Source organism: Aurantiacibacter gilvus (genome assembly GCF_038289935.1).
GTDB lineage: Bacteria > Pseudomonadota > Alphaproteobacteria > Sphingomonadales > Sphingomonadaceae > Alteraurantiacibacter > Alteraurantiacibacter gilvus.
This window is the reverse complement of sequence record NZ_JBBYHV010000002.1, coordinates 954,828-1,167,515: the sequence shown is the minus strand read 5'-3', so window position 1 is coordinate 1,167,515 and position 212,688 is coordinate 954,828. Positions and strand designations below refer to the sequence as shown.

The 212,688-nt window shown below is 65.4% G+C and carries 219 protein-coding genes and 2 tRNA genes (1 of these 221 cut by a window edge); 109 read left to right on the top strand and 112 right to left on the bottom strand.

All coding sequences use genetic code 11. The features are described 5' to 3' along the window. Positions 1 to 184: hypothetical protein (locus AAEO60_RS15785; protein WP_341673516.1), on the top strand; the 184-nt coding region annotated here is incomplete at its 5' end. 91 nt (positions 185 to 275) lie between these two features. On the opposite strand, the gene AAEO60_RS15780 is transcribed toward AAEO60_RS15785, so the two are convergent. Together AAEO60_RS15780 and AAEO60_RS15775 are read right to left on the bottom strand one after the other, a co-directional pair. Then, positions 276 to 554: a hypothetical protein gene (locus AAEO60_RS15780; protein ID WP_341674671.1), complete on the bottom strand. Its 279-nt coding sequence runs from the start codon at positions 552 to 554 to the stop codon at positions 276 to 278. Positions 555 to 662: 108 nt separating this feature from the next. Then, positions 663 to 1,781 carry a 5-methyltetrahydropteroyltriglutamate--homocysteine S-methyltransferase gene (locus AAEO60_RS15775; protein ID WP_341674670.1) on the bottom strand — a complete coding sequence of 373 codons (1,119 nt, stop codon included), beginning with the start codon at positions 1,779 to 1,781 and terminating at the stop codon, positions 663 to 665. A gap of 225 nt (positions 1,782 to 2,006) precedes the next feature. Between AAEO60_RS15775 and AAEO60_RS15770 the strand changes: the two genes are divergently transcribed. The 9 genes from AAEO60_RS15770 (at position 2,007) to AAEO60_RS15730 (ending at position 11,302) form a co-directional block, all read left to right on the top strand. Next, complete coding sequence (locus AAEO60_RS15770; RefSeq protein WP_341674669.1) at positions 2,007 to 4,136, top strand: PQQ-dependent dehydrogenase, methanol/ethanol family; 2,130 nt, start codon at positions 2,007 to 2,009, stop codon at positions 4,134 to 4,136. A gap of 76 nt (positions 4,137 to 4,212) precedes the next feature. After that, positions 4,213 to 5,724 carry an aldehyde dehydrogenase family protein gene (locus tag AAEO60_RS15765; protein WP_341674668.1) on the top strand — a complete coding sequence of 504 codons (1,512 nt, stop codon included), beginning with the start codon at positions 4,213 to 4,215 and terminating at the stop codon, positions 5,722 to 5,724. A gap of 91 nt (positions 5,725 to 5,815) precedes the next feature. After that, positions 5,816 to 6,688 (top strand): amidohydrolase family protein, encoded by an 873-nt coding sequence (locus AAEO60_RS15760; RefSeq protein WP_341674667.1) that lies wholly within the window; start codon positions 5,816 to 5,818, stop codon positions 6,686 to 6,688. Positions 6,689 to 6,698: 10 nt separating this feature from the next. Continuing rightward, entirely contained in the window at positions 6,699 to 7,166 is a 468-nt protein-coding gene (locus AAEO60_RS15755) for a protein tyrosine phosphatase family protein (RefSeq protein ID WP_341674666.1), read from the top strand. Continuing rightward, entirely contained in the window at positions 7,163 to 7,909 is a 747-nt protein-coding gene (locus AAEO60_RS15750; protein WP_341674665.1) for an SDR family NAD(P)-dependent oxidoreductase, read from the top strand. The genes AAEO60_RS15755 and AAEO60_RS15750 overlap by 4 nt, the downstream gene beginning before the upstream one ends. Before the next feature lie 18 nt (positions 7,910 to 7,927). After that, entirely contained in the window at positions 7,928 to 8,932 is a 1,005-nt protein-coding gene (locus AAEO60_RS15745; protein WP_341674664.1) for a zinc-dependent alcohol dehydrogenase family protein, read from the top strand. 5 nt (positions 8,933 to 8,937) lie between these two features. Further along, positions 8,938 to 10,182 (top strand): MFS transporter, encoded by a 1,245-nt coding sequence (locus AAEO60_RS15740; protein WP_341674663.1) that lies wholly within the window; start codon positions 8,938 to 8,940, stop codon positions 10,180 to 10,182. Between the two features lies 1 nt (position 10,183). After that, positions 10,184 to 11,083 carry a TauD/TfdA dioxygenase family protein gene (locus AAEO60_RS15735; RefSeq protein WP_341674662.1) on the top strand — a complete coding sequence of 300 codons (900 nt, stop codon included), beginning with the start codon at positions 10,184 to 10,186 and terminating at the stop codon, positions 11,081 to 11,083. 51 nt (positions 11,084 to 11,134) lie between these two features. After that, positions 11,135 to 11,302: a hypothetical protein gene (locus AAEO60_RS15730; protein ID WP_341674661.1), complete on the top strand. Its 168-nt coding sequence runs from the start codon at positions 11,135 to 11,137 to the stop codon at positions 11,300 to 11,302. A gap of 4 nt (positions 11,303 to 11,306) precedes the next feature. On the opposite strand, the gene AAEO60_RS15725 is transcribed toward AAEO60_RS15730, so the two are convergent. Next, the gene (locus AAEO60_RS15725; RefSeq protein ID WP_341674660.1) at positions 11,307 to 11,708 is read right to left on the bottom strand and encodes a VOC family protein; all 402 of its coding nucleotides are present in this window, start codon (positions 11,706 to 11,708) and stop codon (positions 11,307 to 11,309) included. Between the two features lie 126 nt (positions 11,709 to 11,834). On the opposite strand from AAEO60_RS15725, the gene ligM reads away from it, so the two are divergent. From ligM to AAEO60_RS15710, 3 genes are all read left to right on the top strand, one after another. Then, positions 11,835 to 13,250 carry a vanillate/3-O-methylgallate O-demethylase gene (gene ligM, locus AAEO60_RS15720; protein ID WP_341674659.1) on the top strand — a complete coding sequence of 472 codons (1,416 nt, stop codon included), beginning with the start codon at positions 11,835 to 11,837 and terminating at the stop codon, positions 13,248 to 13,250. 97 nt (positions 13,251 to 13,347) lie between these two features. Continuing rightward, on the top strand, positions 13,348 to 14,751 hold the full coding sequence (locus AAEO60_RS15715) for an MFS transporter (RefSeq protein WP_341674658.1): 1,404 nt from the start codon (positions 13,348 to 13,350) through the stop codon (positions 14,749 to 14,751). A 26-nt stretch (positions 14,752 to 14,777) separates the two neighbouring features. Further along, entirely contained in the window at positions 14,778 to 15,458 is a 681-nt protein-coding gene (locus AAEO60_RS15710; protein WP_341674657.1) for an alpha/beta fold hydrolase, read from the top strand. Here AAEO60_RS15710 and AAEO60_RS15705 read toward each other — a convergent pair. The 3 genes from AAEO60_RS15705 to AAEO60_RS15695 are packed head-to-tail and all read right to left on the bottom strand — an operon-like array spanning position 15,455 to position 17,331. Continuing rightward, entirely contained in the window at positions 15,455 to 15,862 is a 408-nt protein-coding gene (locus AAEO60_RS15705; RefSeq protein WP_341674656.1) for a GNAT family acetyltransferase, read from the bottom strand. The two genes, AAEO60_RS15710 and AAEO60_RS15705, sit on opposite strands and share 4 nt — an antisense overlap. Before the next feature lie 6 nt (positions 15,863 to 15,868). After that, positions 15,869 to 16,324, bottom strand: coding sequence for a GNAT family N-acetyltransferase (locus tag AAEO60_RS15700; RefSeq protein WP_341674655.1), 456 nt, complete (start codon positions 16,322 to 16,324; stop codon positions 15,869 to 15,871). Further along, positions 16,321 to 17,331 (bottom strand): NAD(P)H-dependent flavin oxidoreductase, encoded by a 1,011-nt coding sequence (locus AAEO60_RS15695; protein ID WP_341674654.1) that lies wholly within the window; start codon positions 17,329 to 17,331, stop codon positions 16,321 to 16,323. Before AAEO60_RS15695 ends, AAEO60_RS15700 begins: the two co-directional genes overlap by 4 nt. 160 nt (positions 17,332 to 17,491) lie before the next feature. Here AAEO60_RS15695 and AAEO60_RS15690 point away from each other — a divergent pair, with 160 nt between their 5' ends. Further along, positions 17,492 to 18,481: a hypothetical protein gene (locus AAEO60_RS15690; RefSeq protein ID WP_341674653.1), complete on the top strand. Its 990-nt coding sequence runs from the start codon at positions 17,492 to 17,494 to the stop codon at positions 18,479 to 18,481. Positions 18,482 to 18,512: 31 nt separating this feature from the next. Here AAEO60_RS15690 and AAEO60_RS15685 read toward each other — a convergent pair whose 3' ends face one another. Next, on the bottom strand, positions 18,513 to 19,805 hold the full coding sequence (locus AAEO60_RS15685; protein ID WP_341674652.1) for an aspartate kinase: 1,293 nt from the start codon (positions 19,803 to 19,805) through the stop codon (positions 18,513 to 18,515). Positions 19,806 to 19,858: 53 nt separating this feature from the next. On the opposite strand from AAEO60_RS15685, the gene ubiG reads away from it, so the two are divergent. Next, the gene (gene ubiG, locus AAEO60_RS15680; RefSeq protein ID WP_341674651.1) at positions 19,859 to 20,596 is read left to right on the top strand and encodes a bifunctional 2-polyprenyl-6-hydroxyphenol methylase/3-demethylubiquinol 3-O-methyltransferase UbiG; all 738 of its coding nucleotides are present in this window, start codon (positions 19,859 to 19,861) and stop codon (positions 20,594 to 20,596) included. A gap of 36 nt (positions 20,597 to 20,632) precedes the next feature. Here the strand turns inward: ubiG and AAEO60_RS15675 are convergent, their stop codons facing one another. From AAEO60_RS15675 to AAEO60_RS15650, 6 genes are all read right to left on the bottom strand, one after another. After that, entirely contained in the window at positions 20,633 to 21,667 is a 1,035-nt protein-coding gene (locus AAEO60_RS15675; protein ID WP_341674650.1) for a glycerophosphodiester phosphodiesterase, read from the bottom strand. Positions 21,668 to 21,711: 44 nt separating this feature from the next. After that, entirely contained in the window at positions 21,712 to 22,062 is a 351-nt protein-coding gene (locus AAEO60_RS15670; protein ID WP_341674649.1) for an ArsC family reductase, read from the bottom strand. A 149-nt stretch (positions 22,063 to 22,211) separates the two neighbouring features. Continuing rightward, complete coding sequence (locus AAEO60_RS15665) at positions 22,212 to 22,520, bottom strand: antibiotic biosynthesis monooxygenase family protein (RefSeq protein ID WP_341674648.1); 309 nt, start codon at positions 22,518 to 22,520, stop codon at positions 22,212 to 22,214. A gap of 9 nt (positions 22,521 to 22,529) precedes the next feature. Further along, complete coding sequence (ruvC, locus tag AAEO60_RS15660; protein WP_341674647.1) at positions 22,530 to 22,994, bottom strand: crossover junction endodeoxyribonuclease RuvC; 465 nt, start codon at positions 22,992 to 22,994, stop codon at positions 22,530 to 22,532. Positions 22,995 to 23,009: 15 nt separating this feature from the next. Further along, positions 23,010 to 23,360: a DUF3147 family protein gene (locus AAEO60_RS15655; protein ID WP_341674646.1), complete on the bottom strand. Its 351-nt coding sequence runs from the start codon at positions 23,358 to 23,360 to the stop codon at positions 23,010 to 23,012. A 4-nt stretch (positions 23,361 to 23,364) separates the two neighbouring features. Beyond that, positions 23,365 to 24,108: a YebC/PmpR family DNA-binding transcriptional regulator gene (locus AAEO60_RS15650; RefSeq protein WP_341674645.1), complete on the bottom strand. Its 744-nt coding sequence runs from the start codon at positions 24,106 to 24,108 to the stop codon at positions 23,365 to 23,367. 106 nt (positions 24,109 to 24,214) lie between these two features. Here AAEO60_RS15650 and AAEO60_RS15645 point away from each other — a divergent pair, with 106 nt between their 5' ends. Beyond that, positions 24,215 to 24,901 carry a CPBP family glutamic-type intramembrane protease gene (locus AAEO60_RS15645; RefSeq protein WP_341674644.1) on the top strand — a complete coding sequence of 229 codons (687 nt, stop codon included), beginning with the start codon at positions 24,215 to 24,217 and terminating at the stop codon, positions 24,899 to 24,901. Between the two features lie 12 nt (positions 24,902 to 24,913). Here AAEO60_RS15645 and AAEO60_RS15640 read toward each other — a convergent pair whose 3' ends face one another. Then, positions 24,914 to 25,150 carry a DUF2312 domain-containing protein gene (locus AAEO60_RS15640; protein ID WP_341674643.1) on the bottom strand — a complete coding sequence of 79 codons (237 nt, stop codon included), beginning with the start codon at positions 25,148 to 25,150 and terminating at the stop codon, positions 24,914 to 24,916. A 178-nt stretch (positions 25,151 to 25,328) separates the two neighbouring features. Here AAEO60_RS15640 and AAEO60_RS15635 point away from each other — a divergent pair, with 178 nt between their 5' ends. Both AAEO60_RS15635 and AAEO60_RS15630 read left to right on the top strand, forming a co-directional pair. Beyond that, positions 25,329 to 26,522 carry a toll/interleukin-1 receptor domain-containing protein gene (locus tag AAEO60_RS15635; protein ID WP_341674642.1) on the top strand — a complete coding sequence of 398 codons (1,194 nt, stop codon included), beginning with the start codon at positions 25,329 to 25,331 and terminating at the stop codon, positions 26,520 to 26,522. A 51-nt stretch (positions 26,523 to 26,573) separates the two neighbouring features. Continuing rightward, positions 26,574 to 27,707 carry an adenylate/guanylate cyclase domain-containing protein gene (locus tag AAEO60_RS15630; RefSeq protein WP_341674641.1) on the top strand — a complete coding sequence of 378 codons (1,134 nt, stop codon included), beginning with the start codon at positions 26,574 to 26,576 and terminating at the stop codon, positions 27,705 to 27,707. Here the strand turns inward: AAEO60_RS15630 and AAEO60_RS15625 are convergent. Further along, positions 27,704 to 28,015 (bottom strand): DUF1244 domain-containing protein, encoded by a 312-nt coding sequence (locus tag AAEO60_RS15625; protein ID WP_341674640.1) that lies wholly within the window; start codon positions 28,013 to 28,015, stop codon positions 27,704 to 27,706. The genes AAEO60_RS15630 and AAEO60_RS15625 overlap by 4 nt on opposite strands. Positions 28,016 to 28,059: 44 nt before the next feature. Here AAEO60_RS15625 and pyk point away from each other — a divergent pair, with 44 nt between their 5' ends. Next, the gene (gene pyk / locus AAEO60_RS15620) at positions 28,060 to 29,523 is read left to right on the top strand and encodes a pyruvate kinase (protein WP_341674639.1); all 1,464 of its coding nucleotides are present in this window, start codon (positions 28,060 to 28,062) and stop codon (positions 29,521 to 29,523) included. 89 nt (positions 29,524 to 29,612) lie between these two features. Beyond that, positions 29,613 to 30,110, top strand: coding sequence for a type VI secretion system tube protein TssD (gene tssD / locus AAEO60_RS15615; RefSeq protein WP_341674638.1), 498 nt, complete (start codon positions 29,613 to 29,615; stop codon positions 30,108 to 30,110). A 54-nt stretch (positions 30,111 to 30,164) separates the two neighbouring features. Here tssD and AAEO60_RS15610 read toward each other — a convergent pair. Further along, a tRNA-Gly gene (locus AAEO60_RS15610) sits at positions 30,165 to 30,239 on the bottom strand. 207 nt (positions 30,240 to 30,446) lie between these two features. Between AAEO60_RS15610 and AAEO60_RS15605 the strand changes: the two genes are divergently transcribed. Together AAEO60_RS15605 and AAEO60_RS15600 are read left to right on the top strand one after the other, a co-directional pair. Next, entirely contained in the window at positions 30,447 to 31,358 is a 912-nt protein-coding gene (locus tag AAEO60_RS15605) for a tetratricopeptide repeat protein (protein WP_341674711.1), read from the top strand. Then, the gene (locus tag AAEO60_RS15600; protein WP_341674637.1) at positions 31,355 to 31,966 is read left to right on the top strand and encodes an LON peptidase substrate-binding domain-containing protein; all 612 of its coding nucleotides are present in this window, start codon (positions 31,355 to 31,357) and stop codon (positions 31,964 to 31,966) included. The genes AAEO60_RS15605 and AAEO60_RS15600 overlap by 4 nt, the downstream gene beginning before the upstream one ends. 246 nt (positions 31,967 to 32,212) lie before the next feature. Here the strand turns inward: AAEO60_RS15600 and AAEO60_RS15595 are convergent, their stop codons facing one another. The 4 genes from AAEO60_RS15595 to argB all read right to left on the bottom strand — a co-directional run bounded on the left by AAEO60_RS15595 (position 32,213) and on the right by argB (position 34,925). Further along, entirely contained in the window at positions 32,213 to 32,833 is a 621-nt protein-coding gene (locus tag AAEO60_RS15595; protein WP_341674636.1) for a MarC family protein, read from the bottom strand. Positions 32,834 to 32,836: 3 nt separating this feature from the next. Then, positions 32,837 to 33,595, bottom strand: a complete 759-nt coding sequence (locus AAEO60_RS15590) for a hypothetical protein (RefSeq protein WP_341674635.1) — start codon at positions 33,593 to 33,595, stop codon at positions 32,837 to 32,839. A 40-nt stretch (positions 33,596 to 33,635) separates the two neighbouring features. Beyond that, positions 33,636 to 33,938, bottom strand: coding sequence for a YggT family protein (locus AAEO60_RS15585; protein WP_341674634.1), 303 nt, complete (start codon positions 33,936 to 33,938; stop codon positions 33,636 to 33,638). An 81-nt stretch (positions 33,939 to 34,019) separates the two neighbouring features. Then, on the bottom strand, positions 34,020 to 34,925 hold the full coding sequence (gene argB, locus AAEO60_RS15580; protein WP_341674633.1) for an acetylglutamate kinase: 906 nt from the start codon (positions 34,923 to 34,925) through the stop codon (positions 34,020 to 34,022). Between the two features lie 83 nt (positions 34,926 to 35,008). Between argB and ppk2 the strand changes: the two genes are divergently transcribed. Beyond that, positions 35,009 to 35,782, top strand: a complete 774-nt coding sequence (gene ppk2 / locus AAEO60_RS15575) for a polyphosphate kinase 2 (RefSeq protein WP_341674632.1) — start codon at positions 35,009 to 35,011, stop codon at positions 35,780 to 35,782. A gap of 298 nt (positions 35,783 to 36,080) precedes the next feature. On the opposite strand, the gene AAEO60_RS15570 is transcribed toward ppk2, so the two are convergent. The 4 genes from AAEO60_RS15570 to AAEO60_RS15555 form a co-directional block, all read right to left on the bottom strand. Next, a complete protein-coding gene (locus AAEO60_RS15570; protein WP_341674631.1) occupies positions 36,081 to 36,323 on the bottom strand; it encodes a hypothetical protein in 243 nt (80 codons plus the stop codon). 68 nt (positions 36,324 to 36,391) lie between these two features. Next, complete coding sequence (locus tag AAEO60_RS15565; protein WP_341674630.1) at positions 36,392 to 36,646, bottom strand: HP1242/YdcH family protein; 255 nt, start codon at positions 36,644 to 36,646, stop codon at positions 36,392 to 36,394. A gap of 68 nt (positions 36,647 to 36,714) precedes the next feature. Beyond that, positions 36,715 to 37,920 carry a Na+/H+ antiporter NhaA gene (gene nhaA / locus AAEO60_RS15560; RefSeq protein WP_341674629.1) on the bottom strand — a complete coding sequence of 402 codons (1,206 nt, stop codon included), beginning with the start codon at positions 37,918 to 37,920 and terminating at the stop codon, positions 36,715 to 36,717. Positions 37,921 to 38,031: 111 nt separating this feature from the next. Beyond that, on the bottom strand, positions 38,032 to 38,205 hold the full coding sequence (locus AAEO60_RS15555) for a DUF465 domain-containing protein (protein WP_341674628.1): 174 nt from the start codon (positions 38,203 to 38,205) through the stop codon (positions 38,032 to 38,034). A 328-nt stretch (positions 38,206 to 38,533) separates the two neighbouring features. Here AAEO60_RS15555 and AAEO60_RS15550 point away from each other — a divergent pair, with 328 nt between their 5' ends. The 3 genes from AAEO60_RS15550 to AAEO60_RS15540 all read left to right on the top strand — a co-directional run bounded on the left by AAEO60_RS15550 (position 38,534) and on the right by AAEO60_RS15540 (position 40,186). Next, positions 38,534 to 39,025 carry a DUF4870 family protein gene (locus AAEO60_RS15550; RefSeq protein WP_341674627.1) on the top strand — a complete coding sequence of 164 codons (492 nt, stop codon included), beginning with the start codon at positions 38,534 to 38,536 and terminating at the stop codon, positions 39,023 to 39,025. Positions 39,026 to 39,086: 61 nt separating this feature from the next. Continuing rightward, the gene (locus AAEO60_RS15545; protein WP_341674626.1) at positions 39,087 to 39,734 is read left to right on the top strand and encodes a hypothetical protein; all 648 of its coding nucleotides are present in this window, start codon (positions 39,087 to 39,089) and stop codon (positions 39,732 to 39,734) included. Further along, positions 39,734 to 40,186 carry a hypothetical protein gene (locus AAEO60_RS15540; RefSeq protein ID WP_341674625.1) on the top strand — a complete coding sequence of 151 codons (453 nt, stop codon included), beginning with the start codon at positions 39,734 to 39,736 and terminating at the stop codon, positions 40,184 to 40,186. The genes AAEO60_RS15545 and AAEO60_RS15540 overlap by 1 nt, the downstream gene beginning before the upstream one ends. A 61-nt stretch (positions 40,187 to 40,247) precedes the next feature. Here AAEO60_RS15540 and AAEO60_RS15535 read toward each other — a convergent pair whose 3' ends face one another. The 5 genes from AAEO60_RS15535 to AAEO60_RS15515 all read right to left on the bottom strand — a co-directional run bounded on the left by AAEO60_RS15535 (position 40,248) and on the right by AAEO60_RS15515 (position 43,765). Then, positions 40,248 to 41,186, bottom strand: coding sequence for a hypothetical protein (locus AAEO60_RS15535; RefSeq protein ID WP_341674624.1), 939 nt, complete (start codon positions 41,184 to 41,186; stop codon positions 40,248 to 40,250). Positions 41,187 to 41,295: 109 nt separating this feature from the next. Next, a complete protein-coding gene (locus AAEO60_RS15530; RefSeq protein WP_341674623.1) occupies positions 41,296 to 42,369 on the bottom strand; it encodes a ribonucleotide-diphosphate reductase subunit beta in 1,074 nt (357 codons plus the stop codon). Positions 42,370 to 42,501: 132 nt separating this feature from the next. Continuing rightward, positions 42,502 to 42,948 (bottom strand): hypothetical protein, encoded by a 447-nt coding sequence (locus AAEO60_RS15525; protein WP_341674622.1) that lies wholly within the window; start codon positions 42,946 to 42,948, stop codon positions 42,502 to 42,504. 50 nt (positions 42,949 to 42,998) lie between these two features. After that, a complete protein-coding gene (locus tag AAEO60_RS15520; RefSeq protein ID WP_341674621.1) occupies positions 42,999 to 43,304 on the bottom strand; it encodes a hypothetical protein in 306 nt (101 codons plus the stop codon). A gap of 65 nt (positions 43,305 to 43,369) precedes the next feature. Beyond that, the gene (locus tag AAEO60_RS15515; protein WP_341674620.1) at positions 43,370 to 43,765 is read right to left on the bottom strand and encodes a PepSY domain-containing protein; all 396 of its coding nucleotides are present in this window, start codon (positions 43,763 to 43,765) and stop codon (positions 43,370 to 43,372) included. A gap of 192 nt (positions 43,766 to 43,957) precedes the next feature. Between AAEO60_RS15515 and AAEO60_RS15510 the strand changes: the two genes are divergently transcribed. Next, the gene (locus AAEO60_RS15510) at positions 43,958 to 44,827 is read left to right on the top strand and encodes an arylamine N-acetyltransferase family protein (protein WP_341674619.1); all 870 of its coding nucleotides are present in this window, start codon (positions 43,958 to 43,960) and stop codon (positions 44,825 to 44,827) included. A 1-nt stretch (position 44,828) separates the two neighbouring features. On the opposite strand, the gene AAEO60_RS15505 is transcribed toward AAEO60_RS15510, so the two are convergent. Together AAEO60_RS15505 and AAEO60_RS15500 are read right to left on the bottom strand one after the other, a co-directional pair. Continuing rightward, positions 44,829 to 45,125 (bottom strand): hypothetical protein, encoded by a 297-nt coding sequence (locus AAEO60_RS15505; protein WP_341674618.1) that lies wholly within the window; start codon positions 45,123 to 45,125, stop codon positions 44,829 to 44,831. 121 nt (positions 45,126 to 45,246) lie between these two features. Beyond that, the gene (locus AAEO60_RS15500; RefSeq protein WP_341674617.1) at positions 45,247 to 47,280 is read right to left on the bottom strand and encodes a ribonucleoside-diphosphate reductase subunit alpha; all 2,034 of its coding nucleotides are present in this window, start codon (positions 47,278 to 47,280) and stop codon (positions 45,247 to 45,249) included. A gap of 576 nt (positions 47,281 to 47,856) precedes the next feature. Between AAEO60_RS15500 and AAEO60_RS15495 the strand changes: the two genes are divergently transcribed. Next, a complete protein-coding gene (locus AAEO60_RS15495; RefSeq protein WP_341674616.1) occupies positions 47,857 to 48,069 on the top strand; it encodes a hypothetical protein in 213 nt (70 codons plus the stop codon). On the opposite strand, the gene AAEO60_RS15490 is transcribed toward AAEO60_RS15495, so the two are convergent. Then, positions 48,047 to 48,781 (bottom strand): hypothetical protein, encoded by a 735-nt coding sequence (locus tag AAEO60_RS15490; protein WP_341674615.1) that lies wholly within the window; start codon positions 48,779 to 48,781, stop codon positions 48,047 to 48,049. The two genes, AAEO60_RS15495 and AAEO60_RS15490, sit on opposite strands and share 23 nt — an antisense overlap. A 10-nt stretch (positions 48,782 to 48,791) precedes the next feature. Continuing rightward, positions 48,792 to 49,763: an acyltransferase family protein gene (locus tag AAEO60_RS15485; protein ID WP_341674614.1), complete on the bottom strand. Its 972-nt coding sequence runs from the start codon at positions 49,761 to 49,763 to the stop codon at positions 48,792 to 48,794. A gap of 123 nt (positions 49,764 to 49,886) precedes the next feature. Between AAEO60_RS15485 and AAEO60_RS15480 the strand changes: the two genes are divergently transcribed. Both AAEO60_RS15480 and AAEO60_RS15475 read left to right on the top strand, forming a co-directional pair. Further along, positions 49,887 to 50,186 (top strand): DUF1330 domain-containing protein, encoded by a 300-nt coding sequence (locus AAEO60_RS15480; RefSeq protein ID WP_341674613.1) that lies wholly within the window; start codon positions 49,887 to 49,889, stop codon positions 50,184 to 50,186. Positions 50,187 to 50,295: 109 nt separating this feature from the next. Next, positions 50,296 to 50,775 carry a hypothetical protein gene (locus AAEO60_RS15475; RefSeq protein ID WP_341674612.1) on the top strand — a complete coding sequence of 160 codons (480 nt, stop codon included), beginning with the start codon at positions 50,296 to 50,298 and terminating at the stop codon, positions 50,773 to 50,775. An 18-nt stretch (positions 50,776 to 50,793) separates the two neighbouring features. Here the strand turns inward: AAEO60_RS15475 and AAEO60_RS15470 are convergent, their stop codons facing one another. From AAEO60_RS15470 to nadB, 5 genes are all read right to left on the bottom strand, one after another. Next, complete coding sequence (locus AAEO60_RS15470) at positions 50,794 to 52,221, bottom strand: peptide MFS transporter (RefSeq protein WP_341674611.1); 1,428 nt, start codon at positions 52,219 to 52,221, stop codon at positions 50,794 to 50,796. Between the two features lie 119 nt (positions 52,222 to 52,340). After that, positions 52,341 to 53,261: a TraB/GumN family protein gene (locus AAEO60_RS15465; RefSeq protein ID WP_341674610.1), complete on the bottom strand. Its 921-nt coding sequence runs from the start codon at positions 53,259 to 53,261 to the stop codon at positions 52,341 to 52,343. 44 nt (positions 53,262 to 53,305) lie between these two features. After that, entirely contained in the window at positions 53,306 to 54,343 is a 1,038-nt protein-coding gene (locus AAEO60_RS15460) for an amidohydrolase family protein (RefSeq protein WP_341674609.1), read from the bottom strand. A 121-nt stretch (positions 54,344 to 54,464) separates the two neighbouring features. Further along, positions 54,465 to 55,349: an alpha/beta fold hydrolase gene (locus tag AAEO60_RS15455; protein ID WP_341674608.1), complete on the bottom strand. Its 885-nt coding sequence runs from the start codon at positions 55,347 to 55,349 to the stop codon at positions 54,465 to 54,467. Positions 55,350 to 55,363: 14 nt separating this feature from the next. Further along, positions 55,364 to 56,956 (bottom strand): L-aspartate oxidase, encoded by a 1,593-nt coding sequence (gene nadB, locus AAEO60_RS15450; RefSeq protein ID WP_341674607.1) that lies wholly within the window; start codon positions 56,954 to 56,956, stop codon positions 55,364 to 55,366. A gap of 173 nt (positions 56,957 to 57,129) precedes the next feature. On the opposite strand from nadB, the gene AAEO60_RS15445 reads away from it, so the two are divergent. Next, positions 57,130 to 57,336 carry a hypothetical protein gene (locus tag AAEO60_RS15445; RefSeq protein ID WP_341674606.1) on the top strand — a complete coding sequence of 69 codons (207 nt, stop codon included), beginning with the start codon at positions 57,130 to 57,132 and terminating at the stop codon, positions 57,334 to 57,336. A 3-nt stretch (positions 57,337 to 57,339) separates the two neighbouring features. On the opposite strand, the gene AAEO60_RS15440 is transcribed toward AAEO60_RS15445, so the two are convergent. Next, positions 57,340 to 58,269 (bottom strand): ABC transporter ATP-binding protein, encoded by a 930-nt coding sequence (locus AAEO60_RS15440; protein ID WP_341674605.1) that lies wholly within the window; start codon positions 58,267 to 58,269, stop codon positions 57,340 to 57,342. A gap of 57 nt (positions 58,270 to 58,326) precedes the next feature. Between AAEO60_RS15440 and AAEO60_RS15435 the strand changes: the two genes are divergently transcribed. From AAEO60_RS15435 to AAEO60_RS15425, 3 genes are all read left to right on the top strand, one after another. Then, the gene (locus tag AAEO60_RS15435) at positions 58,327 to 58,581 is read left to right on the top strand and encodes a zinc-finger domain-containing protein (protein ID WP_341674604.1); all 255 of its coding nucleotides are present in this window, start codon (positions 58,327 to 58,329) and stop codon (positions 58,579 to 58,581) included. 89 nt (positions 58,582 to 58,670) lie between these two features. Then, complete coding sequence (locus AAEO60_RS15430) at positions 58,671 to 59,075, top strand: hypothetical protein (RefSeq protein ID WP_341674603.1); 405 nt, start codon at positions 58,671 to 58,673, stop codon at positions 59,073 to 59,075. A 5-nt stretch (positions 59,076 to 59,080) separates the two neighbouring features. Beyond that, positions 59,081 to 59,635, top strand: a complete 555-nt coding sequence (locus AAEO60_RS15425) for a DUF924 family protein (protein ID WP_341674602.1) — start codon at positions 59,081 to 59,083, stop codon at positions 59,633 to 59,635. A gap of 1 nt (position 59,636) precedes the next feature. Here the strand turns inward: AAEO60_RS15425 and AAEO60_RS15420 are convergent, their stop codons facing one another. Beyond that, positions 59,637 to 60,422, bottom strand: coding sequence for a hypothetical protein (locus tag AAEO60_RS15420; protein WP_341674601.1), 786 nt, complete (start codon positions 60,420 to 60,422; stop codon positions 59,637 to 59,639). 92 nt (positions 60,423 to 60,514) lie between these two features. On the opposite strand from AAEO60_RS15420, the gene AAEO60_RS15415 reads away from it, so the two are divergent. Both AAEO60_RS15415 and AAEO60_RS15410 read left to right on the top strand, forming a co-directional pair. Then, positions 60,515 to 60,946, top strand: coding sequence for a hypothetical protein (locus tag AAEO60_RS15415; RefSeq protein ID WP_341674600.1), 432 nt, complete (start codon positions 60,515 to 60,517; stop codon positions 60,944 to 60,946). After that, complete coding sequence (locus AAEO60_RS15410) at positions 60,943 to 61,584, top strand: hypothetical protein (protein WP_341674599.1); 642 nt, start codon at positions 60,943 to 60,945, stop codon at positions 61,582 to 61,584. Before AAEO60_RS15415 ends, AAEO60_RS15410 begins: the two co-directional genes overlap by 4 nt. Positions 61,585 to 61,622: 38 nt before the next feature. Here the strand turns inward: AAEO60_RS15410 and AAEO60_RS15405 are convergent, their stop codons facing one another. The 4 genes from AAEO60_RS15405 to guaA form a co-directional block, all read right to left on the bottom strand. Then, positions 61,623 to 62,780: an alkene reductase gene (locus AAEO60_RS15405; RefSeq protein WP_341674598.1), complete on the bottom strand. Its 1,158-nt coding sequence runs from the start codon at positions 62,778 to 62,780 to the stop codon at positions 61,623 to 61,625. 133 nt (positions 62,781 to 62,913) lie between these two features. Continuing rightward, positions 62,914 to 63,114, bottom strand: coding sequence for a hypothetical protein (locus AAEO60_RS15400; RefSeq protein ID WP_341674597.1), 201 nt, complete (start codon positions 63,112 to 63,114; stop codon positions 62,914 to 62,916). A gap of 79 nt (positions 63,115 to 63,193) precedes the next feature. Beyond that, positions 63,194 to 63,556: a hypothetical protein gene (locus AAEO60_RS15395; protein ID WP_341674596.1), complete on the bottom strand. Its 363-nt coding sequence runs from the start codon at positions 63,554 to 63,556 to the stop codon at positions 63,194 to 63,196. A 98-nt stretch (positions 63,557 to 63,654) separates the two neighbouring features. Further along, positions 63,655 to 65,229 carry a glutamine-hydrolyzing GMP synthase gene (gene guaA / locus AAEO60_RS15390; protein ID WP_341674595.1) on the bottom strand — a complete coding sequence of 525 codons (1,575 nt, stop codon included), beginning with the start codon at positions 65,227 to 65,229 and terminating at the stop codon, positions 63,655 to 63,657. Between the two features lie 245 nt (positions 65,230 to 65,474). Here guaA and AAEO60_RS15385 point away from each other — a divergent pair, with 245 nt between their 5' ends. From AAEO60_RS15385 to AAEO60_RS15365, 5 genes are all read left to right on the top strand, one after another. Beyond that, positions 65,475 to 65,780 carry a hypothetical protein gene (locus AAEO60_RS15385; RefSeq protein WP_341674594.1) on the top strand — a complete coding sequence of 102 codons (306 nt, stop codon included), beginning with the start codon at positions 65,475 to 65,477 and terminating at the stop codon, positions 65,778 to 65,780. 487 nt (positions 65,781 to 66,267) lie between these two features. Then, on the top strand, positions 66,268 to 68,787 hold the full coding sequence (gene gyrB, locus AAEO60_RS15380; RefSeq protein ID WP_341674593.1) for a DNA topoisomerase (ATP-hydrolyzing) subunit B: 2,520 nt from the start codon (positions 66,268 to 66,270) through the stop codon (positions 68,785 to 68,787). A gap of 29 nt (positions 68,788 to 68,816) precedes the next feature. Beyond that, the gene (locus tag AAEO60_RS15375) at positions 68,817 to 69,923 is read left to right on the top strand and encodes an AI-2E family transporter (RefSeq protein WP_341674592.1); all 1,107 of its coding nucleotides are present in this window, start codon (positions 68,817 to 68,819) and stop codon (positions 69,921 to 69,923) included. A 9-nt stretch (positions 69,924 to 69,932) separates the two neighbouring features. Then, positions 69,933 to 70,640, top strand: coding sequence for a hypothetical protein (locus AAEO60_RS15370; protein WP_341674591.1), 708 nt, complete (start codon positions 69,933 to 69,935; stop codon positions 70,638 to 70,640). 3 nt (positions 70,641 to 70,643) lie between these two features. Next, positions 70,644 to 71,369, top strand: coding sequence for a M50 family metallopeptidase (locus AAEO60_RS15365; protein WP_341674590.1), 726 nt, complete (start codon positions 70,644 to 70,646; stop codon positions 71,367 to 71,369). On the opposite strand, the gene AAEO60_RS15360 is transcribed toward AAEO60_RS15365, so the two are convergent. The 7 genes from AAEO60_RS15360 to AAEO60_RS15330 are packed head-to-tail and all read right to left on the bottom strand — an operon-like array spanning position 71,366 to position 77,904. Next, positions 71,366 to 72,151 carry a DUF1295 domain-containing protein gene (locus tag AAEO60_RS15360; RefSeq protein ID WP_341674589.1) on the bottom strand — a complete coding sequence of 262 codons (786 nt, stop codon included), beginning with the start codon at positions 72,149 to 72,151 and terminating at the stop codon, positions 71,366 to 71,368. The genes AAEO60_RS15365 and AAEO60_RS15360 overlap by 4 nt on opposite strands. A gap of 1 nt (position 72,152) precedes the next feature. After that, on the bottom strand, positions 72,153 to 72,770 hold the full coding sequence (locus AAEO60_RS15355; protein ID WP_341674588.1) for a 1-acyl-sn-glycerol-3-phosphate acyltransferase: 618 nt from the start codon (positions 72,768 to 72,770) through the stop codon (positions 72,153 to 72,155). Further along, a complete protein-coding gene (locus AAEO60_RS15350) occupies positions 72,767 to 73,072 on the bottom strand; it encodes a DUF3088 family protein (protein ID WP_341674587.1) in 306 nt (101 codons plus the stop codon). The genes AAEO60_RS15355 and AAEO60_RS15350 overlap by 4 nt, the downstream gene beginning before the upstream one ends. A gap of 2 nt (positions 73,073 to 73,074) precedes the next feature. Beyond that, positions 73,075 to 74,676, bottom strand: a complete 1,602-nt coding sequence (locus AAEO60_RS15345; protein WP_341674586.1) for a carboxyl transferase domain-containing protein — start codon at positions 74,674 to 74,676, stop codon at positions 73,075 to 73,077. Between the two features lie 9 nt (positions 74,677 to 74,685). Next, positions 74,686 to 75,720 carry an alpha/beta hydrolase gene (locus AAEO60_RS15340; RefSeq protein ID WP_341674585.1) on the bottom strand — a complete coding sequence of 345 codons (1,035 nt, stop codon included), beginning with the start codon at positions 75,718 to 75,720 and terminating at the stop codon, positions 74,686 to 74,688. Then, positions 75,710 to 76,717 carry an alpha/beta hydrolase gene (locus tag AAEO60_RS15335; protein ID WP_341674584.1) on the bottom strand — a complete coding sequence of 336 codons (1,008 nt, stop codon included), beginning with the start codon at positions 76,715 to 76,717 and terminating at the stop codon, positions 75,710 to 75,712. Before AAEO60_RS15335 ends, AAEO60_RS15340 begins: the two co-directional genes overlap by 11 nt. A gap of 26 nt (positions 76,718 to 76,743) precedes the next feature. Next, positions 76,744 to 77,904, bottom strand: coding sequence for an acyl-CoA dehydrogenase family protein (locus AAEO60_RS15330; RefSeq protein WP_341674583.1), 1,161 nt, complete (start codon positions 77,902 to 77,904; stop codon positions 76,744 to 76,746). A 123-nt stretch (positions 77,905 to 78,027) separates the two neighbouring features. Between AAEO60_RS15330 and AAEO60_RS15325 the strand changes: the two genes are divergently transcribed. Genes AAEO60_RS15325 through AAEO60_RS15315 form a run of 3 tightly spaced genes read left to right on the top strand, consistent with a single transcriptional unit; the run spans position 78,028 to position 81,851 of the window. After that, entirely contained in the window at positions 78,028 to 79,545 is a 1,518-nt protein-coding gene (locus AAEO60_RS15325; protein ID WP_341674582.1) for a sensor histidine kinase, read from the top strand. Beyond that, positions 79,546 to 80,313 (top strand): ATP-binding cassette domain-containing protein, encoded by a 768-nt coding sequence (locus tag AAEO60_RS15320; RefSeq protein WP_341674581.1) that lies wholly within the window; start codon positions 79,546 to 79,548, stop codon positions 80,311 to 80,313. Further along, the gene (locus tag AAEO60_RS15315; RefSeq protein ID WP_341674580.1) at positions 80,310 to 81,851 is read left to right on the top strand and encodes an ABC transporter permease/substrate-binding protein; all 1,542 of its coding nucleotides are present in this window, start codon (positions 80,310 to 80,312) and stop codon (positions 81,849 to 81,851) included. The genes AAEO60_RS15320 and AAEO60_RS15315 overlap by 4 nt, the downstream gene beginning before the upstream one ends. On the opposite strand, the gene AAEO60_RS15310 is transcribed toward AAEO60_RS15315, so the two are convergent. Then, positions 81,841 to 82,929: a class I SAM-dependent methyltransferase gene (locus AAEO60_RS15310; protein ID WP_341674579.1), complete on the bottom strand. Its 1,089-nt coding sequence runs from the start codon at positions 82,927 to 82,929 to the stop codon at positions 81,841 to 81,843. The two genes, AAEO60_RS15315 and AAEO60_RS15310, sit on opposite strands and share 11 nt — an antisense overlap. Next, a complete protein-coding gene (gene lgt, locus AAEO60_RS15305) occupies positions 82,926 to 83,837 on the bottom strand; it encodes a prolipoprotein diacylglyceryl transferase (protein WP_423970219.1) in 912 nt (303 codons plus the stop codon). The genes AAEO60_RS15310 and lgt overlap by 4 nt, the downstream gene beginning before the upstream one ends. A gap of 160 nt (positions 83,838 to 83,997) precedes the next feature. On the opposite strand from lgt, the gene AAEO60_RS15300 reads away from it, so the two are divergent. Then, on the top strand, positions 83,998 to 86,757 hold the full coding sequence (locus AAEO60_RS15300) for a [protein-PII] uridylyltransferase (RefSeq protein WP_341674578.1): 2,760 nt from the start codon (positions 83,998 to 84,000) through the stop codon (positions 86,755 to 86,757). A gap of 3 nt (positions 86,758 to 86,760) precedes the next feature. On the opposite strand, the gene AAEO60_RS15295 is transcribed toward AAEO60_RS15300, so the two are convergent. Next, positions 86,761 to 87,243, bottom strand: a complete 483-nt coding sequence (locus AAEO60_RS15295) for a hypothetical protein (RefSeq protein ID WP_341674577.1) — start codon at positions 87,241 to 87,243, stop codon at positions 86,761 to 86,763. Positions 87,244 to 87,302: 59 nt separating this feature from the next. Then, positions 87,303 to 87,980 (bottom strand): YggS family pyridoxal phosphate-dependent enzyme, encoded by a 678-nt coding sequence (locus AAEO60_RS15290; protein WP_341674576.1) that lies wholly within the window; start codon positions 87,978 to 87,980, stop codon positions 87,303 to 87,305. A 20-nt stretch (positions 87,981 to 88,000) separates the two neighbouring features. On the opposite strand from AAEO60_RS15290, the gene AAEO60_RS15285 reads away from it, so the two are divergent. The 4 genes from AAEO60_RS15285 (at position 88,001) to AAEO60_RS15270 (ending at position 93,245) form a co-directional block, all read left to right on the top strand. Further along, complete coding sequence (locus AAEO60_RS15285; protein ID WP_341674575.1) at positions 88,001 to 88,537, top strand: thiamine phosphate synthase; 537 nt, start codon at positions 88,001 to 88,003, stop codon at positions 88,535 to 88,537. Positions 88,538 to 88,611: 74 nt separating this feature from the next. Beyond that, the gene (locus AAEO60_RS15280; protein WP_341674574.1) at positions 88,612 to 90,960 is read left to right on the top strand and encodes an FtsK/SpoIIIE family DNA translocase; all 2,349 of its coding nucleotides are present in this window, start codon (positions 88,612 to 88,614) and stop codon (positions 90,958 to 90,960) included. Positions 90,961 to 91,069: 109 nt separating this feature from the next. Further along, complete coding sequence (locus AAEO60_RS15275) at positions 91,070 to 92,527, top strand: arylsulfatase (protein WP_341674573.1); 1,458 nt, start codon at positions 91,070 to 91,072, stop codon at positions 92,525 to 92,527. 103 nt (positions 92,528 to 92,630) lie between these two features. Next, complete coding sequence (locus AAEO60_RS15270; protein WP_341674572.1) at positions 92,631 to 93,245, top strand: hypothetical protein; 615 nt, start codon at positions 92,631 to 92,633, stop codon at positions 93,243 to 93,245. Between the two features lie 15 nt (positions 93,246 to 93,260). On the opposite strand, the gene AAEO60_RS15265 is transcribed toward AAEO60_RS15270, so the two are convergent. Further along, positions 93,261 to 93,695, bottom strand: coding sequence for an RrF2 family transcriptional regulator (locus AAEO60_RS15265; RefSeq protein ID WP_341674571.1), 435 nt, complete (start codon positions 93,693 to 93,695; stop codon positions 93,261 to 93,263). Between the two features lie 81 nt (positions 93,696 to 93,776). On the opposite strand from AAEO60_RS15265, the gene AAEO60_RS15260 reads away from it, so the two are divergent. From AAEO60_RS15260 to AAEO60_RS15250, 3 genes are read left to right on the top strand one after another with little or no spacing between them, the layout of a single operon-like run. Beyond that, entirely contained in the window at positions 93,777 to 94,262 is a 486-nt protein-coding gene (locus AAEO60_RS15260; RefSeq protein ID WP_341674570.1) for a group III truncated hemoglobin, read from the top strand. Continuing rightward, positions 94,255 to 94,713 carry a hypothetical protein gene (locus AAEO60_RS15255; protein WP_341674569.1) on the top strand — a complete coding sequence of 153 codons (459 nt, stop codon included), beginning with the start codon at positions 94,255 to 94,257 and terminating at the stop codon, positions 94,711 to 94,713. The genes AAEO60_RS15260 and AAEO60_RS15255 overlap by 8 nt, the downstream gene beginning before the upstream one ends. Next, positions 94,710 to 95,021 (top strand): TehB-like domain-containing protein, encoded by a 312-nt coding sequence (locus AAEO60_RS15250; RefSeq protein WP_341674568.1) that lies wholly within the window; start codon positions 94,710 to 94,712, stop codon positions 95,019 to 95,021. Before AAEO60_RS15255 ends, AAEO60_RS15250 begins: the two co-directional genes overlap by 4 nt. 16 nt (positions 95,022 to 95,037) lie before the next feature. On the opposite strand, the gene AAEO60_RS15245 is transcribed toward AAEO60_RS15250, so the two are convergent. Beyond that, a complete protein-coding gene (locus AAEO60_RS15245; RefSeq protein ID WP_341674567.1) occupies positions 95,038 to 96,648 on the bottom strand; it encodes a DUF6351 family protein in 1,611 nt (536 codons plus the stop codon). A 109-nt stretch (positions 96,649 to 96,757) separates the two neighbouring features. On the opposite strand from AAEO60_RS15245, the gene AAEO60_RS15240 reads away from it, so the two are divergent. From AAEO60_RS15240 to AAEO60_RS15225, 4 genes are all read left to right on the top strand, one after another. Then, on the top strand, positions 96,758 to 98,209 hold the full coding sequence (locus AAEO60_RS15240) for a helicase HerA domain-containing protein (RefSeq protein ID WP_341674709.1): 1,452 nt from the start codon (positions 96,758 to 96,760) through the stop codon (positions 98,207 to 98,209). A 105-nt stretch (positions 98,210 to 98,314) separates the two neighbouring features. Further along, entirely contained in the window at positions 98,315 to 99,547 is a 1,233-nt protein-coding gene (locus tag AAEO60_RS15235; RefSeq protein ID WP_341674566.1) for an SGNH/GDSL hydrolase family protein, read from the top strand. Positions 99,548 to 99,630: 83 nt separating this feature from the next. After that, positions 99,631 to 100,746 (top strand): alanine dehydrogenase, encoded by a 1,116-nt coding sequence (ald, locus tag AAEO60_RS15230; RefSeq protein WP_341674565.1) that lies wholly within the window; start codon positions 99,631 to 99,633, stop codon positions 100,744 to 100,746. A gap of 79 nt (positions 100,747 to 100,825) precedes the next feature. Then, complete coding sequence (locus AAEO60_RS15225) at positions 100,826 to 102,562, top strand: GGDEF domain-containing protein (protein WP_341674564.1); 1,737 nt, start codon at positions 100,826 to 100,828, stop codon at positions 102,560 to 102,562. Here AAEO60_RS15225 and AAEO60_RS15220 read toward each other — a convergent pair. Both AAEO60_RS15220 and AAEO60_RS15215 read right to left on the bottom strand, forming a co-directional pair. Then, positions 102,559 to 102,963: an acyl-CoA thioesterase gene (locus tag AAEO60_RS15220; protein WP_341674563.1), complete on the bottom strand. Its 405-nt coding sequence runs from the start codon at positions 102,961 to 102,963 to the stop codon at positions 102,559 to 102,561. The genes AAEO60_RS15225 and AAEO60_RS15220 overlap by 4 nt on opposite strands. Further along, positions 102,960 to 105,032, bottom strand: coding sequence for a S9 family peptidase (locus AAEO60_RS15215; RefSeq protein ID WP_341674562.1), 2,073 nt, complete (start codon positions 105,030 to 105,032; stop codon positions 102,960 to 102,962). The genes AAEO60_RS15220 and AAEO60_RS15215 overlap by 4 nt, the downstream gene beginning before the upstream one ends. Before the next feature lie 40 nt (positions 105,033 to 105,072). On the opposite strand from AAEO60_RS15215, the gene AAEO60_RS15210 reads away from it, so the two are divergent. The 5 genes from AAEO60_RS15210 to AAEO60_RS15190 all read left to right on the top strand — a co-directional run bounded on the left by AAEO60_RS15210 (position 105,073) and on the right by AAEO60_RS15190 (position 110,239). After that, positions 105,073 to 106,893 carry an aminopeptidase P family protein gene (locus tag AAEO60_RS15210; protein ID WP_341674561.1) on the top strand — a complete coding sequence of 607 codons (1,821 nt, stop codon included), beginning with the start codon at positions 105,073 to 105,075 and terminating at the stop codon, positions 106,891 to 106,893. Then, positions 106,863 to 107,282 (top strand): cupin domain-containing protein, encoded by a 420-nt coding sequence (locus AAEO60_RS15205; RefSeq protein WP_341674560.1) that lies wholly within the window; start codon positions 106,863 to 106,865, stop codon positions 107,280 to 107,282. Before AAEO60_RS15210 ends, AAEO60_RS15205 begins: the two co-directional genes overlap by 31 nt. Before the next feature lie 200 nt (positions 107,283 to 107,482). Further along, entirely contained in the window at positions 107,483 to 108,064 is a 582-nt protein-coding gene (locus tag AAEO60_RS15200) for an EF-hand domain-containing protein (protein ID WP_341674559.1), read from the top strand. After that, positions 108,064 to 108,798: a response regulator gene (locus AAEO60_RS15195; protein ID WP_341674558.1), complete on the top strand. Its 735-nt coding sequence runs from the start codon at positions 108,064 to 108,066 to the stop codon at positions 108,796 to 108,798. The genes AAEO60_RS15200 and AAEO60_RS15195 overlap by 1 nt, the downstream gene beginning before the upstream one ends. A gap of 22 nt (positions 108,799 to 108,820) precedes the next feature. Next, positions 108,821 to 110,239, top strand: a complete 1,419-nt coding sequence (locus tag AAEO60_RS15190) for a sensor histidine kinase (protein WP_341674557.1) — start codon at positions 108,821 to 108,823, stop codon at positions 110,237 to 110,239. A gap of 3 nt (positions 110,240 to 110,242) precedes the next feature. Here AAEO60_RS15190 and AAEO60_RS15185 read toward each other — a convergent pair whose 3' ends face one another. Then, on the bottom strand, positions 110,243 to 111,769 hold the full coding sequence (locus AAEO60_RS15185) for a helicase HerA-like domain-containing protein (RefSeq protein WP_341674556.1): 1,527 nt from the start codon (positions 111,767 to 111,769) through the stop codon (positions 110,243 to 110,245). A gap of 329 nt (positions 111,770 to 112,098) precedes the next feature. Here AAEO60_RS15185 and pabB point away from each other — a divergent pair, with 329 nt between their 5' ends. The 9 genes from pabB to AAEO60_RS15140 all read left to right on the top strand — a co-directional run bounded on the left by pabB (position 112,099) and on the right by AAEO60_RS15140 (position 119,997). Continuing rightward, a complete protein-coding gene (gene pabB, locus AAEO60_RS15180; protein ID WP_341674555.1) occupies positions 112,099 to 113,895 on the top strand; it encodes an aminodeoxychorismate synthase component I in 1,797 nt (598 codons plus the stop codon). After that, complete coding sequence (locus AAEO60_RS15175) at positions 113,892 to 115,070, top strand: pyridoxal phosphate-dependent aminotransferase (protein WP_341674554.1); 1,179 nt, start codon at positions 113,892 to 113,894, stop codon at positions 115,068 to 115,070. Before pabB ends, AAEO60_RS15175 begins: the two co-directional genes overlap by 4 nt. After that, positions 115,067 to 115,723, top strand: coding sequence for an RluA family pseudouridine synthase (locus AAEO60_RS15170; RefSeq protein WP_341674553.1), 657 nt, complete (start codon positions 115,067 to 115,069; stop codon positions 115,721 to 115,723). Before AAEO60_RS15175 ends, AAEO60_RS15170 begins: the two co-directional genes overlap by 4 nt. Beyond that, positions 115,723 to 116,127 (top strand): alternative ribosome rescue aminoacyl-tRNA hydrolase ArfB, encoded by a 405-nt coding sequence (arfB, locus tag AAEO60_RS15165; RefSeq protein ID WP_341674552.1) that lies wholly within the window; start codon positions 115,723 to 115,725, stop codon positions 116,125 to 116,127. The genes AAEO60_RS15170 and arfB overlap by 1 nt, the downstream gene beginning before the upstream one ends. Before the next feature lie 132 nt (positions 116,128 to 116,259). Then, a complete protein-coding gene (gene rpmG / locus AAEO60_RS15160) occupies positions 116,260 to 116,427 on the top strand; it encodes a 50S ribosomal protein L33 (protein WP_119593273.1) in 168 nt (55 codons plus the stop codon). A 96-nt stretch (positions 116,428 to 116,523) separates the two neighbouring features. Continuing rightward, a complete protein-coding gene (locus tag AAEO60_RS15155; protein ID WP_341674551.1) occupies positions 116,524 to 117,189 on the top strand; it encodes a LolA family protein in 666 nt (221 codons plus the stop codon). Between the two features lie 449 nt (positions 117,190 to 117,638). Then, positions 117,639 to 118,427, top strand: coding sequence for an exodeoxyribonuclease III (locus AAEO60_RS15150; protein WP_341674550.1), 789 nt, complete (start codon positions 117,639 to 117,641; stop codon positions 118,425 to 118,427). A 32-nt stretch (positions 118,428 to 118,459) separates the two neighbouring features. After that, entirely contained in the window at positions 118,460 to 119,497 is a 1,038-nt protein-coding gene (gene ribA, locus AAEO60_RS15145) for a GTP cyclohydrolase II (protein ID WP_341674549.1), read from the top strand. After that, complete coding sequence (locus AAEO60_RS15140) at positions 119,494 to 119,997, top strand: GNAT family N-acetyltransferase (RefSeq protein WP_341674548.1); 504 nt, start codon at positions 119,494 to 119,496, stop codon at positions 119,995 to 119,997. The genes ribA and AAEO60_RS15140 overlap by 4 nt, the downstream gene beginning before the upstream one ends. Here the strand turns inward: AAEO60_RS15140 and asd are convergent. The 6 genes from asd to recQ form a co-directional block, all read right to left on the bottom strand. Continuing rightward, on the bottom strand, positions 119,994 to 120,836 hold the full coding sequence (asd, locus tag AAEO60_RS15135; protein ID WP_341674547.1) for an archaetidylserine decarboxylase: 843 nt from the start codon (positions 120,834 to 120,836) through the stop codon (positions 119,994 to 119,996). The genes AAEO60_RS15140 and asd overlap by 4 nt on opposite strands. Then, positions 120,836 to 121,099 (bottom strand): DksA/TraR family C4-type zinc finger protein, encoded by a 264-nt coding sequence (locus AAEO60_RS15130; RefSeq protein WP_341674546.1) that lies wholly within the window; start codon positions 121,097 to 121,099, stop codon positions 120,836 to 120,838. Before AAEO60_RS15130 ends, asd begins: the two co-directional genes overlap by 1 nt. Positions 121,100 to 121,160: 61 nt before the next feature. Beyond that, entirely contained in the window at positions 121,161 to 122,147 is a 987-nt protein-coding gene (locus AAEO60_RS15125; RefSeq protein ID WP_341674708.1) for a right-handed parallel beta-helix repeat-containing protein, read from the bottom strand. A 56-nt stretch (positions 122,148 to 122,203) separates the two neighbouring features. Beyond that, on the bottom strand, positions 122,204 to 122,428 hold the full coding sequence (locus tag AAEO60_RS15120; RefSeq protein ID WP_341674545.1) for a type II toxin-antitoxin system antitoxin: 225 nt from the start codon (positions 122,426 to 122,428) through the stop codon (positions 122,204 to 122,206). Positions 122,429 to 122,449: 21 nt separating this feature from the next. Further along, the gene (locus AAEO60_RS15115) at positions 122,450 to 123,337 is read right to left on the bottom strand and encodes an SPFH domain-containing protein (protein WP_341674544.1); all 888 of its coding nucleotides are present in this window, start codon (positions 123,335 to 123,337) and stop codon (positions 122,450 to 122,452) included. A gap of 102 nt (positions 123,338 to 123,439) precedes the next feature. Further along, complete coding sequence (gene recQ / locus AAEO60_RS15110; protein WP_341674543.1) at positions 123,440 to 125,224, bottom strand: DNA helicase RecQ; 1,785 nt, start codon at positions 125,222 to 125,224, stop codon at positions 123,440 to 123,442. A 132-nt stretch (positions 125,225 to 125,356) separates the two neighbouring features. Here recQ and AAEO60_RS15105 point away from each other — a divergent pair, with 132 nt between their 5' ends. The 3 genes from AAEO60_RS15105 to phhA are packed head-to-tail and all read left to right on the top strand — an operon-like array spanning position 125,357 to position 126,864. Then, positions 125,357 to 125,659, top strand: a complete 303-nt coding sequence (locus tag AAEO60_RS15105) for a hypothetical protein (protein ID WP_341674542.1) — start codon at positions 125,357 to 125,359, stop codon at positions 125,657 to 125,659. Then, on the top strand, positions 125,656 to 125,877 hold the full coding sequence (locus AAEO60_RS15100; protein ID WP_341674541.1) for a hypothetical protein: 222 nt from the start codon (positions 125,656 to 125,658) through the stop codon (positions 125,875 to 125,877). The genes AAEO60_RS15105 and AAEO60_RS15100 overlap by 4 nt, the downstream gene beginning before the upstream one ends. Before the next feature lie 39 nt (positions 125,878 to 125,916). Beyond that, on the top strand, positions 125,917 to 126,864 hold the full coding sequence (gene phhA, locus AAEO60_RS15095) for a phenylalanine 4-monooxygenase (RefSeq protein ID WP_341674540.1): 948 nt from the start codon (positions 125,917 to 125,919) through the stop codon (positions 126,862 to 126,864). Here phhA and AAEO60_RS15090 read toward each other — a convergent pair. The 4 genes from AAEO60_RS15090 to AAEO60_RS15075 form a co-directional block, all read right to left on the bottom strand. Further along, positions 126,861 to 127,130 (bottom strand): GlsB/YeaQ/YmgE family stress response membrane protein, encoded by a 270-nt coding sequence (locus AAEO60_RS15090; RefSeq protein ID WP_341674539.1) that lies wholly within the window; start codon positions 127,128 to 127,130, stop codon positions 126,861 to 126,863. The two genes, phhA and AAEO60_RS15090, sit on opposite strands and share 4 nt — an antisense overlap. Before the next feature lie 119 nt (positions 127,131 to 127,249). After that, the gene (locus AAEO60_RS15085) at positions 127,250 to 128,095 is read right to left on the bottom strand and encodes an undecaprenyl-diphosphate phosphatase (protein WP_341674538.1); all 846 of its coding nucleotides are present in this window, start codon (positions 128,093 to 128,095) and stop codon (positions 127,250 to 127,252) included. 111 nt (positions 128,096 to 128,206) lie between these two features. Then, positions 128,207 to 130,327 (bottom strand): M13 family metallopeptidase, encoded by a 2,121-nt coding sequence (locus tag AAEO60_RS15080; RefSeq protein WP_341674537.1) that lies wholly within the window; start codon positions 130,325 to 130,327, stop codon positions 128,207 to 128,209. 129 nt (positions 130,328 to 130,456) lie between these two features. After that, the gene (locus AAEO60_RS15075) at positions 130,457 to 132,241 is read right to left on the bottom strand and encodes an ABC transporter transmembrane domain-containing protein (RefSeq protein WP_341674536.1); all 1,785 of its coding nucleotides are present in this window, start codon (positions 132,239 to 132,241) and stop codon (positions 130,457 to 130,459) included. Positions 132,242 to 132,441: 200 nt separating this feature from the next. Between AAEO60_RS15075 and AAEO60_RS15070 the strand changes: the two genes are divergently transcribed. After that, entirely contained in the window at positions 132,442 to 133,674 is a 1,233-nt protein-coding gene (locus AAEO60_RS15070; RefSeq protein WP_341674535.1) for a polyhydroxyalkanoate depolymerase, read from the top strand. Between the two features lies 1 nt (position 133,675). Here AAEO60_RS15070 and AAEO60_RS15065 read toward each other — a convergent pair whose 3' ends face one another. Genes AAEO60_RS15065 through AAEO60_RS15055 form a run of 3 tightly spaced genes read right to left on the bottom strand, consistent with a single transcriptional unit; the run spans position 133,676 to position 136,312 of the window. Continuing rightward, on the bottom strand, positions 133,676 to 134,758 hold the full coding sequence (locus AAEO60_RS15065) for an acyltransferase family protein (protein ID WP_341674534.1): 1,083 nt from the start codon (positions 134,756 to 134,758) through the stop codon (positions 133,676 to 133,678). After that, positions 134,755 to 136,155, bottom strand: a complete 1,401-nt coding sequence (locus AAEO60_RS15060; protein ID WP_341674533.1) for a putative O-glycosylation ligase, exosortase A system-associated — start codon at positions 136,153 to 136,155, stop codon at positions 134,755 to 134,757. Before AAEO60_RS15060 ends, AAEO60_RS15065 begins: the two co-directional genes overlap by 4 nt. Continuing rightward, positions 136,148 to 136,312, bottom strand: coding sequence for a hypothetical protein (locus tag AAEO60_RS15055; RefSeq protein WP_341674532.1), 165 nt, complete (start codon positions 136,310 to 136,312; stop codon positions 136,148 to 136,150). The genes AAEO60_RS15060 and AAEO60_RS15055 overlap by 8 nt, the downstream gene beginning before the upstream one ends. Positions 136,313 to 136,400: 88 nt before the next feature. On the opposite strand from AAEO60_RS15055, the gene AAEO60_RS15050 reads away from it, so the two are divergent. The 5 genes from AAEO60_RS15050 to AAEO60_RS15030 all read left to right on the top strand — a co-directional run bounded on the left by AAEO60_RS15050 (position 136,401) and on the right by AAEO60_RS15030 (position 146,124). Next, complete coding sequence (locus AAEO60_RS15050; protein ID WP_341674531.1) at positions 136,401 to 137,630, top strand: TIGR04063 family PEP-CTERM/XrtA system glycosyltransferase; 1,230 nt, start codon at positions 136,401 to 136,403, stop codon at positions 137,628 to 137,630. 45 nt (positions 137,631 to 137,675) lie between these two features. Next, positions 137,676 to 139,532, top strand: coding sequence for a hypothetical protein (locus AAEO60_RS15045; RefSeq protein WP_341674530.1), 1,857 nt, complete (start codon positions 137,676 to 137,678; stop codon positions 139,530 to 139,532). A 149-nt stretch (positions 139,533 to 139,681) separates the two neighbouring features. After that, positions 139,682 to 144,373 (top strand): glutamate synthase large subunit, encoded by a 4,692-nt coding sequence (gene gltB / locus AAEO60_RS15040; RefSeq protein ID WP_341674529.1) that lies wholly within the window; start codon positions 139,682 to 139,684, stop codon positions 144,371 to 144,373. 12 nt (positions 144,374 to 144,385) lie between these two features. Continuing rightward, positions 144,386 to 145,822 carry a glutamate synthase subunit beta gene (locus tag AAEO60_RS15035; protein ID WP_341674528.1) on the top strand — a complete coding sequence of 479 codons (1,437 nt, stop codon included), beginning with the start codon at positions 144,386 to 144,388 and terminating at the stop codon, positions 145,820 to 145,822. A 68-nt stretch (positions 145,823 to 145,890) separates the two neighbouring features. Continuing rightward, positions 145,891 to 146,124 carry a DUF6894 family protein gene (locus tag AAEO60_RS15030; protein ID WP_341674527.1) on the top strand — a complete coding sequence of 78 codons (234 nt, stop codon included), beginning with the start codon at positions 145,891 to 145,893 and terminating at the stop codon, positions 146,122 to 146,124. 92 nt (positions 146,125 to 146,216) lie between these two features. Here AAEO60_RS15030 and AAEO60_RS15025 read toward each other — a convergent pair whose 3' ends face one another. The 3 genes from AAEO60_RS15025 to AAEO60_RS15015 form a co-directional block, all read right to left on the bottom strand. Beyond that, positions 146,217 to 146,390, bottom strand: coding sequence for a hypothetical protein (locus AAEO60_RS15025; RefSeq protein ID WP_341674526.1), 174 nt, complete (start codon positions 146,388 to 146,390; stop codon positions 146,217 to 146,219). After that, positions 146,390 to 146,722 (bottom strand): TraR/DksA family transcriptional regulator, encoded by a 333-nt coding sequence (locus AAEO60_RS15020; protein ID WP_341674525.1) that lies wholly within the window; start codon positions 146,720 to 146,722, stop codon positions 146,390 to 146,392. Before AAEO60_RS15020 ends, AAEO60_RS15025 begins: the two co-directional genes overlap by 1 nt. Positions 146,723 to 146,914: 192 nt before the next feature. After that, entirely contained in the window at positions 146,915 to 147,598 is a 684-nt protein-coding gene (locus AAEO60_RS15015) for a uracil-DNA glycosylase (RefSeq protein ID WP_341674524.1), read from the bottom strand. Positions 147,599 to 147,679: 81 nt separating this feature from the next. On the opposite strand from AAEO60_RS15015, the gene AAEO60_RS15010 reads away from it, so the two are divergent. The 7 genes from AAEO60_RS15010 to rfbB all read left to right on the top strand — a co-directional run bounded on the left by AAEO60_RS15010 (position 147,680) and on the right by rfbB (position 153,063). After that, positions 147,680 to 148,300 (top strand): ribonuclease D, encoded by a 621-nt coding sequence (locus AAEO60_RS15010; protein ID WP_341674523.1) that lies wholly within the window; start codon positions 147,680 to 147,682, stop codon positions 148,298 to 148,300. 51 nt (positions 148,301 to 148,351) lie between these two features. After that, positions 148,352 to 149,008 (top strand): LPS export ABC transporter periplasmic protein LptC, encoded by a 657-nt coding sequence (lptC, locus tag AAEO60_RS15005; protein ID WP_341674522.1) that lies wholly within the window; start codon positions 148,352 to 148,354, stop codon positions 149,006 to 149,008. A gap of 14 nt (positions 149,009 to 149,022) precedes the next feature. Further along, entirely contained in the window at positions 149,023 to 149,568 is a 546-nt protein-coding gene (locus AAEO60_RS15000; protein WP_341674521.1) for an LptA/OstA family protein, read from the top strand. A gap of 160 nt (positions 149,569 to 149,728) precedes the next feature. Beyond that, a complete protein-coding gene (rfbA, locus tag AAEO60_RS14995; protein ID WP_341674520.1) occupies positions 149,729 to 150,619 on the top strand; it encodes a glucose-1-phosphate thymidylyltransferase RfbA in 891 nt (296 codons plus the stop codon). After that, positions 150,619 to 151,164 (top strand): dTDP-4-dehydrorhamnose 3,5-epimerase, encoded by a 546-nt coding sequence (gene rfbC, locus AAEO60_RS14990; RefSeq protein WP_341674519.1) that lies wholly within the window; start codon positions 150,619 to 150,621, stop codon positions 151,162 to 151,164. The genes rfbA and rfbC overlap by 1 nt, the downstream gene beginning before the upstream one ends. Continuing rightward, positions 151,161 to 152,009, top strand: a complete 849-nt coding sequence (rfbD, locus tag AAEO60_RS14985) for a dTDP-4-dehydrorhamnose reductase (RefSeq protein WP_341674518.1) — start codon at positions 151,161 to 151,163, stop codon at positions 152,007 to 152,009. Before rfbC ends, rfbD begins: the two co-directional genes overlap by 4 nt. Continuing rightward, on the top strand, positions 152,002 to 153,063 hold the full coding sequence (gene rfbB, locus AAEO60_RS14980; RefSeq protein ID WP_341674517.1) for a dTDP-glucose 4,6-dehydratase: 1,062 nt from the start codon (positions 152,002 to 152,004) through the stop codon (positions 153,061 to 153,063). Before rfbD ends, rfbB begins: the two co-directional genes overlap by 8 nt. Before the next feature lie 77 nt (positions 153,064 to 153,140). Here rfbB and holA read toward each other — a convergent pair whose 3' ends face one another. The 4 genes from holA to AAEO60_RS14960 are packed head-to-tail and all read right to left on the bottom strand — an operon-like array spanning position 153,141 to position 157,630. Next, positions 153,141 to 154,175 (bottom strand): DNA polymerase III subunit delta, encoded by a 1,035-nt coding sequence (holA, locus tag AAEO60_RS14975; RefSeq protein ID WP_341674516.1) that lies wholly within the window; start codon positions 154,173 to 154,175, stop codon positions 153,141 to 153,143. Then, complete coding sequence (gene lptE, locus AAEO60_RS14970; protein WP_341674515.1) at positions 154,172 to 154,678, bottom strand: LPS assembly lipoprotein LptE; 507 nt, start codon at positions 154,676 to 154,678, stop codon at positions 154,172 to 154,174. Before lptE ends, holA begins: the two co-directional genes overlap by 4 nt. Then, entirely contained in the window at positions 154,675 to 157,209 is a 2,535-nt protein-coding gene (gene leuS / locus AAEO60_RS14965; RefSeq protein ID WP_341674514.1) for a leucine--tRNA ligase, read from the bottom strand. Before leuS ends, lptE begins: the two co-directional genes overlap by 4 nt. A 19-nt stretch (positions 157,210 to 157,228) precedes the next feature. Continuing rightward, entirely contained in the window at positions 157,229 to 157,630 is a 402-nt protein-coding gene (locus AAEO60_RS14960; protein WP_341674707.1) for a DUF3576 domain-containing protein, read from the bottom strand. Between the two features lie 385 nt (positions 157,631 to 158,015). Here AAEO60_RS14960 and AAEO60_RS14955 point away from each other — a divergent pair, with 385 nt between their 5' ends. Continuing rightward, positions 158,016 to 158,789 carry a hypothetical protein gene (locus AAEO60_RS14955; protein WP_341674513.1) on the top strand — a complete coding sequence of 258 codons (774 nt, stop codon included), beginning with the start codon at positions 158,016 to 158,018 and terminating at the stop codon, positions 158,787 to 158,789. A gap of 114 nt (positions 158,790 to 158,903) precedes the next feature. Further along, positions 158,904 to 159,626 (top strand): acetoacetyl-CoA reductase, encoded by a 723-nt coding sequence (gene phbB, locus AAEO60_RS14950; RefSeq protein WP_341674512.1) that lies wholly within the window; start codon positions 158,904 to 158,906, stop codon positions 159,624 to 159,626. A gap of 36 nt (positions 159,627 to 159,662) precedes the next feature. Here the strand turns inward: phbB and AAEO60_RS14945 are convergent, their stop codons facing one another. After that, entirely contained in the window at positions 159,663 to 160,421 is a 759-nt protein-coding gene (locus AAEO60_RS14945; protein WP_341674511.1) for a DUF4019 domain-containing protein, read from the bottom strand. A gap of 110 nt (positions 160,422 to 160,531) precedes the next feature. Here AAEO60_RS14945 and AAEO60_RS14940 point away from each other — a divergent pair, with 110 nt between their 5' ends. Continuing rightward, positions 160,532 to 160,777: a ribbon-helix-helix domain-containing protein gene (locus tag AAEO60_RS14940; RefSeq protein WP_341674510.1), complete on the top strand. Its 246-nt coding sequence runs from the start codon at positions 160,532 to 160,534 to the stop codon at positions 160,775 to 160,777. Here the strand turns inward: AAEO60_RS14940 and AAEO60_RS14935 are convergent. Then, positions 160,771 to 161,007 (bottom strand): hypothetical protein, encoded by a 237-nt coding sequence (locus tag AAEO60_RS14935; RefSeq protein ID WP_341674509.1) that lies wholly within the window; start codon positions 161,005 to 161,007, stop codon positions 160,771 to 160,773. The genes AAEO60_RS14940 and AAEO60_RS14935 overlap by 7 nt on opposite strands. A 122-nt stretch (positions 161,008 to 161,129) precedes the next feature. Between AAEO60_RS14935 and galU the strand changes: the two genes are divergently transcribed. Continuing rightward, positions 161,130 to 162,005, top strand: a complete 876-nt coding sequence (gene galU / locus AAEO60_RS14930) for a UTP--glucose-1-phosphate uridylyltransferase GalU (RefSeq protein WP_341674508.1) — start codon at positions 161,130 to 161,132, stop codon at positions 162,003 to 162,005. A 64-nt stretch (positions 162,006 to 162,069) separates the two neighbouring features. Here the strand turns inward: galU and AAEO60_RS14925 are convergent, their stop codons facing one another. From AAEO60_RS14925 to glnE, 4 genes are all read right to left on the bottom strand, one after another. Beyond that, positions 162,070 to 162,705, bottom strand: coding sequence for a M23 family metallopeptidase (locus tag AAEO60_RS14925; protein WP_341674507.1), 636 nt, complete (start codon positions 162,703 to 162,705; stop codon positions 162,070 to 162,072). Positions 162,706 to 162,891: 186 nt separating this feature from the next. Beyond that, positions 162,892 to 163,695, bottom strand: coding sequence for a ferritin-like domain-containing protein (locus AAEO60_RS14920; RefSeq protein ID WP_341674506.1), 804 nt, complete (start codon positions 163,693 to 163,695; stop codon positions 162,892 to 162,894). Then, positions 163,692 to 164,168, bottom strand: coding sequence for a peroxiredoxin (locus AAEO60_RS14915; protein ID WP_341674505.1), 477 nt, complete (start codon positions 164,166 to 164,168; stop codon positions 163,692 to 163,694). The genes AAEO60_RS14920 and AAEO60_RS14915 overlap by 4 nt, the downstream gene beginning before the upstream one ends. Beyond that, a complete protein-coding gene (gene glnE, locus AAEO60_RS14910) occupies positions 164,168 to 166,828 on the bottom strand; it encodes a bifunctional [glutamate--ammonia ligase]-adenylyl-L-tyrosine phosphorylase/[glutamate--ammonia-ligase] adenylyltransferase (RefSeq protein ID WP_341674706.1) in 2,661 nt (886 codons plus the stop codon). The genes AAEO60_RS14915 and glnE overlap by 1 nt, the downstream gene beginning before the upstream one ends. 114 nt (positions 166,829 to 166,942) lie before the next feature. On the opposite strand from glnE, the gene AAEO60_RS14905 reads away from it, so the two are divergent. The 3 genes from AAEO60_RS14905 to AAEO60_RS14895 are packed head-to-tail and all read left to right on the top strand — an operon-like array spanning position 166,943 to position 169,740. Next, positions 166,943 to 168,592, top strand: coding sequence for a M28 family peptidase (locus tag AAEO60_RS14905; protein ID WP_341674504.1), 1,650 nt, complete (start codon positions 166,943 to 166,945; stop codon positions 168,590 to 168,592). Between the two features lie 4 nt (positions 168,593 to 168,596). Continuing rightward, positions 168,597 to 169,583, top strand: coding sequence for an agmatine deiminase family protein (locus tag AAEO60_RS14900; protein ID WP_341674503.1), 987 nt, complete (start codon positions 168,597 to 168,599; stop codon positions 169,581 to 169,583). 34 nt (positions 169,584 to 169,617) lie between these two features. Continuing rightward, positions 169,618 to 169,740, top strand: a complete 123-nt coding sequence (locus tag AAEO60_RS14895; RefSeq protein ID WP_341674502.1) for a hypothetical protein — start codon at positions 169,618 to 169,620, stop codon at positions 169,738 to 169,740. On the opposite strand, the gene AAEO60_RS14890 is transcribed toward AAEO60_RS14895, so the two are convergent. From AAEO60_RS14890 to thrS, 3 genes are read right to left on the bottom strand one after another with little or no spacing between them, the layout of a single operon-like run. Further along, a complete protein-coding gene (locus AAEO60_RS14890; RefSeq protein ID WP_341674501.1) occupies positions 169,737 to 170,474 on the bottom strand; it encodes a TSUP family transporter in 738 nt (245 codons plus the stop codon). The two genes, AAEO60_RS14895 and AAEO60_RS14890, sit on opposite strands and share 4 nt — an antisense overlap. Before the next feature lie 9 nt (positions 170,475 to 170,483). Further along, the gene (locus tag AAEO60_RS14885) at positions 170,484 to 171,227 is read right to left on the bottom strand and encodes a TSUP family transporter (RefSeq protein ID WP_341674500.1); all 744 of its coding nucleotides are present in this window, start codon (positions 171,225 to 171,227) and stop codon (positions 170,484 to 170,486) included. 4 nt (positions 171,228 to 171,231) lie between these two features. Next, the gene (gene thrS, locus AAEO60_RS14880; RefSeq protein ID WP_341674499.1) at positions 171,232 to 173,250 is read right to left on the bottom strand and encodes a threonine--tRNA ligase; all 2,019 of its coding nucleotides are present in this window, start codon (positions 173,248 to 173,250) and stop codon (positions 171,232 to 171,234) included. 267 nt (positions 173,251 to 173,517) lie between these two features. Between thrS and AAEO60_RS14875 the strand changes: the two genes are divergently transcribed. The 4 genes from AAEO60_RS14875 to AAEO60_RS14860 all read left to right on the top strand — a co-directional run bounded on the left by AAEO60_RS14875 (position 173,518) and on the right by AAEO60_RS14860 (position 181,388). Continuing rightward, complete coding sequence (locus tag AAEO60_RS14875; protein ID WP_341674498.1) at positions 173,518 to 174,240, top strand: alpha/beta hydrolase; 723 nt, start codon at positions 173,518 to 173,520, stop codon at positions 174,238 to 174,240. Further along, on the top strand, positions 174,237 to 175,217 hold the full coding sequence (locus AAEO60_RS14870; RefSeq protein WP_341674497.1) for an LLM class flavin-dependent oxidoreductase: 981 nt from the start codon (positions 174,237 to 174,239) through the stop codon (positions 175,215 to 175,217). The genes AAEO60_RS14875 and AAEO60_RS14870 overlap by 4 nt, the downstream gene beginning before the upstream one ends. Before the next feature lie 139 nt (positions 175,218 to 175,356). Beyond that, positions 175,357 to 180,099, top strand: a complete 4,743-nt coding sequence (locus AAEO60_RS14865; protein ID WP_341674496.1) for an NAD-glutamate dehydrogenase — start codon at positions 175,357 to 175,359, stop codon at positions 180,097 to 180,099. Between the two features lie 62 nt (positions 180,100 to 180,161). Next, on the top strand, positions 180,162 to 181,388 hold the full coding sequence (locus AAEO60_RS14860; RefSeq protein WP_341674495.1) for an NAD(P)/FAD-dependent oxidoreductase: 1,227 nt from the start codon (positions 180,162 to 180,164) through the stop codon (positions 181,386 to 181,388). On the opposite strand, the gene queG is transcribed toward AAEO60_RS14860, so the two are convergent. Further along, entirely contained in the window at positions 181,372 to 182,421 is a 1,050-nt protein-coding gene (queG, locus tag AAEO60_RS14855) for a tRNA epoxyqueuosine(34) reductase QueG (protein ID WP_341674494.1), read from the bottom strand. The genes AAEO60_RS14860 and queG overlap by 17 nt on opposite strands. Positions 182,422 to 182,466: 45 nt before the next feature. Between queG and AAEO60_RS14850 the strand changes: the two genes are divergently transcribed. Genes AAEO60_RS14850 through msrB form a run of 3 tightly spaced genes read left to right on the top strand, consistent with a single transcriptional unit; the run spans position 182,467 to position 185,217 of the window. After that, the gene (locus AAEO60_RS14850; protein ID WP_341674493.1) at positions 182,467 to 183,447 is read left to right on the top strand and encodes an ABC transporter ATP-binding protein; all 981 of its coding nucleotides are present in this window, start codon (positions 182,467 to 182,469) and stop codon (positions 183,445 to 183,447) included. Continuing rightward, positions 183,444 to 184,706: an ABC transporter permease gene (locus AAEO60_RS14845; protein WP_341674492.1), complete on the top strand. Its 1,263-nt coding sequence runs from the start codon at positions 183,444 to 183,446 to the stop codon at positions 184,704 to 184,706. The genes AAEO60_RS14850 and AAEO60_RS14845 overlap by 4 nt, the downstream gene beginning before the upstream one ends. A gap of 10 nt (positions 184,707 to 184,716) precedes the next feature. Then, on the top strand, positions 184,717 to 185,217 hold the full coding sequence (gene msrB, locus AAEO60_RS14840; RefSeq protein WP_341674491.1) for a peptide-methionine (R)-S-oxide reductase MsrB: 501 nt from the start codon (positions 184,717 to 184,719) through the stop codon (positions 185,215 to 185,217). Here msrB and AAEO60_RS14835 read toward each other — a convergent pair. From AAEO60_RS14835 to AAEO60_RS14815, 5 genes are all read right to left on the bottom strand, one after another. Beyond that, entirely contained in the window at positions 185,214 to 186,959 is a 1,746-nt protein-coding gene (locus tag AAEO60_RS14835; RefSeq protein WP_341674490.1) for a hypothetical protein, read from the bottom strand. The genes msrB and AAEO60_RS14835 overlap by 4 nt on opposite strands. Before the next feature lie 12 nt (positions 186,960 to 186,971). Then, on the bottom strand, positions 186,972 to 187,364 hold the full coding sequence (locus AAEO60_RS14830) for a GtrA family protein (RefSeq protein ID WP_341674489.1): 393 nt from the start codon (positions 187,362 to 187,364) through the stop codon (positions 186,972 to 186,974). An 11-nt stretch (positions 187,365 to 187,375) separates the two neighbouring features. After that, entirely contained in the window at positions 187,376 to 188,980 is a 1,605-nt protein-coding gene (locus AAEO60_RS14825) for an NAD(P)/FAD-dependent oxidoreductase (protein ID WP_341674488.1), read from the bottom strand. 92 nt (positions 188,981 to 189,072) lie between these two features. Beyond that, the gene (locus AAEO60_RS14820; protein ID WP_341674487.1) at positions 189,073 to 189,711 is read right to left on the bottom strand and encodes a PilZ domain-containing protein; all 639 of its coding nucleotides are present in this window, start codon (positions 189,709 to 189,711) and stop codon (positions 189,073 to 189,075) included. A gap of 171 nt (positions 189,712 to 189,882) precedes the next feature. Next, positions 189,883 to 189,968, bottom strand: a tRNA-Leu gene (locus AAEO60_RS14815). 95 nt (positions 189,969 to 190,063) lie between these two features. On the opposite strand from AAEO60_RS14815, the gene AAEO60_RS14810 reads away from it, so the two are divergent. Genes AAEO60_RS14810 through AAEO60_RS14795 form a run of 4 tightly spaced genes read left to right on the top strand, consistent with a single transcriptional unit; the run spans position 190,064 to position 194,346 of the window. After that, positions 190,064 to 191,713: a GMC family oxidoreductase gene (locus tag AAEO60_RS14810; protein ID WP_341674486.1), complete on the top strand. Its 1,650-nt coding sequence runs from the start codon at positions 190,064 to 190,066 to the stop codon at positions 191,711 to 191,713. Between the two features lie 11 nt (positions 191,714 to 191,724). Then, a complete protein-coding gene (locus tag AAEO60_RS14805; RefSeq protein ID WP_341674485.1) occupies positions 191,725 to 192,627 on the top strand; it encodes an MBL fold metallo-hydrolase in 903 nt (300 codons plus the stop codon). 1 nt (position 192,628) lies between these two features. After that, positions 192,629 to 193,435, top strand: a complete 807-nt coding sequence (locus AAEO60_RS14800) for an N-acyl homoserine lactonase family protein (RefSeq protein ID WP_341674484.1) — start codon at positions 192,629 to 192,631, stop codon at positions 193,433 to 193,435. 17 nt (positions 193,436 to 193,452) lie between these two features. Beyond that, positions 193,453 to 194,346 carry an NAD(P)-dependent oxidoreductase gene (locus AAEO60_RS14795; RefSeq protein ID WP_341674483.1) on the top strand — a complete coding sequence of 298 codons (894 nt, stop codon included), beginning with the start codon at positions 193,453 to 193,455 and terminating at the stop codon, positions 194,344 to 194,346. Here the strand turns inward: AAEO60_RS14795 and AAEO60_RS14790 are convergent. Next, positions 194,343 to 194,579, bottom strand: coding sequence for a hypothetical protein (locus AAEO60_RS14790; protein WP_341674482.1), 237 nt, complete (start codon positions 194,577 to 194,579; stop codon positions 194,343 to 194,345). The genes AAEO60_RS14795 and AAEO60_RS14790 overlap by 4 nt on opposite strands. Positions 194,580 to 194,716: 137 nt before the next feature. On the opposite strand from AAEO60_RS14790, the gene AAEO60_RS14785 reads away from it, so the two are divergent. After that, positions 194,717 to 195,100: a hypothetical protein gene (locus AAEO60_RS14785; RefSeq protein WP_341674481.1), complete on the top strand. Its 384-nt coding sequence runs from the start codon at positions 194,717 to 194,719 to the stop codon at positions 195,098 to 195,100. Here the strand turns inward: AAEO60_RS14785 and AAEO60_RS14780 are convergent. From AAEO60_RS14780 to AAEO60_RS14725, 12 genes are all read right to left on the bottom strand, one after another. Further along, entirely contained in the window at positions 195,097 to 195,312 is a 216-nt protein-coding gene (locus AAEO60_RS14780) for a helix-hairpin-helix domain-containing protein (protein WP_341674480.1), read from the bottom strand. The genes AAEO60_RS14785 and AAEO60_RS14780 overlap by 4 nt on opposite strands. Next, the gene (locus tag AAEO60_RS14775) at positions 195,312 to 196,100 is read right to left on the bottom strand and encodes an SDR family NAD(P)-dependent oxidoreductase (protein WP_341674479.1); all 789 of its coding nucleotides are present in this window, start codon (positions 196,098 to 196,100) and stop codon (positions 195,312 to 195,314) included. Before AAEO60_RS14775 ends, AAEO60_RS14780 begins: the two co-directional genes overlap by 1 nt. Before the next feature lie 4 nt (positions 196,101 to 196,104). Beyond that, positions 196,105 to 196,320 (bottom strand): hypothetical protein, encoded by a 216-nt coding sequence (locus AAEO60_RS14770; RefSeq protein WP_341674478.1) that lies wholly within the window; start codon positions 196,318 to 196,320, stop codon positions 196,105 to 196,107. Next, positions 196,317 to 197,897 carry a phytoene desaturase family protein gene (locus AAEO60_RS14765; RefSeq protein WP_341674477.1) on the bottom strand — a complete coding sequence of 527 codons (1,581 nt, stop codon included), beginning with the start codon at positions 197,895 to 197,897 and terminating at the stop codon, positions 196,317 to 196,319. Before AAEO60_RS14765 ends, AAEO60_RS14770 begins: the two co-directional genes overlap by 4 nt. A gap of 9 nt (positions 197,898 to 197,906) precedes the next feature. Then, positions 197,907 to 199,052 carry a serine hydrolase domain-containing protein gene (locus AAEO60_RS14760; RefSeq protein ID WP_341674476.1) on the bottom strand — a complete coding sequence of 382 codons (1,146 nt, stop codon included), beginning with the start codon at positions 199,050 to 199,052 and terminating at the stop codon, positions 197,907 to 197,909. A gap of 7 nt (positions 199,053 to 199,059) precedes the next feature. Beyond that, positions 199,060 to 199,485, bottom strand: a complete 426-nt coding sequence (locus tag AAEO60_RS14755) for a hypothetical protein (protein ID WP_341674475.1) — start codon at positions 199,483 to 199,485, stop codon at positions 199,060 to 199,062. Positions 199,486 to 199,499: 14 nt separating this feature from the next. After that, on the bottom strand, positions 199,500 to 200,252 hold the full coding sequence (locus tag AAEO60_RS14750; RefSeq protein WP_341674474.1) for an SDR family NAD(P)-dependent oxidoreductase: 753 nt from the start codon (positions 200,250 to 200,252) through the stop codon (positions 199,500 to 199,502). Then, entirely contained in the window at positions 200,252 to 200,665 is a 414-nt protein-coding gene (locus AAEO60_RS14745; RefSeq protein ID WP_341674473.1) for a nuclear transport factor 2 family protein, read from the bottom strand. Before AAEO60_RS14745 ends, AAEO60_RS14750 begins: the two co-directional genes overlap by 1 nt. Positions 200,666 to 200,688: 23 nt before the next feature. Next, a complete protein-coding gene (locus tag AAEO60_RS14740; protein ID WP_341674472.1) occupies positions 200,689 to 201,189 on the bottom strand; it encodes a nuclear transport factor 2 family protein in 501 nt (166 codons plus the stop codon). Positions 201,190 to 201,192: 3 nt separating this feature from the next. Beyond that, positions 201,193 to 201,585: a carboxymuconolactone decarboxylase family protein gene (locus tag AAEO60_RS14735; protein WP_341674471.1), complete on the bottom strand. Its 393-nt coding sequence runs from the start codon at positions 201,583 to 201,585 to the stop codon at positions 201,193 to 201,195. An 11-nt stretch (positions 201,586 to 201,596) separates the two neighbouring features. Next, the gene (locus tag AAEO60_RS14730) at positions 201,597 to 202,826 is read right to left on the bottom strand and encodes a serine hydrolase domain-containing protein (protein WP_341674470.1); all 1,230 of its coding nucleotides are present in this window, start codon (positions 202,824 to 202,826) and stop codon (positions 201,597 to 201,599) included. Between the two features lie 79 nt (positions 202,827 to 202,905). Further along, on the bottom strand, positions 202,906 to 203,712 hold the full coding sequence (locus AAEO60_RS14725; protein WP_341674469.1) for a CmcJ/NvfI family oxidoreductase: 807 nt from the start codon (positions 203,710 to 203,712) through the stop codon (positions 202,906 to 202,908). Positions 203,713 to 204,064: 352 nt separating this feature from the next. Here AAEO60_RS14725 and AAEO60_RS14720 point away from each other — a divergent pair, with 352 nt between their 5' ends. Beyond that, positions 204,065 to 206,647, top strand: coding sequence for a TonB-dependent receptor (locus AAEO60_RS14720; RefSeq protein ID WP_341674468.1), 2,583 nt, complete (start codon positions 204,065 to 204,067; stop codon positions 206,645 to 206,647). A 132-nt stretch (positions 206,648 to 206,779) separates the two neighbouring features. Here AAEO60_RS14720 and AAEO60_RS14715 read toward each other — a convergent pair whose 3' ends face one another. Together AAEO60_RS14715 and AAEO60_RS14710 are read right to left on the bottom strand one after the other, a co-directional pair. Further along, positions 206,780 to 207,061 carry an integration host factor subunit beta gene (locus AAEO60_RS14715; protein WP_341674467.1) on the bottom strand — a complete coding sequence of 94 codons (282 nt, stop codon included), beginning with the start codon at positions 207,059 to 207,061 and terminating at the stop codon, positions 206,780 to 206,782. A 161-nt stretch (positions 207,062 to 207,222) separates the two neighbouring features. Continuing rightward, the gene (locus AAEO60_RS14710) at positions 207,223 to 207,561 is read right to left on the bottom strand and encodes a GntR family transcriptional regulator (RefSeq protein ID WP_341674466.1); all 339 of its coding nucleotides are present in this window, start codon (positions 207,559 to 207,561) and stop codon (positions 207,223 to 207,225) included. Between the two features lie 169 nt (positions 207,562 to 207,730). Here AAEO60_RS14710 and AAEO60_RS14705 point away from each other — a divergent pair, with 169 nt between their 5' ends. The 3 genes from AAEO60_RS14705 to AAEO60_RS14695 are packed head-to-tail and all read left to right on the top strand — an operon-like array spanning position 207,731 to position 212,116. Beyond that, entirely contained in the window at positions 207,731 to 209,362 is a 1,632-nt protein-coding gene (locus AAEO60_RS14705; RefSeq protein ID WP_341674465.1) for a peptide MFS transporter, read from the top strand. 4 nt (positions 209,363 to 209,366) lie between these two features. Beyond that, a complete protein-coding gene (locus tag AAEO60_RS14700; protein WP_341674464.1) occupies positions 209,367 to 210,761 on the top strand; it encodes an amidohydrolase in 1,395 nt (464 codons plus the stop codon). Then, positions 210,758 to 212,116, top strand: coding sequence for an amidohydrolase family protein (locus AAEO60_RS14695; RefSeq protein ID WP_341674462.1), 1,359 nt, complete (start codon positions 210,758 to 210,760; stop codon positions 212,114 to 212,116). The genes AAEO60_RS14700 and AAEO60_RS14695 overlap by 4 nt, the downstream gene beginning before the upstream one ends. A gap of 4 nt (positions 212,117 to 212,120) precedes the next feature. Here the strand turns inward: AAEO60_RS14695 and AAEO60_RS14690 are convergent, their stop codons facing one another. Then, entirely contained in the window at positions 212,121 to 212,495 is a 375-nt protein-coding gene (locus AAEO60_RS14690) for a hypothetical protein (protein ID WP_341674461.1), read from the bottom strand. A 69-nt stretch (positions 212,496 to 212,564) separates the two neighbouring features. Continuing rightward, on the bottom strand, positions 212,565 to 212,688 hold the final stretch of the coding sequence (gene dxs / locus AAEO60_RS14685; RefSeq protein ID WP_341674460.1) for a 1-deoxy-D-xylulose-5-phosphate synthase. The gene runs 1,811 nt beyond the window's last position; only the last 124 of its 1,935 coding nucleotides appear in the window; its start codon lies beyond the right edge, outside the window; it ends in the stop codon at positions 212,565 to 212,567.

The following is a 212,688-nucleotide window of genomic DNA, read 5'->3' as shown; positions in this document are numbered from 1 at the left end:
GGCCAATGCCCGCGTGACCTGGCGCAACGAGGAGGAAGACCTGTCGATCGCGCTGGAGGTCACCAACCTCACCGACGAGTATTACTTCTACTCGTCGTTCGACCAGCGCAACAACAACGGCGGCCGCATCGCGACCCCGGCGCGCCCGCGCGAATGGGCGATCACCCTGCGGAAGGATTTCTGATCCGCACGGGACGGAACACCACCAACAGCAAAAGGGCGGCCTCGCGGGGCCGCCCTTTTTTATTGTCCAAACCGAATTGGGTCGGGGAACTTCAAGCGTGGAGCTTGGCGATAGCCGCAGGGTGGACCTGCCCGAAGAAGCGCATCTGGGCGCGGCGACCCTGGGCCCAGTCGAGCTTGCCGTTCATGTCGATGGCAGAGGCAATCTGCAGGTGCACGAAGTCGGCAACACCGGCCCAGTCGTCATTGGCTTCCAGAACGCAGCCTTCCGTGGTGAGGCAGGTAATGGCGACCGCCATGCTGGTACCCTCGCAATCACAGCGGCCCGGCAGGGCGGACTGTTCGCGGCGGTTTTCAAACGCAGTAGCCATGTCACAGCTCCTTCATTGGAGACTGCAAGGTTACACAAACACAGTTAACGAAATCTGGTCGCCCCGTTCAGCAAGCAGCATGGATTGCTGAACGGGGCACGAGACCGATCAGCCCCAGACCTCTTCGGCAACTTCGACACAGAGGCGGATCTTGTCGGCCTGCTGCTGGGTGGTGATGTCGTTGCCGTGCACGGTGCTGGCAAAGCCGCATTGCGGGCTGAGCGCCAGCTGGTCGAGGTCGGCATATTGCGCGGCCTCGTCGATACGGCGCTTGATGTCGTCCTTGCTTTCCTGCTCGCCGAGCTTGGTCGAGACCAGGCCCAGCACCACGACCTTGCCCTTGGGCAGGAAGCGCAGCGGGGAGAAGTCGCCCGAACGCGCGTCGTCGTATTCGAGGAAGAAGGCGTCGATGTCGCATTCGTTGAACATGACTTCGGCGACCGGGTCGTAGCCACCTTCGGCGGCCCAGCTGGAACGGAAGTTGCCGCGGCACAGGTGCATGGTGCGGACGAGATCGTCCGGGGCACCGGCGAAGCTGGCGTTGATCAACCTGGCATAGTCGTGGGTGATCGAATCCGGGTCCATCCCGCGGTTCTGCGCATCTTCGCGGTGGCCGGTGTCGCACAGGTAGGCGAGGTTGGTGTCGTCGAACTGCACGTAGCGGCAGCCGGCATCCACCAGGTCGGCGATCTCCTCGGCATAGGCCTTGGCGACGTCGTCGTAGAAGCCCTGCATGTCAGGGTAGGCCTCCTCGGGGATACCCGCGCGACCGGCACGGAAGTGCAGCATGGTCGGGCTGGGAATGGCCACCTTGGCCACCGCGCCCGGCGCGCTCACCTTGCTGGCAAGGAATTCGTAGTCGGCGCGCTGGATCGGCTTCTCGTGGCGAACCTTGCCGGTGATGATCATCTTCGGCGGGGCGAATTCGACGTCGACGCCCTTGTCGTTCTTGAAGGCCTTCTTGATCCCGCCGGTTTCCTCGACTCCGGAAAGCTGCAGGAGGAAGTCCGTGTGGAAGAACTTGCGGCGATATTCGCCGTCGGTCACGGCCTTGATCCCGAGGCCTTCCTGCCAGGTAACGAGTTCGGCGATGGCCTCATCCTCGATCTGGCGCAGGGCGGCAGCGTCGATGTCGCCCGCGGCGAGACGCTCGCGTCCCTCCAGCACGGATTGCGGACGCAGGAACGAACCGACGTGGTCGGCACGCGAAGGTAGCTTGAATGTCATGGGAATAGTCCTGTCATTGCTGAATAGCGGCTGCTGTAACAGCGTCATAACGCGGGCTCGCGCTCGACTGACGCCCTGTTCATAGGCCGCTCTGCCAGCGCCGCGCAAGAAAGATTGTGCATCGCAGCGCCAAACCCGGCTTGACCTGCCTCTGGCCAATTCTAACGATAGTTATTATTGCGCGAGCCCTAAGGGCGCGATGACCACGCTTTGGGAGAGGCGAAAATGCAGGTTTTGAAACTCGCAGCGGCAGCTGCTTTGGCACTGGGACTGGCGGCTTGCGACAGCGCGCCGGAAGGCACTGCCCCCCCGACAGAAGGCGTAACCGACGCGCTGATCGCGGCAGCCGCGCCAGAAGAATGGCTGAGCCATGGCCGCGACTACGGTGAGCAGCGCTTCTCCCCGCTGACGCAGATAAATGCCGACAACGTGGGCGAGCTGGGTCTCGCCTGGTCCTACGACTTCGACACCGCGCGCGGGCAGGAAGCCACGCCGCTGGTGCACGACGGCGTGCTCTACACCACCTCTGCCTGGAGCAAGGTCTACGCCTTCAACGCGGTTTCGGGTGAACTGCTGTGGAGCTACGATCCCGAAGTGCCGCGCGAAACGCTGGCCGTCGCCTGCTGCGACGCGGTGAACCGCGGCGTCGCGCTTTACGGTGACAAGGTCTACGTCGCCACGCTCAACGGCTATCTCGTTGCGCTAAACCAGAGCGACGGCAGCGTGGCCTGGAGCACCGAATACGTGCCCGACCACGAAAGCTACACCAGCACCGGCGCCCCGCGCGTGGCGGACGGCAAGGTGTTCATCGGCTCCGGCGGCGCGGAATACCGTGCGCGCGGCTTCATCGCTGCCTTCGACTGGGACACCGGTGAGGAATTGTGGCGCTGGCACACGGTCCCAGGCAACCCGGCGAACGGGTTCGAGAACGACGCCATGGAAACGGCTGCTGCCACCTGGGGCGGCGAATGGTGGACCCTCGGCGGTGGCGGCACCGTGTGGGATTCGATCACCTACGATCCGCAGACCGGCCTGGTGCTGTTCGGTACCGGCAATGCCGAACCGTGGAACCCGGCGGCCAATGGCCGCGAGAGCGGTGAAGTGGAGGGTGACGACAATCTCTACACCTCTTCCATCGTCGCACTGCACGCCGACACCGGTGAATATGCCTGGCACTTCCAGCAGACCCCGGAAGATCGCTGGGACTACGATTCCAACGCCCAGATCACCATCGCCGACGTGGAGATCGACGGCCAGCCGCGCCACGTGGTGATGCACGCGCCCAAGAACGGCTATTTCTACCTGCTCGATGCCGCCAGCGGCGAGTTCATCTCGGGCACGCCGTGGGTCGACATCAACTGGTCGCTGGGTATCGACCCGGTTACGGGCCGTCCGCAAATCAACCCCGAGGCCCGCTACGAGCAGACCGGCCAGCTGTGGGTCGGCCTGCCGGGAGCAGGCGGCGCGCATAGCTGGCATCCGCAGAGCTATTCGCCGGCGACCGGCCTGATGTACCTGCCTGCCAACCTCGCCGGCTTCCCCTTCTTCGCCGATACCGAGTTCGAGGAAACCGAGCGCGGCTTCCAGACCGGCATCGACAGCGCGGCCACGGCCATGCCGCCGATCCCCGAGGTGCGCGAAGCCACCCTGGCTGCCACCACCGGCGCGCTGGTCGCGTGGAACCCGGTGACGGGCGAGGAAGCCTGGCGCGTCGACTATCCCGGCCCGTGGAACGGCGGCACGCTGGCGACCGCCGGCAACCTGGTGTTCCAGGGCACGGCAGGCGAGGAATTCCGCGCCTACAATGCCACCAGCGGTGAACAGCTGTGGTCCTTCGCCACGCAGAGCGGCGTGATCGCGGCGCCAATGACCTATGCCATCGACGGCGAACAGTACGTCGCCATCATGGTCGGCTGGGGCGGCGTCTGGGACGTGGCTCCCGGCATCCTCACCGCCAAGTCCGGCACCCCGCGCAACATCAGCCGCCTGTTGGTGTTCAAGCTCGGCGCCGACGGCGAACTGCCAGAGGCCCCGCCGCTGGTCGAGCGCGCGCTGGACCCGCCCCCCTTCACCGGCACGCCCGAACAGGCCGCCGCCGGGGCGCGTCTCTATGGCCGCTTCTGCAGCACCTGCCATGGCGATGCCGCCGTGGCCGGGGCGCTGAACCCCGACCTGCGCCACTCGATGACGATCAACAATTTCAATGCGATGAAGGCGATCGTGATCGACGGGGCCTTTGCCCACAACGGCATGGTCAGCTTCGCCAGTGACATCGATGAAGAAGGGCTGGAGAACATCCGCCAGTACGTCATCATGCGCGCCAACGAGGACAAGGCGCTGGAAGACGGCGGCTGAATCGATTCGCATCACACCGGCAAGATTGCTATACGTCACAACAATATTGATTCTCCCGGGATAGGAGCCCCAGACCATGAATGAAGTCACCAAGATTGATCGGACGCAGCGCGAATATTCGGATGCCGTGAAGAAGGCGCTGGGTCGTGCTCCGCAGCTCTTCATCAACGGCGAATGGGTCGACAGCTCGGGGGACGAGACGATCGACGTCGAGGACCCATCCTCGGGCAAGGTTATCTCGAAGTTCGTCGAAGCCACCGACAAGGACATCGACCGCGCCGTTGCTGCCGCCAAGGCCGCATTCGACGATGGCCGCTGGCGCAACCTGCCGCCGGTCGCACGCGAAAAGATCATGCATCGCCTGGCGGACCTGATCGAGGAAAACGCCGACGAGTTCGCCGAGCTGGAAGCCATCGACGTGGGCAAGCCCAAGGGCATGGCCGCCATGATCGACGTGCCCGGTGCTGCCGCGCACTTCCGCTACATGGCTGGCTGGGCCGGCAAGATCGGCGGCGAGACGCAGGCCCCCTATTCCATGCCCGGCGGCATGATGTTCGCCTATACGCTGAAGGAGCCGGTAGGCGTCTGCGCCCAGATCGTGCCGTGGAACTTCCCGCTGCTGATGGCCTGTCTCAAGATCGCTCCGGTGCTGGCATCGGGCTGCACCACGGTGCTCAAGCCCGCCGAGCAGACCAGCCTGACCGCGCTGCGCCTGGCCGACCTCGTCGCCGAAGCCGGTATCCCGGCCGGCGTGGTGAACATCGTCACCGGCTATGGCCACACCGCGGGTGACCGCATGGTCAAGCACCCCGATGTCGACAAAGTCGCTTTCACCGGCTCGACCGAGATCGGCAAGCTGATCAACCGCAACGCCACCGACACGTTGAAGCACGTCACCCTCGAACTGGGCGGCAAGTCGCCCGTGGTGGTGATGCCCGATGTCGACGTGTCCGAAACCGCCCCCGGCGTTTCGCAGGCGATCTTCTTCAACTCGGGCCAGGTCTGTGTCGCCGGCTCGCGCCTCTATGCGCACAAGAGCGTGTTCGACGAAGTGGTCGAAGGCATGGCGCAGACCAAGGACTTCTGGGCGCCGCGTCCTTCGCTCGACCCCGAGGCCCACATGGGTCCGCTGGTCAGCAAGGAACAGCATGACCGGGTGATGGGCTACATCGAGGCCGGCAAGCGCGACGGTGCCAGCGTGCTGATGGGCGGCGATGCCCCCTCCGACGCCGGTTACTACGTCAACCCGACCATCCTCACCGACGTGAACCCGCAGATGAGCGTCGTGCGCGAGGAAATCTTCGGTCCGGTCGTGGTTGCCCAGCGCTTCGAGGATTTGAACGACGTCGTGCGCGACGCCAACGACACCCAGTACGGCCTTGCTGCCGGTGTCTGGACCAAGGACGCCTCGGCCGCGCACCGCATCGCCAGCCAGCTGCAGGCCGGTACGGTGTGGGTGAACTGCCACGCCATGATCGACCCCGCGCTGCCCTTCGGCGGCTACAAGGAAAGCGGCGTCGGCCACGAACAGGGCCGCCTCGGCCTCGAGGCCTACCTCGAAACCAAGACGGTGATGATGAAGCTTTGATCACTGTGTGAAACGCGAGGCCCGCCTTCGGCATTGCCGGGGCGGGCCTTGTTGTGTTTAGGCTGCCAGCGAACTCATTCCGGGGAACCCGATGCCCATAGACCTCAACAAGATCCGCGCCATCGACGTGCACGTGCACGCCGAAGTTTCCTGCCACGATCCGGAAGACCCGGTGATGGGCAAGTTCTTCGATGCCGCCAGCGCCTATTTCAAGGCCCCGCGCGAACGGCCCAAGATGCCCGAGATCATCGAGCTCTACCGCGAGACCCAGATCGCCTTCTGCATGTTCACGGTCGACTGCGAGAGCGGCATGGGTGCCAAGCGCGTCTCCAATTACGAAGTGGCGGAGATCGCCAACAAGAACGACGACATCTGCATCCCCTTCGCCTCCATCGACCCGCACAAGGGCAAGTACGGCGCGCGCGAGGCGATCGACCTGATCGAGAACCACGGGGTCAAGGGCTTCAAGTTCCACGGCATCGCCCAGAACGCCCACCCGTGCGACCCGATGGGCTACCCGATCTACGAGGTGATCAACGAGTACAAGCTGCCCGTCATCTTCCACACCGGCCATTCCGGAATGGGCACCGGCATGCGCGGCGGCGGCGGGATGCGGCTGAAGTATGGCGAGCCCATGCTGATCGACGATGTCGCGGTGGACTTCCCCGACATGAAGATCATCCTTGCCCACCCCTCCTGGCCGTGGGTCGACCAGAGCCTGTCGATGGCGCTGCACAAGGACAACGTCTTCATCGACCTGTCCGGCTGGAGTCCCAAGTACTTCCCCAAGCAGGTGATCACCTACGCCAACACCCAGCTGAAGAAGAAGATGCTGTTCGGCAGCGACTTCCCGCTGATCCACCCCGACAAGTGGATCGCCGCAGCCAAGGACGTCGGCTTCCGCGACGAGGTGATGCCGGGCATCATGAAGGACAACGCAGCGAAGGTGCTGGGCCTCGCCTGAAGGATCGGGCGTGACCGCCGACCCGGAGGACATCCGCAATTGGCTGCGGCTCTCGCCCCGGGTGACCACTTCGGGCAAGCTCGAGTCCGCAGATCCCGCCCGCCTCGCAGCCGTGGGTGTGCGCAAGGTGATAAACCTCGGCTTGGCGGACCATCCCGAAGCCCTGCCTGACGCCGGGGCCCGGATGGCTGAGGCGGGGCTGGACTATGTCCACATCCCGGTCGCCTTCGATGCCCCGCAGGACAGCGACTATGCTGCCTTCGTCGTCGCACTGGAAGCGGACGACCGGCCCGTGCACGTCCACTGCATCATGAACTTTCGCGTCTCCGCCTTCTTCTACCGCTACCATGTCGAGGCTTGCGGGATGGACGAGGCTGCGGCACGAATACTGCTGGAGAAAGTGTGGTCGCCGCATCGGACAGACCACGGGGAAGAGCCGCCATGGCGGGACTTCGTGGAGAGGGTAGGAAAGCAATGAGTTTCGCAGGACACCACGTGGCCATCACTGGCGCATCGTCGGGCATCGGGCTGGTGACGGCGAAGATGCTGGCGGAGCGCGGTGCAGCCGTCACGCTGATCGCGCGGCGGGCGGATATGCTGGAGCAAGCGGCAAAGGACATGGGCGGCAAGACCGCCTGGGCCACCGCCGACGTCGGCGTGCGCGAGGAACTTGATGCCGCGCTGGACAAGGCCGTGGAGGCCAACGGGCAGATCACCGGCTTGTTCGCCAATGCCGGGCTGACCGGCGGCTTCACCCCCCTGCTCGGCTATCCGGACGACCTGTGGGAGGACACCTTGCGGGTGAACCTCAGCAGCGTGTTCTGGGCAGTGCAGAAGGTCGCCCCCGCGATGGTCGAAGCAAAGAAGGGCTCGATCCTCGTCACTGGTTCGATGGCATCGAAGCGCGGCATGGCGATGAACCCCGCTTACGTTGCTTCCAAGCACGGCCTGCTCGGCCTCAGCCGCGCGGTGGCCATGGAACTGGCGCCGCACGGGGTGCGCTGCAACTGCGTGATCCCCGGCTTCATCGAGACAGAGGCCTTGGCCCGTATTCCCGAAGAACAGCGCGGCAAGATAGAAGGCCGCATTCCGCAGCGCCGCATGGGCAGCAGCGAGGAGCTGGCCGAAGTCGCCGCCTTCCTCTTGTCCGACGCCGCCAGCCATGTCACCGGACAGGACTGGGCGGTTGACGGCGGCACGCTGGAAACACTCGAAGTATAAGAACAGGGAGACGCACAAATGCGCGCATGGTTGCTGCCGGAAGGCTCAGACAGTTTCGAGAGGCTCTATCTCGAGGAGATGGCCGATCCCGAGCCCGGTCCGGGCGAGATCCTGATCGCGCCGACCGCCTGGTCGATCAACTACCGCGATTTCGCGGTGGCCAGCGGCCATTACTTCGGCGGCGCGATTACCGAACCTTCGATCCCGCTGTCTGACGGTGCCGGCAAGGTCGTGGCCATCGGCGAAGGCGTGAAGTCCGTGCGCATCGGCGACGAAGTGCAGTCGACGTTCTTCCAGGGCTGGTACGACGGTCCGCCCAAGTTCGTGCCCGCACTGGGCGACGGCAAGGCTCCCGGCATGCTGGCAGAGAAGGTGGTGCTGTCCGAGCACGGGGTCGTCCCCATCGCCCGCAGCCTCGACCTTGCCCAGGCCGCCTGCCTGCCCTGCGCCGGCGTCACGGCGTGGAACGCGCTGTTCGAGGGCGGACGCCCGCTCAAGGCCGGTGACAAGGTGCTGGTGCTCGGCACCGGCGGCGTCTCGATGATCGCGCTCAAGCTGGCCAAGGCCGCCGGCGCGGTAGTGATCGCCACCAGTTCCTCCGACGCCAAGCTGGAGCAGGTCAAGGCGCTCGGGGCCGACCACACGATCAACTACAAGGACATCCCCGAATGGGGCGCGCACGTGCGCGATACCTTCGGCGGGGCGGACAAGATCGTCGAGGTCGGTGGCACCGGCACGCTGGGGCAGTCGATGACCGCTTGTGCCCCGCTGGCGGAGATCGCGCTGATCGGCGTGCTCAGCCAGGGCGAGCCGCCCAACCCACACGCGCTTATGATGACGGGTGCCAGCCTGCGCGGCATCTTCGTCGGCTCGGCCCGCATGGCCAGCGATCTCAACGCCTTCGTCGACACACACCGCCTGACCTTCCCGGTGGGCGAGACCTTTGCTTTCGATGACGCGGACAAGGCCTATGCCCATGCATGGGGCCCGGACAGCTTCGGCAAGACGGTGATCACCCTCTAGCGGCAATGGCCACCGCGGCACCCCCGGCACGCCGCAAGGGCGGCTACGAGCTGGCGGTGCTGCTGCTGCTGACGCTGGGCAACGGCGTGGTCGGGTTCGACCGGCTGACGGTCGCCTACCTGTCGCCCTACATCGTCGCCGACATGGCGCTGGATAATGCCCAGCTCGGCCTGCTGGCTGCGGCGCTGTCCGGCGCGATTGCCTTTTCGGCGCTGTTCGGCGGGCGACTGGCGGACATCACCGGACGGCGCAAGACGATCCTGATCGCCTGCACATTGGTCTTCTCGCTCGGTTCGGCAGCGGGCGGGCTGGCCACGGCCTTCATCGCCCTGTTCCTGGCGCGCGCCTGGGTGGGGCTTGCCGAAGGGCCGATGGTGCCGGTCAGCCAGACGATCATGGCGCAGACCGCCGCGCCCGAGCGGCGCGGCTTCGCCATGGGCTTTGCCCAGATGGTGGGGGCTTTCGGTATCGGCGGGTTCCTCGGGCCGCTGGTGGCCACGCAGCTGGCCGAAGTGATCGGCTGGCGGCACACGCTGTTCCTGACGCTGCTGCCCGGGCTGCTGCTGGCCTTGCTGATCTGGCTGGTGTTGAAGCCCGACCAGCCGCGCCCGACCAAGGCGAAACGCGCACCGAGCCTGCCTTTCCGGCAAGCCGTTGGAACCTTGCTCGCCGCCCGCAACATCCGTGTCTCGCTGGCCGTGGCGGCGACGATCACGGCATGGCTGGTGCTGCAGAACACCTTCCTCGCCGTCTACCTGACCGCCGAGAAGGGCCTGACGCCGACAATGGCCGGCAGCGTCATCTCGATGGGCGGGCTCGCCGCGATCATCGGCGGGGTGGGCCTGCCTTTCCTGTCGGACAAGCTCGGCCGCCGCCCGGTGATGATCTGGGGCTCGCTCGCCGCCGTCGCCGCGCCCGTCGGCCTGCTGTTTGCGCCAAGCGATCCCGTGGTTCTGGGCGCGATCATACTCGCCGGGTGGATCCCCATCGGCATCGGCCCGCTCTACTGCGCCACCGTGCCGACCGAGAGCGTCTCCCCGGTGCTGGCCAGCACCGCAGTAGGACTGGTGATCGGCTCGGCAGAACTGTTCGGCGGGGTAATCCTGCCGCCCATCGCGGGATTGATCGCGGACAATTTGGGACTCGAAAGCGTGTTCTACCTTTGCGCCCTGTTGCCACTGGTCGCGGCTGTCGCTGCCCTATTCCTGCGCGAGACCGCACCGTGTATCGTGGCGCGAGAGGAGAGCTAGAATGTGGGAAGTGCGCGTCAGCCCCTGCGGCGATTTTGACAACCATCCGTTCAAGTCGAACCACTTCGGCGTCGAACCGCTGGCGGCCGCCATGGGCGCGGAGATCTCCGGCATACGCCTGCCCGAATTGAGCGACGAGGGGATTGCCAGCCTCAAGCAGGCGCTGTGGAAGCACAAGATGGTCTACCTGAAAGACCAGCACCTCACCCACGCCGAGCATGAGGAATTTGCCGCCCGCCTCGGCCCTTTCGCGGTCGATGCATACACGCAGGGCGTACCCGAACACCGCGAGGTACACCCGATCATCAAGGAGGCCGACGAGGTCACCCCCAGCCTGTTCGGCGGCGGCTGGCACACCGACAGCCCGTTCCTGCCCGAACCGCCGAGCATCACCACCCTGCGGCAGGTCGAAGGCCCGCCCTATGGCGGAGACACAACCTGGGCGAATACCGCGCTCGCCTTCAAGCATCTCAGCAAGACCTACCAGGACATGCTGCGTCCGCTGCGCGTGCACATGAGTGCATCGAACAATTTCGCCACGCAGAACAAGCTGCGCGGCGAGGCCATCGGCTTTGGCGACAAGGCAAAGCAGGAACAGGGCCTGAAGGGATCGTTCCACCCGCTGGTACGCACCCACCCCGAGACGGGCGAACCCTCGCTCTACATCTGCGACACCTATGCCGTGGGCATCAAAGGCATGACCACCCACGAGGCGCACCCGATCATAGATTTCCTGGTACGGCACGCCACCCAGCACGCCTTCACCTGCCGCCTGCGCTGGCAACCGGGCATGGTCTGCATGTGGGACAACGCCGCGACCATGCACCTCGGCCCCAACGACTACGACGGGTTCCGCCGCGAGATGTACCGCACGACGACCGCGGGCGGGGTGCCGGTCTAGCCAATGTTGGCGACCATTGCCCTTGTCTTGGTAGGCCTGCTGGTTGCCGGTGTGATTGCGATGGTACTCGTCGTCGGCTGGGCCTTGAGCGAGAACGACGATGCGGGATCGGACGGATCGATATTCACCGTCATCCGGCGCTGGGTGGCAGATCGGCCCAAGCGGCTCAGCTACCGCAGGGACAAAAAGGGGCGGTTCCGCAAGGTCTGGCGGGGTTAGGCGCTCACCCCGCGAAGAAGTTCAGTTCCAGCAGCACGTTGTTGGGATCGGCCGTGAAAATCTGCCGCAGGTTGATCGCTTCGACCAGGTTCTCCTGGTAGTCCGCCCCGCGCGCATCGAGCCGCGCCTTGACCTCTTCGTAGCCCTGCAGCTTGAGCGCAACGTGGTGCAGCGCGCCGGTTAATCCGCCCGGTTTCACCTCGCGATCGTAGGCGCGCACGCAGTCGACCGAGTTGATGTGGATGATCGCACGCCCTTCGGCATCGAACATCCATTGCGCGGTTTGCGGCGTCAGCGGCGGCGGGCCGTCGCGGCGCTCAAGGTCGAGCAACTCGGCATACCAATTGGCCGTCTCGTCGAGACTGTCGGTGATGATGTTGACGTGGTCGAGCGCTTCGACTTTCATTCTCTTCTCTCCTCCGGGCGGCGACACAAACGCCAAAATCAACCCTTGCCTCACTAGCCGAATATTGTATGTGGTGCATACTAATTTCGCATATATGATTCTTTCATGAATATGGAGAGGTGAGAAATGGCCAAGAATCTGGAACAGGTTTTGGCTGGTGCAAACGGCGATATCGTCGGCCAGCTGCGTAACAACAAGATCGGTGCCTATGTGTACCCGGTCGTCGCCCCCGAATTTTCCAACTGGCGTGACGAGCAGTGGGCCTGGCAGCACGGCGCCGTGCTGTTCGACCAGTCGCACCACATGTTCGACCTCTACATCAACGGTCCCGATGCCGGTAAGCTGCTGTCGGACACGATGGTCAACTCGTCCAAGGGCTGGGAAGTCAACAAGGCGAAGCAGTACGTCCCGACCACCCCCTATGGTCACGTGATCGGCGACGGCATCATCTTCCGCCTCGCTGAAGAAGAATACGTCTACGTCGGCCGCGCGCCTGCCGCGAACTGGCTGATCTACCAAGCCGAAAAGGGCGGCTACAACGTCGACATCATCAACGATCCGCGTTCGCCCTCGCGCCCGATGGGCAAGCCGGTGCACCGCATCTCGTGGCGCTTCCAGATCCAGGGCCCGCGCGCCTGGGACGTGATCGAGAAGCTCAACGGCGAACCGCTGGACAAGCTGAAGTTCTTCAACATGTCGACCATGAAGATCGGCGACAAGACGATCCGCACCCTGCGTCACGGCATGGCCGGCTCGCCGGGCCTCGAAATCTGGGGTCCCTACGAAGAGCAGGAATATGTCCGCGAGAAGATCCTCGAGGCCGGTGAAGAATTCGGCCTGATCCCGGTCGGTTCGCGCGCCTATCCTTCGAACACGCTGGAGAGCGGCTGGATCCCCAGCCCGCTGCCTCCGATCTACACCGGCGACGAGCTGGAAGACTATCGCAAGTGGCTGCCGGCTGACGGCTACGAAGCCACCGGTTCGATCGCCGGTTCGTTCGTCGGCGACAACATCGAAGACTACTACACCAACCCGTATCAGCTGGGTTACGGTCCGTTCGTCAAGTTCGACCACGACTTCATTGGCGCCGACGCCCTGAAGAAGATGGAAGAAGACGGCACCAAGGAGCGTTACAAGAAGGTGACCTTCGAGTGGAACGCCGACGACATGAAGAAGATCGTTGGTTCCATGTTCGATCCGGAAGGCGAGCAGTACAAGTTCTTCGACCTGCCGCTGGCCAACTACGGCAACTCCAGCTTCGACGCTGTGAAGGACGCTGACGGCACCGTGATCGGCAAGTCGATGTTCACCGGCTACTCGTGGAACGAGAAGAAAGCCCTGTCGCTCGGCTATGTCGATGCCGATGTTCCGCTGGGCACCGAGCTCGCTCTCACCTGGGGCGAAGAAAACGGCGGCACCGACAAGACCACCGTGGAGCCGCACAAGCAGCTCGACGTCAAGGTCATCGTTTCGCCGGTTCCTTACGGCAAGATGGCTGCCGACACCTACGCCACCGGCTGGCGTACGTCGAAGAAGGCCTGAGCCTAAGCACAGGACAGCTTGAAGGGAGGCCCGCGCACCGCAAGGTTCGCGGGCCTTTTCCTTTGTCCCCCAAGGGCGTCTACCTTAAGCGCAACCCATGACCGAGACCGCACCAGGCAAGGCTCCATGGAGCGAACTGTTCTCCCCGGGGCTGGTCGCCAAGCTGGGGATCGTGCTGCTGGGCGTGTGGATCAACGCAGCCGACACGCTGGTTACCACGACCATCATGCCTTCCGTCGCTGCCGACATCGGTGGCTACGAGGCCTTCAGCTGGGCAGTGGCAGGCTTCCTGATGGGATCCGTGATCGCCAGTGCCAGCGCGGGACGGCTGGCGGAAATCTTCGGCCTGGGCCGCGCTTCGACAGTGGCGGGAATTGTCTTCGCGCTGGGCTGCGTCGGCAGCGCGCTGGCGCTGGACATGAACCTGTTCCTCGCCGGTCGACTGGTGCAGGGGATTGGCAGCGGCTGGTTCTCCGGCTTCGCCATGGTCGCCATCGCCCAGCTGTTTCCCCGCCGCCAGCTGGCGCGCGTCTTTGCGATCGTCTCGGGCGTCTGGGGCATCGCCACCTTGCTGGGCCCGCTGCTGGGCGGTTTGCTGGCGGAAAGCGGCCAGTGGCGCGTGGTATTCTGGGCCTTTGCCGTACAGGCAGTGCTGTTCGCCATCTTGGCGCCGCGCGCGTTCGGCAATGCCGAAGGAAAGGCGCTGAGCGGCCGGGTGCCGCTGGTGCAACTGGTGCTGATCGCACTCGGGATCGGCGTGATCGGCATGGCCGACCGTCTGGCACAACCGGCCATGCAACTGGCGGCCATCGCGGGCGGAATGACCTTGCTGGGCATGACCTTGTGGGTCGACCGCCACGCTCCGGTGCCGCTGTTGCCGCGCCAGGCATCCAACCCCTTCAGCGTCATCGGCGCAGGCTATCTTGCGGTCTTCGCGCTGACCGCCGCTTCCTCACCGTTCAGCATCTACGTGCCGCCGATCCTGCAACAGTTGCGCGATCTCTCGCCGCTCGAGGCCGGCTATGTCGTTGGCGCGATGGCGCTGGCATGGACCTGCGCTGCCTTCGTCGTCTCCAATGTCCGCGACGGCCGCGAACGCGTGCCGCTGGTGGCAGGTGCAGCGCTGGTCTGCACCGGCGTCAGCCTGCAACTGTGGCTCGTGCCGCAACTGCATATCGCGGCAATCGTCGGCGCCGGCGTGGTGATGGGCCTCGGCTTCGGCCTCTGTTCGGCGCTGATCAATCGGCGCGCCATCATCCACCTGACAACCGACGAGGAAGCCATCGGCAGCGCAGCATTGATGACGGTGCGGCAGGTCGGCGGCGCGGTGGGCGCGGCGCTGGCGGGCGTGGCGGCCAATGTCGCAGGCTTCGGTGATGGACTGTCCGATGCCAGCGCACTGGCCACCGCGCAGACGGTCTTCATTGCCGGGCTACCACTGGCGTTGCTGGGCCTGCTGGCGGCCTTGCAGATGACCCGCTCACCCCGTTTTCAAAACTGACCAACCTGCGGAAGGAACTGACAGCAATGGCGAACTTCGTACTCGTCCACGGCGCCTGGGGCGGCAGCCACACCTGGGGCGAAGTCCCCGCAAGGCTGGAGGCAGAGGGGCACAAGGTGCTCGTCGCAACCCTGCCCGGCCTCGGCACGCGGCAGGACGAGCTGCATCCGGGCATCACGCTGACGGATCATGTCGACGCCGTGTGCGACCAGATCGAGGCGGCGGGCATCGACCGTTTCGTGCTGGCCGGGCATTCCTACGGCGGCATGGTGATCTCCGCCGTCGCCAGCCGCCTTGGCCAGCGCATCGACGCGATCTGCTATGTCGACGCCTTCAAGCCCGAGAGCGACCAGTCGCTGTGGGACATCACCGGCGAGTTCGAGCACAACTGGTACATCGACAGCCAGCGCAACCGGCCCGGACTGGTCGAGCCCATCGGCTCCATCGATTTCGAAAAGGTGCCCGGCGTGGTGGGCTACCACCCGCTGCTGACCCTGCTGGAGGCCATCCCCTACAGCGGCGATGAAGAGGCTATCGCGAAGAAGAGCTACATCTTCGCCACCGGCTACCAGCCCACGCCCTTCGCCGGTTTCGCCGCCAAGGCCAAAGCGAACGGGTGGGACTACCACGAGACCGGCACCGATCACTTCGTCATGCAGAACGATCCGGACCTGACCACCAGGGTGCTGCTGGGGCTGGCGGGCTAGATCGCCTTGCCCATGCTGGTACGCGGCTCGACCGCATAACCCAGTTGCTCGTAAAACCCGGTGGCCGGATTGCCCTCACGAACCTGCAGGTTGACCTTGCCGCAGCCGCGCTGTCGCAAGGCGGCTTCGGCATGCTCCACCAGCGCGCGACCGATCCCCTCGCCCTGCCGTGAGGGACTGACGGCGACGGCATAAAGCCAGCCGCGATGCCCGTCATAGCCGGCCATGATCGAGCCGATGACGGCCTCGCCATCGACGGCCACGAACAGCAGCTCGGGTTGCTCGGCCAGCTTGGCCGGCACGGCGAATTCGGCGCGGTTGCGCGGCGGATCTCCGGGGAACGTCTCGCGCCACAGGCCGTCTAGGCCATCGAAATGCGTATCGCGATAAGTCTCGATCCGCATCGCCGGTCAGCCTTGCAGCGGGAGGTGATAGACCTGAAACGCTTCGTCCCGCGCCCAGCCGCGATCGCGATAGAGCGCCTGCGCCGGCTGGTTGTCATGCGCCGTGGAGAGGGTCAGCCGTACCGCTCCCTCCTTCCTGGCCCATGCCGCCGCGTGATCGAGCAGCGCGCGAGCGATCCCGCGCTTGCGCGCCTCTTCCGCCACGAACAGGTCGTTGAGGATAAAGGTACGCGCGAGGCCTGCCGAGGTGAACGAGGGACAGAGCTGGCAGAACGCCACCGGGCCCTCGTCCAGCAGCGCGAGGAAGATGACCGATTCCCCGCAGGTGATCCGCTCGCCCAGGAAATTGCGCGCACCTTCCTCGTCCGAAGGTTGCGCGTAGAACTGGCGATAGCTGTCGAACAGCGGCGCGAGTCCATCCAGGTCGGCCAGTCCGGCCCGCCGGATGGCAATCCCGGTCACCGCCGCCCCAGCGCTGCTTCGCTCTGCTCCATCAGCTTGGTGATGATCTCGGCGACGGGCTCTTCTTCCTTCACCAGGCTGACCGATTGGCCCGCCATCAGCGAGCCGCCTTCGATATCGCCATCGATTACCGCGCGGCGCAGCGCGCCGGCCCAGAAGTGCTCGATCTCCAGCTGCGCCTCGCCCATGTCGACCTTGCCTTCGTCCAGCATGATGGCAACCTCGCGCTGCTTGGCAGTGAAGGCCTCGGTACCCTTGTTCTTCAGCGCACGCACCGGGATCACCGGCAGGCGCGGATCGACCTGCACACTGGTCTCGGCATCGCGTGCCTTGGCGCGGAAGAAGGCCTTCTTGAAATCGGGGTGGGCAATGCTCTCCTTGGCGCAGGCGAAGCGCGTGCCCAGCTGCACGCCCGACGCGCCCATTTCCAGGTAAGCGGCGATCATGTCGCCCGTGCCGATGCCGCCGGCGACGAAAACCACGAATTCCGCTGCCAGCTCGGGCAGGAACTCCTGCGCCAGCACAGAGGTGGAAACAGGTCCGATATGGCCGCCCGCTTCGCTGCCTTCGATCACCAGCGCGTCAGCGCCGGAGCGCAGCAGCTTCTTCGCCAGCGCCAGCGTCGGGGCAAAGACAATCACCTTGGCGCCGAAGGCCTTGATCGCCTCGACAGAGCCCTTGGGCGGGATCCCGCCGGCCAGTACCACGTGACCGACGCCGTGCTTTTCGCAAACGCCGATCAGGTCGAACAAGGCGGGGTGCATGGTGATCAGGTTCACGCCGAAGGGCTTGTCGGTCAGCGCGCGGGTGGCGCCAATCTCGGCGTCGAGCAATTCGGGTGTCATGGCCCCGCAAGCGATCACGCCGAAACCGCCGCCATTGCTGATGGCCGCAACGAGGTTGCGCTCGGACACCCAGCTCATGGCGCCACAAAGGATCGCGTAATCGGTGCCGAGGAATTCGCGGCCGCGCGCCATCAGCGCACAGGTCTTGGGATAGTTGGTCATGACCGCCCCTTAGGGCGCAGGCATCCCCGCGACAAGCTTGCTGCATCGCACCACGGCTCGCCGCAATGACATTGCTCAAAGCGATTGGCTGGCATATTCGTTATGGCGGGCAGTCGCTGGCGGTCATGCATCGCCGCGGCAACAACAACGGGGATAGATCATGACCTTCCATCGCTTTGTCGCTTTGGTCTGCGCGGTCCTGGGCCTGGCCGCTCTGCCGGGCGTGGCATTTGCGCAGGCGGACACCTTTCGCATAGAAGCCAATTCCAGCCACACCGCCACGCTGACCATCTGCAACCCCGAAGTGCGGGTGACCATGAGCGGCGACGGCGACACCGATCTCGATTTCGTCATCCGCAATTCGCGCGGCGAGATCGTCCATTCGGATTACGGCTACACCGACCAGAGCGAGACCGTGCTCTACCGTCGCAACGGCGTGGCGTGCGAAGAGTTCGAACTGCGCACGACCAACCTCGGCGACGTGTGGAACGCGTTGGACGTCACGCTCAACGACGTCCGCACCGACAGCGGCAACCCGGTCGACACCGAAAGCTATCGCGTCAATGCCAACGCCACGCACCGCGTGGACATGAACATCTGCTCGCCGCAGGTGCAGATCATCGTGCGCGGCGACGGCGATACCGACCTCGATTTCGTCATCCGCAACTCGCGCGGCGAGATCGTCCATTCGGATTACGACTACACCGACCAGACCGAGGCCGTGCTCTATCGCCGGAGCGGAGTCGAATGCGAGAGCTTCGAGTTGACCACCAGCAATCTTGGCGATGTCTACAACCTCTACACCGTGCAGCTGGAAGACGTGCTGCAGGACAGCGCCCCGGTCGCCACGCGCGGTTCGGGCGACGGCTTCAACCGCGATATCACCATCCAGAACCGTACCGGCCAGACGATCATGTACCTCTACTGGTCGAACGTCGCCGCCAGCGGCTGGGGCGACGACCGGCTTGGCTCGGGCGTGCTGGCCAACATGCAGGACTGGAACGTGACGGTGGACGACGGTTCGGGCGCCTGCCGCTTCGACTTCATGGCCCGCCTGGCCGACGGCCGCGAACTGGAGCAGCGCAACATCAACGTCTGCGAAGTCTACGTGGTGCAGTTCGCCACGGTCGGCGCCGGCGCGGGCAAGTAGAGCTGCCGCGCGAGGGCGGGCGGCCTGAAGCTCAGGCCGCCCCCTCGATCGCCGGGTCTTCCGCGTCCAGCCCGTAGGCCGTGTGCAGCACGCGGACGGCCAGCTCGGTCTCGTCCTCGTCGATCAGCACCGAGACCTTGATCTCCGAGGTGGAGATCGCCTGCACGTTGATGCCGCGATCGGCCAGCGCCTGGAACATGGTGGCAGCCACACCGGCGTGGCTCTTCATGCCCATGCCGACGACCGAGATCTTGGCGACCTTGCTGTCGGTGATGATGCGGTTGAAGCCGATCTTGTCCTTCTTGTCTTCCAGCATGGCCTGCGCACGCGCCAGTTCGGCCTGCGGCACGGTGAAGGTCACATCGGTCTCGCCCTTGTCGCGGCCAACGTTCTGGATGATCATGTCGACATTGATGCCGGCCTCGCCCAGCGGGGTGAAGATGTCGGCCACGGCGCCCGGCTTGTCGGGCACGCGGGTCAGCACCACGCGGGCTTCGTTCTTGTCATGGGCGATGCCGGTGACGGACTGGCGTTCCATTTTCTTACTCTCCAGGATTTCCTGCATCTCGTCTTCGGAGACGATCATAGTGCCGGGCAGGGTATCGGCGGGCGGGGCATTGTCGTCGACGAAGGACGACAGCACCTGCACCCGGACATTGTGCTTCATCGCGAGGCTGACCGAGCGGGTCTGCAACACCTTGGCGCCGACCGAGGCCAGCTCGAGCATTTCCTCGAACGAGACGAAGGGGATCTTGCGCGCACGGGCAACGATGCGCGGGTCGGTGGTGTAGACGCCGTCGACGTCGGTATAGATGTCGCAGCGGTCCGCCTTCACCGCCGCCGCAATGGCGACGGCCGAAGTGTCCGATCCGCCGCGGCCCATGGTGGTGATGCGGTCTTCGTCCGACACGCCCTGGAAACCCGGGATCACGGCGATCTCGCCCGCTTCCATCGAGGCGACCAGCTTGTCCGCATCGATATCGCCGACGCGGGCATTGGCATGGGCGGAGAAGGTATGCAGCGGCAGCTGCCAGCCGAGCCACGAGCGCGCCTTGCAACCCATCGCCTGCAGCGTCAGCGCCAGCAGGCCGGAGGTGACCTGCTCGCCGCTGGATACCACCACGTCGTATTCGGCAGGATCGTACAGCGGGTTGGCTTCGCGGCAGAAATTGACCAGCCGGTCCGTCTCGCCCGCCATGGCGGAGACCACCACGGCCACCTGGTTGCCGCCCGCCGCCTGCGCGCGCACGATATTGGCGACGCGGCGAATCCGCTCGGTCCCCGCCATCGAGGTGCCGCCAAATTTCATTACTATGCGGGCCACGCGATTCCCTTGTCAGTCTGGTTGAAATACCCGCGCGCTGTTAGGGGGGTGCGATGAGCAACGCAACTGTCACAAATGCAACCATCCGCCCTGAGGAAGCCGCCCATTTCGGCGCGCTGGCGGCAGACTGGTGGGACCCCAGGGGTTCCTCGGCCATGCTGCACAAGCTGAACCCGGTGCGCCTCGCCTTCCTGCGCGAGGCCGTGGACCTCCACTGGGGCGGCGACGTCGAGAGCGTGAAGCCGCTCGCAGGCAAGACCGCGCTGGATGTCGGCTGCGGCGCGGGCCTGCTGTGCGAACCCCTGGCGCGGCTGGGCGCGCGCGTGACCGGCGTCGACGCGGCGGCGGAGAACGTGGCCGCGGCGCGGGCCCATGCGGCAGGCGCCGGTCTTGCCATCGACTACCGCCACGGCGAGCTCGGTTCGCTGGGCCTCGGCAAGTTCGACCTCGTCACCTCGATGGAAGTGATCGAACACGTCGAGGACAAGGCGGCCTTCGTCGCGCAGCTTGCCGCGCACCTCGCGCCCGGCGGGCTAATGGTGCTCTCCACCCCCAACCGCACTCTCGCCAGCCGCACCCTGCTGATCGGCGCGGCGGAGGCCTTTGGCGCGGTGCCCAAGGGTACGCATCACTGGGACGACTTCGTCACGCCCGACGAACTGCGCGAACTGCTGGAAGGTGCCGAGCTGGCCATGGGCGAACCCAAGGGCATCGCCTGGTCTGTAGGAAAGGGCCTGCACCTGTCGGGCGATATGGCGCTCAACTACGTGGTTACGGCGCGGTGTCCCTGAGCCCTTCGGCCCGATAGATGCCGTCAGTAGTTGCGCTCAGTCGCGCCCATCGGCGTCGGTGGTGATCACCCTGTAGAGCAGATTTTCTAGTCCATCTCGCGGATTGGTAGGTACGACAACTGCCGGATCGTCAGTGAAGACCCCATCAACTCCGATGGCCCTTACAATCATGGCCAAACTGGCGAGGTTTCCGACTTCTCCATCGTCTTCGGACGAGCGCAGCGTTGCGGGCAGGAAAGCGTTTTCTTTTCGCAACGTCCATCCATGCACCACTAGCCCCGCCCCATGCGCCGTTTCGACGACGCCCGTCGGCGAGCCATCTTCACCAAGCACCAGTCGCAGGTCCATGCCAACTCCATCGGCATACTCGGCGATCTCGGCGAGACCCTCCGGCGTCACCATCTGCGCATAGGTCATCGAGGGATTGTCCGCCGGACCACCGTCGGCCTCGACCAGTTGCACCAAACGAAGCTCGGTGATCGAGGCGAGCCGCCACAGCGGTGCAACCTCGAAGCACTGGATGAACACCGGCGCGTCGGCTCCTTCGTAACCTGCCGCGTGCAGCTGGGTGACGAGCAGGTGCGCCACGTCGATACCGATATCCTGGAAATAGCCGGGATGCTTGATCTCCGGATAGAGGCCGATCACCCGGCCCGTCTCGGCTTCCTTGGCGCGCACCAGCTGGATGATCTCCTCCAGCGTCGGCACCTGGTAGAGGCCGTCAAAGCGCGCGTTCTGCGGCCTGATATCGGGCAGGCGCTCGCGGGCGCGCAGGGTGCGCAGTTCGGCGAGGGTGAAGTCCTCGGTGAACCAGCCGGTCACCTCCTCGCCGTCGATCACGCGGGTGGTCAGGCGGGTGGCGAACTCGGGGCGGTCGGCAACATCGGTGGTGCCGCCGATCTCGTTCTCGTGCCGCGCCACCAGCACGCCATCACGCGTGGGCACGAGGTCCGGCTCGATATAGTCGGCGCCCTGGTCGATGGCGAGTTCGTAGGCGGCCAGCGTGTGCTCGGGCCGCTCGCCCGAAGCGCCGCGATGGGCGATCACGATGAAGTCGGGGTCCTGCGCCATGGCCGGAGCAGACACCGCAAGCGCCAGCAAGGCAAGCAGCCACCTCACTTGAGCGCGGCTTCCCAGTCGGCTTCCTTGAAGCCCACCAACAGGCCCCCGTCATACTCGACCACGGGTCGCTTGATCATCGAAGGGTGCTCCACCAGCAGGGCGGCCGCCCGCGCGGCATCGTCGGCGCGTGCCTTCTCCTCGTCGGGCAGCTTGCGCCATGTCGTGCCGCGGCGGTTAAGCACCGTGTCGATCCCCTCGGAACCGATCCAGCGTTCTACCTTCACCACGTCCGCGCCTTCCTTCTTGTAGTCGTGAAAGGTGTAGTCGATCCCCTGCGCTTCCAGCCACTTGCGGGCCTTCTTCACCGTGTCGCAATTGGGGATGCCGTAGAACTCGATTGTCATGCCGTTACTCGCAAGGTGTTACAGGTGTGACAGTGTCCTAGAGCGAAAAAGCCGGTGGCGAAACCGGCGCCCCGAAAGTCACCCGATCCGGCATGGCAGAGGGTCATGGCGGCGGCGTGACACGGCGCCTGCGATGTAGGAAAGCGCAGTCAGTCCTTCGCCGTGAAGCGGTGCACGCGCGGGTCGTCGCAGGCAAACAGCGTATAGTCGGCATAGTAGGACTTGCGACCCCTGGCCTGAACCGCGCGGTGTTCCGCCACTTTGCCCCAGCCGCGCGCGGACGCCTCGTCCTCCCATTCTGACAGGGCGATCACTTCGCCGTCGTCAGCCATGTAGCTCTTGAACGAGAGGAAACCGGGCTGCTGGCGGGCCATGGCCTCCATCCGCTCCGCCTCCGCGCCATATTCGGCCTCGTCGATGTCGGCGCGCTTGCGGTTGCGGAAGACAACGAGGAACACGGCGATCTCCTATCCCAGGTGCGCGTCGGCAATGGCCACGGCCAGCGCATCCGCTGCATCGCCGCCCGCGACTTTCGTCCCGGGCAGCAAGACCTTCAGCATGGCCTGGACCTGCGTCTTGTCTGCCGCGCCGGTGCCGACCACGGCCTGCTTCACCTTGCGCGCGGCATGTTCGCGCACCTCCAGCCCCGCCGCGCCGCAAGCCGCCAGCACCGCGCCGCGCGCCTGCGCCAGCTTGAGCGTCGACTGCGGGTTCTTGTTGAGGAAGACTTCCTCGGCCGCAGCGCGATCTGGCGCGTACTCGGCGATCACCCGCGCCAGCTCCACCTGCAGGTGTGCCAGCCGCGAGGCCATCGGCGCCTTGCTGTCAGTGGGCACCTGTCCGTTGGCAATGTGCGAAATCCGGCTGCCTTCGGTCCGCACCAGGCCCCAGCCGGTACAGCTGAGCGAGGGATCGAGGCCCAGGATCAGCATGGCGCCGTCAGCATGTCAGAGCCTGATCCCGAGGCGCGGGCCGAACTGCACCATCAGCAGGTAAAGCCCCACTGTCACTGTGCAGCCCACGGCCAGCGCCAGCCAGAACGGCAGGCCCTGGCGCAGCATGAGCGGGATCAGCAGGAACATCGGCAGGCTGGGCAGGACGAACCAGAAGGTAGCCTCGCTGTGCCGCGCCATGTTCTCGGCATCCGGCCGGGCGTGCCACAGGAAGATCATGCCCAGGATCGACACCAGCGGGAGGCTGGCGACCAGCGCCGCCATGGTCGGCAGGCGCTTGCCGATTTCGGCGATCGCCGCGATCATTGCTCCTGCCAGCAATGCCTTGGCGATCACGCTCCACATGGCGTCAGCCCAGTTTCTCCATCACTTCGTCCGAGATTTCATAGTTGCCCCAGACGGTCTGCACGTCGTCGTCGTCGTCGAGCGCATCGACCAGCTTGAGCAGCGTGCTCGCAGCGCCTTCATCGAGTTCGACCGTCAGGTTGGGCTTCCACGCCAGCTTGACGTTCTCGGCCTCGCCCAGCGCCTTTTCCATGGCGGTGGCGACTTCGTGCAGCGCCGTGGCTTCGGTCCAGATGGTGTGGCCGTCGTCGGAGCTCTCAATGTCGTCCGCGCCGGCTTCCATGGCCGCCATCAGGACGGTCTCTTCATCGCCCGCGCTGGCCGGATATTCGATCAGGCCCTTGCGTTCGAAGCCGTGGGCCACGCTGCCTTCGGTGCCCATGTTGCCGCCGTTCTTGGCAAAGCAGTTGCGCACGTTGGTGGCGGTGCGGTTGCGGTTGTCGGTCAGCGCCTCGACGATGATCGCGCTGCCGCCCGGGCCATAGCCCTCGTAGCGCACTTCCTCGTAGTTCTCGCCGTCGTTGGCCGCGGCCTTGTCGATCGCGCGCTGGATATTGTCCTTCGGCATCGACTGCGCCTTGGCCGTGTTCACCGCCAGTCGCAGGCGCGGATTCATGTCCGGATCGGGCGTGCCCATCTTCGCCGCGACGGTGATTTCGCGCGAGAGCTTGGAGAAGAGGTTGGAACGCTTCTTATCCTGCGCACCCTTGCGGTGCATGATATTCTTGAATTTGGAATGGCCTGCCATGGATTTGTCTTATATCTGCCGTCTCGATTGGGGTTGATGGGGCCTTACTCTGATGGTGAAGCAGGACGCAAGCGCAAGCATTGCGCTGTCCAATCTGTACAAGCTGTTGCGCGACATCGTGGCGTTCATCGCGCACCCGCGCCTGCCTGCCGAACGGATGGGCTGGTCGCGCCTGATGGTGTTCCTGCTGATCGCGGTGATCACGCTGGACCTGGCCATCGACACCGGCATCCGGTTCCTGTTCGATCACGTCGACCACAGCATGTGGGACATGCCCGAACCCGTCACCTTCGATTACGACCTGGTCGGCGACGTGCTGTCGCTGCTGATCCTCTCCCCGATCATCGAGGAGGCGCTGTTCCGTGGCTGGCTGAGCGGGCACAAGGCTTCGCTGCGCTTCGCCGGCTGGGGGCTGCTGGCCTACGGGCTGATCCTCGTTTCCGAAAGCCATCTGGTGGCGGACTTCTACCTGGTGCCCGTTGCCCTGGCGATCTGCGTAGCCGGCCTGGCATTTGGCCAGTGGGCCTACACCCGCACGCGGGACACGCAGGTGCCCGCCTGGTTCGCCAGCAACTTCCACTGGCTCGTCTGGGGCAGCTCGCTGGCCTTTGGCGCACTGCACCTGGTCAACTACGACCGCCTCGATTCGCCCCTGGACCTGCTCATAATCGCGCCCGTGGCCTTGGGCGGACTGCTGCTGGCCTATAGCCGCACGCACTTCGGCCTGCGCGCAGCCGTGCTGCACCACGCGGGCTATAACCTCGTCTATGTGCTGATCTTCAACCTGCTTTGACGCAGGCGGCGATCACGCCATCCCGAGCGCGTTCTTGTAGGTGTCGAGGATCATTTCCTGCTCGCTGCGGTCGTTGGCGTCCATCTTCCGCAGGCGCACGATCTGGCGCATGATCTTGGGATCGTAGCCCACCGCCTTGGCCTCGGCGTAGACGTCGCGAATATCGTCGGCGATGCCCTTCTTCTCTTCTTCGAGGCGTTCGATACGCTCGATTAGCAGGCGCAGGCGGTCGTCGGTGGCATCGGCCATGTGGGGTGAACTCCAATATATGTTCGAGAATCGGTTGCCCGCGTCGTTAGCGGCCCACTCGCCCCAGTTGAAGCCGTGATCGGCCTTCTCCACGCCATTCTCTTCCCGGCCCGCCGGTCTGTCCCAAGTGCATTGTGCAATTGCCCGAGGCTGGTCTATCATCCCCGCTCAGGGTTCAATGCCGGGGGGCAATACTCAGATGGACGATGTCTTCATTTCCTATTCGCGGCACGACAAGGAAAAGGTCGCGATGCTGGCCCGCGCGATCGAGGCCGAGGGCTATGCCGTGTGGTGGGACGACGAACTTCCGCCGCACCAGAGCTATGGCGAGGTCATCACCGAGAAGATCGAAAACGCCAAGGCGGCCGTCGTCGTCTGGTCTGCCGACGCCTCCAAGAGCGAATGGGTGCGGGCAGAGGCCGATGCCGCGCGCAACCATCGCAAGCTGATCCAGACCTCGCTGGGGGACATCATTCCCCCGCTGCCGTTCAACCAGATCCAGTGCGCCAACCTGGAAGACTGGAACGGCGAGGAAGACCATCCCGGCTGGCGCAAGGTGCGCGCCAGCCTGACCGCATTGTGCGGAGCGCGCGAGAGCAAGGCAACCGCAGAAGCTGCCGCCGCGGCGGCGGCAGCCGTGGCCGCGGTGGAGACACCGCCCCCGCCAACTCCGCCCGTACCGGAACCCGAACCGGAACGGGTCGCTGCTGCGCCGCCACCACCTCCGCCTCCTCCGCCGCCGCCTCCACCGCCGGTCCGCACCGGCCCGGCCGATCTCCAGACCTCGGGCACGCCGGAGCAGGTCCTCGGCCTGATGGGCGACCGCGGGCCGGCCGCACCGCCGGAGACCGACGACAGCGGAAAGAAATCCAGTTCGACGCCGTGGATCATCGGCGGCGGCATTGGCGCAATTGTCCTCGCGGGAGTCGGAGCCTTTGCCCTTAGCTCCATGGGCAGCAGCAGTTCCGGTTCCGGCGACAACGGCGGATCTGGCGATTTCGAAGTTTCCAGTAGCGGCGGAGATGACGTCCTGCCGCCGATTGCGCCCATGCCGGACGCCAACAACGGCACTGTCCCGCAAGTCGATACGCCCGTCGCGCCCACCGGCGATGGCTACAACCGCGATGTCACGCTGATCAACCAGTCAGGCGAAACGATCATGTTTTTCTACTGGTCCAACGTCGACGTGGATTCGTGGGGGCCGGACCAGCTCGGCACCGAAGTCATGGGCGACGGACAGAACTGGTTCGTCACCGTCGACGATGGCAGCGGGGCCTGCTTCTACGATTTCATGGCAGTGACAGCCAGCGAACGGCCGATCGAGCGGCGTAACGTCAACGTGTGCAGCGTCTTCGAGATCTATTTCAACTGATCGCGCTGCCCGCCTCCGCGCCGCTCCACTCCGCAGCAGGACGATAGCCCCATGAGCAAGGTCGCCATGTACTGCGGGCACATGTTCAACTCTGACATCGGCAACGCCGGAGACGAAGCCGCCGAGGCCGTGCTGCGCGAACGGATCGCCCAGGCCATCACCGGGCATGACGTGACCGTGGGCTATGGCCCGCTGGCTTGCGGCGCGGATATCATGATCGCCGAGGAACTGCTGCGGCGCGGGCACGAGCTGCGCGTGGTCCTGCCGTTCTGCGAGGAAGACTTCATCGCCGAGAGCGTCCTCTGCGGCGGGGCTGACTGGCTGCCGCGCTACCACGCCTGCCGCGACCAGGCGGCCGAGGTCTATTTCGCCACACCCGGTGCCTATGTCGGCGATGACAACCAGTTCGCCTACAACACGCGCTACGCCATGGGCCTGGCCGCCCTCCATGCGCAGATCGACGGGCAGGAAACGGTGCAGCTGGCCGTGGTGTCGGACAAGATTGCCTCGTTGTCGAAGACCGGCATTGCCGGCACCAATGCCGACATCGCCTTGTGGGAATCGCTGGGCCGCAAATCCGTACGCATTGCCGCCGGGCAGGTGCGGCGCGAGCTGACCTTCCCCGATCACGAACCCATCGGCAGCGGCACGCGGCGCGAGATCCGTTCGATCCTGTTCGCCGACTACAAGGGCTTTTCCCGCCTCGGTGAGCGCGAGCTGGTGCTGTTCATGCACCACGTGATGGGCCGCATCGGCGACGTGCTGCGGCACCACGGCGACCACATCGAATTCCGCAACACCTGGGGCGATGCCATCTATGTCATCATCGACGAACCCCAGCGCGCCGCCGCCCTCGCCCTGGAACTGCAGGACGAGCTGGCAGACCTGCCGCCGGGCCTGATCCCCGAAGGCGATATCGCCGGCATGCGCATCGGCGTGCACTACGGCCCGATCTGGGTCGGCACGGACCGCATCACCGGCAACCGGCTGTGGTACGGCGGCGAGGTCAATCGCACGGCGCGGATCGAACCGGTCACGCCGGTCGGCGGGGTCTACTGCACCGACAGCTTTGCTGCCGCCCTGCTGGTGTCGGATTGCGACAACTGCCGCTTCACCTCGGTGGGCAAGCAGGACCTCGCCAAGAACTACGGCCAGGTCGAGCTCTACCGGCTCGACCGGATCTAGCCCTTCTTGTTCAGCTCCAGGCTGGCGGCCATGCGGTCCAGCTGCTCCTGCGTCGCCTCGGTCTGGTAGGCCGCCTTCCATTCGTCCATCGGCATGCCGTGGATCACTTCGCGCGCGGCGGCCTTGTCGCCTTCGTAGCCGGCATCGCGAATCCAGTCGGCCAGGCAATTGCGGCAAAAGCCCGACAGGCCCATCAGGTCGATGTTCTGCGCATCGTGCCGGTGGCGCAGGTGGCGCACCAGCCGGCGGAAGGCAGCGGCGGCGACTTCGTCAGGCAAAGCGTCGATCGGATCGGGGTTCTGGCTCATTTCTGTCCTTGTCTTGTCTTGCCCGCCTGTCATAGGCCCATTGCATGACCAAGCTCCAGCCCCGTGACCGAAAGGTCAAGATCCTTGCCACCACCGGTCCGGCGACGGCGGACCCCGAGGTCCTGCGCGCGCTGTTCCTTGCCGGTGCCGACGCCTTCCGCGTCAACATGAGCCACGGCGAGCACGAGGTGCATGCCCAGACCATCGCCAATATCCGCGCGCTGGAGGAGGAATTCCACCGCCCCATCGCCGTACTGGCCGACCTGCAGGGGCCGAAGCTGCGCGTTGGCAAGTTTGCCGACGGCCGCGCCACCATCCCGCACGGGGCGGAATTCACCTTCGACCGCGACGGCACCCCCGGCAATGCCCATCGCGTGGAACTGCCGCATCCGGAAATCTTCCACGTCGTCGAGGAAGGCCAGCGCCTGCTGGTGAACGACGGCAAGATCCGCCTGCGGGTGAAGACGGTCAGCAACGGCGCCATCGTCTGCAGGGCCGAAGTCGGCGGGGTGATTTCCGACCGCAAGGGCGTGAACGTGCCCGATGCCGAAATCCCCATTCCCGCGCTCACCGAAAAGGACCGCAAGGACCTTGCCTTCGCGCTCGATCACGGGGCCGACTGGATCGGCCTGTCCTTCGTCCAGCGCCCGGAAGACCTCGCCGAAGCGCGCAAGCTGATGGGTGGTCGCGGTGCCCTGTGCGCCAAGATCGAGAAGCCGCAGGCAATCCGCCGCCTCCACGAGATCATCGAACAGGCGGACGGCATCATGGTCGCGCGCGGCGATCTTGGCGTGGAACTGGCTCCCGAAGAGGTGCCCCCGCTGCAAAAGAAGATCGTCAACATGACCCGCCTCACCGGCAAGCCGGTGATCGTGGCGACGCAGATGCTCGAATCGATGATCGAAAGCCCCGCGCCGACCCGCGCCGAGGTCTCCGACGTCGCCAATGCCGTTTACGACGGGGCTGACGTGGTCATGCTCAGCGCCGAAACCGCGGCCGGCTCCTGGCCCGAGGAAGCGGTGATGATGATGGATTCGATCGCGCGGCAGGTGGAAAAGGACGAAGGCTACAAGCAGCGCGTGCGCATGCTCGACACGCCGCCGGACGCCACCACGGCCGACGCGCTGGCCCATGCCTGCATGACCATCGCCGACACGGTGACGATCAACGCCATCACCGTGTTCACCAGTTCGGGCAGTTCGGCCCGCCGCGTCGCGCGCGAGCGGCCTGCCGTGCCGATGATGGTGCTGACGCCTTCGATCGAGGTGGGGCGGCGCGTCGCCTTGCTGTGGGGCGCACATTCCGTGGCCACGCGCGATATCGGCAGCTTCGAAGAGATGATCGCTAAGGGCAAGCGCATGGCCCTGCGCCACGGCTTTGCCAAGGGTGGTTCCAAGCTGGCCATGATGGCGGGCGTGCCCTTCGGACAGGCGGGCGCGACCAACCTCGTCCACATCGTCACTGTCCAAGGCGACGAACTGGATAGCTACCAAGGCGGCGAGGGGTGACATAACTGCGATAGATTGCAGTTAACCGGTTTGCCGCTGATACGCCCGCAGCGGTAGCTTCTCTCCCAGCAAGCAGGGAGGAGATACCGATGGCGCTGAGTGTCTATTCGCCACCGTTCGACACCAACAAGTCCGGCACTGTCGAGGGCAGCTGCATGCAGGTCGGCCTCGAAAACCACATCGAATGGTATGGCCTGACGCACGAGATCACCTCGCCGCGCGCTGCAGGTACCGGTCTGCCGACCGGCAAGCGACAGCACCATCCTCTGACCGCTACCAAGCCGCTCGACAAGGCCAGTCCGTTACTGGCTGACACGCTGACCAAGAACGGCACCATCGACAAGATCGAGTTCAAGTTCTTCCGTCCCGCCGCATCGGGCGAGGAAACGCATTACTTCACCATCACGCTGGAAGAAGCCACTATCTGCGGCATCCATCTGGAACAGCTCAACAACAAGTATCCCGAAAACATGGCGCACGAAACGCGCGAGCACGTGTCGTTCACCTATGACAAGATCACGTGGGAGGAAGTCGAGGCCGGCACGATGGCCTTCGATAGCTGGAAAGAAACGGTGCGCGGCGGATAGGCGCGGCCAAGCCGCGCTGTGCTAGCGCCATGACGGTGCCTAGAATGCTGGAAATGGAGCGGGCGAGGCGATTCGAACGCCCGACCCTCACCTTGGCAAGGTGATGCTCTACCCCTGAGCTACGCCCGCTCACTGACGTTTCCCGGAGGTGACTCCGGGTGGGGAGCGGCGCAGTTAGCAGCGAGTCATAACCCCCGCAAGGGCAAAAATGCAGCGAGCTGGCAAAGCTAGGACAATGCTTGGACAGGGACGCCTTTACCCTTCACAATGGCTGCAAAGTCGCCACATGGTCTGGCGACACAAATGCAGACGACAGGAGCACGCAGCGTGGCAAGCATGGGACTCAATCTCGACGAACAGAAAGCGGTCGATCGCTTCCGCAAAGAGGTGGTTGATCCCAGCCAGACCAAGCTGGTGGTGGTCGATTTCTGGGCCGAATGGTGCGGGCCGTGCAAGGCGCTCGCCCCCGTGATCGAGAAGGTCTGCGCCGAATATGCCGACAAGGGCGTGGTGCTGGCCAAGATCAACGTGGACGAGGAGCGCTTCATCGCCAGCCAGTTCCAGGTGCAGTCGATCCCCACGGTCTATGCCATGTTCCAGGGCCAGCCGGTGGCGGACCTGACGCCTGCGCGCAGCGAATCGCAACTGAAAGCCGCGCTCGACCAGTTGCTGGAAAAGCTGCCGATCAACGAGGGCACTGGCGGCGCCGATCCGCAGCAGCCCGACCTGGACCAGCTGGTGTCCATGGGCGAACAGCTGCTGGCCGATGGCGATGCCGAGCGCGCCGCATCGGTCTTCATGCAGATCGCCCAGATGGCACCCGACAAGCCGGCAGTGCACTCGGGCCTGATCCGCGCACTCGTCGCCGCCGGGCAGGCCGATGCCGCGCAGCAGGCCTATGACGCGTTGCCGCAAGAACTGAAGGACGATCCGCTGGTGGCGCAGGCGCAGTCGGCGCTGGAACTGGCCGGCTCGCAGGTCGACCAGGGTGAGCTCGACAACCTGCGCAAGATCGCCGCCGAACAACCCGCCGATACCGAAGCCCAGCTCGCCTTCGCCGAAGCGGCCTTCGCTGCCGGTGAGCGCGACGAGGCAGCCGAGGTCCTGCTCCGCGCCATTGAAGGCGGCGGCGAGGAAGGCAACGACGAGGCAAAGGCCAAGCTCTTGCAGATGTTCGAAGCGGTGGGCATGGAAGACCCTTGGGTCTCCGCGCAACGCCGCAAGCTTTCGCTGATCCTGTTCGGATGAGCCTGCGGATCTCGATCTTTCCGCTCACGGGAGCGATCCTTTTCCCGGAACTGCAGTTGCCGCTGCACATCTTCGAGCCACGCTACCGCGCCATGGTGGGCGATGCCCTGGCGCGAGACCGGCTGATCGGCATGATCCAGCCGACCGACGAGATCGAAGGCGCGCCGCTGTATGATGTGGGCTGCATCGGCAAGATCGACGATGTCGAGACCAGCGAGGACGGGCGTTACAATATCGTGCTGACCGGCCAGTCACGCTTCCGCCTGATCCGCGAACTGGAAGTGAGTACACCCTTCCGCCAAGCCGAAGTCGAGCTGATCGAGGAGCCTGCCGAGGAATACCTGACACTGGGCGAACGCGCGAGTTTCGAACACGAATCGCGCAAGTTTGCCGATAGCCAGGGCTATTCGATCGACTGGGATTCGGTGGCGCGGCTCGACGACGTGTCGCTGATCAACGGCGTCAGCCAGATCGCACCGTTCGATTCTGCGGCCAAGCAGGCGCTGCTGGAGGCTCCTGACCTGCGCACGCGGTGCGACTTGCTGGTGCAGCTGATGGAGTTCTTCGGGAAAAGCGATCCCGATGATGACCGGGTGACTCTTCAGTAACTACGCCCGCGCCTCCGCGCGGGCATCCTCGGTGCTGTTCGCTCCGCCCTTCGGGCTGCGCGGCACCTGCGGGTCGCGCGCTTGCGCTCGGTCGGTCGCTAGCCGCGACCGAGATTAGCACCAGTTGGCTTTATGGCTCTCAAAACCGAGCGAAGCGAAGGCAAGGGCGACTGCCCGCCCGCAGCGGGCGCGTAGCGAAGCGGAGCGCGTCTAGCGAGGACGAGGCCGCGGAGGCGGCCTCGAAAATCATAAATTAAACGCCCCGCGCAAACCGTCGATTACGTATTGCGCCGCCAGCGCGGCCAGCAGCACGCCCAGCAGTCGCGTAATCACCGCCTCGACGCGGTCGCCCAGCAGCTTGATCAGCGGACCTGCCGCGATCAGCGCCACCATGGTAAGCACCAGGACAGCCGCCAGCGCGCCGAGCACAACCAGTGTCTCTTCCAGGCCCTCGGCCTCGTTCTGCAACAGCATGATGGCGGCGATTGCGCCCGGGCCGGCGAGCATCGGCATGGCCATGGGAAAGACCGACACGTCCTCGACATGTTCGCGCGTGGCCCGTTCCGCGCGTTCCTCGCGCCGCTGGGTGCGCTTTTCGAAGACCATTTCCCAGGCAATCCAGAACAGCATCAGGCCTCCGGCAATGCGGAAGGCATCGAGCTCGATATGCAGCGCGGCGAGCAGGTCCTGCCCGAACAGCGCGAAGACCAGCAGGATGATGAAGGCGATCACGCTCGCCCGGACCGCCATGTTGCGGCGCTGTGCGGCATCGGCGCCCTTGGTCAGGCCGGCATAGATCGGCGCGCAGCCGGGCGGGTCGATCACCACGAACAGGGTGATGAAGGCAGAGATGAAGAGCTGTTCCATGACCTAGTCGCCTGCGGGAATGCGCAGGTCGACCACCTGTTCCCAGGCCCCTTCGCGCAGGTAGAAGACTTCCATGTAGCGCGAGCCATCGGGCAGCATGGTCGATTGCCAGGTCAGGCTGGAATCGTCCGAGGTCGAAGCCCAGCTCGCATTGCCGGAAATCGCCAGCGGTAGCGCGGACTGGCCGATTTCGGGCTGGCAATCGGCAATGCGGCCCGTGATCGACGTCATGCCCGGCACGACGATGGCGTCTTCGGGCAGCTCTTCCTCCACTTCGGGAGCAGGCTGCGGATCATCCGGCGTGCCGGTATCGTAGGTCCACTTGTAGCTGTTGTCGGATTGCAGTTCCCAGATGGTCACGTAGTCGCCCACCAACCCGTTGGGGCGGATGAAACGACCGAGGCTGGCCGCCATGGTGCCGTCGCAGCTCGACCAGACATTGGTCGGCGCCCAGCGGATCGGCTCTGCCGGGTCGTCCAGCCCTGCCAGCAGCTCGCTGGCGGAGGCAAAGCCGTCCGGCGCATCCATCACCGCATCGTCCGCGGCATAGGCACGGAAGGCCGTCCAGGTGCCTTCGTCACGGGCCATGCGGGCAAAGGCGAAGTCGGCAGCTGCCACCCGGCCCGGATCGCCGATCGAGCCTTCGCGTTCGAGGAAACGGGTCGCCGCCACCCGCTCGCGGTTGATCCGCTGCTGCTGCGGCGAGGTGCAGGCAGTAAGCATGGCGACAGCGGCCAGCACGATGGTAGCGCGAGAAATCATATCCGCGCCCCTGCTCTTGCCGCCAGCGATTGTCAAAGGGTCAGACGAGCTGCCCCATGGCCGCACGCGAGAGCAGCCAGGTCAGGATGTTGAGGCCCACGATCAGCACCACCGGCGAAAAGTCGATTGCGCCGGTATTGGGCATGATCCGCCGGATCGGCTGCAGGATGGGATCGAGCAACGAGTTGATCGAGCGGTAGATCGTCATCATGAACTCGTTCGACGCGTTGACCACGTTGAAGGCGAACAGCAAGCTGATGATGAACTGCGCTATCACCAAGGTGATGAGGACGCTGGCAATGATGTTGATCACGCCAATCAGTGTTACGAGTCCGTCCGCCATTCATTATTCCTTTCACGCCCGCAGGCTGCGTCCCGCGTCGAGTGTATCGTTTAGGTAATACGCGTCAAGCGAGCGTCAAGCTCACCTCTCGCCCGCACTGATCAGCGTACCCGCGCCGCGGCTGGTGAAGAATTCCAGCAGCATGGCATGCGGCACGCGCCCGTCGAGCACCACGGCCGCCTCGCAGCCGCCTTCCACCGCGTGGACGCAGGTTTCCAGCTTGGGGATCATCCCGCCGCTGATCGTTCCGTCCGCGCGCATGCGGGCAACGTCTGCCGGGCGCAGGTCCGTCATCAGCTGGCCCTGCTTGTCGAGCACGCCCGCCACGTCGGTTAGCAGGAACAGCCGCGCCGCGCCCAGTGCAGCCGCGATGGCGCCCGCCATGGTGTCGGCATTGATATTGTAGGTATGCCCGTCCTCGCCTGCCGCGATCGGGGCGATGATCGGGATCATGCCGGCCTTGCTGGCGGTCTCCAGTATAGTGGTATCGACGAACTTGGGTTCACCGACGAAGCCCAGGTCCACCGCCTGTTCGATCTGGCTGTCCGGGTCCTTCACCGTGCGGGTGACTTTCTCCGCCACCACCATCTTGCCGTCCTTGCCGGAAATGCCGATGGCCTTGCCGCCCGCCTGGTTGACCCAGCTGACCAGTTCCTTGTTGATCGCGCCCGACAGCACCATTTCGGCGATGGTGGCGGTTTCCTTGTCGGTCACGCGCAGCCCGTCGACGAACTGGCTTTCGACGCCCAGCTTCTTGAGCATGGCCCCGATCTGCGGACCGCCACCGTGCACCACCACCGGGTTGATGCCCACGGCCTTCAGCAGCACGATGTCCTCGGCAAAGTCCTGTGCCGCTTCAGGATCGCCCATGGCATGGCCGCCGTATTTCACCACGAAACTGCGCCCCGCGTAGCGCTGGAAATAGGGCAGCGCTTCGATCAGCGTTTCGGCTTTCGCCAACATTCTCTCGTGGGTCGGGTCGGTCATAGTGTTTCGCGCATTAGCTGGCGCATGCGATTTGGCCAATAGCCGCTTGCGGGCTGGTGCAGGCAGTGGAACAAGTGTGACCCATGAAGCGCAAACAATATGAAGAGCTGCTCGAAGAGCTGGAGCACGAACTGGTGGCCATGGCGCGCTGGGCCAAGGCGCATGGCGAACGCATCTGCGTGCTGTTCGAAGGGCGCGATACCGCCGGCAAGGGCGGTACGATCAAGGCCATCAGCCAACGCATCAATCCGCGCCAGCTGCGGGTGGTCGCCCTGCCCAAGCCGAGCGACGTCGAGCGCACCCAGTGGTACTTCCAGCGTTATGTCCCGCACCTGCCCGCCGCCGGCGAGATCGTGCTGTTCGACCGTAGCTGGTACAACCGTGCCGGCGTGGAAAAGGTCATGGGCTTTGCCACTGATGCGCAGGTCACCAGGTTCCTCCACGAAGTGCCGACATTCGAGAAGCTGCTGGTCGACGACGGTATCCGCTTGTTCAAGTACTGGCTCTCCGCTGACCAGGAAGCGCAGGAAGAACGCTTTGCCGAGCGACTGGAAGACCCGCTGAAGCGATGGAAGCTCTCCCCCATCGACGTCGCCAGCCGCACCAAATTTGCCGAATACTCCGCCGCGCGCGAGGCCATGTTTGCGGCCACCCACACCGATTATGCACCGTGGACCGTCGTCGACTACAACGACCAGAAGCACGGCCGCCTCACCCTGATCCGCAACCTGCTGGACCGGCTGCCCGATACCCGCGTGGAAGAGGAGCCGCTCGACTGGCCGGAACTGGGCCACGAACCGCTGAGCGAGGACTTCAGCCTGATCAAACCGATCGAGCCATTCCCGCTGGACGACTGACCCTGCCGCGCGCGCCGTTGCGCTGGCGCCGTGTGGTGCCGAGTGGCGGCGGCCAGGGTTAACTGCTCGCCAACCAATGCTGTCTATACGTCCGTGCAACAGTCCGGTGTGATGGGCACCGGGCCACCGGACGGAGACGGGCATGGCTGCCAGTCAAAAAGATGGAATGGCGGGTGGACGCCGCCGCGGCGAACGTCGCCAGCGCCATGGTGCGATACCCTTTGCGGACCGCCGACAGGATACCCGACGCTGCGAGGAACTGGCGCGCAGCGAGCCGCGCGCCAGCTAGCTCCCCTGATTACTCGGCGGCTTCGTCTTCTTCGGCAGCCGCTTCGATTTCTTCCTGCGAAGCGTTGGTCATCGGCGTCTCGGGCAGGTCCACTTCCACGCCCTCGGCAGCGGGATCGGCCACCTGCAGCTCGCCGCCCGAAAGGTCTTCGGTGTCGGCTTCGTAGGTGGTTTCTTCTTCCTCTGCGCAAGCGACGAGCGCCAGTGCGGCACCGAACGGCAGGAGGGTGCGGGCGAGAGTGGTGATCTTCATGAGTCGTGTCTCCTTGGATGCGGCCGCGAATGTGCCGATGCGTGGCATGTCTGGCAAGTGGCCAGCAGTCAGGCGGCAGCCCGCGCCTTGGTGACGATCATGGTGATCTCGTCGAGCAGGCCCAGCCGCTGCTTCTTGAGCGCTTCGGCATGTTCATCACTGAGCACCTCGGTCTCGCTTTCGTGGCGGTGCACGGCGCGATTGACCTCGTGATACTCGTCCGCAAGCTTCGCGTAGTGCGCGTCTTCCTGCTTCAGCCTGGAGATCAGGTCGTGATCGCGCTTGAAGATCTCGGTCAGTGCGTTGGGGGTATGCTGCGACATTGATGGTCCTTCCTGTGTCGTATTGGAGGGATTCTAATGCCGCAGGCTGCGCCCGGCTTTGTCTTGGGTCAAGAACGCGCCGCTTCCGGCTCCGGCAGGCTGGCGCGCAGCATCAGGAAGCCCGCCACGGCTGCCAGCAGCGAGCCGGACAGCACGCCGATCTTCACCGCGTCCACCTGCGCCGGATCGGCGAAGGCGAGGTTGCCGATGAACAGGCTCATGGTGAAGCCGATACCCGCCAGCAGCGACACGGCATGGACCTGCCGCCAGCCGGTGCCTTCGGGCAGGCTGGCGATACCGGTCTTCACCGCGGCCCAGGCGAAACCGACGATGCCCACCTGCTTGCCCACCAGCAGGCCGAGCGCAATGCCCAGCGGCAGCGGGGACAACAGGGTGTCGAAGCCGACACCGGCCAGCGAGACCCCGGCATTGGCAAAGCCGAAGATCGGGATCACCAGGAAGGCGACATAGGGGTGCAGCCCATGCTCCATCCGCTCCAGCGGACGCTCGTCACCCGCCGCGATCGGCACGCACATGGCGGCGGCAACACCCGCCAGCGTGGCATGGACGCCGGACTTGAGCACGAAGACCCACAGCACCACGCCCAGCAGCACGTAGGGGATGCTGGAGCCGACCCTGGCGCGGCCGAACAGCGCCAGCACGGCCAAGGTGACCGCCGCGCCCAGCAGCATCGTCAGGTCCGTCTCGGCGGTATAGAACAGCGCGATGATGGTGATCGCGCCGATGTCGTCGATGACGGCGATGGCGAGCAGCAGGGCCTTGAGTGCCACCGGCACGCGCGGGCCGAGCAGCATGAGGATGCCGAGCGCGAAGGCGATATCGGTGGCCGCCGGGATGGCCCAGCCCGCCAGGTTCTCCGGCGAACCGGCGTTGAAGGCAATGTAGATCGCCGCCGGCACGGCCATGCCGCCAATCGCCGCCATCAGCGGGAGCGAGGCCTTGTTCCAGCTGTCGAGCTGGCCCGCCAGCGCCTCGCGCTTCACTTCCAGCCCGACGAGGAAGAAGAACACCGCCATCAGCCCGTCGTTGATCCACAGCAGCAGCGGCTTGTCGATCACGCCTTCGCCGATCCCCGCCACCACCGGCACCTGCAGCAGGGCAAAGTAGCTGGCGGCGAAGGGTGAATTGGCGATCACGAGCGCCAGCGCGGCGGCGACGATCAGGGTGATGCCGCCGGCGCTTTCCTTTTGCAGGAAGTCGCGCATGGCGGGGGCAATGGTTTCCCTGATGGGCCTGGTAATGGGGGCGATCATCGGTCGGTCTCCGGCCGGTGTGGGTGGGATGGCAAGGTGGTGCGAGGGACGTGCCGGGGCGGGGTAGGAAGGACTGGAACTCCGGCCCGCCCCTCGCGGCCTGGCTGGCCGTCAGCCCCGTGCGGGCACTGCGGTCAGCCGGGCAAGCAGGTCCTTCACGCGCAACTTGCGGCGCTTCAGCGCCATGACCTTGAACTGGTCTGGCACGCGGCGAGCGATCTCGCGCCGCAGGGCGGTGTCGAGCTTCTGGTGAAGCTCCATGAGTTTGTAGAAACGGGCCTTCATCCTTGATCTCCCAAAGCGAGTTTCAGGTGATCGGACGGCCGAATGCGTCTCTGCCGGGGTGGAGGGGGAGGGAATGAGGGCCCCGTCAAACACGCATCGGCTGTCCGATGCGGTCCGACATCACGTGCGCCAAATGAAAGCGCGCGCCAGAGGGGCCCGGTCCGCACATTGGTAATGTGGATCATCGGCGGAGGTTTCAAGGCTTTTCGGAGAATCACGGTCGAAAGGCCGTGCCGACCCTGCCGGATAGTGCGGGGGAAGGCACTCGCGCTTTGCCCAATCCCCCGCCGCGCGCTAGGACTGGATCCAGCAAGCAAGGATGACGCCGATGGACAGCACCGAACGCCAGGGCACGACGCCGCCACCCGGACCGGCTCCGGACGCGACGGGCGATACGGCGGTGACCATGCAGCGCCCGGTGATCATTGCGATCCTCTACCTGCTCAACTTCGTGCTCGGCTTTTCGGTGCTGGTGGGGGTGATCCTGGCCTACGTCTGGCGCGCGGAGGCGCGCACGCAGGAATGGGAGAAGTCCCATTACACCTACCTGATCCGCACCTTCTGGATCGGCCTCGCGATCGTCGTCGGCACCGTCTTCCTGTGGTTCGCGACCGTGTTCGGCACGGTATTCGCCAACATGGAGCACGCTGCCGAAACCGGCCAGCAGGTTGCCGCACCGATGGCGATGTTCGCCTCGATGTTCGGGATGATGGCGCTGTTCTTCCTTTCGGCAGCGTGGTTTGCCGTGCGTTGCATCCTGTCGCTGGTGAAGGCAGGCGACCGCCAGCCGATGCCGCGACCGAGGACCTGGCTGTTCTAGCCAGGAAGGCCGCGGCGCGGCGACGCTGGCCTGTCGGGCGCGAACGTGGCAGGCAGTCGCCATGACCACCCGTCCCCTTGCCCGCCGCGCGCTTGCCGCGTCCTGTGTCACCCTATTGCTGGGCGCCTGCGCCAGCACCGGCCCGGCCCGCCTCCCCGCCTCGCAGGAGGCTTTCTGGGACGCGCTCTCCAGCCATTGCGGGAACGCCTATGCCGGCGCGCTGGCGAGTTCGGACGAGCGCGATGCGGACTTCGTCGGGCGTGACATGGTGGCGCACTGGGCCGAGTGCAGCGACAGCCGCGTGGCCGTGGCCTTCCATATCGAGGATGACGAGGCTCCCGGCGGCTGGGACCGCAGCCGCACCTGGGTGGTGACGCGCACCAGTGACGGCCTGCGCCTCAAGCACGACCATCGCCACGCCGACGGGTACGAGGACGCGGTGACGCAGTACGGCGGCGACACCCTCTCCACCGGCACCGCGCGGGTGCAGGACTTCCCCGTCGACGCGGAATCAGTGGTCATGTTCGTCGAGGAGGGACTGGACCAGTCGCTCACCAACGTCTGGCGCGTGGAGGTGGACGACGAAGGCGAACCCGGCGCGCGCTTCGCCTACCAGCTGACGCGGCGGAACGACCCGACCCGGCTGTTCCGCGTGGAGTTCGACCTGACGCGGGATATCGCCGCACCGCCACCCGCCTGGGGCTGGTGATGCGCGGCGTTCGCGCCATTGCCGTGCCGGAGGACAGCCTGCTGGCAGGCTTCGGCGGGTCGGAGGATTATCGCGATGCCTTCTGCCGCGAGGTGCCGGGCGCGGTCTCGCTGGAGCAGTTTATCGAGCGCTTTTACTGCAGCATGGTATTCTGGCCCGAGCGACTGGTGCTCAGCCTGATCGGCCGCGGCGCAAGCAGCGCCGACGCCCGCGCCCTGGCGCGAGGTGAGGTGGATCGAATTGCGGTGTGGGAGGTGGTGGAGCGGACTGACACCGCAATACTGCTGGAGTCGAAGGATACAGGCACGGCTAGTTGGTTGGCGGTGGAAGCGACTACGGCGGGGACGAACCTGCTGTTCGGATCGTGGGTTGGCAGCCTGAACGATTCCGGGTGGAAGTTCATGCTGCACCCGCATCAGTGGTATTCGTATGTGCTGTTGGGTGGGTACTAGCGTGGAAACTTTATCGTTACCTACGATCTAGGCGGGTTTCCCAAGCTTAAGTGCCAGAATTTCAAGCAGTCAAAACGGTCGAATACTCCGCCCAAAAATCTTCGCAATTTCCGTCGATATCTGCGGCGTATAAATCTCTGTGAGGTGCAACTGAGAGAGTCTCGCGGATGCGAGATTTATAAACTTCCCAACTTGGTTTTGAGATACCCTTGGTTGTCGCGAAGCACCATGCCGCCGATTGACGAGATTCATCGACTCTGAGCAAATTCAAGTTCTGCTGATGGAAGCCGAACCCGAGAAAGACGACATTTCGAGCGGCACCAAGCCTTTCCTTCACAACCTCGATGCCGGTTTCTGGCTCCTTGGCCTCCGAGTAAGTTCGAATGCGTTTCGAGATCGTAAGAAGTCGTCGCGTGTCTACGCCAGCGCCGTAGGGTATGCCGTGAGGATCTTGCCATTCAAGAGGCCCCAGCTTTCCATATGGATGATAGACTTGGAAACCCGAGACAATCTCAGCCGCTTCGATTGCCTCAATCCGATATACAGATTGTAGCCAGTGATAGGCGTAGTGCTCAAAACACCTGTCGTAATTGAAATTGACGACCGTCACATTCTGAAAAGCCTCAGGCAGATCTCTAGCAGAAAAACCGCGCGAGACGTCACGTAAGTAGGAGGCAAGCCAAGAGCCACCAGTGGTGTTGAACCCATTGGCAGCAGGTCGTCGATGACTGACAAATATATCCGAGCTATTCTCTGCTTCGAGTATTGCCTTCGCAATCGCGAGCTTTGCACAGTCTTCGGTATATTTGTCGTCTCGATGCCGTTCGATGTACTCGTCAATAGATGCCGAGAATGCCAATGCTTCAGCAGTCTCGACGGCAGCGATCCGATGAGGCTCGAGGTTACCCTTTCGGCCATCGGGAAGCCTGCAAAGCACACGCAGTGCATCGACTATTTCATAGCTCCCCGAAGCTAATCCTCCTCCGCCCCGGTCAAACATAATTCTAAGATCTTCAGCGATCTTATCTCGAAGTTCAAATCCGAGGGGTAATCCGAAAGCTCTGCTCGCACCCGCGCCCAATACAAGAACCGTTGGGTGCATTGCTAAGCTACTCCGCAGCAACGCTCCCAGCATCACCCTTCGGCTCAACCTCGCCGAACATGTCCGGACCTTCGTCTTCTTCCTCGTTCGCGGCCTTGTTCTTCGCGCCCTGGCGCTTGTCGAAGCTGGCCCAGACGTCCTGCCAGTTGCCCTTGGTCGCGCCCTTCGAATATTCCGTCGCGCGGGTTTCGAAGAAGTTGGCGTGTTCCACGCCGTTGAGCAGCGGGGCGAGCCAGGGCAGCGGGTGGTCGTCGACCATGTAGATGGTCGGCAGGCCCAGCTGGCCCAGCCGCCAGTCGGCGATATAGCGGATATACTTCTTGATCTCCTTCGCCGTCATGCCGGGCACGGGGCCCTGCTCGAAGGCGAGATCGATGAAGGCGTCTTCCATGCGCACGGTCTTCTGGCACATGTCCATGATGTCTTCCTTCACCGACTTGGTGAGGCAGTCACGCTCGGCGCAGAAGGCGTGGAACAGGCGGGTGATGCCTTCGCAGTGCAGGCTCTCGTCGCGCACGGACCACGAGACAATCTGCCCCATGCCCTTCATCTTGTTGAAGCGCGGGAAGTTCATCAGCATGGCGAAACTGGCGAACAGCTGCAGCCCTTCGGTAAAGCCGCCGAACATGGCCAGCGTGCGGGCGATGTCCTGGTCATTGTCGACGGTGAATTCGGCCAGGTAATCGTGCTTGGCCTTCATCTCCTCGTATTCGAGGAACATGCCGTATTCGCTTTCGGGCATGCCGATGGTGTCGAGCAGGTGCGAATAGGCGGCGATGTGCACCGTTTCCATGTTGCTGAAAGCAGCCAGCATCATCTTGATCTCGGTGGGCTTGAACACCCGGCCGTATTTCTCGTGGTAGCAATCCTGCACCTCGATATCGGCCTGGGTGAAGAAGCGGAAAATCTGCGTCAGCAGGTTGCGCTCGTGATCGGTGAGGTTCTGCGCCCAGTCGCGGCAATCCTCGCCCAGCGGCACTTCCTCCGGCATCCAGTGGATCTGCTGCTGCCGCTTCCAGAACTCGTAGGCCCAGGGGTATTCAAAGGGCTTGTAGGTCTTGCGGGCTTCGAGCAACGACATCTGGTGGTCTCCGTGTGAATCGCGAATAACCTACATAGGGAATCATAGCGCCGATTCGATAGCAACGGGCGATGATTCGGCGGGGATAAATCGCACGACGAAACGTTGCCGGGGCGAGTCAGGCCGTTGCGCCTAGGCGAGCCAGGCGAAGCCGAGATTGGCTGCAGCATAAAGCAACGGCAGGTAGACCGCGTGCTTTTCGTTGTCAGCTTGCGGCGGCTGCCCGACAACCGGAGCGCGATCGTCATGCATCAGCCAGTTGGCCAGCGCCTGGAGCATGAACACGCCGGCAGCGGCGAGAAACACCAGCTCACCGGTCGCATCTGGCAGGGACATGACATAGACGGTGGCTGCACCGCTGAGCGCGAGGGCAAGAGCGGGCCCCACGACGTCCTCGGCCCGCAAGCCCTGGCCTTCCCGCGTGTCGGGAATGTCGATCTCGGGCTCGGGGTCCGGCTCGCTGGAGAAGACCAGCCACTTGTGCGCCCGGTTGAGCGCCAGCGCCACTGCCAGCACCAAGCCGCCTGCGGCAGCACTAGCCATCCAGCGCAGAGTGTCGGGATCGGGGACCGGCAGCATCGCACCAGCGTAGGCTGGGCCGAGCTTGCGTCAAGCGCCTGTAATCGCGCTCAGTCCTCGCCCTTGTTGAAGCGGCGGGAGACTTCCAGCGCCACCAGGATCGGGGTCGCCCAGAGCCAGGTCAGCAGCGCGGCCTCGCGCCAGCCACCGCCATCTTCGGGAAGACGCATCGAGCAGGCATAGATGTCGAACAGGGTTTGCGGCGTGCAGGTGCTCGGCCAGCGGGCACCGACATAGAGGAAGACGCCCAGCGCCAGCCAGGCGATCTGGGACAGGTACAGCACGAGGTACCGCGAGACCTTGACCTCGCCGTATCCGTAGTGCGTCGGAAAGCGTTTTGAGCCGCGACTGTTCATGAGCGAGGCCATAACCCGCGAATGGTTAAGATGGCCTCACCAACGGTCATGAAAATTTGCAGAGGCTATTTCCAGAAGACTTTCTTTTTCAATCCCCTGGCCTTGCGGCCCGCCCACATCTGGAAATACATCCACATGCCCGAAACGGTGAAGAAGACCAGCGCCAGGCCCGACAGCATGACAATGATCTCGCCCCAGATGCCGCCTTCGCTGCCTGCGTGCAGGTGGTGGAACAGGCCGAGGTATTGCGCCAGCGGGTTGCCGGTGTCGGGCCGCGGCGCGATGCAGCGCCAGCCTTCGGGACAGACGAAGCCGGGCGGCGGCTCCAGCGCGGCGAGCGCCGCGGGCGACGGTTCCGCCGTGGGCCACCAGACGACGACGTAGTGCAACAGGCCGGTCACCGCGACCCAGATCATGACGATGGCGAAGAAGACCGAAAGCCACCGGTGCCATTTACGCATCAAGCATTCCTACTATTGCTGTTGCAACTCATTTGCAGAGTCCTTGAGGGCTCGTTTAGCGAACTGCCATCACCTGGCAAGCGCGAACAAGCATCATTGCGCATCAAATTGTCGCAAGGCTGACAGCCGGAACCCGGATCGACGGTCTGTCGGCGATTGTCAGCGGTGCCGGGCTGCGGCATGGCGCGAGCGATGGAATGCTCTGACCGCCTTGCTGCCTATCTCGCCCGGATCGGGCTGGACCGGGCCCCCGCGCCCGACGCGGCGGGACTGCTGCAGGTGCAGGCAGCGCACCGGCAGGCGATCCCGTTCGAGAACCTCGATGTCCGGCTGGGCCGCGAGATCGCCACCGACAGCGCGCGCGTCTTTGCCAAGCTGGTCGAGGCGCGGCGCGGCGGCTTCTGCTTCGAACACAACCGCCTGCTGGCCGACATGCTGTCCGCGCTCGGCTTCGCCAATCGCCTGCTGTTGGCGCGGGTGCTCCTGGGCAATCCGCCCGCTGCCACGCCGCGCACCCATTGCCTGCTGCTGGTGGACCTCGGCGGCGAGGACTGGATCGCCGATGCCGGCTTCGGCGGAGCCTATGCCCCGCCCATGCCCTTGTGCGACGGACAGGAGGCCATTTCCGGCGATGGCGCGCGGCACCGGCTACGGCGCATCGGCGAGGAAGGCTCGCTCCCGGGTTCGTGGCTGCTCGAGCGGCTGGGACCGAGGGCTTCGGGCGACGGACGCGCGCAAAGCGACGACGCATGGGAAGCGCAGTTCGCCTTTGACCTGGCACAGGTGGCCGAAGCCGACCTCGCGCTGGGCAGCCACTGGGCGGCCACGCACCCGACATCGCGCTTCACCAATGTGACGGTGGCCAGCCTGTGCCTGCCGGACGGCTTTGCCAGCCTTGTCGACGGCGAGCTGAGCGAGTGGCGCGCGGACGGCGAACGCCAACAGCGTAGACTCGGGCAGGCGGCCGACTATCGCGACGTGCTGGCAGGCCGGTTCGGACTGGACCTGTCCGAAAGCGAAGTCGCGGCACTGCCGCCCTTCGCGGATCGACAGGCCGGCTAGCTCAGCGCCGGCGCTTCTTCGAGCCGAACACACTCCCGCCGCCCAGCACGGTGACCCCGCAGAAGAAGCCGAAGTCGTACCAGCCGCCCGAATTGGGAACGGCGTAGACCGCGATATTGTCGCTGAACAGCGAGCCGATCCAGGCCCAGGGGAAGATGAACCCGTGCCACAGGCCCCACCAGAACCCCGGCGTGCCCGCTTCATGCGAAACGCCTGCGTCGATCTGGCTGGCGCAGGCCGAGAGCAAGATGACCAGGCCTGCGGCCATGGCGATGCGGGCGGCGCTGTTGTGGTTCATTGCAGTCCTTTCGCGTGCCTTATGGACATAACCCACAGCCGGGCGGCGAACAACCAAGGCCCGATACAAAAATGGCGGCCATCCGGACCGCCATCTTCGCTGTGTCAGGATCCCGGACGCCCTACTGGCAGGCGAGGCATTCGTCGTAATCCGTCGTCGGCAATTCGTACTTCGCCGGTTCGCCGGTATTGTCCGCCTCCACGCCGCCGGCAAAGCCCGCGCGCTGCACCGACTTCGAGCGCAGGTAGTAGAGCGACTTGATGCCCTTTTCCCACGCCTGGAAGTGCAGCATGGCGAGATCCCACTTGTCGACATCGGCGGGGATGAACAGGTTCAGCGACTGCGCCTGGTCGATGAACGGCGCGCGGTCGGCGGCGAATTCGAGCAGCCAGCGCTGGTCGATTTCGAAGCTGGTCTTGAACGCCGCCTTTTCCTCGTCGGACAGGAAGTCGAGGTGCTGCACCGAACCGCCCTTTTCGAGGATCGAGTTCCACACCGCAGTCGAGTTCTTGCTCTTCTTGTCGAGGATCTTCTCGAGGTAAGGATTCTTCACCACGAAGCTGCCCGACAAGGTCTTGTGGGTATAGATGTTGGCCGGGATCGGCTCGATGCAGGCGCTGGTACCGCCACAGATGATCGAGATCGAGGCGGTCGGCGCGATTGCCATCTTGCAGCTGAAACGCTCCATAGCGCCCATTTCCTCGGCATCGGGGCACGGCCCGCGTTCCTTGGCCAGCATCATGCTCGCCTCGTTCGCCTTGGCGTTGATGTGCTTGAACATCTTGAGGTTCCACACCTTCGCCATGGGGGATTCGAAGCCGATACCCTTGGACTGGAGGAAGGAGTGGAAGCCCATCACGCCCATGCCGACGCTGCGTTCGCGCATGGCCGAGTACTTGGCGCGGGCCATCTCTTCGGGCGCGCGGTCGATATAGTCCTGCAGGACATTGTCGAGGAAGCGCATGACGTCCTCGATGAAAGTCTTGTCGGTGTTCCACTCGTCCCACTTCTCGAGGTTGAGCGAGGACAGGCAGCACACCGCCGTGCGATCGTTGCCGAGGTGGTCGATGCCGGTCGGCAGGGTAATCTCCGAGCACAGGTTGGAGGTGCTCACCTTCAGGCCCAGGTCGCGGTGATGCTTGGGCATCATGCGGTTCACCGTGTCGGAGAACACGATGTAGGGCTCACCCGTGGCGAGGCGGGTTTCGACCAGCTTCTGGAACAGGCTGCGCGCATCCACTTCGCCGCGGACGCTGCCGTCCTTGGGCGATTTCAGCTCGAACTTCTCGCCCGCGCGGACGGCTTCCATGAAGTCGTCGGTCAGCAGCACGCCGTGGTGCAGGTTCAGTGCCTTGCGGTTGAAGTCGCCCGACGGCTTGCGGATCTCGAGGAACTCCTCGATTTCCGGATGGTGCACGTCGATGTAGCAGGCCGCCGAGCCGCGCCGCAGCGAGCCTTGCGAAATCGCCAGCGTCAGCGAATCCATCACCCGCACGAAGGGAATGATGCCGCTGGTCTTGCCGTTGAGGCCGACCGGCTCGCCGATGCCGCGGACATTGCCCCAGTAGGTGCCGATGCCGCCGCCCTTGGAGGCGAGCCAGACGTTCTCGTTCCAGGTGCCGACGATGCCGTCGAGACTGTCGGAAACCGAGTTCAGGTAGCACGAGATGGGCAGGCCGCGCCCGGTGCCGCCGTTCGACAGCACGGGGGTGGCGGGCATGAACCACAGGTTGGAGATGTAATCGTACAGGCGCTGCGCATGCTCCTGGTCGTCCGCGTATGCATCGGCAACGCGGGCAAACAGGTCCTGGTAGCTTTCGCCGGGCAGCAGGTAGCGGTCGGTAAGCGTTTCCTTGCCGAATTCGGTCAGGTTGGCGTCGCGCGCGGGATCGATCTTGATGTCGAACCGGCGCGCCTTCACGCTCTTCGAATCGAATTGTTCGGCTGCTGCCGCCTTGGCCACTTCGGCCATGGCCTCAGCCGCCGCCTCGCCGACCAGTGCGTCGCTGCCGGCATCCTTCTTTTCCATATTCACCGCCTTGGCATCGGAACCCTTGGTACTACTCTTTTTTGCGGGAGCAGGCTTGGAATTCGTGTCAGTCGTCGTGTTTTCGTCCAGCCCCATTGCCGCCTCGTCCGTGTTACGAAATTCCATTTGGCCCAAATCCCCGTTCGCTACGATCCCGCGCCGTGGTCGGCGCTGGGAGACCCGTCATTCATGCATGTGTCCGACTCGAAACAGGCACGCTGCCAGCCAGTCTTCGCGCATGCATCGGCGGCAATTCACTTATCCCCGCCTGCTCGTGATCGGCCTTGATGGAGGGCAAACTAGAGTGACTCGGGGCCCGTCCACGCGATGCATGGTTTGTACCCCATATCTAGGTCTAGTGGGTCCCTCCGGCAAGGTGACCACAACCCCTTGTGAATCACCCGGGACTCGCACGCAAGTGGGTTAATCTGAATTTACCGCGCGAATGAACTTGTCCGCAGGGTGTGTGAGACATGCAATACGCCGCGACGCGCGGAGTTCCCACGACTCGCGTGGTACGCAAGAGGCAAAATCAATCTGCGGAAAAAAAGCTGTGCATGCGCGACATCGCGAATCAAAAGAATCATACCGCGCAAGATTACATCTCGAGGACTCCCCGAGGGGGCCTGGTGATGTGGCACAAGGTCGCTCTTCGTGGCATAGGGGCGGCAAGCTAGCAGGCTGGAGACCGGCATGATCGCAATGTTCAAAGCAATCCCCTTCGGGATCTTCCTGACACTGCTGGTCGCGCTGTTCATCGGCTCGGGCGGGTCGAGCGGCGGCCTGCTGCACGTGTTCCACTTTACCGTCCCGCTGGAGGAGTTCGGGCTCTTCGACTTCCAGCTCTACTGGAGCTGGACACTGTTTCTCGCCGGCACCGGGTTGGCCTTTGCTATCCTGCTGATGATGGACTGACGACCTGGATCAGCGAGGTCGTCTCGCCATTATCCACGCCTTCGCAGTCCACGCGCACCAGCAGGTAGGCGTTGGCCGCGGTGCCGCGCGGATAGCCGTGCTGGTGGAAGGCGCACGAATCCCATTCGACTTCGCGCATGGCGAACAACTCGCGCGTGGTTACCGGCGCGAGGCGATCCGTTTCCGCGACATTGGCGGCAAGTGTGGCGACCGAAGCACGCGCGCGATCAAGCGCCGCCCGCCGCTGCCAGGCGAAGCGCGGCCAGTAGTCGAGCTCGACCGCGAACTGCCCTGACGCATCGGGGATGAGTGCTTCGCCGTCTCGCCGACCGCGACCTTCGCCGAGCACCCGTTCGGCCTGCGCATCGGCGATCACCTGCATGGGGTCGTGCCAGCTTTCGCGATCGATCAGCGTGACTGCGAGGCTTTCGTCCGTGCCATCGTCGCCAAACACGGTGTCGCGGCGACCGCGGTAGACCAGCCACGCGGTCTCCTCCCCCGTCGCCACGTCGATGCCGACCAGCCAGGTCTCGCGATAGCTGCTGTAGTAGACGCCCAGGTTGTCGGTCGAGCTGCGCAGCACGAAGACCGCATCGTTCGACAGGGCGAACAGCTGGTCGCTGATGTCGATCACGTCCGGCGGCGTCGCTGCCGCAGGCGTGGCCACCAGCAGCGCGCCGGTGACGCAGGCCAGGGCGGAAATGGGCTTCATCGCCGCCGGTCTAGCGGTAGGCGACTGAACCGCGCTTAAATGGCAGCAAGGCAAATGCAGGCAGCCTGCCGCCGCGATAGCGCCACCAGATCGCCGCCCCGACCGCTGCAAGGACTGCCCAGCCCCAATCGAACCGCAGCAGGCGGATCGCCGGATAGTGCAGCGCGTAGAGCGGGAAGGACACGGCCCCCAGCAGGCCCGCCAGCTCCAGCGCGCGGGGCGAGGCAAAGCGCGCCTGCATGCCGCCGAACAGCATCAGCGGGGCGAGCAGCAGCACGAAGGCCAGCGGGGCGAAGTCCCACGGCACCAGCCACACGGCGACAACATAGGCGGGCAAGGCCATGGCAGCGAGGGTGAACGGCACCGCCACCGGCGGCGCGTCACCCCACAGGCGGTAGCACAGCACGCCCAGCACATAGGCGAGGCCGATGCGCGGTAGGACCAGCCAGTGGTACTCGGCAAAGCCGCCGCGCGGGAAACCGGCCGTGGCGATGATCGCCGCCAGCGCCAGCGCACAGGCCAGCGCCGCCCCAGCCAGCCCCGCCTTGCCCAGCCGCGCCAGCCCCAGCGCGTGGGCGGCATTGGCAACGAGTTCGTAAACGATCGACCACAGCGGCAGGTTGAGCAGGTAAGGTGTCGCGGGCAGGTGCAGTGCAGGCACCATGGCCAGCATCAGCAGCCAGGCAAGGCCGAGGTCCCCTGACCAGCCATATTCGCCCAGCGCGGCCAGCAGGCCCATGGTCGTGCCCAGCGCCATCCAGCCCCACAGCCGCTTGTAGCGCGCCCTGAGGAAGGCGCCCGCGCCCAGCGAACCCTCCTGCAACCGCTGTTCGTAGGTGCGCGCCATGACGAAACCCGACAGCATGACGAAGAAGTCCACCGCCAGGTGTGCGCCGTGGATCGGCAGGCCGAGGTGGAACAGCACGACCACGACCGCGGCGATCCCGCGCAGGGCATCGAGTCCAGGGAGGCGTTGCTGCATGGCGCGACAATGGGCGCCCGCCCCTCAACGCGGCTTCATCAGGCGCGGCTAACCAGCGTGCTTGCGCAAGGCGGCAAACAAGCGGAGTTAAGCCGAAATAAACCACGAACGAGAGGAGGCTTCATGCCCGGCTACATCATCGCCCATTACAAGGTCACCGACGGCGAAGGGATCGGCAAATATGCAGAGGCGGTCATGCCGATCCTGCAGGCGCACGGCGGCGAGGCAGTCGTGGTTGATGGCGACAGTTGCGTGATGGAAGGGGATGCCCCGCACCAGAGCGTGGTGGTGCGCTTCCCCTCGGTGGAGGCGGCCAAGGGATTCTACCACTCCGCCGAGTACCAGGCCGTGCGCCACCTGCGTACGGATCATTCGGAAGACGGCAGCCTGGTCATCGTCGAAGGCGTGGAAGGCCCCGGCTGATGTCCATGCCGTTGGTCCGGCGGGAACGTACATTGGTCGATGCGAGGACTCGCAATCTTCGCGATCAACCCGAAATGGCTCCCAGCCAGTAACAAGGGACCATGTCGACATGCGCTACGTTCTCACCACCCTCGCCTTTGCCGCCAGCACGCCTGCCATGGCGCAGGATGTCTCGCTGCCGGAATTCGTAGAATGGGGCAGCAGCGCCGCCGCGATCGAGGAAGCGCTCGACGGCAAGTGTGCCGGTGGCCTGACCGTCCGCGAGATCGACCCGCCCTTCCTGCCCGGTGCCGAGTACCAGGTGCAGGCCGACTGCGACGGCTTCGACTATTTCGGCGACGAACGCTTCGCCGAATTCGTGATCGGTGACGACCGGCTGCAGATGATCTGGATCATGGTCGAGCCGGAAGACGAGGACGATGCCGTCGCCGCCATGCGCGAGGCCTATGGCCAGCCGTCGCAGGAAGCCGAGATGTTCGTGGCTTTCGAAAACGCCCGCACCGCCTGGCGCGCCGAGCCGCCCGAATTCCTGTTCTACTCGCCCGAGGTCGCCGAGCAGATGAGCGCCTGGTTCGCTTCGGCAGGCTGAGGGGCGAGGCAACCCGGCCTAGCGGAGCGCCTCGCCCTCACCCAGCAATTGCTCGGCCGCGGTTTCCTGCTCTGCCGTGCTGACCACTTCCAGCGCGTCCAGCTTGCGCCGGATCATCGGCGCCAGCAGCAGGATCAGCACGCATCCGCCGATGCTGATGCCGACGTGCAGCAGCCAGAAACCGGTCATCCCCAACGGCTCGTAGAACCGCGCCAGCCAGCCCGAGCCGATCCCGGTCATGAAGGCCGTGAGGTAGACCGAGGCCATCATCAGCGCATTCACCGGCGCTGGAGCGCGGCGCGAGACGAAGGACAAGAGCACCGGCCAGGTGAACATGAAGCTGGCGCCCGACAGGAAGAAGGCCAGCACCGGCCACAGGATCGAGGCCTTGCCGCCGCCATCCGCCTGCATGGCACCGGCGGCCAGCGCCAGCATCGACAGCGCCATTACCACGGCGCCGACGGACATCTTGGTCAGGTCGTTCGGCTCCTTGCCGCCGCGCCCGACGCGGGGCCAGAACCACAGCAGGAAGGGCACGATCAGGATCGAGGCCAGCGCGTCTTCGGAAGAGAACCACGGCACCGGCACAGTGCCCAGGAAGCTGGTCAGGTCGACATGGTCGGCCACCCAGATCATGCCGACATTGGCGCCCTGGTCGAAGGCCAGGAACTGTGGCAGCGACAGCAGCAGCACGATGACGATGAAGGCGACGATGAACCAGTCGTTGCGGGTCATGGGAGCCGCCGGTCCGGTCTCGCGCTTGTGGTGCGGAGTGTCGTCGGCAAAGTGCTTCCAGCCAGCGATATAGACCCCGGCAGCCACCACCATCATGATCCCGGCGAGCCCGAACCCGTAGTGCCAGCCGTAGATCTGCGCCAGCAGCCCGCAGATGAAGGGGCCCAGCGTCGCGCCGATGTTGATGCCGGTCGAAAAGATCGTGTAGCCGCGCGCCCGCTCCACCTCTTCGCCGGCCGGGTAAAGGTGGCCGACCTGTGCCGCGACATTGCCTTTCAGCAGGCCCGAGCCCAGCACCAGCAACAGCAGCGCCAGCAGGAAACTGGTGTCGAACACCATGGCCGCGTGGCCCATGGTCATCAGCACGATGCCCGCCAGCACGGTCTTGCGCGCACCCAGCCAGCGGTCGGCGATCAGCCCGCCGAACATCGGCGTGAAATAGACGAAGCCCGAGTAGAGCCCGAAGGTCTGGCTGGCGAAGGCCTGGGTGCTGAGCGGCCCGAAGATGCTCTCGATCACGGCGCGGTAGCCGTCCATGCCGGCCACGTTCTCGATCTGCCCGGGCAGCAGCAGTTCCTGCACCATGTACAGGACCAGCAGCGCGCGCATCCCGTAGAACGAGAAGCGCTCCCACGCCTCGGTCATGGCGAGATAGGCAACACCGACCGGTTGGCCGAGGAATGTGCGCTCGGCATAGGTAGTGGCAGTCATCAATGGCCCCCCTTGATGGGCGGCCCCCTGCCGCTGGCAGGGAGACTAGGGCAAGTCGGTCCCCTGTCAATCAAGCCCTGTCAAACAGGCCCAATCAATCAGGCCCGGTCAATTACAACCTAGCGCCACGCCGGTCCGCTGATCAGGTGACCCCCGGCCTGCAGACTGTCGAGCACGCCATCGGGTTCGGCGAGCAAGCGCAGCGGGACCACCGCCAGTGTCACGCCGCTTTCTCCGGTCGCGTTTTCGATCGCGCCCACCCAATGCTCGCGCAGGTCGGCGCCCAGCTCGTCGTCCGCCCAGGGCCAGCAGCGGCCCAGCGCCACTTCCAGCGGGTTGGCCATGACGGCGGGCACGTCATAGGCGCGCCAGTCCGCGCCGCGCTGCTCGATCAGTTCGGGGCCGATCTCGGTCGCGGTCATGGCCGCTTCGAGGCAGGGCAGGTGGTCACGCGGATCGGCTTCGGCGAGGTTGTCGAGCATGTCCTCCCCGCGCACCGATCCCACGGGATCAGCCGGCACGTCCGCCCGGCGCGCGGCGCGGCGGACCACGTCGCTGGCATCGCGGCCGGTATCGCGGGTGAAGCGCAGGCGGCGCGAGAGCAGGTCGTAGGCGGTGATCAGGAAGCTCTTGCGGGCATAGTCCTGGTCGTACTCTGCCTCCAGCGCCGCCAGCCGCGCCAGCTGTCCCGGAGCGAGGTAATCGCTCGCCACGGTATCGTCGGGCAGGCGGGTGATGGAACCACCGGCGAAGATCAGCCGCAAGACGTCACCCGGCGAGACCCGGCTGCGAAAGCCGAGGATCACGCGCGAAGCTTCGGCGGTGGCCTCTTCCAGCCGGTCCGGCTGCCACGGCGTCGCTTCGGGCACGGCCACGATCTCGCCCACGAGGATCACCGTGCCGGTGGGCGTGTCGATGGTCCACATCGGCGCGCCGGAGCGCTGGGCGGTGACGACGATGGCATTGGGTTCGCCGCCCTCCTGCGTCGCGGCGGGCGGGGCGAGCAGGAGCGCAACGAACAGCAAGAGGGATCTACCCATGGTGAAACGCCTGCCGCAGGCCGGTTGAACCTCGGCTTGCCAGCCTAACGCGCCGCGTTGGCGGCCGCGTGATCGGCCAGCTCGGGCGCAAGGAAACGTGCAGCGTTGTCATGCAGGATCGCGCGCTTCTGTTCGTAGGTCAGGAACGGCGCCTCGTTGATCGCGTCGATCCCCTCCCCGATCATGCCCGGCCAGTTCATCTGGTCCGAGCCGAACATGATCCGGTCGACAAACCCCGCATCCACCAGCTCTTCCAGAAAGGCATGGTACTCGGCACGCGTGGCAGCGAGTTGCAACACGCCGGTGTCCACATAGAGTTGCGGGTAGAGGTAAAGCATCGCCTTGAGATCGTCGACGAACGGCCAACCCGCATGCATCAGGTAGACACGCAGGTTCGGCCGGGTGCGCAGGACTTCCTCGATGGCAAGCGGCGACTGCACGCGAAATTCCGGATAGAGCGCAGGAGCACCGGGAGGTCCGGGGCCAAGGTGCAGCCCGACGGGAATCCCCTTTTCCGCAGCCATGTCCCAGTAGGCAGCAAATGCCGGATCGTCTGCCAGTACGCCCGCGTACTGGTTGGTCACTTCGGCCAGCACCTGGAACTCGCCGCGATCGTAGGCTTCGGCGAGTTCAGCGGCAGTGGGAGCATCGTCCCAGCTCAGGTTGAACGGGTGCCCCCGGAGGAAAAGCCCCGGCGCAGCTGCGGACCATTGTGCAAACTCGTCCCGCTGCGAGCTGAGGATAGCGATCACGGCGCGTTCCTCGAGCTGGGCGATTGTCTGTTGCTGCACCTCGGCATCGGTGGCGGGGCCGCGGATGGGATCGTCGCATGTCGGGTTCTGCGCAATCTGCGTCATCACCACCGGCCAGGGCGTGCTGCCGGTATAGCGCAGGTCGGCCGCCAGACTGGGGCATACGGCGTTGGGCGCAGGTCCGTTGTCTTCGGCTCCCGCAGCATGAAGATGCACATCGATCACCGGACCCTCGTAAGGCCGGTCCGGATCCTCGTCTTGCGACACCGCCGCAACCGGCAGGCAGGCAGCCGCGACGGCGGCGAATACGGCAGCTATGGTCTTCATCATAAAGCCCCCTTTGACGGGGATTATGCCACCAGCACACGATCGCGCGCAACCTCGCCGGTTCCGGATGGTCGGGCACATGGCGCTGCCCCGGCCCGCGGCTTCCCAGTCGGGGAGGGTGGGACTAGGCCGCCCTCGCGTGCCGGGCAATCGCGCCGGCCAGCCGTTCCACCAGCTCCAGCGGCACGTCGTGACCCCATCCGGGGATTGTCTCGATCCTGGCGCCCGGGATCGCGGCGGCGGTGGCGTGGCCGTGGGCGACGGGGATCAGCGGATCGTCCTCGCCGTGCAGCACGAGCGTCGGGGCGGTGATCTGCCCAAGCATCTTCGTCCGCTCGCCATCGGCGATGATCGCCGCCATCTGCCGCACCGGCCCCTGCGGGTAGACGCTGCGCCGCACCAGCGCGCGGGTGCGTTCGCGGAGACGGTCCTCGGGCGTGGGAAAGCCGGGAGAACCGATGGTGCGGGAAACCTTGATACCGTGCTCCACCAGTACGTCTTCGTCGAAGGACGCGGGACGCTTTATCAGCACGTCCATCGCCTCGCGCTTGGCTGGCGGCAGCTTGGGGTTGCCGGTGGTTGAGAAAACGGAGGTCAGCGAGCGGACCTTGTCCGGATGACGCGCGGCCACGTGCTGGGCGATCATGCCGCCCATGCTGCCGCCGACCACGTGCGCGCGATCGATGCCCAGCCCCTCGAGCACGCCGGCACTGTCGTCCGCCATGTCTGCGAGTGTATAGGGCACTTTCGGCCGCAACCCGATCCGGCGCATCAGGCTGTGGCGCACGATGCCCGGTGCCTTCACCCCGTCGAACTTGTGGCTGAGGCCGATGTCGCGGTTGTCGTGCCGGATCACGCGAAAGCCGTGCCCCACCAGCGCCTCTACCAATTCCATCGGCCACAGGGTCATCTGCGCGCCGTAGCCCATGATCAGCAGGATAGGATCGGCATCAGCCGGACCATGATCGTCATAGTGGATGGTGATGCCATTGGCGGTGAGTTCGGGCACTGCGCTCTTCCTTCCTAGGGCACCAGCACCGTGTCGTTCGGCACCTCGTCGGTCTCCGGGTAATCCAGAATGCAATGCAGTCCGCGGCTTTCGTGGCGGCGCAGGGCGCTCTGCACGATCAGGTCGGCGCACTGGTGCAGGTTGCGCAGTTCGATCAGGTCGGTCGTCACGCGGAAGTGGCCGTAATAGTCCTCGATCTCGGTCGCCAGCAGGTCGATGCGGTGCTTGGCCCGCTCCAGCCGCTTGGTGGTGCGCACGATGCCGACATAGTTCCACATCATCCGCCGGATCTCGGTCCAGTTCTGCTTGATCACCACTTCCTCGTCGGAATCGGTGACGCGGCTTTCGTCCCATTCGCGGATGCGGGGCGGGGCGTCGAAGCTGTCCCACCGCGCGAGGATATCCTTCGCCACCGCATCGCCGAAGACGAAGCACTCCAGCAGCGAGTTGGAGGCCAGGCGGTTGGCCCCGTGCAGCCCGCTCTCGCTCACCTCGCCCGCCGCATAGAGACCCGGCAGGTCGGTCCGCCCGTCGAGGTCGATCACCACGCCGCCGCAGGTGTAATGCTGCGCGGGCACGACCGGAATCGGCCCCTTGGTCATGTCGACGCCCAGCCCCAGCAGCTTTTCATGGATGGTCGGGAAGTGCTCCCTAACGAACTCCGGCGGCTCGTGGCTGATGTCGAGGTGGACATAGTCGAGGCCGTACCGCTTGATCTGGTCGTCGATGGCGCGGGCGACAACGTCGCGCGGGGCCAGCTCCATGCGTTCGGGGTCGTAGTCGGCCATGAACCGGTGGCCGGTTTCCGGGTGGTAGAGCCGCCCGCCCTCGCCGCGCACGGCCTCGGTAATGAGGAAGTTCTTGACCTCGAGGTTGTAGAGGCAGGTCGGGTGGAACTGCATCATCTCCATGTTGGAGACGCGCGCGCCCGCCCGCCAGGCCATGGCTATCCCGTCACCCGTGGCACCGCGCGGCGCGGTGGAGAACTGGTAGACGCGGCCCGCCCCGCCCGCCGCCAGCACCGTGGCGCGGGCCTTGTAGGCCTCCACCTTGCCGGTCGTCTCGTCGAGCGCATAGGCACCCCAGACACGGCCGCTGCCCGAATACTTCTCCTCGTGCCGCCCGGTGATCAGGTCGACGCAGGAATGGTGCGGCAGCAGGGTGATGTTGGGATTTTCCTCGGCGGCTTTCAGCAGCGCGGCCTGCACGGCCCAGCCGGTGGCATCGTCGACATGGACGATGCGGCGGTGCGAATGGCCGCCTTCGCGGGTGAGGTGCAGGTGGTCGCTCTCGCGGTTGAAGGGCACCCCCAGCTCGCACAATCGGTCGATCGCGGCAGGCGCGCGTTCGATCACGAATTCCACCGTCTCGCGGTCGTTCAGGCCGGCGCCGGCCACCATGGTGTCGCGGACATGATCGTCGAAGGTGTCGCCCGCATCGAGCACGGCAGCGATCCCGCCTTGTGCCCAGGCCGTGGAGCCGCTGGTGAGCTGGCCCTTGGCCAGCACCAGCACCTTGAGCTGCGTCGCCAGCGACAAGGCCGCAGTCAGCCCGGCCGCGCCGGAGCCGATTACCAGAACGTCGTGACTAGGTATTCCTCTCGTCATGACGCGCTCATTGCCCTGTGATATCCATGCCCGCAAGCGCACAGGTGGCAACTGCACGTTCCCCCGGCACCTTACATCGCGAATGTCTTGACCGCCTGTCGCTTGCAACGCCTTTGAAAGAAAAGGCGATTATCCAATCCTCTCAATGACTAAATCGACTCGGCAGGCGAGAGATGAACGACAGAGCAAGCAGGCAAACAGCGACGATCACAAGTGGCACGCGGCTGCAGTGCCTGTTCAACCGGCATGCACCGGCCGGTCACCGTGCCCGCTGGAACGGCGAGACCTATATCGGCCGCTGCGAACACTGCGACGCGCCGATCTTCCGCGTGAAGAAAGGCAAGTGGAAACGCGACCGGCGCAAGGGCCGCCAGGACTAGGCCTCAGCCGCCCGTCAGCTGCACGAACACGTCCTCCAGGTCCGCCTCGCGGGTGGTGACGTCCTGGATGGCGTAGCCGTGCTGCTGGATCAGCGAGAGCACCTGGCCCGCCGTGGTGCCGCTCTTGTCGTATGTGACTTCCAGCACCCGCGGTTCTACCACTTCGGCCTTGGTGAAGCACGGCTCCATGATCGGTCCGCCTAGGTCCTTGTCGACCGAAACGCGGACGATCTTCTCGCCCATCATGCCCACCAGCTCGCGCGTGGGCTTGTTGGCGATCAGTTCGCCGTGGTTGATGATGGCGATCTGCTCGCACAGCTCCTCTGCCTCTTCGAGGTAGTGCGTGGTCAACACCACTGTCACGCCCTCGGCGTTCAGCTCGCCGACCAGTTCCCACAACTGCTTGCGCAGTTCCACGTCGACGCCCGCGGTCGGCTCGTCCAGCACCAGGATCGGTGGCGAATGGACCATGGCCTTGGCGATCAGCAGCCGGCGCTTCATCCCGCCCGACAGGGTGCGGGCATAGGCATTGCGCTTGTCTTCCAGCCGCACGGCCTTGAGCAGCTCCTCGGACCGCCGCAGCGCCTTGGGGATGCCGTAGAAACCGCCCTGGTTCTCCAGCACCTCGAACGGGGTGAAGAAGGGATCGAAGACGATTTCCTGTGGCACGATGCCGATCTGCAGCTTGGCGTTGCGGTGATCGGTGTCGATGTCGTGACCCCAGATCTTCACGCTGCCGCTGGTCTTGTTCACAAGGCCCGCCATGATGTTGATCAGCGTCGACTTGCCCGCGCCATTGGGGCCGAGCAGGCCGAACACGCAGCCTTCCGGCACGTCGAAGCTGACGCCCTTCAGCGCCTGCTTGGGCGGTGATTTCTTGCTGCCCGCGTATTCCTTCTCCAGGTCGCGGATTTCGATCGCTGCATCTGCCATATTGCGGCGCTCTTAGGGGCTTTTCCGCCCGCGCGTAAAGCGATAGAGGCACAGGTCATGGATCACGCACCCGAAACCGCCCCCGAAACCACTGTCGTCGACACGGCCCGCGTCTGGTGCGACGGCGCCGGCGACATCCGCAATGGCGAGTACTATCGCGCTTCCAGCCTCGGCCATCCGCGCGTCTACATGGAGATCGACGAGCACGGTTTCGTCGATTGCGGCTATTGCGACCGGCGCTTCATCCTCAGGGGCGGCCCGGCAGACGGTGGCGGCCTGCCCGAAGCCTCGGACACGGGCGCTGCGGCCTGAGCCTTGTCGCGAGCTGGCACCTCGGTGCATCGGCCGTCAGCCTCGGTTCATCGAATTGTGGTAATGTGCCGGGCACAAGGAGACAGATCATGATGAAACCTCTTGCGATTGCCGCAGCAGGCCTTGCCGCCCTGGCAGCGAGTCCGCTCGCCGCGCAGGACCGTGAAGAGCGCGCCGAAACCGCTTTCCAGGAGCTGGTCGAAGGCCGCACTGCCGGCGAAGCGCAGCGCTGCATCACCACTTTCGACTCCAACCGCCTGCGGGTGGAGGAAAATGTCGGCCTCGTTTACGAGCGCTCCGGCGTCCTGTGGGTCGCCCGTGCGCGCAACCCGCAGCACCTGGGTTCGTGGGACGTGCCGATCATCCAGCGCTATTCGGGCTCGCGGCTGTGCACCACCGACGTGACGCACACCATCGACCGCTCGACCGGCCAGTTCAGCGGCGTGCTCTTCCTCGAAGACTTCGTGCCCTACACGGAAGTCGAACAGGGCTGACAGCAGTGACGGCGGCCCGCAGGCAGTGGGCTGCCGAGCTGCTGCATACCTGGTTCCACGAGCTTGGCCCCGCCGACTGGTGGGGCGGCAGTGAAAGGGTCGATGACCTGCTTGAAAGGCGCTTCCGGCGAGAGCTGGAGGCGCTTTTCGTTTGTCCGCCAGCAAGTTTCCTCGGCGATCCGCAGACCGCGCTGGCAGCCGTGCTGCTGTTCGACCAGGTCCCGCGCAACATTTTCCGCGGCACGCCCCGCGCTTTCGCCACCGATCCGCTGGCGCGCGCCATCTGCCACGGAGCCTTGCAGCGCGGCTACCTGCGCCGCCTCCAGCGGCAGCAGCGCCCGTTCCTTGCCATGCCGCTGATGCACAGCGAGGCGATCGCCGACCACCTCGCCAGCCTCGCGGTGTTCGCCCGCCTCAACGCTGGCAGCAACCTCGCCTTCGCCCGCAGCCACTACCGCATGATTGCGCGCTTCGGGCGCTATCCCCACCGCAACAAGGTGCTTGGCCGCACCAGTACCCAGGCGGAAAAACGCGCTGTCGAAGCCGGGTTTGCCTGGTAGCCTACTTCGGCTTGACCAGTTTGGCCGGCCGCGAGCGCTGGGCTTCGGCGAACAGGCCATAGGTGCGGTTCACGTAGTTCGACACGTCGATGATCGATTCCAGATAGGTCTCGAGATCGTCGGTCATTTCCTGTTCGACCAGCCGCACGCGCGCGCCGGGATTTTCCGTCTCGAAATGGACGTAGAACCACGGCTCGCCGCGCTTCAGGACCAGCGGCTTCGACAGGTCATACCATTCGAAAGCCCAGGCCAGGGGGCGCGGCCAGATGTGGACGGGGAAACGCCCGCCCATCTGCACGCCCGGACGCTGTTCGGGAAACCAATGCAGGTGCGGCGCGGTCTGCACCACCCAGCACGGCTGATCCGCGACAAAGACATAGGGTGCGACGAACTGCAGGATGGGACGATCCGGATCGCGCCATTCGTTGGCAGGCTGCACCTGGAAAAGATTGGCGCGGCCCTGCGGGCGCATGGCCGAATTCTCGCCGTCGGCATCGGTCAGCTGCAGCTGGCCCTGGGCGTTGCGCACGAACTGCAAGGTGAGGTCCACCGGGCAGGGAACGACGAAATGGCGCCGGTCGAAATCGATGGCAGCGGGACAGGCCTGGATCGACTTGGCGCTGGCAGCCTTGGGATCGGATCGGCTGAAAGCCTTTGGCGGCGCCCAGATCGATGCTCCCGAGGGTTTCCAGCGAACAGTCCAGCCAACGGTTACCGTACGGCCCTTGCCGCGTGTTTCGGCTTCACTCGCACCGGCATCTTCAGCGAAATAGTCATCCCAGCTCATGGGGCGCAGGCTTCGCCCCAATCTCGCCTGTTTGCAACCCCTGCCGTTCCGGCATAGGCTCGGCGCCGGGAGACAATCGAGGAGGGGACGGCATGGCGATGCGTCTGGCGGTCTGGTGGGTGCGGCTGGTCTATGTCGCATGGATGGTGCCTGCGGGCCTCAACCATTTCATCCGGCTCTACCCGCAACCGGGCGGCGCCAATCCGCTCAGCGACGGGGTGTTCACCGCCCTGTTGGACAGCGGCATGTTCACCCTGGTCAAGGCAGTCGAGCTGCTGGCCGGTCTGATGATCCTCTTCGGCTGGCGCGTGCCGCTGGCGCTGGTGATGGTGCTGCCAGTGAGTTTCACCGTCTGGTACTGGGATACCGAGCTGCAAGGCTGGTGGACCACCAGCGCGGTCTATGGCTGGGGCGTCCTGAGCTGCAACCTGTTCCTGCTTTACGCATACCGCGCCAGCTACCGCACCATGTGGGAAGGCTATGCTCCGCCACGGCTGCCGTGGCAGCAGGAGGCGCAGTCATGATGCGCCAGGATGACATGCTGCGCTCCCTCGATCTGCTCCGGTTGGCGCTGGGGCTGATCATGGTGCCCACGGCCCTCGCCTATTTCCTGCCGGACCTGTTGCCGTGGGTTCGCACGGCGACCTGGGAAGGCGAAATGTCGCTGCGCCTGATGGACAGCCTGGAGACCAGCGGCCTGCTGGCCGTTGCCAAGTTCGTCCAGCTGGTCGGCGGGCTCGCCCTGCTGCTGAACCGCGCCGTGCCCTTCGCGCTGGCCGCGATGGTGTGCGTGAACGTCTGCGGGGCCTTCGTCGCCGTGCTGATCGAAGGCGCGCCGGGGCTGTCGGTGATGGCGTTGGGCGTGCTGGCGCTCAACGTCCTGCTGATGTTCGCTTACATCGATGCCTATCGCGGCGTGCTGGCCAGCGGCGCACTGGCTGACGGCGAGGCCGAGGAGCCTGGTGCAAACTACAACAGCCTGTTCGTCAACCCGCTGGCAGGCGCGAGCCGCAAGGCCCTGCTGGTCGCGCTGCTCCCGCTGCTGGGGGCGTTGTGGTTCTTCTGGAAGGTGGTGCCCTTCGCCAACGGCACCATGGGGCTCTACGTGCTGGTACTGCCCGCGCTGGTGTGGGTCGTGGCGATGGCGCGGGCCAAGACCTGAAAGCATGCGGGCCACGCGCGAACGTGGCCCTTCCTCATTCAGTCAAGCGGTAGCGGATCGTCCACATTGGCCAGAGTCGGATAGTCAACATAGCCGGCAGCACCGCCGCCATAGAATGTGCCGCCGTCTGCCTCGTTATAGGGGCCGCCCGCGGCGATGCGTTCGGGCAGGTCGGGATTGGCGATGTACAGGCGGCCAAAGGCCGCGGCATCTGCCCAGCCTTCGGCGATCCAGTGCGCGGCGTCTTCGGGCGAGAGGTTGCCGTTGACCACGAAGGTGCCGTCAAAGGCCTCGCGCATGGCGTGGATCACCTTGTCGCCTTCCGACCGTTCGCCAGCCACGCCGCCGTGATCGGTAGCGCGCACCACGTGCAGGTAGGCGAGACCGCGGCCCGCCAGCACCTTCGCCGCGGCCGGATAGGTTTCCTCCGGATGGTCATCGCTGCTGCCGCCAGCCCCGCCAATCGGCGTCAGGCGCACGCCGATGCGGCCTGCGGGCAGCACCTCGGCCAGGGCATCGACCACTTCGCCCAGCAGCCGCGTGCGGTTCTCCACGCTGCCGCCGTACCTGTCGTCGCGGCGGTTGACCGAACTGCGCAGGAACTGGTCGATGAGGTAGCCATTGGCGGCGTGCAGTTCGACGCCGTCGAATCCGGCGCGGGCAGCCATGCGCGCGGCATTGCGATAGTCGTCGAGCAAGGCGGGAATTTCGTCTTCTCGCAGCGCACGGGCCTGCTGGTGCGGCACCATCGGCCCATCGGGATGATAGTCGCCGACGAAGGCTTCACCCTCGGGCGTCCAGTCGCTGGCCGAAACGGGCGCTGCACCGTCCGGCTGGAACACCGGGTGACTGATCGCGCCGACGTGCCACAGCTGCGCGAAGATACGTCCGCCCGCATTGTGCACGGCGCCTGTCACCAGCTTCCAGCTATCGGCCTGGTCTTCGGTGTAGATGCCGGGCGTCCAGGCATAGCCCTGCCCCTGCGCGCTGATCTGGGTTGCTTCGGACACGATCAGGCCGGCACGCGCGCGCTGCGCATAGTAGAGCGCGTGCAGCGGGGTCTGCAGGTGGCCATCCTTCAGCGAGCGAGCGCGTGTGAGCGGAGCCATGAAAATGCGGTTGGCGGCTTGGATATCGCCGGCCGGGACGCTGTCGAACAGGGCTGCGGTGGCTGGCTGCGGATCGTGGAGGGACATGGGGGGATACTCCGGTTGGGTCGGGTTAACAGTCTCAACCGGAGAACTTGGTCGCGCGTTCCCCATGCGCGAGGAAGCCTTTCTTTAGCGCACCCCAGAATCGGTTGAGAAGCAGCAACTGGCGAGCGAAGGACTAGCTGTCCCAGCCAGTCTTCGCGACCACCGCCTTGCCGACGACCCACGAAATCGGCAGCGAGACAACAAGACCGGCGACAGCAGCCAGCAGGATTTCCTTCCATCCGGCCTGCATGTCCATTGTGAGCACGGCGATAATCGCCATGCCCATCAGGGTAGTGGCAATGATCGGCAACAGGATCATCATCATGCGGAACATCGGCACACTCCTATCAGTTCGAAGTCGTGCCTTAGGCTATTGGCGGATTGGGGCTTTGATCCGGCTCAAGTCCCGGAACTCAAGCCTTTGCTGCACTGCTCCGCGACAGCAGCGCACCTGCCGCCCCGCCCGCCAGTTTCAGTCCGTGGTTGACCCACGCCATCAGCGGGAACTCGATCTCTCCGGCAAGGATCGTGGGGATCGAGATGGTGTAGTAGAACAGCATGCCGACCAGACCTACCGCGAGGCCGATGCCAATCCGACCGCCCTGTGCGGGCCGCGCAGCCCAGAAGCCGCCAACCGCGAACAGGATGAAGGCAACGGCGAGGCCTTCCGGCTTGTAGCCCGCCAGGTCAGTCGAGGTCAGGTAATAGATATAGACCGCGTAGAGCAGCTCTACGGCGATCCCGGCGATGACAATGCGCTTCCAGTACTTGGCCATGATCTCCTCCCCAGGATTGGCTTCGTTCAGCCCCGCGGCTCCTTGTGTCGCCGAGTGCCTTGGCCGGAATGATCCCCCGGATCATTCCGCGTCGCAAGTCACTCCCACTCGATCGTACCCGGCGGCTTCGACGTATAGTCGTAGACCACGCGGTTGATGCCCTGCACCTCGTTGACGATGCGGGTGGCAACGCCGGTCAGGAAATGCGCGTCGAAAGGATAGACGTCGGCGGTCATGCCATCGGTGCTGGTCACGGCGCGCAGGCCGCAGACGCTGTCATAGGTGCGATAGTCGCCCATCACGCCCACGGTCTTCACCGGCAACAATACGGCGAAGGCCTGCCAGATGGCATCGTAGAGGCCCGCCTTGCGGATCTCGTCGAGATAGATGGCGTCGGCCTTGCGCAGGATGTCGCAGCGTTCCTTGTCGACTGCTCCGGGGATGCGGATGGCAAGGCCCGGCCCGGGGAAGGGGTGGCGGCCGACAAACATGTCGGGCAGGCCCAGCTCGCGGCCGAGCTCGCGGACTTCGTCCTTGAACAGCTCGCGCAGCGGCTCGACCAGCTGCATGTTCATGCGTTCGGGCAGGCCGCCCACGTTGTGGTGGCTCTTGATCGTCACCGAAGGCCCGCCCGTGAAGCTGACGCTCTCGATCACGTCGGGATAGAGCGTGCCCTGGGCAAGGAAGTCCGCCCCGCCCAGCTTGCCCGCCTCTTCCTCGAACACATTAATGAATTCGGCGCCGATGAACTTGCGCTTCTTCTCCGGGTCGGTGACGCCGTCGAGGCCCTTCATGAAGCGTTCCTCGGCGTCCACCACCACCAGCGGGATGTTGTAGTGGTCGCGGAACATGGTCTCGACCTGTTCGCGCTCGTTGAGGCGCAGCAGGCCGTGGTCGACGAAGACGCAGGTCAGCTGGTCGCCGATGGCCTCGTGGATCAGGATCGCTGCCACCGAGGAATCGACGCCGCCCGAGAGGCCGCAGATCACCTTGCCATCGCCCACCTGCGCGCGGATGTCGGCGATCTTGGTCTCGCGATAGGCGGCCATGGTCCAGTCACCGGCAAGGCCGCAGACGTGGCGCACGAAATTGGCGAGAAGCTTGGCCCCGTCCGGCGTGTGGTAGACCTCGGGGTGGAACTGCGTGCCGTAGTACTTGCGTTCTTCGTCAGCGATCACCGCGAAGGGTGCGCCGTCGCTGGTGGCAACGATCTCGAAGCCGGGTGCGAACCTGGTCACCTTGTCGCCGTGGCTCATCCACACCTGGTGCCGCTCGCCGACGTGCCACAGGCCGTCGAACAGCGCGCATTCCTGCGTCACGGTGAGGAAGGCGCGACCGAATTCGCCGCCGTCGCCGGTTTCGTGGCCGGGGCGCACTTCGCCGCCCAGCTGCTGGCTCATCACCTGCTGGCCGTAACAGATGCCGAGGATCGGCACGCCGCTGTCGAACAGCACCTGCGGCGCGCGCGGGCTGCCCTCGTCGCAGACGCTGGCGGGCGATCCCGACAGGATGATGCCCTTGGGGTTCATCCGGTGAAACGCCTCTTCGGCCAGGGTAAAAGGAGCGATCTCGGAATAGACGCCCGCCTCGCGCACACGGCGCGCGATCAGCTGGGTCACCTGGCTGCCGAAATCGACGATGAGGATGGAATCGGGGTGATGATCTGCCTGCATGAAAGGCGCTTAGAGGGGCACAGGCGCGCCTGTCCAGCGCGGGCAGGGTCCTGGACACCCGGATCAACGGTTTTTCACAAACACGAGGCCTGGTTCGCATGCGTGAAAGATTCGGCGTTGCGAAAATGTGTACGCCTGTCGCGCATTTCGCATTTGCAGCATTGCACGCTGCAGCGCACAATGAGCGCATAAGACAAAGGGATGTCCTGCGGGGGTTTTGCAACCTTTCGACCAGGAGAATTGAAATGAAGAAGTTCGCACTCGCCGTCGCCACAGCGGCCACGCTCGTTGCCGTTCCCGCCACTGCCCAGTCGGCTTTCGTCATGATCATCGGCGAAGCCCCGCGCCCGGCTGTCGTCGAAACCGATACCCCGCCCAGCCGCGAGACCTTGATCGAGGGCGCCGTCGCCCGCGCCTGCCCTGCACCCTTCATCCGTGACCTGAAGCGGCGCAACCTGCATGCCGAATGCGAGGCACAGGCCCGCGCCGAGGCCGAAGCCGTACTGGCGGCACGCGAAGGGTCCGCAGCAACCACCGTCGCCATGCGTTAAGCCTTCCGGCTGCTGCAGCCCGACATACCGGCTCGATATCTGTTGCGAAATTTGCAACAGATATCGAGCTTTTCGCACTTGCGATATTAGCAAATGCTACTATTTGCCTCGCGATCTCGCTGCCCAAGGGGAAAATCGCTCCGGCGATGGAACCACAAGGCAGCATGCAGCGTATGCATTTGTATCGCACCCCCCGCGATAGAACGAGACCAAGGCCCGGGAACACCCTCCCCCCCCTTCCCCCCCCGTTTTCGGGCCGAACAGATGGCCGCTCCGACCCCGGAGCGGCCATTTTGTTATCCGCCACCAAGCTGGCCCCAGGCGCGCCCAGCAGCAGCCCGCGCGAGACCACCAGCACCACAATCAGTGTCATCATCAACGCTCTCCAAGCGTCGCATGCGGCCGGAAGTGCCGCAAGCGGTGGAAAAGCGGCCGCCAGCTGCCCCATTGCCTTCCGCTTTCCACCCGCAGTGCCTATATAATCGACATGTCTGATACGCCTGAAGCAATTCCCGAAAAGTCCCGCCAGAACGGCGAATACGGTGCCGATTCGATCAAGGTCCTCAAGGGCCTCGATGCCGTGCGCAAGCGCCCCGGCATGTACATCGGCGACACCGACGACGGCTCCGGCCTGCATCACATGGTGTTCGAGGTGTCGGACAATGCCATCGACGAGGCCCTTGCGGGTCACTGCGACCTGGTGCTGATCGAGCTCAACCCCGACGGGAGCGTCTCGGTGGAAGACAACGGCCGCGGCATTCCGGTCGACATGCACAAGGAAGAAGGCGTCTCGGCAGCGGAAGTCATCATGACCCAGCTGCACGCCGGCGGTAAGTTCGAGAACACCAGCGACGACAACGCCTACAAGGTCTCGGGCGGCCTGCATGGCGTGGGCGTCAGCGTCGTGAATGCGCTTTCCGAATGGCTCGAGCTGCAGATCTGGCGCAACGGCAAGAGCCACACCATGCGCTTCGAGCATGGCGATGCGGTCAATTCGCTCGAAATTACCGGCGATGCCCCGCCGGTCGACAGCAATGGCGACGATGACGGCCTGAAGAAGGGTACGCGCGTCACCTTCATGCCGAGCAACGACACCTTCAAGAACGTCACCGAGTTCGATTTCGAAAAGCTCGAGCACCGCTACCGCGAGCTCGCCTTCCTCAACTCCGGCGTGCGCATCCTGCTGCGCGACAAGCGGCACGAGGAAGCGCTGGAGCACGACCTGTTCTACGAAGGCGGCATAGCGGCTTTCGTGAAGTACCTCGATCGCAACAAGCAGCCGCTGGTGCCCGAACCGATCTCCGTCAGCGCGGAGAAGGACGGCATCGGCATCGACGTCGCGCTGGAGTGGAACGATTCCTACTACGAGAACGTCCTCTGCTTCACCAACAATATCCCGCAGCGCGACGGCGGCACCCACCTTGCCGCCTTCCGCGCGGCGCTGACCCGCACGCTCAACAACTACGCCACCTCGTCCGGACTGCTGAAGAACGCCAAGGTCTCGTTGTCGGGCGAGGACATGCGCGAAGGCCTGACCGCCATCGTCTCGGTCAAGCTGCCTGACCCCAAGTTCGGCAGCCAGACCAAGGACAAGCTGGTTTCCTCCGAAGTGCGCCAGCCGCTCGAAAGCCTGATGGGCGAGAAGATGAGCGAATGGCTGGAGGAAAACCCCGCCGACGCCAAGGCCATCGTGCAGAAGATCATCGACGCCGCCGCCGCCCGCGAAGCCGCGCGCAGGGCCCGCGAGATGAGCCGCAAGGGCGCGATGAGCGTCGCCAGCCTGCCCGGCAAGCTGTCCGACTGCCGCGAGCGTGACCCGGCCAAGAGCGAACTGTTCCTGGTCGAGGGCGACTCCGCAGGCGGATCGGCCAAGAGCGGCCGCGATTCCAAGTACCAGGCCATCCTGCCCCTGCGCGGCAAGATCCTGAACGTGGAGCGCGCGCGGTTCGACCGGATCATCAGCTCCAAGGAAGTCGGCACGCTGATCCAGGCCATGGGCACCGGGCTGCGCGACGAGTTCAACCTCGAGAAGCTGCGCTATCACAAGATCGTGATCATGACCGACGCCGACGTCGACGGCGCGCATATCCGCACCCTGTTGCTGACCTTCTTCCACCGCCAGATGCCCGAGATCATCAAGTCCGGACACCTGTTCATCGCCCAGCCGCCGCTGTTCAAGGTCGCCAAGGGCAAGAGCGAAGTCTACCTGAAGGACCAGGGCGCGCTGGATCGCTACCTCGTCGACAACGGGCTGCAGGACCGCGTGCTGGAAACCCACGAAGGCGCGCGTTCGGGTGCCGACCTGGCCCAACTGGTCGAGCAGGCCCTGCTGCTCAAGAACCTGCTCGCCTTCGCCCCGCGCAAGTACGACAGTGCAGTGATCGAAGCCATGGCCATGGCCGGTGCGCTCGAGCCCGGCCTCTCCGCGGCGGACCGCGATACCCGCCTCGTCCATGCTGCCGGGCAGATGCAGCTGAGCGACGCGGAGGCCGAATGGTCGGCCCACACGACCGACAACGGCGACGTGCGCTTTGACCGCGTCTGGCGCGGCGTGGCGGACGTGCACCTGATCGAAGCCAAGTTCCTCGACAGCGCCGAAGCGCGCAAGCTGCACAAGCGCGGCGTCGAACAGGCCGAGACCTATGCCTCGCCGGCGCGCCTGGTAAAGGCCGGCAGCGAGCAGGAAGTGGCCGAAGATGGCGAAGAGGAGGCACCCGCCTTCGATCCGAACACGGCCATCACGCGTCCCTCGCAATTGCTCGAAGCCGTGCTGGCCGCGGGCCGCAAGGGCCTGTCGATCAGCCGCTACAAGGGTCTCGGCGAAATGAACGCCGAACAGCTGTGGGAGACCACGCTCGACCCGGAAAACCGCGAGCTGCTGCAGGTGAAGGTGGAAGACGCCGACGTGACGGACGAGATCTTCACGCGCCTGATGGGCGACGTGGTCGAACCGCGCCGCGAATTCATCCAGGACAATGCTCTCAACGTGGCGAACCTCGACATCTGATCCATAGCAGCAGCCCGGGAGGGGCGTAGATGGCAGCCAAGCAGCACGGACAACCGCTCGAACAGGGCGGCTTCCTCGTCTTCCTCGCCGTGGTCTCGCTGGTGCTGCTGTACATCGTCTGGCCCTTCGTCGCCCCGCTGCTGTGGGCCACGCTGGCGGCGATCATGTTCCAGCCGCTGTTCCAGTGGTTCCGCAAGCGGATTGGCGGCAACAACCGCGCCGCCGTGGCCACGCTGCTGGTGATCACCTTTGCCGTGATCATCCCGGCGCTGTTCATCGGCGGGGTCGTGGTGGAACAGGCGACCTCGGTGGTGATCGCTTTCCGCGAAGGGCAGATCGACCTCTCCGCCATGTTCGCCGCCTTCCATGAAGCCCTGCCCGATGCGTTGAGCAACACGCTCGACCTCGAAGGGTACGGCACCGCCGAAATGGTGCAGCAACGCGCGCAGGAGCTTGCGCTCGAAAGCTCGGGCCTGCTCGCGCAGCAGGCCGTTTCGATCACCGGCAGCGCCTTCGGCTTCCTGCTGTCCTTCGGCATCGGGCTCTACGTCGCCTACTTCCTGCTGCGGGACGGGCGGGAGATCGGCCGCCAGGTGCTCGACCACCTGCCGCTGCAGCGCGACATCGCAGAGGACCTCGCCACGCGCTTCCTCTCGATCGTCCGCGCCACGATCAAGGGCTCGATGGTGGTCGGGCTGGTGCAAGGCGCGCTGGGCGCCGCGACCTACTGGATCGCGGGCATGCCCTCGGTCGTGCTGCTGGGCCTGCTGACCGCGCTCTTCTCGCTCGTCCCTGCCATCGGCCCCGCGGTGGTCTGGGTGCCGGTAGCGCTGTACCTGCTGGCGACGGGAGACGTGTGGCAGGGCGTACTAGTGATCATCTCGGGCGTGGCGGTGATCGGCATGGCCGACAACGTGCTCCGCCCGATCCTGGTTGGCCGCGACACGGGCATCCCCGACTGGATCATCCTGGTCACGACGCTGGGCGGGATCGCCGCCATGGGCCTGTCCGGCATCGTCGTCGGCCCGCTGGTGGCCGGGCTGTTCCTCGCCGCCTGGGTGGTGCTGGCCGAACAGCGCAAGCCCGGCGCACCTGCCGGGGATATGGCTGCGGAAGGTCAATCCGATCTGGTGTAGGCTCGCCGCATGACCCGCGTTCTCCGCCGCTACGCCCGACCGGTTCTGACCGCTCTCGCCGCCCTCGCCGCCCTCGCCTTGCCTGCTATCGCCAGCGCGCAGGACACCGGCGAACTCGACGCGCGCATGTGCCGCAATGGCCTGTTCGCCGCTTACGGACCGTTCCAGCTTGCCCGCATTTCCGGTGAAGGCCGGGCCTATTTCCTGCACGACAGGGACGGCTGCCCCGAAGCGGCGGACTGCCGTTCCCTTGGCCAGCCCTATGTGGTGGCCGGCGATACCGTGATCGTCAGCCGCCTGCGGATGGGCCATGCCTGCGCCTTCTTTCCCAACGCGGTCGGCGGCACCGCGGGCTACCTGCCACTGGAACGGCTCGAATTCATCGAGACCGGCGCCCCGACCGGCGACAATGGCTGGTTCGGCAGCTGGAGCGGCGTCGGCAGCTCCGACATTGCCATCGGCATGTCGCGCGAAGGGCCCCGGGTGGCTGGCACGGCCTTCTGGCAGGGGCTGCCGACAGCGGACGGCCATGCGGTCATCCACGACGGCGAGATCAACGGCCCCATCACCTTTTTCGGCAATCGCGCGCGGTTTGACGAGGGCTTGTGCATTGTCGATTTCACCCTGCTGGGCGACTACCTGCTGGCGAGCGACAATGGCCGCTGCGGCGGCATGAACGTGCGCTTCATCGGCGTCTACTTGCGGGACCCGGACTGACCCGTGGGCTGGCGCGCAATCCGTCCCGGCTCGCAGGAAGAACAGGTTGGCCGCCTGGTGCTGGCCGGCGTGCTGGTCGTCACCCTGCCGTCGGTGCCGATCCTGGGTTACGCCATCTATCCCTTCATCATCCTCACCACCTGGTTCCACGAAATGGGCCACGGCATGGCCGCGCTGGCCACTGGCAACGAATTCACCCAGCTGGTGATCATGCCCAACGGTTCGGGTGTTGCCACTTCCGCAACGGCCATGGACACGCTCGGCATTTCCCGCGCGCTGATCGCCATGGGCGGTCCGCTGGGTCCGAGCATTGTCGGTGCGCTGCTGATCCTTGCCAGCAGCAACCACAGGCTGTGGAAGCCGGTGCTGCTGGCGCTGGCGGCCGCGCTGGTGGTGTCGACGCTGGTCTGGGTGCGCAGCCTGACCGGATGGATCGTCCTGCCGCTGGTCGCGCTGCTGCTGGTCGCCGTGACCTGGAGAGGGCGCGACTGGCTGCAACTGTTCAGCCTGCAATTCCTCGGCGTGCTGGCCGCCCTGTCGATGTTCCGCGACTGGGACTACCTGTTCTCCGAAGTCGCCGTGGTGGGCGGGCAGGCCATGCTGTCCGATACCGGCGCCATGGAGGCGGAGCTGTGGCTGCCGCACTGGGTCTGGGCGATCGTCATCATCGCGCTGTCGGGCCTGATGATCGGCGCGAGCCTGAAGTACGCGCTCAACCGCGAGGGCTAGCCCGCCTTGGGAAACCACGGCACGAAGGCAGGCGTACGGCGGACATAGGCGGCAAAGGCGTCCCCGTATTTTGCGCGCATCCCGCGTTCGGTCATGGCCGCGCCCGACCAGCGCACCAGCGTGAAGGTGAGGAACAGCGGCCCCGGCAGGGTCCAGACCACCGTTTCGGGCGCAATGGTCATGGCGGTCAGCCAGATGCCCCACCACACGCAGGCATCGCCGAAGTAGTTCGGGTGCCGCGTATAGCGCCACAGGCCGCGGTACATCACCTTGCCGGAATTGCCGGGATCGGCCTTGAACCGCGCCAGCTGCCAGTCGCCGACGACTTCGAAGAACATGCCCACCGCCCACAAGGCCACGCCAATCCAGGCGAGACCCGGGACGCGCTGGTCGTACTCGCTGGCGACGATCCCGACCTGCACCGGGCTGCTCACGAGCATGATGAGTATCCCCTGCAACAGGAACACCTTCCACAGGGCGGTAACGGCAAATGCCGGCAGGTTTGCGGGATCGGGCAGGATCTCCCGATAGCGTGTGTCCTCGCCATGGCGCAGATACCGCCGCAGCAGGTGTACGCCGAGCCGCACGCCCCAAACTGCCGCCAAGAATGCCAACAGCATCGGGGCCGCTCCCAGCCGGACGTCGCGCAGGCTCAGCAAGGCCAGCCCGGCCATCGCAAGGCCCCAGACACTGTCGATGAAGCTGACTTCGCGGCGCGCGACGGCCAGCAGCCACAGCACATCCAGCGCGGCAAACAGCCACACGGCGTTCTCCAGCAGCATTTCAGCCTCGTAGCTTACCGGGTGTCTCCACTTCGCCGCGCGCTTGCGCCTCCAGCATGTCCCACCGCTCGCAATGGGGCATCTTCTCGCGGTAGAATGCCGCCAGCTTGCCAAGATCGGCAAGGAAATCGCCAGATGGCATCATCGCTTCGCCAAACCCCGCCTTGCCCGTGCTCACATCCAGCCATGCGGGCACTATCGGAATGCCCGCGCCATAGGCGATGTGGTAGAAACCGCTCTTCCACTGCCCGGTCGACGAGCGTGTGCCTTCGGGCGCGATCACCAGCGCGATCTCGTCGGCATGTTCGATGGCGCGGATCACCGCCTTGACGTAGCCCTGCGGCGCGGCGCGGTTGATGGGCATGCCGCCCATGTCGATCATGAACCGCCTGAGCGGCCACTTGAACAGCGAATGCTTGCCGATGAAGCCGGGCTTGATGCCCACTTCCTGCACCGCCCCGGCGAAATATATGAAGTCCCAGTTCGAGGTATGCGGCGCGCCGACGAGGATGAACTTGGTCAGCTTGGGCGGATGGTTCTCGAGGTGGTAGCCCTTCCAGCGATAGAGCCAGCGCAGGAGGCGCCAGACAATACGCGAAAGGAGGGTGGGCTTGCTCAAGACGAGCGCCGGGGAAAACCGTGCCGCTGGTGCAAGGCAGCCAGCAGGTCGTCCTGGTCGTTCACGAAGCCGCCCTCGGCAAAGACCAGCGCGGGCAGGTTCTGGTTCTCCTCGCCGATGGCATCAACCACCGCCTGCCGCGGGCGCGGCCATGGAACACGCACGACCTCGATATTGGCGGAAAGGTCCGGGAACATGGCCAGAAGGCCGTCGATCTCGATGCAGTCGCGGCAATAGAATTGCGCGCCGTCGGCATCGGTCTTGGTGCGTTCGAGGATGAAGAGGCGGTCCCTGCCTGCCATCATCACATCCTGAACACGCCGAATTGCGGCCTATCGGGGATCGGGGCTTCCAGCGTCGCCGCCAGCGCCAGTCCGAGCACGTCGCGGGTCTGCACCGGGTCGATCACCCCGTCGTCCCACAGCCTTGCGGTGGCGTAGTAGGGGTTGCCCTCGTCCTCGTACTTCTGGCGGATCGGGGCCTTGAACTCCTCGGCCTCTTCGGCAGACCACTTGTCGGCATCGCGGTGGACCGTCGCCAGCACCGACGCCGCCTGCTCGCCGCCCATCACCGAAATGCGGGCATTGGGCCAGGTGAACATGAACCGGGGCGAGTAGGCACGGCCGCACATGCCGTAATTGCCCGCGCCGAAGCTGCCGCCGATCACCACGGTAATCTTGGGCACCTGCGCCGTCGCCACGGCCGTCACCAGCTTGGCGCCGTGCTTGGCGATGCCTTCGGCCTCGTACTTGCCGCCGACCATGAAGCCGGAGATGTTCTGCAGGAACAGCAGCGGGATGCCGCGCTGGCAGGCCAGCTCGATGAAATGGGCGCCCTTCTGCGCGCTTTCGGAAAACAGCACGCCGTTGTTGGCGAGGATGGCGACGGGCATGCCCCAGATGTGGGCAAAGCCGCAGACGAGGGTGGAGCCGAATTCCTTCTTGAACTCGTGGAACTCGCTGCCGTCGGTGAGCCGCGCGATCACCTCGTGCACGTCGTAGGGCGCGCGCACGTCATCGGGGATGATGGAATAGAGGTCCTCGGCGTCGAACTTGGGCGGACGCGGTTCGCGCAGGTCCAGCTTTGCGCCCTCGTTGGCGCCAAGGTGTGACACGATATCGCGCACGATGGTCAGCGCGTGCTCGTCGTTCTCGGCGAGGTGGTCGACCACGCCGGACTTCCTGGCGTGCAGCGCGCCGCCGCCGAGGTCCTCAGCGGAAATCTCCTCGCCCGTCGCGGCTTCCACCAGCGGCGGTCCGGCGAGGAAGATCGTCCCCTGCTCGCGCACGATCACGCTCTCGTCGCTCATGGCAGGGACATAGGCCCCGCCTGCCGTGCAGGAACCCATGACACAGGCAATCTGCGGGATGCCAGCCGCGCTCATCTGCGCCTGGTTGTAGAAGATGCGCCCGAAGTGGTCGCGGTCGGGGAAGACCTCGGCCTGGTAGGGCAGGTTCGCCCCGCCAGAGTCGACGAGGTAGACGCACGGCAAGCGGTTCTGCTGCGCAATCTCCTGCGCGCGCAGGTGCTTCTTCACCGTCATCGGGTAGTAAGAGCCGCCCTTCACCGTCGGATCGTTGGCGGCGATCATCACCTGCCGGCCCGAAACGCGCCCGATCCCGGCGATCATCGAGGCGGCACTGACGTCGCCCTCGTACATGCCGTTGGCGGCGAGCTGGCCGATCTCGAGGAAGGGCGAGCCCGGATCGAGCAGGCGCTCCACCCGCTCGCGCGGCAGCAGCTTGCCGCGCGCGACATGCCGTTCGCGGTGCCGCTCGCTACCGCCCAGCGCTGCCTCGGCCACCTTGGCCCGCAGTTCCTCGGCCAGCGCCCGGTTGTGCGCCGCGCGCGCCTTGGCTTCGGGGCTTTCGAGATCGAGTTTCGAGGCGAGGACGGGGGCGGTCATTCGGTCTCTTTACTCCTCACCCATATCCAGGTGTTCGGCCATGAAGGGCAGCACCACTTCGTTGAAGCGCTGGCCAATGTGGCTGACGTGGTTGCCTTCGTAGATCTCCCACGAGTGTTCGATGCCGAATTTCTCCAGCTCTTCGTGGATCAGAGTGTCGTCGACTACTAGCCCGTCCTGGGCGCCGACATCCGATCCGATGGCATCGAAGCTGCGCAGCGCCTCGACATGGCTGGAGACCATCGCCAGCGGCGAGTTGTTGGCCCAGCGGGCGAGCACGTGCGTGTCGACTTCGCCTTCTTCGGTCAGTGGCCAGTCGACAAAGAAGGGCGGGTTCTGCGGGTTGGGGGACCAGGCCACGGCGCTGGCAAGGCCCGCCAGCACGCCGAAATTGCCTTCGTCGATCGTCTCTTGCGTGGTCGCCGCCATCCGCGCGGCGCTCTCAGGCGTTTCCATGCGCGGGGAGACGCAGCAGGCGCTCTGCGCCCAGATGGAATCGAACACTTCGGGATGTTCCATCGCCGTCACCCATGTCCCGTACCCGCCCATCGAATGGCCGACCAGCGCCCGCCCCTCGCGCGTGGGAATGGTGCGGTAATTGGCATCGATGAAGGCCACCAGGTCCTGCGCAATGAAGTCGCGGAAATTGCCCGTGGTGACCGAGTTCGAATACATCGAACCGCCCATGCGGGTAAAAGTATCGGGCACCACCACGATGAACTCGCGGCCCTCGGCAGCGTTCTCGGCAACGGCTGTGGGCACCTGCATGTAGTTATAGAAATTGCGCCCGGTGATATAGAAGCCGTGGAGGTAATAGACGACCGGGAAATGGCGTTCCGGCTCCGTCGTGTAGCTCGGCGGCAGGACCACCATCACCTCTCGCGCAACGGCGTTGCCTTCGAGGTTACCCTCCAGCGAGGTGCCGTGCACCATCGGTGCCTCCACCGTGATGCCCTCCGGCACCTCGGCTTCGGGCGCGGCAATCTGCGCCGCGGCGGGAACCGCGAGCAGGGCCAGCGCGGCTGCGAACAGCTTATTCAGCATCGAGATGCTCCGCGAAGAAGGGCAGGACTTCGGTGCGGATACGCTCACGGATGCGGTTGCCGTGGTCGCCTTCGTAGAGCTCGAAATCGTAGTCGACCCCGAACCGGTCCAGCTCGGCGCGGAACGCGGCATTGCCGGCCAGCAGGAAGTCCTGGTCGCCGATGTCCATGGCGAAGGCCTCGAGCCCGTTGAGCGCGGGCAGGTACTGCGGCACCAGCACGACCGGCGAATTGGCGGCGAGGCGCTGGTTCACCAGCGGGTCCAGCGTGCCGTCTTCGCGCAGGCCGGTGTAGACGTGGAACACGTTGTCGGCCGTCGGATCGGGCGACCAGGTGGCGAGGGTGGACAGGGAAGCCAGCTCGCCGAAACCGGCAGCGGCGGCCTCTTCCTCGGTCATGGCCTCGATGCGCGCGGCGTCCTCTGCGGTCATCACCATCGGATCGAGGCAGCAGGCGCTCATCATGTAGATCGACGAGAAAATGCCCGGGCGGTGCATGGCCAGGCGCGCCGTGCCGTATCCGCCCATCGAATGGCCCGCGAGCCCGCGCGAGGCCGGATCGGCCAGGGTGCGGTAATTGGCATCGACCCAGTTGACCAAGTCGTCCGCCACCATGCTCTCGTAGTCGCCCACGGTGGGGCCGGAGGAATAGAAGCCGCCGCGCAGCTTCGAGAAACCGTCGGGCATGACCATGATGAAATCGTTGCCCGCCTCGCTGGCGGCCTGCACCGCCTCGTCGAGCCGGAACCCGGCCTGCTGTGCTGCCACCGGCGCCCAGTAACCGTGCAGGAAATAGACCACCGGGTAATGCTGGTCGGTGTTCTCGTCGTAGCCGGGAGGCGTCACCACCACCACTTCGCGCGCGGTGCTGTTGCCCTCGAGGTTGCCTGCCAGCGACGGGCTTTCGAAGGTTGTGGTGACGACCCGGGCAGTCTCCTGCGCGATGGCGGGAACGGTGACGAGCAGCGCGGCGGCTGCGGCAAAGGCGGTTTTCAGCATGTCTCTCCTCTCATGCTGCGGTGTGGTTATACGCCGATCAACTCCCGGCCGATCAGCATGCGCCTTATCTCATTGGTTCCGGCGCCAATGTCCAGCAGCTTGGCATCGCGCAGGTAGCGTTCGACGGGCCAGTCGGTGGTGTAGCCCGCGCCGCCCAGCGCCTGCACTGCCTCGCCCGCGACGCGGAAGGCGTTTTCCGAAGCCAGCAGGATCGCGCCCGCGGCATCGAAGCGCGTCGTCTGGCCGTTGTCGCAGGCGCGCGCCACGGCATAGGCATAGGCCCGCGCCGATTGCAACGCGACATACATGTCCGCGATCTTGGCCTGCAGCAGCTGGAACGAGCCGATGGGCTTGCCGAACTGGGTGCGCTCGCGGACGTAGGGGATCACCGTGTCGAGGCAGGCCTGCATGATGCCCAGCTGCACGCCCGAGAGCACGACGCGCTCGTAGTCGAGCCCGCTCATCAGCACCTTCACGCCTTCGCCGACCTTGCCCAGCACGTTCTCTTCGGGGACATGGCAATCCTCGAACACCAGCTCAGACGTGATCGAGCCGCGCATGCCCATCTTGTCGATCTTCTGGCCGGGCGCGAAGCCCTGCATGTCCTTCTCGATCAGGAAGGCGGTGATGCCCTTGCTGCCCGCGCCGGCATCGGTCCTGGCATAGACCACCAGCGTCTCCGCCACGTGGCCGTTGGTGATCCAGAACTTGGTGCCGTTGAGCAGGAACCCGCCCTGCACCGCGTCGGCCTTGAGCTTCATCGAAACCACGTCCGATCCCGCGCCCGGCTCGCTCATGGCGAGCGCGCCGACATGGTCGCCCGAGATCAGGCCGGGCAGGTACTTGGCTTTCTGCTCGGCATTGCCCCAGCGGGCGATCTGGTTGACGCAGAGGTTGGAGTGGGCACCGTAGCTGAGGCCCACGGCGGCGCTGGCGCGGCTCACCTCTTCCACCGCGATGGTGTGTTCGAGGTAGCCCAGGCCGGTGCCGCCATCTTCCTCGCTCACGGTCATGCCGTGCAGGCCCAGCGCGCCCATTTCGGGCCACAGCTCGATCGGGAACCAGTCCTCGCGATCGGCCTTGGCGGCCAGCGGCGCGATCCGTTCGTCGGCGAAGCGGGCCACGCTTTCGCGAATCATCTGGGCTTCTTCGGTCAGGCCGAAATCGAAATCGGGGGTGGCGCGCATGGGCTTGAGGCTCCTCTTCTAAGGGTGGCTCTAGCAACCATGTGCCTGAAGGCAAACAGGTTACAGTCGCAACTACCAATATTGCTAGGAAGTCATTGAAACGTAGGCTAGCTTCGCCGCTCTATGCCATTTAACGAACTACCCGACGATGGTGCCATGCCGGCACCCAGCGCCGACTTTGCTGACGAAGCAAAGCGCCTCGACGTACTCGCGCGTTTCGAAACCGAAACGCTGGAGGACGACCCCGAGCTGCAGGCCATCGTCGAATTCGCCGCACGCCTCTGCAATGCACCTGTTTCCATCGTCACCACGCTGGAAAAGGACCGCCAGCGGTTCCTTGCCAAGCGCGGCGTCGACCAGCGCGAAACACCGCGCGACGTTGCCTTCTGCAACTACACGCTGGGCACGTCCGAGCTGCTTGAGGTGCCTGACGCCCCGGCCGACCCGCGTTTTGCCGACAACCCGCTGGTCACCGACGGACCGGGTGTGCGGTACTATGCCGGCCAGCCGCTGGTGTCGCAGGAAGGCGCATCGGTCGGGACGCTCTGTGTCATCGACGTGGAGGCGCACCCGGAGCCGTTGGACGAATTCCAGCGTGAGGGCCTGGCCGTGCTTGCCCAGGCCGCCATGCGGCGGCTCGAAGCACGGCGAAATGCCCGCCACGCCAAGCGGATCATTGCCGAACGCGAGGAACGACTGCGCCGCGTGCTCGAAGGCTTGCCGCAAGTCGCCTGGTCTGCCGATGCCGCCGGCAATTTCGATTACTTCAACCGGCGCTGGCGTGAGATGACCGGGGGCGAGCCTCCGCAACTGGCCGAAGAATGGCGCCCCTACATCCACCCGGACGATGCCGAAGCCGCCTTTGCCGAATGGAATCGCTGCTTCGCCAAAGGGGAGGAATTCGAAGTCGAATTCCGCATGCGGCGGGCTGACGGGTCCTGGGCCTGGGTGCTCTCACTGGCAGTGCCGGTTGCCGAGCATGCCGGAGATCCGGTCCGCTGGTTCGGCACTGTCACGGACATCGACGAGGTGCACCGCGCGCTCGACGAGCGCGACCTGCTGGCGAAAGAGCTGGCACACCGGATCAAGAACATCTTCGCCGTGGTCATCGGCCTCGCCTCGCTCAAGGCGCGCAAACAGCCCCAACACCAGCCTTTCGCCGAGGAGCTGACGCAAGTTCTGCGCGCGCTCAACCGGGCCCACGATTTCGTGCGTCCGCAGGAAGGCCCGGTGCAGGAAAGCCTGAAGGGCCTGCTTGAAGCCATGTTCGCCCCCTATGGCGAGACCGACGGCCAGCCCTGCGTGCGGGTGAGCGGCATGGATACGCCAGTCGGTGCGCGGGCAGCCACGCCGCTGGCGCTGGTATTCCACGAAATGGCTACCAATTCGGCCAAGTACGGTGCGCTGTCGGCTGACGGCGGCTACATCGAATTGCGCATCAAGGACGAGGACGATGCCATCGCTCTGTCGTGGAACGAATTCGGCGGACCGCCGGTAGAGGATGGCGGTGCACGCGGCTTCGGCTCGCGGCTGGTGGAAATGAGCGTGACCGGGCAGCTGCAAGGCACCTTCGAACGCCATTTCGTCTCCTCGGGCCTGGTTGCGGAACTGACCATGGCAAAAGCCGCGCTGACCGATTGAATGACGGAAGGGGCACGCCACTTCCTCCGCTGCGAAGCGCTCTCCAAGTCCTACGCCGGCACCCGCGCCCTGCGCGCCATCACGCTGGGAGTGGCGGAGGGCGAATTCGTCGCGCTCGTCGGCGCATCGGGATCGGGCAAGTCGACCCTGCTCAAGTGCATCAACCGGCTGGTCGAACCCACGTCCGGGCGCGTCTTGCTCGATGGCGATGATGTCACCACCGGCCCTGCCCCGGCGCTGCGCCGCCGGATCGGCTACGTCTTCCAGGGGATCGGCCTGTTCCCCCACATGACCGTTGCGGAAAACGTGGCCATTGGTGCGAGGCTTGAAGGGCGGAAACTCTCCGGCGAACGCATTGCCGAACTGCTCGCCCTGGTGGAACTCGATGCCGGGATGGCCAGCCGGTTCCCCGCCGAACTGTCCGGCGGACAGCGCCAGCGCGTGGGCGTCGCCCGTGCCCTCGCCACCGATTCCCACCTGCTGCTGATGGACGAACCTTTCGGCGCGCTCGATCCGATTACCCGCGGGCAATTGGGCGAACGCGTTCGCCGCCTGCACGATGATCTCGGCCTGACCACCGTCATGGTCACCCACGACATGGCCGAGGCCCTGCTGCTGGCGACACGGGTGCTGGTGATGGACGGCGGCGAGATCGTCGCTGACGCCACGCCGCAGCAACTGCTTGCGGGCGAAGGCGGTGAGGTGGCGCAAGCCCTGGTAGCCGTGCCGCGCGCGCAGGCGCGAGCCCTCGCGGGCATCGGCAAATGAGCGCGCTCGTCGAAGCCCTGCTCAATCTCGGGCCGCAGCTGGCCGAGCATGTCCTGCTCTGCGCTGCCGCCATTGCCCTGGGTGTCATGGTCGCCTTGCCGCTGGCGGTCTGGGCCAGCCGCTCGCCGCCCGTGGCAAGGATCACGCTGGGCTTTGCCAGCCTTGTCCAGACCATCCCGGCGCTGGCGCTCTTGGCCCTGTTTTTCCCGATCCTGCTCGCTGCGCGCGCCGTGTTCGGCGAGGGGCTGCCGACGCTCGGCTTCCTGCCCGCATGGCTGGCACTGGCGCTCTATGCCCTGCTGCCGATCCTGCGCAACGCCGTCACCGCGCTTACCAACCTCGACCCCGAACTGATTGAGGCCGCCGACGGCCTGGGCATGACCTCGTGGCAGAAATTGCGGCTGGTGGAGGCCCCGCTCGCCGCGCCCTTTGTCATGGCGGGCATCCGCACCGCCTCGGTCTGGACGATCGGCGCCGCCACGCTCGCCACCACCATCGGCCAGCCGTCGCTGGGCGATCCGATCTTTGCCGGGCTGCAGACGCAGAACTGGGTGCTGGTACTGGCGGGTTGTATCGCCAGCGCAGGACTGGCGCTGGTGGCTGACGCTTTGCTGGGCATGGCCGAGCGCGGCCTCGCGCTGCGCAAGCCGAAGCTGGCCTGGGGCGGCGCCTTGCTGGCGCTGGCGGGGATTGCCGCGGCGGCCCTGTCCTTGGCTGACTGGCGCGGCGGCGACACTCGCGAAACGGTGGTGATCGGCGCCAAGGGATTTTCCGAACAGTATATCCTCGCCCGGGCCATCGGCCTGACGTTGGAGGATGCGGGCTATGCGGTCGAATACCGCGAGGGGCTCGGCTCGGCCGTGGTCCACAATGCCGTCACCACCAGCGCCATTGACATCTCCATCGACTACACCGGCACGCTCTGGACCAACCAGCTGGAACGCAGCGACAATCCCGGTCGCGCGGCCATGTATGCAGAGCTGGTGCGCTGGGAGGCGGAGACCAGCGGCACGCGGGTGCTGGGGCGGCTGGGGTTCGAGAATGCCTATGGCCTCGCCGTAGCGCCCGACACCGCCGCCATTTTTGGCCTCGCCAGCATTGCGGACCTTGCCGCCGTCGCGCCGGACCTGACCATCGGGGGCGATCCCGAATGGTTCGAACGCCCCGAATGGCGCGCCGTGCGCGATGCCTACGACCTGCGCTTTGCAGGGCAGCGCACCTTCTCGCCCACCTTCATGTACAACGCGCTGCAATCGGCCGAGGTCCACGTGATCAGCGCCTATACCTCCGACGGGCGCATCGCGGCGGATGGGCTGGTGGTGCTGGAAGACCCGCTCGAAGCGCTGCCCTCCTACGATGCCATCGTGCTGCTCAGCCCGCGCGTGGCGCAGGATGAAGCCTTGGCCGAAGCACTGGAACCGCTGGTCGGCGCCGTGGACGTCGAGACCATGCGCGAGGCCAATTACATGGTCGACCGCGAGGAAGACAAAGCCACGCCGGAAGAAGCCGCGCGCTGGCTGCTCGACGCTATTCGCTGAAGCCAGCCCCGTCGGGCCAGTCGGGTGCCGTCAGCCCCATCACCTTGAACAGGTCGCCCATCTGGTCGGGACCGATCAGGCGGTCGCGCGCGCGCATCAGGGCGTCGCGGTGCTGCGGGGCGAACTCGGCGAGCGCTTCGGCGCGGTCCCCGATGCCGAGGCGGGTGAGGAATTCGCCCTGGGTCACCGTGCCCAGCACGCGCGCGCTGCGCGAGCGGGCGATCTGCTCCATCTGCGCGAAGTCGACATGGCAGGTCAGGTCGCTGTCACCCGGCGCATCGAACACGCCGACCTTCTGGTGCCCCTTCACCGCCTGCAGCGTCGATCCGCTGCGGCCGTGGGTATAGCCGTAGTCGATGAACAGCGCGGCACCGCCCTGGCTGGCCAGCCGTCCGGCCACTTCGTACATGATCGTCGCGGCAGCGGGCGAGGTTTCGATCACCGTGCCGGCCGGGTCGTCACGCCGCGCCTCGGGCACGGCGGAATCCATCGGCTGGCGTCCCGGCGTCTCGACGAGATTTCCCTCGCCATCCACCGCCACCATGATCTCGCGCCAGCCTTCGACAGTCTTGACCAGCTGGCGCACGGGCATGGCGTCGAGAAATTCGTTGGCGACCAGCAGGATCGGCCCTTCGAGCGGCACTTCGGACAGGTCGCGGTAATGCACGGCACCGGGAACGCGCGACAGCTGTTCGTCGCGCATCCGGCGTGAACCCTCGACCAGGCACATGCGCGGATGCAGGCCGTAGCGCTTCATCGCCCGCTGCGCGTCGCGGGCCAGGGTGCCCTTGCCGGGGCCGAGCTCGACATAATGCACCGGCTCGGAACGTCCGGCGCGGATCCACATGTCCGCCAGCCAGAGACCGATCAGCTCGCCGAACATCTGGCTGATTTCCGGCGCGGTGATGAAGTCGCCGCCCCCAGCACCTCCTGCGCCGATCACCTTCTTGTCATTGTAGTAGCGCGCGTTCGATTCGCCCATGAAATGCATGAGGCTGATCGGTCCGGTCGCGGCAATCAGGCGGCGGAAGGTATCGCCAAGGTCGCGCTTCGCGTCTTCGTCGCGCAGGTCGCTCAAGCTGCCTCCGGATCGCTTTCTTCAGCTGCTGCCGCCTTGGCCTTCTTGCCGCTGGCCAGTTCGGGCCGGGTCATCGACCAGGCCATCAGGCCGAGGCCGACAAGGATCAGCGGGATGGTAAGCCACTGACCCATCGACAGGCCCGTTTCGGCAGCAAATTCGGCCAGCTGGGCGTCCGGCTCGCGGTAGAATTCGACGGTGAAGCGGGCGATCGAGATCACCGTGGTGAACAGGCCCACCAGGAACCCGGTACGATAGCGCGCGCGGGTCAGCCAGAAGGCGCAGAGCATCACCACGATCACCAGCAGCCCTTCGCCCAGCGCCTGGTAGAGCTGGCTGGGATGGCGCGGTTCGGGCCCGGCGCCGGGGAAGATCATCGCCCAGGGCACGTCGGACTGCACCGTGCGGCCCCACAGCTCGCCGTTCACGAAGTTCGCCAGCCGCCCGAACAGCATGCCGAAACCGACATTGACGCTGAGGTAGTCCGCCACGCGCATGAACGGCAGGCCACCGCGCCACGAGACCCAGGCAATGGCCAGCACCACGCCGACCAGTCCGCCGTGGAAGCTCATGCCGCCGTCCCACAGCCGCAGCACCTTCCAGCTGACAAAGGCGTCGTCCTCGAAGGTGGTCCAGTGGCTCGGCTCGTAGAAGGTCACGTAGCCCAGCCGCCCGCCGATGATGATGCCCAGCGTGCAGTAGAAGAACAGGTCGTCGACGTGCACCTGCGCCATCGGCGCGCCGGGTGCCTTGACCATTTTCGAGAGGTGCCAATAGCCGAGGATGATGCCGGCGAGGTAGGCGAGCGAATAGTACTTCAGCTCGAAAAAGCCGAGGTCGATACCCTTCTGCAGCCCCAGGTCGCTCCAGTGCATTGCCGTGCTTCCCGCGGCGGCCAGCATGTCCATTATCACCTTGCGCACCTCGAAATTGCCGGAGCAATTGGCGCTCCCATGGGTCTGAGCGCGCTTTGGCACAGGGCGATGCGGCAGGAAACCCCCAAGGTCTGCCTGGTGACCGGGGCGAAGGGCTTTGCAATGCAGCATGGCTGCGCCTATTCCCCGGCTCGTGAGCCTGCCCCGTATCCCCCGCCAGCGCGCGATCGTTTCGCGCCGAGACCTGTCCGCCGCAATTGACAAGGTCGTCGCCGACAAAGGTGCCGTCACTGGCCGGCAGGACATTGTCGACCTGCTGCGCCAGGCGTTGCAGGACGGGCGCAAGGAGCTGCTCGACCGGCTGCTGAAGAAGCCCGGATCGGGGCACGAGAGCGCGCACGGCCACGCGTTCCTGATCGACCAGGTCATCCGCGTGGTGCACGACCACGTGATCGAGGATGTCTATCCCGCCGCCAACCGCAGCAAGGGCGAACGCCTCGCGCTGATCGCCGTCGGCGGCTACGGGCGCGGCGAGATGTCGCCCTTCTCCGACGTCGACATTGCCTTCGTCACCCCGGACAAACCCACTTCCTGGTGCGAACAGGTGATCGAGGCGATCCTCTATTACCTGTGGGACCTCGGCCTCACCGTCGGCCATTCCAGCCGCTCGCTGACCGAGATGGTGCGCATGGCCAAGGAAGACCTGACCATCCGCACCGCCTTGCTGGAGGGGCGCTTCCTGTGGGGCGACCAGGGGGTCTACGAATCCGCTTCCAAGCGCTTCTGGAGCGAAGTGGTGCCCGGCACCGAAAGCCAGTTCGTCAGCGAAAAGCTGGCAGAGCGCGACGCCCGGCACAAGCGCATGGGCGACAGCCGCTATGTCGTCGAACCCAATGTGAAGGACGGCAAGGGCGGCCTGCGCGACCTGCAGACGCTCTACTGGATCGGCAAGTATGTCCACCGCGTGAAAAGCGCTGCCGAACTGGTCGACAAGGGGCTGTTCACGGCCAAGGAATACCGCAGCTTCCGCCGCGCCGAAGGTTTCCTGCTGGCGGTGCGCGCGCACCTGCACACCATCGCCAAGCGCGGCGAGGACCGCCTGACCTTCGACCTGCAGCGCGAGGTCGCGGCGCGGATGAATTACGCCGACCGCCCCGGCAAGAGCGCGGTCGAACGCTTCATGCAGTTCTACTTCCTGCAGGTGAAGCACGTCGGCCACCTGACCGGCGTCTTCCTCGCCCACCTCGAAGAGGAAACCCAGTCGCGCAGCCGGATCAGCGAGTTCTTTTCCTCCTTCCGCGCGACCAGGACCGTCGGCGACTATCCGGTGGAAAACGACAAGATCGCGGCGCCCTCGGAGGACTGGTTCAAGGAAGACCCGGTGCGGATGCTGGAGGTCTATGCCGTTGCGGAACGCGAAGGGCTGGAAGTGCACCCCTCCACCAGCCGGGCCCTGCGCCGCGATGCCGCGCTCATCGATTCTGCCGTGCGCAAGAACCCTCGGGCCAATGAGCTGTTCCTCGAAGTGCTGGCGGGCAAGCGCGATCCGGAAACCGTGCTGCGCTGGATGAACGAGACCGGCGTCTTCGGCCGCTTCCTGCCCGACTTCGCCAAGGTCAACGCGCAGATGCAGTTCGACATGTACCATCACTATACGGTGGACGAACACACCATCCGCGCGATCGGGCTGCTCAGCGAGATCGAACGCGGTGCCTTGCGTGACGACCATCCGCTGGCCAGCGACATGCTGCCCAAGATCGCCAACCGGCGCGTGCTCTATGTCGCCGTGCTGCTGCACGACATCGCCAAGGGCCGCGGCGGGGATCACTCGGTGCTGGGCGCCGAAGTCGCCCGGCGCGTCTGCCCGCGGCTGGGGCTGGACGAAGGGGAGACCGAACTCGTCGCCTGGCTGGTGCGCTATCACCTGTTGATGAGCGCGACCTCATTCAAGCGCGACCTGTCAGACCCCAAGACCATCGCCGATTTCGTGGCCGAAGTGCAGAGCCTCGAACGCCTGCGCCTGCTGACCGTGCTCACCATCGTCGATATTCGCGCGGTCGGCCCGGGCATCTGGAACTCGTGGAAGCGCCAGCTGATCGGCGACCTTTACGAAAGCTCGGTCGAACGGCTGCGGCTGGGCCACAAGGCGCACGGCCGCGAGGAACGGATCGCCGCAAAGAAGGCCGCCGTGGCGGAATTGCTGGGCGACAAGGCACACCTGGTCGAGGAACTCGACGACCGCTTCGACGATGCCTACTGGATCGCCGAGCCGGAAGACGTGATCGCGCTCAACCTGCCGCACTATGCCGCCGCCCGGCGACTGGAGCACGCGCTGTCGATCCATACCGAGTTTTATCCGGCACTCGGCGCCACGCTGGTGACGGTAATCGGCACCGACCACCCGGGCCTGTTCTTCCGCGTCGCCGGGGCCATCCACCTGGCCGGCGGCAACATCATCGACGCGCGCATCCACACCAACCGCGTGGGCAAGGCGGTCGACAATTTCCTGGTGCAGGACCCGATGGGCAAGCCCTTCAGCGAGCCGCAACAGCTCGCCCGGCTGAAGAAGTCGATCGAGGATGCCCTGCTCAACAAGATCGACATGGTGCCGAGCCTCGCCAAGCGGCCGCTCAAGCAGACCCGCGCCGAGGCCTTCCAGATCGCTCCGGTGATCCTGTTCGACAACGATGCCTCGAACCGCTTCACGGTGATCGAAGTCAACGCGACCGACCGGCCCGCGCTGCTCAACCGACTGACCCGCGCCATGTTCGAGCAGAGCCTGATCATCAATTCGGCGCACATCACCCAGTACGGCGAGCGCGCGGTCGACACCTTCTATGTGACCGACCTGCTGGGCGACAAGATCGTGACGCAGGAACGGCTCGACAAGGTCGAAGCGGCACTGCGCGACGCCATCGCGGCGGGTGAGCCGGGCCTGGCGGCGGCGGAATAGCGCCTAGTTCATTCGCTCCACGCGCAGGTAGCCGGTGCGGCCCTCGAAGCGCATCTCGTAGACTCCGCTCCAGTGCCGCGAGATCGTGGCCGACCAGCCTTCGCGAACCCGGTTGCGCAGGGTGGACCCGCTGACCTCGCGCCACAGCTGGCCGTTGTCGAGCAGCAGCACCTGCGACCGGCGCGCACCCTGCAGGATCTCGCTGACAGTGGCGGTGACGGTGATCTCCTCGTCGGTGCGTTCGACGATGCGGTCCTCGTCGCGGAAGCCGAAGACTTCCTCCACCGCAGCCTCGCGCTCTTCCACCTGTTCGGCGATCACCACCCGCTGGCTGGCATAGGTGCTGTCAAAGCAGGCAAGCCGCGCGGCATCGTCGGTCATGGCCGCGCAGGGGGCATAGGGATCGTTCTCGTCCTGCGCCTGTGCGGGGATCGCGACGAGCGCGAGCAGCGGCAATGCGAGAGCGGTGGCGGTGAGGCGGAGCATGGGCATATCCTTGAGAGATTTCTTCCAGCCTTTTCGGGCCGACGGGGTGGCGACGTCAACTACTCCCTTGCGCCGAACAGCGCCGTGCCCACGCGCACGTGGGTCGCGCCGAGCATGATCGCGGTGGGGAAGTCGCCGCTCATGCCCATGGAGCGGCCGTCCAGCCCATGGTCGTCCGCCAGCTTGGCCATCAGCGCGAAGTAGGGCGCGGGCTCGATGCCGAAGGGGGGCACACACATCAGGCCGGCGAGCGGGATTTCGGCATCGCGCGCCTGCTGCAGCAGCGCGGGCAGGTCCTTGATCGCGCAGCCGCCCTTCTGTTCTTCCTCGCCCACGTCGACCTGCACGAAACACGGCACCTGCTTGCCCGCCTTGTCGAAGGCCTTGGCCAGCGCCTTCACCAGACTCGGCCGGTCGAGCGAGTGGATCGCGTCGAACAGTTGCACGGCGTCCTCGGCCTTGTTCGATTGCAGCTGGCCGACGAGGTGGAGTTCGATATCCGGATATTGCTCGCGCAACTGCGGCCACTTGCCCTGTGCTTCCTGTACGCGGTTTTCGCCGAATACGCGCTGGCCGGCATCGAGCAGTGGCACGATTTCGTCAGCAGGATGGGTCTTGCTGATGGCGACCAGCGTGACATCGGCCGGTTCGCGCCGGGCGATCTTGCAGGCCTTGGCGATCTGCGCCTGCACTTCGGCGAGGCGTTCGGTTGCAGTCATGGTGGAATTGGCAGTCATGCCCGCGCTATAGCGGGGCCATGAGCGCTTTCCAGTCCCTTCCCCGCCTGTGGCTGCTGTCCGACGAGCGCAACGATGGGGTGCTGGATGCGCGACTGGCGGGTTTCCGCGAGCCGGTGGGGTTCGTCTACCGGCACTATCACCTTGCCACGGCAGAGCGGGTGGCACGCTTCTTCGATCTGCAGCGGATTGCGCGAAGGTGCGGTCACCTCGTGATCCTGTCTGACAGCGCGCTGACCGCACGCGAATGGGGCGCGGACGGGATCTACGGCGCGCCGCTGTCCTTGTATCCGCGCCGCCGCGACCTGCTGCAGATTGCCACGGCGCACGACATGCGCGAGATCGCGCAGGCCAACCGGATCGAGGCGGATGCGGTCATGCTTTCGCCGGTCTTCCCGACCCGCTCGCATCCCGGCGCGCCCGCGCTCGGCGCCGCACGCTTCCGCACTCTGGCCAGCCATGCGCAGATGCCGGTGATCGCCTTGGGCGGGATGACGACCGCGAACGCCTCCCGCCTCGGTTGGGGCACCTGGGCCGCCATCGACGGGCTGAGCTGAAAAGCAAACAACATTGACCCGCGAGTCTCGCTGTGGGATTCTTCGCACCGGGACGCAGGAAACAGGAGCAGCACATGGCCACACGGGCCGCCAAACAGGGCGCGGACTGGCGCGCCGCCTTCCGGCGTTCGCTGGCGCGCTCCGCGCAGCTGACGGGCGCCGTGCTGCTGTTCGCCTTCACCGTTTTCCTCGCGCTGGCCCTGATCAGTTACGAACAGACCGACCCCTCGCTGTCGACCGCCGCCGGTGACGTGATCGACAACTGGATGGGCCGTTCCGGCGCCTATGCCGCCGACCTCGCGCTGACCTCCTTTGGCTGGGTTTCGGTGCTGTTCCTGCCGCTCACCTATGTCTTCGGGCGCAAGCTGTGGCGCGATGCCGATGCGGATGAGCATTGGGACGGCAAGTGGTGGCGCGCGGTCGCAGTGCTGCTGCTGGCCATGGTACTGCTGAGCACGGCCTTCTCGCTGGTGACGGACCCCAGCCGCCACAACTGGCCTGCCGGGTTCGGCGGCCTGGCCGGACTGCTGGGTGCAGGCGGGCTCGAAGCGCTGGCCGGGCTGCTGCCCGAGGGCGGACAGTTCTGGGGCATGCTCGCGGGCGGGCTTGCCTGCCTTGCTGGTGGCGCCGTGCTGGCCGGACGCGTCTTTGCGGTCGACTGGGCCAGCCTACTGACCGTGCCCGACTGGGCGGGCGCCCTGCCCAGACTCACCGGTTCGGCTAATCCGTTCAAGCCTAGCGAACCAAAACGGCGACAGGGGCGTCGCCCCAAGGCAGGCGATGACGAGGACGAGAGCGCCCAGGTCATGCCGATTTCCGACCGCAAGCCGCCGCAAATCGTCGATCCCGCCGCTCCCGCGCGCCGCGCCACGCCCAAGCCGAAAAAGCAGCAGAAGGACCTGTTTGCCGAGTTCGAACTCCCCAGCCTCGACCTGCTCGAACCGGCCGATACCAGCCATGCGCCACCGCTTGACAAGCTGGCGCTGGAACGCAACGCTCGCCTGCTGGAAACCGTGCTCGACGACTTCAACGTCAAGGGCGAGATCACCGCGGTGAAGACCGGCCCGGTGGTCACCACTTACGAGCTGGAGCCCGCGCCCGGCGTCAAGGCCAGCCGCGTTGTCGGCCTGGCCGAGGACATTGCCCGCAACATGAGCGCGATCAGCGCCCGCGTCGCCCCCATCCCCGGCACCACGGTGATGGGCATCGAACTGCCCAACGCCGAACGCCAGACGGTGAATTTCCGCGAGATGGTGGAAAGCGAGGCCTTCGCCGACGCCAAGGGCAACCTGCCGATCATCCTCGGCAAGAACATTGCCGGTGAACCGATCGTGGCAGACCTTGCGGCCATGCCGCACCTGCTGGTGGCGGGCACCACCGGCTCGGGCAAGTCGGTCGGCCTCAACACCATCCTGCTGAGCCTGCTCTACCGCTTCACGCCCGAGGAATGCCGCCTGATCCTGATCGATCCCAAGGTGCTGGAACTCAAGAGCTACGAGCATATCCCGCACCTGCTGGCCGAAGTCGTCACCGAGCCGCCCAAGGCCGTGCGCGCGCTCAAGTGGGCGGTCGAGGAGATGGAGCGCCGGTACCGCATGATGAGCGACGTCGGCGCGCGCAACCTGCAGGGCTTCAACGAGCGTGTCCGCGCCGCCGCTGCCAAGGGCAAGCCGCTGCAGCGCACGGTGCAGACCGGCTTCGACCCGGAAACCGGCGAGGCGATCATCGAGGAAGAACTGCTCGAATTCGAGGTCATGCCGCAGATCGTGGTGATCGTCGACGAGCTGGCTGACCTGATGCTGGTGGTGGGCAAGGAGATCGAAGGCATGCTCCAGCGCCTGTGCCAGAAGAGCCGCGCGGCAGGCATCCACGTCATCACCGCCACCCAGCGACCCTCGGTCGACGTCATCACCGGCGTGATCAAGGCCAACCTGCCCACGCGCATCAGCTTTGCCGTCTCCAGCCGCATCGACAGCCGCACGATCATCGGCGAGCAGGGCGCCGAACAGCTGCTGGGCAAGGGTGACATGCTCTACAAGCCGCTGTCGGGCACGCTGACCCGCGTGCACGGACCCTTCGTCTCGGACCACGAGGTGGAACGGGTCGCCGAACACTGGCGCAGCCAGGGCGAGCCAGCCTATATCGATTCCGTCACCGAGGAGCCCGAGGACGGCGGCGGTTTCGGCTTCGACGACGACATGACCGCGTCCGACAGCCCCGAAGAGCGCAAGTACCGCCAGGCCATCCAGATCGTCTGCGAGAACCAGAAGGCCTCGGGCTCGTGGCTGCAGCGCCAGCTGGGCGTGGGCTACAACACCGCCGCCAAGCTGATCGAGCGGATGGAGGAGGACGGCATCGTCGGCCCCGCCAACCACGTCGGCCGCCGCGAAATCTACCGCGACCGGGACGGCAACCCGCTCTGATCGCTGCCTGTCGCGCGACCGCGACCGGCGGGCCTGGGGTCTTCACCCGATAGTCTGCGGCAGCAGAATGCGTTTTCCTCGCCAGGTTCCAAGCGAGGAGAATCCTGTCATGGCGAAGACCAAGAAGCCCAATATCCTGATCATCTGGGGAGACGATGTCGGGATGTGGAATCTCAGCTGCTATCATCGCGGGATGATGGGCGGCTCCACCCCCAATATCGACAGGATCGCGGAACGCGGCATGATCTTCATGGATCACTACGCGCAGGCTTCCTGCACCGCCGGGCGCGCCGCCTTCATCACCGGGCAGTATCCGATCCGCGTCGGCCTCAGCACGGTCGGGCTGCCCGGTTCGCCGCTGGGATTGCAGAAGGAGGACCCGACCCTCGCCGAACTGCTCAAGCCGCACGGCTATGCGACCGGCCAGTTCGGCAAGAACCATCTCGGCGATCTCGACGAGCACCTGCCCACGGTGCACGGCTTCGACGAGTTCTTCGGCATCCTCTATCACCTCAATGCCGGGGAATATCCGGAGCAATACGACTACCCGAAGGACGATCCCGCCTTCGCCCAGCGCGGCGTGATCCATTCATGGGCCGACGGCAAGGGTGGCCAGAAGGTCGAGGACAAGGGCGGCTTCGGACGCGAACGCCAGCGTCATCTCGACGACGAGATCATGGTCGAGTCCAAGCGCTTCATCCGCGAGCAGGCGGAAGCCGGAACGCCATTCTTCGTCTGGCACAACACCACGCGCATGCACTACCGGACCAACCTGCCGCCCGAATATGACGGGGCCACCGGCTACGGCCTCTACGCCGACGGCATGAAGCAGCTCGACGACCATGTCGGCGAACTGCTCGACCTGCTGGACGAACTGGGCATCGCCGACGACACGATGGTGATGTTCTCGACCGACAACGGTGCCGCCTCGAACAGCTGGCCCGATGGCGGCAACCAGCCGTTCCGCGGAGAAAAGGGCGTGGGCGGATATGAAGGCGGCTTCCGCGTGCCGATGGTGGTCAGCTGGCCGGGCAAGATACCCGCAGGCGTCAGCACCGGCGAGTTCATGACCATGGAGGACTGGATCCCGACGATCATGTCGGTCCTCGGCGAGCCCGAACTGAAGGCCGAACTGCTCGAGGGCAAGACGGTGGGAGACCGGACCTACACGGTCCATCTCGACGGCTACGACCAGACCCAACTGCTCGCCGGCGAGGGCAATTCCGCTCGCAAGGAGTTCTACTACTTCACCGAAACCACGCTCCACGGCATCCGGTTCGGCGACTGGAAATTCCAGTTCAAGGACCAGGACAAGTGGTTCAACGGCGTGCAGGAGCAGATGACCACCCCCTTCATCACCAATCTCAAGCTCGACCCGTTCGAGCGTTTCCACGAAGCGCGCGGCTATGACGAATGGCAGGAGAACCATTCCTGGACGCTCGGCAAGGCGGCGGAGAAGGTGTCGGCCTTCATGAAGACGCTGGTGGAATATCCGCCGCGGATGAAGAGCTTCGACCTCGATGTCGATGCGATGGTGGCGGAGGCGTCCAGCTCGCAGGCGCGATAGCTGCCGGGCGCCGTCGCCCGTTGGCAATCGCGACGGGCACGAAGTTGCCTTTCCCGCCCCTGTCCGCTGTGGCATCCTCTCCTGCAAAAGGAGAGGATCGCCAATGCCCAGCAAGTACGAACGCGAAGTCTACGACTGCATGAACCCGACGCTCGAGCTGCTCGAGAAGACCGAGAACCCGCACCACCGCGCGATCCTGAAGAACTATTGCCGCCACGTGCACCTCGAAGGCGCGGCCATGTTCGAGGAAATTACCGCGCCCGACATGATGGCCGACGATCCGGTCTATCACATCACCTGGGGCGACAACCCGTTCCAGGTGAAGGGGCGCAAGGGGGTGTACGATTTCTACAGCGGCATTGGCGACATCGTGCTGTGGAACTCGGGCGACAAGATTGCCGTGGCCGACTGGGGCATCGCCGACGAGATGTGGTTCCACCAGATGTCGACCGGCGCCGAGCTGAAGAAGCTGGGCCACAAGGCGGAGAAGGACGACGGCCTCTACCTCGTCGACAGCCTGCAGGCCTTCATCTGGCCCTACGACGAGAACGCCCTGCTCAAGGGCGAACACCTCTACGAGGACAAGTCCACACTGACGATCCGCGAGATCGACCCGGCCGATTACATGACGCCCGAACGCGTGCGCGAGATCCACCGCGAATGCCTGGCTGACCTGGAAGAACGCTGGGGTCCGGAATACTGGGTCTACCGGCCCTGAGGCAGGGTCGGACCGTCAGGCAGTCGCGGCGAGCAGGCGCTGCCTGATTGCATCGGGCTTGCGGGCAATGTCCGCGAGGGTGAACCGGTCGAGGTGGGCGAGGAAGGCCTCCAGGGCACCGCCCAGCGCCGGTTTCAGGCCGCAAGCGCCGTCGATCGTGCAGGCGGCCTCGCCGCCCATGCAGGCAACGAAGCCTTCGAAACGCTCGAACTCGCGCACGACCGCCCCGACATTGATTGCCTCGGGCGGGCGGGCCAGCTGCATGCCCCCGCTCCGGCCACGCGTCGTCTGGACGAGGCCGGCGGCGTTGAGCTGCTGCGCGACCTTGGCGAGGTGGTTGCGGGAAATGCCGTAATGCTCGGCCATCCAGTCGACCGAGAGGATCCCGTCGGTCGAAGCCAGCGCCATCAGCATCCGCAGGGCATAGTCGGTCTTGAGGCTCAACTGCATTAAAATATGCATACAAGATATTGCTTTTATCGGCAAGGTGGCTAATTAGGTATTACAAATACCGATATATGAGTCGCACCAATGCCCGCCACAGAGAAAATCCGCCCGCCCCAAGATCATGCCGCGCAGGCCCGACTGGCCAAACGTGCAGCTGCCGAGGCCATCGGGATCGATGACACCTTCATCTCCACCATGGTCGAGCAGTTCTACGCCGCCATTCGCGCGGACGACCTGCTCGGCCCGATCTTCGCCGAGCGGATTGCCGACTGGCCGCCGCACCTTGCCCGGATGAAGCAGTTCTGGCGCTCGGTGCTGCACAACAGCGGCGAGTTTTCCGGCAACCCGATGGTCAAGCACATCGCCATCCCCGGCCTCACGGAGAAGCATTTCAGCCGCTGGCTGGAGCTCTTTTACGCCAACCTCCGCCAGCTGCAGGCAGAACCCCGGGCCGTGCAGCTGGTGGGGGACCGCGCACGCATGATCGCCGACAGCCTGCTCACCGGCATTGCCATCGACCGGGACGGCATTGGCGGCGCCAAGGAAGGAAGGAACCTGCCCCATGTTTGACTACCAGACCGAACGCTACGAACTCGAGCTCGCAAGTCCGCTTGTCGACCTGTTGCCAGACAGCGAGAGCGCCCCGCCCAAGCCGGACGCGGTCCAGCCGGAGGCGCGCGGGTTCGAGCTTCCCGCCCGGATCTGGCTGGCGATGGTTGCTTGCTACGGTCTGTTCCTCGCCAGCATGGTCGCCGCCCTGGGCTCGAGCGGGAAAGCCCTGCTCTCGATCGCCGTCTCGATCGTCTACGTCACGGTCTTCTTTGCCGTCAGCCGCATCATGGTGGCGCAGAACCCCGGCCGCGCGCCTTCGCCGCTCGATCGCGACGGCTTCCTGATGACCCATTTCGGACCGATGGACCGCAAGGCCGTCTACGGCCAGATCCTCGTCGTCCCCCTCGCCGTGGCGCTGTTCGGCATGACGGTGGCAGCAATCATCGTGCTGCGCGGAGGCATGGGGTGAACGCGATCTCCGCCGGACAGCGCTTTGCCGCCCCCGAGGCCGCGCGGGCCTATCGCAGCATCGGTCCGTTCGACGCCGATAGCCTGCCCGCCGGACTCCTGCGCGAACACCGGCTCAAGCAAGGCACCTGGGCGCGACTGACCGTGCTGTGGGGACGGATCGGTTTCGCCTGGGATGATGGCGAGAGCGACGGCGAAGTCATCGTTCTCCAGGCCAATGACACCATCGACGTCCCGCCCGTGATCCCGCACCATCTCGAGAGCCAGGGCGAGGAATTCCGCCTCGCGATCGAATTCCTCGCCGAATAGGCGCTCTTGCCCGCCCTCAACTTTCCGGCATGCGGCACTCGTAGCTGCTTTCGACAAGCTGCGGGCCACCGGTGTAATGCGCGCTGGACGGCCAAGGGCACAGCGGCATGGTGTCATCGCCACCGGTGGATCGCCTTGCGGGGATCGCCGCCGGCGCTTCCTCGCTTTCGACCCAGTCCACCAGCGGGCCGAGCATGTCGAAATTGTCGAAGGCATTGCCGCCCCGGCAGTGCAGCATGCCCGGCACCATGTAGAAGCGCGCGGCATCGTCCCACGTCTCGGCACCGTTGGCGGAGCGGGCGCGGTTGAAATAGTCGAGCGTGTCGAAGGCGCTGAACCACGGGTCCGATACGCCGTGGAAGTACATCAGCTTCGATCCGCGGCCGAGGTAGGTGGAGAGGTTGGTCCAGTAAGGCGTGTCGGTGAGCCGGCCCGCCGCATCCCAGCGGATGTCATGCACGCGGGCGTCGATATCCAGCTCGCGCGCCGTGGTGGCAGGGCCGAAGGGGCTGGGCTGGCCCACGGGCAGGAAACCCGGCAGGCCCGGCCCGTCGTAGACTACGCCGGTGTCCCACGGGATAGGCACGTAGATCGGTCGCCCGGTGGCATCGCGCGGCCCCGCCATCAGCTGGCGCAGCGCGTTCACCCGGTCGGGCGCGAGGCAGCCTTCGCCATCGCTGCCCGCCTGGCATTGCATGGCATAGGGATCGAACTGCGCGTTGCAGGCCGCGACATCGGCAATCATGCCGTCGTTGATGCCGTCGAGCGCGTCGCACTGCTGGAGCAACGAGCCAAGCACTGTCGCACGCTCGTCCGCGCTGAAGCCCGCCGGTCCGGCCTCGCCAGCAGGCAGGGTGCGGTTGAGCAGCATCTGCGCCCATTCGATGCCGAGGTTGGAATAGCCCGGGCGCATGGCCGGGGCACCGATGATGATGCCGTCGAACAGTTCGGGGTAGCGCTGGCTCGCCAGCATCCCCTCGCGCCCGCCGGTGGAACAGCCGGTCATGTAGGAGTGGTGGGGTTCCTCGCCGTAATAGAGCTGGGTCAGCATCTTGCCGGTGGTGGCCACGGTGGGCACGGAGGATTCCGCGAAGTCGAGCGCGGCGCGCTGGTCATCGAAGAAGCTGCGGTCGAATCCGGCACCCTGGTGGCCGGAATCGTGGCTGATGACAGCGAACCCGCGCGCCAGCGCGGGCGTCGAGCCGGCCGCGACAGGCCCGATGGCCGGACGCACGCTGCCGTTCAGTCCGCCGCCGCCTTGCAGCAGGAACCTGCCGTTCCAGTCGCTCGGCAAACGGATCTCGAACCCGATGCCGTATTCGACGCCGCCGAAACCGGTCCGGGGGTTGATCACGCCTTCGACCAGGCAATGTTCGGGCAGCACGGGAGCCGCCTGGCCGGGAGCAGCCTCGCCCGGGCCTGCGGGAACACCAGTGGCAGAAGTGATCGTCACCAGGCCGCTCAGCGAAATACTCTCGCTGAAAGCCTCGCAGGATGCGGGAGGCCCGTCGTAGTCCAGGACCATGGCACCGGGGGAGCGCCCCGGCTGCTGCGCACCCAGCCCCGTTGGTGCCAGGATCACTGATGCACCAAGCAGGAACCGCGCAGCACTGCGTACTAATTTCATGACGAACCTTCCTCTCCCGTTTCAACTGGCACGCTAGACGACAACAATCGCTGGATAAACCGGTTCGCGCACCTAGGCCGAATCAGTGGCCGCCCCTAACCTCGGCCGGGTGAAAGCTGACATCGAAATCGGAAAGGACGCGCACGGCACGCCGGTGCTGGTCGACGTGGAGGAACTGCTCGCCACGCGCCTGCTGGTGCAAGGCAATTCGGGCAGCGGCAAGTCGCACCTGCTGCGCCGCCTGCTCGAACAGAGCGCGGGGCTGGTGCAGCAGATCGTCATCGATCCCGAGGGCGACTTCGTCAGCCTCGCCGACCATTTCGACCACGTCGTTGTCGAAGGGGCGAGCTATTCGCCGCGCGAGATCGAGGCGCTGGCTGGCCGCATCCGGCAGCACCGCGCCTCGGTCGTGCTGGCGCTCGAAGACCTCGAGGTCGAACAGCAGATCCGCTGCGCCGCGCAGTTTCTCACCGCGCTGTTCGATGCCCCGCGCGAACACTGGTATCCCGCGCTGGTGGTGGTCGACGAGGCGCAGATGTTCGCGCCTTCGGCTGCCGGGGAAATGGCCGAGGACACGCGCCGCATGACGCTGTCGGCCATGACCAACCTGATGTGCCGCGGGCGCAAGCGCGGCCTCGCCGGGATCGTCGCCACCCAGCGCCTCGCCAAGCTGGCCAAGAACGTCGCTGCGGAGGCCAGCAACTTCCTGATGGGCCGTACCTTCCTCGATATCGACATGCAGCGCGCGGCGGACCTGCTCGGAATGGACCGCAAGCAGGCCGAACGCATCCGTGACCTGCAACGCGGGCACTTCCTCGGACTCGGCCCCGCCGTCAGCCGCCGCCCGGTGGCCGTCCACATCGGCGAGGTGAAGACCGGCGGCAAGCATAGCGCCAGCGCGCTCACCCCGCTGCCGCAGGCCGATGCCGCCGCCATGGGCGAGCTGCTCCATGCCGACCTTGCCGAGGAAGCGGCAGAGAAGGTGCACCAGCCGCCCCCTCCCCCGCCGCCCGCACCGCCGCCGGTGGAGGAGCTGGCGCAGTCGATGGCTGCCAAGGTCGCTTCGGGCGCGGAACCGCAGGAAACGCTCTCCGCCGAAAGCACTGCGGGCGACGTCGATTCCGTGCTGCGCGACATGGCCGCCGAAGACGGCGCGACCTTCCGTCCTGCCAGCACCCTGTTCCGCGACTTCGCGACCCGCTGCCGCCAGCAAGGCGTTGCTTCCGCGCATGTCGACATGCCGACCTTCCGCCGCCTGTTCGCCTTTGCCAGCGCGGGTGTCGACCGCCTCGATGCCGCGCAGCGCGAGCGTGTCGAGGCCATGGCCGAGGGCGTGGCGGACGATGTCCTCGCGCCTTACCTCGCCATCGTGGTCTCTGCCGCACGCGGACACGGAACGCCGGACGAGGATCACCTCGCGCGGGTCTACGGCACGGCCTCGCCGGGGCGCATCCGCCGCCTGCTGGAACATCTCGAAAAGACCGGACTGATCTCCGTGCACGAGGATTTCGGCGGCGAGCGGACGATCACCGTGCCCGGCATCGAAGACGTGATGGCCTGAGGCCTTTCCTACATGCCGCTTGCCCCGCTCCAATCGCGGGTTAGGTTGCCGACTCGCAAGACCGGTCGCGCAAGAGCCGGAGATACAGCAAGAGAGGCCAACAGCATGTATTTCATCAACAAGCTCGTCATTGCCGCCGCTGCCCTGCTGCTGGCCGCACCGGCAGCCGCCGAAGACAACTGGGTCGCCAGCTGGACAGCCTCGCCGCACGCCCCGCTCGGCACCGAAGGCCCCTTTGCCGCTGCCAGCTATGACGACGTGACGATCAGCCAGGTCGTGCGGATTACCGAGGGCGGCAGCGAACTGCGAGTGCGCCTCACCAACCGCTACGGCGACCGGCCGCTGGTGATCGGCGGTGCCCGTGTCTATCGCATCTACGACGGTGGCCGGGAGATCCGCGCCAGCGGACGGCGACTGACCTTCGGCGGCGAGGAAAGCGTGGTCATTCCGCGCGGCGCGCCCTTCGTCAGCGACGTTGTCGACTTGCAGACGGAGGATTTCGACAGCCTGGTAGTGGTGCTCTACCTGCCGGAAGAAACCGGGCCCTGCACCTGTCACCTGACCGGGCTCGACACACTGTCTGTCTCGCCGCCGGGCAACCATGTCTGGGGCCAATTCGAACCGGTTTCCACCGCGCAGCACCGCGCTTTCCTTTCGGCCATCGAAGTGAATTCGGATGACGCCCTGGGCACCATCGTCGCCTTTGGCGATTCCATCACCGACGGGGTCGGCTCCACGCCCGGCGAGAACCGCCGCTGGCCGGACGTGCTGGCCGAGCGGCTGGAAGAAGCGGGAATGGAATATGCCGTCGCCAATGCCGGTATCAGCGGCAACCGCGTGCTCAGCCCCGGCATGGGGGAAAGCGCGCTCGCCCGCTTCGACGAAGACGTGCTGAGCCTGCCCAATGTCACGCACATCATCATTTTCGAAGGCGTGAACGATATCGGCAACCGCTACGGCCCGCAGCGCCCCGGCTTCCCGGGCCTGACCCTCGACCAACCCGAGATCGACGTGCAGCAGATGATCGACGGCTACCGCCAGCTGATCGCCCGCGCCCATGCCGAGGGCATCGCGGTAATCGGCGCACCCATCGGCCCCTACAAGGGTGCGAGTTACTGGAGCGAGGAAGGCGAAGCGGCGCGGCAGGCAATCAACGACTGGATTGTCAATTCGGGCGAATTCGACGCCGTGACCCGGCTCGATCTCGCCTTTGCCGATCCGGAAGACCCCACCACCATGCGCGAAGGCTATCACATGGGAGATTTCCTGCATGGCTCTGATGCCGGGCTGCGCGCCGTGGGCGAAAGCATCGACCTGTCGCTGTTCGCGCAGGAGTGACACAAGGCGCGCTTGAACGATTCATTCCAGTTGCGGCAATCTTGTTACACATGTAACGAGATTGCTCCCAAGGAGACTCGAAAATGCGCATCGGTTGCCCCCGTGAAATCAAGAACCGTGAATACCGTGTCGGCCTGACTCCGGAGAGCGCCAAGGAACTGGTCGCCAACGGTCACGAAGTATGGATGGAGACCGGCGCTGGCGCCGGCATCGGTGCCTATGACGACCAGTACGTCGCCTGCGGCGCGAAGGTGATCGACAATGTCGCAGACATCTTCGCCGAGTGCGAGATGATCGTGAAGGTGAAGGAACCGCAGGCAGAGGAAATCGCCCGCCTGCGCGAAGGCCAGGTGCTCTATACCTACCTCCATCTGGCGCCCGATCCGGCACAGACCGAAGGGCTGGTGAAGTCAGGCTGCACGGCGATTGCCTACGAGACCGTCACCGGTCCGCGCGGCGGCCTGCCGCTGCTGAAGCCCATGAGCCAGGTGGCCGGACGCATGAGCATCCAGGCCGGCGCCAACGCGCTGGAGAAGGTCCACGGCGGCCGCGGCGTGCTGCTGGGCGGCGTGCCGGGCGTCATGCCGGGCAAGGTCGTGGTGATCGGCGGCGGCGTGGTCGGCTTCAATGCTGCGCAAATGTCTGCCGGGCTCGGTGCGGATACGGTGATCATGGATCTCAATCCCGAAGTGCTGGAGAAGGTCGGCACCCATTTCGAAGCGCGTGCAAGCACCCGTTTTGCCAGCAAGGCCAACCTCGAAGAGGCCGTGGCCGAGGCGGACATGGTCGTCGGTGCCGTGCTGGTGCCGGGTGCTGCCGCGCCCAAGCTGGTGAGCCGCGACATGCTCAAGACCATGAAGCCCGGCGCCGTGCTGGTGGACGTCGCCATCGACCAGGGCGGCTGTTTCGAGACGAGCAAGCCGACGACTCACGACGAGCCAACCTACGTGGTCGACGACATCGTGCACTACTGTGTCGCCAACATGCCGGGCGCGGTCAGCCGCACCTCCACCTACGCGCTCAACAACGTCACCCTGCCCCACGCCATCCGCATCGCCAACCTTGGCTGGAAGGAAGCCATGCGCCGCGATCCGCACCTCGCCCAGGGCCTCAACGTGCATGCCGGCCGTGTCACCTATCCCGCCGTGGCAAGCGAGTTGGGCTACGATCTACTTGAAATTACAGAGGTTCTTGCCTGATCGGGGCAATCCGGCGGTCCGGGGAATTCGCCGGCTGCCTTTAACCTAATCGCAGGTGCTGCTCGGCTAGGGTCGCCCTATGGATGGGTCCCCTGCCAAGTACCTGATGGCCTGCATGGCCATGCTCGCGACGCTGTTCGTCGCGCAGCCGCTGCTGGCGCAGGAACAGCAAAGCGGTTTCGCTCCGGGTTCGGTCTGCATCGTCGAGGCGCCGGGATCGGTGACCTACGCGGAGCTCGCGAGCGAGCCTTCCGCGTGGCGATGCGACGGTACCAGTCCCGAGAACTTCGACCGCCTCGCCTTGCGCTTCGACTTGCGTGACCGGGCTGCCGACGATCCTGCCCCCGGTTACTTGCGGCTGACCCGCTTGCACTTCGAGGAAATGCAGGTCGTTGCCATTGCCGCTGACGGGACCCAGGCGACCAGCACGGTCGCGCCCGACGACCTGCTGCCGGGGAGCAACCTGCGGGAAGCAGCCGTCGTCCTGCCCCGGATCGAGGCACCGCCAGTCGCCGTGGCGCTGATTGCGGACGGCGCGCCGTCGGCCGCAGCGCTCGCAGACGCGCAGCCTATGGCGGGCATCCCGGCGAAGCCGATCGCGGCCTACGAGCACCTGCTGGCAGCCCTGCTGTGCGGCCTCCTGCTGGCCCCGTTCTTCTTCGACCTCGGCTTCTACCGCGTGCTGCGGAGTGCCTTCCCACTCTATCATGCAGCCTTCTGCGTGCTGGCAGTATTGCAGACAGCAACCTTCTCGGGCCTGCTGCTGCTGTTGACCGATCTATCGATGGCCACCCAGCGGGTGATCGCAATCCTGTCCTTCGATTGCATGGTGGCCGCTGGAACGCTGTTGATCGTCGGCTTCGTGGAAAGGCATGTGTTCAGGCCCTGGCAGCGCAAGCTGCTGTTCGCGATGGCCGGCCTCACTGTTTCCCTGAGCGCTGTCGGGGCCTTTGGCCTGCCTGTATTCGGGGCGATCACGGCGCAGATCTACTATGCCGGCTACGTCGTCTATCTGGCCGCACTGGCCTATATCATGGCTTACGCCCTCCGCCGGGGCAGTGTGGCAATCCGCTGGATCCTGCTTTCCTACACGCCGTTGCTGCTGGTCGGCGTGTCCAATGTCGTCGTGGGGCTCACGGCACCAAACAGCACCCACCTCGACAACTACTGGCTGCAGAATATCGCACTGGCCTTCGAAGTCATCGTCACGGCCTATGCCGTTACGGACCGCTTCCTCAAGATCAAGAGTGAGCGCGACCTAGCGCGGTCACAACAGTGCGCCCTGGAGGACCTGGCTACCCGCGATCCGCTGACCGGACTTCTCAACCGCCGCGCCATCGACGAGCAATTCAACGACCTGCACCGCGCGGGCTACGACACCTTCGCGCTGATCGACCTCGACCATTTCAAGTCCGTCAACGACGCCTTCGGCCACCAGGTGGGCGACGCCGCCCTGCAAGCCGTCGCCAAGGCCCTGCAAAGCGATCCCGAGGCTCTCGCCATGAGGCTGGGCGGCGAGGAATTCCTCGTCCTGTTACGCGGAGACGATGCGACCGAACGCGCCGAGAAGCTGCGTCAGGCAATCACCATTCGCATTGCCCGCGAAGTCGTGGGGCTTGACCGGGTGGTCACCGCTTCGATGGGCATGGTTTCCTTCCCCCATACGGCGATGCCCAGTGCCGGGTTTGCCGACGTCTACGCCCGCGCTGACCAACTGCTCTACGAAGCCAAGGAACAGGGGCGCAACCGCACGGTCAGCGAACGCCTCAAGCTGTTTCGCCCCCGCAAACATTCCGAACGCCGCAGCGCCGCCTAGGGCGCGTCCGGCAGGAAGGGCGCGGCCACTTCCTGCGGCACGCGCATCAACCGCTGGCTGGCCTTGTCGACCATGGCCCAGGTAGTCTTGGCGCTCACCAGAATGCGGCCTTCCTCGTCAGTGAAGGTGAAATACCGGTCGAACCGCGCGCCGCGCGGCCCCTCGCGGATTTCCGTCAGGGCATTCACCGCCGCGCCTTCCTGCACGTTGCCGCGATAGTCGATCTCGTGCCGGGTCACGACCCAGACATAGGCCTCGACATGCTCGGGGAGGGCGTGGGCATTCCAGTGCGAGACCGCCAGCTCCTCCATCCAGCGCACCCAGACGGCATTGTTGACGTGGCCGTTGGCGTCGATGTGCTCGGGCTGCGCGGTGAAGGTGAGGGAGTAGCTCGAGCTCACTCCTCGATCCCCAGCTGCCACAGGATGAAGGCCACTTCTTCCGCCGTCTCCTTCAGCCCCTCGAAGCGGCCCGACTTGCCGCCATGACCAGCGCCCATGTTGGTCTTGAGCAGCAGCAGGTTGTCGTCGGTCTTGAGCTCGCGCAGGCGGGCGACCCATTTGGCGGGCTCCCAATAGGTGACGCGCGGATCGTTGAGGCCGGCGGTCACCAGCATCGGCGGATAGGCCTGCGCGGTCACATTCTCGTAGGGCGAGTAGCCAAGGATCAGCTCAAACGCTTCCTTGCTCTCGATCGGGTTGCCCCATTCGGGCCATTCGCCCGGCGTCAGCGGCAGGGTCTCGTCGAGCATGGTGTTGAGCACGTCGACGAAGGGCACGTGGGCGACAATCGCCCCGAACAGCTCGGGCGCCTGGTTGATCACCGCGCCCATCAGTTCGCCGCCCGCCGAACCGCCGCTGGCGCTGATCTTGCCCGGCGCCGTATGGCCCAGCTCGACCAGCCCGCGCGCGACGTCGACGAAGTCGTTGAAGGTATTCTCGCGCGCGGCCAGCTTGCCGGCGAGATACCAGTTGCGCCCCAGGTCGTCCCCGCCGCGGATATGGGCGATGGCATAGGCCATGCCCCGGTCGATGAAGCTGAACCGCGTGGTCGAAAAGCCCGGCGGCACAGCCAGGCCGTAGGCACCATAGGCATAGAGGTGCAGCGGGCCACCCCCTTCCGGATAGCGTTGGGCGCGATCCTTGCGCTGCACCAGCGTCACCGGGACCATGGTGCCATCACGTGCCGCGATATTCAGGCGCTCGACCTCGTAGAGCGAAGGATCGAACCCGCTGGGGATCTCCTGCACCTTGCGCACTTCCAGTTCGCGGCTGGCGACGTGGTAGTCGTAGACCGTGCCGGGCGTGATCGGGCTCTGGTAGCCGATCCGCAGCGTGTCCATCGCCCATTCGGGATTGTCGCCCAGGCCAGCCGAATAGCTCGCTTCGGGGAAGTCGACGGCCTCCACCCGTGCCGGGTCGTCGTAATAGCGCACCTGCACCTGGTCGAGGCCGTCCAGCCGCCCTTCGATGACGTAGAAATCGCGGAACAGGTCGAAGCCGGTCAGGTAGAAGTCGTCGGACCCCGCGACCAGCGTGGTCCACTCGCCCGGATCGCCCAGCGGAGCCGTGGCGAGGCGGAAGTTCACGTGCTCGTCGTTGGTCCAGATGTAGAGCGTGTCGTCACGAAAATCGGCGGCATATTCGACGCCGGTCTTGCGCGGCCTGACCATGCGCAGCGGCCCCATGGGATCGCCGATAGGCGTGAACATGACCTCGCTCGTCTCGTGGTCGCCGGTGGCGATCACCAGCCATTCGCGGTTGGAGCTGAGTTCCGGATGGGCGGTGAAACCCAGTTGTTCCTCGTGGTAGATCTCCACGTCGCCAGCGGGATCGCTGCCCATGGTATGCGCGAAAATGCGGTCCACACGCCACTGCTCGTTGGCGCGGCCATAGACGAGCACGGTGTCGTCCGCCGCCCAGACCAGGCCGGTGTTCACCCCCTCGATCCGGTCGGGCAGCAGCTTACCCGTCTCGGTATCGAGCACCTGCACCACGTAGCGTTCGGAGCCGTTGGTGTCGGTCGAATAGGCAATATAGCGCCCGCTCTCGCTGACCGAGATATCGCCGAAACTGAAGTATTCGAGGCCCTCGGCCAACGCCGGCCCGTCGAGGAACAGCTGCGCCTCGCCGCCCGCCACGGGACGGCGGTAGAACTTGCGATACTCGCCGCCCTGTTCGAATTCCGACCAGTAGACCCAGTCGCCATCCTTCTGCGGCACGGAGGAATCGTCTTCCTTGATCCGCGCGCGCATTTCCTTGAACAGCGCCTCCACGCGGTCCTTCTGGCCGCCCATCTGGGCCTCGAAGAAGGCGTTCTCCGCCTTGAGGTGATCCAGCACCTCCTTGTCCGTCACCTCGGGATATCCGGGATCGCGCAACCAGGCGTAGTCGTCGGTTACCGACAGGCCGTGATGGGACAATACGACGGGACGTTTGGCTGCCACGGGGGCACGGGTGGAATCGCTCATGGAAGCCGCCTATGTAGGCCCAAACGAAGGACTGCAAGCCATGCTGATGCACACACACGAAGCCCGCCTCGACGCTCTCAGGAAAGAACTCGCCCGCCGCGGACTGGACGGGTTCGTCGTCCCGATCAGTGACGAGCACCTGTCCGAATATGTCGGCGCCTATGCCCAGCGGCTCGGCTGGCTGACCGGCTTCGGCGGTTCGGCAGGCAGCGCCGCCGTGCTGGCACACCCGATCAACGGCAAGGGCGCGGCCATGTTCGTGGACGGGCGCTACACCCTGCAGGTGCGCGAGCAGGTGAGCGGCGAACTCTACGAGTACAAGTCGGTACCCGACGATTCGATGGGCGACTGGCTGGCCGAGAATGTCGGCGAAGGCGCAAAGATCGGCTTCGACCCGTGGATCCATACCCGCGGCTGGGCCAAGGGCGTGGCAGAAAAGCTGAAAGAGGTCGGCGCGGAACTGGTTCCGGTCGACGGCAACCCCATCGACGCCGTCTGGGAAGACCAGCCCGCCCCCTCGCCCGCCGAAGCCTATGTGCAGGACGACAAGCTGGCCGGTCGCAGCAGCGCCGAGAAGCGCGCCGAGATCGCCGAATGGCTGGGCAAGAACAAGCTCGATGCCGTGGTCATCAGCGCGCTCGATTCGGTGGCCTGGACGCTCAACATCCGCGGGGCCGACGTCGATCACACCCCGGTCGCGCTGTCCTACCTGATGGTGCAGTCGGACGGCACGGCGGACTGGTTCATCGCGCCCGAGAAGGTGACGCCCGCAGTGGCGCAGGCCCTGGGCAATGCCGTGCGCATCCGTCCGCGTGACGAGTTCTCCGCTGCTTTTGCCGAGCTGGCAGGCAAGCGCGTGGCGGCTGACCCGGCGCGCTCTGTCGCGGCCATTTTCGAACGGCTCGACGAGGTCGGCGCCGAGATCGTCACCAAGGACGATCCGACCGTGCTGCCCAAGGCGATCAAGAACGAGGCCGAACAGCAGGGCCATCGCGACGCACAGGAACGCGACGGCGCGGCCATCGCCAAGTTCCTCCACTGGCTGAGTGTCGAGGCCCCCAAGGGCGGCGTCGACGAGCTGTCTGCTGCGGCGCAGTTGCACGAATTCCGCAAGGAGAGCGACCTGCTGCGCGACCTTTCCTTCGACACCATTTCCGGCGCCGGCCCCAACGGTGCCAGCCCGCACTACCGCGTCGATGAAGAGAGCAATATCCCGCTCAAGCCCAACAGCGTCTACCTCGTCGACTCGGGTGGCCAGTACCCTGACGGCACGACCGACATCACCCGCACGATCTGGGTCGGCCCCGACAGCCCGCCCGACGAGGTGTGTGACCGCTTCACCCGCGTGCTGAAGGGCCATATCGCGCTCGACATGCAGACCTTCCCGCCGGGCACGCCGGGCTCCGCGCTCGACACGCTGGCACGCCAGCACCTGTGGATGGCAGGCCTCGACTATGCCCATGGCACCGGCCACGGCGTCGGCGCCTTCCTCGGCGTCCACGAAGGCCCGCAGCGCATCGCCAAGGGTCGTGGCGCGCAGGCCGGAACCGACCAGCCGCTGATGGCGGGCATGATCCTTTCCAACGAGCCGGGCTACTACAAGGCGGGCACCTACGGCATCCGCATCGAGAACCTGGTGCTGGTGAAGGACGTCGAGATCGAGGGCGCCGAAGGCAAGTGGCTGGGCTTCGAAACGCTCACCTTCGCCCCCATCGACAGGACGCTGGTGAAACGCGAACTGCTGTCGCCCGCCGAGATCGACTGGTGGAATAGCTATCACCAGCGCACCCGCGACCTGCTGGCCCCGCAGCTGGAAGGGGCGGACCTCGCATGGCTCGAAGCGGCCTGCGCGCCACTGTGACGAAACGGCGGCTGGACGAGCACTGGATCCACCTGGGTCTGGGCGCGACTGCCGAACCGCAGCCGCCTTTCGACGGCATGGAATGGTATGCCGACTACGGCGCCCGCAACGCTGCCGACGGCACCGAGGGTCGCCTCGTCTCGCAATACCGCTTCACCGAAGACTGGCCGATGTGGGAAATGCATCCCGAAGGTGCCGAAGTCGTGGTCTGCACCGCTGGATCGCTCACGCTGATCCAGGAGATCGACGGGGAAGAGCTTCGCAACACGATCACGCCGGGCGAATATGTCATCAACCCGCCGGGCGTCTGGCATACCGCCGATATTACCGGAGAAGGCGAGGCCTTGTTCATCACGGCTGGGGCAGGCACCCAGCACCGTCCGCGCTGAGCCCGGCGGATAAGCCGCCGATGAACGGCGCTCTCCGCCAGCGACAAACTGCGACAAATCTTGTCCTTCCGGGCATAATGCTGCGACAAGACAGGCCTAGAAACGGCGTTGAGAGTGACGAGACGCCGACTTACTCCTCCCTCCCCCCTTCAAGCCGGCGTTTCGTTGCTCTACCAGTTGATCCCAACGGAGAACGCGAGATGATAAAGACCCTTTTCCTGGCCGCCGCAACGTCCGCGCTGCTGCTTGGCGCGCCCTTTGCCGCTAACCCTGCCGCCGCGCAGGACCGTCCGCAACGCGGTGCCGATATTACCCGCGCCGATGCCGAGGCGCGTGCCGCATCCGCCTTTGCCCGCATGGATGCCAATGGCGACGGCCTGCTCGATGCCGCCGATCGTGAAGCCCGTGCACATGCCCGCTTCGCCCGCATGGATGCTGACGGCAACGGCCAGGTCAGCTTCGAGGAAATGCAGGCGGCCCGCGAAACCCGCCGTGAAGCCATGCAGGAACGTCGCGGTGAAGCTGGCGAACGCCGCGGTCGCCGTGGTGCCCAGCGGATGGCCATGCGCGGTGCCGGTCCCCACATGATGGGCCAGCGCCTGCAGCAGGCAGACACCGACGGTGACAATGCCGTGAGCCAGGCCGAATTCACCGCCGCAGCGCTTGCCCGCTTTGACCGCGCCGATACCAACAACGACGGCACCGTGACCGCCGAGGAACGCCGCGCCCAGCACGCCGAGCATCGCGGTCGCATGGGTGACCGGCGCGGTGCCAACCGCTAATGGCAGACGAGCAGGTCCAATTGCTGCTGGTCGATGACGAGGCCAGCCTGCGTGAACCCCTGGCCGACTACCTGTCGCGCCAGGGTTTCGCGGTTACGCAAGCCGAAAGCGCCGCGAAAGCGCGTTCGGTGCTGCTCGATTCCAACCCGGACCTGGTCCTGCTCGACATCATGATGCCGGGCGAAGACGGTATTTCGCTCTGCCGCCACCTGGTCGAAAGCAGGAGCCTGCCGGTGATCTTCCTCACGGCCAAGGGCGAGGCGATGGACCGTATCGTCGGCCTCGAAATCGGCGCGGACGACTATGTCGTGAAGCCGTTCGAGCCGCGCGAGCTGGTGGCCCGCATCCGCTCGGTCCTGCGCCGCGCCAGCAAGGGCAGCTCCCCTGCCCGCGACCAGGACGCCCATTACGAATTCGATGGCTGGCTGCTCGATCCGCTAAAGCGCCGCCTGACCGACCCCGAAGGCACCGTAGTGCCGATCTCCTCCGCCGAATTCCGCCTGCTGGTGGCCCTGCTCGACCATCCCAAGCAGGTGATGGACCGCGACAAGCTGCTCGACATGGTACAGGGCCGCGAGGCGCACCTGTTCGACCGCGCGGTCGACAACCAGGTCAGCCGCCTGCGCCGCAAGGTGGAGGAAGACAGCCGCGATCCCAAGCTGATCCAGACCGTCTGGGGCGGCGGCTACCGCCTCGCCTGCGACGTGCGCCGCTTCGTCCCCGAAGAAGGCTGAGACAGGACTTAAGGGACTCCAGATGCGCCGCTTCCTGCCCAAGAGCCTGCATGGCCAGATGCTGCTGTCGGTGGCGCTCGCGCTGCTGGTGGCACAGACCATTTCGGCCGTCCTGCTCTACCGCGCGCAGCAGGCGCGCAACGAGTTCGGCACCGCCAATGCCCTTGCCTACCAGCTGGTCGCCGAACCGCGCATCGACGTGCGCGTGGAAGAAGCGCGCGACGGACGCCGCGAAGGTCGCCGTGGCGGTCGCCGCCCGCGCGTCCTGCGCATGCAGTCCAGCGAGGACGATCCGCTGCTGGCCGGCGAACGCCGCCAGCCGCGCCGCGAGCAGTTGCTGCACGAACTGCTGGAAGACCAGGGCGTCGAGATCGAAGAACTGGTGGTAACCAGCCGCAGTGTCACCGACGATCCGTTGGTGCAGGCAGCCATGCGCGACCGGCCGGTCTGGCGCGGCCCGCCCGAATGGGAGGGCTCCGAGCTGCTCGTGGCCGGCCTCAAGCGGGCAGGCGACGATCGCTGGCTGATCGCCCGCGCCCCGCTGCCGCGCCCGGATTCGAACGCCTTGCGCGGGGTCATCATGCAGACCATGATCCTCTACCTCGTACTCGTCGGCGGGCTCGCCCTGCTGCTGCGCCGGATCAGCCGCCCGCTGGCCACCCTGACGCGGCGCGTCGAGAGCTTCGGCGGCGGCGGCCCCGCGCCCGAACCGATGGAACCCTCCGGCCCCGACGACACGCGCCGGCTGATCACCGCGCACAATGCCATGGAAGCGCGCATTGCCGGACTGCTGGACGAGAAGGACGTCATGCTCGGCGCCATCGGGCACGACCTCAAGACCCCGCTCGCCGCCTTGCGGGTGCGCATCGAGAGCGTCGAGGATGACGACGAACGATCGCGCATGGCGCAGACGATCGAAGACATCACCTCGACTCTCGACGACATCCTCTCGCTCGCCCGCGTCGGCCGCCCGAGCGACCCGCTGGAACGCACCGAACTTTCGGCGCTGGTGGCCAGCGTGGTCGAGGAATACGAGGACATGGGTGAACCCGTCGAGCTCGGGAAGACGGAGCGCATCGCCAGGCTGGTACGTGCCACCTGGCTGCGCCGCGCGATCCGCAACCTCGTGGGCAACGCGCTACGCTATGGCCAGGAGGCCCGCATCAGCGTGGCTCGCGAGGACGACGCTGGCCGTTCGTGGGCAGTGATTCGCGTTGCCGACAACGGTCCCGGGATTCCCGAAGACCAGATCGCCGGCATGCTGGAGCCTTTCACCCGCGGTGAAGGATCGCGCAGCCGCGAGACCGGTGGTGCAGGCCTCGGCCTGACGCTGGCCCGCGCGATTGCCGAACAGCACGGCGGCACCTTGTCGCTGATCAACCGGATCGGCGAAGACGGCGGTGTCGATGGCCTGCTGGCGGAAATACGGCTTCCGCTCTAACCCCTATCTCATCAACCCGCCGACGATGTTGCGTACGAAGGCGTTGAGCCCCGTGCGCAGCGGATCGGCGCGGGAGCGACGACCGGTCGCTGCCGCCACGGCGACCGTGGCCAGCGAGCCCGCAGCAGCGCGCAGTCCGCTCTTGCCCGCCCGTTCCCACAGCGAGGGCGACTTGCGTTCGCGCTTGCGCACCTCTTCCTCGCCCTTTTCCTCGACCTCTTTCGCGGTTTCGGCGGCATCGGCGGCCTTCTGCGCCAGCACTTCTTCGGCGCTCTCGCGGTCGACTAGCGTATCGTACTTGCCGTCGACCGGGCTCACCGACTGGATGATCGCGCGTTCCTTCCTGGTCAGCGGGCCGAGGCGGCTGCGCGGGGGCTTGATCAGCGTGCGCTGGACAATTGTCGGTGCACCGTCCTCGTCCAGCGTCGAGACCAGCGCCTCGCCCACGCGCAGTTCGGTGATGGCTTCCTCGACGTCGAGATCGGGATTGATGCGGAAGGTCTCTGCCGCCGCCTTGATCGCCCGCTGGTCTCGCGGGGTGAAGGCGCGCAGGGCGTGCTGCACGCGGTTGCCCAGCTGGCCGGCCACCTCTTCCGGGACGTCGATGGGGTTCTGCGTCACGAAGAACACGCCCACGCCCTTCGACCGGATCAGGCGCACCACGCGTTCGATGGTGTCCTGCAGGGCCTTGGGGGCATCGTCGAACAACAGGTGGGCCTCGTCGAAGAAGAACACCAGCCTGGGCTTCTCCGGGTCACCCACTTCGGGCAGGCTTTCGAACAGTTCGGCCAGCAGCCACAGCAGGAAAGTGGCGTAGAGCTTGGGGCTGCGCATCAGCTGGTCTGCGGCCAGCACGTTGACATAGCCGCGTCCCTGCTCGTCCACTTTCAGGAAATCGCTGATCTCCAGCGCGGGCTCGCCGAAGAACTTGTCCGCGCCCTGCGATTCGAAGCTGAGCAGCTGGCGCTGGATCGCGCCGACGCTGGGCTTGGTGACATTGCCGTACTTGCCCGACAGTTCCGACGCGTTCTCCGACGCCCAGGACAGCATTGACTGCAGATCCCCGAAGTCGAGCAGCAGCAGGCCGTTCTCGTCAGCATGGCGGAACACGATCTGCAACACGCCTTCCTGCGTCTCGTTGAGATCGAGCAGGCGGGCGAGCAGCAGCGGGCCCATTTCGGAAATGGTGGTGCGGATCGGGTGGCCCTGTTCGCCGTAGAGGTCCCAGAACACCACCGGGTTATCCGAATAGGCATAGTCGTCCATGCCCAGTTCCTTGGCCCGGCCTTCCAGCTTGTCGGCATGCTTGAACGTGGGCGAACCGGGCATGGCGATACCGGACAGGTCACCCTTCACGTCAGCCACGAACACCGGCACGCCATTGGCGGAAAAGCTCTCTGCCATGCCCTGCAGGGTCACCGTCTTGCCGGTACCGGTCGCCCCCGCGATCAGCCCGTGGCGGTTGGCGCGGCCAAGGTCCAGCGCCTGGCGGTTACCATCCAGGTCATTGCCAAGAAAAATGTCCGCCATCGAATTCCTTACCGTTTCACATGTTGCCGGATTTTCGTGGTGACCTTAAGGCCCAGTTCCTGCCCCTGCAACGGTCGTGACGGAGCGAATTTCGCCGCTTGGCGAGGAATGAGAAGCGAGCGATGCCGAAGCATCGTGAGCGCCGAATGACGCTGCAAAGTGGCGAAATTCGCCCGCCACAAAGGGGTCGTCAATAGAGGCCCGGCGGACGTCGTCGATTGCTTGCGCGTAGAACCCGCTACGCGACTACGCTGCTCTCCTAGCCGACGGGCCTCTATTGACGATCACGGCCATTGCAGGGGCAGGAACTGGGCCTTAGAGCGGAGCCGATGGATGGCAAGTCCCCCTTCGTGCTGCTCGACGACGCGCGCGCCAGTGGTGCGAGCGATGCCCACTATTTTGCCGATCCTGCCGAAGTCTTCATTGCCCGCCGCGCCGAGGAGGTGATGGACGTGCTCGCCGCCGCCGAAGCCGCACGCGTCGCCACTGGCAAGCACCTGGCAGGCTACCTCGCTTACGAGGCAGGACTGGCGCTGGAAGACCGGCTGCTGCCGCTTGCTGCGGCTCGCAGCGGGGCGACCGGTCCGCTGGTCTGGCTCGGCCTGTTTGGCGATCCCGAGATTATCCCGGCGGCAGACATGCCCCGGTGGCTGGCGGACCGTTCGACTGGCGAGGCCAGCATCGGCCCGCTCGATCCGCAGGTCAGCACCGGCGCCTATCTCGACGCCTTCAACACGCTGCAGGAAGCCATCCGTGCGGGCGATATCTACCAGGCCAACCTCACCATGCCGCTGGCCGGCCCGGCGCGCGGCGATCCGCTGACGCTTTACGCGAAGATCCGCCCCACCGCTGCGGCAGGCTATGGCGGGCTGGTGTTCGACGGATCGGACTGGCTGCTGTCGTTCAGCCCCGAGCTGTTCTTTGCCCTGCGCGGCTCTGCCGCCAAGGTGAAGCCGATGAAGGGCACGCGCCCGCGCGGCGGGACCGAGGCGGAAGACGCGGCGCTGGCCGACGAGCTCAGCCAGTCGGTGAAGGACAAGGCCGAGAACCTGATGATCGTCGACCTCATGCGCAACGACCTGTCGCGCGTGGCGCAGGCGGGCACGGTGCGGGTGGAACATCCCTTCGCGGTCGAGACCTATCCCACGCTCCACACGATGACGACCACCGTGCTGGCGGACCTGATGGAGGACAAGGGCGCGATCGACATGCTGCACGCCCTGTTCCCTTGCGGATCAATCACCGGCGCGCCGAAGATCCGCGCCATGGAGCTGATCGACGAGGTCGAACGCGATGCGCGCGGCCCCTATTGCGGCGGGATCGGGCGGATCGACGTCAATGGCGATGCCGCCTTCAACGTCGGCATCCGTACCATCCGCCTGACCCCGGGCGAGAACCTCAAGCACAAGGCCGTGCTGGGCGTGGGCGGCGCGATCGTTGCCGATTCTGACGGCATGGAAGAATGGCGCGAGTGCCTGGTGAAGGGCGCCTTCGTGCGCGGTGCAGCGGGCGGGCATGACCTGATCGAGACCATGCGGTTCGACCCCCACGAAGGCATGCCGCACCTCGAACTGCATCTCGAACGGATGAAGGCCAGCGCCGCCGAACTGGGCTTTTCCTTCGACCGCCACGAGACGCGCAACCGCATCCAGGCGCTGTGCTTCGAGCTGGACAGGCCCGCCAAGCTGCGCCTCGTCCTCGCCCGTTCGGGCGCGGTGACGCTGGAAACGCAGCCCATGCCCGCACCGCTGGCTGACCCCGCGCCTTGCGTGGTCCTGCCGCATCCCACGGTGCCGCACGACTGGCGCCTGCGGCACAAGAGCAGCGACCGCGGCTTCTACGAGGCTGCCCTCGACGTGGCCAAGGGCGTCGGCGCGGTGGAGGCGATCCTCGTGCGCGACAATGCCGTGATCGAGGGCTGCTGGACCAATGTCTTCGTCGAGCGCGACGGCATGCTGCTCACCCCGCCCTTGGCGCTGGGCCTGCTGCCGGGCGTACTGCGCCGCGCGCTGATCGACGAAGGCCGCGCGCAGGAAGCTCAGCTGACGCTGGACGACCTCGAACAAGGTTTCCTCATCGGCAACGCGCTGCGCGGCCTGATGCCCGCAACGCTGCGCGTGCCATGAAGGTGCAGCACCTCAGCCAGGCGCTGCAGCGCATCGAGGCGTCGCCCACCACGGCGATGACCGACCGCGCCAGTGAGCTGCGCGCCGAGGGGCGCGACATCATCTCGCTCAGCGTCGGGGAGCCGGACTTCCCCACCCCGCCGCACGTGATCGAGGCTGCCAAGGCCGCGCTCGATGCGGGCGATACGCGTTACACGCCGGTGGTCGGCACTGCCGCCTTGCGCAAGGCCGCCGCGCTGCACTTCGAGCGCGACCTCGGCATTGCCACCGATCCCTCGCGCGTGATCGTCACCGCCGGCGGCAAGCAGGCGATCTTCGAGGCGCTGGCCGCCACGGTCAGCGCCGGCGACGAGGTGATCGTGCCTTCGCCCTGGTGGGTCAGCTATCCGCAGATGGTGCGCTTCTGCGGTGGCACCGTGGCCCCGCTGCGCACCAGTGCGCGCAACAACTTCCGTTTCTCGCCCAGCGAGCTGGAAGCGCTGATTACCCCGCGCACCAACTGGCTCATGCTCAATTCGCCCGGCAACCCGACCGGCGCGGTCTTCCCGGCAGACATGCTGCGCGGCATCGGTGACGTACTGCGCCGCCACCCTCAGGTACTGGTGCTGTCGGACGATATCTATTCGCCGCTGATCTATACCGAGGCACCCCACGCCACCTTGGCGGTGGAATGCCCGGACCTGGCGGACCGCATCTGCACCGTCTCCGGCGTTTCCAAGAGCCACGCCATGACCGGCTTCCGCATTGGCGTTGCCACCGGTCCGGACTGGCTGGTGAAGGCCATGGGCAAGTTGCAGAGCAATTCCAGCGGCAACCCCGCCAGTATCAGCCAAGCCGCCGCCGTGGCCGCCTTCGAAGGCCCGCAGGACTTCCTTGCCGACTGGCGCGAGGCCTTCCGCCGCCGCCGCGACCTGGTGGTCGCGCGCGTCAACGCCATTCCCGGCCTGTCGACACCGGTGCCCGACGGTGCCTTCTACTGCCTCGTCGATGCGGCCCCGCTGATGAACCGCTTCGGCGGTGATGATGGCAAGCTGGCGCTGCACCTGCTCGACCACGGCGTGGCGACCGTTGCGGCCAGCGCCTTTGGCGGCAAGGACGGCTTCCGCATAAGTTTTGCCGCAGATGAAGCAGTGCTGGTTGAAGCGCTGGACCGTATCGATAAGGCCCTCGCATGACCAACATTCCCATCCTCTTCGAAGACGGCGAAGCGCTCGTCATCGACAAGCCCGCGGGCCTGCCGATCGAGACGCCGCGCAAGGGCGGCCCCGCGCTCGAGGACCATCTCGATTCGCTCAAACTCGGCTTCCAGCGCGCGCCCATGCCGGTGCACCGGCTCGACACCGATACCTCTGGCTGCCTGCTGCTGGCGCGCAATCCCAAGGCGCTGAAGCGCTTCAATGCCGCCTTCGAGGCCAAGCTCGTCCAGAAGACCTACCTCGGCATTGTCGCCGGGCCGGTCGAAGACGAGGAAGGCACCATCGACATCGCGCTGACCAAGATCAGCAGCGAGGCCAAGGGGTGGCGGATGATCCCGGCGAAGAAGGGCAAGCCCTCGATCACCCACTGGACCAAGCGCAAGGAGCTGGAAGGCGGCCTCACGCTGGTGGAATTCCGCCCGGAAACCGGCCGCACCCACCAGATTCGCGTCCATGCCGAACACACCTTTGCCCGCTCGCTGCTGGGTGACCCCGTCTATGGCCACAAGGACGGGCGCGTCACCCGCACCATGCTGCACGCCAGCAAGCTGGTGGTGCCGCGCGAAGGCAAGCCCGACATTATCGCCGAAGCCCCGCTACCGGCAGACTTCGTGGCCCTCGGAGCCGAGTGATGGGCGCTATCCTCGACCGGGCGAATGCCATTGCCGAGGAAAGCTTCATCGCCGCGTCCGGCCCCGGCGGGCAGAACGTCAACAAGGTGGCGACCGCAGTACAACTGCGGGTGAACATCTATGCCCTCGCCCTGCCGCCGCGCATTTTCCACCGGTTGAAAGATATCGCCGGCAACCGCCTCAACCAGGCGGGCGAGATCGTGCTCGACGCGCGCAACCACCGCACGCAGGAAGCGAATCGGCGCGAGGCGCGGGCACGGCTGGCGGAAATGATCGAAGCGGCCTGCCGCGAACCGAAGAAACGCGCCAAGACCCGCGTCAATCGCGTCGGCAAGGCCAAGCGCCTGCAATCAAAGAAGGCCCACGGGCAGAAAAAGGCCCTGCGCGGCAAGGTCGACCTCTAGCGGTGGGCACCCTCAGCGCTTGACTTTCGGGTGATTCTCCACCATTGGCGCGCCCTTGAAGGGCGGCGCGCTGCGTCGCCTGTGTTATTTCGGGCCGCTGTGGCCCCTCACGAGACATTTGAAGGCAAGACCATGGCGAAGCCCGCAACCATCAAGATCCGCCTGAACTCGACCGCTGGCACGGGCCACTTCTACGTGACCAAGAAGAACCCGCGTAACCACACGGAAAAGTTCACCTTCCGCAAGTACGATCCCGTCGCGAAGAAGCACGTCGAGTACAAGGAAGGCAAGATCAAGTAAGAGGCCTGCCGGTCCGCTTGATCGCGCGACTTATGAACGTGGGGAACCACCCGGGTTCAGTGACAGTTCAACGCCTCGACACTAGATGATGAGGCTATGAACCGCGTGAAATCACTCATTCGCAAGCCCGTGACCGCCGCTATTGTCGGCGCCATGGCTGTTGCCATCCCCGCTTCGCTGGCCGTGCCCACCGCACCGCTGGCGGCCCAGAGCGGCGCTAACCAGCTCGACCGCGCCACCCGCGCGCTACGCGCCATCACCACGATGCGCGCCGACTTCACCCAGGAAGACCGGCAAGGCAACGTGGTCTCCGGCGAGCTGACGCTGAAGAACCCCGGCAAGATCCGCTTCGAATATTCGGATGACGTGAACATGCTGGTGGTGTCGAACGGCAGCGCGCTTTCGATCATCGACTACGAGGTCAACCAGGTCGAACGCTATCCCATCGGTGACAGCCCGCTGGGTGCCCTGCTCGATCCCGACCGCGACATGCGCCGCTACGGCACGCTGCAGGAAAGCCGCGCGGGCGTGGTCAGCATCATGGTCGATGATCCGGACCGTCCGGAGTTTCCGGCGATCACGCTCATCTTCCAGGAAAACGGTGCTGCGCCCGGTGGCTTGCAACTGGTCGCCTGGGTGGCGCTCGACAGCCAGAACCAGCGCACCACGGTGCGCCTGCGCAACCACCGTTACGGCATGAGCGTGTCGGACAGCGAGTTCCGTTTCCGTGATCCGCGCCGGACCAGTCGTCGTCCGGGATAAACAGCCTGTAGCCGAGATGTTGTAAATTTACGACAAGACGGTGTCGATATTCATTGGCGAGACAGCCCCCAACCCCTAGATTCCTGCACATAGATGCGCGGTGAGGCGGGTTTCCCCCCTGTTGCCCTGATCCTCGATAAAGCCGACATCTTGTGAAGCGTGACGAACGCTTAAAAACGAAACCCCCGTCGCACATGCCCCCGCGACGGGGGTTTTTTTGTCTGGTGTTTGGATTTCTTGCCGGCTCACGCCGGTGCGCAGCCATATCCATGGCGGCTCGGTGCCGGCCCGACTCCCCCTCCCAACCACCCGATACCGTATCGGAGAATGATCGGGTGGTTGGGAGGGGGAGTCGGGCTGGAACCGCAAGGGAGGAGCGGAGGCCCCGACCGCACCAAACAGGAGAGTCCCACCTTGCCGCTCTCGGGTCGCCCCCCTAAAGCCGCCACATGATCTCTGTCGCTACCTGGAACATCAATTCCGTCCGCCTGCGCATGCCCCTTGTCGAGCAGTTCCTGAAGGAAGCTGCGCCCGACGTGCTGTGCCTGCAGGAAATCAAGTGCCAGGAGCACCAGTTCCCCGCCAAGGCCTTTGCCGAGCTGGGCTACGAGTACCAGGCGATCCACGGGCAGAAGGGCTACCACGGCGTCGCCACGGTCAGCCGCTTGCCGATGAGCGAGTTCTCGCGCCACGACTGGCAGGACAACGGCGAGGCGCGGCACGTGGGCGTGGAGATACCCTCGGCCGGCGGGCTGGTGCTGGAAAACGTCTACATCCCCGCAGGCGGCGACGTTGCCGACCGCGAGGTGAACCCCAAGTTCGGCCAGAAGCTGGATTTCCTCGAACGGATGACGCGCTGGTCGGAAAAGATCGACCGGCCCACGCTGCTGGTGGGTGACTTCAACGTGGCCCCGCTCGAATGCGACGTCTACGATCACAAGGCGCTGCTCAAGGTGGTCAGCCACACGCCGCTGGAAGTGGAGACGCTGGGCCAGCTGCAGGCCGCGCACGACTGGGTCGACCTGGGCCGCAAGCATATCCCCGCGCCGGAGCGGAACTACTCGTGGTGGTCCTATCGCACCTACTGGCAAGGCAAGGATCGCGGGCGGCGGCTCGATCACATGTGGGCCTCGCCCGATCTCGCCGCGCAGAGCCGCGCACACCGCATCGCCGAACACACCCGCGACTGGGAAAAGCCCAGCGACCACGTGCCGCTGATCACGGAGTTCGACGTCTGAGCGACCTGGCCGCCTCGTCCCCTGAACGGCGCGTGGCGCAGGCGGTCGACGCCTTGCGGCACGGCTGGCCGATCAAGGTGGGCGATGCGCCGGTGCTGCTGCCGGTGGAAACCGCTTTCGCCAGTGCCGCGAAGTCCGATCGCATGCTGATCTCCGCCGCGCGGGCAGAGACACTCAAGCTCACCAACCAGCGAGCGGCGGCGGACGGTCACTCGCCCGTCCTCATGCGCGCTGCCGACCCGCTCGATATAGCCAATGCCCTGCCGGTTGCCGATCCAGCACTCGACAGCGTCAACCCGCTGAAGGGCCCGTTCCTGGCCGAGCAATTGGAATGGATGACGGCAGCCAAGGTCGCGCTGGAACTGGCGCGCATCGCGGGCGTCTTGCCCGCTTTCCTCGTCGATCCCGATCCGCAGGGTGAACCCGTGGCGCTCAAGTCGGTGGACCTCGCGGCATGGAAGAACCCGCAGACCCTCGCCATCGCCACCCGCGCCCGCCTGCCCATCGCGGCAGAGGAAGAAGCCGAGATCGTCGTCTTCCGTGCGCCGGGCGACATGCGCGAACACGTGGCACTGGTGCTGGGGGATCGCTCGCTCGATTCGGTGCCGCTGGTGCGGTTGCACTCCGAATGCCTGACCGGCGACATCTTCGGCAGCCTCAAGTGCGACTGCGGCCCGCAACTGGATGCGGCGCTGGCCGCCATGGCAGAGGCCGGCCGCGAAGGCGGCTGGGGCGTGCTGCTCTACATGCGGCAGGAAGGGCGCGGCATCGGCCTCGTCAACAAGCTGCGCGCCTACCGCCTGCAGGACGAAGGCGTCGACACGCTGGAAGCCAACCGCCGCCTCGGCCTGCCCGAGGAAGCGCGCGACTTCCCGCTTGCCGCGCGCATGCTCGACCTGCTGGGGATCGCCGAAGTGCGGCTGATGACCAACAACCTCGAAAAGGTGGTGGCGCTGGAAGATGCCGGGGTGAAGGTCAGCGAACGCGTGGCGCACCAGTTGCCCGCCAACCCGCACAACACTCGCTACCTCGCCACCAAGCGCGACCGCGCGGGCCACCTGCTGACGTGAGCTGGACGATACGAGAGGAGCGAACTGGCGACGAGGAGGCTATCCGCTCCGTGGTCGATGCGGCCTTTGAGGGTCTTCCCTATTCCGACGGTGACGAGGCCGACATGATCGATCGCCTGCGCCGGGACGGCGACCTGCTGCTGTCGCTCGTGGCGGTCGAAGACGGCGAAGTGATCGGCCAGGTGGCCTATTCCGCCGCAGGCCTCTCGAACGGCGAGGAAGGTTGGATGGTTGTCGGCCCGATCGCCGTGTCACCTGCCCATCAGGGCAAGGGCATCGGACGCGCCCTGATGGAAGCAGGCGAAGCGGCCATGCGCGAGCGCGGTGCCAAGGGCATTACCGTCTTCGGCGATCCGGCTCTCTACGGCCGGTTCGGTTACAGGCAGTACACGCCCATGACGCAGGCAGGAGAGCTGGGTGAATACCTCCAGGTGAAGAGCTTCGGGGCGGAGATCCCGGCAGCCGAAATCCGCTACGCGCCCGGCTTCGGCTTCGACTAGAGCCAGCGCCCCAGCGCCTGCCCCATCCGCACCGGATCGCCTGCCTGCAAGTTCCCCAGCCATTCGACGCGGCCCGGTTCGAACAGCAGCACGGCGGTGGAGCCGAGGAAGAAGCGGCCCATTTCATCGCCGGCGGCAAACCGGTGCTGCCCCTCGGCAAAGTCCTGCGCCTTCAGTGTGGGTGCATGGGCCTCTACGCGGCCCTGCCAAACGGTCTCGACCCCGGCGACGATCATCGCTCCCACCATGACATTGGCGAACATGCCGTGCGGCCCGTCGAACAGGCAGGCGAGACGTTCGTTGCGGGCGAACAGGCCGTCGACATTCTCCGCCGTCACCTGGTTCACCGAGAACAGTTCGCCGGGAACATAGCGGGTGGAGCGCAGCTCCCCGCCCGCAGGCATGTGGACGCGGTGATAGTCCTTCGGGCTGAGATAGATCGTGGCAAAGCTGCCGCCGGCAACGCGTGCCGCCGCTGCCTCGTCGCCGCCCAGCAATTGTGCCGCGGTGAAATGGCGGCCCTTGGCCTGGAATATGCGCCCGTCCTCGATCCGCCCGATCTGGCTGATCGTTCCATCGGCGGGGGAGAGCACGTGTGTCGCCGCGTCAGCCAAGGGCCGCGCACCAGGTTTCAGTTCGCGGGTGAAGAAGTCGTTGAAGCTGGCATAGGCCTCGATCGGCCGCGCTGCCTCGCTCATGTCGACGTCGTAAGCGGCGGCAAAGCGGCGGATAAGCCGATCCTTCAGCCACGGCCTTTCGCTATCGGCAAACTTGCCCGCAAGGCGCGAGACGGCATGGTGCGGCAGGGCGTGCTGGAGCCAGATAAAGGGACTCGCCATCAGCGCAGCTGGCTATCCTTGGAGCCGCGCCGGTTGATGGTGGAGTGCTTTACCGCGCTGTCGCGTCCCGATTGGCACGCAACGCAGGTGCGCACGCCGGGCACGGCCTCGCGCCGCTTCTGCGGGATGTCCTCGCCGCAGATGTCGCAGTATTCCGCACTCTCGCCCTGCGGCAAGCGCGCGCGGGCGGCAGCGACAGCGTCGTTCACCGTATCGTCGATCTGGTCCTGAACCGCGCCATCGCGCGACCATCCGCCTGCCATGCAAAGCCTCCTAGTGGGAGCAATGGCCTAGCAGGTCGGTGCGTTCCCGCCAAAGGGCGCTTTAGCGGATGACTTCGTAGCCCGTCAGGCGGCGGTCGAGGCGGTTTTCGCCCACGCCGCGCATGTCGCCCGACCAGTCGGCCACGAAGATCGAGTTGCGGTCCACCCCCGTCGCGAAACGCGCATCGTTGCCGACCACGCTCAGCGCCGAACTGTCATGCTGGCGACCTTCGGCGGCGACAGCGATGAAGGCGGCGTAGTTTTCCTTGTCCTGCCCCTGCACGAACCAGTTGTTGCTGATCTGGCCCGAGGCGCCGCCCGGCAGGTCGATCATGTAATTGGTGCCGCGTCCGTGGGCATCGTCGAAGCTGGAACTGGCGATGTCGACGCGGATCGCGCGGGCCTTCACGTAGTGGCCGCCGCGCCCTTCCTCGAAACGGCTGCGGGTGATGCGGACGTGGCCGTATTCGCCGGTGTAGATCGAGTGCGCACAGCCGCCCGAACCCTCGCAGGTGCCGAGGCGGGTGAAGGTGGAGCGGTCGATCACCAGCTGGCCGGTGGGGTCGTCGTGGGTGAGGATGCCCTGCTGGCTGTCACGGAACCACGACTGGGCCACGGTCAGGTTGCCCTGTTCCAGCCGGATACCGGCACCGTTGTAGTCCGGCACGCGCATGTTCTCGAACACCAGGCCGGCGACTTCGGCGCTGCGGCCGCGCAGCACGAGCGCCGCCTTGCCTTCGCAGGTGACGCCATCGAAAACGACCGAGCCCGGCTCGGTAGCGAGGTAGGAGATCTGGCCAGCTTCCTGCACGGCGCACTGTTCGTAGCGGCCCGGCGCGATGGCGATGGTTCCGCTGGCACCGCCGATGGCGTTCACCGCATCCTGCAGCCGGTCATAGCCGCGCCCCGTCTCGACCACGGTGAAGCTCGCAGCGCGGTCCTGCGCCAGCAGCGTCGCCGTCGGAACGGCGGCAACGGCAAGCGCGGCCACTGCACCTGCAAGTCGGAGCGAAAGGCGCGGGGAAAGCGGGCGTACGGCGTGGGTCATCATGCCCGCAGCCGTAGCGAAAAAGGGTTAATGGCCCGCAAAGGAGCGCCGGGGACCTACCCTTCCTTCGGCGGGCGGCCACGGCGCGGCCGCTCCGACAGCGGCACCTTGATGCCGCGCTTCGCCAGCGCCTCTCGCAACAGCACCTCGATCTCGGCATTCACCGAGCGCAGCTCGCCTGCGGCAAGGCGCTCCACTGCATCGTGGAGCGCCGGGTCGAGCCGCAAGGCGAAGGCCTTCTTGGCCACTTGGTTGGCAGGTTGCTTCTTGGGGGCGGCCATGGCTGCCTCCTGGTATTGCTACTACTGGTACAGCGAACCGGCGTTGACGATCGGCTGGGTCTCGCGGTCACCGCAGAGCACCACCATCAGGTTGGACACCATGGCGGCGCGCCGCTCGTCATCCAGCTGGACAATGCCGTCTGACGACAGTTTCTCCAGCGCGTCCTCGACCATTCCGACAGCGCCCAGCACCACCTTCTTGCGCGCGGCGATCACCGCGTCGGCCTGCTGGCGGCGCAGCATGGCCCCGGCGATTTCGCTGGCATAGGCAAGGTGCGTCAGGCCCGCTTCGTCGACCACGATACCGGCCACGGCGAGGCGCTCGTTAAGCTCCACCTGCAGTTCCGTGTTCACCACATCGGGGCTGCCGCGCAGCGTGGTTTCACCTTCCTCGAAGTCGTCATAGGGATGGCGCGCACCGACCGTGCGCAGGCCGGCCTCGATCTGGATGTTCACGAATTCCTTGAAGTCGTCGACGTCGAACACCGCCTGCGCCGTGTCCTTCACGCGCCAGACGACGTTACAGGCGACGTCGATGGGATTGCCGCGCTTGTCGTTGATCTTCACCCGTTCCGAATGGATGTTGTGCGCGCGGACGGAGACCTTCTTCTTGCCCATCCACGGCCAGACCCAGCGCAGGCCTTCGCTGCGATCGGTGCCGCGGTATTCCCCGAACAGGGTGATCACCGCGCCCTGGTTGGGCTGGATCATGTAGAAGCCGATCCACGCAATCAGCGAAACGAACAGGCCAACGATGGCACTGATAATCATCACCGGCGAGCCACCGGCGTCGACGGTGCGAATCCCACCGATCAGTGCCGCCAGCGACACCGTGGAAATTGCCAAGGCCACCACCAGCATCAGGTATCCGTTATAGCCGCTGGCAGGCGTCTCCTTGCTGCGCGCCATGGGAATATGCTCCTCACTCATCGTCGATCTCCTGTCCGTTTAATATGATATCATATTTATATCATATCGGGCGATTTTCAAGGAGATTCGGATGGGGCGCGGTCAGTTCTCGCGGATCACCCTGAGGAAGGGTTCGGCGTAAGCCTCCAGCTTCTTGGCACCGACGCCGGGGATTTCCGCCAGTTCGGCGCGCGAGGCGGGGCGCTGGGCAGCCATGGCGCGCAGGGCGGCATCGTGGAACACCACGTAGGGCGGCACGCCTGCCTCGGCGGCGAGGTCGCGGCGCAGTTCGCGCAGGGCATCGAACAGCGGATCGCCGACCGGGTTGGGCGTGGTGTCGCCACGCCGCTTGCGACTGCGCGTTCGTTCGGGCGGCTTGCTGATGGCGATCTTGATCGCCCCACCCAGGATATCGCGCACGTCGCCAGCCAGCTTCAACCCGCCATGGTCGGTCTGGGCCAGGTGGCCGCGAACCTGCAAGGCGCGCACCACTGGCTGGAGCAGCCGCGACTCTTCCTCTTCGACAATGCCGAAGACCGACAGCTGGTCATGCCGCTTGCTGCGCACCCGCTCGTCATCCGCGCCGGTCAGCACCTTCTGCACATGACCGAAGCCATAGCTCTGGCCCGTCCGGTAGACGGCGGACAGCACTTTCTGCGCCAGCACGGTGACGTCGATCATCTCCGGCGCCTCGAGGCAGTTGTCGCAATTCCCGCAGGTCTCGGGCGGATGCTCGCCGAAGTGGCGCAGCAGTACGGCGCGGCGGCAACCCGGCGTCTCGACCAGCCCCGCGAGGGCATCGAGCCGCTGGCGTTCGCCTTGCTGACGCTCCGCGTCGACCTCGCCGATGCGCATGCGGGCCTGGGCAAAGTCGCCCGCGCCCCACAGCATCAGGGCCACGGCAGGATCACCGTCGCGGCCCGCGCGGCCCGTTTCCTGGTAGTAGGCCTCTATCGACTTGGGTACACCGGCATGGGCGACGAAGCGCACGTCGGGCTTGTCGATGCCCATGCCGAAAGCGATCGTGGCGACCATCACCATGTCCTCGCTGGAGACGAAGGCGGCCTGGTTGGCGGCGCGCTCTTCCGGCGGCAGGCCCGCGTGATAGGGCAGCACGGGGCGGCCCGTGGCGCTGGCGAGTTGTTCGGCCAGAGCCTCCACCTTCTTGCGCGTGGGGGCGTAGACGATTCCGGGTCCGGTCTGTTCGTCGCAGAGCTGCGCCAGCTGCCGTCCCAGCGCATCGCGCGGGCGGATGGCGTAGCGGATGTTGGGCCGGTCGAAGCCCGCAATCACCAAGCCCTCTTCCGGGATGCCGAGCTGGGTGAGCACGTCGCCGCGCGTATGCGCGTCCGCCGTTGCCGTCAGCGCGAGGCGCGGCACATGGGGGAAGGCGTCCATCAGCGGGCGCAGCTGGCGATAGTCGGGGCGGAAATCGTGGCCCCATTCCGAAACGCAATGCGCCTCGTCGACGGCGAACAGGGCGAGCTTGGTCGAGCCGAGCAAGTCGCGGAAGCCGGGCTGGCTGGCGCGTTCGGGGGCGACATAGAGCAGGTCCAGTGCACCCGCGCGGAAGGCGTCGAGCGTCTCGCGCCAGTCGGCATCGGCGCTGGTCAGCGTCGCGGCACTGATGCCGTTGGCGCGTGCGGCGCGCAGCTGGTCGTGCATCAGCGCGATCAGCGGGGAGATCACCACGCAGGTGCCGTCGAGCATGGTGGCGGGCAGCTGGTAGGTCAGCGACTTGCCCGCGCCCGTCGGCATGACGGCCAGCGTCGATTGCCTCGCCAGCACGCGGGTGATCACGTCTTCCTGCCGCCCGCGGAAGTCGGCAAAGCCGTAGATCCGGCGCAGCGCCTCGCGCGCTTCCTCGATTTGCGGGGATTCGACCATGGCCGGTTCTGTGGCAGGTCGCAGCCCGCGCGCATACCATCGATTTGGCCATTTCCACGCGTCTCGCGCTCGGCTAAGTTCCGCAGCCTTTACAAGACGGGGGAATGGCCCCGCTGCCATGAGGAAGAGACCATGAAGAAGATTGCCCTTGTCGCCACCGCCGCCGCCTTTGCACTGGCTGCCTGCGGGGAAACCACTGACGCTTCGGAAGACGCGATTGCCGACAGTGTCGAAGTGCCCGCCGACGATGCGATGGCTGACGCGCCCGATCCGGTGATGGACGAAGACGCCATGACGGACGAGGAAGTCGACGCCGAAATGGACGCCAATGAAGCGGTGGCCGAAGAAGCCGGCGACGCGGCACAAGCCACTGTCGACGATGCACTCTCCGCTGCCGAGGCAGCGCAGGACACCATGGAAGACGCGGCGGAATGATCGCGATGCGCGGCAAGTGCAGGCTCGGCGCGCCGCTTGGCGCACTGGCTGCACTTGCCGCGCTCGCCGCCTGCGACGATGGCGACGTGGCCAATGGCCCTGCGACGATGAGCAAGGGCGAGGCCGCTGCCCTCGCCGATGCGGAGGAGATGCTCGACGAGCGCCCCTCACCCGATGCGGCAGAGGAAGTCCCTCCCGCCGAGGATGGTAACGAATGAAACTGGATTGCTGCCGCGCGGCGTGGTAATGTCGCGAACATGAGCAGCAATGCCGATCATTCGGGAGAGACACAGGACTTCCGCACCCTGCCGGAAGTCCCCGACGAGGTGTTCACGGCCCCGCTGAAGCGGCCCGCCCACGTGGGCGAGGACTGGCTGGAACCCGCGCAGACGCAGTATTCCTCGGAAGACGACGCGGTGTGGGACGACCTGTTCGCGCGGCAGATGGAAATCCTCCCCGGCCGCGCCTGTTCGGCCATGCTGCACGGCCTCGAAAAGCTCGACCTTGGCAAGGGCGGCGTTCCCGATTTCGGCGAACTGTCGGAGGAACTCGGCAAGCTGACCGGGTGGAGCGTCGTGCCCGTACCCATGCTGATCCCCGATCACGTGTTCTTCTGGCACCTCGCCAATCGCCGTTTCCCGGCAGGCAATTTCATCCGCACGCGCGAGACCTTCGACTACATCCAGGAACCCGACGTGTTCCACGATGTCTTCGGCCACGTCCCGTTGCTGACCGACCCGACCTTTGCCGATTACATGCAGGAATATGGCCGCGCCGGATGGAAGGCCATGCGTTACAACAGGCTCAAGGCACTCGGCGCGCTCTACTGGTACACGGTGGAGTTCGGGCTGATCATGGAGAACGGCGAGCCGCGCATCTACGGCGCTGGCATCTCGTCCGGCCCGACCGAGGCCGTCTTCGCGCTGGAGGCGGAAAGCCCCAACCGCATCATGCTCAATGTCGACCGGGTCATGCGCACCGACTACGTCATCGACGACCTGCAGCCGACCTACTTCGTGATCGAGAGCTTCGAGGACCTTTACCGGCAGACGGTGGAGCGCGACTTTGACCGGCTCTACCGCAACCTCGGCGCCAGCTTCACCTACGCCAATTCAGCGGTGATCGATGTCGACAACGTGGTGCACCGCGGAACGCAGGAATACTTCCTGCGCGGCGGGCGCGGCAGCAGTGCGAAGCCCGTCTAGAATATCTGCATGTCGCGGAGCATGCTGGCAGAAACGACGGCAGTGATCGAGCCACCAAGCGCAACCAGAAGTTCGTCTACGGTATAGGTGCCGGCGCCCAGGCTGCCGCCGACCAGCACGGGACTGAGCAAGAGTCCGGCAACCAGTGCACCGACAATTCCGGCTCCGAGGTTTACCAGCAGTGCGCGCGAATCTACCGCGCGCTGCACGATCGCGGCCAGCCATCCGGCGGCGGCTCCGACAACGATCATGAATATGTAACCCATCGGGCTGGCCTCGGTTTCCTTCTTGCGTCACCCGTCAACGGAATAGGGCGAGCGAAGGTTCCGGGAAACGCGACGAACCGTGGAAGCCTTTCAGCGTGATTTCAGGCGGCTAGGGCCCGTCAGAACATCACCAGCAGCGCCACGCCCATGACCACCCGGTAAATCACGAAGACCAGCATCGAGGCGCGCTTCAGGAAGTTCATGAGGAAGGCCATCGTCGCGAATGCCGCGATGAAGGTGAGCACACCGGTAATCAGGGCTTCCGTCAGCAGGTCGCTGCTCGCTTCCATCAGGTCCGGCACGATCAGCACGCCCGCGCCCGCTACTGCGGGGATCGACAACAGGAAGGAGAAGCGCGCTGACTCTACCCGATCGAAACCGAGCGTACGCGCCATGGTCATGGTGACGCCCGAACGGCTGGTGCCCGGAATCAGCGCCAGCGCCTGGGCCAGACCCACCAGCAAGCCGTCGTGCCAGGTCATGTCCTCGTAGGCGCGATCAGTGCGGCCAAAGCGGTCTGCCAGGCCCAGCAGCACACCGTAGAAGATCAGGTTGCAGGCGATGAGATCAGTCAGGCGCAGCGAGGCGAGCAGGTCGTGGTCGACGATGGTCAGGCCAAACAGGCTCTCCGCCACGCCGTTGAGCGACCCGGACTTGATCGCCAGTCCGAACAGCACGGCGGGGATGGTGCCCAGCACGATCCACCAGAACAGCTTCTTCTGCTCGGGGGCCTGGCCGATGCCGACCGTGGCAAAGCCGCCGCGCGCCAGTCCCCAGGCGTCCTTGAAGAAATAGACGATGATCGCCAGCAGCGAGCCGATGTGCACCGCGATGTCGAGCATCGGGCCCTGGTCCGGGAAATCCATGATCTTCGGCACCAGGATCAGGTGGCCCGACGAGGAAATCGGCAGGAATTCGGTGATCCCCTGCACCACGGCGAGGATCAGCATCTGGAGGAAGGTCATGAAGCGGTCTGCGTCCCGGAAACGAAGGAATGTCCCGCCTCCAATGCAAAGGGGGCGAAGTCAAGCCCAAGGCCCGACCCGCCCCCTTCAACGGTTGGATTGTCGCGGTGATTACCAGATCCGGATGCGTTCTTCCGGCGGCAGGTAGAGATCGTCTTCCGGGCCGACGTCGAAGGCATCGTACCAGGCATCGAGGTGACGCACGGCGTTGTTGAGGCGGAACTCACCCGGCGGGTGGTTGGCCGTCATCACGCGGTTGCGCAGGCTTTCCTCGCGCTCCATCCCGCGCCACACCTGGGCGAAGCCGAGGAAGAAGCGCTGGTCGCCGGTGAGGCCGTCGATCACCGGTGCTTCCTCGCCGTCCAGCGACAGGCGGTAGGCGCGGTAGGCCATCTGCAGGCCGACCACGTCGCCCAGCGTTTCGCCCATCGACTGCTGGCCGCGCAGGCAGACCGGGCCTTCCGGGCTGTCGACCGGGCAGTAGGCCTCGATGAATTCGGCCATGCGCGCGGTAAACTCCTCGAAGCCTTCGCGGTCCGAATCCTGCCACCAGTTTCGCAAGGTGCCGGTGGCGTCGTACTGCGAGCCCTGGTCATCGTAGCCGTGGCCGATCTCGTGACCGATCACCGCGCCGATGCCCCCGTAGTTGACGGCCGGATCGGCCTCCGCATTGAAGAACGGCGGCTGCAGGATCGCGGCGGGGAAGACGATGCGGTTGGTCAGCGGCGAATAGTAGGCATTCACCGTCTGCGGCAGCATGCCCCATTCGCTGGGATCGACCTGCGTGCCGAGGCGCGACAGGTTGTCTGCCTGGTTCCAGGCAATGGTGTTGATGCGGTTCGCCAGCGGATCGTCAGGGGTGATTTCGAGGCCGTCATAGGTCTCGAACTCGTCCGGGTAGCCGACCATGGGCACGAAGCCTTCCAGCTTGGTGCGGGCTTCGGCGATGGTTTCCGGCGTCATCCACTCGTTGTTGTCGAGAGCCATGTTCATGGCGCGCTGGAGGTTGCCCACCAGCTCTTCCATGCGGGCCTTGCTTTCCGGCGGGAAGTACCGCTCGACGTAGAGCGCACCCAGCTGCTCGCCCAGGGCACCCTCGACCGAGGCGATGGCGCGCTTCCAGCGTTCCTGCTGCTGTTCCTGGCCGTTGATCGTGCGGCCGAAGAACTCGAAGTTGGCCTCGTCGAGCTCGCTCGACAGCACCGACGCATTCGAGGACAGGAAACGCACGGCCATGTAAGCCTTGATCGTTGCCAGCGGGGTTTCGGTGACCAGCTCCATCATCGCCGGCAGGCCGCCGCCGATCATGGCCAGCTCGTCTTCGGTCAGGCCGAGCGCAGCGATCTCTTCTTCTGTCGGCGGCAGCTGCGGCGCGAGGAAGCGCGTCTGGTCGGAGAAGTGACCGGCTTCCAGCAGCGTGGTGATGGGGAAGTCGCCGGACAGTTCTTCCAGCTCTTCCGGCGTCAGCACGTTGTAGGTCAGCTGCGGCATGCGCAGGACCTGGCGCGCCCATTCCAGCTCGGCCACGTCGTGCTCGAAGGCATAGACGGCTTCGGCGGCAGCGCGCGGATCGGCATAGCCGGCCTGGCCCAGCAAGAAGGTCAGGTAGTCCTTGTAAGCGTCGCGGATGGCAATGTTGCTCTCGCTGTCGACGAGGTAATAGTCGCGGTCGGGCAGGCCCATGCCGCTGAAGCCGATCGAGACGGCATATTCGGTGGGGTTGCGCGCGTCGATACCGACGCCGGCGCTCACCAGGGCGGGATAGCCGGGTTCCTCGAACAGCTGCACCAGCCGGTTGAGGTCAGGCGCATTGTAGATCTCGGAGAGGTAGGGATAGGCCGGCGCCAGGCCGCTGGCATCGATGGCGTCCATATCGACATAGGCGTTGTAGGCGTCGACGATACGGCGCGCCGTGGTGCCCGGTGCCGGGTTCGACGCGACGAGGTCACGCACCAGCGTTTCGACGTCGACGATCGATTGCTCGCGCAGCAGGTCGAAAGCGCCAAAGCGGTTGCGATCAGCCGGGATCTCGTTCTCGGCAACCCAGCGGCCATTGGTATAGGAATTGAAGTTGTCGCCCGGATCGACCGAGGGATCGAGCTGGGTCAGGTCGACACCCCAGGTGCCGAATTCCATGGCCGGCAGGTCTGCGGCTTGGTCCTGCGCCAGGGCGGGGGCGGAAACGGCAAGGCCGAGGGCCGACACCGAAGTGACTAGGATTTTACGGATCATGTTGTTCTGCGTCCCTTGGGTAAGAATGCGGGATAGGATGGAGTTCGCCTGCGAACGGCTACCCGTTTCTGTCGTTACCAAATCGATTAAGCGTCGAGTCCGCTCGACGCAAGTCATCGGGGGCTGGTGTCAGCTGGCCGCAGGTTCGTCGAATTGGAGCGAGGCAAGGCGGGCGTAGAGCCCGCCCTTGGCGGTCAGGCTGGCGTGGTCGCCCAGTTCGACAATGCGCCCGCCTTCCATGACCACGATCCGGTCCGACGCACGGACTGTGGCCAGCCGGTGCGCGATGACCAGCGTGGTGCGATTTTCCATCAGGCGCTCGAGCGCGTCCTGCACCAGCCGCTCGCTTTCGGCATCCAGCGCAGAGGTCGCCTCGTCGAGCAGCAGGATCGGCGCATCGCGCAGCAGGGCGCGGGCAATGGCAACGCGCTGGCGCTGGCCGCCGGAAAGCCGCGCGCCGCCTTCACCCAGGAAGGTGTCGAGGCCATCGGGCAGGTCGCGCAGGAACTCCTCGGCATTGGCAGCGCGGGCGGCATCCCAGATGGCGTCCTCGCCCACGTCCCACGCCCCGTAGCGCAGGTTGTCGCGGGCGGAGGCGGCGAACAGGATGCCTTCCTGCGGCACCAGCGCCATGCGGCGGCGCACGTCGGCAGGGTCAGCCTGGGTCAGCGGCACGCCGTCCATCTTGATGGTGCCGCTGGTGGGATCGTAGAACCGCTCGGCCAGCTGGAAGATGGTCGACTTGCCCGCGCCAGAGGGGCCGACAATCGCGACAGTTTCGCCCGGCTCCACGGTCAGGGAAAAGTCGGCGATGGCCTGTTCGCCAGGGCGCGTCGGATAGCTGAAACTGACGTTCTCGAACGCCAGGCTGCCGCGCGGCGGTTCGGGCAAGGCCTGCGGACGGGCAGGCGCGGTAATCTCGGGCTGCTCGTCCAGCAGTTCGTGCAGGCGACTGGCTGCACCGGCCCCGCGCAGCAGGTCGCCATAGACCTCGGTCAGGGCACCGAAGCTGCCCGCCGCGATCATGCCACCGGCGACAAACGAGGTGATCGTGCCCCCGGTGATGGTTCCGTCGCTGACGAGGATTGCGCCGCGCCAGAGCAGCAATGTGACCGCCCCGAAGATCAGCGTCATGACGATGGCCGTCATCAGCGCGCGGATCAGGATACGCCGCTTGGCGACGGTGAAGGTATCCTCCACCGCTTCATTGAAGCGGCCTGACTCGCGCTGCTCCTGGTTGAATCCCTGCACGATCTTCATCGCGGACAGCACTTCGGTCGTAATCGCGCCGACATCGGCCACGCGGTCCTGGCTGGCCCGGCTGACATTGCGCAGCCGCTTGCCGAACAGGGCGATGGGGACGATCACCACGGGAATGCCCGCCAGCAACCACACGGTGAGCTGCGGGGCCAGCCAGAACAGGTATCCGGTGCCCAGCACCGCCATGATCGCGTTGCGCAGCGCCACCGAGACCGTGGTTCCCACCACCGTCTCGATGATCGCCGTGTCCGACGTCATCCGGCTGGAGATTTCCTTGGGGCTGTTCTCTTCGAAGAACCCCGGCGAGAGCCGCAGGAGATTGGTGTAAACCTTCTCGCGGATATCGGCGACCACACGCTCGCCCAGCCACGAGACGAAGTAGAACCGCAAGGCCGTGCCCAGGCCCAGCACTCCGACCAGCAACAGCAGGTAGCGGAACCAGCGATCGATATCGCCATCCCCGCCGAAGCCGCGATCGACGACCAGCTTCAGGCCGTAGGGAATAGCCACCGACATCACCGATGCGGTGACCAGCAAGGCCATGGCAGCGAGCGAGATCTGCAGCGGGTATTTCGCGGCTTCCCGGAAAATCATCTTCAGCGGGCTGAGGTTGCGCGCCTTTTTCGGCTCTTCTTTGATCTCGGGAGATGCCATGGTGCGCGTGCCCTAGCCGAAAGATTCTGCGCTTTGAAGCGGGCTTGGCGCGAAATTCGCCCTTCGCTGTCGCAGGAACTTATGCCGCATTGCACAATTGACCCAAAAGGGGCATGTGAACCCCAACCGGGCGGCACATGCGAGAAACGCAGGCCGCATTGACTGGCGCCCAACCCGGGCGACACGCAGGGGACGCATTAGTGCTCTATTCCGCTTATGAAATGCAGCGCGCGCTGTTCACCACCGCTGGCCATTGGGCATCGGTGGGGGCGCAGCTGCTCGACAACCCCATGCTGCCGATGGGCTACATGGGCACGGGGCCGGCCGTGGCTTCGGCGCTGAAGGTGTTCGCGCACCTCTACGAAGATCGCGGCAAGCCCGAATTCGACATCCAGCCGGTCATGATCGGGGACGAGGCCAAGCCCGTCAGCGAAGAGGTCGTGCTGGAAAAGCCGTTCGGCACCCTGCGCCGCTTTGCCCGCGCGGACTTGCCCAAGGACGCGCCCAAGCTGCTGATCATCGCGCCGATGAGCGGCCACTATGCCACGCTGCTGCGCGGCACGGTGCAGCGCATGGTCGAAAACCAGGAAGTGTGGATCACCGACTGGGTCGACGCGCGGCTGGTGCCGCTGTCCGCCGGGCATTTCGACCTCGACGACTACATCGACTACCTGATCGAATTCCTGCAGTTCATCGGTCCCGGCACCCACATGCTGGCCGTATGCCAGCCGTCGGTCCCCGCCTTTGCGGCGACGGCGGTGATGGGCGCGACGAAGGACCCTTGCCGCCCCGCCTCGCTGACCATGATGGGCGGCCCGATCGATACCCGCGCCAGCCCCACGGGCGTCAACGACCTGGCCATGGAAAAGCCGCTCAGCTGGTTCCAGAACAACGTGATCGCGACCGTGCCGCTCAACTACCCGGGCGCGGGCCGCAAGGTCTATCCGGGCTTCCTGCAGCTGGCCGGCTTCCTGTCCATGAACCTCGCGGATCACATGCTGAGCCATTACGAGATGTTCAAGCACATGACCGTGGGCGACCAGGAAAGCGCGGACCGCACCAAGCAGTTCTATGACGAATACCTGTCGGTCTGCGACATGACGGCGGAATTCTACCTGCAGACGATCGAACACGTGTTCCAGGAACACTCGCTGCCCAAGGGCGAGTTCGTCCACCGCGGCAAGCCGATCGATCCCGATGCCATCCGCGACACCGCGCTGCTGGCGATCGAGGGCGAACACGACGACATTTCGGGCATCGGCCAGACGCGCGCTGCGCTGGACCTGGCCGAACACCTGCCCATCGCCATGAAGAAGTACCACCTCGCCCCCGACGTGGGCCATTACGGCATTTTCAACGGCAGCAAGTGGCGCACCAAGATCGCCCCGGTGGTCGAGGAATGGATCCGCGCGCACCCCGAGGTGGGCAAGTAGGTTACTCGGCAGGAACGGCGTTGTTCCTACTCAGCGGCGAGCGTTGGTTCAGCCACCGCTGCGCGGGCTTCTCCAGCCAGCGGTAGAGCGCGCCGGACAGTCCCAGCAGCACCAGCAGGTAAGCCGCGAAGACGGCAGGCGCAATCTGCAGGTCGGGGCCGACCGCAACCAGTTTCAGCAGCACCAGCAGCGGGAAATGGACGAGGTAGGTCGCGTAACTGGTATCGCCCAGCCACACGACCGGGCGGCTGGACAGCACCTTCGCCAGCGGGCCCGTGTCGAGCGCCAGCGCCAGCAGCAGCGCGGCAAAGGCTAGCGGAATACCCAGCGTTTCCGGCAGGGCGAAGAGCACCAGCAGGCTGCCCATCAGCACCGCGCAGGCATAGGCCGATACCGGCGAGACGCGGTCGCGCCAGCCGAGCCAGACCAGCGCCAGCATCATGCCAATCAGGAATTGCAGCAGGCAGCGGACAAGGCCCAACCGGGTGATCTGATCGCCCAGGTTCTCCGCTCCTGCCAGTACGAAGACACCGTGCAACAGTTGCGCGCAGATCAACACTCCTGCCACCAGCAGCGCCGGACGCGCCTTTTCCCAGTGGAAAGCAACGACGGCAAAAGGAAACAGCAGGTAGGCGCCGATCTCGGTGCTGATCGACCACGCCGGGTGGTTCCAGCTGAGGCCCGGGGTAACGCCCCAGTTCTGTACCAGCAGCACGTGCAGCGGCAATTCGGCGAAGGGATAGTTGTCGGTCTCCCGCCCCGTCGCCAGCAGCAGCAGGGCAAAGGCCACCATCCCGGCCAGCACCGCCGCGTGCAGCGGCCAGATGCGCGCGAACCGGCGCCACCAGAACGACTTCGCACCCGCCAGCCCGCTCTCGCGCAGCCTGGGGCCGTAGTTCAGCCACATGACGAAGCCCGACAGGATGAAGAACAGGTCCACCGCGAGGTAACCCTTGCCCGCCACGGCGAGCGCCCCTTCGGGCACCCAGTCGGTGAGCGACCGCCGCGCGTGGTAGAACACCACGAACCACGCGGCGATCCCGCGCAGGCCGGTCAGCGCGGCAAGGTGCGGCGCGCCCTTCACGCTGGCTGGCCTTTTGGGGGCTGGCCTTCTGGGGGCTGGCCTTCGGGCGACTGGTTCGCCAGCCACGGCTTCGGTTGCACCTGCGTGCCCTGCCAGTCGCGCTTCATCAGTGTGTAGAGCGCGATCTGCAGGCCCAGCAGCATGAACATGAAGGGCTGATAGCCCACGCCCACGAAAACCGCGCCGACGAGGTAGACCACGTGCCCTTGCTGCAGGGCCGTGGCCAGCGAGCGCCAGCGCACCTCGCCGGTGTCCTTGCTATCCTTATAGCGTCGGCGAATCCGTTCCATCTGCCACAGGCCAAGCCCGTGCAGCGACAGCCAGATCAGGAAGCCGGGGAAGCCCTGTTCACCCAGCACCTCGAAATAGGCCGAGTGGTAGGCGCGCCCTTCGTCGGTCACTTCCTGGTAGACCACGGTCTCGGTGTTGCCGAGTTCGACGGTCTGGCGGGTGTTGTAGGTAAAGCTGTTGCCGAGGAAGGCGTCGAAGCCGCCGCCCAGCGGGTTCGCCTGCACATAGTCGATGGTCCAGCGCCACACGGCGACGCGCGTGGAGGCGCTCTCGTCGGCCTGGTATTCGGTAATGGTCGACATGCGCTCGGTGTAGCTTGCCGGCAGGAACGGGATGGCGACGAGCAGGGCGAGCCCCGCCAGCCCCGCGTAGACGAAGCGGTACTTCACGCTGCGCAGCACCAGCACGCCCAGCACGGCAATACAGATCAGGCCGGTACGCGTCTGCGTGCCGATCGGGATCAGCAGGCTGGCAAAGACCAGCGCCACGGCAAAGGTCATCGCCAGCTTGCGTTCGGTGAAGATCGAGCCGTGCTTCGCCACCCACAGCGTCAGCGGGACCATGGCGATGGCCACGGTGGACAGGGTGGAGCCTTCGTACAGGCCCGAATTGTCGTCCACAAGCGATGTGAGCACGCCGTAGCCGCCACCTGACAGCACGGTCTTGATGCCCGCCGAAATGATGATCGTTCCCGCCGCCAGCACCATGACCAGCGCCGCGCTTTCGAGCCGGAGCTTGGTGCGCAGGGTCAATGGCAGGAAGGCGGCGAAGAACAGGCTCTTCCACACCCAGTCCCACTTGGTGGCGGCCTCGACCGGGAAGTCCGCGAGGAAGAATGTCGTTATCGCGCACCAGCCGAGCAGGGCGACGATCAGCCCTTGTCGCAAAGTGAAGCGGCTGCCCTGCTTGCTGTCGAGCAGGACATATCCGGCAAAGGCCGCGACGAAACAGAGCAGCGACAGCGAGATCGAAGTGATGATCCCGAAGCCGATCTTCTGCGGTGTGACGATGTCGACGTAGATATAGAGCAGCACCCAGAAGAACGGACGCCTGAACCCCATGGCGACCACGGCGGCAACGAAGGCAAGCAGGACGAGGTCACGCATCGGGCGAACCTTCCTCGCCGGACTCGTCCTTCAGCCACGGGCGCGACGCCTTTTCCGCTGGCGCGCCTTCGACGTCCAGCTCATCGCGCGGCATGAGTCGCCACAGGGCGAGCAGGATCAGCCCGTGCGTCAGCGCAATGGAGAAATAGTCGATCACCCGTCCGGCGTCCTCAATTGGTACACCTGCCCCCTTAGGCCCAAGCTATTGACGCGCCGTTAAGTGTGTTCTGGCAGGAGTTCCGCCGATGACACGCATTCTCCACGTCCTCGACCACTCGCTGCCGATGCACAGCGGCTATACCTTCCGCACGCGGGCGATCCTGCGCGCGCAGCAGGGTATCGGCCTGGAGGTGCGCGGCATTACCGGCCAGCGGCATGTCGCCGAAGGTCCGGCCGTCGAAGAAGTCGATGGCCTGACGTTCCACCGCACCCCCGGCACGGCAAGCGGCCCGGCAGGCCTGAAGGAATGGCGCGAGATCGATGCGCTGGCCGATGCCATTGTCGCGCTGGCAGGCGAATGGCGCCCCGACGTGCTGCACGCCCACTCGCCTGCGCTGAACGGCCTCGCCGCGATCCGGGCTGGCCGGAAGCTGGGCATTCCCGTGGTCTACGAAATTCGCGCCTTCTGGGAAGATGCCGCCGTCGGCAACCTCACGGGGCGCGAGGGTTCGCTCAAGTACCGCCTGACGCGCCAGCTGGAGAACATGGCCGTGCGCGGTGCCGATGCGGTGATGACGATCTGCCAGGGGCTGAAGGACGATCTCGTCTCGCGCGGCTTCCCGGCGGAGAAGATCGGCATCATGCCCAATGGCGTGGACCTGACCACCTTCGGCGAACCTGCCGCGCGCGACGACGTGCTTGCTGCAGAACTCGGTATCGGGAATGGCCCGGTGATCGGCTTCATCGGCAGCTTCTACGACTACGAAGGGCTGGACGACCTGATCGCCGCCATGCCGATGCTGGTGGACCGCCATGAAGGCGCGCACCTGCTGCTGGTGGGCGGCGGACCAATGGACGAGAGCCTGCGCGCGCTGGCAGCGGCGTCACCCGTGGCGGACCGTATCCACTTCACCGGCCGCGTGCCGCATGCCGAAGTGGAGCGCTATTATGCCCTCACCGACGTGATGGCCTACCCGCGCAAGAAAAGCCGGCTGACAGACCTGGTGACCCCGCTCAAGCCGCTCGAAGCCAATGCCCAGATGCAGCTCGTCGCCGCCAGCGATGTCGGCGGGCACCGCGAACTGATCCGCGATGGCGAGACCGGCGTACTGTTCGCGCCCGACGATCCTGCAGCCTGTGCAGCGGCGCTGGCAGACCTTGTCGACCGGCGAAGCGAGTGGGAGGCAATCCGGCAGGCAGCGCGCGACCACGTGAAGGCGCAACATGACTGGGCCACCAACATTCAACGTTATCAGGTCGTTTACCTTGGCCTGCTAGGCAAACCCTTGGATAGCCGCATCCCGGCGGCCGCCTGACCGGTGGCAAGGCCGGAACTACGCGGAGCAAGACAGGATTTGCCCGTGGCCAGCAGCCCCGAGCTCTATGATGAACCGGCGCGCCCGAAGGGTTCGGGTGCCAAGCCGCCGATCACCGCCAGTCCGGCGTTCCGCTGGGTCGTGGCCATCTGGTTCGCTGCCCTGCTGGGTGTCGGCAGCCTTGTCGTACCCGTGGTCCTGCTCGAACGCGCGAGCCTTGCCAGCGGACTCGCCTCCATTCTGCCGCAGGCCGCGCCGCCGCTGGGCTTTACCGCCCGCGCGCTGATTGCCGGTGGCGGCACCATTGGTGGCGCGCTGCTGGGTCTGTTGCTGGCGCGGCTGCTTGTGCGCGACCGGCAGCCCAAGCCTGCCAAGGTGACCAGCCACCGTCCGCTCAGCCCTGCCGAAGACCTCGCCGAACTGGACGATATCGACGAGCCGGCCCCGCCCGCGACCATCGGGGGCCGCCGTCGTGCTCTTGCCATCGCGGAAGAGGAACGGCCAAGCGACTTCCTCAATCTGGTGCCGCTGCCCGGCTTCGACGATCCGGGTGAGCCCATCGAATTCCATTCCGAAGACCCCGAACCGGAACCGGTAGAAGAGTCCGCGACGGACGCGCCGCAGAGCTTCCAGCCGATCGCACCGGACGAGACCGAACAGACTTTGGAGCTCGATCCGGATGCTGAATTAACCGATGAGCAAGGGGCTGCAGGCCATGCTGTCGAAGAATTCCTCCCGTCCGACTCCCACGTCGAGCAGCAGGAGTTCATTGCCTTGGCCGAAGCCAGCGAACCGGTTGTCGAAAAGGACGGGCAGGGCGCCGAGCCGAAGCCGGAGCCCAAGCCGGTGATGGAACCCCTGGCTTTCTCACCACCCTCCATGGCGCGCCCCGTGGTCGCCGACGACGAGGAAGAGGTGGCGGAGGACGAATTCGAGACCGAGGGAGAGGCCGCAGCCGGCCCCGCCCTGGATGACACCGCAGTGCCAGAGAGCGAGGAAGACGTGTCCGACAAGCCAATTTTCGACGCTCCCGAGAGCGCGCAACCGACGCCGTTCGACCAGCCCGCGCCTGTTGCCGCTGAAGCAGGCGAAGATCAGGGCGAAGGCTTGGTCCAGCTGGTCCAGCGCCTTGGCGCAACCCTGGAAAAACACCGCGAATGGAGCGCCGAGCAGGCTGCTGCCGCAGCGGTGCCCGCTCCTGCAGGTCCGGCCTCTGGGGCAGAGCCGGTCTCGGAAGAGGAAGCCGCAGCCGACGCGGCCGTGCCGGAAGACTTCGATCCGGCCGCCGCTGACGAAGCGGCAGAAGCCATGGCAGCATGGTTCGGTTCGTCGCCTGCCGCCGCCGCAGTACCGGCTAAAGAAGAAGAGGCTGCAGAAGACGAACAGACCGATGAGCAGCGGTTTGCGGCATTCGCCAATAGGCTGGCCTCGGTCCGCGAGGATGAAGATGAAGACGATGTCGCCGAACTGGCGGCAACCTTCTCGCTGCCGCTGCCTGCGAACCCCGCCGAGAGCGAGACCCCGCATCCGTCCTTCGACCAGCCACCGGCCGCCGAGATCGGAGAAACCTCCGGCAGCGTCGTGGAAGCAGACGACGAGGAAGACGAAGACGACAGCGCCGATTCGGAGCAGTTTGCTTCGCTTAATCCCTACGCCAACAGGGATGAGGAATTCGTCCGCATCGACGAACCGGAGCCCGAAGCCGATAGTGCCGAACCTGCCGTGCTGTTCCCCGGACAGGAAAGCCGCCGCGCTCCCGAAGCGGCTGCGCGCGCCTTCGATCCGCCTGTCGCACAAGCAGAAAATGCCTCTGCTCGCGCCGAACGCCCCAAGCCGTCGAACGACGACAACGAGCGTGCCCTGCGCGAAGCCTTGATGAACCTGCAACGGATGAGCAAATAGGGCTTGTCCCCGGCAAAGCTTTTCGCAGCGCACAAAACTTGCCAAAATTGTATCCTGTCGCCATGGGGGTGTTTCGCGACATTTTCGTGCAGCACCTGAGGCTGGTGAGTCGCGTTTCGTTGCTGGTGTAACCGGTTGCGAGACGCGGAATGACCCCGCCTCGCAACAGAGAGCCAAGAGTTTTGACCGAGTACCCGTTGCCCCGCGGCCTATACGATCCCGTCAACGAACATGATAACTGCGGCATGGGCTTTGTCGCCCATATCAAGGGCTTCAAATCGCACGGCATCATTACGCAGGGCCTGGAGATCCTGGCCAATCTCGACCATCGCGGCGCGGTGGGTGCCGACCCCTTGCTGGGTGACGGCGCCGGCATCCTGATCCAGATTCCGGACAAGCTCTATCGCAAGTGGGCGGACAGCGAAGGCCTGACCCTGCCGCCGCCGGGCGACTATGCCGTCGCCATGTGCTTCATGCCGCAGGACGCCGAAGCGCGCGACTTCATCACCGGGCAGTTCGAAAAGTTCATCGCCAAGGAAGGCCAGCGCCTGATCGGCTGGCGCGACGTGCCCACCACGCTCGACGGGCTGGGCAAGGCCGTGCTCGAATCGATGCCGGTGATCCGCCAGTGCTTCATCGCCAAGGGTGATAACTGCGCGGACCAGGACGCTTTCGAGCGCAAGCTGATCGTCATCCGCAAGCAGACCCAGAACCCGCTCAAGGATCTGGCCGAAAAGCACGACATGCCGGGGCTGCTCAAGCTCTACATGCCCAGCTTCTCCAGCCGCACGGTGGTCTACAAGGGCCTGCTGCTGGCGAACCAGGTGGGCAGCTTCTACGACGACCTGCGCGATCCCGATTGCGAGAGCGCGCTGGGCCTGGTGCACCAGCGCTTCTCCACCAATACCTTCCCGTCCTGGCGTCTCGCCCAGCCGTTCCGCCTCGCTTGCCACAATGGCGAGATCAACACCGTGCGCGGCAACGTCAACTGGATGAACGCCCGCCGCCGGACGATGGAATCCGACCTGCTCGGCGCCGACCTCGACAAGCTGTGGCCGATCGTGCCGCACGGCCAGTCGGACACTGCCTGCCTCGACAACGCGCTCGAGCTGCTGCTGCTCGGCGGATACAGCCTCGCCCATGCGATGATGATGCTGATCCCCGAAGCCTGGGCCGGCAACGAGCTGATGGATCCGGCGCGCCGCGCCTTCTACGAATACCACGCCGCGCTGATGGAGCCGTGGGACGGCCCTGCTGCCGTGGCATTCACCGATGGCCGCCAGATCGCTGCCACGCTCGACCGCAACGGTCTGCGTCCGGCGCGTTTCTGCGTCACCAAGGACGATCTCGTCTGCCTCGCTTCGGAAAGCGGCGTGCTGCCCTTTGCCGAGGAAGACATCACCCGCAAGTGGCGCCTGCAGCCGGGCAAGATGCTGCTGATCGACCTCGAACAGGGCCGCATCATCGAGGACGAGGAGCTCAAGGCCGAGCTCGCCAATGCCGAACCGTACGAGGAATGGCTGGAAAAGGCGCAGTACAAGCTGCGTGACCTCGAAGCGATCGAGACCGACGCCGAGGCCGTGCAGGAAGACAAGGTCAGCCTGCTCGATCGCCAGCAGGCCTTCGGCTACACGCAGGAGGACATCTCCCGCTTCCTCGAACCCATGGCCGTCAATGCGGACGATCCCATCGGCTCGATGGGTACCGATACCCCGATTGCCGTGCTGTCGAAGCGCAGCCGCCTGCTTTACGACTATTTCAAGCAGAACTTTGCCCAGGTCACCAACCCGCCGATCGACCCGATCCGCGAGGAATTGGTGATGAGCCTGCTGACCATGGTCGGTCCGCGCCCGAACCTGCTGGGCCGTGAAGCCGGTACGCACAAGCGCCTGGAGATCAGCCAGCCGATCCTCACCAACGGCGGCATGGAAAAGATCCGCTCGGTCGAAAGCGTGCTCGACGGCGCCTTCCGTACTGCCACGATCGACATCTGCTGGGACGCCGCGACCGGTGCCGACGGCCTGGCCATGGCGATCAAGGAAATGTGCTGGGCGGCAACCGAGGCCGTGCTGCAGGACAAGAACATCCTGATCCTGTCCGACCGCGGCCAGGGCCCGGACCGCATTCCCATGCCCGCGCTGCTGGCAACCGCCGCCGTCCACCACCAGCTGGTGCGCCAGGGCCTGCGCATGCAGACCGGCATCGTCGTTGAAACCGGCGAAGCGCGCGAAGTGCACCACTTCTGCGTGCTGGCGGGCTACGGCGCGGAAGCGATCAACCCCTACCTCGCCTTCGAGACGCTGGAGGATATCCGCCGGAAGAAGGCGCCCGAACTCACCACCGAACAGGTGGAGAAGAACTACATCAAGGCCGTCGGCAAGGGCATCCGCAAGGTGATGTCGAAGATGGGCATCTCCACCTACCAGTCGTACTGCGGCGCGCAGATTTTCGACGCGGTGGGCCTGTCGAGCGAGTTCGTCGACGCCTACTTCACCCGCACCGCCACCACCATCGAAGGCATCGGCCTGCAGCAGGTCGCGGAAGAGACCGTGCGCCGCCACGCGGCGGCTTACGGCGACAACCCGATCTACCGCAACATGCTCGATGTCGGCGGGATCTACCAGTACCGCCTGCGCGGCGAGGAACACGCCTGGACCCCGGCCAACATCGCCCAGCTGCAGCACGCCGTGCGCGCCGAACACCGCGACGGCAATGCGCAGGAGCAGTACAATGCCTTCGCCAAGTCGGTGAACGAGCAGGCCGAACGCCTGCTGACGATCCGCGGCCTGATGGAACTGAAGCAGGCCGACGAGCCGCTGCCGCTGGAAGAAGTCGAAAGCGCCGAGGACATCGTCAAGCGCTTCAGCACCGGCGCCATGAGCTTCGGCTCGATCAGCCACGAGGCGCACTCGACGCTGGCCATCGCCATGAACCGCATCGGCGGCCGCTCGAACACCGGCGAAGGCGGCGAGGAGCCGGAACGCTTCGTCCCGCTGCCCAATGGCGATTCGATGCGCAGCCGCATCAAGCAGGTCGCTTCGGGCCGGTTCGGCGTCACCACCGAGTACCTCGCCAATTCGGACGATATCCAGATCAAGATGGCGCAGGGCGCAAAGCCCGGCGAAGGCGGACAGCTGCCCGGCCACAAGGTCGACAAGCGAATCGGCGCGGTGCGCCATGCCACGCCCGGCGTGGGCCTGATCTCGCCTCCGCCGCACCACGATATCTACTCGATCGAGGATCTCGCCCAGCTGATCCACGACCTCAAGAACGTGCAGCCGAAATCGCGCATTTCGGTGAAGCTCGTTTCCGAAGTGGGCGTTGGCACCGTGGCTGCAGGCGTTTCCAAGGCGCGCGCCGACCACGTGACCATCTCCGGCTACGAAGGGGGGACGGGCGCTTCGCCGCTGACTTCGCTGACGCACGCCGGTTCGCCGTGGGAGATCGGCCTTGCCGAAACCCAGCAGACCCTGCTGCTCAACGACCTGCGCAGCCGCATCGCGGTGCAGGTCGACGGCGGCCTGCGCACCGGCCGCGACGTCGCCATCGGTGCGCTGCTGGGGGCGGACGAGTTCGGCTTTGCCACGGCCCCGCTGATCGCGGCAGGCTGCATCATGATGCGCAAGTGCCACCTCAACACCTGCCCGGTGGGCGTGGCCACGCAGAACCCCGAACTGCGCAAGCGCTTCGTCGGTCAGCCCGAGCACGTCATCAACTACTTCTTCTTCGTCGCCGAGGAACTGCGCCAGATCATGGCCGAGATGGGCTTCCGCACCGTCGAGGAAATGATCGGCCGGGTGGACCGCATCGACATGAACCGCGCCATCCGTCACTGGAAGGCCGACGGGGTCGACCTGTCGAAGCTGCTGCACACGGTCGAGGTGCCCGCAGGCAAGCAGCTGTTCCACACCGAGGAGCAGGACCACGGGCTCGCAAACGCGCTCGACAACCAGCTGATTGCCGACTGCCAGGACGCCATTGCCAATGGCACTGCGGTGCAGCTGGAATACCCGATCCGCAACCTCAACCGCACCGTCGGCACCATGCTGTCGGGCCGCATCGCCGAGGCATATGGCCACCAGGGCCTGCCGGTCGATACGATCCGCATCCGGTTCACCGGCACGGCCGGCCAGAGCTTCGCAGCATGGCTCGCCCACGGCGTGACGCTGGACCTGGTCGGCGACGGCAACGACTATGTCGGCAAGGGTCTGTCGGGCGGCCGCGTGATCGTGCGCCAGCCGAGCGGAGTGGACCGTGATCCGACCGGCAACATCGTGGTCGGCAACACCTGCCTCTATGGCGCGATTTCGGGCGAAGCCTACTTCTCCGGCGTCGCCGGCGAACGCTTCGCGGTGCGCAATTCGGGTGCCGTGGCTGTTGTCGAAGGCACGGGTGACCATGGCTGCGAGTACATGACCGGCGGCGTTGTTGCCGTGCTCGGCCCGACTGGACGCAACTTCGCGGCCGGCATGTCGGGCGGCATCGCCTACGTCTACGATCCCGACGGCAGCTTCGCCCAGCGCTGCAACATGGCGCAGGTGGACCTGCTGCCGATTGCGGCCAATGCCGACGATCCGGAAGGCACGGGCCTGCCGCAGCAGCGTCCGTCGACGGTCGACGACCTCGGCATGGGCGACCCGCTCTACCATGATGCGGCGCGCCTCAAGATCCTGCTCGAGCGGCACAAGCTGCACACCGGCTCTGCCCGTGCAGCCGAGCTGCTCGACAACTGGGACAATACGCTCGGCCACTTCCTGAAAGTGATGCCGAAGGACTATGCACGCGCGCTCAAGCAGCTTGAGGCAGAGCGCGATGAAGCCGCCTCGGTCGCGGCTGAATAGGGTTTAAGAACAATGGGAAAAGAGACAGGCTTTCTCGAAGTCGACCGCAAGGATCGCACCTACGACGATCCCAAGGAACGGCTGAAGCACTACAAGGAATTCGTGGTCCCGCACACCGAACCGGCGCTGCGTGAACAGGCGAGCCGCTGCATGAACTGCGGCATTCCCTACTGTCACAACGGCTGTCCGGTGAACAACATCATCCCGGACTGGAACCACCTCGTCTACGAGGGTGACTGGAAGAACGCGCTCGAAGTGCTGCATTCGACCAACAACTTCCCCGAATTCACCGGCCGCGTCTGCCCTGCCCCGTGCGAGGCGAGCTGCACGCTCAACATCACGGACCAGCCGGTCACCATCAAGTCGATCGAATGTGCCATCGTCGATCGCGGGTGGAAGGAAGGCTGGATCGAGCCGCAGGTACCGGCAAAGCAGACCGGCAAGAGCGTGGCCGTGGTCGGCTCCGGCCCGGCCGGCATGGCCTGCGCCCAGCAGCTGGCCCGCGCGGGCCATTCGGTGACCCTGTTCGAGAAGTCGGACCGGATCGGCGGGCTGCTGCGGTACGGCATCCCCGACTTCAAGATGGAGAAGAGCCAGATCAACCGCCGCGCGGTGCAGATGGAGGCCGAAGGCGTGACCTTCAAAACCTCCACCGAGGTCGGCGTCGATATCTCGATCAAGAACCTCAAGGAGAACTTCGACGCGGTGGTGCTGTCAGGCGGCGCGGAACATGCGCGCCCGCTGCAGATCCCCGGCGCCGAACTGCCCGGCGTGCGGCAGGCGATGGAATTCCTCACCCAGCAGAACAAGCGCGTGGCGGGCGACGATGAAACCCGCGCCGCCCCGCGCGGCACGCTGACCGCCACCGGCAAGCACGTGATCGTGATCGGCGGCGGTGACACCGGCTCCGACTGCGTCGGCACCTCCAACCGGCAAGGCGCTGCCTCGGTCACCCAGATCGAGATCATGCCGCAGCCGCCCGCGCACGAGAACAAGCTGCTCACCTGGCCCGATTGGCCGATGAAGCTGCGCACCTCCACCAGCCACGAGGAAGGCGTCGAACGCGACTGGTCGGTCCTCACCAAGGAAGTGGTGGGCGAAGACGGCAAGGTGACTGGCCTCAAGTGCGTGCGTGCCGACTGGTCCGAAGGCCAGCTGAAGGAAGTGCCGGACAGCGAATTCACCCTCAAGGCTGACCTGATCCTGCTCGCCATGGGCTTCCTCGGCCCGCGCAAGCAGGGCATGATCGAGCAGTCGGGCGTGGAACTGACCGAGCGCGGCAACGTCGACGCCAACACCCACGACTACCAGACCAGCGACGAGCAGATCTGGGCCTGCGGTGACATGCGGCGCGGCCAGAGCCTGGTGGTCTGGGCCATCCGCGAGGGCCGCCAGTGCGCCGCCGCCGTGGACGAAGCGCTGATGGGAGCCACCGAATTGCCGCGCTGACGGCAATTCCGGAAGTCTGTCATCAAACTGCAATGTTACTGGCGCGAGTCTGGCGTGACAGGAGGATCATGCCAGACTTTCGATTCGTTCTAGAGAACGGCTCCCGCGGGAAGAGTGCCATGGTGCTCGACCTGCCCGACGAATCCACCGTCGGCCTCGTCGCCAAGCATGCTGCCCGGCATCTCGCTGCGCTCGAAGTGGGATTTGGCGGACTCGACATGGCGCGCGATATTGCCGTGCACGATGCCAGCGGCTTGGTGGTCGCGCGCTACCCGCTAACGGACTTCATCCATATCGCGTGATTGCTTTCGGCGGGCGTGTTCAGCCCCGCGCCACCAGCATCGCCACGAGCATGCCGGGCGACACCGTGCAGGGCGACGGTGCGCACGTGGTTTCACGCCACCCAGCGCGACATGTAGCGCTGCCACAAGGCCTCGCCGACGTTATAAGCCAGAAGGGGCAGGTGCCGCCAAAACCATACGTACGCCGCCCAGAGAACAGCAAACAGTTGCAACAACAACATGCTCGTCAGCCAGTGCTGCAGCTTCGCACGATAGGCCTCGTCCATCAGCCGCCTGCCGCACAGCCCACGCAGCGCGCCACGCTGGGGTCATTCCTGAGCCGTCCCTCGGCGATCTCCTCGCCGCAGGCGACGCAGTAGCCCCACTCGCCCTCGTCCAGCCGCGCCAGCGCCGCCCTGATGCGCGAGCGTTCGGCCACGCGGCGGCGTTCTTCCGCCTGCGCCATGGCCTGCTGCTGCATGGCGTCCATCCGGCTGAGCCGGCCGACCGAATCCTGCTGCAGGGTGACGGGCGCGCGGCCCTCCTCGCTCAGCGCGTCGAGCCGGTCGAGTTCGGCGAGGCGCTCGGTCAGCGCGGTGCGGGCTGCATCCTCAGTCATGATGGGGAGTTTCCTACGCCCGGACAGCCATGGCAAGGGCCGCACATGACTCGACGATCACCCATTGCTTCGGCGGCAAAACGAAAGGTTACACGCCGCGGCGCAGATTCTTGCTTATATAATTGTTCTACAAGGTTTATTTGCGAAAATGGGAAGCTTCAGAAGGGGGCCTTGAGTGTTCCACCTCCCCGGTCACAGCCGCCAGTCGACGGCGCCGCGTCCATTGGCTTCAAGGAAGGCATTGGCCTGCGAAAACGGCTTCGAGCCGAAGAACCCGCGGTGCGCCGAGAGCGGGCTGGGGTGCGGGCTGCGGATGAGCAGGTGCCTTGTCTCCCCCTGCAAGGCCACGATCCGCCTGGCCTTGCCTTGCGCATGGCTGCCCCAGAGCACGAAGACGCTGGGTTCGCCGCGCTCGGCCACGGCGGCGACGCAGGCATCGGTAATCGCGTCCCAGCCCTTGCCCGCGTGGCTTCCCGCGTTGCCGCGCTCCACCGTCAGGGTGTTGTTGAGCAGCAGCACGCCCTGCCGCGCCCAGCTCTCGAGGTTGCCGTGATCGGGGCGCGGCTGGCCAAGGTCGCTCTCCAGTTCCTTGAACACGTTCTTGAGCGACGGCGGGGCATCGACGCCCTCGGGCACCGAGAAGCACAGGCCGTGCGCCTGCCCCGGCCCGTGGTAGGGGTCCTGCCCCAGGATCACCACGCGCACCTCGTCCAGCGGGGTCAGTTCGAGCGCCTTGAGGCGGGTCCCGCGCGGCGGGTAGATCGCCTTGCCCGCCTCTTCTTCGGCGCGCAGCCAGCCGCCCAGCTGGCGCGCTTCGGGAGTGGCCAGCACGGGATCGAGCACCGGTGCCCAGCTTGCAGGGATCGTTTCAGACATGCCCCTCGTGTTAGGCCCAAGGCGGCATGGCGCAAAGCCGCCCTTTCCTCCCATCCCCAATCGGCCTAAAGGCTGTCACCAATGGCTGTATATTTTCACGAAGAAGACCTCCCCGAAGGCGTGCTCGCCGATGGGCCCGTGGCTGTCGATACCGAGACCATGGGTCTCGTCACCCCGCGTGACCGGCTGTGCCTCGTCCAGATCAGCGACGGCAAGGGCGACGAACACCTCGTCCGCTTTGCCAATGGCAGCGCCTACGATGCGCCCAACCTGAAGGCGGTGCTGGCCGATCCTGACCGGATCAAGATCTACCACTTCGCGCGGTTCGACCTTGCCGCGATCGAGCACTACCTCGGCGTCGAGGCCGGGCCGGTGTTCTGCACCAAGATCGCCAGCAAGATGACGCGCACCTACACCGACCGCCACGGCCTCAAGAACCTCGTCGAGGAACTGCTGGGCGAGAGCATTTCCAAGCAGCAGCAGTCGAGCGACTGGGGCGCTGACGAGATCAACGAGGCGCAGCGCGACTATGCCGCGTCGGACGTGCGTTTCCTCCACCGGCTGCGCGACGTGCTGATCGTGCGGCTGGAGCGGGAAGGCCGGCTGGAGCTGGCGCAGGCCTGCTACGATTTCCTGCCCACCCGCGCGCGGCTGGACCTTGCCGGATGGGCCGACAAGGACATTTTCAGCCACGAGGGCTGACCTCGTGCGTTGGGCTACAGGTGAAGGCGCAGATCTGAAGACGCAAATGGCATGACCCAAGCTGCCGACCGCATGCGCACCAAGCGCCAGCACTTCGCTGCACCGGGCTCTTCGCTCGACACGATCGTGCGGTTCCTGGCGATCGCCCTGCCGGCAGCGGTCGGCGTGATCGCGGCGATGATGCTGATCACCCCGCTCAGCCCGCGCGGCGAGGTCAGCTTCCTGCTCGATCGCAACAAGGTGGCCGTGGCGGAAGACCGGCTGCGCGTCGACAATGCCATGTACCGCGGTGAAGACAGCAATGGCCGCCCGTTCTCGCTGGTGGCGGGCGAAGCCGTGCAGCAGAGCAACGCGGTGCCGATCGTGATGATGGAAGACCTGACGGCGCGCATGGTGCTGTCCGAAGGCCCTGCCGTGCTCACCGCCCCGCGTGGCACCTATGCCATCGATGACGAACAGGTGGGCATCCCCGGCGTGGTGCAGTTCACCGCTTCGGATGGCTACCAATTCATCGCCCGCAACGTCACTATCGACTTGCCGACACGCAGCCTGTTCGGCGACGGCCAGGTCAGCGGACAGATCCCCGCCGGCACCTTCTCCGCCGACTCGATGCATGCCAACCTTGAAACCCGCACGATCTCGCTCGACGGCAATGCCCGCCTCAACATGACGCCCGGCCGCCTGCGCGTGCCGCAAGAGATGCAATGATGGAGTCCCCGCGCATGAAACGCCCTGCCCTTTCCCGCCTCGCCCTGCGCGGCCTTGTCGGCGGCCTTGTCGCGGGCGGCATTGCCGCCTTGTCCTTCGGGCAGGTGGCAGAGGCGCAGAACATCGCCGGGTTCAACTCCAACCAGCCGGTCAGCTACGCCGCCGACCGGATCGAGCTGCAGGACCGGCAGAACCGTGTCGTCCTGTCGGGCGACGTGGTGATCCAGCAGGGCGACCTGCGGATGACCGCCCAGCGCACCACGGTCGCCTACAGCGACACCGGCACCCTGCGCATCCAGCGCATCGACGCCACCGGCGGTGTCACCGTCACGCGTGGCAACGAGCGGGCCAGCGGCAATGCTGCCGTCTACGATTTCAACCGCCGCGTGATCGTGCTGTCGGGCGGCGTCGCCCTGCGCCGCGGCGGCGATACCCTGGACGGCGGACGGCTGGTGATCGATCTCAACTCGGGCCTGTCGAGCGTCGACGGGCGCGGTTCGACCGCAGGTGAAAACACCGGCCGCGTCACCGGCACCTTCGCCGTGCCCGAAGGGGACTAGCACCCGGTCATTGCCTGCCCGGTCTTGCGCCGCGCAATTGCCCTGCCCGCAGCCCTCGTAAATCGCCCCCGACGGCGCGGCACCGGCCGGAGTTTGGCATTGACCCTCCCTATTGATGCTGCAAAGCCGCATTACAATTGCTTCGCAAGGAAGGCTGACTGTGAGTTCCAGAGCGCGCAAAGGCATCATCCTTGCCGGTGGCTCCGGCACCCGGCTCTATCCGCTGACGCGCGGCGTCTCCAAGCAGCTGATGCCGGTCTTCGACAAGCCGATGATCTACTATCCGCTCAGCACGCTGATGCTGGCCGGTATTCGCGACGTGCTGATCATCACCACCCCGGACGACCAGGACCAGTTCCAGCGCGTGCTCGGCGACGGGTCGGATTTCGGCGTGGCCATTTCCTATGCCGTGCAACCCAGCCCGGAGGGCCTGGCCCAGGCGTTCCACATCGGCGCCGATTTTGTCGGCAATGACCCCAGCGCGCTCGTCCTGGGAGACAACATCTTCTACGGCCACGGCCTGCCCGAACTGCTGTCCAGCGCGGCCGGGCACGATCAAGGTGCAAGTGTTTTTGCCTATCGGGTGAACAATCCCGGGGCCTACGGCGTCGTCGAGTTCGACAAGTCGGGCACTGCCGTGTCGATCGAAGAGAAGCCCGCCCGGCCGAAATCGAACTACGCTGTCACCGGGCTCTATTTCTACGACGGTACCGTGGTGGACCGTGCCCGCGGCCTGAAGCCTTCGCCGCGCGGCGAACTGGAAATCACCGACCTCAATCGCCTCTATCTCGAAGACGGCGCGCTGTCGGTGGAGATCATGGGGCGCGGCTATGCCTGGCTCGACACCGGCACCCATGCCTCGCTGCTCGATGCGGCCACCTATGTCCGCATTACCGAGGAGCGGCAGGGCCTGAAGATCTGCTGCCCGGAAGAGATCGCCTGGCGACAGGGCTGGATCGACGATGCCGGGCTGGAAGCCATCGCCGCGCCGCTGGTGAAGTCCGGCTATGGCGACTACCTGATGGCCCTGCTGCGCGAGGGCGCGCGCTGATGCAGGTCACGGCTTGCGAGATCGATGGCCCGCTCATCATCGAGCCGCAAGTCTTCGGCGACGAACGCGGGTTCTTCATGGAAAGCTGGAGCGCCGCGAAATTCGCCCAGGCCGGCCTCGACCTCGATTTCGTGCAGGACAACCATTCGCGCTCACAGAAGGGCGTGCTGCGCGGCATGCATTTCCAGAACCCCGGACCGCAGGGCAAGCTGGTGCGCGTGGTATCGGGCGCGGTGTTCGACGTGGCGGTTGACCTGCGCCGGAGCTCGCCGACCTTCGGCAAGTGGGTGGGCGTTGAACTTTCGGCAGAGAACAAGCGCATGTTCTGGGTGCCGCAGGGCTTCGCCCACGGTTTCCTCACCCTCGAGGACGACACCGATTTCCTCTACAAGTGCGATGCGCCCTACGCGCCGCAGAACGAACATACGCTGGCCTGGGACGATCCCGAGGTCGGCATCGCCTGGCCGCTGGGCGAAATGGAAGTGCAGCTTTCCGCGAAGGATCGCGAAGGCCAGCCGCTGGCCGAAGTGGATGCCTTCGCGTGAAGGTGCTGGTCACCGGAGCCAAGGGGCAGCTGGGCCGGGCGCTGGTGGCAACGGCCCCTGCCGGTGCCGAGGTCCATGCTGTCGGCCATGCCGATTGCGACCTGACCGATGCTCCTGCCATTACCGCACTCGTGCACGAGGTCGCGCCTGACATCGTCATAAACGCTGCTGCCTATACGGCGGTCGACAAGGCAGAAGGGGATGAGGAGACCGCCCGCGCGATCAACGCCGACGCGGTCGCAACACTGGTCGCCGCGCATCCGGGCAAGCTGGTGCATGTTTCGACAGATTTCGTCTTCGACGGCCAGTCCAGCCGCGCCTACCGGCCTGACGATAGCCGCGCCCCGCTATCGGCCTATGGTCGCACCAAGGCCGAGGGCGAAGACCACTTGCGGCCCGCGGACCTGCTGTTGCGCACTGCATGGGTCTATGCCGCCAGCGGCGACAATTTCGTGCGCACCATGCTGCGGCTGATGGCGGAAAAGTCCGCGTTGAATGTCGTGGCTGACCAGATCGGTGCGCCCACCTGGGCAACGGGCCTCGCAAAGACGATTTGGGGCCTCGTGGGAAAGGACGCCAGCGGCACCTACCATCACAGCGATGCGGGCGTCGCCAGCTGGTACGATTTCGCCGTTGCCATCCAGGAGGAAGCCCGCGCCATGGGCTTGCTGACTGAGATGATCCCGATCAACCCCATCACCACCGCCGAATATCCGACGCCAGCCAGGCGCCCCGCCTTCTCGCTGCTCGACAGCAGCAAGACCCGCGAACTGCTGGATGACGGATATACCCATTGGCGGCTCAACCTTTGGCACATGTTGCGCGAGGAAAAGGCCCTTGGCTAACCTGCTCGTCACCGGCGGCGCCGGCTTTATCGGCGGCAATTTCGTCCATTACTGGGCGGACAAGCACCCCGGCGACACCGTGATCGTGCTCGACTGCCTGACCTATGCCGGCAACGAGTCCACCATCGCGGGAGTCGAACAGGCCGAGCTGGTCGTGGGCGATATCCGCGATACGGAGCTGGTCGAAAAGATGCTGCGCGAACGTGATATCGGCACGCTGGTCCACTTCGCGGCGGAGAGCCATGTCGACCGTTCGATCAGTGGGCCGGACGCCTTTATCGAGACCAATATCCTCGGCACCAACAGCCTGCTCAAGGCTGCCCGCAAGGTCTGGCTGGACGAAGGATCAGGCAAGCCGCATCGCTTCCACCATATCTCGACCGACGAGGTCTACGGCTCACTTGGTCCGGACGATCCGGCCTTTGCCGAAGGCAACCAGTACCAGCCGAATTCGCCCTACTCGGCGTCGAAGGCGAGCTCAGACCACCTGGTGCGCGCCTATCATCATACCTTCGGGCTGGAAGTGACCACGTCCAACTGCTCGAACAATTACGGGCCTTACCAGTATCCCGAAAAGCTGATCCCGCTGTTCCTGCTCAACGCCCTGCACGGGCGCGCCCTGCCGATCTACGGTGACGGCATGAACGTGCGCGACTGGCTGCACGTGGAAGACCACTGCCGCGGGATCGAGGCCTGCCTCCACAAGGGCCGGCCGGGCGAATGCTACAACATCGGCGGCGGGGCGGAGCTGCCCAACATGGCCGTGATCGACCACATCTGCGCCTCGGTCGACAAAGCCATGGAAGAGATTGACGGCCTCGCGGACCGCTATCCCGACGCACCTGCTGCCAAGGGGCGACCCACCGACAGTCTCAAGACCTTCGTCACTGACCGTGCCGGCCACGATCGCCGCTATGCCATCGACGAGGCCAAGGCGCGCGCCGAGCTGGGCTATGCCCCAAGTCACACGTTCGAAGATGGCATGGCGCAGACGCTGCGCTGGTATCTGGAAAACGAGGACTGGTGGCGCCCACTGGCTGCGACGGACGGCTAGTCCGCCCGTGCTGCAGCATGGTCGGTGCCGACCGGGCTGAACCCGCGGTGCGAGACATGTCGGCCTGGTGACTGTCGCTAGCGTCGGGCGGCAGCGTATCGGGCGATCTGGGCCAGTTCCTGCGACAGGATAAGCTCGGCCATCTGGCTGTTGGACAGCAGCGAGCGGTGCAGTTCGGCAAGGCGTGGCACCAGCCGCTCCAGCTTGCCGCCGCTCCAGCGCTGCAACTGGTCCCCCACTTCGCGGTGTTCGCGGAAGAACACGCCCTGGGACTTGAGGAAGCCCTGCATGTCGTCGCCGGGGCGAAGCTTGGCCGAAAGGCTGGCGAGTTGTGCCGCGCGCCGCTCCAATGCCAGCGCTACACCTACCGGGTTAAGCGAGACTTCGCGCAGCCGCCGGAGTTCGCCCGGAAGCTTGCGCACCTCGCCGCCCAAGGCCGCGTTGACCAGTGGCATGAAGCCGTCTTCCTCGGTGGAAGCACCGATCACGTCGAAATCCTCCGGTGTTGCCTGCTTGGGTGATTGCGGTGAAGCGTCGAGATAGAGCGCCAGCTTGTCGACCTCGCTCTGCGCCAGTCGCACGTCGAGGCCCGCAGCATGGGCGATGCGTTCGGCGACATTGCCGCTGAGGCGCAGGCCCGCCGCATCGGCCATGGCGCGCACGTCCGCGGTGACAGAGCGCAAGTCCGGAGGATAGAACACGGCTACCAGCGAATCCGACCGCTTAATCAGGAGTTTGGCTGAGCGAGACTTGTCAGTTGCTGAGGTTGCGACAATGAAGATCGGCCAGGCCTCGTCAGCCTCGCCGTTATCCGCGAGGTCGCAATAGGCCTGCAGCGCGGTCAGGGCTTCCTCGCCCGAGACCCGCGCGAAAATGTGGCGGGCATCGCCAAACAGCGAGGTGGAGCGTGCTTCGTCGACCAACCGCACGGGATCGGACCTGAGCTCGGCACCGGTCAGCTCCAGTCGTTCGCCGGGTGCCTCCAGCGTGGCGACAACCTTTTGCACGGCGGCCGACGCTCCGGCCTCGTCAGCGCCGCAGAAAAAGAAAATGCGCAGCTTGTCGCCCGCCTTGCGCGCGGCTTGCGCATAGTCGCGCTGGGTAGCCTTCATTGCCTTTCGCGCAGGGTGCGGCTGATGCGCACCACGATCTGGTCCGCCACTTCCTGCGCGAGGTTTTCCAGCGCGGTCTGCTCGGCGGCAATGGTGGCATATTCGGAGCCGACCACGTCGATACCCGCGTCCGATCCCGCCGTGGCGTCGATCAGGATCGTATCGGTGGTGACGTCGATCAGTTGGTAGCGCGCGCGCAGGATGCGGCGCTGGCGGCCGATGGTATCGTCGGTCAGCAGGCCGAGGCCTTCGAGCTGGTCATCCAGCACCACGTCGAGGCGGTACTGCGAATTGCCCGAATTGTTGCCGCGGCCCAGCCGGTCGTTCAGCGCATTGCGGACCAGCCAGCCTTCGCGGCCCGGGATGGCGGGCACGTCGATGGCGGCCAGTTCGCTGGCGACAAAGCCGTTGCTGCCGCCGCTGTAGATCGGCTGCAGACCGCAGCCGGCCAGCGCGACCGAAAGCACCCCCAGGAGGGTCCAGGAGGGCAGAAGGCGCCTCACGTAACGATATTTACCAGCCTGCCGGGCACCACGATCACCTTGCGAATTTCCGCGCCGTCGATCGAACGCTGGACCTTCTCGCTGGCCAGTGCAAGCGCCTCGAGGTCTTCTTTCGACGCATCCTTGGGCGCGGTCAGCGTGTCGCGCAGCTTGCCCTTGTGCTGCACCGCGATGGTGACTTCGTCTTCCACCAGCAGCGCAAGGTCGACTTCGGGCCAGCTGTCTTCGGCCACCAGCCCCATGCCGAGGTTGAACTGCTTGCGCGCCTCTTCCGCTAGGTGCGGCATCATCGGGGCGACCAGCAGCACCAGCTTGCGGACCGCCTCGCTGCGGCTGGCGGAAAGCTCGGCCTTCTCGACCGCGCCAACCAGTTCGTAGATCCGCGCCACGGCCTTGTTGAAGCTCAATGCCTCGATGTCTTCGGCGACGGCGGCGACTGTCTGGTGCGTCTTGCGCTCCAGCGCCTTGTCGACCTGCGCATCGGCACCGGCCCCGCCGTTGCCCGCCTGCGCGAACAGGCGCCACAGGCGTTGCACGAAGCGGCCGCAGCCTTCGATGCCGGCTTCGGACCACGGCAGGTCGCGTTCGGGCGGGCTGTCGGACAGCATGAACCAGCGCACCGCGTCGGCGCCGTAGTCGCGAATGATGTCTTCGGGGTCGACGACGTTCTTCTTCGACTTGGACATCTTGATGACCTTGCCGATCTGCACCGGCTGGCCATCGGCCTTCAGCGTCGCGCCTTCGGATGTGCGATCGACCTCGGCAGGCGAATACCAGACCTCGCGGCCATCCACCTTGCGGCCATAGGTCTCGTGCGTGACCATGCCCTGCGTGAACAGGCTGGCGAAGGGTTCCGTCACCTCCAGCGCGCCGACGTGCGCCAGCGCACGAGTCCAGAAACGGGCGTAAAGCAGGTGCAGGATCGCGTGTTCAATGCCGCCGATATATTGGTCGACCGGCATCCACTGCGCGACTTCGGCAGCGTCGAAAGGCTTGTCCGATGGCTGGCTGGCGAAGCGCAGGAAGTACCATGAGGAATTGACGAAGGTGTCGAGCGTGTCCGTCTCGCGCCGCGCGGCCGTGCCGCACTTGGGACAATCCACGTGCTTCCAGGTCGGATGGCGCTCCAACGGGTTGCCCGGCGTCTGGAAGTCGACGTCCTCGGGCAATTTGACCGGCAACTGGTCCTTGGGGACCGGCACCACGCCGCAGGCGTCGCAGTGGATGAAGGGGATCGGCGTGCCCCAGTAACGCTGGCGCGAAACGCCCCAGTCGCGCAGGCGCCAGACCACCGTGCCCTTTCCCCAGCCGCCGGCTTCGGCGCGGCGGATGACTTCGGCCTTGGCTTCTTCAACGGCCATGCCGGAGAGGAAGTCGGAGTTGACCAGCACACCGTCGCCGGCCTCGGCCTCGCCCTCGAAGGGCTTGTCCGCTTCTTCCACCGATGAGGCGACCACGCGCGGGATCGGCAGGCCGTACTTGGTGGCAAATTCGAAGTCGCGCTGGTCGTGCCCCGGCACGGCCATGATCGCGCCGGTGCCGTAGTCCATCAGCACGAAGTTGGCGATGTAGACCGGCAGCGCCTCGCCGCTGAACGGATGGCGCGCGGTGATGCCGGTATCGAAGCCCAACTTCTCCGCCGTTTCCAGCGCAGCCGCCGTGGTGCCGCCCTTCTTGCACAGGGCAATGAATTCGCGCGCCTCGGCGCTGTCGGCAGCAACCGCCTGCGCCACCGGATGGTCCGCCGCCACGGCCACGAAACTCGCGCCGAAAATGGTGTCGGGCCGCGTGGTGTAGACCGGCAGCTTGTCGCCGTTCGACAGGTCGAAGGCGAATTCCAGCCCCTTGGACTTGCCGATCCAGTTGGCCTGCATCAGGCGCACCTTCTCGGGCCAGTTCTCGAGGCTATCGAGCCCGGTCAGCAGGTCGTCGGCGAACTGGGTGATCTTGAGGAACCACTGGTTGAGCTTGCGCTTCTCGACCTCTGCGCCCGAGCGCCAGCCCTTGCCATCGATCACCTGCTCGTTGGCGAGCACGGTCATGTCGACCGGGTCCCAGTTGACCTCGCTCTCCTTGCGGTAGACGAGACCCGCCTCGTAAAGGTCGATGAACTGCGCCTGCTCGTGACCGTAGTATTCCGGGTCGCAGGTGGCGAACTCGCGGCTCCAGTCGAGCGCGAAGCCCAGCTGCTTGAGCTGGCCCTTCATCGTGGCGATGTTGTCGTAGGTCCAGCCGCCGGGATGGACGCCCTTTTCCATCGCCGCGTTTTCCGCGGGCATGCCGAAGGCATCCCAGCCCATCGGGTGCAGCACTTCGAAGCCCTGCAGCTTGCGATAGCGCGCCAGCACGTCACCCATGGTGTAGTTGCGCACGTGGCCGATGTGGATGCGCCCGCTGGGATAGGGGAACATCTCCAGCACGTAGCTCTTCGGCCTGGTGCTTGCGGAATCGGCCTCGAAGCAGCGCGCGTCATCCCACGCAGCTTGCCAGCGACCATCGGCTACAGCCGGATCGAATCGTTCAACGCTCATGATTGTCCCCTAGGGGAAGTTAGAGGACGGCGGAACGCCGCAGATCGCGCGCCTTGGTGAGGATGATGTTCTCCAGGCGCTGCACCGTGGCAGCTTCCACCGGGGCTTCGACCCAGGTGCCGTTCTGCAGCACCTGGCGGCTGGCCGCCACGCGCAGGGCGTCGGCCCGCAGGTTCTGGTCGAGGATGGCGACCGATACCTTCATCCGCTCGTTGGGGTTGTTGGGATCTGCATACCAGTCCGTCACCAGCACACCGCCCGCGCTGTCTGCCTGGGTCAGCGGCATGAAGGACAGCGTCTCCAGGCTGGCGCGCCAGAGGTAGGAGTTGACGCCGATGGTGTTCACCCGCGCTGCGGCGAGGTCCAGGTTCAACCGGTCGTCATTGCCGCCGCCACATGCCGAGAGGGCAAAGGTGGCCATGCCCAGCATGGTTGCGCCGGCAACACGGCGAGTAAGGGCGGAAACGGTCGATTTTGCCATCATTGGTCCTGTAAACTCGATAAGGTCGCTATCAGCCTGCCTCTATAGCGGGCATGGCCCGTGCGGCAAGGCGTAGCGGGCAGTGCGGTGCAAAAGCCGCGAATCGCACTGAACCCGCGCTTAATGCCCGCGATTCGCTTGCATCCCCTCCGGCCCAATCTGTGGGCCTGACGCAACACATGGCAAAAAGCCGATAAAAGGCCGCGTGATGTCTGGAATTTGTGGTCTGCAGGTCCTAGTCATGGTGATAGATCGTTGCGACTCGGAGCAAGCGGGAACACCCGCGTTCATGGAGAGTCCATCGGAGAGGTATGAAAGAGGTGTCATGAGCAACATGCGCAACAGTCAGGCAGGGAAGGCAACGCTCGTCGCGTCTGCCGCGCTGCTGGCCATTGCCGTGCCCAGCGCCGGTTTCGCCTTCGGTTCAGCCGGTCCGGCTGCCGGAACCGAGCTGCGCGAAAGCTTCCTTGCCTTTACCCCGGCCGACGCCGATCCGCGTATGGCACAGTTGATTGCCGAACGCAGTGGCGATGCGCAGATGATGCGCTTTACCCCTGCTGGCCTGGCCGCTTCGCCAAGCGCGCGTTCGATCACGGTCGCAGTCCGCATCGATCCGGAAACGGCTGATGCCCTGGCTGCCACTGGCATTGCCAGCGCGCGCACCAACGAAGGCCGCACCCCGCTGCGGGTGACGCCGACGCGTTACAACCTTGGTCTTGCCCGCGGTTACAGCAGCTTTGCCCAGTCGCCGGTTGCCGCCGCACCTGCGCCGACGGCCACCATGGTATCGCGTACGCTCTCGGGGGCTGAAATCCCTGACCTCGCCGAATTCGCTCCGCGCCCTGGCGCCCGCAACGAGCCGAGCCGCTTCGCTGCCCGCATCGCGCTGGACGAAGATGCCCGCGCCGACAACGCGGCCGTTTCGGCCGAGCGCCTGACCGACCAGATGCTCGACGTCGGCGGCAGCTTCAGCCTGACGCGCAACCTCGATATCACTGCAGGTGTCCGTTACGAGCAGGACCGCGACCTGATCCCGGTGCCCGATCTCGAACAGCAGGACAGCCAGGCCGTCTACGTCGGCACCCAGTTCCGCTTCTAAGCCAGCAAAGATTGCTGCCCGCATGACCCCGCTTCGGCGGGGTTTTGTTTTGCGCGGAACGCAAGGCTTGCCTAGAACGGGAAAAAGTCATGGTTCATTCTTGGGAGAAAATACATGGGACGCGTTGCAGTCGTTACCGGCGGAACCCGCGGCATTGGTCGCGCCATTTGCGAAGCCTTGCAGGCTGACGGCTTCACCGTTGTCGCCAACTATGCCGGCAACGAGGAAAAGGCCCGCAAGTTCTCCGAAGAGACTGGCATCCCCACCTACAAGTTCGACGTGGGCGATCACGCCGCGACGCTGGCCGCCTGTGCGAAGATCGAGGAAGAAGTCGGCCCCATCGAAGTGGTGGTAAACAACGCCGGCATCACCCGCGACGGCACCCTGCTCAAGATGAGCTACGAGGAATGGGACGACGTCATGCGCACCAACCTTGGTGGTTGCTTCAACATGGCCAAGGCCGCCTTTGCCGGGATGAAGGACCGCAAGTGGGGCCGCATCATCAACATCGGCTCGATCAACGGCCAGGCCGGCCAGTACGGCCAGGTCAACTATGCCGCTGCCAAGAGCGGCATCCACGGCTTCACCAAGGCGCTGGCGCAGGAAGGTGCCCGCTACGGCATCACCGTCAACGCCATTGCCCCGGGCTATATCGATACCGACATGGTCGCCGCCGTGCCGGAGAACGTACTGGAAAAGATCGTCGCCAAGATCCCGGTCGGCCGCCTCGGCCATGCGGATGAGATCGCCCGCGGCGTGGCCTTCCTCGCCAGCGAGGACGGCGCCTTCATCACCGGCTCGACGCTGTCGATCAACGGCGGGCAGCACATGTATTGAGCGATCGGGGCGGGCACAGGACCCGCCCCTTTTCGTTCAGCCGATCAGGTAGCCGACCACCCGCAATTCGCCGTCCTCGCGTGCCAGCGTGACGGTTTCCATCGTGTCCGGCTGGCCGGCAAAGCTGGTGCGGAAGGTGACAATCAGGTGGCCCGCAGGTGGCGTCGGCACCTGCTGGAAGCTGATCGCCTCGCGGCTGTTCACTGCGCCCAGCGGTACGCGCACATCCTGCGAAATCTCTTCCCACACCTGCGATGTGTTGAGTTCACGAAAAGCGGCACCGGTCGCGTCGTAGCTGGCGCGCCATTCGCCGGCATCGACCAGCGCCAGCCATTCGCGCGCGGCCGCCTCCATCTCGGCGTCGGCCGTGGCGACTTCAAAGCTGCGGGTGTCGGATTGCTCGGACTGCACGAACGGCAGCGAGGGGTTCAGGGCCAGGACGGCAAGCAGGAGTGACATCAGCAAAATTCCTCCGGTTATCAGGGCGCGGCCAGTCCGCGCTTTCGGTGGAACTGCTTGTGCCGCCGCGCCGCTTGCTCCGGCTTCCCCCAATTGCTTGTGGCCCATGAAATTCGGGGGGAGTTGCGGGCTATCGCCCTCCTCCTCCAGCAACAGCCGCGCGGCTTCCTTGCTGCTCGTTACCTCCAGCTTGCGCCGCGCATTGCGTAGCCGCTCGTTCACCGTGTGCACCGAGAGGTCCAGCTCGCGCGCCATCGACTTGGCGTCATGGCCATGCAGGATCAGGCGAAGGGTCTCCTTCTCCTTGTCCGTCAACAATCCATAGGCATCAGTCACGCGCGCCCCGCAGTCGGTTTTCGCTCCTGCAGATGTAGGTAAGCGGCGAATCACCAGCCACCCCAAAAAAATCGTAGGGTGCAGGAGCAGGCTCGCTTACGCTGCGCGCCATGGACGAGATCTACCACCCACCGGTCAAACGCTCGGTCGAGATTGCCGGACACAAGACCTCGATCAGCCTCGAACCCCTGTTCTGGGACATGCTGCACGGCGTGGCCGCACGCGAGGGCCTGCCGCTCAACGCCGTGATCGCGCGGATCGATGCGGAGCGGCTGGAGGCAGCGCAACCGCCCGGCCTCGCGACTGCTGTCAGGCTATGGCTGGCCGCCGATTTGCAGGGGCGCAGCGATCAGTAATTCGCCGGCGGATCGCTAGCGGGGAAGCTCTCGTCGACTTCTTCGTCAACAGCGTCCCATTTGCCCTGATCGCCCGTCGCGGTGGCCTCGGCACCGGCATTGCGGACCTGTGCGAAGTTCGGCCCGCCTGCCTCGCCTTCCGCGAACGCCTCGTTGGTTTCGCGACGTTTTCGGTAGAATTGGTAGCCGGCAAGGCCGGCTGCACCGAGGGCGGCAAGTTTGATAAGCATGGCTTTGCTCCTTTCCTTCAACCAACCAACGCATGAGCGCGCCGAAAGTTCGGACCCGGGCACGGCTTTGCCGCCGGAAAGAGGCTGTTGACCGCAGCCGCGCCGCCGTTCACCAATTGCCCATGAGTACCCGCAAACCCATCCGCAAGGCTGTCTTCCCCGTCGCGGGGCTCGGCACCCGTTTCCTTCCCGCGACCAAGGCCATCCCGAAGGAATTGCTGCCGATCGTCGACAAGCCGCTGATCCAGTACGCGGTGGACGAGGCGCGCGAGGCGGGGATCGAGCAGATGATCTTCGTCACCGGTCGCGGCAAGACTGCCATCGTCGAACATTTCGACCGCGCCTTCGAGCTGGAAAGCACGATGGAAGAGCGTGGCAAGGACATGTCGGTGCTCGACTCCAGCCGGTTCACCCCCGGCGATATCATTACCGTGCGCCAGCAGGTGCCGTTGGGCCTGGGCCATGCGATCTGGTGCGCGCGCGGGATCGTGGGCGACGAGCCCTTCGCGATCCTGCTGCCGGACGAGATGATGATCGGAGAGCCCGGCTGCATGGCGCAGATGGTCGAGGCCTACAACGAAGTCGGCGGCAACCTCATCTCGGTGCTCGAAGTGCCGCAGGACGAGGTATCCAGCTACGGGGTGATCGAACCGGGCGAAACGCGGGGCGCGCTGACCGAGGTGAAGGGACTGGTCGAAAAGCCGCCGGTTGCCGAGGCACCGTCGAACAAGATCATCTCCGGCCGCTATATCCTGCAGCCCGAAGTCATGCGCACGCTGGAAAACCAGGGCAAGGGCGCAGGCGGGGAGATCCAGCTGACCGACGCCATGGCCCGGATGATCGGGCAGCAGCCCTTCCACGCCGTCACCTTCAATGGTCGCCGCTTCGACTGCGGCAGCAAGACCGGCTTCGTCGAGGCAACGCTGGCCCTGGCGCTGGAGCGCGAGGACATGGGCGCCGAAGTCCGTGCCATCGCCGAACGGCTGCTGGCCCAGTAAGGGCCCGCATACGAAAAAGGCGGACCAAGCGGCCCGCCTCTTTCAATCCGTTGTGGTGGCTAGCTTACTCGGGGCCGCCGCGAGCAGCCTGCTCGTCATCGTCGGCTTCGACTTCCGCCATCATGTAGGGGATGGGGTTCACCGGCTCGTTCGCCACGCGGACTTCATAGTGCAGGTGCGGACCGGTCGAGCGACCCGTCGAACCGACGTAGCCGATCAGGTCACCCGAGCGAACGCTGTCGCCCGAATGCACGGTGTAGCTCGACAGGTGCGCGTAACGCGTTTCCAGTTCGGCGCCGTGGCCGATCTGCACGTAGTTGCCATAGCTGCCGTACCGCTGCGCCATTTCCACGACGCCATCAGCGGTCGCATAGACCGGTGTGCCGCTGGGGGCGGCCAGGTCAACGCCGTTGTGGCGGGCGCGGCGGCGCAGGATCGGGTGATCACGCATGCCATAACCGCTGGTCAGGCGAACGCCTGCTACCGGCATCCGCGAGGGCACCGACATGGCGAGGCGCGGTGCGGGGACGATGTCGCCGGTGGTGGTAACGTGACCGCCGTCTTCAAGGTCTTCCCAGCTGGCGAAGAGCTCGTTGAACTCCTCGTCATCGACCATGCCCGGCGCAGCAACCACTGCGGCGGTGTCGATCACACCAGTTTCAGGAGCTTCTTCTGCGATTGCGGGGGTGGCGAAAGCCACGGAGCCAATGGCAATAATGCTGGCGATCTTGACGAGCATACGATCCCTTTTTTCTCGTCCAGCGCCCGAAAGCGCCTTCGTCAGTTCAGTTGCGCAGCCCCGTCCAGGCCTTGCTCTGTCTTTTTTTCGATCCGGCCGGAACTACCCGCCGTCTCGTGTATTCCCGGGTATGAGGCCTTTCGTTAACTAGGCAATACCGGCGTAGAATTCGCGCGGCAGACCGGCTGCAAGACGCGCCGAGTCGTTAAACGGTGGCTTCAACACCCCCCTGAAGTGGCGTTTCACCAGCGATTTCCAGTGGATTTCCGCCGTTTTTCCGTTCTCACGACAAAATGCGGCAAAATGCCTTGCGCCTGCAGCAACATGGCGGATTTCGTCGTCAAGGATTCGTTGCAGGATTGCTGCGCCGCGCGAATCGCCTTGCGCCTTCACCCGCTCCAGCGTGGCCGGCGTCACGTCCAGCCCGCGCGCTTCGAGCACCATCGGCACCACCGCCAGCCGTGCGCCGACGTCATGCGCGGTCTCCTGCGCCGCCTGCCACAGCCCGGCATGCACCGGGAGGTCACCGTATTGCGCACCCATGCTGGCCAGATGCCGCTCGATAATGGCGAAATGCATCGCCTCGTCCGCCGCCACGCCGAGGAAGTCGGCCACGAAGTCCTTACCCATCTCGCCACCGAATCGCCCCACGATGTCGAGCGCGAGGTCGATGGCGACGAATTCGATGTGCGCGAGGCTGTGCCACAGGGCCAGGCGGTTCTTCGCCGATCCGCCCTTGCCGCGCTTGGGCATCTGGCCGGGCGAGAGAACTTCAAGGCCTTCCGGCCACGCCGGGTGATCAGGCATTTCTGCGGAGAATCCTGTCGCCAGCTCACCGCGACGCCAGTTGCGCACCAGTGCGCGGGTGGCCTTCACCTTCGCGCGCTTGTCACCCGTCAGCAGGGCCGTGCGGATTGCCTGAGAAAGATCGGGCGACAGGTCGGTGCTCAAAGCGCCTGTGCTGCCGCCAGCACTTCGTCGACGTGGCCCTTCACCTTCACCTTGCGCCAGACCTGGGCGATCTTGCCCTCGGCATCGACGAGGTAAGTGGTGCGCACCATGCCCATGAATTTCTTCCCGTACATGGATTTCTCGGTCCAGATCCCGAGCGCGTCGGACAGGCCGTTCTCTTCAGGGTCGGATGCCAGCGGCACCGTCAGGTCGTGCTTGGCGATGAACTTCTCGTGCCGGGCATAGGGGTCTTTCGACACGCCCAGTAGCGCCGTACCCGCTGCCGCGAAGCCATCCTTCGCCGCGCTGAAATCGATGTTCTCGGTGGTGCAACCGGGCGTCATGTCCTTGGGGTAGAAGAACACGACCAGCTTCTGGCCCCTGAAGTCGGAGGGCTTCACCGAGGTGCCGTCAGCGCCTTCCATGGCCACGTCGGGTATTGTGTCGCCTACGTCGGGAAGGTTCTCGCTCATCATTCGATCTCCAGTGTCTCGCCGAAATGTTCGGCCCATTGCGCGGCCACGCATTGCCTTGCCCGGGCCAGGGTTTGCAACAGGTCCTTATAGCTATCTTCCCCGCAGGCCTGCGCCAGCACTGCACGGGTAGCCTCGTTGGGCTCGGCCCCGTCAGGCGCGAACAGCCGCTCGGCGACGAGGAAGCGCGTCAGCGTGAGGTGGTGTTCGGCATGGCCCGGCGGCAGCAGTCCCGCATCGGATAGCGCGGCGATGGCCTTCTCCAGCCCCGGCTCGAAGCCGATCCCTTCGCGCAATTGCAGGTAGTGGACCAGGAATTCGCTATCGACGAGCCCGCCGCGCATCAGCTTCACATCGAGCGGACCCTTCGGCGGCTTGGCGGCGAGCATGTCCGCCCGCATCGACAACACGTCTTCCTTCAGCGTCACCGGATCGCGCGGGCTGACCAGCACTTCATGGATGATAGTCGACAATTCCGAGCACGCCGCGTTGGAGCCGTAGAGCGGACGGGCCCGTGCCAATGCCATGTGCTCCCACGTCCAGGCCGCTTCCTGCTGGTACTTGGCAAAAGCATCGAAACTTACCGCGAGCGGGCCTTGCTGGCCTTGCGGGCGCAGGCGGGTGTCGATTTCGTAGAGCGCGCCTTCCGCCGTGGGCACGGACAAGGCGGAGACCACCCGCGCGGCAAGGCGGTTGTAGTAGAGCGAGATCGACAGCGGCCGCTCGCCATCCGATTCCTGCCCTAGGTCGCCCGTGAACAGGAAGACCACATCGAGGTCCGAGGCATGGGTCAGCGCGCCGCCGCCGAGCCGTCCGAGGCCGAGCACCACCAGTTCGCTGCCGGGTATCCTGCCGTGCTGCTGGCGGAATTCCGCTATCGCCGCGTCGGCCCCGGTGCGCACGGCAGCTTCGGCGACGCGGCACAGGCCCTCGGCAATGTCGAGCGGATCGTTGCGGCACTCCACCATCTGTGCGCCCAGTGCGAAGCGTTCGTCGCCCACCACCTGCCGCAGCCGGTCGAGCTTCGATTCGTAGTCGCTCTCCTCGCTCGCCTGCATCCGCGCCGCCAGCTGGTCCACGCTGCCCGGCAGCTGCATGGCAGTGGGGTCGATCAGGGCGTCGAGCAGCTCGGGCCGCCGCGCCAGGGCATCGGCCAGCGGGCGCGCCTGGGTCAGGATGCGCAGCACCCGGTCGAGCAGGCCGGGACGCTGTTCGAACAGGCGGAACAGGTTGATCGCCGTGGGCAGGCGGGACAGCAGCGTCTCCCACCGCGCCATGGCGTGGTCGGGATCCGGGGCGGCGGCCAAGGCCTCCAGCAGGTCGTCACGCATGGCATCGAAGGCCTTGCGCGCCTCGGTCGAACGCAGCGCCCGGATCGAGCCGCGCCAGTGCTCGACACGCTCGTCGAAATGGTCGCGGAACTCCAGCGGCACGCTGACGCTGGTCACCTCGTCTTCGGCATCCTCACCCAGCAGGTCGTCATACCGCGCCGCCACCCGCTCGGTGATGACCTTGAGCTCGTCCACCAAGGCCTCGCCATCGGCCAGTCCGTCGAGCCGCGCGACATTGTCGATCTTCTCCGCCGTGTCAGGCAGCGCATGGGTCTGGCGATCCTCCACCATCTGGAAGCGGTGTTCGATCGTGCGCAGCCGGTCGTAGCTTTCGCCCAATACGCGCGCATCATCCGCCCCGATGATCTCCGCTGCCGCCAGCGCATCGAGCGCGGCGCGGGTGCCGCGAACCCGCAGCGAGGGGTTGCGTCCACCGTAGATCAACTGGTGCGTCTGGGCGTAGAACTCGATCTCGCGAATGCCGCCGCGGCCCTTCTTGATGTCGAACCCCGGCCCGACCTCTCGCGTGCCCTTGAAGGCCGAGCGGATGCGGCTGGTGAGGCGGCGCACCTCCTCGATGGCGGTGAAGTCGAGGCTCCTGCGCCAGACGAAGGGGCGGATGTCGTCGAGGAAGGCCTCGCCCGCCGCAATGTCCCCTGCCGCCGCCCGTGCGCGGATGTAAGCCGCCCGCTCCCACGCCAGCGCCGAGCTTTCGTAGTGCGAAATGGCCGCGCCGAAACTGATGGCGAGCGGCGAAACCTCGCTGGCGGGTCGCAGCCGCAAGTCGACGCGCATGACATAGCCCTCGCCGGTCGCCTGCCCCAGCATCTCGACCACCTGCCGGGCATAGCGCGCAGCGGCGTCACCCGGCTCGTCGCGCTCGCGGCGAGCCAGCCGTTCGGGATCGAACAGCAGGATCGGGTCGATGTCGGAAGAGTAGTTGAGCTCGTGCGCACCCTGCTTGCCCAGGGCCAGAGCGGAAAAGCCGCTGGTGTCCGCACCTTCGACGCGCCGCTGCACCACTGCCGTCATGGCCGCATCGAGCGCGCGGTCGGCAAAGTCGGACAGTTCCTCCACCACGCGGTAGAGGTCGAAAGCCCCGGCAAGGTCACCCACGGCCAGCACCAGCGCCAGCGACAGGCGCTCGCGTCGCAGCGCCACGCCAACGTCCTCGGCGCCCTCGCCCGCTGCATTCGCCGCAGCCATGGCGGCCTCGCCATCACCCTTGGCCAGCAGCTCGGCCAGCTCGGGACGGCGGTCCAGCGCGCGCTTCAGGAAAGGCGCATGGTTGCGGGCGCGGTCGAGCGCGGATTGCCAATCTGCAGTCATCATTGAGGCTCCTGCCCGCTGCGCTTCACGGCGGCAAGGGGCTGCGCACTTGCCGCCGGACCCGCGCGGTGCCACATGACGCGCCATCGCCTGACAGGCCGAATGAGGATTTCCATGCTCCGTACCGCCACCCTGCTGCTTGCCCCCCTGACCGCGCTCGCCCTTTCCGCCTGCGCCGACAGCACCGAAGCGCCCGCCGACATCTCGCTCGAAACCGTGCAGAACGCCGTGCGCACGCTCTCGTCCGACGAGTTCGAAGGCCGCATGCCCGGCACCGAGGGCGAGGAACGCACCATCGCCTTCCTGATCGAACAGTTCGAAGCCGCAGGGCTGGAACCCGGCAACGGGGACAGCTGGACGCAGGAAGTGCCGCTCGTGGAAATCACCGGCAGCAACTACGCGCCGCTCACCGTGGGCAGCCAGCAGCTCACCTTCGGCAGCGACTGGGTCGGCGTCAGCTATCGCCAGACGCCCACCACCACGCTGGCGGACAGCGAGATCGTCTTCGTCGGCTACGGCATCAACGCCCCCGAGCGCGGCTGGAACGACTACGAAGGCGTGGACATGACGGGCAAGACCGCCCTCATCCTCGTCAATGACGCGGACTACATGGCAGACGACCTCGAAGGCCCCTTCGGCGGCCGCGCCATGACCTATTACGGCCGCTGGACCTACAAGTACGAGGAAGCCGCGCGGCAGGGTGCCGCCGCCGCCATCATCATCCACGAGGACTTCGCTGCCAGCTACGGCTGGAACGTGGTCGAATCGAGCTGGACCGGCCCGCAGGCCTATGCCGACACCGGCGGCGACGGGTCCGACCAGACGCTGATGAACGGCTGGGTGCAGCAGGAAGCCGCGCGCCGCATCTTCGCCGAAGCCGGGATGGACCTCGACGAGATGGTCATGGCTGCCGCCCTGCCCGACTTCGAAGCCGTGCCGCTGGGCGTGACCGCCTCTACCCGGTTCAGCAACGAAACGCGCCGCTACACCTCGCACAATGTCATCGGCGTGTTGCCGGGCAGCGAGCGGCCGGACGAATACATCCTCCATACCGCGCACTGGGACCACCTGGGTCGCTGCACGCCCAACGAGGACGGCGACGACATCTGCAACGGTGCTGTCGACAACGCATCGGGCACCGCCGCGCTGGTCGGTCTTGCCGAGGCCCATGCCGCTGCCGGCGCGCCCGATCGCAGCCTGGTCTTCCTGGCCGTGACGGCAGAGGAACAGGGCCTGCTGGGCGCCGAGTACTATGCCGCCAACCCGGTCTTCCCGCTGGCGCAGACCGTGGCCGGCATCAACATGGACGGCATCGCCATCCGCGGCGAGACCAACGACGTGAACGTGCGCGGCGGCGGCAAGAGCGAGCTCGACGACTACCTCGCCGTGGCGCTCGAAGCGCAGGGCCGCACGGCCTCGCCCGATCCCGCGCCCGAAGCCGGATACTACTACCGCTCCGACCACTTCCCCATGGTCAAGCGCGGCGTGCCGATGTTCTACGTCAAATCGGGCCTCGACCTGGTCGATGGCGGCACCGAGGCAGGCGAGGCAGCCGAAGCGGCCTACCGCGCCAATGCCTATCACGGGCCGGACGACGAATATGACGAGAACTGGGACTGGTCGGGCCTGATGCAGGACCTCGATCTCTACTACCATCTCGCCCGCGCACTGGGGAACACCGACGACTGGCCCGAATGGAACGAAGGCGACGAATTCCGCGCCACCCGCGAGGAAAGCTGCGCCGCAGCAGAACTGGGCTGCTGATATCATGACCATGCTCATGCCCGCCGAATGGGCGCCGCAGGACTGGATCTGGATCGGATTTCCGGCCCATGCCGACCTGTGGGAAGAAGACCTCGAAGAGGCGCAGGCGCAGATGGCGGCCTTCGCCAATGCCGTTGCCGAGACCGGGCAGCAGGTCCGGCTGGTAGTACGCGACGCCGTGGCCGAGGCCCAGGCGCGCGCGCTCGTATCCGCCAGCGTGGCCATCGAACAGCATCCCTATGGCGATATCTGGCTGCGCGACACCGGCCCATTGACCGTGCTTGGTGCGGACGGCGCTCGCCGCGCGCAGGGCTTCGGCTTCAACGGCTGGGGCGGCAAGTACATCATGCCCGGCGACCTCGAGACCGGGCCTTCGCTGGCAGCAGCGGGCGGGCTGGACTACCAGCGCGCCGACTGGATCCTTGAAGGCGGCGCTATCGAGAGCGACGGCACCGGCCTTGTCGTCACCACCGAGCAATGCCTGCTGCATCCCAACCGCAACCCGTCGCTCTCGCGCGAGCAGATCTGGAGCAATCTCCAGCGCGATCTCGGGTTTGAACGCATCCTGTGGCTGGGTGACGGGCTGGCGGGTGATCACACCGATGGCCATGTCGACAACTTGGCACGCATGGTGGGCGAAGGCGTGATCGCCATCCCCGTCGCCAGCGGTGCGGACGATCCCAATGCCAAGGTCTATGCCGATGCCCGCGCGCGCGCGCAGGACTTTGGCCTTGCGGTGCGCGACGTGCCCTCCCCCGGCCTTGTCGGCGAGGCCGACGATGCCGAACCGGCGAGCTACATGAACTTCGCCATCTGCAACGATGTGGTCGTGGTGCCGACCTACGGATCGAAGCACGACAAGGATGCAGTGGCCGCGATCGGCGCGCTCTTCCCCCGTCGCCATGCCGTGGGTCTGCGCGCGGATGCCGTACTTACCGGCGGCGGCAGCTTCCACTGCGCCAGCCAACACGTTCCCTCCATAAAGTCTTAACAACTCGTTAGGATTTGGCAGCGATAATGGCCTTATGGCCCAAGCTATCGCCTTCACCCGCAACCACGTTGCCCAGCCGCTGGAAGTGCTGCGCATTGCGCTGGTGTCGGGCTGCGCGATCGCGCTGATCGCGGCCGGCCAGGCCTTCCCTTTCTAAGCCACCAGTTTCCACAAAGCGCCGAGAGCCGCACCGCCCAGGACCACGGCGGTGGCCACCTGCCATTGCCTGGGCGTGACGCGGCCAAAGGCCTTGTGGCCGAACCAGTCGCCGAGCAGGACGGCCGGGAACAGGGCGGCGGCGAGTTCGACTTCGCTCAGCCCGCCCACACCCAGCGCGACGAAGAAGGCCGCCGAAAGCGGCGTCACCACCAGGAAGATCGCCATCATCGATGCGCGCGCCGCGCTCGGCTCCAGCCGTCCGCGCAGGTAGAAAGGCGCCATCCCCGGTCCCGGCATCCCGGCGAACCCGCCGAAAAAGCCGGTAAAGAAGCCGGATAGCGCCATGGCCGGATGGCGCGGCAGGGTGATCCGGCCTAGCGGCACCACCACCAGCACGAAGGCTCCCAGCGAGACCAGCGCGATCAGCACGCGCGCCCATGCAGGCGGCAAGGCCGTCAACGCCCAGAGGCCCAGCGGCATGCAGGCCAGCGCCAGCAGGGTGATCGGGATGGCCGAACGGTCGGCATGGCGGCGGATGCGGCCCACGTCGGTCAGCCCGATCAGGAACAGCGAGATCAGCCCGATCAGGACAGCCGCGGTGGGCTCGATGGCCAATTGGAGAACGGGCACCAGCACCACCGAAAGGCCGAAGCCCGCCAGGCCGCGCACGAAGCCTGCGGCCACCGCGGCCAGCAAGGCGACGATGACGGCTTGAGGCTCGAACCCGAACATGGCCTGATCCTACAGCAGCTTGACCAGAGCAGCCACGGCAGCAGCGGCCAGCACGACGCCCACGATAATCCGCCACAATTTGTCATTGACCTTGCCGAAGGCGAGGCTGCCGACCCAGTTGCCCAGCATGACCAGCGGGAACAGCGCTACGCCGAGCACGACGATCCGCCATTCGAGCACGCCCAGGGTCGCGCCTGATCCCACCCCTGCCAGCGCTGCCACGCCGAAAACACCGATCATCGAGGCCTTGGCGGTCATCCGCGGAATGTCGCGCCCGACGTAATAGGGCACTACCGGTGGGCCGGGCATGGCGGCAAAGCCCGTCAGCACGCCCGCAGTGAGGCCTGTAAGGCCCGTGGTAAGGTGTCCCGGCTGCTCCGCCCCGCGTCGGGGCAGGAGCACGGCGAAGAAGGCCGACAGCGCCACCAGGGCGATCAGGAAGCGCGCCAGCGCAGGCGGTGTTGCGTCCAGCAGCATCAACCCCGGCAAGGTCGCCAGCAGCACCAGCACCGAGATAGTGATGGCGCTCTTCTCGGCGTTCTTCACGATCAGCCTGATCTCGCTGAAGGCGAGCAGGCCAGCCATGATGTTGATCGCCAGCACCGCTTCCACCGGCTTCAGCGCCAGCGCCAGGATCGGCACCAGCAGGATACCGAAGCCGAAACCGGTCAGGCCGCGAATGAAGGCCGCGCCCAGCGTCGCCAGGACCGCCACGGCGATCTGCAGCGCAGTGAAACCGGCAAGCAGTTCCAAAGGGCTATCCGTCTCTCACGTCGGGCGGTGTCGCTTCTTGGTGCAACATCAAGATCGCATCTTCGAGCTTCATGATGCGTTGCTCCTTTTCGCCCAAGGTCCGAACTGCAACGGTTCCCTCTTCCGCCTCTCGTCCTCCGACGACCAGCATGTGCGGAACTTTCGCCAGCGAATGTTCGCGCACTTTGTAGTTGATCTTCTCGTTGCGGAGATCGCTTTCGACCCGGATACCCGCTTCCTTAAGCCGTTCCTCTACGTGCATGGCCCAGGAATCCGCATCGGAAACGATAGTCGCCACCACCGCCTGGACCGGGGCGAGCCAAACGGGCAGGCGGCCCGCGAAGTGCTCGATCAGGATGCCGATGAAGCGTTCGTAGCTGCCGAAAATCGCGCGGTGGAGCATGACGGGGCGGTGCTTCTCGCCGTCCTCGCCGACATATGTCGCATCGAGGCGTTCGGGCAGCACGCGGTCGCCCTGGATCGTGCCCACCTGCCAGGTGCGGCCGATGGCGTCGGTCAGGTGCCATTCCAGCTTGGGCGCATAGAAGGCACCTTCGCCGGGCAGCTCTTCCCAGCCGAAGTCGTCGTTCGCCATGCCGGCCTCGGCCACGGCGTCGCGCAGTTCCTGCTCGGCCTTGTCCCAGTCGGCATCGCTGCCAAACCGCTGTTCGGGGCGCAGGGCCAGCTTGATGGCGTAGGTGAAGCCGAAATGCTTGTAGACGCGGTCGGCCAGCTCGATGAAGGCGCGCACCTCGCTCACCACCTGGCTTTCGGTGCAGAAGATATGGGCGTCGTCCTGCGTGAACTGGCGCACGCGCATCAGCCCGTGCAGCGCGCCGTGCGGTTCGTTGCGGTGGCAGCAGCCCATCTCGCCCAGCCGGATCGGCAGGTCACGGTAGGAGGTGATGCCCTGCTTGAAGACGAGCACGTGCGCCGGGCAGTTCATCGGCTTCAGCGCCATCCAGTCGGCCTCGCCGCTGATGACGGGGCCTTCATCCTCGGTGTTGGGCACCTCGTCGGGGATGACGAACATGTTCTCGCGGTACTTGCCCCAGTGACCGGACTGTTCCCACTGGCGGGCGTCCATCACCTGCGGCGTCTTGATTTCCTGGTAGCCGGCCCCGTCCATCTGGCGGCGCATGTAGGCTTCCAGCTCGCGCCAGATCTTGTAGCCGTTGGGATGCCAGAAGACCGACCCGTGTGCCTCTTCCTGCAGGTGGAACAGGTCCATCTCGCGGCCCAGCTTGCGGTGGTCGCGCTTGGCGGCTTCCTCGAGGCGCGTGAGGTGGGCGTTCAGCTGCTTCTTGTTGAGCCAGCCGGTGCCGTAGATGCGCGTCAGCTGCGCGTTCTTCTGGTCGCCGCGCCAGTATGCACCGGCGACGCGCATCAGCTTGAAGGCATCGGGATCGAGCTTGCCGGTGGAGGCCAGATGCGGCCCGCGGCACATGTCGAGCCAGGCACCATCCGACTTCGGCTCGCCGGACCAGTAGACGGTCAGCTCCTCGTTCTCGGGCAGTTCCCTGGCCCACTCGGCCTTGAAGGTCTCGCCTTCCTTTTCCCACTTTTCGATCAGCTGTGCGCGGCTCCAGACCTCGCGCACCAGCGGCTTGTCGGCCTTGATGATCTCGCGCATCGCCTCTTCGATTTGCGGCAGGTCGTCCATCGAGAACGGATCGCGGCTGTCGGGCGCCTTGACGTCGTAGTAGAATCCGTCGTCGGTTGCAGGGCCGAAGGTGATCTGCGTACCCGGCCACAGCTTCTGCACGGCTTCGGCCAGCACGTGGGCATAGTCGTGCCGCGCCAGTTCCAGCGCCTCTTCCTCGTCACGGGCAGTGATCAGCGCCAGCTCGGCATCGCCGTCGAAGGGGCGGTTGAGGTCGCGCACCTCGCCGTCGACGCGCGCGGCAAGCGCGGCCTTGGCCAGCCCCGGGCCGATCGCCGCGGCCACGTCGCCGGGGGTCGAGCCCGCAGGCATCTCGCGCACCGATCCGTCGGGCAGGCTGATCTTGAGCAGTTCGGTCATTGCACCATCATCTCGTCATGTTTGCGCGCGCCATGGCACAACCCACCGCGCGCTTGAAGAGCGACGTTCATTATCATGCCGGTTTCGAGGGGACGCCGCGCCACCCGAAACCGGGTGGCAGCGATTGCGACTAAGCCGCGACCGACCGCCCCCGGTTGCCCGAGGTGGTAGTAGTCGTGGTGGTAGTCACACGCTTGGCCATGTGGCCCACATAGGGGCCAATTGCTGCATTGTCACTAATGCCCGGCGTCGCCATGTTGGCGGGCAATGACCGATACGCTCGAAATCGGCGGCCAGCAGGTCGCCTATCGCCACACGCCGGGAGCCGGACCTGCCGTGGTCTTCCTGCCCGGCTACATGTCCGACATGGCAGGCGGCAAGGCGACCGCCGTGTTCGACTGCTGCGCCGGAACAGGCCGCGAATGCCTGCTGCTCGACTATTCGGGCTGCGGCGAGAGCTCGGGCGACTTCGCCGACGGATCGCTGTCGACCTGGCGCGCCGAAGTGCTGGCCCTGATCGAAGCGAAGGTCGCCTCCGACAAGGTGGTGATCGTCGGTTCCTCGATGGGCGGCTGGCTGATGCTGCTGGTGGGCATGGCGCTGGGTGAGCGGCTGCACGGTCTCGTCGGCATTGCCGCGGCACCGGACTTCTCCGACTGGGGCTATGACGAGGTGGAGAAGAACCAGCTGCGTGCCGGAACGACGGTCTACGAGGAAAGCGATTACGGCTACGATCCCATGCCCACCCATGCAAAGTTCTGGAAGGACGCCGAAGCAAACAGGCTGCTGGGCAGCACGGTGCCGATCACTTGCCCGGTCCGCCTGCTGCACGGGCAGGAGGACGCCGACGTGCCGCCCGAGACGTCGCTACGCCTTGCCAGGGCGCTGGCCAGCGAGGATGTGCAGGTGACCCTTGTCAAAGGCGGAGACCATCGCTTGTCGCGCGACAGTGACATCGCCCTGCTGCTGCGCACGGTGGAGACCCTATGACCGACCTTTCCGTCCTCGATCTCGTCCCGGTGCGCGAAGGCAGCGGTGTTTCCGAAGCCATCGCCGAAGCGGGCAAGCTGGCGCAGGTCGCCGAAGCTGCCGGCTACAAGCGTTTCTGGATAGCCGAACACCACGCCAGCGAAGGCATTGCCGGCGGCGCGACTTCGGTTGTCATCAGCCATATCGGCCATGTCACCAGCACGATCCGCGTGGGCGCGGGCGGCATCATGCTGCCCAACCACAACCCCTTCGTGATTGCCGAACAGTTCGGCGCGCTCGATGCCATGTTCCCCGGTCGGGTCGACCTCGGCCTCGGCCGCGCGCCCGGATCGGCGCCGATCATCGGCCAGGCCCTGCGCAAGGACCTGCACCGCGCGTCGGAGTACTTCCCGCAGGACGTGGTCGAACTGCGCGCGCTGTTCACCGGCGAGCCAGAGCTGCCGATCACGGCCACGCCCGGCCTCGGCGCCAAGGTGGAAATGTGGATGCTCGGCTCCAGCCTGTTCGGCGCCCAGCTCGCGGCGCAACTGGGCTTGCCCTATGCTTTCGCCAGCCACTTCGCCCCGCGCCATCTCGACGAGGCGCTGGCAACCTACCGCCAGAACTTCCGCCCTTCGGCAGCGCTTGAGAGGCCGCATGTCATGGCCGCAATGAGTGTGATCGCGGCAGAGACCGACGCCGAAGCCGTCACCCTCGCCAGCAGCCAGGACCAGGCCTTCGTCAAGCTGCGCTCGGGCGATCCGGGCAAGCTCCCCCCGCCGCTGCCCGGCTATCGCGACAGCCTCCCTGCCACGACACAGGCCATGCTGGATTCTATGGACGTTGCCCGTGCCGTCGGCTCCCCGGCCACGGTGCGCGAGAAGATCGAGCGCTTCATCGAGAGGACACAAGCCGATGAGATCATTGTCTCGGGCGCGACCTACGATCCTGCAGCGCGCCAGGAGTCGCTGCGCATGACCATGAAAGCACTGGCCTAGTTTCGCTTGAAACTTTTGTCGTGCAAATGTTCTCACGCAGGATTAGAGGCGCGCGGGAACTTCCGGTAAGGCCCAGCGCTAGAGTCGGGAGTCGCGAGGCCGCAGGGCTGCCTCGCTACCGAGGAGGAGACAGGCAGGCATGGCCAAGAAGGGCGACACGTCCGCAGCTTTCACCAACTTGAGCGAGCAGGAGCGTGCCTTTGCCGCCGTGCTGAAGGCGCGGATCGAAGGATCCCTCTTGCCGGGTGAAGCGCCGCTGGAAGGCGAGCCGCTGGATCAGGCCACGGCCTTTACCGTCGAAGCCGCGCGCCAGCGTGAAGACGGCCAGCCCTCGATCCTGCTCCGCACCGAAGCCGGTGATCGCCGCTTCATGCGGATCGCCGTAATCAACAAGGACATGCCTTTCCTAGTCGATTCCATCGCCGCCGCCATGGCGGCGCGCGGGCTGGCAATCGACGTCCTGCACCACCCCATGCTGCCTGTCCGCCGCAAGGACGGCGTGCTGGTCGACGTTCCCGAAGGCGACGGGACCGGCGAGAAGAAGGAAAGCTGGGTCTACATCGAGACCGAACGGGTCGATGCGAAAGACCGCCGCGCGCTCGAACAGGAACTGCTGGCAGCCGTGCTGGATGTCCGCGCCACGGTGGCCGACTGGCCCAAGATGCGCGATGCCATGACCGAGGATGCCGATCGCCTGCCTGACGCCGAAGGCGCGGCGCTGCTGCGCTGGCTGGCTGGCGGCATGATGACGCAGCTGGGCCATGTCACCCGCACCCGCGACGGCAAGACCAGCGACGCGTTCGGCATTTGTCGCCGCTCGACGCCGGACCTGCTGGCTGACGATGCCTTCGAGAAGGCCTTCGCCTGGTTTGACGGCGAGCTGGACGGCCAGGACGGCGCTCCCGGCCGCGCACCGCTGATCATCAAGGCGAACCGCCTGTCCAAGGTCCACCGCCGTGCGCCGCTGGACCTGTTCATCGTGCCGCAGCTGGAAAAGGGCCGCGTCGAAGCCCTCTCCGTCCATGCCGGCATCTGGACCAGCGCCGCGCTGGTCGCCCCGCCGGACAGCGTGCCGGTGTTGCGCCAGCAGCTGAAGACGATCATGGACCGGCTCGATTTCGAGCCCGGCAGCCATGACTACAAGTCGCTGGTCCACGCACTCACGGCGCTGCCGCACGACCTGATCATCAGCTTCAACGATGATGACATCACCCGCGTCGCCACGGCCATGATGGGTCTGGCCGACCGTCCGCGGCCGCGCGCGACGCTGGTCACCGCCCCGCTGGGCCGCCACGTGTTCGGCTTCGTCTGGCTCCCGCGCGACATGCTCTCCACCGCCGTGCGCCTGCAGGTGCAGGACATGCTCGAAGCCAATACCGGTGCCCGCACGCTGGACTGGAGCTTGATGGTCGAAGGCGGCAACCTCGCCCTGCTGCGCTATGTCATGGACTTCCGCGGCAAGGCCGGCACGCCTGACGCCGACGCCATCGATGCCGAGTTGAACGCCATGCTGCGCGGCTGGAACGACGCGGTCGAGGATGCGCTGGCCAAGGGCGAGGAGTCCGCGCGGGCCGGTGCGCTCGCCATGCGCTATGCCGCCAGTTTCCCCACCTTCTACCGTACCAGTTATGGTGCCGAAGAGGCGGCAATCGATATTGTCCGCCTGCGCCACCTGGCGGTGCAGGTTGACGAGACCGGCAATAGCCGCTCCGTCCGGCTCTATCACGCTGATGCCGATGAGCCGGAACGCCTGCGCCTCAAGGTCTACCAGCATCACGGCTCCCTGCCGCTGTCGGACGCGGTGCCGGCGCTGGAGAACTTCGGTTTCCGCGTGATGTCGGAGATTCCCACACCGCTGCAAGGCGAGGATGCCGGGACGATCCACGATTTCACCCTGCGCCTCCCCGCCGGTGTCGAGCACCACACCTTGCTGGAGCGCGCTGCGGATATCGAGGACGCCATTTCCTGCGTGCTCAACGAGCAGGCTGAAGACGACGTTTTCAACCGGCTGGTGGTTAAGTCCGGCCTCGTCGCGCATGAGACGGACTGGCTGCGGGCATTCTACCGCTACCTGCGGCAGGCCAATATCGCCTTTACCATCTATACCGTGGTCGATGCCCTGGCGGCAGCGCCCAAGGTTACGCGCGGCCTCATCGATCTGCTTCGCGCCTTGCACGATCCCAAGGTGAAAGGTGATCGCAGCAAGGCCGTCGAAGCCATCAACGATGACATTCGCGCGGGGCTCGCCGACGTCGTCGCGATCAACGATGACCGCATCCTGCGGCTCTACTGGGACACCATGCGCGCGGTGCTGCGCACCAATGCCTTTGCCCCGGCGGCCAGCGATGCGCTGGCCTTCAAGCTCGATTCCGCGCTGGTCCCCGGCCTGCCCAAGCCCGTGCCGTGGCGCGAGATCTTCGTCTATTCGCGCCGCGTCGAAGGCATTCACCTACGTGCCGGCCCCGTCGCCCGCGGCGGCCTGCGCTGGTCGGACCGGCGAGACGACTTCCGCACCGAAGTGCTCGGCCTGATGAAGGCGCAGAAAGTGAAGAACGCCGTGATCGTGCCAACCGGCGCGAAGGGCGGTTTCTATCCCAAGCAGCTGCCCAACCCGGCCGAAGACCGCGACGCCTGGTTCGCCGAGGGCAGGGACAGCTACAAGCTGTTCATCCGCTCCCTGCTGTCGATCACGGACAACTATGAAGGCGACAAGGTGGTGCACCCCGACGGCGTGGTGATCCACGACGGGGAAGACCCCTATTTCGTGGTCGCCGCCGACAAGGGTACGGCCACCTTCTCCGACACCGCCAATGCCATCGCCGAGGAACGCGGCTTCTGGCTGGGCGATGCCTTCGCCAGTGGCGGCTCCAACGGCTACGACCACAAGGCCATGGGCATCACCGCCAAGGGCGCGTGGATCTCCGTGCAGCGGCATTTCCTGGAAATGGGCGTCGACGTGCAGAAGGAACCCGTGCGCGTTGCCGGTTGCGGCGACATGTCGGGCGACGTGTTCGGCAACGGCATGCTGCTGTCGAAAGCGATCAAGCTGGTCGCGGCCTTTGACCATCGCCACGTGTTCATCGATCCCGATCCCGATCCGGCCATCAGCTGGAAGGAACGCAAGCGGCTGTTCGACCTGCCGCGCTCCAGCTGGGCTGACTACAACGAGAAGCTGATCAGCCGGGGCGGCGGCATCTACCCGCGCGCAATGAAGCGCATCGAGCTGTCGGCGGCGGCGCTGGCCGCGCTGGGCATCGACAAGAGCGAGTTGAAAGACGGCGGGATCGAACCCGACAGCCTGATCTCGCGCGTGCTCACCAGCCCGGTCGACCTGATCTGGTTCGGCGGCATCGGCACCTATGTGAAGTCGTCGGACGAAAGCCACATGGACGTGGGCGATCCCGCCAACGACCTGCTGCGCGTCAATGCCGAAGACCTGCGCGCCAAGGTGATCGGCGAAGGCGCCAACCTGGGCATCACCCAAGCAGGCCGTATCGAGTTCGCCCTGCGCGGCGGCCGCGTGAACACCGACTTCATCGATAACTCGGCAGGCGTCGATTGCTCCGACAACGAGGTCAACATCAAGATCGCGCTGGCCGCAGCGCGCGCTTCCGGTCGCCTGTCCGAAGAGCGGCGCAATGCCCTGCTCAAGGACATGACCGACGAGGTTGCCGAGCTGGTGCTGGAGGACAATCGCCTGCAGGCGCTGGCGCTGTCGATTGCCGAACAGGGCGGCAGCCGCACCGTGGGCGCCATGGCCCAGCTGATCGAATCGCTGGAAGTGCTGGGCGGGCTCGACCGGCAGAATGAAGGCCTCGGCGATGCCGAAGAAATGAAGCGGCGGGCGGCTGACGGCAAGGGCCTCATGCGCCCCGAGCTGGCCGTGCTGCTGTCCTATTCCAAGCTGGTACTGCAGGAAGCGGTCGAGGAAAGCCTGCTTGCCGGCGACGATGCGGCCGATCCGCTAGTGCTTGGCGACTTCCCGGCGCAAATGCAGGACGCTTTCCGCACCCAGTTGCTGGGTCACCGCCTGCGCAAGGAGATTGTCGGCACGGTCGTGGCCAACAAGATCGTCAACCGCATGGGCATGCTCCACCCCTTCGAACTGGCGGAAGAGGAAGGCGCTGGACTCGACGCCATCGGCACCGGCTTTGTCGGTGCGAGTGCGCTGCTGGGCATGGACGCCATCTGGGACGCGATCGACAGCACCAAGATGCCGGAAACCGCGCGTCTCATGCTGTTCGACCAGGCCGCCCTCGCCATGCGCGGACACATTGCCGACCTGCTGCGCGCCGGCGGCGGACACATCTCCCCGTCAGACCTGCATGGCGAAATCGGCCACATGGTGGGCGAGCTCACCGACAAGGTGGACACCCTGCTGGGCGACGAAGCCCGCGCCCATGTCGACGGGATTGCCGAGCGAATGGTTGGCCAGGGCGCCCCGCCCAAGCTCGCCGCTTCGGTCGCGCGGCTGTTCGCCATCGACGGAGCCATTGGCCTGTCGCGGCTCGCAACGGACACCAACATCGCCCCGACCGAACTGGCCAACGCCTTCATCGAACTCGGCGCGCTGCTGGGGATCGACTGGGCGCAATCGCGGGCCGCGGTCATGTCGCCGATCGACCCGTGGGAACGCTTGCTGGTCGCGGGGCTCGCGCGCGATTTCCAGGCCATGCGGTTCGATTTCCTGCGCGGTATTGCCCGCAAGCGCGGCAAGGCGGCAGGCGATCCGGTAGCCCTGATCGCGGATTGGGCCGAAGCGAACGAAAAGCCGATTGGCCAGTTCCGGCGGATGATCGCGCGAGCCCAGGCTGCCACCCCCGTGGCCCCAGCCATGCTCGCCCAGGTCGCCAGCCAGGCACGCAACCTGCTGCAGGGTTAAGCACACGCCTCATCGCGCTTGGTGCTTGACGCCTGTCCCTGTTTTGCCGCACCCAGCGCGCCATGAAACGCTATGATGTCGTTATCGTGGGGGCTGGGCATGGCGGCGCACAGGCTGCCATTGCGCTGCGCCAGAACGGCTTCGAAGGCTCGATCCTGATGATCGGGCGCGAGCGTACGCCGCCCTACGAGCGACCACCCCTGTCGAAGGAATACCTCGCGGGCGAAAAGCCGTTCGAGCGGATCATGATCCGTCCCGAGGCCTTCTGGGCGGAGCGTGATATCGAGCTGATGCTCGGCAAGTCGGTCACCAAGATCGACGCCGAGATGCGCGAGGCCCAGCTCGCATCGGGCGAGACGATCGCCTTTGAACGCATGATCTGGGCCGCGGGCGGCGATGCCCGGCGCCTGTCCTGCCCCGGCAGCCACCTCAATGGTATCCACCACGTGCGCGACAAGGTCGATGTCGACGCCTTGAAGGACGAACTGGCGGCGGGCGCGAAGAAGTTTGTCGTTGTTGGCGGCGGCTACATCGGGCTGGAGGCAGCAGCCGTGTTGCGCAAGCTAGGCTGCGAAGTGACGCTGGTCGAAGCGCTCGACCGCCTGCTGGCGCGCGTGGCTGGTGAAGACCTGTCCGCCTTCTTCGCTGACGAACACCGGCGCCAAGGCGTCGACGTGCGGCTGTCCGCGGCGGTCGAGCGGCTGGAAGGCGAAGACCTCGTGAGCGGCGTCACACTGGCAGACGGCGAGACCATCCCCTGCGATGCAGTGGTGGTGGGCATCGGTATCGTCCCGTCAGTCGGCCCGCTGATGGCTGCGGGCGCGGCAGGCGCGAATGGCGTCGACGTTTCCTACACTTGCCACACAAGCCTGGAGAAAGTTTACGCCATCGGCGACTGCGCCGCTCATGCCAATCCCTATGCCGATGGCGAGGTGATCCGGCTGGAGAGTGTGCAGAATGCCCATGACATGGCCACGGCAGTCGCCAGGACGATATGCACTGACGAGCCGCATGCCTACGATGCGCTTCCGTGGTTCTGGTCCAACCAGTACGACCTGAAGCTGCAAACAGCGGGCCTGTCGATGGGGCACGATGCGGCCGTCGTGCGCGGCGATCCGGCAGAGCGCAGTTTTTCGGTGATCTACCTGAAGGACGGCAAGGTCATCGCCGTCGATGCGGTGAACCGCACAAAGGATTACGTGCAGGCGCGCAAGCTGATCGAGGATCGCCGCGAGATCGACCCGGACCTGCTGGCCGATACCGAGGTTCCCCTCAAGGAGATGCGGTAAGGCGCGCCAGCGCCCAGGCGGCAGCTTCGGCGACCACCGGATCGGCATCGCCCCGCAGCTCATCGACCTGCGACAACAAGGCGAGGTTCCCGCTGTTCCCTGCCGCGATCAGGCAATTGCGCACGAAGCGGTTGCGCCCCACCCGCTTGATCGGTGAACCCGAAAACTTCGCGCGGAAAGCGGCATCGTCAAGCGCCAAGAGGCTGGCAAGATCAGGCGCGACAAGGTCTTCGCGCGGCGCCAGCCTGGCATGGCGTGCCGCCACATTGGCGAACTTGTTCCACGGACAGGCCGCCAGGCAATCGTCGCAGCCGTAGATCCGGTTGCCGATGGCTTCGCGGAACTCCTCCGGGATCGGACCATGGTGCTCTATCGTCAGATAGGATATACATCTGCGTGCATCTAACCGATACGGTTCAGGAAAAGCGTCTGTGGGACAGGCGACCTGGCAGGCATTGCAGGAACCGCAGCGGTCTGCGTGAGGAGCGTCCGGGACAAGCTCAAGGGTAGTGTAGATTGCTCCGAGAAACAGCCAGTTGCCGTGCTCGCGGCTGACCACGTTGGTATGCTTGCCCTGCCAGCCCAGACCTGCGGCTTCGCCCAGCGGTTTCTCCATCACGGGTGCCGTATCGACGAAAACCTTGAGCTCGGTGCCAGGGCAGCGTTCCACCAGCCAGCGCGCCAATGCCTTGGCCGCCTTCTTCAGCACGTCATGGTAATCGCGCCCCTGGGCATAGACCGAAATCTTGGCCTCCCCGGGTGCCAAGGGGTCGACGTCCGGCGCGTAGCTCATGCCCAGCGCGATCACGCTCCTCGCCGCGGGCCACATCGACTGCGGGCCCTGGCGTACCTCGGCGCGATCCTCCATCCAGCCCATCGAGCCGTGAAAACCCTCGTCCAGCCAGTCGTGCAAACGCTCGGCCCGCAAGGGATCGTCGGTTGCGGGCGCGATGCCCACGGCCGCGAAACCCAGCTCGCGCGCTTTCGCCTTGAGTTCATCCTCAAGCGAAACAGTGTCTTGCCTCTTAACCATAAACTGGCAGCTTGGTGTTCATTCCTTCGCTCTAGCGGGTACAGCATGAATATGGCGACAGGCGAATTCACAGCAAGCGCAAGTGTGTCCGGCGAATTGGCCATCGAGGCACGCGGTCTGGTCAAGCGTTTCGACGGCGCGCTGGCGGTCGATGGCGTGGACATTTCCGTGCCCAGCGGCGCGATCTACGGCATTCTCGGTCCCAACGGCGCGGGCAAGACCACCACGCTGCGCATGCTGCTTGGCATCATCGATCCGGACGAAGGCTACCGCCGCGTGTTGGGCGCGGACGACCCGCAGGATGTTGCGCGCAAGATCGGCTACCTCCCTGAAGAGCGCGGCCTCTATCCGTCGATGAAGAGTTATGACGCCATTGCCTTCATGGGTGCGCTGCGCGGATTGCCGCTCGAGACAGGACGCCGGCGCGGGAAGGAGTTGATGGAACAGCACGGCCTCGGCCACGCCATCGACAAGCAGATCCGCCAGCTCTCCAAAGGCATGGCGCAGACCGTCCAGCTGCTCGGCACCCTCGTGCACGAACCGCAGCTGGTGGTCTTCGACGAACCTTTCAGCGGCCTCGACGCGATCAACCAGGGCAAGCTGGAACAGCTCATCCGCGGCCTGGCGGACAAGGGCACCACGGTGATCTTCTCCACCCACGTCATCGCCCATGCCGAGCGCCTGTGCGAAGCCATCGCCATCATCGCGGGCGGCAAGGTGCCTTATGCGGGCAGTGTCGAAGAAGCGCGCGACCGCATTCCCGCGCAGGTACGTCTCGAAACGCGCAACCCCGACGGGCCGTGGCGCGCTGCCTTGCCCGAGGCCACCCGCCGCGTCGGCGATTACTGGTACTTCCCGCTGCCCGAAAGCGGGGTCGAGCCGCTGCTCAAGGCCCTGATCGAGGGTGAAGCGGGTATCCACTCGCTCTCCATCGAACGCGCCGGGCTGCACGATGCCTTCGTCGCCATCGCTGGCGAGGCGGCTGCCCGCGACATGGTCAAACAGGATGCGGGAGACAGCCAGTGAACCCTGCCGACGCCGGTCGCCTGCCGCTGTGGCGGGCCGCATTCGTGGTCGCGCGCCGCGATTTCACCGCCATCCTGTTCAGTCGCGCCTTCATCTTCTTCCTGCTTGGCCCGCTCTTCCCGGTCGTCGTCATCGCGCTGGCGGGCGGCGTCGGCGCGCAGGTGCAGAGCGAAGCCCCGGTCGCCGATATCGGCATTGCCATGGAGGGCGAGCAGGTCGATGCCATGATCGCCGCGCGCAACGAACTGGCCAACCAGCTGGGAGGCGGGGTGCCGCCGATGGTGGAGATCGCCCGGCTCCAGCCCGGCGAAGCCTACGATGCCCGCGCCGTGCTCGAAAACGCCGAGGGCAGCCTGGCCGCCGTGGTCACCGGCACGATGGAAGCCCCGCAGCTGACGGCCACCGAAGGCCGCGTGCAGCGCTGGAGCGGCATCGTCGGCATGATCGCCGGGAACGCCGCCGAACCCGGCGCGCGCAGCTATCCACCCGTCTCCACCATGACCGTGGTCACCAGCGGCGCGAGCGAAATCTCGGGCCGGATCAAGACCGCGCAGGGCGGGCAGGTGCTGCTGTTCCTGCTGATCATGCTGCTCGCTTCCATGGTGCTGTCCAACCTCGTCGAGGAGAAGGGCAACAAGATCATCGAAGTGCTCGCCGCTGCCATTCCCATGGATGCGGTCTTCGTCGGCAAGCTGTTCGCCATGCTCGCCATCACGGTGGTCGGCATCGCCGTCTGGGGCAGCACCGGCGCGGCGATACTCTATGCCGGCGGCGTTTCGCTGTCGGACTATGCCAATCCTGGCGTCGGCTGGCCGATGTTCTTCGCGCTCTTCGCCATCTACTTCGGCATGGGCTACCTGCTGCTGGGTTCGATCTTCCTCGCCGTGGGTTCGCTCGCCAGCACGGTGCGCGAGGTACAGACCCTGTCCATGCCCGCGACCATGTTCCAGATCATCGTTTTCTTTCTCGCGAGCCTGTCGGTAACCGATCGGGGGGGCTGGATCGAATATACGGCCATGGCATTCCCCCTGTCCTCACCCTTTGCCATGGTGTCGCGTGCGGCGATCGAAGAAACGCTGTGGCCGCACCTGCTGGCGCTGGCTTGGCAAGCCATGTGGGTGGCGATATTCGTGCGTGCGGGTTCATCCATGTTCCGCCGCCGCGTGATGAAATCGGGGCCGCAAGGTGCAGGCAAGGCTCGCCCGGTGGCGAAACTGCTGGCAGGAATGTTCAGGAACAGTTCTGCTCCAACTGCATAGAAGACATGTCATGACAAGAAATCCGACCACCCGCCGCTCCGCCCTCGCCTGGCTTGGCATGGGTGCATCCGCCGTGGCGCTGGGCGCCTGTGGCGGCACTCCCGCCAATGCGCAGCAGAATTTCCGCGTGAGCTACAGCGAAGCCGAATGGCGCGAACGCCTGACGCGTGAACAGTTCCGCATCCTGCGCGAGGCCGGGACCGAGCGGGCCTTCACTTCACCGCTCAACGACGAGCACCGCGCCGGCACCTTCCACTGCCAAGGCTGCGGCAACGCGCTGTTCTCCAGCGAGCACAAGTACGACAGCGGCACCGGCTGGCCCAGCTTCTGGCGCCCGATCGACAACGGCGCGGTCGGCTACTCGACGGACCGCCTGCTCGGCTATCCGCGTACCGAGGAACATTGCGCCGATTGCGGCGGCCACCTGGGTCACCGTTTCAACGACGGCCCGCGCCCGACCGGCCACCGCCACTGCATCAACGGCGTGGCGCTGGAATTCCGCCCGGCTTAACGGACGACGCGGTAGACGTGCAGCGGGCCTTGGCTCGCTGTCTCGTCACGTTCGAGCCAGTCCGGCACCTCACCAGACACCAGCGCGTTGGCGAAGTTGTCCACCGCCGCCGTGCGGTAGAGCGCGACATCGGCAGAGGCTGCACAAGCAGCGACGTAATCCGGTGCGTAGGTGTCGATGATTGCCCGTGCGTCAGCGGCCGAACCCGTCAGCGCGGATATCACGTCAGCCATGGGGCGCTGGTTACGGTGATAGCTCGCCGCGACGACCGTGTTCCGCGTCCTGCCAAGGATTTCCGGGCCTGCATCGAGCGGCGCGAAAACCAGCCCCGGCTCCACTGCGGCAAGGCGTGCATAACCGCAGTCGCCCGGTTCGATCAGCGCAAGGACATCAGGCTGCATGGTTTCTGCGGGGAAGTGCTTGTCGAGCGGCTTGGCAAATGCACTGGCAAACAACGGAGTGGCAAAGCCCAGCACGGCCAGCGTGGCCACGATGCGCGGCATTGCCGAAGTGACCGCGCGCGCCTTGGGCAGCCATTCCGCCAGCAACAGCGCAGCAAAGGGGATGGCCAGCAGTTGCGCCACCGTGCCTTCTCGCATGACCAGCAGCGAATATCCGCCTGCCGCCAGCGCAAAGAGGAATAATAGCGTGCAGGCGAGCGCGCGGCCCTGGTGGAAAAGGCCGCAGCGATGCGCGGTCCACCAGCCGGCAACGATGATGCCGACGGTCCAGACCAGCATAAGTGCGACCGAGACCGGCTGCTTCCAGACCGGCAGGCCCTCGGTGATATAGCCGTGCCACCATTGCTGCAGCACCGGATTGAGCTCTGCCATGGGGTTCGTCGCGCAAGGGCCGAGCAGGCTGCCCGCAAGCTGCAGGCACACAAGGCCCATCGCCGCCAGCGCGAACACACGACCCTGCACCCGGTCCTGCCACGGCAGGAAGGGAATGATCGCCGCGATCACCGCGGCAGCCGCGAATACGAGCATATGTCCCGGCAGCAGCACGTCGCAGAAGCCCATGCCGGGATCAGGTCCCCGCGTAGTGTGGGATAGCATTGCGGCCGCTGCGGCGAGCGCGCCAAGGAACCACGGCAACAAGGTCCGCTCGCCGAACCAGTAGCGCACGCCGTAAAGCCCCGCGAGAACCGCCACCAGGGGCAAGCCCTCCAGCGAAATCACCACCCAGGCCGCCGCGCAGGTACCGCAAGCCACCGCGCTCCACTTGCTGTCGCGCAGCAGTAGCGCAGCGCAGACCAGTGCCAGCACGGCTTGCGGGGCGTGGTGGTCGATACGGAAGGGGGCGAAGTTTCCCGGCAGCAGCGGGAACAGCGGCAGCAGGACAAGGCCGAACAGGAAGGCGAGATCGCTGAAATCGAGCCGCAGCATGATTGCACGCAGGGCAAACAATGCGGGCAGCAGCCACAGCAGCGGCACCATGACGAGTGCTACCGTTTCGCCGAACAACAGCGTCATCAAGGCAAGCGGCATGTCCACCAGCCGCGACCAATGCATCGAGAATCCCTCGGGGGGCTTCATCCGGTACTGGGTGACGTCCCACCAGCCTTGCCCATCAAGCCAGGCGCGAACCTCCAGCAGGCGGGTCCAGTCGTCCGGCCCTACCGGCTCCCAGCCGAGCAGCGGCTGGATCGCGAGGCGTACCAACACGTATGCCAGCCAGGCGGCCAGCACTGCTTGCCAGGTGCGCACATTTGCGCGCCAGGAGAACCCCCGATTACCCATCGGTATCAGTCTCTAACGGAAAACCACGCGGCTGCGTAGGAGCCATGTCGCGATAAAGCTGACGGCGATGGCCACCAGCTTGGCGAGGCGCGGGTCGAAGCCGGAGGTATCGCCCGCCCAGACAATCGCCGTGGTCAGGCCAAGGCCCACCAGCGCCGAAATCACGAACAGCGCCTTCTGCTTGGTGCGCGCCACGCCGCGTTCGGCGACATTGCCGATGAAGACCGCGCGGCTCGACATCAGCCAGTGCGCCGCGATGCCGAGGCAATAGCCGATGGCAGATGCTCCTGCGGGCCACATGCCCAGCGACAGCAGGGCAAGGAAGCTGCCTACGTCCACCGCCAGCGCGCCAACGCTGGCGAGCAGGTAGCGGACCAACCGGACGTCAGCGATACGCTGGAACATGGCGGTCACCCTCAGGCAGCCTTCTTCTTGTCCGCCGCAACCCGATCAGGCACGTCGCGCACCGAATTCAGCGCCGCTGCCTGGTCTTCCGACACCGGCTTGCGGCCTTCGGGCAGCGTCTTTTCCGCGCCTTCGTTACCGGCCTCGTGATATTCGGCGTCCTCGTTGACGCACCAGGTGTCGTAGACACGCTCGCCGGCCACGATGTTCTCCACCGTCAGCATGGCGGTCATCATGGCGTGGTCCTGGTTGTTGTAGCGGTGCATGCCGTTGCGTCCGACCAGGTGCAGCGTGGGATACTTGTCCTCCAGCTCGGCGCGCATGGCATCGACGTTGGCGGCATAGTCCTCGTCATAGACGGGGTAGGCCTTTTCCTGCCGCACCACGGCACCGCCGATCACCTTGCCCGGCGAGACGAGACCCAGGATATCCATTTCCTTCTTGGCCAGCTCGACGAGGTCGTCGTCAGCCATCGACCACAGGCCGTCACCTTCGAAACAGAAGTATTCGAGGCCAACGCAGGCCACGTCCTCGTCAGGCACCATTTCGGGCGACCACGAGCGGAAGTTCTGCACGCGACCGACCTGCACCTTGGAATCATGGATGTAGATCCAGTTGTCGGGGAAGAGGTCTTCCGACTTGATCATCAGCGCCACGGTGAGGAAGTCGCGGTACTTTAGGTTCGATGCTTCCAGCGTGGTCTCGGGCAGCGGGTGCATGCGCGCAGCCAGCTGGCGCATCGGGGCGGAGCTGATCGCGTCCTTGGCGCGGATCACTTGCCTGCTGCCGTCTTCGGCGGTCGCCGTCATGCGCCAGCCGCCTTTGCCATCACTGGCCAGCTGCTCGAGCGCATGGCCCATGATGACCTGGCCCTTGCCGGTGGCAATGATCTTGTCGCGCGCGGCTTCCCACATCATGCCGGGGCCAAGGCGCGGATAGCGAAAGGTTTCGAGCAGGGTCTTGGCCTGCTTGCCGCTGCCGTCGTTGAGCTTGTTGAGACCGAACGAACGCTTGAGCCCGTCGACCACCGCACCCCAGAGCGAAAGGCCCTTGATGCGCTGGGCTGCCCAGTCGGCGCTCATCTCGTCGCAGGGCATGCCCCACACCTTCTCGGTATAGGTCTTGAAGAAGATCGAATAGAGCTTCTTGCCAAACTGGTTGCTGGTCCAATCCTCGAAGCTGCGGACATTCTTGTTGGGGAAGACCTTCGCCTTGCCATAGCTCAGCATGCACATGGCCGAACGCCACAGGCCGAGGTTGCGCAGCGCCTCGAAGGCGCGCAGCGGGTAGGAATAGAACTTGCCCTCGTAATAGATGCGGCTCATCCGCGGGCGCTGGATGAAATCGTCGGGCAGGATCTCGTTCCACAGGTCAACGACCTGCTGGCTTTTCGAGAAGAAGCGATGGCCACCGATGTCGAAGCGATAACCTTCGTGCTCGACGGTGCGGCTGATGCCGCCGACATAGGTGGCGTCTTTCTCGATGATGGCGACAGACTTGCCGGCCTTGGTCAGCAGGTAGCCGGCTGTCAGCCCCGCCGGTCCCGCGCCGATTATGGCCACGTCGACAACAATTTCCTTGTTGCTGCCCGTCTTGCCAGTCTCGTTTTCGTGCATCGATGCCCCCGGATTTGGTCTCTTGTCCGGGAGTGAAGGAAAATGGTTATGGCATGGTTAATGCGGGGCCGCGCGCAGGGCGGAAAGGCGGATTACTTACGCTGCAGCAGGCGCACGATGCGGGCCAGCTCGCCGAACTGGTAGGTATCCTCGAAAGCGAGGCCGAAATCGCCGCCATTGCGCCAGCGCACTATCGCACCGGTTTCGCGCAGGCCCCGGGCGGAAATCTTCACCCGCTGGTCCAGTGACAGGCGCATGGGGCTGGAGATACTGGCGCCCTGTTGCGAGATGTTGTGGATCGTCACTCGCGCCGTGCCCGCAAGGCAGCTGATCTCTGCCGGCGCTTCCAGATTGAGGCGGATGGAGCGCTTGGCAAAGCGGCTGGGGCTTTCGACGATGCGCTTGATATCGACGTCCTGGATAAAGCGGAAACCGGCCCGATCCTGCTCTTCCCACACCCGTTCCACCCAATAGCGATCGCCGTTCTGCAGCTCGATCGTCATATCCTTGTCTTTCGGCAAGGCATGGAAAATACGCACGCTGATGCCGCTTTCCGACGCATCGCGGATGACACAGAGGAACTCGCCGGCTGGCGTGATCAGTTTCGCGGCACGAATGAGCAGGGTGAAGCGCGGTGCAACGCGCTGCTCAGCCGTCGCCGGCGCGAGCATCCCTTCATCGCTGGGGTTGGCTATGCCCATCCAGACTCCGGCTGTTTCGGGAGCGACCATTCGCGACCCGGCTTAAGTACGGGATATCCTCGCAGGGTTATAAAATTGCTAATTGCGGTTAGGCAAAAGCCATGTGGTCGGACCGGAGCGATCTCCAGGCCTTGGGCTGAAGCTGCCGGACGATGGGGCCACAGATCGGTCCTCAAGCAGCCAAGCGGCAGGACAAGACAATGGTACGGGCGGCCGGACTCGAACCGGCACGTCACAAAGGACAGGGGATTTTAAGTCCCCGGCGTCTACCATTCCGCCACGCCCGCACTCGGCCTTGCCTAGCCCGCTCGCCTGCGGATTGCCACTTGCCTTTGTGCCGCCGCTTACGCACTCTAACGTTCGTTAGGGAGAGGCACAGCGCATGAGCGCAAACGAATTCGATTTCGTCGTCATCGGCGCAGGTTCCGCCGGCGCCGCAGTTGCCGCAAGGCTGGGTGAAGACACGGGGTCGACGACCTGCGTGCTGGAAGCGGGCGGGCATGACAGCCATCCCTTCTTCCACGTGCCCAGCTTCGTCGCCGCGGCAATCGGGCTGAAGGCCAGTAACTGGGGTTTCGCCACTGTCCCGCAGGAAGGCATGGCCGGGCGCCAGATCGGCGTACCGCGCGGACGCGTGCTGGGAGGCTCCGGCGCGATCAACGGCATGGTCTACTTCCGCGGCCATCCCACCGACTACGACGACTGGTCCGACATGGGCTGCAAGGGCTGGTCCTACCGCGAGGTGCTGCCCTATTTCACCCGCACCGAGCGCAACGAGGATTTCCCCGCCAGCACCTTTCACGGCACGGAGGGACCGATCAACGTCAAGCTGGTCGAGAACCCCAATCCGCTGAACTATGCCTTCATGGATTCCCTGGGCGAACTGCAATTCCCCGCCTGCGCAGACTTCAACGGCCCCGATTCCGAAGGCTATGGCCGCCGGCAGGGCCTTATCGGCGATGGCCAGCGGCAAAGCACCTGGCAGCAGATGCTGAAGCCCGCGCTCGAACGCGGCAATATCCACCTGCAAACCGGCGCGCAGGTAGCGCGGATCGTGACCGAGAACTCTCGTGCAACCGGCGTCGAACTGACTGACGGGCGCGTGATCAAGGCGCGCCGCGAAGTCGTGCTGAGCGCAGGCACGGTCCAGACGCCGCAGATCCTGATGCTTAGCGGTGTGGGCCCGGCCGAACACCTGCGCGAGCACGGCATCGAGGTGGTGCACGAGCTCTCCGGCGTCGGCGGCAACTACCATGACCATGTCGCCAGCCCGATCCACATGGAGACCAGCGACCCCACCAGTTATGGCATCAGTTGGAAGGTGCTGCCGCGCGATATTCTCCACGGCATCCAGTACCTGCTCACCCGCAAGGGGCCACTGGCAGGCAACGTGTTCGAAAGCGTTGCCTTCCTGCGCACCGATCCGTCGCTGTCGCGGCCCGACGTGCAATTCGTGTTCCAGCCCGCCAAGCGGCTGACCAATCCCAAGGTGCCCTTCCCGCTCGGCCACGGATACGCGATCAGCCCCGTCGGCCTCTATCCCAAGAGCCGCGGCACCCTGCGCCTCGCTTCTGCCGATCCCACCGCCGCGCCGCTGATCGATCCCAACCTGCTGAAGGAGTCGCAGGACATCCAGCCGCTGATCCGCGCGCTCAAGATTGCCCGGCAGGCCTTCGCCGCAAAGCCCTTCGCCAGGTATAACGGCACCGAAGTCGCGCCTGGCCCCGACTGCCAGAGCGACGCCGAATGGGACGCCTATATCCGCGAGACCGGCTATACCGTGCACCACCCCGTCGGCACCTGCCGCATGGGCGATCTGGCGGATGCGGCGACCGTGGTCGATCCGCAACTGCGGGTGAAGGGCATCGCAGGCCTGCGCGTCGCCGATGCCTCGGTCATGCCCAGCGTCATCGGCGGCAACACCAATGCGCCCAGCGTGATGATCGGCGAACGCTGCGCCGACTTCATCCTCGGCAAACCGCAGATGGAACCCGCGCAGCTACCGCCTGAATCGGTCGCGCGCTACAAGTAGGGAGAGGGCCCTTGGCCACAGAACATATCGCCAGCTGGAAAGTCGGCGACGTCACGATCAGCCGCATCGTCGAGCTCTTCGACTTCCGCGACGACATCCACATGGCCATGGCCGATGCCACGGCGGAGGAGGTGCTCGCGCTCGGCTGGCTGCAGCCGCATTACGCCACGCCCGAAGGCCAGATGCGGATGAACTTCCAGGGCTTCGTGGTGCAGACACCGGACCGCAATATCGTGGTCGATACCTGCATCGGTGCGGGGCGGGAGCGCGACTTCGACGTGTTCTGCAACCTGCCCGAAGGTTTCCTCGAAGACCTGGCCAGCCTCGGCGTGAAGCGCGAGAATGTAGACACGGTATTCTGCACCCACCTGCATTTCGACCATGTCGGCTGGAACACCTACAAATGCCCCGAGACCGGCGAGTTCAAGCCGACCTTCCCCAATGCCCGCTACCTGTTCGGCAAGACCGAATACGAAGCCTGGCAGAATGACATCCGCAACGATGGCCACCATTCGGACACCCACCTTGTCGAAGGCGTCGATCCGATTGTCGCCTTGGGCATGGCCGACTTCATCGACACGGATCACCAGATTGCCCCCGGCATTCGCGTCGAGCCGAGCCACGGCCACACGCCGGGACACATCCACGTGGTGATCGAGAGCCAGGGCGAGAAAGCCGTGGTCACCGGCGACCTGATGCACCACCCGATGCAGTGCGCCATGCCCGGCCGCCACGCGACTTTCGACATGAACAAGCAAGCTGGTGCAGCCACGCGGCAGGCCTTCGTCGACAAGTATCGCGACAGCGGCACGCTGGTGATCGGCGCGCACTTTGCCCATCCGACAGCGGGCCACTTCGTCAGTGCCAGCGACGGCGAAACCTGGTTCCGCGGCCTCGGCGTCGCAGACCGCTGACATGGCGGCCGTCACCCGCATCGATGCCATCCGCTACGCGCGGCACGAGCGGACGGCGGCGGCAAATTTCAATGCGCTGGTCGACGACCACGACCTGCCCATGCCGCTGGATTACTATGTCTGGGCGATCCACCGCGACGGCCATCCACCGGTCATAGTCGACACCGGCTTCGGCGCGGCAGCCGCAGCTGCACGCGGGCGCGAGATCACCCGGCCGATCCGCAAGAGCCTGCGCGATGCGGGGATCGACCGGCTGGGCGTGACCGACGTGATCCTCACCCACCTCCACTACGATCACGCGGGCGGGATCGAGGACTTTCCCAATGCGCGCTTCCATGTGCAGGACGCCGAAATGGCCTTCGCCACCAGCCGCCACGTTTGTGACGCCCACACCCGCGCACCCTTCGACGGCGAGCCGGTCGCGGAGCTGGTGAAACGGCTCTATCACGATCACGTGGTTTTCCATGACGGCGACAGCGAATTCGCGCCGGGCATCTCGCTGCGACTGGCGCACGGCCATACAGCGGGGCTGCAGGTGGTGGTCTGCGAAACCGCGCGCGGCGATGTCGTGCTGGCGAGCGATGCCGCCCACCTCTACGCCAATATCACCCGGCACCTGCCCTTCCCGATCTTCGTCGACGAGGAAGACTACGCCCGCGCCCAGGCCCGCGCGCTGGAGCTGGCGGGCGGTTCGCTCGATCACCTGATCCCGGGGCACGACCCGCTGGTGCTCGCCTGCTTCCCTTGCGAGAATGACATCGCGCGCGTCGACCTGCCGCCGCACCCACCCATCGCGGAGATGCTTTGAATGATTGTCGGTTTGCCATGATTGTCGGTTTCCTGGGCCTCGGCCGCATGGGCGCGCCCATGGCCGCAAACCTGCTGGCGCACACCGGCCGGTTGCTGGTGCACGACCTGTCGGAAGACGCCGTGGCGGCGCTGGTCGCCAAGGGTGCCGAGGCTGCCGGCAGCGCGGGAGCCCTGGGCGAACAGTGCGACGTGGTCTTCACCAGCCTGCCCACCCCCCCAATCGTGCGCGAGGCCGTGCTCGGTGCCGACGGCGTGACGTCACGCTACTCGTCTTCGGGTCATCCGAAGATCATCTGCGACCTTTCGACCAGCGGCCCGCAGCTTGCCGCGGAACTGGCACAGGCACTGGCGGGCAAGATGATGTGCCTCGACGCGCCCGTGTCGGGCGGCATCGCGGGTGCCGAAAAGGGCACGATTTCGATCATGGTTGGAGGTCCTCAGGAGGCCTTCGACCAGGTACGCCCCATGCTCGAAGCCATGGGCAAGCCCACGCACATGGGCGAGACCCCCGGCGCGGGGCAGACGATGAAGCTGGTCAACAACCTGCTCGGCGCGGTCGCGATCGGCGTGACGGCGGAAGGCATGGCCTTCGGCATCAAGCAGGGGCTGGACCCGGCCAAGATGATCGACGTGCTCAACCAGTCGACCGGAATCAATTCGGCGACGCGCGACAAGTGGCCCAGGTCCGTCCTGCCGCGCACCTTCGATTTCGGATTTGCCGCGGCACTCAGCCTGAAGGACACCAGACTGCTGCTCGCCGAAGCGGAAGCGGCAGAAGTGCCTCTCCCGCTAGGGCAGATCGTCGCGAATTACCTCGAACGCACGCTCGAACGCGAAGGCCCGCAGGCCGACTTCACAGCCATCGCCAAGGTGGTGGAGGAAGCCGCTGGGCTCGATCCGGAGCGTTAGGCCGAGACGGCTTCAGCCTCGGGCGGCATATCGGCTTCCTTGGCCTTCTTGCGATCAAGCAGCTTCTTCATCGCATAGCCGCCAGCACCCACCGCGATCAGCGTGGGCAGGCGCATGCGCGAAATAACGGGTACGGCAATGGCGCCAAGCACGGCACCGCCGGTCCCGCCAATGCCCTTCACGTGCTTCGAAGCCTGAACTCCGGCGATCCCGCCGATAATCTTGCCAATCATGAACATTCTCCTGTGTTTGCAGTAAGAACGGCTGGAGCCCGTCGCCGTTCCTGCAGACTGGGGCTAGCAGCACGGTGCCGGCCGGTTCATGGTTACCGCGATTGCCCGCGCGCGCGCCTTGGCGCATACCGGCGAGCATGTTGCATCTTGTCCTTCTGCTTGCCGCGCAGTTCGCCGCCGATGCCCTCCCCGTCGGGACCTACAACGGCACCTGTCTCTATCCCGAAGCCCTGCGCGAGCGCGCGGCGCCGGGCGAACTCGTCACCTGCAACCAGGTCGAGATCGCGGCCGATCACATCGCATTCGGATTGCGTAGCTGGCAGTCGCGCACGCGCTTCAACGGAACCTTCGAAGGCAACAGGATGACCGTGGACTCGGTCACACTGGCAAGTGGTCGCAGCTACGACGCACGCGGGGTTTGCGAGCTTTCCTATGCCAACGAGGCACTCTCGACCGTCGCCTGCACGGTGACCTCGAACCGCGGTGCTATGGCCGCCAACTTCATCGTTTCGCGACTCTAGGCGTCCCTGAAAGCCAGCCCCTGCGCCGCCAGCGCATGCTCCAGGGTCGGCATGGCCGTAGGCCCGATGCCGTGCAGGGCCAACACTTCGTCACGGCTGTGCGACGCGAGGTCTGTCGGAGACCGCATGGCGTTGTTGAGCAAGGCGCGTTGGGCAGGTTTGGCGAGCTTGCCGAATGCGGGATCGAGCGCGGAATAGTCGTACTCCGCCATCAGATATCGTTGCGGATCGTGGCCAGCGCGCCGCCGTCGATCTCCCATTTCGCACCGTTGACGTAGCTCGCCTCCTCGCTGAGCAGGAAGCTGACCACGTCACCCACTTCGCGCGGCTGGCCGACACGGTTGAGCGTGGCGGTCTGGCCGAGTTTTTCCATGCCCGCCTCCACACTGTCGAACATCTGTTCGAGCATGCCGACGAGCAGCGGGGTTTCGATCACGCCAGGCATCACGCAGTTCACCCGCACGCCCATCTGCGCCACTTCGCTCGCCGCCGTACGCGTCAGGCCAACCGCACCGTGCTTGGCGGCATTGTAGGCGCAGGCGCCTGCCAGCCCGCGTTCGGAGCCGATGCTGGCCGTGTTCACCACCGCGCCCTTGCCAGCTGCGACCATGTAGGGAAGCACGTAGCGCAGGCCGAGGAACATGCCGCGCAGGTTGACCCGCATCACCCGGTCGAACTCGTCGACAGGATATTCGTGCGTCGGCGCCAGCGTGCCTTCGATCCCGGCATTGTTGAAGAACCCGTCGATCCGGCCAAAGCGGTTGTGCGCCGCCTCGGCATAAGCCTGCACTTCGGCCTCCTCGGCGCAGTCAGCATGGAAAGCGACGGCTTCATGACCCGCGTCCTTCAATTCCTGCACCCGCGTATGCAAGCGGTCGGCATCGATATCGACCATCAGCAGCTTCGCGCCCTCGCGCGCCAGCACTTCGCAGGTGGCGAAGCCGATCGCGCCCGATGCACCGGTGACGATAATGGCATCGCCTTCATGACGTTTGGCCATGGCCCTAATCCTTCTTCGATTTGCGGAACGGCATGGTGAGCAGGAAGAATGCAAGCTTGGGCGTCAGCAGCTTGAGGAAGTTCTTCGCCTCCTCCGGCGTCAGCGTCGCGGTCATCGGCATGGTGCCGTAGACCTTGCCCTTCAGGACCAGGTCGTTGCCCTTCCGCTCGATCTTGCTGACCTGCATCAGCTCCGACTTGTCGGCTGCGTGGATTTTCATGAGGCCACCCTGATCTCGTCGAAGTCCAGGCCGAGGTCATCCGCCATCACCATGGCCGTGGCGCGGCCCGCGCCGAAGACGCCGCCGCCGGGATGCTGGAACGGCCCGACGAGGTAGAGCCGCTCGACCCCCGGCACGCGGTACTGGCCGAGGTCCGGCGTCGGGCGGTGCGAGCCGGACTGGTAGGTGGTGGTGGCAATGCCGTGCAGGTCGCCGCGGAAGAAGCTGGGACTGGTGCGCTCCATGTCGACTGGGCTGTCGCAGTGGTAGTCGAGCACCACCTCGGGCACGTTCTCGATGTAGTTCGCCATCTGGGCGATCATGCCCTGGGCAAACTCGTCCTTCGCTTCGTCCCAGTTGCGCCCGTCAGGCCGTTCGTAGGGAACGTAGTCCCAGGCGTGGAAGATGCTCTTGCCCTCGGGGCAGCGGCTGGGATCGTGCTGCGGCAGCTGGCCGACGCCGACCAGCGGCGTGGGGCTCATCTTGCCATAGCGCAACTCGTCGAAGGCGCGGCGCATACCTTCGTAGCTGGCGGGCATCAGCTCGTACATCACCGCCGACAGCTCTTCGCCATCGTGGCGCCTGGCCTTGAACTTCAATGGTGCGTCGAGCGCGGCGTGGACGGTGAAGCAGGCGGCGGGCGTGATATGGGTACGCTTGGCCTTGCGGCCCACTTCGGCGGGCAGGTCCGCCACCATGTCCGGCAGGACATGCGGATGCAGCGCGCCGATCACGCCTTCGCCTGCGGTGAAGGTCTCGCCGGAGTCGAGCACCACGCCGGTGGCGCGGCCTCCTGAGGTCGTGACTTCACGCACCTGCGCGCTCGCGCGCACCGCGCCGCCGTGGTCTTCGATGCAGGCGATAAGCGCATTGGTGAGGCTGCCCGAGCCGCCCACCGGCACACCGAAGCCGTACTTCTCGAGGAAGCCGAGGAAGACATAGGCACCGATGCCGGTAGCCTTTTCGTCGGGAGAGACGAGGTTCTCGCCCGCAACGCGGCCGAAGTGCGCCTGCACCTTCTCGTGCTCGAACAGCTCCTCCATCAGGTCGAAGGTGGAGACGCCCATGGTGCGCATGATTTCCTGCCCCTCGGGGCTCTGGTCCATCATCGCGGTTTGCGCGCCCAAGGGCATGGGCGGCGAGTAGAGCCCCGCCTGGATCATCGGCAGCCACTGGGCGGCCTGATCGCTCATCTTGAGGAAGGTCTGCGCATCCTTCTCGCTGAACCTCGCGATGGCCTCGGCGCTTTTCGCCGGGTCGCGGTGCAGCGGCAGGGTGGAGCCATCCTCCCATACGCTCATCATCGGCACATCGGGGAAGACGTAACGCAGGCCGTATTTGGATTTCAGGCCAAGGTCGTCGTTCGCCAGCAGCGGATTGCCCTGGATGAAGATGTGGCTCATCGAATGCTGGTCGTGGGTGAAGCCGGGGCGCGTCAGCTCGCGGCTGACCACGCCGCCGCCGTGCCAGGGGTTGCGTTCGAGCACGAGCACGCTCTTGCCCGCCACCGCGAGGTAGGCTGCGGCGACCAGCCCGTTGTGGCCCGATCCGATGACGATGATATCTGCGTCTGACATCTCTTCTCCCTAGAGGCAGGCCGACAGCGCCATGTCGCTGAGCTTGCCCATGCGCTCGATATTGGCGGCCTGCGTCATCACCCCGGCGCTGAGGAAGCTGAGCGACATGTCCGCTTCGGGATCGACCATGAACATGGTCGATCCGGCACCGTAGTTGCCAAATGCCTCCGGGCTGGCGAGCTGACCGAACAGGTGCTGGAAAACGCCCGTCCCGCGCACCTGGAAGCCGATGCCCTGGTTGGCGGGCGGCACTTCCCAGCCCGCGCGCAGCGCCACGCTGCGATAGAGTTCGTTGGGCTTGTCGCCCGTGTGCACCTTGCGCGCCAGCCGCACCATGCGGGGGCTCAGGATGCGCTTGCCGTCCAGTTCGCCTTCGCGGCGGAGCATTTCGGCAAAGCGCCAGAGATCGCCGGTGGTGGAAGCGCAACCGACGTGCGGAGCCTCCACTTCGGGGTCTTCGAACAGCGCGTGATCGCCCTCGATATTCCGCGACAGGTGCTTGATCGGCACCGTTCCGCGCATATCGGGCCGCACATGCCGCTCTTTCAGGTCGGCACGCAGGCCCATGGAGGTGGACTCCATCTTCAAGGGCGCGAACAGGTCCTCGTGAAGAAGGGTCTGGTAGTTGCGCCCCTTGGGATCGGTGCGCACCAGAGCCGTACCCATCAGCACGTGGTTCACCAGCGGCGAATAGTCGCAGCGTTCGCCCGGCGGCGTGGCGCCGTGGACGTTGGCGATCGACTCCTCGAACAGCTCCTGCAGCCGGTCGAGGTACATGCCCGGCTTGGGCGACCAGACGCCCGGCATACCCGCAGTATGGGTAAGCAGGTGGTAGAAGGTCGCCTGCTCGCGCGGCTGGCCGGTGAATTCGGGCAGCACGTCCTTCACCTTGGTGGTCAGCTGGAAGCGGCCCTCTTCGATGGCCTTCATCACCAGCACGTTGGTGAAGGCCTTGGTCACCGAGAACAACGAGAAGACGTCGTCCTTCCTCAGCGGTCGTTCGCCATTCGCGTAGGCGTGGCCGATCGCCTCGTCGAAGACCACTACGCCGCCGCGCCCAATACGCAGCACGGCGCCGAAATATTCGTCCTTCGCGATGTCCGCCTCGATGACCTGCTTGAGCTGGTCGAGCCGTTCCTGCCAGATTGCCGTCATCTCTTCCTCACTTCGCGATGGTGAAGCCGGGGACCGGCCGGTTTTCGACATGGCCGCGGTGGTACATGTCCATCACCACCATCTTGGGGTCCTCGCCCGCACAGGTGACCTCGTAGCCGTCGACGATGTTGCCGTAGACACCCACGCCGAAGTTGCCGACGCGGCGATAGGACGGGGTCGATCCGTCGGCGCAGCGCAAGCGATCCAGATAGGCTCGCTGGCCTTCCGGCATGGAGGCACGGACCGGGTTTTCCGAGCTGCCCAGCGGGTGCTCCGAGGCATCGTCCAGCGCCGCATCAAGTTCCGCGCCCTGGGTCACCGACTCGCCCGACAGCATGCGTTCGAGCGCGGGGTCGCCGCCGTTCGCAGGTGCCGTGGTTGTGACGCAGCCGGCCAGCATGGCGGCCGCGAGGCCCAGGATGATTGTCCGCAAGTGCATCGCCTTTCCTATCCAGCCGCGATGATGCCGCCGTCGACGGCCAACATCGCTCCGTTGATGAATTGCGCTTCGTCCGAAAGCAGGAAGGCCGCCGCGCTGGCGACATCCTCCACCGTGCCGTTGCGGCGCAGGGGGATGTTCTTGGCGCGCTGTTCGTACTGCTCGGGCGTGACGAAGCCCTCGGTCGCCGGTGTCGGCACCGAGCCGGGCGCCATGGCATTCACGCGGATGCCGCGCGGGCCAAGCTCGCCCGCCAGCACCTTGGTCAGGCCGGCGATGCCCGCCTTGATCGTGGTGTAGGCGCCCGTGTTGGGACGGCCCCGATAGGCCACGGGGCTGGAGTAGTTGAGCACGTTGCCGGGCGCGTCCTCGTCACGGTTGGCGAGGAAGGCCTGAACGCCCCAGAACACGCTCTTGAGGCCCGCCGACAGCATGCGGTCGAGCGTCTCCTCGGTCACCGCCTCGATGGGTTCGTAGACCAGCACCGAGGCATTGTTGATCACCGCCCGCAGCGGCCCGGCATGGCTGGCGAAGTCTTCCGCCACCTGCATGAATTCCGCGCGGCTGCCGCAGTCGGCACCGTAGCTGAAAGCCTTGCCGCCTTTAGCCAGGATGGCCTCGGCCACCTCCAGCGCGCTTTCGCCGTTGATGTCGACAATCCCCACCGTGGCCCCTTCGGCCGCCAGCCGGTGGGCGATGCCCTCACCCAGCCCGCGACCGGCACCCGATATCAGGATAGGTTGCTTGTCGAACCGGCCCATCAGTCCATTCCGAACAGCTTGGCGGTGTAATGACTGTCCATGTACTCGCGCATGGCATCGATCTTGCCGTTCGATACCTCGAACACCCAGCAGTAGTCGTTGTCGTAGACCTTGCCGTCCATCGTCTTGCCGGTGGAATTGCTTTCAACGCAGACCCACGGGCCGACCGAGAACATGTTTTGCACATGAACCTTGGGGTCGCCTGGTTCGAACATGCCGCGCACGGGAGCGAGAAACTTGTCGATGATGTCCATGCCGATGTGCTTTCCGGCACCGGCGATGTCCTTCACTTTCGGCTCCCATACCGAATGTTCGTGATAGAAGGCGCGCAGCTTCTCGAGATCGCCGCTGGAAAGCACCTCGAAGAAATCGAGCACCAGCTGTTCGTTGTCGTTCTTTGCCTCGATTGCCATTATCCTCTCCGTCTTCCTTGTAATCAGGCCAGTCCGCGCACTTCGTCGCTGGGTGGCGGAAGATCCGGCATCGCCCCGCCCAGATGCAGCGCGACCATTCCTGAACGCTTGGCGAAGCGCCAGACGCCGCCCGGCTCGGACCGGTCGAGCACGTATTCGTCCTCGAACCCGCCGACATAGAGCGCACCGGCTTCCTGCGGCGGCTCGGTGCTCGCGTGGCTGGACAGCATGGTCAGGTAACTGGTGCCGCGCGCCCGCGTCTCGGTCACCGCCTCGACCAGGACATTGGTGACAATGTGGCGCACAAGGATCGGCGGGCGATTGCGGAAAATGCCTTCCACCGCGTTGCGGCCGTAGAACGGGTATTCGGGCTGGAACGGGCGCGAGAACTCGCAGTCGGGCGTGAACAGCTGGCCCATGGCCTCCACGTCGCCGTTGTCGGCATATTTGGCGAACAGCAGCGGCAACTTGCCGCAGGCGAGCTCGATGGCGAGGCGCTGGCCGTCGTTAAGCATTATTGGCATCCATCATTCTGCCTCCTCGGCGTCGATCTCGGCCAAGGCCTCGTTGACGATGCGGAAGGAATCGACCGCCGCCGGGATGCCACCGTAGATCCCCACCTGCAGCAGCACCTCGCGGATTTCCTCGCGCGACAAGCCGTTGTTGAGCGCGCCGCGCGTGTGCACTTTCAGCTCGTGCTTCCGGCCGAGGACGGCGATCATGGCGAGGTTGATCAGGCTGCGGTCACGGCGGGAGAGCTCTTCCTCGCGCCCCCAGGTCCAGCCCCAGCAATAGGTGGCGACCAATTCCTGCAGCGGATCGTTGAACGGGTTGGGGTTGGCCGTCGCCTTGTCGACATAGGCATCGCCCAGCACCTCGCGGCGGATCTGCATGCCCTTGTCGAAGAGTTCCTTGTCCATCGGGGTTCCTTTCAAAAACAGGAGTAGACGGCGTCGATCAGGCGCCGCGCGCGCGGGCCGTTGTCGCCGACGGCGTGCATCTGGTTGCAACAGTAGGAGAAGCCGAGCTTGGCATCGGGATCGCCGAAGCCGATGGAACCGCCCAGCCCGTGGTGGCCGAAGCTGCGCATATTCGGGCCCATATAGACTGCCTCGGGCGTATTCAGCAGCACCGAGTTGGCCTGGTGATAGGGCCGGTCCTGCAGCAGCTCGATCTGGTTGTGCTGTTCCTCGATCATCTTTTCGAGCTGGTCGTCGGACAGCAGGTCCACCCCGTCGACCACGCCGGTCGCGGCGCCATAGATGCGCGCCACGCCGCGGGCATTGCCGTGGCCGGAGCCGCTGGCGATCTCCACCTCGCGCCAGCTCGGCGAATTCATCGTCGTATGCCACGGCTCGGGCGCGTTCTGCAGGAAGGCAAAGCTGCGCAGCACCGCGCCGTCCTGCCAGCCTTCGGGCGTGGTCGGCTTGGGCGGCACTTCCTGGTCCTTGGCCGCGAACAGCCGCGCCTTGGTGTTGGGAAGGACTTCGGCGACGTGGCTCTGTTCTTCCGCCGTCATGCCGCCGATGTAGTATTCCGCGCCCAGCGGGCCGGTGACGTTCTCGCGCAGGAAGGGGCCGACCGTCATCCCGGTGACCCGCCGCATGATCTCGCCAAGCAGGAAGCCCTGGTTGTGCACGTGATAGGCCGCAACCGTGCCCGGCTCCCACAAGGGCTCCTGCACTTCCAGCGCCTTGATGTAGTTTTCCTGGTCGAGCAGGCCGCCCGGATACATGACATCAGTCGTCAGCACCGGGATTGCCGCCGTATGATCGAGGATCATGCGAACGGTGATGTTTTCCTTCCCGGCCTGGGCGAACTCGGGCCAGTAGGTCGCCACGCGCTCGTCGAAATCGACCAGGCCGCGATCGGCCAGCATGTTGAAGGCAATGCCGGTCACGCCCTTGGCGACACTCATCATGCAGACGGTGGAATGCTTGTCCCATTCCTGCGAGCGGTCCGCCCGCGCCCAGCCGCCCCACAGGTCGACCACGGTCTGGCCGTCGATCACGGCGGAGCAACCTGCTCCCAGTTCCTCTTCGACGCGGAAATTCTCGGCAAAAGCCTCGGCGACCGGCAGGAATGCTTCCTCGACGCGTCCATGCAGCGCGTAGGTCCCGCCGCGCGCTTCCACCTGCTTTGCCCAATCGACAATTGCCACTGAATTGCTCTCCCCTCGTTGAGTTCTTTCCGACTCTAACGACCGTTAGCGTAGGCGAGCCGGACGGCTGCCGACAAGCTCAATCGAAGAAGGCGATGGTCCGCAGCTCGATCGACTGGCGCGGCGCGGCGTCGGGCGGGGTGTTCGGGTCCTCGAAAGCGGTGTGGGCCGTGAACTGCACCGCATCGTCATCGGTATCGAACAGCTTGAAAACGAACATCTCCCACGGCTGCATGTGCGGCACCCACATCCACCGGTGGTCCGGCTGGTAAGCGAGATTGAAGCCCCATAGCGAGAAATCGAGCCCACCCAGCCCGCCGACCACTTCGCTGGGGAACAGGTCATCGCGCGAAACCGTGTTGGCATCGCACAAGGCGAAGGGGGCGCTTTCGACCATCTCGATCGGTCGCCACAGGTTGAACAGCATCCGCCGCTTGGTCAGCAGCTCTTCCGCCTCGTCGGGCAACAGCAGCCGCGTGTAGTCGGCGGTGGTCCGCTCACCATAATCGACATGGGCGCCGTTGGCCGGCTGGTTGTGACCGTGGGTGCCCGTGGCATTGGTGCGGCGGATGGCGCCGAAGCTGATGACCTTGCTGGCGCCGGTCAGGCGCTGGACGACGCCTTCACAATAACGGCAGTAGGCCTCGAGTTGCTCCGGGTCGTCGTAGTCGCTGACGGGTGAAGGTTCGTCGAGCAACACGAAGCCGTTGCGGTCGAACGACAGCTCTCCCACTTCCGGACGCATGTCGTGGACCACGACCTTGTGGTCTTCACCCGGCCAATAGCTCTTGTCGCGGTCGCCGGCGTAGAAGGTCGCCTTCTCGCCGCGCACGACATAGCGGATCGTGGCTTCCACGTCGCAAGCGATAGTATCGGTGTCAGTCAAGAACGGCCTCTCCTCCAGTCCCTTGGGCGCTTGCCATAGCAAGCACAAGGCATGGCCGTCGAGCCGCAATGCCGCAATAATCATGGCCCCGTCGACCTCAAGTGCTGTTGCTTGATTGCGACAATCGCGCACCGAGAATTAGAATAATGCGTATGCTGCTTGATCGTAACAGTCGTGACAGTAAGGTGACAGGTGGAGAGGAGTAAAGTGGCCGTTAGTCCCTTTTGGGTCTGTGGTCTTTTTTCCTATCCTCGCCGCCATCCGGACCACCCGACTGAACGGGGGCCGGATGACATAGCATTTATGCAGCTCGCCGGGTTCCAGACTGGCGGTTGCTAAGGGAGGATGCCTGATGAATTTCAAGAAGCTGAGCGTCACCTCGTCGCTCGCCATTGCCGCGTGCCTTAGTGCACCGGCCCTGGCGCAGGACGGCCAAGGTGAAGAAGAAGCCACCCAGGGTCGCACCAACGTTATCGTGGTGACGGCCGAGTTCCGTGAAGCCAACCTGCAGGACACGCCGATCGCCATTACCGCCGTCAACGCGGATATGCTCGATGCGCGTGGTCAGACCGACATTTCACAAGTGGCCAACCAGGCCCCGAACGTTTCGCTTACGCCGCAGCCGCAGAACGGCGGTACCGGCCTGATCGCGTTTATCCGCGGCGTCGGCCAGGTGGACTTCAACTACGCGCTTGATCCGGGCGTTGGCGTTTACGTCGATGACGTGTTCATCCCGACGCTGTCGAGCTCGCTGCTTGAACTGATGGACCTTGACCGCATCGAAGTGCTGCGCGGTCCGCAGGGTACGCTGGCCGGCAAGAACTCCATCGGTGGCTCGATCAAGCTGTTCAGCGCCCGCCCGCAGGGTGACGGCACCGGTTACCTTCGCGCAACCTACGGTTCGTTCGACCGGATCGAACTGCGCGGCATGGCAGACTTCGCCATTACCGATAACCTCGCCGCCCGCGTTTCAGGGTTTGGCCGCAGCGTCGATGGCTATGTCACGCAGCTGGACTACGGCCTGACCCACCCGGGTTCGAACGTCCCGTCCAACAATGCACGTGGCCGCGGCAATCCCGACAACACCACGATGGGCGGTTCTTCGACCACTGCAGGCCGTATCGCCCTGCGCTGGGAGCCCACCGACCGCTTCGAATGGAACGTCTCGGCAGACTTCACCTCCACGCGCGGTGAAGCCGGTCCGACCGTGCTGATCGCCGGTGGTGCCGCCACCGGTGGCGCAGTCCCGTTTGATCCGTTTTCGACCGGCGTATCGCACAGCCCTGGGGGGCCCGATGCTCCCGCGCCCATTCCTTGGCTCGTCGGCGTTGACGGCAGCGAAGTGCCGATGAGTTGCGCCTTTGTGCCGGCCGGCCCGTACAGCTGTGACACGCTGTCCGGTGACTTCGGCGATCCGCGCTACATCGCTTACTCCAACTTCCTGGATGCGCGGACACCCACGCAGCAGGCGCCGTACAAGCCCTATGCCGCTCTGCAGAACCAGGACTTCACCGGCTGGGGCATCCACTCCAACATGACCTTCGACATCAACGACAACCTCCAGCTGGTCTGGATCAGTTCGTGGCGCGAATATGAGTCGAAGTGGGGTCAGGACCAGGACGCATCGCCAATTCCGATCGCGCAGTTGGACAACCAGCTGAACCACCGCGCCTGGAGCCAGGAACTGCGCCTGAACTTCGAACTGGCAGACGGCCTGATCGAAGGTACGGTCGGCGGCTTCTACCTTGACCAGGACGGTGAATATACCGCCCGAGTCGACCTGAACTACGCCGGTATCGACTTCATTCACGGCCCCGATACCACGCCCAGCACGACGCAGGCCCTGTTCGCCACGGCGACCTTGCGTCCGACGGACATGCTGAGCTTCACGGGTGGCGTCCGCTACACGGAAGACGAAAAGACCTACACATACTTCCGGTCCAATCCGGACGGTACGGTGCCTTTCCGCGAAGCCGACAACCTGTTCATTCCGGGCGTGCCGGCTTGCGAGTTCTTCCTCGGTGCACCGACGTTCGGTCCGGTTGGCCTCGGCAACACGCCAAACTGCCTGCTGACCGGTTTGTTCGATGTCCCGGGTGAATTCCGCGGCAATCGCTGGGACTGGCGCATCGCGGCAGATTACCGGTTCTCGGACGAATTCCTCGCCTATGCCTCGGTTACCACCGGGTTCAAGGGCGGCGGCGTGAACCCGCGTCCGTTCTTCGGTCCTTCGGCCGGCGAGTGTTCGGACCTGCCTCCCGGCTCAACCGCACCGTGTAACCAGATCAACTCCTTCAACCCGGAAACGATCATTACCTACGAGATCGGCTTCAAGGCCGACCTCTTCGATCGTCGCCTGCGCCTGAACGGTGCCGCATTCTGGAATGACTATACCGACATCATCCTGCAGCTCTCGGCCTGCCCTGGTTCGCCGTGTCTGCAGCCGAACAATGTCGGTTCTGCCGAAGTGAAGGGCTTCGAGCTCGAGTTCGCGGCCTATCCGGTCGAGGGTCTCTCGCTCGACGGTGGCGTGAGCTACCTCGACTTCCAGTATACTGACACTGGTGCATCGGGCCTGACCGGCGACGAAATCACGCCGTATACGCCGGAATGGACCTACAGCTTCGGCATCCAGTACGATCACGAATTCGATGGCGGCTCGATCATGGCCCGCTTCGATGGTTCGTATCAGTCGGAGACTTTCACCGACAGCTTCAACACCTTCTGGAGCCGGATCGACAGCCGCTTCCTGGGCAATGCCCGGTTGGCTTACACCGATCCCAGTGACGAATGGACGGTTGCGCTGGAGGTACAGAACATCTTCGACCGCTACTATTTCCAGAGCGTCAGCGACGTGACCGGATCGCTCGGCGTGGTAACCGGTGTCCCCGGCCTGCCGCGCACCTGGGCACTGTCGGTCCAACGCGACTTCTAAAGGATATGGAGGCCTCCGCTCCGGCGGGGGCCTCCCCTCCTTGGGAAAGGACAACAAAAAGGGGCGCGGACCAGATCGGTCCGCGCCCCTTTTCGTGGCTACCCGGCAAGGCAGCCAGCCGGCTTTACGGCCTCAGTTCGGGTTGAGCCGTTCGCGCATTTCCTTGCCCGGCTTGAAGTAGGGCACGCTCTTGGCCGGTACCGGTACCGATTCCCCGGTGCGCGGATTGCGGCCCGTGCGGGCTTCGCGCTGGCGTGTCGAGAACGTGCCGAAACCGCGCAGTTCCACCCGGCCTCCCTCGGCCAGCCGCTGCGTGATTTCGTCAAAGAAGATATCGACGACCTGTTCGACTTCCTCTGCCCGCAGTTCAGGATTGTCTGCGGCGAGAGCCTGGAGAAGTTCGGACCTTATCATTTTTTATTTTTCCCTCTCTAGACGCAGTCCGCGACCAAGAGGACTGCAGCTTCCAACATTGCGCCGACCCGGCGCGCAGCGACTATTTGCAGATTGCCAGAAGCAGGGCGGCGGTGCAATCGCCAGCCAAAATTAATGGTTTCGGGAAATTGTCCTGCAGATCAGGCGTGATCGAGCAATTGCGCGGGATCCAGCCCGAGCCGGTCCATGCGTTCACGGATCGCCGGCCATTCCTCATTCAGGAAGGCTTCGCGCTCTGCCTGCAGCAGGGTTTCCGCCGCGCCTTCGCGCACGAACATGCCCACGCCGCGCTGTACGCGGATCAGGCCATCGGCCTGGAACTGCTGGTAGGCCTTGGCCACCGTCAGCGGATTGGCGCCCTGTTCCGCCGCGAAGGCACGCACACTCGGCAGCATGCCGCCCTCCGCATAACGGCCATCGATGATCGCAGCAGCGATCTGTTCGCGCAGCCTGAGATAGACGGGACGGGTATCAGCCATGGGTGATTGAGTGCCATAATACAGCGGGTCAGGTCAAGCTTTCCGAGCCCAAAAAGGCGGTTTCAGACGCAACTTCATGGCTTCACATGGGTGAAACAATCGCTAGGGTGCGGGCTTTCGCGCCGTATCGGCGTCGAATCAGCAATCACGAGACTGTGGGGATGCACGAATGAAAGACTTGGCCTTGTGGAATGAAGGCGACTGGATCGTAGCGATTGCGTCAGTCGTCCTCGCCGTCTTCCTGATTGCCGGCGCATGGGCCGTCACCCGTAAGCAGCCAGAAGTCGGCGGCCATCCCAAGGGCCTATACATCCTTTTCTTCGCCGAAATGTGGGAACGCTTTTCCTACTACGGCATGCGCGCCCTGCTGATCTTCTACCTGACGCAGCACTGGCTCTTCAACGACAGCGCCTCGAACATCGTCTACGGTGCCTATGTCAGCTTGGTCTATATCACGCCCGTACTCGGCGGCTGGCTGGCAGACCGCTATCTCGGCCAGCGCAAGGCAGTGCTCTTCGGTGCCGTGCTGCTGACCTTCGGCCACTTCCTGATGGCATTCGAGGGGACCGGCGGACAGAACGATCCCACCATTAATATCTTTTGGCTGGCGCTCAGTTTCATCATCGTCGGCTCCGGCTTCCTCAAGGCGAACATTTCGGTGATCGTTGGCCAGCTCTATCCTCGTACGGACGTGCGCCGGGACGGTGCCTACACGATCTTCTACATGGGAATTAACGTCGGTGCGGCGATCGGTACGATCATCGCCGGCTATCTCGGCGTAACGCTGGGCTGGGCCTATGGCTTTGGCGCTGCCGGCATCGGCATGTTGCTGGGCCTTATCGTCTTCGTGCTCGGCAAGCCTCTGCTGCTGGGTCAGGGCGAACCGCCCCGTGCGCTGGGCAAGTCCACCGAAATGACAATGTATGGCATCGGCATTGTCGGGGTTGCGATCATGTGGCTCCTTATCCAGTACCAGTCGGTCGTTGGTGGCCTGATGCTGATTTCCGGCCTCGCGCTGCTTGGCTACGTGCTTTACGAGGCATTCAAACTGGACAAGGAACCGCGCGAACGGATGTTCGCGATCCTGTTCCTGATCGCGTTGCAGCCGCTGTTCTGGGGACTGTTCGAACAGGCCGGCGGTTCGCTCAACCTGTTTACCGATCGTTATATCGACCTCGGCGGCGTTCCTGCCCCGATCTTCCAGTCGATCAACCCCATTTACATCATCCTGCTGGCACCGCTGTTCGCCATCCTGTGGACCTGGCTTGGCCGGCGCGGTCTTGAACCCTCGACTCCCGCCAAGTTCGGTCTTGGCCTGGTCCAGCTCGGCTTCGGCTTTCTGGTGCTTGTTTGGGGCGCGGCCACCGTCGGAGTCGATGCCAAGATCCCGGTGATTTTCCTGTTCGGCATCTACCTGTTCCATACCACGGGTGAGCTTTGCCTGTCTCCCGTCGGGCTGTCCGCCATGAACCGGCTGTCGCCGCGACACCTGGCCAGCCTGATCATGGGCGCCTGGTTCTTCGCCACTGCAGGCGGCAACTACGTTGCGGGCATGATCGGTGCTGCGACCGGTGGCGAAGACGGCGAGATGACCCGGCAAGGTACGCTCGACATCTATTGGCAAATCGGTCTCGTGGCGATCGGCGTCGGCATAGTGGTGATCTTCATTTCGCGTTTCGTTAAGCACTGGATGCATCTCGACACACTGGCAGATGACAATGTGGGTGACGATCTTGCCGGGCAGGCCGAAGGGCCGGGCGAGCCGCAGGGGGCCGGCGTGCATCCGGAAACGAGGGACTAAGCGAATGAGCCGTCTTTCCATGAAGGGCGGCCCTGCCGCCCTGGCCACCACCATTGCGGCACTGGCACTGGCCAGTTGCACCACCGGATCGGGCAGCCAGTCGCTCGCCCGTACGCCGGTGGCTGACGCGGCAGGCGAACCCTACGCCTCGACCTACGAGCGGTTCCCCGGCGTGCCGACGGCAATCGTCGGCGCGACGATCTATGATGGCGCAGGGGGGCAGATCGACAATGGCGTGGTGCTGTTTGCCGACGGTGACGTGGTCGCCGTGGGCGACGCTAGTCTGGCAATCCCCGAAGGCTATACGCGGATCGATGGTACGGGACGTTATGTAACCCCGGGCATCATCGACATCCATTCTCACCTTGGCGACTATCCCACCCCCTCGGTCGCCGCGCACAGCGACGGCAACGAGGCAACCAGCCCGACCACGCCCGAAGTCTGGGCCGAACACTCGGTCTGGCCGCAGGACCCCGGCTTCAGCCGCGCGCTGGCCAATGGCGGCGTGACCACGCTGCAGATCCTGCCCGGCTCGGCCAACCTGATGGGCGGCCGCTCGGTCACCCTGCGCAACGTGCCCAGCCGCACGGTGCAGGGCATGAAGTTCCCCGGCGCGCCCTACAGCCTGAAGATGGCGTGCGGCGAGAACCCCAAGCGGGTCTACGGAGGCCGTGGCAGCATGCCGTCAACCCGCATGGGCAACTTCGCGGTCAACCGCGGAACGTGGATCGAAGCGCAGGCATACATGGCGGAGGAAGACCCCGACCGTGACCTCGCCATGGAAACGCTGGTCGGCGTGCTCGAAGGCGAGATCCTGGTGCAGAACCACTGCTACCGCGCCGACGAGATGGCGCTGGTGCTGAGCATGGCCGACGAGTTCGGCTACCGCGTCAGCGCCTTCCACCACGCGGTGGAGAGCTACAAGATTGCCGACCTGCTGCGCGAACACGACGTGTGCAGCGCGGTCTGGGCGGACTGGTACGGTTTCAAGATGGAAGCCTACGACGCCATCCCGGAGAACGCCGCGATGATTCACCAGCAGGGCGCCTGCGTGGTGATCCACTCGGACGACGAGAACGGCATCCAGCGCCTCAACCAGGAAGCCGCCAAGGCCCAGGCTGACGGTCACCGCATGGGCATCGACATTGCCGATGCCGACGTGATCAGCTGGATCACCCTCAACGCCGCGCACGCCATGGGCATCGACGAGATGACCGGCAGCCTCGAGCCCGGCAAGATGGCCGACGTCGTGCTGTGGAACGGCGACCCGCTGTCGATCTACTCGCGCCCGCAGATGGTCTGGATCGACGGTGCGCTGATGTACGACATGGACGACCCGGACCGCCGTCCGGTGAGCGATTTCGAACTCGGCCAGCCCGGTGAAGGAGACGTGAAATGAGCGCACGTCTCCTGCTTGGTGCAGCACTTGTCGCCCTCGCCGCCCCTGCCGCTGCGCAGGACGTGGCCATTACCGGGGCCACCGTGGCCCTGGGCGACGGCTCCGAGCCGATCGAGAACGCCACCGTCGTGGTCCAGGGCGGCCGCGTGGTCGCTGCGGGCAGCGGCGTCGCCGTGCCGGCAGGCGTGCCGACGCTCGACGGCAGCGACATGTGGGTAACCCCCGGCCTCTTCGCCTCGCTCACCAGCCTCGGCCTCGTCGATGTCGATGCCGTGTCGGAGAGCAATGATCTGGACGCGGACGATTCCCCGTTCAGCGCCGCGCTCGACGTGTCGCCAGTGATCAATCCCAACGCGCAGGACTTTGCCTACAGCCGCGCAGGCGGCGTGACCCGCGCCAGCGTGACGCCCGAAGCCGGTGCCTCGATCTTCGCCGGGCAAGGCGCGCTGGTCGACCTAGGCGCCGACTACGACGCCGTGGTGCAGCCGCGCGCCTTCCAGTTGATCGAGATGGGCGAACGCGGTGCGCGCCTTGCCGGCGGCAGCCGCACTTCGGCCCATGCCCTGCTGCGCAATGCCTTGCACGAGGCCGGTTCCTTCGGCGAGGCTGCCCAGCTTCGCGGCGGCAGCTCCAGCGGTGGCAGCACTGTCGTGGGCGTGGATTCGCGCCGTATCGGCTCGACCGATCGTTCGGGCGACGTCCTGCTCACCCGCTTCGACGCGGCGGCTCTCGTGCCTGTCGTGAGCGGCGAGCAGAAGCTCTACATCCGCGTGGAGCGCGCTGCCGATATCCTCGCCATGCTCTCCCTGCTCGAGGAGTTTCCCGAGCTCGACATGGTCTTGGTGGGCGCGACCGAAGGCTGGATGGTGGCAGGCCAGATCGCGGCTGCCGGTGTCCCGGTGATCGCGGTCGCCCTGCGCGACCTGCCGGTGTCCTTCGAACAGCTCGCCGCGACGCAGAGCAATGTCGGACGCATGGTCGATGCCGGCGTCATGGTCGGCATCGGCGGCTACGACAGCAGCGGCGACCACCCGCGCAACCTGCCGCAGCAGGCGGGCAACATGGTCGCTCTCAACTGGGTGACCGGTGCCACCGGCCTGAGCTGGGGCGAAGCCTTTGCCAGCATCACCTCCGTCCCCGCGCGGATCGCCGGAATGGACGATGCAGGCGTGCTGGCTGCAGGCGCCCACGGCGACCTCGTGCTGTGGGACGGCGATCCGCTGGAAGTCAGCTCGGCCCCGGTGCGTGTTTTCATCGAAGGCGTCGAACAGTCGCTGGAAAACCACCAGACCCGCCTGCGCGAACGCTACCGCTCGCTCGACGAAAGCGAGTTGCCGCGCGGTTACGAGTGGTAGGCAATCAGGACTGGCCGGCCCTCAGCCCGAGATCCAGCCACTGGCCATATTTGCGAACCGTAAGCGGCCAGTCCTCCGGCCAGTCTGGCTGTTGGGCTTCGTCAAAGCCGTGAAGTTTCGCGAACTCGCGCGGCCAGTCGAGCCTGACGTTGTCGGGATCCAGCGGCAGGTCCTCGGTCAGGTGGTCATCCGGATGTAGCGTCAGCTGCGGCCCGAGGTCGCGCGAGGCCGTATCCCAGAGGAACTTCGCGGCTTCGTCCGATACGTCCGACCGCATCAGCCCGAGGTATTCGGCTTCGGTGGGATTGGGCCGCCTGTCTTTCGTCGTCCGGATCATACGGCCGGTGTTGCGCCACCCAACGGCAAACAGGGCAGCCACGAAGGCCGCGGCAAACAAGGTGGCAAACAGCCATTGTGGGAGGCTGGAAGGCTCTCCCACCGCGCTGGCCTAGGCCCGCGCTTCTTCCACGCCCGCGCTGTTGTGGCGCAGTGCGCTCAGCACCGTGTCGACAATCTGCGGGGCGTTGAGGCCTGCAAGGTCGTACTGCTTGGCCGGATCGTCGTGGTCGATG

What these genes read in the sequence shown, in the direction of transcription:
- AAEO60_RS15780 (WP_341674671.1), bottom strand. Translation starts at nt 554, where the DNA reads ATGGCTACTGCGTTTGAAAACCGCCGCGAACAGTCCGCCCTGCCGGGC.
- AAEO60_RS15775 (WP_341674670.1), bottom strand. Translation starts at nt 1,781, where the DNA reads ATGACATTCAAGCTACCTTCGCGTGCCGACCACGTCGGTTCGTTCCTG.
- AAEO60_RS15770 (WP_341674669.1), top strand. Translation starts at nt 2,007, where the DNA reads ATGCAGGTTTTGAAACTCGCAGCGGCAGCTGCTTTGGCACTGGGACTG.
- AAEO60_RS15765 (WP_341674668.1), top strand. Translation starts at nt 4,213, where the DNA reads ATGAATGAAGTCACCAAGATTGATCGGACGCAGCGCGAATATTCGGAT.
- AAEO60_RS15760 (WP_341674667.1), top strand. Translation starts at nt 5,816, where the DNA reads ATGCCCATAGACCTCAACAAGATCCGCGCCATCGACGTGCACGTGCAC.
- AAEO60_RS15750 (WP_341674665.1), top strand. Translation starts at nt 7,163, where the DNA reads ATGAGTTTCGCAGGACACCACGTGGCCATCACTGGCGCATCGTCGGGC.
- AAEO60_RS15745 (WP_341674664.1), top strand. Translation starts at nt 7,928, where the DNA reads ATGCGCGCATGGTTGCTGCCGGAAGGCTCAGACAGTTTCGAGAGGCTC.
- AAEO60_RS15740 (WP_341674663.1), top strand. Translation starts at nt 8,938, where the DNA reads ATGGCCACCGCGGCACCCCCGGCACGCCGCAAGGGCGGCTACGAGCTG.
- AAEO60_RS15735 (WP_341674662.1), top strand. Translation starts at nt 10,184, where the DNA reads ATGTGGGAAGTGCGCGTCAGCCCCTGCGGCGATTTTGACAACCATCCG.
- AAEO60_RS15725 (WP_341674660.1), bottom strand. Translation starts at nt 11,708, where the DNA reads ATGAAAGTCGAAGCGCTCGACCACGTCAACATCATCACCGACAGTCTC.
- ligM (WP_341674659.1), top strand. Translation starts at nt 11,835, where the DNA reads ATGGCCAAGAATCTGGAACAGGTTTTGGCTGGTGCAAACGGCGATATC.
- AAEO60_RS15715 (WP_341674658.1), top strand. Translation starts at nt 13,348, where the DNA reads ATGACCGAGACCGCACCAGGCAAGGCTCCATGGAGCGAACTGTTCTCC.
- AAEO60_RS15710 (WP_341674657.1), top strand. Translation starts at nt 14,778, where the DNA reads ATGGCGAACTTCGTACTCGTCCACGGCGCCTGGGGCGGCAGCCACACC.
- AAEO60_RS15705 (WP_341674656.1), bottom strand. Translation starts at nt 15,862, where the DNA reads ATGCGGATCGAGACTTATCGCGATACGCATTTCGATGGCCTAGACGGC.
- AAEO60_RS15695 (WP_341674654.1), bottom strand. Translation starts at nt 17,331, where the DNA reads ATGACCAACTATCCCAAGACCTGTGCGCTGATGGCGCGCGGCCGCGAA.
- AAEO60_RS15690 (WP_341674653.1), top strand. Translation starts at nt 17,492, where the DNA reads ATGACCTTCCATCGCTTTGTCGCTTTGGTCTGCGCGGTCCTGGGCCTG.
- ubiG (WP_341674651.1), top strand. Translation starts at nt 19,859, where the DNA reads ATGAGCAACGCAACTGTCACAAATGCAACCATCCGCCCTGAGGAAGCC.
- AAEO60_RS15675 (WP_341674650.1), bottom strand. Translation starts at nt 21,667, where the DNA reads ATGGCGCAGGACCCCGACTTCATCGTGATCGCCCATCGCGGCGCTTCG.
- AAEO60_RS15670 (WP_341674649.1), bottom strand. Translation starts at nt 22,062, where the DNA reads ATGACAATCGAGTTCTACGGCATCCCCAATTGCGACACGGTGAAGAAG.
- ruvC (WP_341674647.1), bottom strand. Translation starts at nt 22,994, where the DNA reads ATGCTGATCCTGGGCCTCGATCCCTCGCTCAGCTGTACCGGCTGGGGC.
- AAEO60_RS15655 (WP_341674646.1), bottom strand. Translation starts at nt 23,360, where the DNA reads ATGTGGAGCGTGATCGCCAAGGCATTGCTGGCAGGAGCAATGATCGCG.
- AAEO60_RS15650 (WP_341674645.1), bottom strand. Translation starts at nt 24,108, where the DNA reads ATGGCAGGCCATTCCAAATTCAAGAATATCATGCACCGCAAGGGTGCG.
- AAEO60_RS15640 (WP_341674643.1), bottom strand. Translation starts at nt 25,150, where the DNA reads ATGGCCGATGCCACCGACGACCGCCTGCGCCTGCTAATCGAGCGTATC.
- AAEO60_RS15635 (WP_341674642.1), top strand. Translation starts at nt 25,329, where the DNA reads ATGCCGGGGGGCAATACTCAGATGGACGATGTCTTCATTTCCTATTCG.
- AAEO60_RS15630 (WP_341674641.1), top strand. Translation starts at nt 26,574, where the DNA reads ATGAGCAAGGTCGCCATGTACTGCGGGCACATGTTCAACTCTGACATC.
- AAEO60_RS15625 (WP_341674640.1), bottom strand. Translation starts at nt 28,015, where the DNA reads ATGAGCCAGAACCCCGATCCGATCGACGCTTTGCCTGACGAAGTCGCC.
- pyk (WP_341674639.1), top strand. Translation starts at nt 28,060, where the DNA reads ATGACCAAGCTCCAGCCCCGTGACCGAAAGGTCAAGATCCTTGCCACC.
- tssD (WP_341674638.1), top strand. Translation starts at nt 29,613, where the DNA reads ATGGCGCTGAGTGTCTATTCGCCACCGTTCGACACCAACAAGTCCGGC.
- AAEO60_RS15605 (WP_341674711.1), top strand. Translation starts at nt 30,447, where the DNA reads ATGGGACTCAATCTCGACGAACAGAAAGCGGTCGATCGCTTCCGCAAA.
- AAEO60_RS15600 (WP_341674637.1), top strand. Translation starts at nt 31,355, where the DNA reads ATGAGCCTGCGGATCTCGATCTTTCCGCTCACGGGAGCGATCCTTTTC.
- AAEO60_RS15595 (WP_341674636.1), bottom strand. Translation starts at nt 32,833, where the DNA reads ATGGAACAGCTCTTCATCTCTGCCTTCATCACCCTGTTCGTGGTGATC.
- AAEO60_RS15590 (WP_341674635.1), bottom strand. Translation starts at nt 33,595, where the DNA reads ATGATTTCTCGCGCTACCATCGTGCTGGCCGCTGTCGCCATGCTTACT.
- AAEO60_RS15585 (WP_341674634.1), bottom strand. Translation starts at nt 33,938, where the DNA reads ATGGCGGACGGACTCGTAACACTGATTGGCGTGATCAACATCATTGCC.
- argB (WP_341674633.1), bottom strand. Translation starts at nt 34,925, where the DNA reads ATGACCGACCCGACCCACGAGAGAATGTTGGCGAAAGCCGAAACGCTG.
- ppk2 (WP_341674632.1), top strand. Translation starts at nt 35,009, where the DNA reads ATGAAGCGCAAACAATATGAAGAGCTGCTCGAAGAGCTGGAGCACGAA.
- AAEO60_RS15570 (WP_341674631.1), bottom strand. Translation starts at nt 36,323, where the DNA reads ATGAAGATCACCACTCTCGCCCGCACCCTCCTGCCGTTCGGTGCCGCA.
- AAEO60_RS15565 (WP_341674630.1), bottom strand. Translation starts at nt 36,646, where the DNA reads ATGTCGCAGCATACCCCCAACGCACTGACCGAGATCTTCAAGCGCGAT.
- nhaA (WP_341674629.1), bottom strand. Translation starts at nt 37,920, where the DNA reads ATGATCGCCCCCATTACCAGGCCCATCAGGGAAACCATTGCCCCCGCC.
- AAEO60_RS15555 (WP_341674628.1), bottom strand. Translation starts at nt 38,205, where the DNA reads ATGAAGGCCCGTTTCTACAAACTCATGGAGCTTCACCAGAAGCTCGAC.
- AAEO60_RS15550 (WP_341674627.1), top strand. Translation starts at nt 38,534, where the DNA reads ATGGACAGCACCGAACGCCAGGGCACGACGCCGCCACCCGGACCGGCT.
- AAEO60_RS15545 (WP_341674626.1), top strand. Translation starts at nt 39,087, where the DNA reads ATGACCACCCGTCCCCTTGCCCGCCGCGCGCTTGCCGCGTCCTGTGTC.
- AAEO60_RS15540 (WP_341674625.1), top strand. Translation starts at nt 39,734, where the DNA reads ATGCGCGGCGTTCGCGCCATTGCCGTGCCGGAGGACAGCCTGCTGGCA.
- AAEO60_RS15535 (WP_341674624.1), bottom strand. Translation starts at nt 41,186, where the DNA reads ATGTTTGACCGGGGCGGAGGAGGATTAGCTTCGGGGAGCTATGAAATA.
- AAEO60_RS15530 (WP_341674623.1), bottom strand. Translation starts at nt 42,369, where the DNA reads ATGTCGTTGCTCGAAGCCCGCAAGACCTACAAGCCCTTTGAATACCCC.
- AAEO60_RS15525 (WP_341674622.1), bottom strand. Translation starts at nt 42,948, where the DNA reads ATGCTGCCGGTCCCCGATCCCGACACTCTGCGCTGGATGGCTAGTGCT.
- AAEO60_RS15520 (WP_341674621.1), bottom strand. Translation starts at nt 43,304, where the DNA reads ATGAACAGTCGCGGCTCAAAACGCTTTCCGACGCACTACGGATACGGC.
- AAEO60_RS15515 (WP_341674620.1), bottom strand. Translation starts at nt 43,765, where the DNA reads ATGCGTAAATGGCACCGGTGGCTTTCGGTCTTCTTCGCCATCGTCATG.
- AAEO60_RS15510 (WP_341674619.1), top strand. Translation starts at nt 43,958, where the DNA reads ATGGAATGCTCTGACCGCCTTGCTGCCTATCTCGCCCGGATCGGGCTG.
- AAEO60_RS15505 (WP_341674618.1), bottom strand. Translation starts at nt 45,125, where the DNA reads ATGAACCACAACAGCGCCGCCCGCATCGCCATGGCCGCAGGCCTGGTC.
- AAEO60_RS15500 (WP_341674617.1), bottom strand. Translation starts at nt 47,280, where the DNA reads ATGGAATTTCGTAACACGGACGAGGCGGCAATGGGGCTGGACGAAAAC.
- AAEO60_RS15495 (WP_341674616.1), top strand. Translation starts at nt 47,857, where the DNA reads ATGTTCAAAGCAATCCCCTTCGGGATCTTCCTGACACTGCTGGTCGCG.
- AAEO60_RS15490 (WP_341674615.1), bottom strand. Translation starts at nt 48,781, where the DNA reads ATGAAGCCCATTTCCGCCCTGGCCTGCGTCACCGGCGCGCTGCTGGTG.
- AAEO60_RS15485 (WP_341674614.1), bottom strand. Translation starts at nt 49,763, where the DNA reads ATGCAGCAACGCCTCCCTGGACTCGATGCCCTGCGCGGGATCGCCGCG.
- AAEO60_RS15480 (WP_341674613.1), top strand. Translation starts at nt 49,887, where the DNA reads ATGCCCGGCTACATCATCGCCCATTACAAGGTCACCGACGGCGAAGGG.
- AAEO60_RS15475 (WP_341674612.1), top strand. Translation starts at nt 50,296, where the DNA reads ATGCGCTACGTTCTCACCACCCTCGCCTTTGCCGCCAGCACGCCTGCC.
- AAEO60_RS15470 (WP_341674611.1), bottom strand. Translation starts at nt 52,221, where the DNA reads ATGACTGCCACTACCTATGCCGAGCGCACATTCCTCGGCCAACCGGTC.
- AAEO60_RS15465 (WP_341674610.1), bottom strand. Translation starts at nt 53,261, where the DNA reads ATGGGTAGATCCCTCTTGCTGTTCGTTGCGCTCCTGCTCGCCCCGCCC.
- AAEO60_RS15460 (WP_341674609.1), bottom strand. Translation starts at nt 54,343, where the DNA reads ATGATGAAGACCATAGCTGCCGTATTCGCCGCCGTCGCGGCTGCCTGC.
- nadB (WP_341674607.1), bottom strand. Translation starts at nt 56,956, where the DNA reads ATGACGAGAGGAATACCTAGTCACGACGTTCTGGTAATCGGCTCCGGC.
- AAEO60_RS15445 (WP_341674606.1), top strand. Translation starts at nt 57,130, where the DNA reads ATGAACGACAGAGCAAGCAGGCAAACAGCGACGATCACAAGTGGCACG.
- AAEO60_RS15440 (WP_341674605.1), bottom strand. Translation starts at nt 58,269, where the DNA reads ATGGCAGATGCAGCGATCGAAATCCGCGACCTGGAGAAGGAATACGCG.
- AAEO60_RS15435 (WP_341674604.1), top strand. Translation starts at nt 58,327, where the DNA reads ATGGATCACGCACCCGAAACCGCCCCCGAAACCACTGTCGTCGACACG.
- AAEO60_RS15430 (WP_341674603.1), top strand. Translation starts at nt 58,671, where the DNA reads ATGATGAAACCTCTTGCGATTGCCGCAGCAGGCCTTGCCGCCCTGGCA.
- AAEO60_RS15420 (WP_341674601.1), bottom strand. Translation starts at nt 60,422, where the DNA reads ATGAGCTGGGATGACTATTTCGCTGAAGATGCCGGTGCGAGTGAAGCC.
- AAEO60_RS15415 (WP_341674600.1), top strand. Translation starts at nt 60,515, where the DNA reads ATGGCGATGCGTCTGGCGGTCTGGTGGGTGCGGCTGGTCTATGTCGCA.
- AAEO60_RS15410 (WP_341674599.1), top strand. Translation starts at nt 60,943, where the DNA reads ATGATGCGCCAGGATGACATGCTGCGCTCCCTCGATCTGCTCCGGTTG.
- AAEO60_RS15405 (WP_341674598.1), bottom strand. Translation starts at nt 62,780, where the DNA reads ATGTCCCTCCACGATCCGCAGCCAGCCACCGCAGCCCTGTTCGACAGC.
- AAEO60_RS15400 (WP_341674597.1), bottom strand. Translation starts at nt 63,114, where the DNA reads ATGTTCCGCATGATGATGATCCTGTTGCCGATCATTGCCACTACCCTG.
- AAEO60_RS15395 (WP_341674596.1), bottom strand. Translation starts at nt 63,556, where the DNA reads ATGGCCAAGTACTGGAAGCGCATTGTCATCGCCGGGATCGCCGTAGAG.
- guaA (WP_341674595.1), bottom strand. Translation starts at nt 65,229, where the DNA reads ATGCAGGCAGATCATCACCCCGATTCCATCCTCATCGTCGATTTCGGC.
- AAEO60_RS15385 (WP_341674594.1), top strand. Translation starts at nt 65,475, where the DNA reads ATGAAGAAGTTCGCACTCGCCGTCGCCACAGCGGCCACGCTCGTTGCC.
- gyrB (WP_341674593.1), top strand. Translation starts at nt 66,268, where the DNA reads ATGTCTGATACGCCTGAAGCAATTCCCGAAAAGTCCCGCCAGAACGGC.
- AAEO60_RS15375 (WP_341674592.1), top strand. Translation starts at nt 68,817, where the DNA reads ATGGCAGCCAAGCAGCACGGACAACCGCTCGAACAGGGCGGCTTCCTC.
- AAEO60_RS15370 (WP_341674591.1), top strand. Translation starts at nt 69,933, where the DNA reads ATGACCCGCGTTCTCCGCCGCTACGCCCGACCGGTTCTGACCGCTCTC.
- AAEO60_RS15360 (WP_341674589.1), bottom strand. Translation starts at nt 72,151, where the DNA reads ATGCTGCTGGAGAACGCCGTGTGGCTGTTTGCCGCGCTGGATGTGCTG.
- AAEO60_RS15350 (WP_341674587.1), bottom strand. Translation starts at nt 73,072, where the DNA reads ATGGCAGGCAGGGACCGCCTCTTCATCCTCGAACGCACCAAGACCGAT.
- AAEO60_RS15345 (WP_341674586.1), bottom strand. Translation starts at nt 74,676, where the DNA reads ATGACCGCCCCCGTCCTCGCCTCGAAACTCGATCTCGAAAGCCCCGAA.
- AAEO60_RS15340 (WP_341674585.1), bottom strand. Translation starts at nt 75,720, where the DNA reads ATGCTGAATAAGCTGTTCGCAGCCGCGCTGGCCCTGCTCGCGGTTCCC.
- AAEO60_RS15335 (WP_341674584.1), bottom strand. Translation starts at nt 76,717, where the DNA reads ATGCTGAAAACCGCCTTTGCCGCAGCCGCCGCGCTGCTCGTCACCGTT.
- AAEO60_RS15330 (WP_341674583.1), bottom strand. Translation starts at nt 77,904, where the DNA reads ATGCGCGCCACCCCCGATTTCGATTTCGGCCTGACCGAAGAAGCCCAG.
- AAEO60_RS15325 (WP_341674582.1), top strand. Translation starts at nt 78,028, where the DNA reads ATGCCATTTAACGAACTACCCGACGATGGTGCCATGCCGGCACCCAGC.
- AAEO60_RS15320 (WP_341674581.1), top strand. Translation starts at nt 79,546, where the DNA reads ATGACGGAAGGGGCACGCCACTTCCTCCGCTGCGAAGCGCTCTCCAAG.
- AAEO60_RS15315 (WP_341674580.1), top strand. Translation starts at nt 80,310, where the DNA reads ATGAGCGCGCTCGTCGAAGCCCTGCTCAATCTCGGGCCGCAGCTGGCC.
- lgt (WP_423970219.1), bottom strand. Translation starts at nt 83,837, where the DNA reads ATGGACATGCTGGCCGCCGCGGGAAGCACGGCAATGCACTGGAGCGAC.
- AAEO60_RS15295 (WP_341674577.1), bottom strand. Translation starts at nt 87,243, where the DNA reads ATGCTCCGCCTCACCGCCACCGCTCTCGCATTGCCGCTGCTCGCGCTC.
- AAEO60_RS15290 (WP_341674576.1), bottom strand. Translation starts at nt 87,980, where the DNA reads ATGACTGCCAATTCCACCATGACTGCAACCGAACGCCTCGCCGAAGTG.
- AAEO60_RS15285 (WP_341674575.1), top strand. Translation starts at nt 88,001, where the DNA reads ATGAGCGCTTTCCAGTCCCTTCCCCGCCTGTGGCTGCTGTCCGACGAG.
- AAEO60_RS15280 (WP_341674574.1), top strand. Translation starts at nt 88,612, where the DNA reads ATGGCCACACGGGCCGCCAAACAGGGCGCGGACTGGCGCGCCGCCTTC.
- AAEO60_RS15275 (WP_341674573.1), top strand. Translation starts at nt 91,070, where the DNA reads ATGGCGAAGACCAAGAAGCCCAATATCCTGATCATCTGGGGAGACGAT.
- AAEO60_RS15270 (WP_341674572.1), top strand. Translation starts at nt 92,631, where the DNA reads ATGCCCAGCAAGTACGAACGCGAAGTCTACGACTGCATGAACCCGACG.
- AAEO60_RS15265 (WP_341674571.1), bottom strand. Translation starts at nt 93,695, where the DNA reads ATGCAGTTGAGCCTCAAGACCGACTATGCCCTGCGGATGCTGATGGCG.
- AAEO60_RS15260 (WP_341674570.1), top strand. Translation starts at nt 93,777, where the DNA reads ATGCCCGCCACAGAGAAAATCCGCCCGCCCCAAGATCATGCCGCGCAG.
- AAEO60_RS15255 (WP_341674569.1), top strand. Translation starts at nt 94,255, where the DNA reads ATGTTTGACTACCAGACCGAACGCTACGAACTCGAGCTCGCAAGTCCG.
- AAEO60_RS15245 (WP_341674567.1), bottom strand. Translation starts at nt 96,648, where the DNA reads ATGAAATTAGTACGCAGTGCTGCGCGGTTCCTGCTTGGTGCATCAGTG.
- AAEO60_RS15235 (WP_341674566.1), top strand. Translation starts at nt 98,315, where the DNA reads ATGTATTTCATCAACAAGCTCGTCATTGCCGCCGCTGCCCTGCTGCTG.
- ald (WP_341674565.1), top strand. Translation starts at nt 99,631, where the DNA reads ATGCGCATCGGTTGCCCCCGTGAAATCAAGAACCGTGAATACCGTGTC.
- AAEO60_RS15225 (WP_341674564.1), top strand. Translation starts at nt 100,826, where the DNA reads ATGGATGGGTCCCCTGCCAAGTACCTGATGGCCTGCATGGCCATGCTC.
- AAEO60_RS15215 (WP_341674562.1), bottom strand. Translation starts at nt 105,032, where the DNA reads ATGAGCGATTCCACCCGTGCCCCCGTGGCAGCCAAACGTCCCGTCGTA.
- AAEO60_RS15210 (WP_341674561.1), top strand. Translation starts at nt 105,073, where the DNA reads ATGCTGATGCACACACACGAAGCCCGCCTCGACGCTCTCAGGAAAGAA.
- AAEO60_RS15205 (WP_341674560.1), top strand. Translation starts at nt 106,863, where the DNA reads ATGGCTCGAAGCGGCCTGCGCGCCACTGTGACGAAACGGCGGCTGGAC.
- AAEO60_RS15200 (WP_341674559.1), top strand. Translation starts at nt 107,483, where the DNA reads ATGATAAAGACCCTTTTCCTGGCCGCCGCAACGTCCGCGCTGCTGCTT.
- AAEO60_RS15195 (WP_341674558.1), top strand. Translation starts at nt 108,064, where the DNA reads ATGGCAGACGAGCAGGTCCAATTGCTGCTGGTCGATGACGAGGCCAGC.
- AAEO60_RS15190 (WP_341674557.1), top strand. Translation starts at nt 108,821, where the DNA reads ATGCGCCGCTTCCTGCCCAAGAGCCTGCATGGCCAGATGCTGCTGTCG.
- AAEO60_RS15185 (WP_341674556.1), bottom strand. Translation starts at nt 111,769, where the DNA reads ATGGCGGACATTTTTCTTGGCAATGACCTGGATGGTAACCGCCAGGCG.
- pabB (WP_341674555.1), top strand. Translation starts at nt 112,099, where the DNA reads ATGGATGGCAAGTCCCCCTTCGTGCTGCTCGACGACGCGCGCGCCAGT.
- AAEO60_RS15175 (WP_341674554.1), top strand. Translation starts at nt 113,892, where the DNA reads ATGAAGGTGCAGCACCTCAGCCAGGCGCTGCAGCGCATCGAGGCGTCG.
- AAEO60_RS15170 (WP_341674553.1), top strand. Translation starts at nt 115,067, where the DNA reads ATGACCAACATTCCCATCCTCTTCGAAGACGGCGAAGCGCTCGTCATC.
- arfB (WP_341674552.1), top strand. Translation starts at nt 115,723, where the DNA reads ATGGGCGCTATCCTCGACCGGGCGAATGCCATTGCCGAGGAAAGCTTC.
- rpmG (WP_119593273.1), top strand. Translation starts at nt 116,260, where the DNA reads ATGGCGAAGCCCGCAACCATCAAGATCCGCCTGAACTCGACCGCTGGC.
- AAEO60_RS15155 (WP_341674551.1), top strand. Translation starts at nt 116,524, where the DNA reads ATGAACCGCGTGAAATCACTCATTCGCAAGCCCGTGACCGCCGCTATT.
- AAEO60_RS15150 (WP_341674550.1), top strand. Translation starts at nt 117,639, where the DNA reads ATGATCTCTGTCGCTACCTGGAACATCAATTCCGTCCGCCTGCGCATG.
- asd (WP_341674547.1), bottom strand. Translation starts at nt 120,836, where the DNA reads ATGGCGAGTCCCTTTATCTGGCTCCAGCACGCCCTGCCGCACCATGCC.
- AAEO60_RS15130 (WP_341674546.1), bottom strand. Translation starts at nt 121,099, where the DNA reads ATGGCAGGCGGATGGTCGCGCGATGGCGCGGTTCAGGACCAGATCGAC.
- AAEO60_RS15125 (WP_341674708.1), bottom strand. Translation starts at nt 122,147, where the DNA reads ATGACCCACGCCGTACGCCCGCTTTCCCCGCGCCTTTCGCTCCGACTT.
- AAEO60_RS15120 (WP_341674545.1), bottom strand. Translation starts at nt 122,428, where the DNA reads ATGGCCGCCCCCAAGAAGCAACCTGCCAACCAAGTGGCCAAGAAGGCC.
- AAEO60_RS15115 (WP_341674544.1), bottom strand. Translation starts at nt 123,337, where the DNA reads ATGGCGCGCAGCAAGGAGACGCCTGCCAGCGGCTATAACGGATACCTG.
- recQ (WP_341674543.1), bottom strand. Translation starts at nt 125,224, where the DNA reads ATGGTCGAATCCCCGCAAATCGAGGAAGCGCGCGAGGCGCTGCGCCGG.
- AAEO60_RS15105 (WP_341674542.1), top strand. Translation starts at nt 125,357, where the DNA reads ATGAAGAAGATTGCCCTTGTCGCCACCGCCGCCGCCTTTGCACTGGCT.
- AAEO60_RS15100 (WP_341674541.1), top strand. Translation starts at nt 125,656, where the DNA reads ATGATCGCGATGCGCGGCAAGTGCAGGCTCGGCGCGCCGCTTGGCGCA.
- phhA (WP_341674540.1), top strand. Translation starts at nt 125,917, where the DNA reads ATGAGCAGCAATGCCGATCATTCGGGAGAGACACAGGACTTCCGCACC.
- AAEO60_RS15090 (WP_341674539.1), bottom strand. Translation starts at nt 127,130, where the DNA reads ATGGGTTACATATTCATGATCGTTGTCGGAGCCGCCGCCGGATGGCTG.
- AAEO60_RS15085 (WP_341674538.1), bottom strand. Translation starts at nt 128,095, where the DNA reads ATGACCTTCCTCCAGATGCTGATCCTCGCCGTGGTGCAGGGGATCACC.
- AAEO60_RS15080 (WP_341674537.1), bottom strand. Translation starts at nt 130,327, where the DNA reads ATGATCCGTAAAATCCTAGTCACTTCGGTGTCGGCCCTCGGCCTTGCC.
- AAEO60_RS15075 (WP_341674536.1), bottom strand. Translation starts at nt 132,241, where the DNA reads ATGGCATCTCCCGAGATCAAAGAAGAGCCGAAAAAGGCGCGCAACCTC.
- AAEO60_RS15060 (WP_341674533.1), bottom strand. Translation starts at nt 136,155, where the DNA reads ATGCGTGACCTCGTCCTGCTTGCCTTCGTTGCCGCCGTGGTCGCCATG.
- AAEO60_RS15050 (WP_341674531.1), top strand. Translation starts at nt 136,401, where the DNA reads ATGACACGCATTCTCCACGTCCTCGACCACTCGCTGCCGATGCACAGC.
- gltB (WP_341674529.1), top strand. Translation starts at nt 139,682, where the DNA reads ATGACCCCGCCTCGCAACAGAGAGCCAAGAGTTTTGACCGAGTACCCG.
- AAEO60_RS15035 (WP_341674528.1), top strand. Translation starts at nt 144,386, where the DNA reads ATGGGAAAAGAGACAGGCTTTCTCGAAGTCGACCGCAAGGATCGCACC.
- AAEO60_RS15030 (WP_341674527.1), top strand. Translation starts at nt 145,891, where the DNA reads ATGCCAGACTTTCGATTCGTTCTAGAGAACGGCTCCCGCGGGAAGAGT.
- AAEO60_RS15025 (WP_341674526.1), bottom strand. Translation starts at nt 146,390, where the DNA reads ATGGACGAGGCCTATCGTGCGAAGCTGCAGCACTGGCTGACGAGCATG.
- AAEO60_RS15020 (WP_341674525.1), bottom strand. Translation starts at nt 146,722, where the DNA reads ATGACTGAGGATGCAGCCCGCACCGCGCTGACCGAGCGCCTCGCCGAA.
- AAEO60_RS15015 (WP_341674524.1), bottom strand. Translation starts at nt 147,598, where the DNA reads ATGTCTGAAACGATCCCTGCAAGCTGGGCACCGGTGCTCGATCCCGTG.
- AAEO60_RS15010 (WP_341674523.1), top strand. Translation starts at nt 147,680, where the DNA reads ATGGCTGTATATTTTCACGAAGAAGACCTCCCCGAAGGCGTGCTCGCC.
- lptC (WP_341674522.1), top strand. Translation starts at nt 148,352, where the DNA reads ATGACCCAAGCTGCCGACCGCATGCGCACCAAGCGCCAGCACTTCGCT.
- AAEO60_RS15000 (WP_341674521.1), top strand. Translation starts at nt 149,023, where the DNA reads ATGAAACGCCCTGCCCTTTCCCGCCTCGCCCTGCGCGGCCTTGTCGGC.
- rfbC (WP_341674519.1), top strand. Translation starts at nt 150,619, where the DNA reads ATGCAGGTCACGGCTTGCGAGATCGATGGCCCGCTCATCATCGAGCCG.
- holA (WP_341674516.1), bottom strand. Translation starts at nt 154,175, where the DNA reads ATGAAGGCTACCCAGCGCGACTATGCGCAAGCCGCGCGCAAGGCGGGC.
- leuS (WP_341674514.1), bottom strand. Translation starts at nt 157,209, where the DNA reads ATGAGCGTTGAACGATTCGATCCGGCTGTAGCCGATGGTCGCTGGCAA.
- AAEO60_RS14960 (WP_341674707.1), bottom strand. Translation starts at nt 157,630, where the DNA reads ATGGCCACCTTTGCCCTCTCGGCATGTGGCGGCGGCAATGACGACCGG.
- AAEO60_RS14955 (WP_341674513.1), top strand. Translation starts at nt 158,016, where the DNA reads ATGAGCAACATGCGCAACAGTCAGGCAGGGAAGGCAACGCTCGTCGCG.
- phbB (WP_341674512.1), top strand. Translation starts at nt 158,904, where the DNA reads ATGGGACGCGTTGCAGTCGTTACCGGCGGAACCCGCGGCATTGGTCGC.
- AAEO60_RS14940 (WP_341674510.1), top strand. Translation starts at nt 160,532, where the DNA reads ATGGACGAGATCTACCACCCACCGGTCAAACGCTCGGTCGAGATTGCC.
- AAEO60_RS14935 (WP_341674509.1), bottom strand. Translation starts at nt 161,007, where the DNA reads ATGCTTATCAAACTTGCCGCCCTCGGTGCAGCCGGCCTTGCCGGCTAC.
- galU (WP_341674508.1), top strand. Translation starts at nt 161,130, where the DNA reads ATGAGTACCCGCAAACCCATCCGCAAGGCTGTCTTCCCCGTCGCGGGG.
- AAEO60_RS14915 (WP_341674505.1), bottom strand. Translation starts at nt 164,168, where the DNA reads ATGAGCGAGAACCTTCCCGACGTAGGCGACACAATACCCGACGTGGCC.
- glnE (WP_341674706.1), bottom strand. Translation starts at nt 166,828, where the DNA reads ATGACTGCAGATTGGCAATCCGCGCTCGACCGCGCCCGCAACCATGCG.
- AAEO60_RS14905 (WP_341674504.1), top strand. Translation starts at nt 166,943, where the DNA reads ATGCTCCGTACCGCCACCCTGCTGCTTGCCCCCCTGACCGCGCTCGCC.
- AAEO60_RS14900 (WP_341674503.1), top strand. Translation starts at nt 168,597, where the DNA reads ATGACCATGCTCATGCCCGCCGAATGGGCGCCGCAGGACTGGATCTGG.
- AAEO60_RS14895 (WP_341674502.1), top strand. Translation starts at nt 169,618, where the DNA reads ATGGCCCAAGCTATCGCCTTCACCCGCAACCACGTTGCCCAGCCGCTG.
- AAEO60_RS14890 (WP_341674501.1), bottom strand. Translation starts at nt 170,474, where the DNA reads ATGTTCGGGTTCGAGCCTCAAGCCGTCATCGTCGCCTTGCTGGCCGCG.
- thrS (WP_341674499.1), bottom strand. Translation starts at nt 173,250, where the DNA reads ATGACCGAACTGCTCAAGATCAGCCTGCCCGACGGATCGGTGCGCGAG.
- AAEO60_RS14875 (WP_341674498.1), top strand. Translation starts at nt 173,518, where the DNA reads ATGACCGATACGCTCGAAATCGGCGGCCAGCAGGTCGCCTATCGCCAC.
- AAEO60_RS14870 (WP_341674497.1), top strand. Translation starts at nt 174,237, where the DNA reads ATGACCGACCTTTCCGTCCTCGATCTCGTCCCGGTGCGCGAAGGCAGC.
- AAEO60_RS14865 (WP_341674496.1), top strand. Translation starts at nt 175,357, where the DNA reads ATGGCCAAGAAGGGCGACACGTCCGCAGCTTTCACCAACTTGAGCGAG.
- AAEO60_RS14860 (WP_341674495.1), top strand. Translation starts at nt 180,162, where the DNA reads ATGAAACGCTATGATGTCGTTATCGTGGGGGCTGGGCATGGCGGCGCA.
- queG (WP_341674494.1), bottom strand. Translation starts at nt 182,421, where the DNA reads ATGGTTAAGAGGCAAGACACTGTTTCGCTTGAGGATGAACTCAAGGCG.
- AAEO60_RS14850 (WP_341674493.1), top strand. Translation starts at nt 182,467, where the DNA reads ATGAATATGGCGACAGGCGAATTCACAGCAAGCGCAAGTGTGTCCGGC.
- msrB (WP_341674491.1), top strand. Translation starts at nt 184,717, where the DNA reads ATGACAAGAAATCCGACCACCCGCCGCTCCGCCCTCGCCTGGCTTGGC.
- AAEO60_RS14835 (WP_341674490.1), bottom strand. Translation starts at nt 186,959, where the DNA reads ATGGGTAATCGGGGGTTCTCCTGGCGCGCAAATGTGCGCACCTGGCAA.
- AAEO60_RS14830 (WP_341674489.1), bottom strand. Translation starts at nt 187,364, where the DNA reads ATGTTCCAGCGTATCGCTGACGTCCGGTTGGTCCGCTACCTGCTCGCC.
- AAEO60_RS14825 (WP_341674488.1), bottom strand. Translation starts at nt 188,980, where the DNA reads ATGCACGAAAACGAGACTGGCAAGACGGGCAGCAACAAGGAAATTGTT.
- AAEO60_RS14820 (WP_341674487.1), bottom strand. Translation starts at nt 189,711, where the DNA reads ATGGTCGCTCCCGAAACAGCCGGAGTCTGGATGGGCATAGCCAACCCC.
- AAEO60_RS14810 (WP_341674486.1), top strand. Translation starts at nt 190,064, where the DNA reads ATGAGCGCAAACGAATTCGATTTCGTCGTCATCGGCGCAGGTTCCGCC.
- AAEO60_RS14800 (WP_341674484.1), top strand. Translation starts at nt 192,629, where the DNA reads ATGGCGGCCGTCACCCGCATCGATGCCATCCGCTACGCGCGGCACGAG.
- AAEO60_RS14795 (WP_341674483.1), top strand. Translation starts at nt 193,453, where the DNA reads ATGATTGTCGGTTTCCTGGGCCTCGGCCGCATGGGCGCGCCCATGGCC.
- AAEO60_RS14790 (WP_341674482.1), bottom strand. Translation starts at nt 194,579, where the DNA reads ATGATTGGCAAGATTATCGGCGGGATCGCCGGAGTTCAGGCTTCGAAG.
- AAEO60_RS14785 (WP_341674481.1), top strand. Translation starts at nt 194,717, where the DNA reads ATGTTGCATCTTGTCCTTCTGCTTGCCGCGCAGTTCGCCGCCGATGCC.
- AAEO60_RS14780 (WP_341674480.1), bottom strand. Translation starts at nt 195,312, where the DNA reads ATGGCGGAGTACGACTATTCCGCGCTCGATCCCGCATTCGGCAAGCTC.
- AAEO60_RS14775 (WP_341674479.1), bottom strand. Translation starts at nt 196,100, where the DNA reads ATGGCCAAACGTCATGAAGGCGATGCCATTATCGTCACCGGTGCATCG.
- AAEO60_RS14770 (WP_341674478.1), bottom strand. Translation starts at nt 196,320, where the DNA reads ATGAAAATCCACGCAGCCGACAAGTCGGAGCTGATGCAGGTCAGCAAG.
- AAEO60_RS14765 (WP_341674477.1), bottom strand. Translation starts at nt 197,897, where the DNA reads ATGTCAGACGCAGATATCATCGTCATCGGATCGGGCCACAACGGGCTG.
- AAEO60_RS14760 (WP_341674476.1), bottom strand. Translation starts at nt 199,052, where the DNA reads ATGACGGCAATCTGGCAGGAACGGCTCGACCAGCTCAAGCAGGTCATC.
- AAEO60_RS14750 (WP_341674474.1), bottom strand. Translation starts at nt 200,252, where the DNA reads ATGGGCCGGTTCGACAAGCAACCTATCCTGATATCGGGTGCCGGTCGC.
- AAEO60_RS14745 (WP_341674473.1), bottom strand. Translation starts at nt 200,665, where the DNA reads ATGGCAATCGAGGCAAAGAACGACAACGAACAGCTGGTGCTCGATTTC.
- AAEO60_RS14740 (WP_341674472.1), bottom strand. Translation starts at nt 201,189, where the DNA reads ATGCCAATAATGCTTAACGACGGCCAGCGCCTCGCCATCGAGCTCGCC.
- AAEO60_RS14735 (WP_341674471.1), bottom strand. Translation starts at nt 201,585, where the DNA reads ATGGACAAGGAACTCTTCGACAAGGGCATGCAGATCCGCCGCGAGGTG.
- AAEO60_RS14720 (WP_341674468.1), top strand. Translation starts at nt 204,065, where the DNA reads ATGAATTTCAAGAAGCTGAGCGTCACCTCGTCGCTCGCCATTGCCGCG.
- AAEO60_RS14715 (WP_341674467.1), bottom strand. Translation starts at nt 207,061, where the DNA reads ATGATAAGGTCCGAACTTCTCCAGGCTCTCGCCGCAGACAATCCTGAA.
- AAEO60_RS14710 (WP_341674466.1), bottom strand. Translation starts at nt 207,561, where the DNA reads ATGGCTGATACCCGTCCCGTCTATCTCAGGCTGCGCGAACAGATCGCT.
- AAEO60_RS14705 (WP_341674465.1), top strand. Translation starts at nt 207,731, where the DNA reads ATGAAAGACTTGGCCTTGTGGAATGAAGGCGACTGGATCGTAGCGATT.
- AAEO60_RS14700 (WP_341674464.1), top strand. Translation starts at nt 209,367, where the DNA reads ATGAGCCGTCTTTCCATGAAGGGCGGCCCTGCCGCCCTGGCCACCACC.
- AAEO60_RS14695 (WP_341674462.1), top strand. Translation starts at nt 210,758, where the DNA reads ATGAGCGCACGTCTCCTGCTTGGTGCAGCACTTGTCGCCCTCGCCGCC.